Genomic DNA, 230,686 nt, shown 5'->3' with positions numbered 1-230,686 from the left:
GTAAAACTACTTCGGTAAAGTAATCTCTAGCAATAGCATATTCTCTAATGTCTTTGTAGTTTTTCTCGAAATCAATTAAAATAGTTCCGTATTCAGCTTGCTTGCCTGCTTTGTTAACTCTTTCTTGGAATTTCTTTTCAAAATTTTGTTTAAAGGTAACAGCATTCGATTTTTTCAAACCTTTAGTTTCACCAATCCATTTTTTCCAATAGTTTGCAACACCAGCGTATTTTGAAGCATATTGAATTTTGATAGCATTGTCTTTTCTCATGAAACCATCTTGCACTTTCAAAGCCGCATCACGAATTTCAATTTTAGCAGGATTTAAATCATTAACAATTTGTTCTACAGCGAATGATGGTAAATATTCCTGAGTTCTTCCAGGGTAACCCATTACCATTGTAAAATCGTTTTCCTGAATTCCTTTTGCAGAAACTGGGAAAAAGTGTTTTGGAGTGTAAGGAACGTTATCTTTTGAGTATTCCGCAGGACGATTGTTTTTATCAGCGTAAATTCTGAATAAAGAGAAATCTCCCGTATGACGTGGCCAAACCCAGTTATCAGTATCCGATCCAAATTTTCCGATTGAACTTGGTGGTGCACCTACTAAACGAACATCTTTGAACGTTTCGGTTACAAATAATAAGTATTGGTTTCCGTCATAAAATGCACGAATCATTGTTTCTTGCCAAGCTTCTATAGTATAGCTTTTATTTAAAGCTGCAATATTTTGTTGAATTTTCTTTTGTTTGTCGCTTTCAGTCGGAAGATTTAAAACACCTTCAAAAATTTTATTCGTTACATCTTCAATTTTAATAATGAAGGTTACGGTTAAATCTTTGTTTGGTAATTCGTCTTCCATTTTATAAGCCCAAAAACCATCAGTTAAATAATCATGTTCTACAGTAGAATGACTTTGAATGTTATCATAACCACAGTGATGATTGGTTAATAAAAGTCCTTTTGAAGAAATCATTTCCGCTGTACAACCGCCATCAAAATGAGGAACAGCATCTTTTAAGCTGGAATTGTTTACCGAATAAATATCATCGGCACTAATTTTCATTCCTAAAGCTTTCATTTCTTTTTCGTTGGTCCCTTTTAGTAACGATGGAATCCACATGCCTCCTTGTTGCGCTTGCGCATGGAAAACAACTAAAACAAGTAATAATTTTAAAAATTTCATGATATAAATTTAGTTAACTATTTTGTACTTCATTAATTTTCGATTGTGAAGTTCAAAATCGAGTGCAAGATACAATTTTTGTGCGTTTTCATTATGCGTTTCGACTTCTAAATAAAGTAATTTTAACGATAATTTAAGAACTTCTACCTGAATAAACTGAATGGCTTCTTTTCCAAATCCTTTTCCACGCGCGGTTTCTTTGATAAATAATTCGTCTATAAAAGCTATTTTTCCGCCATATTCAAAACTAAAAATAAAAGTGAGAATGATGTATCCTACAATTTCATTTTCGGAAAATATTAACCAAGATTTACCTAAATTTTCATTGGTAATAAATTCTTGAAATAGTTTTTTGGACTCTTCAATATCCATCGGATAATTATCAATTGCATAGAAATCTTGCATCATTTGGGTGATGGTTGGAATGTCTGCTTTTTCTAATGGTTTGAAGGTTGTCATTAGCTCAAAATATGGTTCATAATCGTTTGCGTGGCTCCTTTATTCATTTGAACAAATGTGCTGCAAATATGTCCTTTTTCTAATCGTTCGTCATCGTTGTGAAGTAATAAATCAAAAGCTTCGTTTAATTGGCTTTGATGCTGAATCGAAATACAACCTTCCATATTTACCAATGCCGTAGCTTCAGCAAAATGCGAGTAATTTGGACCAATTACAACTGGAACTCCAAAAGTTGCAGGTTCCAAAATATTATGAACACCTGGATTTCCAAAACCACCACCTACATAGGCAATGTCAGCGTACGAATAAATTTTGGTTAAAATTCCGATGGTGTCAATGATAAAAACGTTGTATTCTTGTAGAGCCGCGATTAATAGCGGCTCTACGTTTTCAGAAAACAAAATCGTTTTCTTTTCAATTTGATTTTTGAGATTTAAAATTTGCTCTTGCTTAATATTATGCGGTGCAATAATAAATTTCACGTCATCCGAACTCTGATTGATGTAATTCACTAATAAACTTTCATCTTTTGGCCAAGAGCTACCAATAACAATAGTAGTTTTATTGTCTTTAAATTGTTCGATAAAATTCAATGAATTATCACGTTCTAAAATCGAAACTACGCGATCAAATCGTGTATCACCAGAAACTTTTACGTTATTAAATCCGATACTTTGCAGAAGATTTTTTGAGCTTTCATTCTGAACAAAAAAGTAATCAAATGTTTTTAAGGCGTTTCTGTAAAATGCACCATACCATTTAAAAAATGCTTGGTTTTCTCGTAAAATTCCAGAAATAAGATAGGTTTTGATATTCTGGTTTTTCAGTTCGTTCAGGTAATTTGGCCAATATTCATATTTGATAAAAAATACCATTTCTGGATGAACTATTTTAATGAATTGTTTTGCATTTGAAATCGTATCTAATGGTAAATAAACCGTAACATCAGCAATTGTATTGTTTTTTCGAACTTCATAACCAGAAGGTGAAAAAAACGTAACTACAATTTTATGTGTTGGAAATTGCTGTTTTATAGCTTCAATAACAGGTATGCCTTGCTCATATTCGCCTAAAGAAGCCGCATGAAACCAAATCGTTTTATCTGTAGCATGAATGGTTTTTGCTAAAGTTTCAAAAACCGATTTTCGTCCGTCTACAAAAAGTTTCATTTTCGGACTAAAAAGGGCTACAATCTTTAAAAGTTGGGAAGCCAATATGACTACTAAGTTGTATAGAAATAACATGTTGATAAATATCTATTGCGAAAATACAGTTTCTTTGTGAAAATACATTGCCAACTAATCAATTATTGACTATTTTTGTTCTTGTTAAAAGAAAAAATTAAGGTGAATCGACTTTAAACTTTTAAACTTTAAACTTTTAAACTTATTTTTAATGAGAAAATTACAGATGGTTGACTTAAAAAGTCAATACGAAAAAATAAAAGAAGAAGTGAATGCTTCTATTCAAGAGGTTTTAGATACGAGTACATACATTAATGGACCTTTGGTTCAACAATTTCAGGCAGATTTAGAAAAATATTTGGGAGTAAAACATGTAATTCCATGTGCTAACGGAACCGATGCGTTGCAAATTGCCATGATGGGATTGGATTTACAACCAGGCGACGAAGTAATTACAGCCGATTTTACATTCGCTGCAACAGTGGAAGTTATTGCGTTATTGCAATTAACTCCAGTTTTAGTAGATGTTGATATGAATAATATGAATATTTCGCTTGACGGAATTCGTAAAGCTATTACGCCAAAAACAAAAGCAATTGTTCCTGTACATTTATTTGGTCGCGCTGCGAATATGGATGCGATTATGGAAATTGCTAAGGAGCATAATTTATATGTTATTGAAGATAATGCACAAGCTATTGGAGCTGATTACACTTCAAAAGATGGTTCTAAAAAGAAAGTAGGAACTATTGGTCATGTAGCTGCAACTTCATTTTTCCCATCTAAAAACTTAGGATGTTATGGTGATGGTGGAGCAATTTTTACGAATGATGATGCTTTAGCACATAAAATCAGAGGAATTGTAAATCACGGAATGTATGAAAGATATCATCATGATGTGGTAGGTGTAAATTCACGTTTAGATAGTATCCAAGCGGGTGTTTTGAAAGCAAAATTACCACATTTAGATACGTACAACAAAGCACGTCAAGATGCCGCAAGAAAATATAGTTTGGCTTTAAGTGTAAATCCAAATATTTGGGCGCCAACTATTTGTGATTCTTGTGATTGTCACGTATTTCATCAATACGTAATCCGAATTTTAAACGGAAAGCGTGATGGTTTATTGGAACATTTACAGGGTAAAGGAATTCCATGTGCAATTTATTATCCAATTCCATTACATAGTCAAAAAGCGTACGCAGATACTCGTTATAATGAAGCTGATTTTCCAATTACTAATCAATTGGTAAAAGAAGTAATTGCGTTGCCAATGCATACGGAGTTAGACGACGATCAAATTAAATTTATTATAGACGCAATTTTAGAATTTGTTTAATTGTAGAATCGTTGTAATGCAACGATTTTTATCATTAATTATATAGATAAGGAGGCATTGCAGTGCAATGTCTGTACAACAAAATAACATGAAAATATTAGTTACAGGTGGTTTAGGATTTATTGGTTCGCACACGGTTGTGGAATTGCAAAATAAAGGTTTTGATGTAATTGCGATAGATAACCTTTCTAATTCATCTATTGGTGTTTTGGATGGAATTGAGCGTATAACAGGAAAAAAACCACTGTTTGAAAATGTTGATTTAAGAGATAAATCAGCGGTTCAAATTTTTTTTTCGAAATACCCAGATATTTCAGGAGTGATTCATTTTGCAGCTTCAAAAGCGGTAGGAGAAAGTGTTGAAAATCCTTTGTTGTATTATGAAAATAATATTAATTCTTTAGTGTATTTGCTTCAAGAATTACAAAAAAAACCAGAAGTATCCTTTATTTTTAGTTCGTCTTGTACCGTTTATGGTCAAGCCGAATCTATGCCAATTACTGAAAATGCTCCAATTCAAGTTGCGATGTCACCTTATGGTAATACCAAGCAAATAGGGGAAGAAATCATCACGGATATAGCCAAAGTAACTAATATCAATTCGATTTTATTACGATATTTTAATCCGATTGGAGCGCATCCTTCAGCTGAAATAGGTGAATTACCTATAGGTGTTCCTCAGAATTTAGTGCCATTTATTACACAAACGGCTATTGGACTTCGTGAAAAATTATCAGTTTTCGGAAGTGATTATCCAACTTCAGATGGAACGGCAATTAGAGATTATATTCATGTGGTTGATTTAGCAAAAGCTCATGTAATTGCTCTGCAACGTTTGTTGAATAAACAAAATATAACAAAAGTTGAAATCTTTAATTTAGGGACAGGAACTGGAAGTTCGGTTTTAGAAGTAATTACTGCTTTTGAAAAAGTTTCTCAAAAAAAATTAAACTATCAGATTGTTGGTAGGAGAGAAGGCGATGTAATTGAAGCTTATGCTAACACTGATAAAGCGAATAATGTTCTAGGCTGGAAAGCAGAATTATCCTTAGAAGATGCTCTGTCAAGTGCATGGAAATGGGAACAAAAGATTAGAATATAAAGAAATCCCAAGTTTTGTAACTTGGGATTTCTTATTATTTATGGGCTGCTTCTTTAATTTTGCCAGCTGCTTTGTCTAATTTTTCAGCACCTTTTTCTAAAACGTCTCCCGTTTTTGATTGTAAAGAGTCTATTGCTTTGTCTATTTTAACAGAGGCAGTGTCCATTTTTTCTTCAATTTCAGCACCAACCGCTTCATTCGCTTCTACTATTTTTTCTTTTGTTTCTTCTTTGCAAGCAAACGAAATAGAAGCTAAAACTACTAATCCTAAAAATACCTTTCTCATATTTATATATTAAGAATTTAACATCTTAAAGGTACAAAATATGTTAGAGAACACCCAAATTTTTTTTCATTATTTTTAATAGAAAATTTGGATTTGGGCAATTGTTGGTATAATATGCAATTGTTCTTTCACTACAAACTCCTGGGTAATCTCCAGTTTTTTCTTCCATGTCAATAATGATTTGAAAATGCAAGTGCGGTGCGTAGTCGCCATTAATTGGTGGCAACCCTAAAGTGGCAATTTGCTCTCCTTTTTTTATAACTTTTCCTACTTTTTTTTCAATTAAACTTACTTCGCTTAAATGTCCATAAAGCGTGTGGAATTTGATTCCTTCTACTTCATGTTTTAAAATAATTGTTGGCCCATAATCACCAAGTGCTCTATTGTTTTGAAAACTGTGAATTTTACCATCTAATGCAGCATGAATTGTTGCCGACTCATTAATCCATAAATCTAATCCTATATGAATGTTTCGTTCTTCGGTAGCATTGTTTTTAAAAACGGTACTTCTTTGGTACAAATTTCGAGTTTCAATGTACCCTCCAAAGGCAATTTTGCCATCATTTTTATCTAAATGTTTTTGGATGAAAATTTCATAATCTTGAGAGGTTTCTAATTTATATTGACTCAACTCAGGATTCGTAACAGATAAATTCAACGGAACATATTTAGAATAATCAATTTCTGGAGCAATAACTTTTGCGGCTTCAATTGATTTGAAAAGAGTAATTAGATTTTTCATTTTTTCTTTTTCTCAAAAATAAAAATTCCTCACGAATAAAACTTCATGAGGAATTTAATATTTTAAGTATTTATATGATTAAGCAGAAATAGTTTCGACTTCTTTATTGATTTTATTTACCAATCCAACTAATACTTTTCCTGGGCCAACTTCAGTAAAACTTGTTGCGCCATCTGCAATCATTTGTTGTACAGATTGTGTCCATTTTACGGGAGCCGTTAATTGTATGATTAAGTTTTTCTTGATTTCATTTGCATCAGAAACTGCATTTGCGGTTACATTTTGGTATACTGGGCAAATTGGAGTTGAAAAAGTTGTTGCTTCAATTGCGGCAGCTAGTTCTTCTCTTGCTGGTTCCATCATTGGTGAGTGAAAAGCGCCACCAACAGGTAAAATTAATGCTCGTTTTGCGCCCGCTTCTTTCATTTTTTCGCAAGCTAATTCTACGGCTTTGTATTCGCCAGAAATCACTAATTGTCCTGGACAGTTATAATTTGCAGCCACCACAACTCCATCAATCGAAGCGCAAATATCTTCCACAATTTGATCGTCTAAATTTAAAACTGCAGCCATAGTTGATGGTTTAATTTCACATGCTTTTTGCATGGCAATTGCTCTTTGTGAAACTAATTTTAATCCGTCTTCAAATGATAAGGCACCATTAGCAACTAATGCTGAAAATTCGCCTAACGAATGTCCAGCAACCATTTCAGGTTTAAAATTGTCTAATGTTTTTGCTAAAATTACCGAATGTAAAAAAACAGCTGGTTGCGTAACTTTAGTTTCTTTTAATTCTTCTGCAGTTCCTTCGAACATAATGTCGGTAATTCTAAAACCTAAAATTTCATTGGCTTTTTCGAATAATTCTTTGGCTAATGCCGAATTTTCATATAAATCTTTTCCCATTCCTGAGAATTGTGCTCCTTGACCTGGAAATACGTATGCTTTCATGTTTTTAGTTTAAAAGTTTAAGGTTTGTGAGTTTAAAGTTAAACTCAAAACTTAAGCAAAAATAGTATTTTTTTTAAAGGAATACTAAAAACGAAACATGTAACACCATTTATTGCTCCATAGGAATTTCCATCACTAAAAACTTTGAATCAATATTGGCTTTGATTTCAATTTCATTGGTTGCCCAAATCCCAATAGCATCTCTTCTTTCTAGTTTTTCGCCATTTACTTCAATTTCTCCTTCAATTGTCATGATGTAAAAACCGTTTCCTTCTTTTTTAAGTGATAGTTTTTTAGAGAAATCTTTGTCAAAATCACTTAAATAAAACCAAGCATCTTGATGAATCCAAACACCTGCATCATCAGGATTTGGAGATAGAATTTGAGCGAAATTATTTTTTTGTAACGATTGGTCTAATGTAATTTGTTGGTAACGAGGTTCGACATTTCTATATTTTGGAAACAACCAAATTTGGAACAATTTTGTATGTTGGTCGTGATTTGGGTTGAACTCACTGTGTTGGATTCCTGTTCCAGCACTCATTACTTGCACATCTCCTGTTTTGATGGTTGCGGCATTTCCCATACTGTCTTTGTGAGCCAAATCGCCTTCAAGTGGAATTGTTATAATTTCCATGTTATCGTGTGGATGCGTTCCAAATCCCATTCCTGCAGCTACGGTATCATCGTTTAATACACGAAGCATGCCAAATTGAATTCTTTCAGGATTAAACCAGCTAGCAAAACTAAAGCTATGGTATGCATTTAACCAGCCATGATTTGCATTGCCACGTGAATTTTCTTTGTGTAAAATTCTGTTATTCACAATAAGATTATTTTGTTAATTTAAATCCAACCTTCGTTTATTGCTATTGAAATGAGTTCAGTTATATTATTTGTTCCAAATTTCAAAAGCATATTATTACGATGTTTATCGATAGTGTATTTGCTTAAATATAGTTCTTTAGAAATATTAATACTGCTTTTACCATTAGCAAGCAAAATTAAAATTTCTTTTTCTCTTTTGGTTAATTTAATTTTTGAAACACTAAAAAAAGAATCAACTGAAACATCAATATAGGATTGAACTCCTTCAAGTCCAATAAAAGATAATTTTGATTTATTTGTTGTTTTTAAGTTTGAAATATCGGTATGTACAACTAAAGTTCTAATAACACCACCATCATCTTTGCATTGAATTGGTATAGCTTGATGTAAAATTCTAATGTATTCTCCGTCAAGTTTTTGAATTCTAAAATCAAATCTAGTTTTGTATTTCGGTACTTCATCTGCTGGTAAGGAAGTAAAAAAATCAACTACTTTTTGTTCAAAATCTAAAAAATATCCAACATCGTCAGGATGAATTCTTTTAAAAAAAAACTCGTAACTTAAGTTATCATTATCAAAACCTAAAATATTTGTTATAGAAGGATGAACATATTCAAAAACACCTTCTTCCAGATTGCAAATGGTATAATAATATTCACCAACTGTAAAAATATTAACAAGTTTAGTTTCTAGATTTTCCTTTAATTCTTTTTCTAAAATTAAACTTCCTTGTTTCAATATTTTTGTACGCATTTTTAAATATTCATTGAATAAATCAGTCATAATTAAATTTATATTAGAATAAATAAACTAAAGATTAGCCTAAATTACAAAAATAAGTTTTAAAATACATATTTATAAGTAAAAATACATATTTATAGTTATTTTATAATCTTAATTATATGTCAAAATTTGCAATATCAATTATTTGAAGTATAAAGTAAGTTTTAATTGATTTTATATTTTTTTGAATTAGAAGATTTAATTTAATAAAAATTTCCATATTTAAATATGTTTTTTAGTATAAATTTTAAAGATTGTTAAATAAATGAAATTATTAAACTTTTTAAGTAAAAAAGTAAAACCGTCGACTCTTTTTTTTAGAATTATTCTTTTTCTATTAATTTCTCATACTTCAATAGCTCAAGAATATACATTTATTCCAGATGAAAATTTTGAGCAGGCACTTATTGATTTTGGATTTGATTCAAATCCAATTATTGATCATCAAATTTTAACTGATGAGATTAATACTATTGAAGAATTAAATCTTCAATTTTATGGAATTTCTAGTTTGGAAGGGATACAAGATTTTATTAGTTTAAAGGCTTTATTTTGTGAAGATAATTTAGTTACAGAAGTTGATTTAAGTATGTTAACTAATTTAGAATTGGTTTTTATAACTAATAATTTGTTGACAAGCATTAATGTTTCGGGTCTTTCAAATTTACAGATGTTAGAACTTTATGGAAATAATTTGGCAGATATTAATTTGAGTGGATTAACAAGTTTAATAGATTTACAATTAGGGGATAATAATTTTGACTCTATTGATGTAAGTCACCTTACTACATTAGCTTATTTAGGTCTTGGGGGCAATAATTTAAGTACTATTGATATTAGTACATTAGTTAATTTAGGTGCTTTTGGATGTGAAAATAACCAAATAAGTAATTTGAATTTTAATGGATTAAGTCAATTAGAATCAGTAAGCTGTGGTGATAATCTATTAACAGAATTAGATGTAAGTCAGTTAACTAATTTAAATAATTTACAATGCCAAAATAATTTTTTAACAAGTTTAGATTTAACTTTTTGTCCAAATTTATTAGGTTTAAATTGTAAAAATAATCAATTGACAAGTTTGAATTTATGTTCAAGTTCAATATTTTATGTAATAGACTGTTCAAATAATTTTTTAAGTAGTTTAGATTTAAGATCTATTCAAAATTGGCCTACAATTAATTATCGATGGGATTTTAGAAATAATAATATTAATAAAATTTATGTTACTAATACAGCAACAGCTATTTCAAATAATTATATACGAAAGGATATAACAGCAGTCTATTCATCCGAAATAGCATTTGGAGGTAATGCGTCTTCAAATCAAACAATCTGTTTTGGTACAAAGCCAAATGATTTGAATTTAACTGGTAATTCAGGATCTGTTATTAAATGGCAAAAATCTACTAATATTGATTTTTCTTCAAATGTCACAGATATTATAAATACAACTAATTCCTTAACAGGAGTTGAAATTGGAAATTTGACAAGTAACACCTATTTTAGAGCTGTAGTTGAAAGTGGGATTTGTGTGCCCATTGCTTATTCTAATGTTGTTGAAATTTTAATTGGAGGAAGTTCAGTTTGGGATGGAAATTTTTGGAGTAATGGTGAGCCGGATTCGACTAAGGATATCATTTTTTCAGAAGACAAAATACTAACTTCTGATTTAATAGCATGTAGCTGTCATATTAATAATTCAGCAAATGTAATTGTAGGTTCGGGGATTGATTTAACGATTGTTAACAACTTAAGTGTTGATTCTGGTTCAAGTTTAATAGTTGAAAACAATGCTAATTTAATTCAAATAAATGATGTAACAAATAGTGGGAATATTATTGTGAATCGAAATTCTGCTCCTATTGTTAGACTAGATCATACTTTATGGTCAACTCCGGTAACAGGTCAGCAAACTCTTCAACAGTTTTCACCACAAACATTATCGAATAGGTTCTATGTTTACAATACAGTTTCTAATAGTTTTTCGCCTATTGGCATGACTTCTACTTTTCCACTTGCGAAAGCAATTGGTATTCGTGCGCCGAACAATTGGGGCACTAATCCTTCTGAGTGGAGTGGTAGTTTTGTGGGAACGCCAAATAATGGTAATATATTATATTCAGTTTCAACTGTTGGTTATAATGGTGTTGGCAATCCTTATCCATCAACAATTGATGGAAGTACATTTATTAGTGCTAATAGTGATAAAATTACGGGTACACTATATTTTTATGCGCATACACTATCTATGAATTCAGTGGGTGTTTTTCCATCAGGTACTAATTATGCAACATGGAATCCTGGAATGGGTGGCACTCCTGCATCTGTAGGGTCAGGAGGAACGGGGAGTAGTCCAGTTATTCCAAATGGTATAATTCAAGTTGGACAAGGTTTTTTTGTTAAGGCAACACAATTGGGAGATTTATCTTTTACTAATTCAATGCGTATAGGTAATTCGGACAATCAATTTTTCAGAACGAGTTCAACATCTTCCATATCCTCAACAGAATACAATATAGAAAGGCATAGAATTTGGTTAAATTTATCCAACCCTACAAATCCATTAAATACTATTTTAGTAGGCTATGCAGCTGGTGCTACAAATGATATTGATAACGGATTTGATGGTTTAAGTTTTGGAAGTGCAGGAAGTTATCTTTATAGTGTATTAAATAATTCTAATTATACAATTCAAGGAAGAGCTTTGCCATTTTTAATTGATGATGAAGTTTCTCTTGGTTTTAAAGCTTCGGAAGCCGGTGTTTTTACAATTTCAATATATGATGTTGACGGACTATTTGATGGCAGTCAAGATATTTTCATAAAAGATCTTCAGCTAGAAACCATTACCAATATAAAAAATAATAGTTACACTTTTACTAGTGATGTTGGGACTTTTGATAACCGTTTTAAGATTGTTTATAAAGAACCACAATTAAGTTCAGATTTATTTTTAAATGAAAACAATGTTTTATTATATATGAATTATGAAACATTGTTTATAAAAAGCAATATAAGTTTAATAAGTAAAGTAATAGTTTCTGATATACAAGGTCGGGTAATTTATGAAAAAGGAGATATTAATAACTCTAATTTTCAAACAGACGCAATCAAAGCCACAGACCAAGTAGTTTTAGTAAAAATATTTAGTCAAAACGGTAGCATATTTACAAAAAAAATTATGTTATGATTTTCTTATAATTATTTTAGAAAAATGAAATTAGTTATAGAAAAAATAAAAAATGAGATTATTTGAGTTAGTTTACTTTCTGTAAAGAGTAAAAATTACCCGTTGGGTGTAATTGTATAAAAATATTTACAGCCAACGGGTTAAAAATTACATATTTATAGGTATTTATTAATTTGTATATAAGTTTAAAATTTGTAAAGTGTTAGCTTTTTTAAACTTTAATTAAAAAATTATGCGTACCAATATTCATTTTTACTTCAATTTCATATTGTTTTTTTTGGTTTTTTCTGCCTTTGGACAGCCTTTAAATGACAATTATGCGAATGCTATTGATGTTACATCACTTATAAATAGTTGTTCATCAAATGCGGCTTACACTACTTCTGGCGGAACGCCTGATAAAATAGCGGGGGTTTATTGGAATAATTCAGGGCCAAAGTATAATGTTTGGTTTAAGTTTATTGCTCCTGCCACAGGACAAATAAATGCTACAATTGATGTTGGTAGTGGAAAAGGTACCCAAACAAAAACCCAAATTGCTATATGGCAAGCTGATGGGCTTACTGAAGTTACAAGTAAATGCTTTGCCCAGACTGGAGAGGATGTTTCTATAGGGTCATTAGTATTAACACCAGGAAACACCTATTATATTTCTGTTGACGCTTTTGATGCGAGTACATTAGGATCTTTTACTTTATGTTTACAAAGCACTATTGACTATGATTTCTATGAAGGTGCTATTGATGTTACAAGTTTTATAAATAGTTGTTCGCCAAATGCCGCTTACACAACTGTTGGCGGTACTGCTGATAAGTTAGCCGGAAGTGTTTGGAATAATTCAGGTCCTCGTTTTAATAGATGGTTTAAGTTTACAGCACCTTCAACAGGTCAAATAAATATAACTGTTGACATTGGTGGTGTAAAAGGAACTCAATCTAGAACACAAATTGCAATTTGGCAATTGGATGGTATCACTCAAATAAATAGTAAAAGATATGCAGGTAATGGAGAGGATGTTTCGATTGGAGCTTTTGGTTTGACACCAGGAAATACCTATTATATTTCTGTTGATTCTTTTGATTTTAGTACTATGGGTTCTTTCACGCTTTGTTTACAAAGCAATATAGATTATGATTTCTATGAAGGTGCTATTGATGTTACAAGTTTTATAAATAGTTGTTCTCCTAACGCAAGCTATACTACAGTAGGTGGATCTCCTGATAAACTAGCTGGAAGTAATTGGAGTATTGCTCCTAAATATAATAGATGGTTCAAATTTATAGCACCAAGTACGGGTCAAATAAATATAACTGTTGATATTGGTAGTGTAAATGGTACTCAAACTAGAACACAATTAGCTCTTTGGCAATCAAATGGGCTAAGTGAAATAGCAAGCCAAAGGTATGCTGGTCCAAATGATGATGTCAAAATAAACTATATTGGTTTAATACCAGGTAATACTTATTACATTTCGGTAGATTCACAAAGTGATACTTCTTTCGGAACTTTTACTTTATGTTTACAAAGCACTGTTGACTATGACTTCTACGAAGGTGCTATTGATGTAACAAGTATAATTAATAGTTGCTCTGCAAATGCTATATATGCTACTGCAGGGGCTACTCCAGACAGATTAGCTGGAAGTGTTTGGAATAATTCCGGTCCTCGTTTCAATAGATGGTTTAAGTTTACAGCACCTTCAACAGGTCAAATAAATGTAACTGTTGACATTGGTGGTGCAAAAGGAACTCAATCTAGAACACAAATTGCAATTTGGCAATTGGATGGTATCACTCAAATAAATAGTAAAAGATATGCAGGTAATGGAGAGGATGTTTCGATTGGAGCTTTTGGTTTAACACCAGGAAGCACGTATTATATTTCTGTTGATACTTTTGATTCAAGCACTATGGGTTCTTTCACGCTTTGTTTACAAAGCAATATAGATTATGATTTCTATGAAGGTGCTATTGATGTTACAAGTTTTATAAATAGTTGTTCTCCTAACGCAAGTTATACTACTGTAGGAGGATCTCCTGATAAATTGGCTGGAAGTAATTGGAATAATTCTGGCCCAAAGTTTAACCGTTGGTTTAAATTTACTGCTTCAACGGCACATATGAATATAATCGTCGATATTGGCACTGTAACAGGTACTCAATTTTACACGCAAATGGCTCTTTGGCAATCAGATGGAATAACTGAAATAGCAAGTCAGACATATGCAACTTCAGTAAACGGACCAGATGTTAGTGTTGAGAGTTCTAATCTAATTCCAGGAAACACCTACTATATTTCTGTTGATTCACGAAGTGATACTTCTTGGGGGACTTTTACTCTTTGTTTAAAAGAAGGCATTAAAGCAGTAGATGATACAGGTATTGCTATCAATGGTTTTGTTGGAGGAACTTCAATTTCAAATATTCTTCAAAATGACAAATTAAATGGGAACGCTATTGTTGCTTCACAAGTAAATCTTTCATTTGTTTCATCTACAAATTCAGGAATTACTTTATCTGGAACTAGTGTTCTTGTAGCTGCAGGAACTCCTCAAGGGACTTATACTTTAACGTATAGTATTTGTGATATATTAAACCCTCTAAATTGTGACCAAGCTACTGTGACTATTAATGTTACTGCGCCTGTAATAAATGCCGTGGACGACACATATAGCCCATCTTGCAGTACAACAGGTTTAATAGGTAACATATTTTCAAACGATACATTAAATGGAGCCTCTTTGATGCCAAATAATGTAACTGTAAGTATAATATCTGGTGCAAATCCTAACATTTCTATTGATGCTTTAACAGGTAATATAACAATCACTAACGATTTATATTTAAATCAATATATTCTAGTTTATAGTATATGTGAAAATAACAACCCTTCAAATTGTGCTACTGCAACTATTCAAGTTAATCTAAATGTAACTGTTTGGGATGGAAATTTTTGGAGTAATGGTGAGCCGGATTCTACGAAAAAAGTTATTTTTAATGGGAACTATTCATCACTGAATAATATTGAAGTTTGTTCGGCTCAAATTGTTTTTGGGAATGTTGTTATAAACTCGGGACATAACTTAATTATTCAAAATGACCTTAAAGTCAATTCTGGAAATTTAATATTTGAAAACGATGCCTCACTTATTCAAATTAATAATTCTATAAATGTAGGTAATATTACTTATAAGAGAAATACATCTTCAATTTTTAATAATTATGATTTTGTTTATTGGGGTTCTCCAATGTCAAATCATTCTTTGGGAAGTATTTGGATGGGTTCAAATTTAGCTGACACATTTTATAGTTACAATACAATCAATGGATGGCAAATTGAAACCGCCACTACAAATATGATTCCCGGTAAAGGTTATATTACAAGAGCTCGAAATGGTTATAATGGCTTTAGTATTGGTTCTTTTTGGCAAGGGGTTTTCAGTGGTGTTCCAAACAACGGCGAAATAAATTTAGAAGTTACAACAACGGGAACAAATGATGAAAATTTAATCAGTAATCCATACCCTAGCACTATAGATATAGAAGCTTTCTACAATGATAATAATTCAAAAGTAAAAGCTAACTTTTACTTTTGGACCCATAATACGCCTATTACAAATAACTTATACACTACTGATGATTATGCTATTTACAATGCCTTTTTAGGGGCTGGTGTTGGTACGGGTTATCCTGCAATTTCAGGCGGTCAATCTCCAAGTCGATATGTAAGTGCTGGTCAAGGCTTTTTCACAGAAAGTTATGGTTCAGGAGGCATAATTACTTTTAAAAATAGCCATCGAATTGCTGGACATAACAATACCTTTTACAGAGAAACTATTAATAATAATCCAGCCGTTTCTCAAATTATTGAAAACTATAAAGTATGGTTGAATTTAAGTAATGATCAAGGGTTGTTTACACAACAACTAATAGCATATGCTGCAAACACATCTAATGATTTCGATGAACAATATGAAGCTATAATCAATAATCAAGATTCTGAGATTGACTTTTTTAGTTTGATACCTAATTATAAACTTAAAATCCAAACCAAATCACTGCCTTTTAATAATACAGATATAGTGCCTTTAGGTTTTAAAGTTAATACAGCTGGGGTTTATAAAATTTCATTAGATCATTTTGATCCCTTTTTTGTAGACGAAAGCATATACTTGGAAGATGTTTATTTAAATGTAATTCATGATTTAAATTCAGGAGATTACAATTTTACTACACAGCCTGGATTAATTGATAATAGATTTATTTTAAGATATAATAATGCTTTAAGTCTTGATAATAATAACTTTACAAGCGAGTCTGTAATAATTTATAAATCAAACTTAAATTGGGTTATTGATTCTGGGAAAACAATTATTGATTCTATAAAAATTTTTGATATGCGTGGTCGTTTATTATTACACAATAAAAACATTCAATCTACTATGACTGATTTCAATTTATTTTTAACTAACGAGCCTTTAATTATTGAAATAACTTCTATGGAGGGTGTATCAATAATTAAAAAAATCATTAATTAACTTATAATGATTTATAAACGTTAATGGTTGATAAATTTTAATCAAATTAAATTAAATTTTTTTGTTGTTTGTAGGGATTTAACAAATAGTTGTTTTAACAAATAAATTTATAAGCAAAACGAGAGTTTTAATATTTTGAATTATAAAATGAGTGTAAAAATATTTACCTCATGGAACGAGATAAATAATATTTTTTATTATGTAATTGTATTGCTAAATATTTTAATGAAGTCAATAAATCGAAGGTATTTATTATGTTTATTTGCTTATAAACACTAAAAAAATCTTTTTAGGAGTTTTTTTGCAATGAATGCTAATGTTAAAAAGAATATCTATAAAATATGAACGCATCACTTAGAACAACAATTCAGGCTTTGATTTCTATTTCGGATGATGATTTAGATTATATGTTAACATTTTTTAAACCTATGATTTTAAAAAAAAAAATTTTTTTTTAAAATCAGGAAATTACTGCAGTCATGTTGTCTATTTAAAATCTGGATTGTTGAGGATTTACTATACTAATGAGAATGGAGAGGAAATAACTTGTTATTTTTCACTTGAAACTGAATTTGTAACATCACTCGCTAGTTTTTCAAAAGAAATTAGATCAATTGAAAATATTCAAGCAATTGTTACTACGGAATTATTAGTAATCTCAAAAATTGATTTGGAAAAGTTATATCAAGAGTTGCCAAATACACAAGAACTTGGAAGGAAAGCAATAGAAAAAATTGCTTTAAATATGGAAAAAAGAATCTTTCTTTTTCTGAACAAAAACGCTGAAGAGCGTTATCAGGATATGCTTAAAAATAACCCAATTTTGATTAAAAAGGTCCCATTAAAGTATTTAGCTTCATACCTCGGAATAACTCCACAGCATCTAAGCAGATTGAGAAAAACTATTGTAAGTTAATTTCTTAACAATTGTTCAGTGCAGTAGCAAACTACTAAATTAAATTTACTTTTTATAAATGGTTAAAAGTTATGGATAGAAGGAAATTTATTGAAATCTATGGAATGTTTTTTACTGCGACTACTTTATTGTCATTTAATTCAAGCATAAGTGAAGAAATAAATGATGTTGTTATAGATGATAAAGAGAAAAGAGATGATTACAAATTATTAAATATACCTATAATTAAAGCTTTCACGATTGGTTTAAATGCTCCTAGTGCTCATAATACACAGCCATGGAAATTTGAGATTATTAATCCTTTAGAGGGGCTTCTTTATGTTGATGAAACAAAATTACTACCCAAAACAGATCCCTCAGTTAGACAAATTCATATTAGTTGTGGATGTTTTATTGAAGCACTTGCAATTGGAAGTATTGGTATTGGTTTTGAATCAGAGATAACTTTATTTCCTAATGATTTATATAAGCATGAAGATATTGGAAAAAAACCTGTTGCTTTAATTAAATTAACTCAAAATAAATCATTACTCAAGCATCCATTGTTTGATTATATTTTTCAACGCAAAACTAATCGTTCTATATATTATAGTGATAGTTTTTCAAAAGAAGATTTTGAAATGGTAAAGCAAAATTGTAATATTTTTTATTCTCAAATTGCATATTTCAAGGATTCTAAAGAAATTGAAAATTATAAAAGTTTTTTTAGTAAAGCCATGCAAATAGAATTTAATACTTTATCAACAAATGAAGAAACAAGGAGAATGTTTAGATTTAATAAAAATGAAGCAAAAATTCAGCGTGATGGATTAACATTTGAAGCTAATGGATTAAATGGCTTGAGTCTTTTTTTTGCAAAGGCTTTTACTAAAAACACAATAGAAAGTTGGAATAATAAATTAACTATTGAAAAAGGACTTGCGAATTTTAATAAAAGTCTAGATTCTTCAAGGGATTTTATTTTTTTTACAACCACAAATAATACATTGTTAGATCAAATTAATGTGGGTAGAGATTTTTATCAGTTTTGTCTTTCACTTGCTAAAAACGGGTTTTATTGTCATCCATTAAATCAAGTTATTCAAGAATATTCTGAAATGGATAACATTAGAAAAGAGTTTGAAAAATTAACAAAAACTAATGAAATCAAGAAAATTCAAATGATTATTAGAATCGGCAGGGCTAAAAAACCTTATAAAAGTTATAGACGGCACATATATGATTTTATTGTGCAATCATAAAATACAAACCCATCAATATTTTCGCTATTGCTTAAATTTTAAATATATAACTTAAAAATTGAAATTATGAAAAAAATTAATTTTCCTCTAGTAATACTATTATTATTTATTTTTAAAACTATTTACTCTCAAACGCCTCAAGTTCAATTTGCTAAGCATATTCAATCTGCACATAACCAAGGGGTTTGGTGTAGAGCCAATGCGACAGATAATTTAGGGAATCTTTATGTAGCCGGTTTCTTTCATGGCACAGCAGACTTTGACCTTTCAGTTGCAGGAGTCTCATCACTAACCTATCAAGGAGGGACTTTAAATGACACCAATGGAGAATCCGATATTTACTTAGCTAAATATAACAATAATGGAGAACTTATTTGGGTTAGAACATTAATAGATCCGAGTTTTACCGGTTTAAATGAAGAACGCCCAACTGCAATATGTTTAGACAATAATAATAATATTTATTTAACTGGTTTTACCATGACAAAAGGTTTCTTTGTTGCTAAATGGAATGATACAGGAGTATTGCAGTGGACAAAGTATTTCAATGATGCACAAACAAATAATGTTTTTACATACGCCATTAAATTTTCCAATAATAGCATTCTTATCACTGGTTTTTTTAATTTAACAGTTGACTTTAATCCATCAGTTAATCAATCGAATCTATTAACGGCTTTTAATAATGATGGTTTTCTTTTGTCGCTTAATGAAAATGGAAATTTTCAATGGGTAAAACAATTTCTAACGAATGGTGCTGTATTTCTTACTGGATTAGAAACAGACAACAATAATAATATCTTTATTTCAGGTCAGTTTGTTGGGGATGTAGATGTCAATCCATCCTCTAGTCAAACAATTATTTCCTCTTTATCAAATTCTTTTGGAGCAATTAGCTCTTCATTTATTGCGAAATTTGACAATTCAGGAAATCTAATTTGGACTAACCATTTGGAAGGAGATAGTGATACTGATTTTGTTTATTCTCTTGTAAAGAAAGATAGTAATGATAATTTAGTTTTGGCAAGTTCTTTTAATGGTGTTGCTTCTTTTTCAACAACAACAACTTTAGATACTAATTTTGAATATATCTCATCATTAGCAAAATTTGACAATGGGGGTAACTTGCTTTGGGCAGATACTATAGGAAAACCAGTTGGCGCTTCATCTGGAAATTCATCGATTGCAAATATGAAAATTGATGCTTGTGATCGTATTATTATCTCAGGTGAATTCACAGGAAATTGTAATTTTAGCACAGTTGCAAACCAAGGTAACCTTACCACCGAAATCAACGATACAGATGTGTTTATAGCGATGTACGAAAACAGTGGTACTTACAATTGGGTCATGCCAATTGCAGGTCTTGGAACTCCTACATTTGTAGAATTTAATGGATATTTACCTATAAGTATTGACAATAATAATAACCTTTTTATCTCTGGTAGTTTTAGAAATACTTTAGACTTTGACCCTACTGCAGCTGGAGTTCTAAATATTACTTCCAATAGCATTACAAGTGGCATAGCAGGTACTTTCATAGCAAAGTATAGTAATCCAATTGCATGTAATTTAGGTATTGAAAGCAATAACAAAAAAGCAATGATTATTTATCCTAATCCTGCATCAGAATATTTTATGATTCAAAATGAAACTAGTCTTTCAGGTATTTCAATCAATATTATTGATGTTTCAGGTAAAATTGTAATTTCAAAAGATAATATTAAGAGTGATGAAATAATAATAATTTCGGACTTAAATAAAGGAATTTATTTTGTGAATATTACATCAGATAATTTTTCTAAAACTGAAAAGTTAATTATTAACTAAATTAAATTTACTATGAGAAAAATTACATTAATAATCTTATTACTTTTTAAAATTAGTGGTTTTTCACAATTTTCAGAAAGTCAAATAATCGATTCAAATATTAATTCGAATATTTTAGAAATCATTGGGCTTGACAGAGATGGAGATAATTTAAAAGATATAATAGCGGGTCAGTATTCTGGACAAATAAACTGGTATAAAAATACCGGACAAGGTAATTTTAATTCCCCTCAAGTAATTCCATCTTCGGTTGTTCGTCCACGTTTTTTTGACAAAGCAGATGTAGATAGTAATAAAATTGAAGACCTCTTAATAACTGATAATAATGGGAATAATTCGAAAATAGCTGTTATCAAATTTCCATTTAATACCGAAACAATCATTGATAGTAATATTCCAATAGCCTGTGTTAAGTCTTTTTTTGTCGATTTTGATGCAGACTCAGATATGGATATTGTAGCGTGTTGTGATTTAATGATTACCTTATACTTAAATGACGGCTTTGGAAATTTTGGTCAAAGAAATATTATTTCATCTGGTGAAGAATATTACAATATGACAGTTGGCAATTTTAATAATGATAATTATACCGATTTAGCTATTCTTTCGTCTAATGGTACAGAAGTATATTATAATAGCACTGCTTTAGGATTAAATTCACCAATTTTAATAGTTACTGATTTGCACAGTTTTATACAATCTGCAGACCTTAATAATGATAATTATGTAGATGTTTTTGTGAAAGCAAACAATTCTTTAACTTGTGATACATACTTAAATTCTAACAATGGAGTGTTCACTTTATTTGAAAATCAAAGCTATTTTAGCGGAGAAACTCAATATGACCCAGTACAATTTTCAAAATTGAATAATGATAATTATTTTGATATCGTTTATGCTGATGAGACTCATAAATTGGCATGGAGATCAAATAATGGAAGTGGTCATCTAAACAATAAATCTATTTTAGAAGCAAACAAATTTATTAGGAATGTTTATTGTTTTGATATAGATAATGACGGTGATAATGATATAATTTGGTATGGAATAGATACTGCAAATAACAATCAAAGGCAGTTAGGTTTAATAAATAATACTACATTTTTAAATACTATTTCTTTTTCTAACCACACCTCAAAATTATATCCCAATCCAGCACATGACTTTATCGTTATTGAAAATGGAAAAAAAAGTATTGATTATATTGAAATAATTAATTCAAATGGACAAATCATTAAAACAGCAAATGAAATTAAGCTCAATGTAAGTGATTTATCATGTGGCTTTTATTTTGTCAAAATATTTTTTGAAGGTAATACCGAAATAAAAAAATGGGTTAAGAATTAATTTTAAACTTATAATATTTTTATTATATTATTTAATTTGATAAATAAATTAAGGGGGAATATTTTTTGATTTATTTGTAATTCATTAATAGAGTTATTTTTGTACTATTTTTTATGTTAAATTATTTAATAGTTTGCAATATTAAATAAGCAAAATTACATATTTATATGTATTTCATAGGGTTATTTTTATTATAAATTTTGTAAACTATTTATTCATAAAAAGTTATTCTTAGTTTTTTTTAAGTGAATAAACGTAATTAACTTTTTTTAAACTACTTACACTATGAAAAATAATAGAATAGAATATATTTTGTTTTTTTGTTTTTTTAATTTATTTGCTTATTCCCAAGAATTTTCTCCTGGTGATTTTGGAGAACCATTGGATGAAAATCCTATTGATGCTCCAATAGATTATCATATTATTTATATGATTTTTATTGCAATTTTTATTGGATTTAGGATATCATTGCAACAATTTTCAAATAAAGTAAAAACGGAAAAATGATTTAAAAATATAGTTATTTTATCATGAATTTGGATGATATACATTTTGAATAAAATAAAAAAAAATAATTATGAATGATATAACTGACAAAATTTCATTATACATCATATGGATTTAACTTTAAAATAAAAATACTTTATGAAAATTTTTGAAGTACAATTTTACATAGTTGGTCCAATAAGATTTGAAAACAATTTAAATTTTCAAGGAACAATTGAATTAAATGTAGGAAGAGTTTTTAATAATGAAATTAACATTCAAACTTCTTATGAATCAAATATAATTTATTCAGTTGTTTCTGCCGAAAATATTAATAGCGCCCAAAAAGTTGCAGCGGTATATATAGGAAATATTCTGGATGTTTTGGCTGTAATGACAAATTGTAAATTAGAAATTAGCTTATTTGAAAACCGAAACTCAATTTATAATATCAAAACAATTGTAAATTTTGAAGAAATACAACGGGCGTTTCAACTAGCAATAGAATTAAATCTTCATGTACAAAACAATAAGATGTTGTGTGCTTATAGTTGGTATAGAAAAGGAATGAATTCTGATAATTTATTTGACAAATTTCTTTCATTTTGGAATTCAATACTAATTATTTCTAACACATATTTCAATGATAACGAACAAACTCGAGCGAATGTAATAAATAGAATATGGGATTGCTTTAGACAAGTTTGGGGACAATGTTCGGAATGGCCTTTAATTAGAGGAAATGAAAATTGGGTTAAAGAACATAATATAATACGAAATCAAATTGCTCATGGTGATGTAACGATTGGTATTGAATATGTGAATAAAGTTATAGATAAAATTGAAATAATAGAAAAAGTTAGCTATAAGTTTTTACGTGATTTTTCAGCGTTAAAACAGATAAATTTATAAGTTGACAGTGATTTTACATAAGTTAACGTTTAGAAATAACTAATAATATTATTCAAGGGTGGCTGTTCTTAATTGAAATGATTACTTCAACAAGGAAAAGAAGCTGAACATATACCCAAAAAGATAGTTGTCTAATATTTATAAAGAAAACAAAAATCTTAATTTTATTTTTTAACGTTTCTAACATTTTTTGCTAACGATAATAAAACTATTAATAGTAATGATTCAAAAGTAAAATAGTTGTCTTAAAGAAATTAGAAATAAATTTTCAGACATATTATTAGGCGAAATATTTAGTTAAGCATAATTTTTAAGCGACTAAAAGTTAAATAAGAAAAAAATTCTTTAAAATATTGAAAACCATAAAAATAATTTATTGCTGACTAAATAGCATTAAAACCAAAATTAATTTAATCGACAATAATGCCACACAGTACTTTTATAAATAATTAAGGGTTAAAAATGAAAAAAATCAAGCGCCAAAAAACAAAATGAGCCTTGGGAAAAAAAATCTAATTGGATTTGGAGTTCTAGTAGTAATCGGAATAATATCTAATGCTGGTAAAGACAAAAAAGGAAAAGAAGAAAACAATTCAACGAGTTCAACTGAACAAACCACTGAAGCACCAATAGGAGTAAAAATTGGAGAAGTTTTAAAAGCATATTATTTTGACATAACTGTTAATAAAGCGGAATTACTGGACCGTATAAGTACAAGAAATGAATTTTCAGACTTAAAACCTGAAAATGGAAATTTATATTTAATCATAAATGCAACATTTAAAAATACTGATAGTGAAAGCCGAATGTTCTTGAATGGTTCTGTTTTGATTAATTACTAAGGGAAGGACTATGAATTTGACAAATCTGAAACTATAATGACTGAAGATTATGGGCTATTGCTTTATAAAATATATCCCTTAACATCTAAAACCACAAATTTAGTTTATAAAATTACAGCGGAAGTAAAACAGGGAGATGTTTATTGGCAACCTATACGTTCTGATGTTGACGAAATAATTTTGTTAGGTACATTGAAATAAAAAGAAAAAGTAACCTGAAACCATCGTTGGCAAAATGGGGCTATGAACTTAATTTAAAATCAGTTTTGTACTTGTAAATCAGTTAAATCGAAAGTTCAGACTTCTTTAATCCGCCCATAGCAAGTTGCATAACTTTAGCTGCAAGCCTCACAAAAAGGGAGAGATTAAGAATTTAATAAAAATAATATTAAAATAATATGTGGAATCCGTTTAAAAAAAAACAAAATAAAAAGTTTTTAAAAAAATCATTGCCTGAATTAAAAGATAAAACTAGAATCTTAATGATTGATGATGAAGAAACAAGTTTGGTGGAATCTTTAAAAATCGAGGGTTGGCATATAAAATATATTGAAGATCTTGATAAATATACAAACACTGATTTAAAAGACGCTCACATTGTATGTGTTGACATTAAAGGAGTTGGTAAAAAATTAAACATTAAAGAAGAAGGGTTAGGACTAGTAAGAAATATTAAAGATAAATATCCTGAAAAGAGAATTATTCTTTGTTCTTCTGTAAGTTCTCATGATATATTTGACAACGCAATTGATTTGGTTGACAAAAAAGTTTATAAAGATGGTCAAACACATCCTTTTGATAGTGCTATAGAAGAACTTTCATACAAGCTTTTTGATTGGGATTCTTTAATTAAAGAAATTTATTTTAAATACAAATCAGATTTTGGTATAGAAATTACTTTAGAAGAATTTAGTATAAAAATGAAAACTGCAATAGATGGAAATGAAATAGACGTGGAAAAGATATTAAAAATTACAGCGGCAGGCATGAAAGTAGCTTGTGGAATAAAAACACTATTAATACATTTTGTATCATGATATTTTATTGTTACGATTCAAAAACAAATAATTTAATATTTAAATATTCAAATATTGATGATAAGCATGATTGTATTAGTTCAAGAAAAATTACTATTGGAGATGCTTGTAGTTGCGGGAAAGACAGATATTTTATTGTAAAAAACGATCAAAAATCTGGGCACTTTTTTGCTATTTGCTTTGATGGAATTAAAGTTCGGAAAGAAGCAAATTTTTACGCAAAACATACTATCGATATGTTTTTAATGGCAAATCCAATTATTGATTCGCGACATGATAATTATGAAGAAATGGTCAAAGCATCAATACATAATACGAAAAATTTAAATGCTCAAATAACTTCAAAAATTTTAAGTTATTTAAAAGAAGAAACCTTGTCTGAATCTAAAGATAAAGTAGTATATATTGAAAACTTAATTAATAGAAATACTAGAGGGTTTGCTAGAGAGGTTCTTTCAATATTAAAAATTTCAACACAAATTAGTAATGACTACAATGTAATTGACTATCTGAAACCCAATATAGTTATCAAAAAAAATGAATTTGGTTATAAAAGAGTTCACTCACTTCTTGTAATGTCATTTTATCAGTTTGAAACGGATTTTAATAGCAAAGGTGTTTTTGTAAATATTTCAGCTACTGATTTATCAGTATATGTAAATTACAATACTGTTCAAACTGTATTAACACATCTTTTTACTAACGCATTACGTTATATAATGCCTAAAACAAATATATCAATTAGTACATCTCAAATTCGAAATGAATTTGTAGAAATTAAATTTCAAATGCGAAGCCTATACTTGACAGATGAAATTTTAAAAAACGGGAAAGTTAATGGTGAAAGAAGTGAGCAAGCAAAAAAAATGTATGAAAAAGGAACAGGAATGGGACTCGGGATTATTCATACATTATCAAAATTAAATAGAGGTGATTTTGATTTTAAACGTATTTCTGACACCGATTATGATCAAGACGGTTTTAAATTTTCTGACAACTGTTTTAAATTAATATTGTTAAAAGAAGAATTCTATTAAAAACTAGAAAACGAAAAGGCCAGCACTTAATAGACAATCATATGAAAAAAATATAGAGTTACTAATAACTTTGAGTAAGGCCTATGTGTTTTGTTTTTTATTTGTAAAAATTTGATTGATTTTTATTTGCACTAAATGGTTACACGAAGAACTTTATTTATAGCATTCAGTTTAAAATTTATACAATGATGTTTTATATGGGTGTGAATTTTGTTGAAAATTAAAGTTCAAGTTCTCGTTTAGTGAGAATTTTTCTCATAGTTGATAATTAAAGTTTGTAAAATTTACTAAACAGATGTACAATAACAGTAATTTTTTACAATTATTTTTTGAGATTTAACAGTAATAGAAAAAATGATGGCAATTTAATTCTTTTAATATGAAAACCGAAAAAGGCAAAAATTTGGAGAATTTTACCAAAACTGAAATTTCTAAAGAAATTGACAAACTTAAATTCGACAAAGAAGATTTAAAAAAAAATGTTAAAACTTCAATAAAGAAATTACAAAATGCAAATAGTGATGCTAACTTATTGTTAACACAAAAAAACAAAATTGAAAAACAGAATAGAATTTTAAGTAAATTAATTGAAATTCTTGAAAATCAAAGAATCAAAGAAATTTTATTTCGTAAAGATTTAGATATATGGACAAAAAAAAAAAATTATTATCTGCTAAAAGAATGGGATGATTTACCTAAATACAAATTGTATGTTTTTTATTTCATGATTGCTGGTCTTATTTTCTTTTATACTATATATTATGTTTACACGATTTTTTATCAAGATGGAATTTTCAAATTATTATTAGCTTATGCAACAATAATTGCAGTAACTATTTTTTTATCATTTTTCATTAGTGATAGAATAGTAACATCTTTTAAATATAATTTTAGAAATGAAAAATTTAGAAAAAGCAAAATAAACGAGTTTGAAAAAGAATTTGAAAAGAAAAATAAAGAACCAAAATTAATAGATTATTTAAAATAAAAAATACAATTGCACAATAGCGGTTATAAGAAATGAACATTTTTGAACTTAATTTAAGTTTGTGTTGTGTTTTTTATTTGTGATATTTAAAAGATTTTTTGGGGTTTGTAAAATCACAATTTCTTAAAGCCGCTATACGAACTATTAAAAATAAAGGTTTCTATGTGTAGAAATATAGAGTTGTTAATAATTTTGAATAAAGCTTTGTTTTTTAAAATTTATAAAAATTTGGTCGATATTGATTTGCACTAAATAGTTACAAGAAGAACTATATTTTTAGGATACTCAATTAAAATTTATATAATGATACTTTGTAGGGGGTAATTTTGTTGTAAATTTAATTTCTCGTTTTTTCGGGAGAGTTTTTTTCATATTTGATAATGTAAGTATATGAAGTTTATAATCTCACTAAACGGATGAACAATAACACTTGTTTTTTACAATTATTTATTGCATTTATCAGTGATAGAAAAAATGATAAAAAAATCTCTAAATATGAAAACCGAAAAAGAAAAAATGCTGTCGGGAGAAAATTATTTTTCCAATGATAAAGAGCTGACTTTAGATAGAAATAGAGTAAAAAAATTGCTGCATAAATTAAATGTTGTTGAATATTTGATGAACGGAAACGCCCGTGCTATTCTTAGAGAATTATTACCAAATGCGCATAAAAGAATATACATCGAACCTCCATTTCATTGCGATTATGGCTACAATATTCATTTAGGAGAAAAGGTTTATTTTAATGTGAATTGTGTAGTTTTAGATGCAGCAAAAGTAACTATCGGTAGTAATGTTTTTATTGGTCCGGGTGTCCATATTTATACAGCAACCCATCCTACAAATGCTGTTGAACGGCAAACGGTAGAATTTGCGAAACCAGTGTCAATAGGAAATGATTGTTGGATAGGAGGAAACACTGTAATTTGCCCAGGTGTCACAATTGGAAATGGTTGTACAATTGGTGCGGGTTCTGTCGTTACCAAAGATATTCCAAAAAATTCTCTTGCTGTTGGAAATCCAGTCAGAGTGATTAAAAAATTAAAGGAATAAACAAACCGATGTCTTTTCAATAAAGCATCGGTTTGTTTGTTAATGAAAATGATCTTCTTCAATTTCAAATTCGGCATCTTTTTCCCAAATTTCCATTTCACAAGGTTTGCAATTGAATTTTAGTTTGTATTCCAATTCGCCTTGTTTCAAAACCAAAGGTTCTTTTACTTTTTTGTCCATGTTTTCACGATGGTATTTTGGACAACGTTCTAATTCATATTTGATGCAATATTTAGTTGTCATTACTCGCGATTTTCCAGGATCCCATTGCAATTCAAACGCTTTTTCAATTTCGGTTACACCATGACGTTCGTAAAATTTACGAGCAGTTTTATTAGCCACATTATACATGAAATCCAATTTCGTTTCTGGATAAGGGTGCGATGTTTTTACCAATTGGTGTTCTTTGCGCACATAATTTTTCAAACGAATTTCCGATAATTGTTCGTAAACCGTTCTTCGCATTTCATTGATTTTTGAAATAGGTAAAAACCAATTTCCAGAAAATTCAATCGTAATTTCATCAGCTGTATAAGGAGTAAATCCTGTTTTAGCTAAATTGATTTTGAAGTTTTCTGCTAAAGATTCGTTGTTTTTTGTTGGCTCTTTTGGGTGAACCAAATTTACAACGCTTACATTTCCGTCTTCATCAGTTGCGATTAATTCAAAACCAGTTTCGTTTTCTTTTAATAGTAAAGTTGTGCTGATTTTTCGAACGGCACTGTCTTCACGTTCTACCAATTTAATGAAAGCGGCATCGTTATTTCTGTAAATAAAAGTACCTTCTTTGATTTCTTTCAACACATTTGGATAAACGATTCCGTTTTCAGCACGGTTGACGTAAATTCCTTCGGCTTCGTTGTTTTCGTTGATGAAACACAATCCATCACCATTATTTAATAATTCGCCATTTTCAATTTCGTATGAATTTCCAACGGTTTTAATTAATTTTCCAATGTATTGACCTTTTGATTTTGGACTTTCCCAAGAACCGATTGATTGATGTCTTTCGTTTACAAAATAATCGGTATAGCCACGATTGAAGGTTCTATCTAATGAAGAATCAAATAAATACGTGCATTTTCCAGAAGAAGCTTTGGTGTATTTATCGCTATTTTCGTTTAAGAAAGCATCTAATTTCTGACGTAAATAGGAAACGTTATTTTTTACATATACGATGTCTTTCAAGCGACCTTCAATTTTGAAAGAAACAATTCCTGCTTCTACTAAATTTGGAATTTGATTAGAAACATCAAAATCTTTAATCGAAAGCAAGTGACTATTTTTGATTAAAGTGTCGCCATTTCCGTCAATTAAATTATAGGGTAAACGACAATTTTGTGCGCAAGAACCTCGATTTGCAGAACGTTCACCATTGGCAACACTCATATAACAATTTCCACTAAACGAAACACATAAAGCACCAGTAACGAAAAATTCTAATTCTACATCAGAAGCTTCACTGATTTCTTTGATTTGGTGCAAGTTCAATTCACGCGCTAAGACCACACGTTTGATTCCGGCATCGGCTAAGAATTTAATCTTATCTGCATCTCGATTATTGGTTTGCGTACTAGCATGCAATACGATAGGAGGCAACTCCATTTCCATAATCGCCATGTCTTGAATGATTAAAGCGTCTACACCAATATCATACAATTTCCAAATCAATTGGCGACAAGGTTCTAATTCGTTATCATATAGAATGGTATTGATAACAACAAAAACCTGAGCGTTATATAGGTGTGCGTATTTAACTAATTCAGCAATATCTTCCACAGAATTGGTTGCATTAGATCTTGCGCCATATAAAGGAGCACCAATATAAACCGCATCAGCACCACTGTTTATGGCAGCAATTCCTTGTGTTAGATTTTTTGCAGGCGCTAAAATTTCAATCTTCTTCTTCATTTGTAAAGCTTTAATTATTCGGGATTTGCCGAAAAAAAGTGTGCAAAGTTCATATAAAAAATCCAAGATTTCTAATTCGAGTTCGCTTTTTTTGAATTTGAAGCATAAAAAGCACGAATTCATCTAATTTATAAATTAATTCGTGCTAATATGTATTTGAATATGATTTAAGAAACCGCTTCTTTAATTCTTTTCATCGCTTCAGTTAATAAAGCTTCGCTTGTTGCGTAAGAGAAACGAATACAATTTGGATTTCCAAAAGCGTCTCCTGTTACTGTTGCAACGTTTGCTTCTGCTAATAAGAACATTGAGAAATCAGTTGCGTTTTTAATTTCTGTTCCTTTTACAGTTTTACCAAAATAGTAAGATACATCTGGGAAAACATAAAACGCTCCTTCTGGAACATTCAATTTGAATCCTGGAATTTGGTTAACTAATCCAACCACTAAATCTCTACGATTTTTGAATGCTGAAACCATTTCGTTCAATACGCTTGGATCTGCTTCAACTGCAGTTATTGTAGCTCTTTGTGCAATAGAATTTGCTCCTGAAGTTACTTGACCTTGTATTTTTGTACATGCTTTTGCGATGAATTCTGGCGCTCCGATGTAACCAATTCTCCAACCTGTCATAGCGAATGCTTTTGCAACACCATTTACAGTAATCGTTCTTTCTAACATTCCAGGAATAGAACCGATACTACAGAAAGTACCTGAAAAGTTAATGTGCTCGTAGATTTCATCAGAAACAACATATACATGTGGATGTTTTTCTAAAACTTTAGCTAAAGCAGTTAACTCTTCACGATTATATACCGAACCACTTGGATTACAAGGCGAACTGAACCACATCATTTTTGTTTTTGGCGTAATGGCTGCTTCTAATTGTTCTGGTGTGATTTTGAAATCGCTTTCAACAGAAGTTGGAACTTCAACAGGAACACCACCAGAAAGTTTGATAATTTCGAAATACGAAACCCAGTAGGGAGCAGGAAGAATTACTTCGTCACCATCGTTTAACATTACTTGTGCAATATTGTATAAAGATTGTTTTGCTCCGGTTGAAACTACAATTTGTGAGGGTTTGTATTCTAAATTATTATCTCTTTTAAATTTTTTGCAAATCGCTTCTTTCAATTCTAAGTAACCTTCCACAGGTGTGTAGGTGCTGTAGTTTTCATCGATAGCTTTTTTTGCAGCTTCTTTAATGAATTCTGGAGTATTGAAATCTGGTTCTCCTAAACTAAGGCTAATAATGTCTTTTCCTTGTGCTTTTAATTCTCTTGCTAAAGCTGCCATTGCTAAAGTTTGTGAAACAGCTAAATTGTTAATTCTGTCCGATAACGGGTTCATTGTGAGTTAGTTATTATAGTTAATACAAAAGACGCGATTTCTCGCGTCTCTCTATTTATTATGCTAATTGTGGTTTTCTTCCCAATTCTCTCAAATGTTTGAAGTGAGAGGCGATTGCTGCTCGAGTCGTTTTGAACTCGTTATACGGTAAGTTACATTCTGCCGCTGTTTGTTTTACAATTTCAGCAATTTTGTTGTAATGAACATGACTGATGTTAGGGAAAATATGGTGTTCAATTTGATGATTTAATCCACCTGTATAATAATTTACAATCCAGTTTTTTGGAGCGAAATTAGCAGTAGTAAACAACTGGTGAATAGCCCAAGTGTTTTCAATTTCTCCATTATCATCTGGAATAGGGTTGATGGTGTCTTCTACAACGTGTGCTAATTGAAATACAACGCTTAAAATTAAACCAGCAGTGTAATGCATTACGACGAATCCTAATACTACCAACCACCAGTCAACTCCTAAAACTATTGGTAAAACTAACCAAATTGAAAAGTAAATTAATTTTGTAATCACTAAAGTAGTCCAAAGAATTGTTGGTTTTTTGAATTCACCATAAGACAAGTTTCTTTTTAAATAACGTTTCATTTGAAGGAAATCAGTTGTGATAGCCCAGTTGAAAGTTAATAATCCGTATAAGAAAACAGAATAATAATGTTGGAATCTATGGTGACTGTACCATTTAGCTGTTTTTGAAAAACGTAAAATTCTTCCAGCTTCTAAATCTTCATCATGACCAATAATGTTAGTGTATGTGTGGTGTAAAACATTGTGTTGAACTTGCCAGTTATACACATTTCCAGCTAAGATGTAGATACTTCCGCCCATTAATTTATTTACCCATGATTTAGTTGAATAAGCGCCATGATTACCATCGTGCATAACATTCATACCTACGCCAGCCATTCCAATTCCAATGACTACATTCAGTAATAAATAGACCCAAAAAGGCATATCCATTGCAAGTAAAAAGAAATAAGGGGTTAAGAAAAGACCAAACATCACTATTGTTTTTAAGTGAAGTTTCCAATTTCCAGTTTTATCAATTTTATTATCTTTGAAATAATCGTTTACTCTTTTATTTAAAGTTCTGAAAAATTTCAGATTGTCCTCTTTTGAGAAAATCGGGGTTGTAGTACTCATATAATTGTATTCAAATTTTGTCAAAGATAATTATTATAATTTTTTCATTTATGATATTCGTCATTTTTTATTCACCAAAAAGCGTATTTTTGTGCAAAATTTAACGAATGGAAGAGATTTTAAAGCAATTCCCTGATTTATCTGAAAATCAAACACTTCAGTTTCAAAAATTGCAAGCACTATATGAAGATTGGAATGCAAAAATTAACGTAATTTCACGTAAAGATATCGACGAATTATACACGCGTCACGTTTTGCATTCGTTAGGAATTGCAAAAATTATCGAATTCCGTCCAGGTTCAAAGATTATGGATGTGGGTACGGGTGGTGGTTTTCCTGGAATTCCATTGGCAATTTTATATCCAGAAGTTGATTTTTACTTGATTGATGTTATTGCAAAAAAAATCAAAGTAGTAAATGAAGTGGCTACTGGATTAGGCTTAAAAAACGTAAAAGCCGAACAAAAACGTGCCGAATTAGTCAAACAAGAATTTGATTTCATCGTAAGTCGAGCCGTAACCAATATGCTTGATTTTGTGAGTTGGGTAGATGGTAAAATTTCAAAAAAACAAAATCACGAATTAGCTAACGGAATTTTATATTTAAAAGGCGGCGATTTAACCGAAGAATTGGCGGCTTTTCCAAAAGCAACAGAATATAATTTATCGGATTTCTTTACCGATGAGTTTTTTGAAACTAAGAAAGTGGTTCATTTGCCTTTGAAGTATAAGAAGTAGTGATTAGTGAAAAGTAATTAGTGATTAGCTATAAAAAACAAAACCCGATTCTCAACTAAAAATCGGGTTTTTATTTTGTACTTCGTACTTTACACTTCGTACTTCGAATTATCCTAAAAACGGATATTTATAATCTTCTGGTGTAACGAATGTTTCTTTGATTGTTCTAACAGAAGCCCAACGCAATAAGTTTTGAGATGAACCCGCTTTATCGTTCGTTCCAGATCCTCTTGCACCTCCAAACGGTTGCATTCCTACCACAGCACCTGTTGGTTTGTCGTTGATGTAGAAGTTTCCTGCTGCATTTTGTAGTGCAACGGTTGCTTCTTCTACTGCATAACGACATTGGCTAAATACTGCACCAGTTAAAGCGTATTCTGAAGTTTCGTCCACTAATTTCAATGTTTCAGACCATTTTGCATCTTCATATACATAAATCGTAACTACTGGACCGAATAATTCCGTTTCCATAGTTGAGTATTTTGGATTTGTAGTTAAGATAACTGTTGGTTCGATGAAATATCCTTTTGATTTATCATAATTTCCTCCAATAATTACTTCGGCATCACTATCGTTTTTAGCTTGATCAATGTAACGGGCTAATTTATCGAATGAAGCTTCTGAAATAACTGCTGTAATAAAATTACTCATATCTTCTGGCGAACCCATTTTCATTGATTTCAAATCAGCTTCTAATTTAGCTTGAACCGCTGGCCAAAGGCTTTGTGGAATGTAAACACGAGAAGCCGCACTACATTTTTGTCCTTGGAACTCAAAAGCACCACGAGCAATTCCTACTGCAACTTGTGTTGGATTTGCTGATGGATGAGCGATGATGAAATCTTTTCCACCAGTTTCACCCACAATTCTTGGATATGTTTTATAATTTGCAATATTTTGACCAATAGTTTTCCAAATGTCATTGAAAACGCCAGTTGAACCAGTAAAGTGAACTCCTGCTAAATGAGGATTTGATAAAATTACATCGGAAACCATTCCAGAATCACCCATTATCATATTGATAACGCCATCAGGTAAACCTGCTTCTTTGAAAACCTGCATTAATACATAAGCAGAGTATACTTGAGTTGCTGCTGGTTTCCATACTACCACATTACCCATTAATGCTGCGCTTGAAGGTAAATTTCCAGCAATAGCAGTAAAGTTGAATGGAGTGACGGCATATACAAATCCTTCTAATGGTCTGTATTCAACACGGTTCCACATATCTGATGTAGAAGCTGGTTGATCTGCATAAATTTTCGTCATGAATTCTACGTTGTATCGTAAGAAATCAATTAACTCACATGCAGCGTCAATTTCTGCTTGGTGAATGGTTTTTGATTGTGCAATCATAGTTGCTGCATTGATTTTAGCACGGTATGGACCTGCTAATAATTCAGCTGCTTTTAAGAAAATACCAGCTCTGTTTTCCCAAGCCATTGCTGCCCATTTTTTACGAGCTTCTAAAGCAGAAGCAATTGCTTTTTCAACTAAAGCTTTGTCGGCTTGATGATAAATACCCACGATATGTTGATGATCGTGAGGGGCTGACATTTTTTTAGTATTTCCGGTTTTGATTTCTTCGCTACCAATATATAAAGGAACTTCTACTTGATCGTTCCACATTTTTGTATAAGTTGCTGCAACGGCTGCTCTTTCGGGAGTTCCAGGTGCATACGATTTTACGGGTTCGTTAACCGCTTTTGGGACATTAAAAAATCCTTTTAACATGGTGTTGTATTTTGAAATTAGACAATTTTGCATTTTGATTTACGAATGTTTCGTAAACGAATACAAAAATACAAAGTATATTTTGAATTATCGATAACAAATGTTACTAAGCTAAATGGATATACTATTTAGTTAATTGCGAAAGGAGCGCTTAGCTTGAAAGTTGGGATAATGACTCTAAAACTTCTGGTTGAGGTAAAGTTTACCATGTTAAAGTAGCCTTTCATAGCGCCAATAGGAGATGAGAGTAAACATCCAGAAGAATAGGTGTAGCTTTCGCCTGGCTTTATAACGGGTTTTTTGCCAATTACGCCTTCACCGTCTACAACTTCTAAGTTGTTCAACGCATCATATATTTCCCAATGACGTGTGGTTAATTGTACCGAATCTTTACTTTGGTTTTCTATAGTTACATGATACGAAAAGGCAAAATGGATTTTGTAGTTTTTGAAGTAGGTGCCTTCAAAACTAGTTAAAACCGAAATTTTTATGCCTCTTGTAATTTGACTTACCATATATTAAAATAAGATTACCGATATTGCCATTAACACTAAAACTGCTAATAATGAAATAGGTATGAACAATATGTTCAAAAGTATGAATTTAAAAATTGTTTTCCAACGGCTATTTTGATAAAAATTTCTTAAAGATTTGTAGAGGTAAATGGGAAACAGAAAAGTAAAACTAGTTCCAATTAAAAAAAGTGAAAAATCTTCAGAAAGAAAACCTATTAGTTCATATACAATTAAGCAAATAAACACAAATGAATAAAAGCTGTAAGTGAAAACTAAATGGTCAGTATAATTGAATTTCTTGTTATAAAAGGTAATCCAGAAAATAATTGCTATAAATGGAATCGATAGGAAAATAAGAAAAGGAAGTTTCGCTAGCAAATAGTCTCTCGTTTCCCTTAAGACATCGTTAGATTTTAAACTTTTTGCTTTTTCGTATAAATAACGATTCCAATTTTTGTTTTCGAAACCAAGATTTTTTAATGCTTCCTCGCTTGATAAATTTGGATTTTTAAGATTGTAATTTCTAAATGTTGTTAGCTTTAAATTCAAATGGTTAAGATTCTCAGGATCATTTCCTAATTCACTTGCTTTGTATATTGAGTCGCGATTAAATTCTTTGGTTGTTTTTTTACCAATTTGAATAAATTCAGGATTACTATTTAGTGCTTGTTTAGTTTTTAAGCTATCAGTTGTTTTGATATTTTTATTTGTTTTTTTTGTTTCTTGAGGAGTGTCATTGAGCGGGCTTCCAAAATCTGAAATTAGAAATAGCAGAATGGAGATGCTTAAAAACAAACGAAAAGGGTTGGCATGATGATGTCTTTTTCCTTCGCAAAATTCTCTTGCTGCAATTCCGGGTTTTAAAAATAAAGAAAAAAATGTATTTCGTAATCTAGAATCGTAGGCATAAAAGTTGGCGAAAAATTCTTCAATAAAATCTTTAATTGTCAGTTTTTTGGTTGAATTTAATTGACCACAAGCGTGACAGTATTTTTCACTAACATCTAAAGGTGTTTCACAATTTATGCATTGCGTTCCTCTATATTTTAAATCTTTTCTACTCATAATTAGTTGCGGATAACTTCACTATTTGTATTTGCGATTCCTATTACACGATCGTATCGTTCGTTATTTCCTCTGTAGTATACTATGGCGGTGTAATTGTTTTCTGTTTGATAGAAATTTCCATCAATTGCATTTTCATAATCTATTGATCCGGATTTATCGGTAATAACATATTGATAATTTGTAAAACCTTGTTTTAGTAAAATTGCTTTTTCATACAAACCTGTTTTTTTATCAAATTCCATTTTATATTCATCGCTTAATGTGTAATTATTAAACATTCCAACGATATAAATATTTTTATCTAACAAATTAGGGGTATTAAGAGCAAAATATACCCAAGAATAATCTGCTTCAATCTGCGGGTTAGCGGCATTAGCGTTCAGAATAAAAAAGTTTCCGTTTATGTCAGGAAAATAGGTGTAAGGATTTTTCTTTCTTGGTGTATTCACATATAAATAGGTATTGTAAATGCTTTCTCCCGTAGTAACTTTTGCAACGGTATTATTAGTAGCTCTAATTATTTTGTTGTCAATACTATAAGTTTCATTTCCGGCCCAAAATTGCGTTTCTGTGTTATATCTGTATATTAATTCAGAACCTAGCGTGTATTGTGGTTTGATGTTTGAAATACTTGTTTTCCAATTGCCATTTTGAAAAAGAGTAACTTTTACATTTTGAATTGGATTTTGTAATGTTTTATCGCCATAATTTATGGTCATCTCTATGTTTTGTTTTCCGTCTATACTCTCAAAATCACGAGCTCTTCTTACAAGTAAACCTACTGCAACTTGTTCTTCATAAATTATAATCCTGCGAGAAAATACGATTTCGCTTTCATCGTTAAGAACGGTTATTAAATAATTGCCGCTTTTGGTAATTTGATTGAATTTATTTGGAAAAACTTGTTTGTAATGCGAAAATAGTTGCAGGGTATTAAATGAATTTTCATACGTAATTATTCGCTGGTTGTCCATTCCGTTTAAATATTCTACTTTGCCTAAATCGGATGGTGCAGACCAATCATAATTGTATTGCGTAATGGTGTAATAATAATCTGCTTCATCGCCAAACAAATCGTCAAATCGAAGTTCAAATGTTTCTCCAAGTCTAAAAAAAGGGATTACATTATTGTTGTTGATAGCAAAAGAAATGGTTTTTATATTAAAAGGTGGTTCGTGTTCAATTCCTTTTTGAGAAAAAGCAACATGAAAAAGTAATAAGCTGATTATGAAAATAAATCTATTCATTTTAGTGTTATAAAGTTGTAAAAATAGTAAAACTTTGAGTACAAACGTAATTCCAATTAATTTATTAACATTTGTTAATTTAGAATAATTATAAATAAACTAAATGACTTACTTTATTTTTGGTAAGGTGTTATGTATTTGATTAAATTTGCACGTTTTATAGTAAATTTTTTAACAATCATATCTTCAAAAATATGTCAAAAGACATTCGAATTAAAAAAGGTTTAGACCTTAAGTTGAAGGGTGAAGCAGCTCACAAGGTAGCTGATGCCACTCGATCGAAAGTCTATGCTGTTAAACCTTCTGACTTTCATGGAGTAACTCCAAAGATGGTAGTAAAAGAAGGAGATAACGTTAAAGCGGGAGAAGTAATTTTCTATTCTAAAGCAGATGAGAAAGTTAAGTTTGTTGCTCCTGTAAGCGGAAAGATTCAAGAAATCAAACGTGGTGAAAAAAGAGTCATTTTAGAGATTCTTATTACTGCTGATTCTCAAGATGTTTTCGTTGAGCATAGCAAGAAAAATCCAAACGATTTATCAACAGAAGAAGTAAAAGAACATTTGTTAGCTTCTGGTTGTTGGCCATTTATCAATCAACGTCCATATGATGTAATTGCTAAATCTGCCGATACACCAAAAGCTATTTTTATTTCAACGTATGCTTCAGCTCCTTTAGCTGCTGATGTAGATTTTGTATTAGCAGACAAGTTAGTTGCTTTTCAAGCAGGTGTTGATGCTTTAGCAAAATTAACATCTGGTAAAGTGCATTTATCTTTAAAAGGTAAAGGTAAGTCTGTTTTTAGCGATGTTAAAGGTGTTGCTTTGCACAGAGTTTATGGTCCACATCCTGCTGGAAATGTTGGTGTTTTAATTTCTAAAATTGACCCAATTAATGCCGGAGAAAGAGTTTGGACTGTAGCGCCTCAAGATGTTGCAACTATTGGTGAATTATTTTTAACTGGGAAATTTAATGCTACAAGAACGGTAGCTTTAGTTGGTTCTGAGGTTAAAGAGGCACAATATTATAATGTGATTTCTGGTGCTCCTATTTCAGATTTAGTTGCAGGAAAAATTGAAGGCGATAATGTAAGAGTTATTTCTGGAGATGTTTTAACGGGAACTAAAGTAAAAATGGATGGAAATTTAGGTTTCTACAGCAATACAGTAACTGTAATTCCAGAAGGAAATGTATATAGAATGTTTGGATGGATGCCATTTGCTTCACCAAGCGTTCACAGTGCATCAAGAACAGGATTGTCTTGGTTGATGCCAGGAAAAAAATATGCGCCTAACACCAATTTAAATGGTGAAGAAAGAGCTTTAGTTGTAACAGGTGAAATGGAAGAAGTTATGCCTCTTGATATTTTCCCAATGCAATTATTAAAAGCTTGTTTGGCAAGTGATATCGATAAAATGGAAAGCTTAGGAATTTACGAAGTAGCTCCAGAAGATTTTGCTTTAATTGATTATACTAACACATCTAAATTAGAAGCGCAACAAATCATTCGTGAAGCTCTTGATTTAATGATTAAAGAAGTAGGATAATAGCTATGAAGTTTTTAAGAGATAAAATAGACAAAATTAAAAAGCCTTTTGAGAAAGGGCAAAAATTTGAAAAATTTGCACCTGCAATTAATGCATTAGATACATTTTTATATGTGCCTAATCATACTACAAAGCACGGAGCTCATATTAGAGATGCAGTGGATTTAAAAAGAACCATGATTACTGTGGTTTTAGCTTTGGTACCTGCATTATTGTTCGGAATTTATAATTCAGGTTATCAACACTTTATTCAATTAAATGAAGGTGTTTTACCTCCATTTATGGATATCTTCTTACACGGATTGTGGAAAGTGTTACCAATGATTATTGTATCGTATGCAGTTGGATTAGGTATTGAATTTGCTTTTGCAATTTTTAGAGGTCACGAAGTTAACGAAGGATATTTAGTGTCTGGTTTGTTAATTCCAATGGTTATGCCAGTTGATTTACCTTTATGGATGTTGGCTATTTCAGTAGCTTTTGCAGTTGTAATTGGTAAAGAAGCTTTTGGTGGAACGGGAATGAATATTTTCAACCCTGCTTTATTAGCGCGTGCATTTGCTTTTTTTGCTTATCCTACATTCATGTCAGGTGATAAAATTTGGGTTAGTGAGGCAAGTACTACTGATGCAATTTCAGGAGAAACTATTTTAGGATCATTAGCACAAGGAAAAGAAGTAGCTTATTCTACCATGGATATGTTCTTAGGATTTATTCCAGGTTCTATTGGTGAAACATCAACTTTAGCTATTTTAATAGGTGCTTTTGTTTTAATCGCAACAGGTGTAGGTAGCTGGAAAATTATGGTTTCTGGAGTAATCGGAGCGGCATTAACAGCTATGATGTTCAATGCTGTTGGTTTAACTGCTTTAATGAACTTTGATTGGACAAATCATTTAGTAGTTGGAGGTTTCGCTTTTGGTATTGTATTTATGGCAACTGACCCAGTTTCTGCGGCTCAAACCGATAAAGGAAAAATCATCTACGGTTTATTAATAGGATTCTTTAGTATTATGATTAGAGTATTCAATCCTGCTTACCCTGAAGGAGTAATGTTAGCTATCTTATTAATGAACACTTTAGCGCCAACTATCGATTATTTCGTAGTAAATGGAAACATTGCTAAGAGAAAGAAAAGATTGGCTAAGTCTAAACAATTAAAATCTGCATAGTCATGAATAGAGAAAGTAACGGATATACATTTTTGTTTGCGACTGTAATGGTGGTGTTAGTAGCTTCTGCTTTGGCATTTGCTGCAACTGCCCTTAAGCCAGACCAAGATGCAAATATTAAGAAAGAGAAAATGCAGTACATCCTAAAATCGTTTGGAGTAGCTGTAGATAGAGATGCTTCTGAAGTAGCCTATAAAAAACACATTATTAGTGAAGTGGTTTTTGATGAAAACGGAAACGAAATCAGTAAAGACGCTTTTACAGTTGATATTGCTAAAGAAAAAGGGAAATTCCCAATTTTCAACGCTGAGAAAGATGGTAAAAAATTCTATGTTATTCCAGTAAGAGGAATGGGATTATGGGATGCTATCTGGGGATATGTTTCAGTAGATGAAAACTTAAAAGTGGACGGTATTGTATTTGACCATAAAGCAGAAACTCCAGGTTTAGGTGGTGAAATCACTCAAGATTATTTCCAAAAAAGTTTTATTGGAGAGAATGTATTTGATGCAAACGGAAACTTACAAGGTTTAAAAGTAGTTAAAGGATATCAAGGGAAAGACAACAAAGCCGATGGTGAAGTGGATGCAATTTCTGGAGCAACTTTAACAGGTAATGGTGTAACTGAAATGTTAGTTAGAGGTTTAAAACCATATGAAAAATATTTAAAATCTAATAAAAAATAATCGTCATGGCAGATAACAACAAAGAAGGATTATTTTCAAAAAGTAATATTAAATTAATTACGAATCCATTTAATGACGATAACCCAGTAACGGTTCAGGTATTAGGTATTTGTTCAGCTTTAGCGGTAACAGTTCAAATGAAAAACGCCTTTGTAATGGCACTTTCTGTAACAGCGGTTGTAGCTTTTGGTAATGTAATTATATCATTATTAAGAAATTTAATTCCAAGTAGAATCCGTATTATTGTTCAGTTGGTTGTAGCGGCTGCTTTAGTAATCTTGGTTGACCAAGTTTTAAAAGCGTATGCTTATGATATCAGCAAGCAATTATCAGTATTCGTAGGATTAATTATTACCAACTGTATCTTAATGGGACGTTTTGAAGCATTTGCTTTAGGAAACAAACCATGGCCTTCCTTCTTAGATGGTTTAGGTAACGGTTTAGGATACGGAATCATTTTAATGGTAGTAGCATTTTTCAGAGAATTATTAGGTTCAGGAAAATTATTCGGAATCGAAATTCTTGGAAATTCTGTTGAAAAAACAGGATTGTATGGTACAGGATATGTTAATAACGGATTCATGTTATTGGCTCCAATGGCCTTAGTTATGGTAGGTATCGTAATTTGGGTACAAAGAGGAATTAACAAGAAATTAATCGAGAAAAAATAATAGCTATGTTTGAATATATCAATATATTTTTAAAATCAGTTTTCATTGATAACATGATTTTTGCATACTTCTTAGGAATGTGTTCATTTTTGGCCGTTTCTAAAAAAGTATCAACAGCTATAGGTCTTGGAATTGCTGTAACCTTTGTACAAGTAATTACGGTTCCATTAAACTATTTAATCTATCACTATGTTTTAGGTGCTGGTGCATTAGCTTGGTTAGACCCATCATTTGCTGAATTAGATTTAAGCTTTTTAACTTTCATTTTATTCATCGCTTCTGTAGCAACAATGGTACAGTTAGTAGAAATGATTGTTGAGAAATTTTCACCTTCATTATATAACTCATTAGGTATTTTCTTACCACTTATTGCAGTAAACTGTGCTATCTTAGGAGGTTCGTTGTTCATGCAACAAAGAGTTGATGGTGGAACTTACTCTTCATTAGGACACGTTGTAACTTTCGGATTTGCATCTGGATTTGGTTGGACAATTGCTATTGTGGCAATGGCAGCTATCCGTGAAAAAATGGAATATTCTAACGTATTAGCGCCGCTAAGAGGTTTAGGTATTACTTTTATCTTAACAGGTTTAATGGCTATTGGATTTATGAGTTTTGGTGGAATTGACCTTAACGCATTAAACAAAAAGCCTGAAGCAAAAGTAGAAACTCCAGTTCCAGTTGTTGTAGAAACTCCTGTAGTTGATTCAGTTCAAGTAGCTGTAGATTCAGTAAAAGTAGATTCAACTCAAGTAGTTAAATAATAGTATAGTATAACATTAAAAATTGAGCTCATGTTTAGTATAACAGAATTAATTACATATTCAATTTTAGCTTTCTTAGTGCTTATTTTACTAATGGTGTTTATGCTATTATACGCTAAATCAAAGTTGGTAAACTCAGGTGCTGTTAAGATTAAAATTAATGGTGAAAACGAAATTGAAGTAGGTGGAGGTAGCACACTTCTTACTACTTTAGGAAATAATAAAATCTTTTTACCATCCGCTTGTGGTGGTGGAGGTTCATGTTTACAATGTAAATGTAAAGTATTAGATGGTGGTGGTGAACCATTACCAACAGAAATACCTAACTTTTCACGTAAAGAATTAGCAGACGGATGGAGATTAGGATGTCAAGTTAAAGTAAAACAAGACATGATAATCGAAGTGGCAGAAGAAATTTTTGGTATCAAAAAATTCGAAGCAAAAGTATATTCTAACTACAACGTAGCTTCTTTTATTAAAGAATTTATCGTTGAGTTACCAGAAGACATGCACTACGAAGCAGGTGGTTATATCCAAATTGAAATCCCTAAATGTGAAGTAAAATTCTCAGATATGGATATTATGGCGCACCCAGAAGAACATCCTGGTGATCCAGAAAAATTCAAGGCTGAGTGGGATAAGTTCAAATTATGGCCATTAGTTATGAAAAATGACGAATTGGTAGAAAGAGCTTACTCAATGGCTTCTTACCCAGCGGAAGGAAGAAAAATTATGTTGAACGTTCGTATTGCAACGCCTCCTTTTGATAGAGCTACAAACGATTGGATGAAAGTAAACCCAGGTATTGCTTCTTCATACGTTTTCTCAAGAAAAGCAGGTGATCCAGTAGTAGTTTCAGGACCTTACGGAGAATTCTTCATCAACGAATCAGAAGCAGAAATGTTGTATGTTGGTGGTGGAGCTGGTATGGCGCCAATGCGTTCGCACTTGTACCACTTATTCCGTACAGTTAAAACAGGAAGAAAAGTTACGTATTGGTACGGAGGTCGTTCTAAACGTGAATTGTTCTACACAGACCATTTCAGAGCGTTAGAGAAAGATTTTCCAAACTTTAAATTCTATTTGGCTTTATCTGAACCACAACCTGAAGATAACTGGAAAGTGAAAGAAGGAATCGACGGAGAAGGTGATGGATTCGTAGGATTCATACACAATGTGGTGATCAATAATTATTTAGCAAATCATGAAAATCCAGAAGATATTGAATTGTATTTCTGTGGACCCCCAATGATGAATCAAGCTGTTCAAAAAATGGGTGAAGACTTTGGTTTAGATCCAGAAAACATTAGATTTGACGACTTTGGAGGTTAATCCAAATTTTAAATACCAAAACCGATTCAGAAATGAGTCGGTTTTTTTATGCATTCAAATAGAATAACTACCTTTGCAACATGGAAGCATTATCACTACAAGACTTACATCATTTGGCCATGAATCACGTGGGAAAAGAACTCGAAAAACAAGGATTTGAGTTCATCGCCATTAATAGCCAATTGAAAAAACATCCACAATTTGTTTGCGTTGATAAACCTACTAATACCTTGCATTTTGTAATGGTACAAGCGGTTACCTATCCAGATAATCCTGCCCAATACGATGTTTTGTTTATGGAAACCTTCATCAATCACGCCAAAGGGAAAAAAGCTAAGGTGTTATATGCAGGAGTTGGTTTTGCTAATGCAGAAGATTTCGAAAAGCCCGTTTTAAAAAATCAAGATTATATTTTAAATTATGAAGGAATTAAAGAGATTTTGTAGTTTTTTAGTAGTAGTAATTTTATTTATTTCATGTGATAAAACCTCAGATTTTTATACCATTCAAGGCGAAGCACAAGGAAGCACTTATAGCATCAAGTATATTGCTAACGAAGAAAAAGTTTCCAAAATTGAAATCGATTCGTTGTTAACTGCTTTCGATTTATCGCTTTCTACGTATCGACCAGATTCTAAGATTTCTAAAATTAATTCAGGAGATTCAACAGTTGTAGTAGATGATTTTTTTACAGAAACGTTCCAACTTTCTAATCAAATTTATAAAGAAACGAATGGTTTATTCGATCCAACAATCGGTGTTTTAGTAAACGCTTACGGCTTTGGTCCAAATAAAAAGCAAGAAAATCTTTCTCAAAAGCAAATCGATAGTTTGTTGCAATTTGTTGGTTTTGATAAAATTGCTTTGAACGCTAACAAAACCATTTCAAAAAAATACAACAATACTTTCATCGATTTTAATGCGATTGCGCAAGGTTATTCCGTTGATGTGGTCGTAAATTATTTAAAATCGAAAGGAATTGAAAATGCCATTGTTGAAATTGGTGGTGAATTATTCGCTTTAGGAAAAAACACGATTGAAAATAAGAATTGGGTTGTGGGAATCGATGATCCTTTACAAAAACCAGAAGAACGTACTTTAATTGCCAAAGTAAATTTAGAAAACTTAGGAATGGCAACTTCAGGCAATTATCGCAAAGTAATGATTGATGAAAAAACGGGTAAAAAATTCGTACACATCATTAATCCAAAAACAGGGTTAGCACAAAAAAATAATGTGTTAAGCGCTACGGTTTTATCAAAATCTTCAGCAACTTCTGATAGTTATGCCACTGCTTTTATGTTAATGAGTTTAGAGGAAAGCAAATTATTCTTACAAAATCATAAGGATTTGTACGTCATGTTGTTATATGTAGATGCTAATAATAAAATGCAGCAATTTACCACAGAGAATTTCAAAGCATTGATTAAAGAGTAATTCTAAACAAGCATTTAATTGTTAAATGTTGTATAATAAATTTTTGATTTTGTAGTTATAGATATAATTTTATCAAAACAAAATTAAATTTTATGAAGAAATTACAATTTTCCATTTCTTTATTGCTATTTGTTCCAGCGGTTCTTTTTGCGCAGGGCTTAAAGCTTGAAGATCCAATTCCAACAGACCCAAATGTTAAAATTGGAAAATTATCAAACGGATTAACCTACTACATCCGTAAAAATGCAAAACCAGAAGATAAAGTAGATTTGCGCTTAGTGGTTAATGCAGGTTCTATTCAAGAAACGGATGCACAGCAAGGATTGGCGCATTTCATGGAGCACATGTGTTTCAATGGAACCAAAAGATTTCCTAAGAATGAATTAGTAAATTATCTTCAAAGTATTGGAGTTAAATTTGGTCAACACTTGAACGCCTACACAAGTTTTGATGAAACAGTTTACTTTTTACCAATTCCTTCAGATGATAAAGAAAAAGTAGAAAAAGGATTCCAAATTATCGAAGATTGGGCTTTCAATACGACGTTAACTCCAGAAGAAATTGATAAAGAAAGAGGTGTTGTTTTAGAAGAATACCGTTTAGGCTTAGGAGCTGATAAAAGAATGATGGGTCGTTTTATGCCTAAAATGATGTACAATTCGTTATATGCAAAACGTCTTCCTATTGGTCAAAAAGAAATTCTAGAAAACTTTACATATGATAAATTAACAAGTTTCTATAAAGATTGGTATCGTCCTAATTTAATGGCTGTAATTGTTGTTGGAGATATTGATGTTGCTGAAATGGAAAAGAAAATCATTGCTCATTTTGGTAAATATAAAAATCCGAAAAACGAAAAAGAGCGTAAAATATATGATGTACCAAATCACAAAGAAACATTTGTTTCTGTAGAATCTGATAAAGAGGCTGCTTTTTCGCAAGTTCAATTGTTGTATAAAGATTATGAACAACCAAAGGATGTAGTTACTCTAGCTGATTTTAAAGAATATCTTGCTAAAGGACTTTTTTCTACGATGTTAAATAATAGATTGGAAGAATTACAAAACAGTCCAAATCCTCCTTTTAACTTTGGTTATACATATCATGGTGGTACTTATGCAAGAACTAAAGAAGCTTTTCAGTCTTTTGCTATGGTGGCGCAAGACAAACAAATTGAGGCTTTAAAAGTATTAGTAAGAGAAAACGAAAGAGTTAGACAATTTGGATTTACGCAAGGTGAATTAGAGAGAGCAAAAGCCGAATTTTTATCTCAAATGGAAAGACAATATAACGAGAGAGAGAAAAATGAATCTGAGAATTATGTTTCAGAATATCAGGCAAATTTCCTTGAAAAAGAGCCAATTCCTAGTATTGAATGGATATTTGATGTGTTCAAAAAAATGTTGCCTTTAGTAAGTGTTGAAGATACTAACGGTTTAATTGCAAAATATTTAAAAGAAGACAATAGAGTTGTTATTTTAACAGGTCCAGAAAAAGACGGATTGGTAAAACCAACAGAACAAGAAGTTTTAAATTCGTTAACAGTTAATAAAAACGAGTTAACTGCTTACACTGAAACAAAAGTTTCTGAAAGTTTATTAAGAAATCCTGTAAAAGAAGGAAGTGTTGTATCAAAACAAAGTAATGCAAAATTAGGAACTACTACTTTAAAACTTTCAAACGGGGCAACAGTAGTTTACAAGAAAACCGATTTTAAAAACGACCAAGTAATGTTTGAAGCGGTTAGTTTTGGAGGTTCCAATTTGTTTACTAACGATGAAATGGCTAAAGTTTCATTAGCAATGGGTGGATTAACAGAGGCAGGATTTTCAGGAATGTCTAAAAACGACATTAATAAATTTATGACTGGAAAAATGGCAAGAGTAAATCCTTATGTTGGTGGTATTTTTGAAGGATTAAATGGTTCTACAACTCCAAAAGATTTAGAATATTTATTCCAAATGACGTATGCTTATTTTACAGATTTGAATTTAGATAAAGAAGCGTTTAATGGATTTATTTCTAAGCAAAAAGGATTCATGTCAAACATGATGTCACAACCTGCTACTTATTTCTCAAATGAATTTTACACGTATTTGAATAAAGAAAATCCAAGATATAAAGGATTTCCTAAAGAAGAGGATTTTGATAAAGCAGATTATGAATTAGCTTATAAAAAATACAAAGAGCGTTTTGCAAATGCAGCTGATTTCAATTTTTATTTTGTTGGGAATTTTGATGAAGCTCAGTTAGAAGCTTTTGCAGCAAAATATATTGCTTCATTGCCTTCAGATAAAAACACCAAGGAAACACCAAAGGATTTAGGATATAGAATGTTGAAAGGTTCACACAAAAAAGTAATCAATAAAGGAAAAGATCCTAAGAGTACTGTAAATATTATGATTTATGGAGATACGAAATACGATGCTAAAGAAGCGTTTGCATTTAAAGCATTAGGAGAAGTATTGACTATAAAATTAGTGGAAGAATTAAGAGAAAACGAAAGTGGTGTGTATGGAGTAGGTGCTAGAGGAAGTATGAATAAAGTGCCTTATGGTAGTTACAATTTCTCAATTTCATTTCCATGCGGACCTGAAAATGCTGAAAAGCTTACAGAATCTGCTTTAAGAGAATTGAACAAAATGGTTACAAATGGTCCAGAACAAAAAGATTTGGATAAATTTAAAGAAGCTTCAAGATTAGAATTCAAAGAAAGTTTGAAAGAAAACAGATACTGGATGGCAGTTTTAAAACGTCAATATACAGATGAAGTTAATCCAGAAGAAATTTTTGATTTCGAGACTAAATTAAACGCATTAACAGTAAAAGATCTTCATGAAGTAGCAAAGAAATATCTAGCTAAAGATAAAGTGATCGGTATATTAATGCCTGAAGAATAAATAGGTTTTTATTAAATTCAAAATCCCGCAATTGTAATGATTGCGGGATTTTTTTATTTATGAACCAAATGATTTTCTTTCATTTTGTCATGCTAAATTAATTTCAGCATCTAAACAAAATTTATTTATAACAAACTGGGATTTTTTCTCCTTTTGCTAAACAATATTTTTCTACTAATTCAGGAGCAATTGTTTTGGTGTAATCTACTTCTTCAACTTTAAAACCAATGCTTCTTAGTTTGTCAAAGTAATCTCTTCCGTAAACTCTAACGTGGTCGTATTGCCCGAAGATTTTTGCGCGTTCTTTTTCATCTGTAATAGAATCGTCAGAAAAAGTAACTTCACGAGACAAATCTTGTGGAATTTGAAAAATTCCCATTCCGCCCGGTTTTAAAACACGATATAATTCTTGCATGGCTTTTGTGTCATCTGGAATATGTTCCAAAACGTGATTACACAAAATGATATCATACGAATTATCTTCAAAAGGCAAATTACAAATATCAGCTTTAACATCGGCTAGAGGCGAAAACAAATCGGTAGTCGTGTAATCTAAATTCGATTGTTTCTTGAAACATTTGTAAAATTCTTGTTCTGGCGCAAAGTGTAATACTTTTTTTGGTGCTGTAAAAAAATCAGTTTCATTTTGTAAATACAACCATAATAAACGATGTCTTTCTAATGAAAGCGTACTTGGTGATAATACATTGTTTCTTTGCGTTCCGTAGCCATAAGGCAAAAACATACGAAAGCTTTTTCCATCAATTGGATCTGTAAAACGACTTCCCTTTAATAAAAAAGCCAAAATAGGACGTGCCACAATACTCAATCTAATTAATATCGGACGAGGAATGGTGTTTAATATAAGTTTAAAAAGTTTTTTCATTTCATTAAAGTTATGGCGTATATAATTCCAAATAGAAGAGAAAATGCGATTATTATACCGATATATAATCCAAAGAAAAGCAGTAGGTACTTAATTCCAGAAGCAATGCTTTGTTTTAAATTTTGATTATATAATTCTTTAAAAGCGTAAAGTGTAAAAAATATGAATAAAAACAAAAATAGCATAGAATAAGTGCCAAAACTCATTCCCAACATATTTACTAATATAACTTGTAATACTAATGATATAAAACCTAAGTTTGTTTGTAAGTAACTATTAAATACCAAATGTTCGAAGAAATTATGACCTCTTTTGTTGAATATAATATAACTAGTCAGCGCATATATAGGTATTAACAATAACACAAAAAAGTTGTAATAACTCATTAGTGTTTCCATATAACTTTTCATGTCTATTTTAGGGACATTACTTGAGGGATTTGTTGAATTATAGTCTTTTGTAAAACCTTCTGAATAATCCATTATTATTTCCATTGGAAAAAATTTATAGAAAAAAACAGCTATCGTAGCATATAAAATTATATATGAAAATGGATGGAAATATTTTTTTCTGGCACCAGAAATATAGGCTTCTAAAACATCTTTGGGATTTTTAAACAAACCAAAGAAAGTTCTCCAAAAATTATTATCCCAACTAAAAAATGGGCCAATAAATTCTTCCCAAGTTCCTTTTAATGAAAGTCTGTCATCAACAATTTTAGCACCACAATTTGAACAATATTGCGCGGTGTTTTCATAAGGATTATTACAAGTTTTACAATTCATACATTAAATGTGTTAGATTATAATACTAATGGTTTTTGTCTTAAGCCATCTTCTTCATTGCTAACAATTCCTAAGGCTTCGTAGATGTAAGCAAAAGTGGATAACAATTCAGGTTTTCCATCAACAATCGCAACATCATGTTCAAAATGTGCGCTTGGTTTTCCGTCGGCAGTAGTAATCGTCCAGCCGTCTTTATGTTGTTTGATGTTTTTGGTTCCCATGTTAATCATTGGTTCGATTGCGATAACCATTCCATTGACTAGTTTTTTTCCACGGCCACGTTTTCCATAGTTAGGAACTTCTGGGTCTTCGTGCATCTTTCTGCCTAAACCGTGTCCACATAATTCACGAACTACTCCATAACCATGACTTTCGCAATATTGCTGAATGGCATGACCAATATCTTCCACACGATTGCCCACTTTAGTTTCACGAATACCAACGTATAAAGATTCTTTGGTAATTTGTAATAATTTTTTTGTTTCTGGAGCAACTTCACCTACTTCAAAAGTATAGGCATGATCGCCATAAAAACCATTTTTATAAGCACCACAATCTACCGAAATAATATCGCCATCTTGCAACGGAACATTGTTTGGAATACCATGAACTACTTGTGTGTTTGGACTCATGCAAAGCGAGTTTGGAAATCCATACATTCCTAAAAATGCAGGTTCTGCTCCGTGCGAACGAAGAAAATCTTCCGCTAATTTATCTAAATGCAAAGTAGTAACGCCAGGTTTAATTTCCTTTGCAATCATTCCTAGTGTTTTAGAAACAATTAAAGCACTTTCGCGCATTAATTCTATTTCTTCAAGGGTTTTAAGTACAATCATAATACAAAATTTCGCAACAAAAATACGAATTCGATAGCAATTTCAATTTCAAGAATAACTTTAATTTTAAAGGATACTCTTTTTTACATGGAATTTCCTACTTCTAACTTCCTACTTTAAAATGAGAAATGTCATATTTTAGTCTTAAATTACCACATAAATTTGTACTATAAATTTCATTAGGTATGGGAAAATATGTAACCGCAGCGGAAGCTGTACAAGTAGTAAAAAGTGTTGATAGGGTCTATGTTCAGGCAGCGGCGGCTACACCAACAATATTAACAAAAGCATTAACGGATAGAGCTTCTGAACTTAGAGATGTAGAAATATGTCATTTACATACAGAAGGTGATGCGCCCTATGCAAATCCTGTATTAGCGGATAGCTTTCATGTAAACTCTTTTTTTATTGGAGCAAATGTTCGTCATACACTTAAAGCAGGAAATGGTTCTTATACACCTGTTTTTTTAAGTGAATTGCCTTTATTGTTTCGTAAAAATGTTCTGAAATTAGATGTTGCTTTTATACATGTTTCACCACCTGATAGTCATGGATATTGTTCGTTAGGTGTTTCTGTTGAGGCAACTGTGGCTGCAATTGAAAATGCTAAAACGGTTGTTGCACAAGTTAATCCAAATATGCCAAGAACTTTTGGTGATGGAATTCTACACGTTTCTGAAATTGATTTTCTTGTAGAAGTTAATGTCCCAATTTTTGCTCATGAAGTAACTCCATTTACAGCCGAAGAAGAAAAAATAGGAACTTATGTTGCTTCATTAATTGAAGATAAAAGTACACTGCAAATGGGAATTGGTTCGATTCCGAATGCGGCATTAAGTAAATTGACCAATCATAAAGATTTAGGATTACACACGGAGATGTTTTCAGATGGAGTAATCGATTTAATTGAAAATGATGTCATCAATTGTAATTATAAAGGCACTTTAAGAGGAAGAGCTTTAGCAACTTTTTTAATGGGTTCGAAACGTTTGTACGATTTTGTAGATGATAATCCGTTTATAGAGATGAAAGAATCTTCTATGGTGAATGATACAGCTCGTATTCGAAGAAACCCAAGAATGGTAGCTATTAATTCGGCTATTGAAGTGGATTTAACCGGGCAAGTTTGTGCTGATTCTATTGGTAGTACCATGTATTCAGGAGTAGGAGGACAAATGGATTTTATTCGCGGGGCTTCGTTAAGTGAAGGCGGAAAAGCGATTATAGCTTTACCTTCTACAACTAAAAGAGGCGAAAGTAGAATTGTACCTTATTTAAAACAAGGTGCTGGAGTGGTTACCACAAGAGCACATGCCCATTATATTATTACTGAAAATGGGATAGCCGATTTATATGGTAAAACCTTAAAACAGCGTGTTTCAGAATTAGTAAGAATTGCACATCCAAATCATCAGGAAGCTGTTGAACGTGCATATCACGAAATGACGGGTTGTCCTAAATAATACAAATTTGAGTTAAGAGTAAAAAGACAATCGAGAGGTTGTCTTTTTGTTATTAAGTAGTTTGTAATAAAATTTAAAATAGCTTAATAAAATTTTAAAAAACTAATAATTTGATTTCGAATTTTTTAGCTAAATAACCTTGATTTTGAAAATAAACTAAACTTTAACCTTTTAGCAACATTAAATAGTCTACCTTTGTAAGGAATTAAATTTTTCATAGATGAACATTTTTGTAGGAAGTCTTCCTTTCAGTGTAGAGGAAGCAGATTTAAGAGGTTATTTTGAAGAGTATGGAGCTGTTGAATCAGTTAAAATTATCTCTGACAAATTTACCGGAAGAAGTAAAGGATTTGGATTTGTTGAAATGGCTAATGATGCTGAGGCTCAAAAAGCAATCGACGAATTAAACGGTGGAACTATCGAAGGTAGAAAAATCGTTGTTAACAAATCTGAACCAAAACCAGAAGGAGAAAGAAGAAGCTTCGATCGTAACGCTGGTGGAAGTAGAGGTGGTTATTCTAATAATAGAGATAACAACTCAAGAGGTCGTTATTAATATACTTTTTGGATATAAAACGCAGAAAGCCTTCGCATCGCGAAGGCTTTTTTATTTGCTCTATTTTTAATTTATCGAATTAAACTAAAATGTCCTTTAAATTCTTTGGTTACATTATCTTTGGTGTATTCAATTGTAAACCAGTAATCAGAAGCAGGAAGTAATTTGTTATTGAAAGTTCCATTCCATCCTTCTCCATTTGGATCAATTTGTTTTATTAATTTTCCATATCGATCAAAAATTCTAATAGTTGTTGCCTCTAAAGCACTACTTCCTTTGATGTTCCAAGTGTCATTATAACCATCACCGTTAGGTGTGAGATACTTTGGATAATCAACTATTGTGAATTGACTAGTAACATCACCACAGCCAAACTTGTTAATAACAGTTAATGTGTAATCGCCACCAGGTATATTGGTAAAGGTATTACTTGGCTGAAAATAGGTTCCATCGATAGAGTATAAATAGTCGTTTGATACAGGTGAAACTATTGCAGTTATCGTATTTTCAATCCCAAACGAAATGATTTCATTAGGAGTTATAGCAAGTGTATTAGGTACAATAGCATTTTGAGTACTTACATTAAATACTGAAGAACAATTGGCAGCATTTGAAATATTAGTAACTTTAACAGAGTATATTCCTACGGTTGAGGTAGTAAAAGATGTGTTAGTTTCTCCAGGAATTTCATTTCCTATTTGTGCATCATGTCCAATATACCATTGAAAAATATAATCAGTATTATTTAATAACGTTTTTATTTCTACAGGATGTGTAATGGCATTCAGTTGGTCAACACAAATAATGTATGGATCATTTGAAAGTTTGTTTTCTGGATAAGGTCTTACATATAAATCTAATTCTAAAATTTTAAAACAAGCTAATCCTGTTTCGCTATCAATGTTAGTTCTACTGTTTAATCGAACATAAATTTTCTGATAATTAATGGTTGTGTTTTGAAAAATGTTTGGCGAGGTTATTCGATTTGTATTTCCATTTAACAAAGCGTCTGCAAGTTCTGTATAGTATTTAAATGCAATAGTATTAACGGGAGTTGTACCTGCCATTTGTATTTCTCTTGTAGTTAAATCGAAAAATTCAAATCCAGAATCGTTACACAATTCAATTGCTGTAGGATTAGAATTACTTCCAGGTAATGCCATCACTTCAAGAGTTAATGTAGTGAATGTTTCACAAGAATTATTTGTAGGATCAACAACTTTACAAATGATGATTGTTGATGCACTCAAATAATTAGCAGGCGTTGTGATTGGATTATTGGCTAAAACATCAGTATTATTAGCATAAAAACTTACTTGATAATTTAAATTTCCATTCACAATTTGATTAATTCGACTGGTTAAATTAAAAGTAGCAGTTGTATCTCCACATAAACGAATAGGGGAAGGTTGAATAATAATTGGATTTTGAAAAACCAATATATTAAAGTTTACAATAGAAAAACATTGAGTTAGCGTGTCAAATAATCGAGCAAAAATAGTTCTAGTTCCTGTTGTTAAAGGAAGTGGAGTGTTTTTATTTATCTCAAGAATATTGTCTTTCGCATTATCAAATGTGTTAAAATAAGAAACTATAACGGTTGGGTTTTGACCAGTTAAAGCTTCAACATCTTTTGTGTTTAATAAATAAGCATCTAATAAACATAAATTTTCATTTGTAATTAAACTTTGGATAGGAGCTTGTGTTACCACAACTTCAAATGTTCCTATACCTTCACAGCTTTGTGTAGTATTTGAAATAACTCTAGTGTATACGGTTGTAGTACCAATTGGAATTTGACTCAAATTACTCAATCCATTTAAACCTGTTGATGCATCTGATGTGTTCAAATGAAAAGAGATACTCACATCTGAACTGGCAAAATAAGCGTTTTTTATAGCTATTCGTTGTGCGTCAAAATTTAAAAAACCATAGTTTTGATTAATTTCTGGGCAAACGGCAGGAATGTTAGGGTAATTGGCAACACTTGTTGGATTAATTTGTAATGTAAAACTTCCAACACCAGAAGAGGTACAATTTGGAGTTACATTTTCATTTACCAATTTCACATAAATAGTTTGTAAAAACGGAGAAGTTAAATTAATATAATTTGATGGATTTAGTATTTGTTGCGTTAAAGCAATATCAGTGTAGAAATTTAAAGTTAATCCTGCAGTGCTATTGGTAAAATAATTATACAGTTGTAATAAATTAGTTTCTGCAATTCCATCAAGTGTATTGTTGATGTAATCACATTGTTCTAAAGTTGTTGCAACAGTGTTAATTACAGGTAACGCATTAATAGTTACTGAAATCGTATTTGAAGAATTTAAACACGTTCCTTGTTCAGTAGTTTCTAAATAATATTGTGATGTTGTATTTAAAGCCTGATTAAATTTGTTGACCGTATAAGTTGAACCATTCGCGCCAGCTATAGCTACACCATCCTTAATCCATTGGTAAGAAAGTGCGCTGTTAATACTCGCATTTGCATTTATTGAAGTAATAGTATAAGAATCGTTTTCGCAAATAGTTGTATTTGAAGCAATTTGAATATTTGGATTAGCAATAATTCTAATAATACTAGAGTTTGTTTCTGAACAAGGCGAATTGGTTACTTTGATAAAATAATCACCTGGTAAAGTTGGTGTAAAAGCAGTTGTTGTCTCACCACCAATAGGGTTGTTATTGCGATACCATTGATAGTTTAATATATCAATTGTTGGATTTAAATCGGTATTATTTGCAATATTTGATGATAATATAGGATTTGTATTTAAACAAACGGTATTAGAATTTGAAATACTAATAAGTGGTTTTGTATGAAATTTTAAATTAGCTTCAGCTTCGCTCACTCTAAGTCCCGTTAAGTTTCCTGTTGGATTTACGGTGATGTCATAAGCAGTTGTAATTACTTTATATACACCACTTTCTGAAACAATTAAGTTGTTTGTTGAAATTGTTGAATTTGAAATAGCATCAATTTGAACATTATCTTTAAACCAAGTATAGTTGAATCTTAAATTACTGGGAACACCCGGAAAATCTGAAATGTCTATAGTAGCCACAATTTCTTTTGTATCAGGTTTGCAATACTCTAAATTAGTAAGTAGTGTTCCATCTGTATTATTTAACGTTACAGACGATAAGAAATCACAATTCGTACTTCCAGAACCTCCAGTTTGTGAAACAGTAATATTTCCTGCCTGTCCTGAATAATTATCAATTACAATTACATATAAATCACCAGCATTACTGTTTGGGATAGTTACCGTTTCAAGACTAGCTGTACTATAACTACAATCTACTTCATTAGTAGTATTTAATTGGTTACAAATGTTATTTAAATTTTGGAAAGGTCCCCATAAAACAAAGTCAACATCTGAACCATTACCAGCTAAATTTTGTTGACTGATTTGTAAAACAACATTTCCTGGGGTATCGATTTCAATAAAAAACCAAGTAGGTCCCACATATTGAGTCGGAATACAGGTTGAATTAAAATTTTCCCCATTTCCACCAACAGAACTACTAAAAGGTATGCTGGTAGCACAAGATTGATACGCGCCCGGATTAGCAGTCAACTCAGCACATGAAGATGCGCCACCTTGACCAAAGGCATTTACACTTACAAAAAGTATAAAAATTAATATAATAAGAGCTCTTTTTTTCATGTTTATAGTTTGGGGGGCAAATTTATTAATTTTTAAAGTTACATAATTAACACTTTCCTTTTGTTTTGTTTTGTTTTTAATTTGGATTCGCTAAGGTCTTGTAAATGCTAATTAAAGCATTTAAATATCTATTTTCTAGAGCAATTTCGTTTAGTTGTGAACTTACTAATGAATTCTCTCTAGAATTGATGATGAATAAAGAACTTTCTCCCATTTCAAATAATCGATCTTCAGCATTTAGTAGTTTAGTGAAGTCTTTAACTAATTTATCGTTATAATCTTGTTGCTTTTCGAGTGAAACAATTTCTTGTTGCTGCGATTTGATTTTGTTTTCAAGATTTTTTCGTTCAAATTGTAAGTTGAATTCTGAATCTTTAATTTTTAAATCCGCTAGTTTTAAACTTCCTCTTTCTTTTCTAAGAAATAATGGGAACGAAAAATTTAGGCCAATTTTATAATCTTCAAAACGGTAATTATCAATATAACTTGGTTCAGATAAATAATTATAACTTAAATCTAATTTAGGCAAGAGTGCGTTTGCTTTTAATTTTCGATCTACTTTTAGCATTGCAATTTTTGCATCTAAGGCTTTAATTTTTGGATGATTGTCTAAATCAATTGGAGCGAGTTCGTTAATTTGAAGTGTTTCTTTAATAGTATTTGTAAGAAAATCTTCGGGGCGTAAATTATCATTTAACTCTAGTGGAATGTTATTTTCTAACCATAAATAATTAGATAATTCTAATTTAGCTTTAGTGAGTTTAAGTTTAGCATCTTCTAAGTTTAATTGGCGTGTTTTTACCACAATTCCAGCTTCTATACTGTCTATGGCAGGTTTGTCTCCTTCATTTATTAAAGTAGCGATGCCTTTGTATCTAATTAAAGCGTTTTGAATGTAATTTTCATAGAGTTTTACTTCTTCAAAACTTCTTTTCCAATTCATATAGCTAACAGCAGCTTCATAAATAATTTCAATTGCTTGGAGATTTCGCTCGGCAGCATTTAAATTTCTAGCAATTTTAGCTTTTCTAATATCGGTCATACGTTGATTGATGAACAATCCTTGACCAATAGGAACGGCTATTCCTAGTGAAGTTAATCCACTGTTGGGTAACGTGTTTTCAGGATTTACATAGATGCCTTCTGCGTTATCAAATCCAGCCTTTAGTTCAATTCCGTACCAAGTAGGAATTTTGAAACTACTGTTTAAGATAGAATAATATTCACTTGTTTTAAATTGCTTTTCGTTGTATTCTACTTCTATTTTTGGATCAAAAGCACCTCTTGCTAGCATTAAATTAGCTTGTGCTTCATTTAGTTTTAAATCGGCTTGTTTTACCAATGGATGGTATTTTTTTACATACCCTAAAAATTCATTAAAACTAAATTCGGTCATGGTGTTTTGTCCAAAAACACTTAGATTGCTACAAATGAAAAGTATGAAATAAATTAGCTTCGATTTCATTATTTTTTAGTTTTTTCAGTTGGTGTTGGTTCATAAAAATTAGGTGGAAAACCATTAAGTGTTCTCCAAATTTCAAACCAAATAGGTACATTATCTAATAAAGCTATGGTTTGTGTTCCAGCTCCAATACTTAATTGTTTAGGCCATACTTTGTCATTTTTATCGGGAGCAATTAAAACTCTATATTTTCCATTTTCACTTATAAAGTTTTCTTTAGCCACAATAACGCCTCCAAAAGTTCCAAAAGAAGCACCGGGCCAACCGCTAAATACAATTGAAGGCCATCCATCAAACCATACTCTTACTTTTTCGCCTTTGTGTATTAATGGAAAATCTACTGGACTTATATAAGTTTCCACAGCAATATCAAAGTTAGCAGGCATAATACTTACAATAGAAGTGCCTTCTTTGATGGTTTCTCCAATTCCACTTTGTAACGCTCGGTTTACATAGCCATTTTGTGGAGCCACAATGTAATACATTCCGTTTCTGATTTGATAATTTTGATATTGATTTTTAAGTTTGTTTACTTGTGCTTCAGTATCAAATTGAGAACTTAATGCCGTTTGCTTATCACTTTGTGCTTTGGCTACTTTTTCTGAATACTCTGCTAAAATTCTATTCAGCTCCATTTTTGCATTTAAAACTTCGTTTTGAGCTGCAATATATTTGTTTTCTTGAGTAATTATTTTTGCCTCTGTATCTTGTAGTTTTACCCTTTTTTCCTCAACGTCTGTCAATGGTTTTAAGCCTTCTTTATTTAAGTTGATAGAACGATTATATTGTGTTTTAGCAATTTTTAATTGTGTTTTAACGGCTTCTAAGTCGATACTATCACTTTGAACTTTTAATTTAGCTTGAATAAGTTTGTTTTGAGCTTGTTTAAATTTTAATCCTCTTTCATTGTCAATAGCGCCAATTTGATTTTCTAACGCTTTCACTTTTGAGGCATATGAAGAGGCAGAGCTTACTTTAGCATCAACTTGCTTGCCTGTGTTTTCTACTAAATTTGGATCTAAATAATCTTCTTTTATCTCTGAAATAAATAGGATTGTATCACCTTTTTTTACATAATCACCTTCATTTACATACCATTTTTCAATTCTTCCCGCAATGGCAGATTGAACTGTTTGTGGTCTTTGGTTGGGTTTTAAAGTTGTTACCGAACCAGCACCAGAAACATTTTGTGTCCAGGGTAAGAATAAAAAAACCAACAATAATAATCCTAAAATCCAAATGGTTTTTTTAACCATGCGATAGCCTTTGTTGTCTTCAAATATCTTTGCCGATTTGAATTGATTCATGTCAATCCATTTTTCAACTCTATTTTCTGTAATATTTAACATGATTATTTTATGGTTTTAATTTGACCATTTTCTAAAGTAATGATTCTTGAACATTTTTCTTTCCAATAGTTGCCTTTTGCTACAACTATTAATGTCCAAGGTTGTTCTGGAGCGGTTAGCCAATCTATAATTTCGCCAGCAGAAAATTTGTCTAATTTTTCAACCGGTTCTTCTAAAAATAGTAATTTAGGTTTCGTAAGAACACATCTTGCAAGTAATATCTTTTGAATTGAAGCTGAATTTATTCTTTTTCCACCCGAAAACATTGGCGTATCTAACCCTAAAGGTAAAGATTTAATCAACTCTGTTAGCTTTAATTTTTCTAGAACGTGGCTTATTTCTTTTTTTGTTATGGTTGGATTGTTACAAGTAATGTTTTCTAAAATTGTTCCTTCAAAAGGACTATCATCAATATTGATTACTCCGATATTTGATCTAAAATCTTCAATACAATATTTTTTATAACTTGTATTGTTTAAGAAAACAGTTCCAACAGAAGGTTCAAATATTCTTGAAAGAATACGTAGTAAAGTAGTTTTTCCAGAACCATTTTCTCCTTGAATTAAAATGCGATCATTCTTGTTAATTGTTAAATCAATTCCATTAATAACAGCTGTTTCGCTATCTGGAAATTGGTAGAAAATATTTTTTGCTTCTATGCAAATTTCATCGTTTTCCATGTAGTATCGAGCTTCTTTTGGCAAATTATCTCTTTCCAATTCTAAGTCAACTACTGTGCCAAGTTTTTCTAAGGATGTTGTTACATCATAGAATAATTCTAATCCATAAAATAATTTTTCTACAGCACTAATAATGGTAATGATAATAATTTCTGCAGCTACAAACTGACCAATATTCATTTGTTGGTTAAGTACTAAAATCCCACCAATAATTAACAGCCCTGCTGTAATAAGTACTTTAAAACCTGTTAGTTGAATGAATTGTTTTTTTAATACATTAAAATGACTTTCTCTATGCGATAAATATTCTGTAACTAACTTGTCGTTTTTTTGTAATGAGAAATTAAATATTTTATCATTTTTAAAGCTTAAATGATTTCTTGCAATTTCTTGAAGCCAATGAGCAACTTTATATTTGTATTTTGATTCTTTTAAGCTGGTTTCCAAGCCTTCATTGAAGTTAATTTTAAAAATAATATAAAGCATAAACAATAATATTATTCCAAAAAATATAAAAAACGGGTGATAAACCGATAATAATAAAATACCAAATAAGATTTGTAACGCCGCAGTTGAAATTTCTAAAATTAGTTTTGAAAAACCTTTTTGAACAGTTAATGTGTCAAAAAATCGATTCGCAAGTTCGGGTGGCGAAAAATTGTATAACTGGTTAAATTTAATGTTTGGAAATCGGTAAGCAAATTCAAACGAGGAACGAACAAATATTTTTTGTTGAAGGTTTTCTGTAATTCTAAATTGCATGATTTTTAACACGCCAACGAAAGCAACACCAACAACAACAATGAACACTAATACAATCCAAGAGGTACTAACTTGTCCTGCTTGAATAAAATTTACAATTGATTGAATACCTAATGGAATTGACAAACTAATTAAACCCGCTAAAACTGCGTAAATTAATAGTTGATAAACATCTTGTTTATCATTGTAAATTAAGTTTTTAAATCTTTTTAATGGTGTCATAATAATGTTTTTTTGATCATATCAATATAAAAGTCAGACAAGCAATCTTTTTCAGATAAGTTAGTAATGGTTTTAAAGTGGTCTTTCAAATAGTGTTGGTGTAAGGCTCCTTGAACTATTGATGACGCTAGACTTTTTGCATAAGGATAATTTGGATTTACTAAACTTATGGTTTCTGTTAAACGATATATTAAACGTTTGTATACTAAGAAAAAACCTTCTTTGTTTTCTTCATCAACGTCTTTTGTTAGTAATGTTTTTGAAAAATCAGATATTATAATCCTATTTAAAATAGACTCATCAATATGTGGCGTGTTTTTATCGTCTACAATGTTTTGAGTTATTATTTTAAGGCTGATGATTAATTTTTCTTCGGGATTGGTAATGTTATGTGTTGCAAAAACTAAATTGTATTCTATCCATGACCAATACCAAGAAGAAAGGTATACTAGTAATTTGTGTTTGTTTTCAAAATAGCGATAAATTGAACTTTCATTGGATTGTATTTTTTCTCCCAATTTTTTGAAAGTAAATGCTTCAAAGCCAATTTCGTCAATTAACAGAATACTATTTTTTAATATGTTTCTACCCAATTCTGATGTCTCAGGATCTTTAACATATAGTTTTTCATTAATTGTAATTTTTACATTTGAAAGTAAATTAGGCATAATTTGTATTTTAATAGCGCAAATATAATAGTAATACTATCAATATAAAAAAGTTTAACTTTTATTTTAGAAATCGCAATAACTCAAATCACGAGAAAATCGGGTTTTGAGTTATGATTTATCAAGTCCTAGAATACTTATACAGAATAATATTTATGAAAAAATCAAGAACGAATTAATTGTATTTTTAAAAAAGAATTATACTTTGATAAATACCAAGAGAATTATCAATTATGAAACAAATAATAAAAGAAACTATGAAATTTATTATGAGAAAAGAATTGCGCTCTGATCAAATGCTATGAACAAATCAATAGTTTAAAAGCCTAAATTATAATCTATAAAATAAAAAACACTTGTAAAAAGTTTTACAAGTGTTTAATTTATTATTTTGACTAATTAAATCTGTATTGATTTTTTTTGGACTAGTCTTTAATATTTTTTGGTTTAATTACAATGCAAATTAATTAATTCAATAAGTGGTTCCTCATTCAAAATTGAATAAGTTTCAGATGGATTATCATCGAATGAAACTATAATAGGATAATTAAATAATGGTAGATAATTTTGGTTTGGGTTGTATAATTGTAACAATTCATCATCGTTTTGAGCGGTAGCAACAGCACCATTATATTGTACCTGAACAGGATAGGATATGTTTAAACAACTATCTAAAATATTATCAAAAGTGTCAACAAAGTCATCAGATGAAAATCCAGCACATTCAGCATTACAAGCATTTGGAAATTCGATTACTTGCCCGCCAATATTTACACAAACAGGTTCATAAACATCTGGACAATTGCAATTAGAAGAAACACAATTATTGATTAATTGTTCGTATTCATAAGAATTGTTAATTTGAATAATTTCATTGTTTGATAGTACTGAAAATGGATATACAAAATCAATAATATAATTGTCTTGATTGTCATCGTCAATTAAATTATATAGTGCTTCTTCGCTAGAAATAACAATAACTTGATTATTGATTGTCATTAACGAAAACGGGTAAACGAAAGTGTAGCATGGGCCTTCTCCTATAACATCGTCATAGGTGTCCATGTCACATGCTTGGATTATATTCCAAAAGCCTTCTTCGCTAGTGATAGTTATAGGAGATGTGCTTCCTGCAACTATAATGTCAAACGGAAATGAAATTCCTTCAATATATAATACATCCGTTTCGTTTTCTAATATCGAAAACAATTCTACTTGACTTGATACAGTAATAGTTGTTCCATTATTATATGAAAGTGTCAATGGATAAACAAATTCAAAGCACATGTTTGAATCGTCGCTCGAAGTTCTTCCAGAAATATTATTGGCAACTTTCATTTCTCTCAAGAACATTCGTAAAGCCGAACTTTTTTCGATTTCTAATGAATCTTCATTACTAGAACACGATTGGAAAATTAATGCTGAAGCAGCAAAAAGTATTAAAATAAGTTTTAATTTTTTCATAATAATGCTATTTAATTTTTTTCAAATATATTTAAAATTATATTTAAAATAAAAATTGTTTAACATTTTTTTATAAAAAGTAAACAAATAATTTATATAATTACAGTAATGATTTACATGTCATGACTTCGGGTTTTTGAATTCCCATTAATTCTAAAATAGTAGGTGCAATATCGCCAAGAACACCATTATTAATCTTTTTTAGGTCTTTGTCAACCAGAATAATAGGAACAGGATTTGTTGTGTGTGCAGTATTTGGAGAACCGTCAGGATTAATCATTGTTTCACAATTTCCGTGATCAGCGATGATAATTGTAGTATAGTTGTTTTCTAATGCTGTTTCAACTACTTCTTTTACACAAGTATCAACTGCTTCGCAGGCTTTAATTGCTGCCTCCATAACACCGGTGTGTCCTACCATATCGCCATTGGCAAAATTAAGGCATACAAAATCAACTTCCTTCTTTTTTAATTCTGTGACTAAAGCATCTTTTAGTTCAAAAGCACTCATTTCGGGCTGTAAATCGTATGTTGCAACTTTTGGAGAATTTTTTAAAATACGTGTTTCGCCTACAAATGGTTCTTCTCTTCCGCCAGAAAAGAAAAACGTAACGTGCGGATATTTCTCGGTTTCGGCAATACGAATTTGTTTTTTATTAGCTTTTTCAAGTACTTCACCTAAGGTTTCTGTTACATTGTCTTTGTCATAAATTACATGAACATTTTTATACGTTTCATCATAATTGGTCATGGTAACATAATACAAATTCAATTTATGCATATTGAATTCGTGGAAATCTTTTTGGGATAAAACTTCCGTTAATTCTCTTCCTCTATCGGTTCTAAAGTTGAAGAAAATTACTACATCATCGTCTTGAATTTTTGCAATTGGATTGTTGCTTTCGTCAACCATCACAATAGGATGAATAAATTCGTCAGTAACGTCTTTGGAATAACTTTCATTGATACTTGCTACTGCATTTTTGGAATGAGTCCCTTCTGCATTAACAACCAAATCATAAGCCAGTTTTACACGTTCCCAACGTTTGTCTCTATCCATTGCATAATATCTTCCAATCACGGAAGCTAATTTTGAGTTAGTGTTTTGTAAATATTTTTCTAGATCTGAAATGTATTTTGCTCCTGATTTTGGATCAACATCTCTTCCGTCTGTAAATGCATGAACAAACATGTTTTGAACACCCTTTTCTTGAGCTACATCAATTAAACCTCGTAAATGTGATGTGTGAGAATGCACTCCGCCATCAGAAACTAATCCTAAAAAATGAATCGATTTGTTGTTCTTAGTTGCATAATTAAAAGCGTCCATAAGCGGTCTTTCCTGACTCATGGTTTTGTTTTCAACGGCTAAATTAAGTTTGGCTAGATCTTGATATACAATTCGTCCAGCGCCTAAATTCATATGGCCAACTTCAGAATTTCCCATTTGACCTTCAGGCAAACCTACGTTTAAGCCATCTGTTCTTAATTGTGCATTTGCATATTTGGTATATAAACTATCAATAAAAGGAGTATTCGCGTTATCTATTGCAGAAACTTTTGGGTCGGGCGATTTTCCCCAACCATCTAAAATCATTAAAATTACTTTTTTGTTCATTTTGTGTGTTTGTACAAAGATAAACAATTGGCTAATTTTTGCGCAAAAAACAGTTCTAAAATTACGAAAACGATTAAGTGTTTTAACCTTTTCTAATCCAGTTTTTAGCTTGATTGTAATCAATGAAATAGCGAACACTTATCGATAAAACATGATTTAGATTATCTTCGAATAAATTGGAAAAATTTGAATTAAAACTTTTATTGATGGTTCTGTCAAATGTAGCAGCATTGTTTCTATATAGTACAGACATTTGACTACCCGGGGCAAACCACCAGGAATAGGATAAATCTAAATTCCAAGTGCTAAAATTTGAATTTTTATTAGTTGTATAGGTGTCGTTAGGTGTTAAGCTACCGTCAGTGTTTAAAGTGTTAATTTGGTTGTTTTCTGCTAGAGCCCAATAATGTCTTACAGATAAATTAAAATTCATTACACTACTAATTGAAAATTTACTTGTAATTGAATTGGTATAGGTGTCTCTGTCTCGTCTTGCGAAAATGATGTCATCGTTGACCAAATCAATAAACCCTATGTCATTTTTTTGTTTGAAATAATCAAAACTATATACTAATGAAAATTTATCATTAAATCGATACCTGGGACTAATATTTACACCCGCTTCGTAGCGATTTTCATTTAGAACATGCGTGATGTATGGATTAAAGTCTACAGCAAATTTATTATTATAATTGGATGAAAAATAGAAATAACCTCCTGCATTTTCTGGATTTACAAAATATCTGTCGGCTACTCGAGGTTCGTAATAATTGTAATTTTTAAAAGGATTAAAGTTTAATCCACCACCAAAGTAATGATTTTTTTTATTGGTAGAATTTAGGTTCATATTAAAATTACTTGACTGAATTTGATTGGTTGGTTTGTAAAATTCAAAATAGGAAGCCAAGCTTATTCTAAAGGTATTAAAAATGCTGTTTGGATTTAAAATTCTATAATTAGCATCGTTGTAAATTGAGTAATAATTTGTTCTGAAGTTGATTCCTAAATCATTATTATCAAAGTCTTTTGAAACATAATCACCACCAAGACTATATCTGAATTTACCATTTTTTTCAGCCAAATATACTGATGCGTTTATTCCGTTAGAGTTTTCAGTATCGTTAATGCTGCTAGATTTTAAACCTCCAGAGATATTATATTTATTTGATTTATCGTTTAAATCAAAAAGTAATCCCGTAACGTTTGCGTCTCTAAAACTTCCATTTCTGGTAACATTTGTATTGATAAAAGTTACTGATGAATTTTGATTAAAGCGTTGGTCAAAAACAGTTACATTGTAATTGGTTAATGGAGAAACTTCTATTTGTCTTGTTTCGCCATTGTCATCATTTGAAACCGTTGCCATTGTTTTTTCTGTAATTGCATTTAAAAAACCAATACCTAGCCCGTCTTTATCTCGTCCTGAAATTTTCATTGCGTTTAATAAATTTATTGCGCCAGGATAATTTATGATAGATTCGTTTTCTGCAATGTTTATGTTTAGATTGGGAGTTTGACCAATTCTTCTCGAATACAATAAATTTCCTTTATTAAAAATATCGGTACCTTCTGTGAAAAAGGGTCTGTTTTCGTTAAATTGTTGTTCGAATGGACCTAAATTTAAAACCACATTATCAAATTTAGTTTGGCCAAAATCGGGAACTAAAATAGCATCTAAGGTGAAAGCATCGTTTATGCCGTATTTAATATCGAGACCGCCTTTTAATTCGCCTTTGGTTTTTTGAGTGTCACTTCCCGACAAATAAAATGAAGAATAAGGAATTAAAAACAATCGAGTTGGTGTTTTAATGTTTTCAATTCCAGTCAATAATCCTGCTTGTTGCGAGATAGCTCCAATTTTATTATCTATTGGACTCCAAGTGTATTTTTGTCTCTCTCTTCTAACTTCTCTAAAAAAATTAAGACCCCAAGTTTGTTTGTCTTGTTCTGGAAAACGAAGAGCTGCATAGGGGATTTTCATTTCGATGACATAGCCGAAGTCGGTAATTTTTGCATTACTTTCCCAAATAGCATTCCAAGAACCGTCTTCACCATCTGAAGAAGTAAAATTAGTATCGATTTGTCCGTTTGCAGCGGTTACAAAAAATCTAAATTCTTGCTGTCCATCATTATAACCATTAATAAAAATACCAAAAAAATCGGATGTACCAATTTCGTCTCTTTCTACAAGCTCTTTTAATATTTGAGAAGGATTTGGGTCGTATAATTTAGCACCTATATAAATTGCATCGTCCGAGTACAATACTTTAACCTCTGTTTTAAATTCTTCAGGAATGGGAGTTCCATTTTTAGGTTCTAAGGAAACAAAGTTTGTAGCGATGTCTATATTTTCCCATGATTTTTCATTCAATTCACCATCAATAGAAATAAATTCTTTTGTTTTGGTTGTTGTTATTGTCTTTTTTTGTTGCGCTACTACACAAGTTGAAAAAACAGTGAAAGAAAATATAAGTAGTTTTATAGAATTTGTCATATAGTATAAATAGAATGCAAAATTATCATATTGCTTTATATGTCTACTTTTTTTATATTATGTTTAACTTTTACGAGAATAATCGACGAAAGACTTAAAATTTCGATAAAACACACAATAAAGTTTGCAGGTTAGAAAAAAATAAATATATTTGGCACTTACAACAACATTATAACTGCTAGATTAACAATGATTTATCGAATTTTGCCTCTAATTTTATTTTGTATTTTTTCGTTTAAGCCTTTAAATGTAATAGAAAGCACAAAGAATAAAATAAATGCTACTGATCCTAAATTAATTGCAGCCAATATTAAGGCAACCTTCGAAGCTAAAGCGAAATTATGTTTTAACGTAATTGATGCTAATGGTTTTTCTTTGCCAACATTCGATAGTTTTATTGCAGCTTTTGAGGGTTATGAATTATTAAAACAACAAGGTAAAATTCAAAATGAAATATTAACGATTGTTGATTTTAGTTTGTCGTCTACTCAAGAAAGAATGTGGGTTATTGATATGAAAAATCAAAAGGTTCTTTTAAAATCATTGGTTGCTCATGGTAGAAATTCGGGATTGGAATATGCAAAAGATTTTTCTAATACAAATGAATCATTTAAAAGCAGTTTAGGTTTTTATATTACAGGTGAAACTTACACAGGAAAACATGGATTGTCTTTGCGTTTAGATGGAATGGAGTATGGAATAAATGACAATGCAAGAAATAGAGCAGTTGTGGTTCATGGTGCAGATTATGTAAGCAAATCTTTTATAAAAAATACGGGAAGATTGGGAAGAAGTCAAGGATGTCCTGCTGTTCCTTACGAATTACATAAAGAACTGATTGAAACCATTAAAGGTAAATCTTGTATCTTTATTTATCATCCATCAAGAACTTATGTTGCGAAGTCTAAATTAGTTTCTTAATTTTAAATATAACTCTTTGTCAAGTTCATAAATATCTTCTCTAAATTGAAGTTTGCCATTTTCTAACCAACTTGTCCAGTAGAATAAATAAATATTTACAGTGTCTTTTACAGATACTGTTTTTGTTTTTTCTAGTTTTAGAATTGAATCAATTTCTTTTCCGCTCCATTTTTCTGGATTAATTTTGCTCAAAATTTGCTGGGTTAACACCAAAGGATTTTCAACACGAACACATCCAGAACTTAAAGAGCGATAGGTTTTTACAAAGTAATCACGATGATTAGTATCATGTAAATAAACAGAATGTCGATTTGCAAAATTAAGTTTTACTAATCCAAGAGAGTTATTGTTTCCTGGTTTTTGTACATACCTATAATTATTTGCTTTAGCAGGATTCCAATCGTTTGGATTCACAATTTTACCACTACTATTGTATATTGTAAGTTGTCGAGAAGGGAAGTAGTCTCTGTTTTTTGTGGCAGCGGGTTTTAAATCTTCTTTTATAATTGTTGGTGGTATTGTCCACGTTGGGTTAAAAACAAAATTAGATAATTTGGATGTTAGTATTGGCGTTTTTCGTTTGGGTGTTCCAACTACAATTCTGTGTTTGGCAATTGTGTCTTTACCTCTAACATAATGAAGCATATAATCTGGAATATTTGCAATCAGATATTGTTCACCTAAATCAGAAGGGTACCATTTCCATCGTTCTAAATTTGCAATAATTTGTTCTATACGTTCGCTTTTTGTGCTATTTAATGCTTTTATTGTGCCTATACCAATTACGCCATCTTGAGATAATCCATGTCGTGCTTGAAAACGTTTAACAGCTTTGAAAGTTAACGAATCGTATGCCCAAGTAATAAGACTGTCTTTGTTTTTGAAATCTTTCCAATAGGCTAATCGTTTTTTGATTTTAACCATTTCAGGTAAGGTATCGTTTAAAACAATTTTATTTTTAACAGTTATTTTTTCAAAAGTAATATTGGGAAGTTTGTCAATTTCTATTAAATTTTTTTTGAGTGATTGATATACAATATGATTTGGTTTTAAGTCTTTAAAAGTACTTGCAATTTTTTTCTCTTTGATTCCTTTCTCTAAAAGGGGAGAAAGAGCAATTTCTTTAGTTACTAAGTCCCAATCTGTATATAGTTTTTTTGGATTTAGTTTTCCTTTATGCAGATGATTGGCTAATTTTTCGAATGTTTCAGTAAGTAAAATGTCATACTTTACGATATCTTCATCATTTAATTCGGATCTCTTACTTTCTAAATCTTCAATTATTTTGATTTCATAATCGTTTGGATTTAATCCGTCTTCAAAGCAAGATTTGATTTCATTAATTAAGTCTTTTCTGTTTTCTTCTAAATACCAAATTTCGTGAAAATTAAGTTTTTGATAATAGGCCATCAAACTATCTGATTTGCCTTCAAGTAAGTTAGGATGAACAGGTCTTATGATGATGTTTAATACAGTGTCCTTAATGATTTTATTGTCAAAAGCGATGACTTTAGGTTCCTTTTTACAGGAAAATAAGGAGAGAATAAAGAGTAAAATCGTAATTTTTTTCATAAAACGTAATGAGATATAAATATAGTAAGAATTATTGAATTACTCCTTTGTGTGTTTTTTATACATGACAAAGTGAATCCCAACATCTGGAATTAAAAAAGAATCTCCAATACTTGTATAGCCTAGTTTTTTATAAAAAAGAACAGCTTTTTCTCTAGCGTTGAACCATATTAAATCAATATTCTGATTAATACAATAATTTTCAGCTGCTTTCACTAATTCGGCTCCGAATCCTTTGCCTTGAAATTCTTCTAAAACCGCCATTCCTCTTATTTGAAGTTGATTTTTTTCTGAAAATAATATTGAAGGCTCTTTGAAAATGGAAATAATTCCAATCAATTGCTCTTTTTGATACAATCCGAAATGAACAGTGTTTTCATCATCATCTCCTTTAAATTGGCAAGTTTCAATAGGTTTTCCTTTTCTTAAAACTTCGTGTCTAACAGGATAAGTGGCTGATGAACTGATTTTTTTTATTTCCATAATTGTATAACTTATTAAAAGCTAATCATTTAGTAAAATGTGTTTATTCTAGTGTAAAGTTAGTGTAATTGCTTCGAAAAAATATTTAAAAAAATTTGCAATTAAAAAAACTTTTGAAGTATATTTGCACCCACCAAAGAAATACATACAACTGTTAATAAAATTAGAGTTTTGTAATTCAAATGCGGAAGTAGCTCAGTTGGTAGAGCTCCAGCCTTCCAAGCTGGTTGTCGCGAGTTCGAGCCTCGTCTTCCGCTCCAAAACAAGATAAAGTTTTAAAAATTATCAAATGCGGAAGTAGCTCAGTTGGTAGAGCTCCAGCCTTCCAAGCTGGTTGTCGCGAGTTCGAGCCTCGTCTTCCGCTCTACAAAAAAGCCTTGCAATTGCAAGGCTTTTTTTATTTTAAATCGTTAAGTTCAGTTTCTGGAATCACCTCAATTGGATTTTCGTTTCTTTTGAAAATTCTTGCAGTTAAAGTTCCTTTTAATTTTACAGAATCGCCTTTAACAGCTAACCAACTTCCTTCTCTCAATCCCACAACTGGTTGCGGATTAAAATGATGAAATTCATTAATTCGGGTTTCACGTGTTTCGCCCATGTGAGTAGAACCTTCTATCGGGTCTAAATAATGTGGATTTATGTTAAATGAAACAAATCCTAAAGTTCTAAAACTCGGTGGATATACAATTGGCATGTCATTAGTAGTATTCATTGTTAATCCGCATATATTACTTCCTGCACTGGTTCCTAAATAGGGTGTTCCGTTTTTGACTACTTTTTCGAGCGCATCAATAACGTTGTTTTTATACAGTTGGCTCACTAATAAAAACGTATTTCCTCCACCTGTAAAAATTCCTTCTGCGTTTTCAATGGCTTCAACTGGATTTTCAAATTCGTGAATTCCTTTTACCGAAATATTTATTTTATCAAAAGCTTCACTTACTTTTTTTGTGTAATCGTCATGTGAAATACCGCTTGGTCTTGCGTATGGAATAAAAAGTAATTGTTTTACATTTGAAAAAAACGATTGTAATTCAGGTAATAAATACTCTAAATAATTACCGCCGTGTAAAGTGGAAGTACTAGCTATTATGATGTTTTTCATAAATTATTTTTTTGCAAATTTATCAAATTGTATTAACATAAGTTTATCATCTTGTTAGGATTTCATTTTATAAGATTACATTTAAATTTACAAAGTATAAAAATGTAATTTATGACAAAACGATTACTTCTATTTGTTATTTTTTTTCCTTTAGTCGTTTTGTCACAGCACGATTCTATTGTTAAAGGTAAAATTGTTTCCGAATCTTCTTTTTTGGAAGGAATTCATGTTTTAAATTTGTCTAAAAAAAATGGAGCCGTTACTGATTCTAGAGGTTATTTTGAAATAAAAGCGAATACTTCGGATACTTTGCAATTTAGTGCTGTGAATTTAAAAGCAATACGTTACTGCATTAAAAAGAGTGATTTTTCTAACGATTTATTATTGATTAAAATGGAATCACTTATAACCGAGTTAGAGGAAGTAGCAATTATTAATTATAAAAATATCAATGCTGTTGCACTTGGCATTGTGCCTGCTAATCAAAGAACATATACGCCAGCAGAACGAAAACTTTTAGCGGCTGGCGATTTTAAATGGTATAGCCCTTTGTTAATTCCGTTAGGTGGAATGAGTGTTGATGGATTAATTAACTCAATAAGTGGCAGAACTAGCATGTTGAAAAAAGAAGTACTTGTAGAGAAAAAAGAAATGCTCCAATTAAAAACAACCGATTATTTTGAAAGAGATTATTTTACTAAAACGTTAAAAATCCCTGAGATTTATGTAGATGGTTTTTTATTTTACATTGTAGAAAATGAACGATATGCAAAAGCTATGAAAGAAAAAAATAAGGATATGGCAACTTTCCTTTTGTCTGGTTTAGCGGTAGAATATTTAAAACTAAAGGAAGTTGAAATTTCAAATACTAAATTAAATGAAAAATAATTATATCGTTTGGATTTGCTTTTTGTTTGTTCAAATTGGTTTTGGGCAACATATTGAAAGAAAAGTGTTGAAAGGAAGAATTGTTGCCGATTCTATCGAAGTTGAAAATCTTACGGTATTTAATATTACATCAAATATAGGTGCGGTTACCAATTCCGATGGTAAGTTTTCAATCAAAGCAAGAGCAACAGATACACTTTATATTCAAGGTATTTCTTATGAATCTAAGAAATATATATTAACTGATAAAGATTTTTGGTTAGAAGAATTAGAAATAAGGTTGCAAGTGCGAATTACTGAATTAAATGAAGTAGAAATTACACCTTACACACTTACAGGTATTGTAGAAGTTGATATCAAGCGAATTCAAGTATATGGTGAAGGTTTTACTAAAATTGATGCAAAAAAAATCATGCATTATGAAGATGATGTACGATTGGGAACTCCAACAAATACGGTAATGCCAAGTCAGTTTGCGCCAAATGGTTCGAATTTTAATTTTATTGCGATGGGAGCTGGATTAGTTAGTTTACTTGTAAAAGATAGAAACACTAAAGAATATTCGGAACAAGTTTTTGAGGAGCGAAGACAAAAAGATATTCAATCCAAATCATTTTCTGATCATATATTTGAGCGCTTACCGCATCATTTTTTTGTTGATACCTTAAAAATTAAGCACGAAGATATTCCATTGTTTTTGCAATATGCCGAAATGCCTATAAATGATTTGTCTTTATTTTTGAAACCTGAAAATGAATTTCAATTAATAGAATATTTAACTTCAAAGGCAAAAATGTTTAAATCTGAAATTCCAAAAGAATAATTACTATTTTTACCAAATGAAGAAGAATTTATTGCGATTTTTTCTGCCACTTTTATCAATAGTTTTATTGAGCTCTTTTGCATGGCATAAGTTTTATGTTTCTGTAACTCAAATAGATTACGTGCCTAATAAAAAGCGAATAGAAATTACCCACAGAATTTTTATCGATGATTTGGAAAAAGCATTGGAAAAAAAATACAAGAAAAAAGTATATTTAACTTCAACAAAAGAACTTCCAGAGGCGGAAACACTTATTAAAAATTATTTAAAGGTGAATATTAAAATTTCTATAAATAAAAGGCCACAGGAGATTGTTTATTTAGCACGAGAAGTTGAGGGTGATGTGTTAATTTTTTATACTAAAATTGCTATTTCAAAAAAAATAAATACCTTCGATATCTTTAATTCATTATTAACTGATATTTACAAGGAACAACAAAATATTGTTCATGTTCATATTAATAGTAACAAAAACAGCTTTTTGTTTACTAATAGTGATACTGAACAAAAAATAGACTATTAAAGAATCCTATATACTATGAAAAAGTCAATTGTACTTAGTGCGTTTTTAACTTTATCGCTTGCATTTGGAGTGTTTGCTCAAGAAGTTAAGTCTGAAGATAAAAAGCGTGAACCCGGACATTATAATGAGAATAAATTTCGTCAAATGTATGATGAAATGGCTACTCCAAATATGTTCAGAACTGCATCTGGAGCTCCTGGTCCTGCTTATTATCAGCAAAAAGCTGATTATAAAATGAATCTGGAATTAGATGATAAGAATAAAAAATTATATGGTTCGGAAACCATAACCTATTATAACAATGCTAAAGAATCGTTAGAGTATTTATGGGTGCAATTAGACCAAAATATCGAAAGACCTGATTCTAAAACACCTTTAATAGAAAGTCAAAATATGGACAAGGCAATTTCAACAAGTGCCTTTGCTAAAAAATATATGGGAAGTCCTTTTCAAGGAGGTTTTAACATTGAGTATGTTAAAGATGCTAAAGGAAATCCAATGAAATATACCATCAACCAAACCATGATGCGTATCGATTTATCAAAGCCATTAAAAAACGGAGAAAAAGTTTCTTTTTCTATCAAATGGTGGTATAATATTGTAAATTATATGGAAGGTGCTAACAACGGTCGTTCAGGTTATGAACAATTTCCTGATGGAAACCGATTGTATGTTATGGCTCAATTTTTCCCAAGAATGGCAGTTTATAATGATGTAGAAGGATGGCAAAATATGCAATTCTGGGGTAGAGGTGAATTTGCTTTGGTTTTTGGAGACTACGAAGTAAATATTACAGTTCCAGCAGACCACGTTATGGAAGGAACAGGAGTTTTACAAAACAGAAGCGAAGTTTTTACAGCAGAACAAGTAAAAAGATGGGAATTAGCAGAAAAAACGTTTGATAAACCAGTAGTAATCGTTACTCAAGAAGAAGCAGTTGCAAAAGAAAGTAGCTTTTCAGACAAAAAGAAAACATGGAAATTTAAAGCACAAAATGTGCGTGACTTTGGTTTTTCAACATCAAGAAAATTCATTATTGATGCCATGGCGGTTGATTTACCAACCAATAAACCATTAGCTATTTCAATTTATCCAAAAGAAGCAAATCCACTTTGGGGAGATTTATCTACAAAAGCGGTGGCGCATACTTTAAAAACGTATTCTCATTTTACATTTGATTATCCTTACCCAAAAGCAGTATCTGTTTCTGCAGAAGATCAAGGAATGGAGTATCCAATGATTTGTTGGAACTACGGGCGTCCAGATGAAAAAGGGTTTGTAAGCGATAGAATCAAATACGGAATGTTAGGCGTAATTATTCACGAAGTTGGACACAATTTCTTTCCAATGATTGTCAATTCAGATGAAAGACAATGGTCATGGATGGATGAAGGTTTAAATACTTTTTTAGAGTTTCTTGCTGAATCTACTTTTGATCCAAATTTCCCTTCAACACGTGGACCAGCTAAAAACATTGTGCCTTACATGAAAGGAAATCAAAAATATTTAGAACCAATTATGTCAAACTCTGAGAATATCTATAATTTCGGAGCTAATGCATATGGTAAACCAGCTACTGGTTTAAATATTTTAAGAGAAACTATTATGGGTAGAGAATTGTTTGATCATGCTTTTAAAACGTATGCAAATCGTTGGAAATTTAAGCACCCAACTCCAGAAGATTTCTTTAGAACTATGGAAGATGCTTCGGCAGTTGATTTGGATTGGTTTTGGAGAGGTTGGTTTTACTCAACAGATTACACTGATATAGGAGTAAAATCGGTGAAACAGTTTTATGTATCTACAGAAGCTTCAAAAGAAGCACAAGCTATGTTTAATAGAAGAGGTAGAAAAATAAGCGATGGCGAGCCAATGTTATATTTAGTAACAGAAGACACTCCTGATTTTAAACAAGAATTAAAGAAAGGATTGGATGCGAAAAATATTCAAGCACTTTCAGAATATCTAGATAAAAATTATACTGCTGAAGAAAAAAATGCTTTAAAATCGCCTAAATTTTTCTATGAAGTAGAGTTTGAAAAACCAGGAGGATTAATCATGCCAATCATCGTAGAACTTCAATTTGAAGACGGTACTAGTGAAACGCAGAAATTCCCTGCTCAAATTTGGAGAAGAAATAATGATACAGCTAAACGCGTTTTTGCAACAGAGAAAAAAGTGGTAAAAATTCAAGTGGATCCAAAATTAGAAACTGCCGATGTTGATGTTGAAAACAACTATTGGCCTAAAGGAGAAACGGAATCAAAATTTGATACATTAGAAAAAAAATAATAATTAAGACTATCTTCGGATAGTCTTTTTTTTGAATACTTTAAGATAATTAGGAGCAAAACTTTGTAACTTTGCGAAGTTAATTTTCAAAAATACACTATGTTTGGAATAGGTGGAGGTGAATTGTTTTTCATCATTTTAGTTGTTTTGATGTTGTTTGGGTCGGATAAGATTCCAGATATAGCACGTGCTTTAGGAAAAGGTATGGCGCAGTTAAAAAACGCAACTAACGAGATTAAAAGCGAAATTCAAAAAGGAGCTCAAGATACCGGATTGGATATGAATTCGCTAACAGGTGGTATTTCAGATGAAATAACTAAAGCAAAAGAAGGAATAACTAAGATGGTAAATCCGATTGAAAATATCGATTTAAATATTCAAAATCCAATCGAAAAAGTAAAAGAAGATATTGAAAGTATTACTGGACCTGTAAAAAGACAATTGTAATTTGGAGCAGTTAATAAACCTAGATAAAGAGTTATTTCTTTTTTTAAACGGATTAGGTTCGGAACCTTTTGATGGTTTTTGGAAAATTATTACCAAACAAATTTATTGGTCACCTCTTTTTATTACAGTTTTTTATCTCCTTCAAAAAAAAGTAGGTTGGAAAGGTTTAGGAATTATTATTCTTTTTTTAGCGGCATTGATAACCTTTACTGACCAAATGACCAATCTTTTCAAATACTCTTTTGAAAGATTAAGACCTTGTAATAATCCAGAATTTGATGGAATTATGAGAAAAGTAATTACTAGAAAATCATTTAGTTTTTTCTCTGGACATGCATCCAATTCGTTTGCTTCTACAACGTTTATTGTATTAATACTTCGTAACTATTACAAACACACTTATCTGTTGTTTTTATTCCCATTAATTTTCGCTTACAGTAGAATTTACTTGGGATTACACTATCCTGCCGATATTTTAACTGGTTATGCTTTTGGAGCTACTTTTGGATTTGTGTTTTATAAATTGTACTTGTTTTTTGGAAAAAACACAATTTCATTACAAAACTCTACTAACTGTTAAACCATCACGAATCGGTAATAAAACTGTTTCTACTCTTGGATCAGTGTTTAATAGTTGATTGTATTCTAATAAAACGGGTGTGCTTTTGTCGTTAGGTTTTACTTCTTCCAACACTTTTCCGCTCCACAATACATTATCGGATAAAATGATACCGCCTTTATTCATCATCGGAACGATTAAGTGAAAGTAATTCACATAGTTTTCTTTATCGGCATCAATAAAAACCAAATCAAATTTTTTATTTAGTGTTGGGATAATATCAACAGCATCTCCTAAGTGTTGAAAAATTTGGTCTTTCCATGGCGAAGCATCAAAATATTTTCGTTGAAAATCAACCAATTCTTCTTCAATATCAATCGTATCTAAAGTTCCGTTTTCAGCTAATCCTTCTGCTAAGCACAATGCAGCATAACCTGTGTATGTTCCAATTTCCAAAATGTGTTTTGGACGAATTATTTTTGAAAGCATACTCAAAACTCTACCTTGAAAATGACCACTCAACATGCGGGGTTGCATAATTTTTTGGTAAGTTTCTTTGTTTAATTTTGCTAATAATTCAGGCTCTACTTGTGAATGATTCGCTACGTAATCTTCTAAATCTTCTGATATAAAGTGCATAATTTGAAAATTTCAATAAACAAAAGTACAAATTTCAAAGTTTCTAATTTCTAATTTCTAAATTCATTACTTTTGCACCATGCAAATCGAGAAAAAAGACATACGAGCACTAACAAAAGAACAATTGCGAAATTTTTTTGTTGCTAACGGAGACAAAGCGTTTCGAGGCAATCAAGTGTATGAATGGTTGTGGCAAAAACGCGCCCATACTTTTGAAGACATGACCAATGTGTCTAAAGAAACACGTGCCATGTTAGAAGCAAATTTTGTAATCAATCATATTAAAGTAGATACATTACAACGTAGCGAAGACGGAACCGTTAAAAATGCTGTTCGTTTGCATGATGATTTAATTGTAGAATCGGTTTTAATTCCAACTGAAACCCGAACTACGGCTTGTGTTTCTTCGCAAGTAGGTTGTAGTTTAGATTGCAACTTTTGTGCAACCGCTCGATTAAAACGCATGCGTAACTTGGAACCGGGAGAAATCTATGATCAAGTTGCTGCAATTGATAATGAAAGTCGTTTGTATTATGACCGACCTTTATCAAACATTGTTTTTATGGGAATGGGAGAACCTTTGATGAATTATCCTAACGTAATGAAAGCGATTGATATGATTACGTCTACTGAAGGTTTAGGAATGTCGCCAAAACGTATCACCGTTTCCACTTCTGGAATTCCGAAAATGATTAAAAAAATGGCGGATGATGAAGTGAAATTCAAATTGGCGGTTTCCTTGCATTCTGCTGTGGAGGAAATTCGAAATGAAATCATGCCATTTACTAAGAATTTTCCTTTAACTGATTTGCGTGAAAGTTTGGAATATTGGTACAGAAAAACAAAAAGCAAAGTAACTTACGAATACGTAGTTTGGAAAGGAATAAACGATGATAAAAAATCGATTGATGCTTTTGTGAAATTCTGTAAATATGTTCCTTGTAAAGTTAATCTTATCGAATACAATCCTATTGATGATGGAATGTTTCAACAAGCCTCTGAGGAAGCTACAAATGTATACATTACTGCTTTAGCAAAAAGTAATATTGTAGCAAAAGTGCGAAGAAGTCGTGGTAAAGACATTGATGCGGCTTGTGGTCAATTGGCGAATAAATCATAAAAAAATAGGCTATTCTAAAAAAGAATAGCCTATTAAAAAATGTTTGAAATTTTAATTTCCAATATTTATAGTATAAGAGTTACCGTTTATTGAATAAATAGCTATATTATCACATTCTCCTTCACCATAGTCTAATGTTGAGGTAATGTTGTTTTTTACGAATGTAATAATTCCTCTAGCTAAAATTGGTTTATTTACAGTAATACAACTCATTTTTGCCATTAGCGGTTCTGTAATTGTTGCAGTGTGCTGGTTTCCATTTTCATTTGTTGTTGTCCAACTACCAGTGATTCGGTAAATATTATCTAAAAACGTATCCGTACTAAATCCTTCTACTAATTCTCTAGTTCTAGAACCTACGCGAGTATATTCATCACCATTTGGCATTGTAATTGTCATATCTAGTTGCATAACTACAATTGGGTGTGATACCGAAGTAGCGCTTGCAGCAGTCATTGAACGTGTAAAATTTTTTGTACCAACAAATTTAATATTGTTATGATAGAACTCATCAAAAGTATATGTTATTGTATGTGAAGCAGCATTAGGTTCAAAAACAAAGCTTATTATAATTTTACCTTTAACAATATTGCCGTTATTTAAAGTACAGCCCGTTGTGCCAAAATCAATTGTTTTAGTTACCTGCGTTCCAGGAGTTAAAATAGTTCCAAAAGCAGGTACTCTGGTAATTGTTGCACAATTTGAAAATACCGAATTTTCAGTATTAGAATTTCTATAATTAATAGTGTTGCTATTTACATTGTCAAATAATTGATCGGCAATACTGGAAATATCGTCACTAGCTATATCAATTTTAGAATTCACTAAAGCATCTTCTGAAGTTAATTGACTAGATGTTAATTCGTTGTCATTTTCGCAGCTGATTGTTGTCAGAAGAAAAAGAGCAAGTAATAATTTAAATGTTGATTTCATCTTAATTTTTTTAGAGTTTACGTAGTTTAGACTCAAATATACAAAAAAGGTTTAATTGTAAAAATATTTTTCTTTTACTTGATAGTGTATTACCTTTGTAATGATGAAAATAACCGAACAAATAAAGCTACCTATCGCAAATGAAATGGAACTCTTTGAAGAGAAGTTTCGCGATTCCATGTCTTCTAAAGTAGCTTTATTAAACAGGATTACCCATTACATCGTTAACCGAAAAGGAAAACAAATGCGACCTATGTTTGTTTTCTTAACCGCTAAAATGGTTTCAGGCGGAACGATTAATGAACGAACATATCGTGGTGCTTCGGTTATTGAATTAATTCATACCGCAACTTTAGTACATGATGATGTAGTTGACGATAGTAACAAACGTCGCGGATTTTTCTCTTTAAACGCACTTTGGAAAAATAAAATTGCGGTTTTAGTGGGCGACTTTTTATTGTCAAAAGGTTTGTTACTTTCCATTGATAATAATGATTTCGATTTACTAAAAATCATTTCAGTCGCAGTGCGTGAAATGAGTGAAGGTGAATTGCTTCAAATTGAAAAAGCACGCAGACTAGACATCACCGAAGCTATTTATTACGAAATTATCCGACAAAAAACCGCTACTTTAATTGCAGCTTGTTGTTCACTTGGTGCTTGTTCAGTTGCACCAGATGATTTTGTTTTGGTAGAAAAAATGCGAAAATTTGGAGAATTAATCGGAATGGCATTTCAAATCAAAGACGATTTGTTTGATTATACCGACGATGCCATTGGTAAGCCAACCGGAATTGACATCAAAGAACAAAAAATGACTCTACCATTGATTTACGCCTTAAACAATTGTTCGCCAAAAGAAAAAAGTTGGGCAATTAATTCGGTTAAAAATCACAATAAAGACAAAAAGCGCGTCAAAGAAGTTATCCAATTTGTTAAAGACAAAAACGGTTTAACTTACGCTGAAGGAAAAATGGTACAATTTCAACAAGAAGCACTTTCATTACTACAAGATTTTCCATCTTCACACTATAAAGATTCCCTTATTTTAATGGTAAATTACGTTATTGAACGTAAAAAATAAGTCAATGAGTCAATAAGTCAATGTGCCTTTTTATTGATATTCACACATTGACACATTGAAAATTGACACATTTTTTTAAAATCATGCAACCATTTTAAAAACATTCTCGTCTATATAATTAGAAGTAAGATTCTGAATTCTAATTTCTGAATTCTAAATTTAAAAATGAAAGTAATTCAATTGCATCAAGAAGAAAAGCAACTTATTATGTTGGCTGTCGAAAATAATCGACAAGCACAACAGCAGATTTATGCCAAGTTTTCTTCTAAAATGTTAAGTGTTTGTCGCCAATATATAAAAGATATTCACCACGCAGAAGATGTCATGATTACCGGATTTATGAAAGTGTTTACCAATCTAAAAAGTTTTGAACACAAAGGTAGTTTTGAAGGTTGGATTCGCCGAATTATGATTTATGAATGTATTGACTTTCTTCGGGTTAAAAAGAATAACTTCAATCACCAAGATATTGATGATGTAACAGTTAGCGAGAATGAATCGGTTTATGAAATGGAAGATTTTTCAGTTGACGATATTCAAAATATGATTGATAATTTGCCCGATGGCTATAAAATGGTGTTCAACTTATATGCAATTGAAGGATATAAACATCAGGAAATAGCAGAAATGCTCAAAATAAACGAAGGGACATCAAAATCGCAATTATCAAACGCCCGAAAGTTATTGCAACAACAAATTTCGGATTTAAAAAAGAAACTCAATGGAACCAAATAAAATAGATAATCAATTTAGAGAAAAGCTGAATGCTAGAGAGATTCAGCCTTCTGCTCAAGCTTGGGATAGATTAGATGCTATGTTAACTATTTCAGAAGAAAAAAAGCCAAAGAAAGGTTACGGTTGGTTTTTTGTGGCAGCTTCTACACTATTTTTTTTCGGAATGGGATTTTTTATTTTCAGTTCAAACGAAACTACAGAAATTAATAATTCAATTCCGGTTGTAACAACAATTAACGAAGAAAAAGATTCAGTTGAAACGAATAAAATAAATGATATTTCAGTTGAAAATAATCAACTAGTTTTAGTTCAGAATGAAGTAAATTATCCAGAAGCAAAAAACAATAAATTAAAGAAAGCAGATGAGTTAGAAAAAGAAGTGAATTTAATACAACTAAATCCATCAACCATTAACGATTACCCGTCATCTGAAAAGTTGTTAGTTGAAGTTCAAGTCAATCAAAAAGAAATTCCTTTAATTAAAAAAAACAGTGTTAAATCTAAAATTAAAATAGATGCGGCTAGTTTATTATCAACCGTTGAAAAAGAATTAGACGTAAATTACAAAGAAACAACTTTAGATAAACTAACTAAAAAATTTCAAGATGCAAAATCAGCATTAGCGAATAGAAATTACGAATAAATAAAAATCATCATTACTTAAAAATCAAACAGTCATGCAAAAAATTATTTTGTACACAATTGTTATTGTGTTTAGTTTACTCAGTAAAGTTATTGCTCAGGAAACAAAATTGATAGAACCCTCTACGGAATGGGAACAACACGGAAGCGCATCAGATAGTTATCAAATGGGAATTGATAATGATATAAATGCTGAAAGAGAAAATTTTTTCACAATTAAATCCATTAAAAAAAGAATAAAGGGTTTTGGAGGTTTATCGAAAACGATTAATCCAAATCAATATTTAGGAAAAACCATTAAAATGTCGGGGTATTTAAAAAGTGAAAATGTAAAATCGTGGGCAGGGCTTTGGATGCGAGTAGATGAATTAAAATCACTTCTTGCTTTCGACAATATGTATTCAAGACCAATAAAGAATACTACAGATTGGACAAGGTATGAAATAGTACTTTATATACCAGTAGAGGCATCATCAATATCTTATGGCGTTTTATTAGATGGGACAGGTCAGATTTGGTTTAAAGATATAATTATTGAAATTGTTGACGATTCAACTATCGAAACGGGTATTGTAAAAGGAAGAAGTCCAAAGAATTTTACTTTTGAATCAAAAGCAAAAGCAATTTCAAACCAAATCGAAATGATAACAACAGAAGAAAAAAAAGCTTTGAAAGTTGAAGTTGAAGCCATTGATTTGCAAGTTAAAGATGGAAAGATAACCTATGAAAAAGCGCAAGAGTTAAAGCAAAAAATTGCAGAAGAACGCGCGAGAAACATTGAAAATAAATTGGCAATTGAAGAAGTTAAATTAGCACAATTGATTCAAGATAAAGTAGAAGGTAGAATTATTGAATCAGATTCAATAATTAGAAAAAAACATTCAATATCGATTCCTGGAGGATATAAAAACAGTTATAGAATAAATAACGATGGAGAAAGAAGAACAACTTCGCAATTCGTTTTTGCTACAGGGTTTAATAACTTAATTACTGATGGAGCTGTTGCTAATTCAGATTTTGGGTATTTACGTTCAACTTTTTATGAATGGGGTTTAACATTAAATACTAGATTAAGTCAAAATTCTAATTTATTGCATTTAAAATATGGTTTAGGTTTTCAATACAACATGTTGCATGCAACCGACAATAGAGTTTTTGTAGACACTGGAAGTGAAACAGTTTTAGAAACGTATCCTATTAATTTTAAAGATAATCATACTTATTTCAGAAATGTTTATTTTGTTATGCCTGTTCATTTAGAATTTGATTTTTCTAAAACAGAAGAAAAAGATGGAAAAAAAATATTCAAATCGCATCAAGGTTTTAGATTTGGTTTAGGAGGATTTGCTGGAGTTAATACCAATTCGAAACAATTTATTAGATATGAATTGGATGGAAAAAAAGTTAATGAAAAAACAAAAGCAGATTTCAATGTAAATGATTTTACTTATGGTTTAAGTGCTTATGTAGGTTATAAAGTTACAAGTCTATATGTTAAATATGACTTAAATCCAATGTTCAAACACAATAATATAGATCAAAACAACGTTTCGTTAGGAATACGCTTTGATTTTAATTAAAAATTAGGGGTTAGTTTAAGTTCTCTGTTTAAAAAAGCACTTCAGCCATATGGAGTGCTTTTTTTATTTTCATGTAAGGTTTTCAAAACCTTGTAGGTATAATATTCAAAAACTTTGTAACTTGCCCTCCTAAATAGTTAGTTTGATATCAAAAGACACCATAGAAAAAGTTTTTGAAACCGCCCGAGTTGAGGAGGTGATTGGTGATTTTGTACAACTCAAACGTGCTGGAAGTAATTTGAAAGGATTGAGCCCATTCGTGAACGAGAAATCGCCTTCATTTATGGTGTCGCCTGTGAAGCAAATTTGGAAAGATTTTTCTTCTGGAAAAGGTGGAAATGCCGTAACTTTCTTAATGGAACACGAACATTTTACATATCCAGAAGCTATCAAATATTTAGCTGTAAAATACAATATCGAAATTGAAGAAACAGTTCAGTCTGATGAAGATGTAGCGCAAGCCAATGAAAAGGAAAGTATGTATTTGGTTTCCGAATTCGCACAGAAATATTTTCATCATATCTTATTAGAAACTGAAGAAGGCAAAGCCATCGGATTATCCTATTTTAAAGAACGAGGGTTTACTTCTGATACGATTAAAAAATTCGGTTTAGGATATTCGCCAGAAACGTGGGATGCTTTTACCAAAGAAGCACTCGGTAAAGGTTATAAGTTAGATTATTTAGACAAAACCGGACTTTCTATTGTAAAAGAAGATAAACAATTTGACCGATTCAAAGGTCGTGTGATGTTTCCTATTCATAGTATGAGTGGTCGTGTGTTAGGTTTTGGAGGTCGTATTTTGACCAATGATAAAAAAGCAGCTAAATACCTCAATTCACCTGAAAGTGATATTTACCACAAGAGTAAAGTTTTATACGGAATTTTTCATGCGAAGCAATCCATCGCTAAATTGAACAATTGTTTTTTGGTAGAAGGTTATACTGATGTTATACAAATGCATCAAGCCGGAATTGAAAACGTAGTTGCGTCTTCTGGAACGGCTTTAACGCCTGATCAAATTCGTTTAATCAATCGTTTAACGCCTAATATTACCGTCCTTTTTGATGGTGATGCAGCTGGACTTCGTGCTTCGATTCGAGGAATTGATTTGATTTTGGAAGCAGGAATGAATGTAAAAGTATGTACGTTTCCTGATGGCGATGACCCAGATAGTTTTGCTCGAAAAACATCGTATGACGATTTGCAGTTGTATTTCGAGGAAAATGCAAAAGATTTCATTCAGTTTAAAGCGTCTTTATTGATTCAAGAAGCTAAGAATGATCCGATTAAAAAGGCCGATTTAATTCGTGATATGGTAGTTAGTATTTCTAAAATTCCAGACCGAATCAAACGCGAAGTCTATATCAAGGAATGTTCTCGAATTATGGACATTTCTGAAGATGTACTATTTAATACCTTAGCACAATTAGTCAAAAAGGATTTATCGGAAGCAAATAAACAATATAAAGAAGAGCAAAAAGCATTTGAAGTTGTAAAAAGTGATAATGTTTCGTCAAATGTTTTGACAAGTGTAGAGATTTCTTCTTTGATAGAAAGGAGTATTCTTGGGATTTTAATTAAACATGGTGATAGAATTATTGAAATAGAAGATATTTTTTTAAGGCCCAATGAAGACGGAGAGGTTAAGCCAGTAGCAGAAAAAAGAAAAATTAGAGTTTTTGAAAAAATTTATTTGAATTTACAAGAAGATGAAGTAGAGTTTTCAGATGAAATTTTTAAAGATTTAGCTAAAAGAATATTGGAAACCTTTTTAACAAAAGGTGTTTTTGATAGAAGTGAATTTATTGCTGAGTCAGATGGAAAATATGAAAATATTATTGCCGATATTCAGATGGAAGATGAAAAATATACTTTGGATGGTTGGCTAGAGAAAAAGCAAGTATTTGTTAAATCAAAAGATGATGACTCTCAAGTAAAGGAACATACAATTCAAACTTTATATACATATAGAGAATTCTTGCTTCAAAAACTAATGAATAACTTGATGCAAGATTTTCTCAATAACGATGATGAATTAATAAGAAACTCAATTAAAGAAGAAGTTTCCGACTACGTTAAGTTAAAGACTGAAATAAGCAATACTATAAAAAGGGTGAGAACGGATTATTTTAAAAAATAAAAGATTTGGATGTTTTTAAATCACATCCAAATCTTTCGCTTTTTTCAATAAATCTACTAAATTGGTAACATTAAGCTTCGCTAATAAACGTAGTTTATAGGTGCTAATTGTTTTTTCATCTAACCCAAGAATTTGTGCTACTTCTTTATTTTTTTTACCATCATTTAAGTAACGAAGCACTTCAATTTCTCTAGTAGATAATTTTTTAAATAAGCGTTCAGATTTTTTTCCTTTACTAAGCATTTCAATGCTTTTCTTAACAGTGTCACTAAAAACAACTTTACCTTCAGCCACTTTTAAAATAGTAGCTTCTAGTTCTTTTAAGTTTGATTTTTTAGAAACATATGCAGAAACACCTGCTTTAATAGCGGTTGGCGCATACATTTGTTCAGAAACGTTTGTGAAAAGAATAATTTTAGTGGCTGTAAAGTCTTTGAGTAAACTTTTTATATCTCTAATACTTGATAAGCCATCAAATTCTACGTCAAGAAGTAAAATATCACATCTTCTGCTATCTAAAAACACAAGAAGTGATTCTAAGTTTTTAGCAGTCCCTACAATTTCAGCTTTTGAGTTACCTTGGAAATATGATTGTAATCCTTCAGTTACGACTGGAAAACTATCTGCGACACATAATTTAATCATAATTTTTAAAATTACTTTACTTATAACATATACTCAAAGTTACGAAAAAAAGTAAATATTTGTCAATTAATTAGATAAATATTTTGTTTTTTTTGAAATTTCACAAACGGGTATCGGATTCATTTTGTGTTGATTGATAAAATTAAGTCTTTTGAAAATTGAAAAAACAACGGCTTCTCTTCCTGAAAAATCGGCAACAGTTTTTCCGTTTTCCATTTGTGTCATAGCCCATTCTAATTCATCATAGTTTGCGCCAATTTGATCTTCATCACTTCTATCATCACCAAATAAGCCATCAGTGGGTTTGGCTTTTAAAATGCTGCTTGGAACTTCTAAAAATTCGGCTAATAAACGGACTTCACTTTTTACTAAATCTGCTATCGGACTAATATCAACACCGCCATCGCCATATTTAGTAAAAAAGCCTACGCCAAAATCTTCTACTTTATTTCCAGTTCCAGCAACTAACAAGCCATGAATTCCTGCAAAATAATACAATGTAGTCATGCGTAATCTCGCTCTGGTATTTGCTAAAGAAAGGTTTAAGAGTGCTTCGTTTTCTGAAGTAGAAACTTGTGCTTTAAACGTTTCAAAAACCGGAGTTAAATCGGCTCTTTCGTTAAAAACATTCGGAAAACGGTTTTTTAATTGATCAATGTGTTCGTTGGCTCTATTTACATGACTTTCTGCTTGATGTATAGGCATTTCAATGCACAAGGTAGTTAGACCTGTTTGCGCGCACAATGTTGAGGTTAAAGCACTGTCAATTCCGCCGGAGATTCCCACAACAAAACCCTTCACTTTTGCGTTAGTAGCATAATCGAGTAACCATTTTACAATATGTTGATTGATTTTTTCTGCTTGAAAAGTATTGGAATTTGTCATTTTTTTATGAAAATTTATTAGTCGATAACTGTATATTTGCAAACCAAATTAGTTTTGATAAAAATATAAAAAATACGCTATATGAAACAATTATTATTTGTTCTTGTTTTAATAACTTTATTTTCATGTAAAGAAGATAGTCAAGTAGATGAAGCTGTTGCTAAAATTCCAATCGAATTTAAAGTGGAACGTTTTGACAAAATTTTTTATGAATCAAAACCAGAAGATTTACAAGGAATTAAAGCGCAATATCCTTTCTTTTTTCCAGAAGGAAATCCAGATTCTATTTGGGTAAACAAGCTTAAAAATCCATTGTTAAAGGAATTGTATAAAGAAGTACAAATGAAATACCCAACATTGGGTCCAATTGAAAACGATATGGAGAAATTGTTTGCCTATGTGCAGTACTATTTTCCAAAGTATAAAACACCTCGAGTGATTACCTTGATTAGTGAGGTTGATACTGAAGCGAAAGCTTTTTATGTAGATACTTTGGCTTTGGTTTCTTTAGATTGTTATTTAGGAAAAGATCATCGTTTTTATGTGGATTTTCCAGAATACAAAAAAATGGAATTAGAAGAAAATCAAATTTTACCTAATTTGGTATCAACTTTTTGTTATGGTAAAATTGCTCCTCCAACCGATAGAACTTTAATTGCTGCAATGATTTATTATGGAAAAGAATTATATGTAAAAGACAAATTAATTCCTTTTTATTCTGATGCTGTAAAAATTGGTTATACCGAAACGAAATTGCAATTTTGCCAAGCAAATGAATATTATATGTGGAGTAATTTAGTGGAGAATAAATTGTTATATGATTCAAATCCAAAGAATGAATTGCGTTTTATTAAACCAGCTCCGTTTACGAAATTTTATTTAGAGATAGACAACCAAACTCCTGGACGAGTAGGGCAATGGTTAGGTTGGCAAATTGTTAGAAGTTACATGGAAAATAATGACGATGTTACTTTAGAGCAATTGTTAACAATGGATGCAAAAACCATTTTCGAAAATTCAAAATACAAACCAAAAAAGCCTTAATTAAAATGAAAACATCAGATATAAAAATCACCGTAGGTTTAGACGAGAATAATGTTCCTGATAAGTTATTATGGACGGCACAAGATGGCGGAATTGAGCAAGAAGAAGCCAAAGCATTGTTGTTGTCGGTTTGGGATAGTAAAGCCAAAGAAACCCTACGTATTGATTTATGGACAAAAGACATGCCGGTTGATGAAATGAAACAATTTTTTCATCAAACTTTAGTAGCAATGGCTGATACTTTTCAACGCGCTACTGCCGATGAAAAAATGTCGGATACTATGCGCGATTTTTGTGATTATTTTGCAGAAAAAATGGAGTTAAAAGCATAAACAAAAACGCCACTAATTAATAGTTAGTGGCGTTTTTGTTTGAATCGTTTATTTTTATTGTTTAAATGAAACCTTCATTCTTAAAAATATCATCATTAATTTGATCGATGTATTGTAAAATTCCTTCTCTGCCAATAGCTTCTAAAGAGGAAGTCACAAAAAAAGGAGGCATTTCAGCCCAATCGCCAGCTAATAATTGTTTCTTATAAGCCTCTACGTGATTGTTGACTTTGTTTTTTCCTAATTTATCAGATTTGGTGAAAATTATCGCAAACGGAATTTCACTTTCACCTAAATACTCCATAAATTCCAAATCAATTTTTTGAGCTTCTAATCGTATGTCAATCAAAACAAAGGCACAAACTAATTGTTCTCTTTGCTCAAAATAATCCATGATAAATTGTTGGAAAACGGCTTTTGCTTTTTTAGAAACTCTTGCATATCCATAACCAGGTAAATCCACTAAAAACCAGTTATTGTTAATTTTAAAGTGATTAATTAACTGAGTTTTTCCAGGTTTAGATGATGTTTTTGCCAAATTTTTATGGTTCGTTAACATGTTAATCAAAGATGATTTTCCCACGTTAGAACGACCAATAAAAGCGTATTCAGGTAACCGATCTTTCGGACATTTGTCAACTTCTGAATTACTAATTACGAACTCGGCAGTATTAATTTTCATAGACTATAAAATAAAATTCCCCAAAAAGGGGAACTATTATAAATTCTTCTTTTGTAACCAATCAAACAAAATTTGATTGAATGCTTCTGGATGCTCCATCATAGCAGCATGCCCACATTTATCAATCCAAAATAGCTCTGAATTGGGTAATAATTTATCAAACTCTTCGGCAACATTTGGCGGAGTTACTTTGTCATTTCTTCCCCAAATAATACACGTTGGGGTAGTCATTTTTGGTAAATCTTTTGCCATGTTATGACGAATAGCACTTTTCGCAATTGTTAAGGTTTTAATCAGTTTGATTCTATCGTTAACCGTTGCAAAAACTTCATCAACAATTTCTTTTGTTGCTATTTCTGGATTGTAAAAAACGTCCTCTGCTTTCTTTTTGATGTATTCATAATCACCACGTTTTGGGTAACTTTCACCCATTCCGCTTTCATATAATCCTGAACTTCCAGTAATCACCAATGCCTTAACAAGTTCAGGGTGCATTTTTGTAAAATACAATCCAATGTGTCCACCCAATGAATTTCCTACAAGAATTACTTGGTCAAATCCTTTATGAACTACAAAGTCTTTAACAAATTTTGAAAAGGCTTTAACGTTGGTTTTTAAAATATTTTGCGTGTAAATTGGTAATTCTGGAATCACCACTTTGTATCCTTTAGGAGGGAAAAAATTTGCCACACCATCAAAATTACTTAGACCGCCCATTAAACCATGAAGAATGATTATTGGGGTTCCTTCGCCAGCTTCAAAATAGGTGTATTTTTTTTCTTTTCTTAACATAAATTCCACTTAAGGTATTAGTTCTAATGATTGACAAATATACTATTTTATTAAAGAAAGTAAAGAAAAATTTAATAGCGATATTTTTACGCTTTTGGTTTTCATAAAATGTTAGTTATCAACAATTTTGAATGTTTTTTGCTTTCAATATTTAGAATTGTATGAATCGTTTTTATGTCTGCAAATCTTCGTATTTCTTGATTTTGCAAATATTCTTTTGTTAAAAGTGGTAAAGCAGTTTTTAAAATATAAAAACTTATTAACAAAGTGGTAATTTGTGGTAAAAAGTGGTAAAATTTTTCTAAATTTGTACTTATTCTAATTGAAATAAAAAATTGAAAACATTAATCGGAACATACGAGTGTAAAGTGGATGCCAAAGGAAGGCTGATGCTACCTGCGTCGCTAAAGAAACAATTAGGTTCTTTAGAGGATGGTTTCGTTTTGAAACGTTCGGTTTTTCAACCTTGTTTGGAGTTGTTTCCGATGAGCGAATGGAATAAAATGATGTTGAAAATCAATAAATTAAATCGTTTTGTTAAAAAGAACGACGATTTTATTAGAAGATTTACGGCAGGAGTTAAAATGGTAGAGATTGATGTAACAGGAAGGCTTTTGATTCCAAAAGATTTAGTAATTTTTGCTCAAATTGATAAAGATATTGTGTTGAATTCAGCTATCAATATTATCGAAATTTGGGATAAAGATAAATACGAAAACGCGATTGAAAATGCTACAGATGATTTCGCAGATTTGGCAGAAGAAGTAATGGGTAATTTAAATGACGACGAAGATGGAATATCATAATCCAGTATTGTTAAAAGAAACAGTTGATGGATTGAATATTCGTCCTGATGGAGTGTATGTGGATGTTACCTTTGGTGGTGGTGGACATTCGAGAGAAATTATGAGTCGTTTGGGAGAAAACGGAAAACTATTCGCTTTTGACCAAGATTTAGATGCGTTGAAAAATGCAATTGACGATGAACGATTTACTTTAATTAATGAAAATTTTAGATTCATAAAACGATTTTTACGTTTCCACGGAATCAAGCAAGTAGATGGGATTTTAGCTGATTTAGGTGTTTCATCACACCAATTTGATGTGGCTGAAAGAGGTTTTTCAACCCGATTTGATGCCGAATTAGATATGCGAATGAATCAAAAAGGCGATATCAGTGCGTACCATGTGGTAAACGAATATGATGAGCAAGAAATTTCTCGTGTTTTGTTTAATTATGGTGAGTTAAAAAACGCCAGAGCTATGGCAAACGTAATTGTAACTGCTCGAAAAGACAAAGAAATAAAGAATTCTGAGCAACTTAAGCAAGTGTTGGCTAAGTTTTTACCAGGACATAAAAGCAATAAAATTTTAGCACAAATCTATCAAGCGATTCGTATTGAAGTGAATCAGGAAATGGAAGTGTTGAAAGAATTTTTGGAACAGTCGTTAGAAATTTTAAAACCTGGTGGAAGATTGAGTGTGATTTCTTATCATTCTTTAGAAGATAGATTGGTGAAAAGATTTGTGAAAAATGGCATGTTTGAAGGTGAACCAGAACGCGATTTCTTTGGAAATTTCGAAGTTCCTTTTAAAACCATCGAAAAACTAATCGTACCATCTGAAGAAGAAATTGCAATCAATAATAGAGCAAGAAGTGCAAAATTAAGAGTATCAGAAAAGATATAATACTATGAAAGACGGAATTTACAGTTTGTTAAAAGCTAAGTTTCTTATTAGTGATGACGCTCTTAAGAACTGGAAATTTATTGTTTTTTTAGTGATTTTAGGAATGTTTGCAATTGCTAATAATCATCAATACGATGCTAAAAATTATAGAATTACCGAATTAAATAATCAAGTAAAAGAATTGCGTTCTGAATTTGTAGATCGTCGTTCTGAGTTGATGAAATTAAAAATGGAATCTACTGTGGCAAAAAAAATGGAAGTGCGTAATATTTTGCCTTCTGAAGTTCCGCCTGTTAAAATTGTAGTTGAAGATAAAGAAAGTAAAAAAGGTTTTTGGGATAAATTAAAAATATGGCAATAGAAGATAAAAAAATATCGTATCGCATGTATTTTGTAGCTGTTGTGTTTTTCATGATGGCTGTATTTATTTTGATTAAACTTAACAATATTCAGTGGGTAGAAGGAAAATACTACCGTCAACTTGCCAAAGAAAGAACGGTTAAAAATTTCACAATTCCAGCCAATAAAGGAAATGTGTATTCTTCAGATGGAAGTTTATTGGCAACATCAATTCCTGAGTATACCGTTTATTTTGATGCGGTAGCGCCTTCAGATAAAAATTTTAAAGAAAATATAGAAGGGCTTTCCGATTCGTTATCGGTTATGTTTGGAAAATCTTCCGGACATTATCAAGCAAAATTACAACGTGCTAGAGCTAATAAAAGCCGCTATGTTTTTTTGGCTAAAAAATTAAGTTATACCGAGCAAGTACGTTTGAAATCATTTCCGTTGTTTAATAAAGGTGCTAACAAAGGCGGTCTTATTATTAAACCAAAAATTGTGCGAGAACATCCAATTGGACTCATTGCAAAAAGAACAATAGGTTATGAGCGTTCTAACGAAGATGGAAAAGGACTAGAATATGCTTTCCGTAATTATCTGAATGGAAAAAACGGTCATCGTTTGATGCAAAAAATTGCAAAAAATCAATGGAAACCTATTAGCGACATCAACGAAAAAGAGCCGCAAGATGGCTATGATATTATTTCAACTATAGATGTTTATATTCAAGATATTGCGCACCATGCATTATTAAAACAATTAGAATATTATACTGCAGATCACGGTTGTGTGGTTGTAATGGAAACAAAAACTGGACATATAAAAGCGATTTCAAATTTAGGAAGAGCCGAGGATGGTTCATACTATGAAACACAAAATTATGCCATTACCGAATCGCATGAACCGGGCTCGACCTTTAAATTGGTTGATTTAATAGCAGTTTTAGATGATAAAAAGGCAGATACCAGTACAGTTTACGATTCTAAAGGGGGCGTAATTGAATATTTTGGTAGAAAAGTAAAAGATTCTAAACCTGGAGGTTATGGTAAAATTTCGTTAGCTAAAGGGTTTGAAGTTTCATCAAATACAGTATTGGTTCAATCGGTTTATAATAATTATAAAAATAATCCAAAGCAATTTGTGGATAGAATAAATAGCTATGGTTTAAATAAACCCTTAGGATTACCAATAAAAGGAGAAGGAAAGCCTATAATTCCTCAGCCAGGTACAAATCGTTGGTCAGGTGTTGCCTTGCCTTGGATGGCATTTGGTTATGGATTATCAGTAACTCCACTACAAACATTAACATTGTATAATGCTGTTGCTAATAATGGAGTAATGGTAAAACCAATTTTTGTTAGTGAAATAAAAGAATGGAATAAAACCATTAAAAAGTACAATACAGAAGTAATTAATCCAAAAATCTGCACACAAGAAACGCTGAATAAGGTAAAAGCGATTTTAGAAAATGTAGTAAAAAAAGGAACAGGTTCTAAACTTTATTCTAAAGATTTCTCTATGTCGGGAAAAACAGGAACCGCTCAAGTGGGATATAAAGACAAATCAAAAATGTATTATGCTTCATCATTCGTGGGCTATTTTCCAGCAAATGAGCCTAAATATTCATGCATCATAGTTGTTCATAAGCCTAACGTTGCAGCAGGATATTATGGAGGGGATGTAGCTGGACCTGTTTTCAAAAGAATTGCTCAAAAAATATTTACCGATTCTCCTTCTACAAATCATGTAAAAAATATTGATGCAAAATTGGTTTCACAAGAGAATAGCTATAATAGCTATTACAAAAAAGTTGAAAAGGAAACCAAAATTGTTCCAAATGTAAAAGGAATGGACGGAATGGATGCTTTAGCATTATTAGAAAATTTAGGATTAAAAGTGAAGGTGATTGGTATGGGAAGAGTAAAAAAACAATCTTTAACATCAGGACAAGCTTTTAATAAAAATCAAACAATCATAATTGAATTATCGTGAAGCAATTAAAAGATATATTATATAAAGTAGGGATTGAAGCAGTTCATGGAGCTACCGATATTACTATTTCAAAAATTGAATTCGATTCAAGAAAAATTGAATTGAACGATGTTTTTGTGGCGATTAGAGGCACTCTTTCTGATGGTCATGATTATATTGAAAAAGCATTAAGTCTTGGTGCAATTGCTGTTGTTTGTGAGGAATTTCCGAGTGTGATTGTAAATGGGGTTACTTACGTTAAAGTAAAAGATTCTAACGAAGCATTGGCATTTTTAGCCGCTAATTATTACGATAATCCTTCCGAAAATATGAAATTAGTTGGCGTTACAGGAACTAATGGTAAAACAACAATTGCTTCATTATTATATCAATTGTTTAAGAAAGCGGGTTATAAAGTAGGTTTGTTATCAACTGTTAAAATCATGGTTGACACCGAAGAATTCAAAGCAACTCACACTACGCCAGATTCTTTGACGCTGAATTATTATTTGGATCAAATGATTCAAGATGGCTGCGAATTTTGTTTTATGGAAGTTTCTTCGCATGGTGTTCATCAAAAACGTACTGAAGCATTGCGTTTCACAGGTGGTGTTTTTACCAATTTATCTCACGATCATTTAGATTATCATAATACGTTTGCTGAATATCGTGATGTAAAGAAATCTTTTTTTGATAGTTTATCTAAAGATGCTTTTGCAATTACCAATATCGACGATAAAAACGGGTTGGTAATGCTTCAAAATACGAAAGCAAAAAAACTTAGTTATGCCTTAAAATCATACGCCGATTATAAAGCGCAAATTTTAGAAAATCAACTTACAGGTTTACTTTTAAAAATCAATGATAACGAAGTTTGGGTCAAATTAATTGGTTCGTTTAATGCCTATAATTTACTGGCTATTTATGGAGTAGCTGTTGAATTAGGAATTAAAAATGATGAAGCATTACGACTACTATCAGAATTAGAAAGTGTTTCAGGACGATTTCAATTTATTGTTTCAGATTCCAAAATCACTGCTATTGTAGATTATGCACATACGCCTGATGCTTTGGAAAATGTTTTGAAAACCATTGAAGATATTCGCACAAAAAATGAGCAGTTAATCACTGTTGTTGGTTGTGGTGGCGATAGAGATAAAACAAAAAGACCCATCATGGCAAACATTGCTTCGTCCATGAGCGATAAAGCCATTTTTACTTCAGATAACCCAAGAACCGAAAATCCAGAAACAATTATCGAAGAAATGGAAAAAGGAGTAGAGCCTCAAAATTTCAAAAAAACAATTTCGATTCTAGATAGGAAGCAAGCCATTAAAACCGCTTGTCAATTGGCAAATCCAAACGATATTATACTAATCGCAGGAAAAGGTCATGAAACATATCAAGAAATAAATGGAGTACGCCATGATTTTGATGATTTACAAATAGTAACCGAATTATTAAAACAGTTAAATAAATAAAATAACAGCATTAAAGTTTTCAAGATTCAACCTTATTAAACTTTTAAACCATAAACTTTTAAACTATGTTATATTACATCTTTAAATACTTAGACAAAGCTTTTGATGTTCCTGGAGCAGGAGTGTTTCAATACATTACTTTTCGCTCGGCATTAGCTTTTATCTTATCGTTGTTAATTGCAACGATTTATGGAAAAAAAATCATCAATTACTTAAGAAGCCAACAAGTAGGTGAAACCGTTCGTGAGCTAGGTTTAGAAGGCCAAACACAAAAAGCAGGAACGCCTACAATGGGAGGAATCATTATTATTTTAGCAACTTTAATCCCGGTTTTGTTATTGGCTAAGTTGAATAATATTTATATAATTATGTTGATTGTAACTACTCTTTGGATGGGTACAATTGGTTTTATTGATGATTATATCAAAATATTCAAAAAAGACAAACAAGGTTTAAAAGGAATTTTTAAAGTAATTGGGCAAGTTGGTTTAGGTTTAATTGTGGGCACCGTTTTGTATTTGAGTCCAGATGTAACAGTTAGAAAAGATACATTAACATCACGAGTTAAAATCGAAAACAATATTAAACCATCAGATTTAGAAGAAAAATCGACTGCTACTACCATTCCTTTTTTTAAAAATAATGAATTTGATTATGCAGAAGTATTGTCGTTCATGGGAGATGATTATAAAAATTATGCTTGGTTGATTTTTATTCCAATGGTAATTTTAATCATTACAGCAGTTTCAAATGGCGCTAATTTAACCGACGGAATTGATGGTTTAGCAGCAGGAACTTCTGCCATTTCGGTACTGACACTCGGGTTATTCACTTTCGTTTCGGGTAATATCATATTTTCCGATTATTTAAACATCATGTATATTCCAAATTCAGGTGAAATGACGGTTTACATTGCGGCCTTTGTTGGAGCTTTAGTTGGGTTTTTATGGTACAATGCTTACCCAGCATCCGTATTCATGGGTGATACTGGAAGTTTAACCATAGGTGGGATTATTGCAGTAATCGCAATTTCTATTCGTAAAGAACTATTAATTCCAGTAATCTGTGGAATTTTCTTAGCTGAAAATTTATCTGTCATGATTCAAGTGAGTTATTTCAAATACACTAAAAAGAAATACGGCGAAGGAAGACGTATTTTCCTAATGTCACCTTTACATCATCATTATCAGAAAAAAGGCTATCACGAAAGTAGAATTGTTACTCGTTTTTGGATTGTTGGAATTCTATTAGCGATTTTCTCACTTGTTTCTTTAAAATTAAGATAACATGCGACTGGTAATTTTAGGAGGAGGCGAAAGTGGCGTAGGAACCGCCATCTTGGGTCAGCAAAAAGGATATGATGTTTTTGTGTCGGATTTTGGTAAAATAAAAGAAAATTATAAAGAAGTTCTTAGTATTAATGGAATCGCATGGGAAGATGAAAAGCACACAGAAGAATTAATTCTGAATGCCGATCTAGTAATGAAAAGTCCAGGAATTCCTGAAAAAGCACCCATCGTAAAAAAGCTAATCGAAAAAGAAATTCCAGTAATTTCTGAAATTGAATTGGCTGTTCAGTTTACCGATGCTACAACAATTGGAATTACCGGAAGTAATGGTAAAACTACCACTACACTTTTAACATATCATTTGTTGAAAGAAGCGGGTTTAAATGTTGGATTGGCGGGTAATATTGGAAAAAGCTTTGCTTGGCAAGTAGCCGAGAACAAACATGATATTTATGTGTTGGAGTTAAGTAGTTTTCAGTTAGATGGTATTATCAATTACAAGCCTCATATTGCGATTATTATGAACATTAGCCCTGATCATTTAGACAGATATAATTACGATTACAATTTATACATCGGTTCTAAATTTAGAATTACTAAAAACCAAACCGAAGCCGATTATTTGATTTATGATAATGAAGATGAAGCGATTCAAAATTGGTTAAAAAATAACAAGATTAAAGCAAATAAAGTTCCTTTTTCACTGATAACAAAACCAGAAAATCAAGGAGCATTTTTAGAAGATAACAACATTAACAGCACAATTAATAAAGAACTATTTACTATGCCAATCAACGAACTAGCTTTAGAAGGAAAACACAATATAAAGAATGCAATGGCAGCAACTGCTGTAGCACAATTGTTGAATATTAGAAAACAGACCATAAGAGAAAGTTTGACTAATTTTCAAGGTGTTGAACATCGCTTAGAAAAAGTATTGAAAATTCAAGGTGTGCAATACATCAACGATTCTAAGGCAACGAATGTAAATTCTGTTTTTTACGCTTTAGATAGTATGACAACGCCAACGGTTTGGATTGTTGGTGGTGTTGACAAAGGAAATGATTATGACGAATTGATGCCGTTAGTTCGAGAAAAAGTAAAAGCAATTGTGTGTTTGGGTGTTGATAATACAAAAATCATTAATGCATTCAATAATGTGGTAGATGTGATGGTAGAAACTACTTCCATGTCAGAAGCTGTTCAATTAGCTCAACGTTTAGCAGAAAAAGGAGATTCTGTTTTGTTGTCACCAGCGTGCGCAAGTTTCGATTTATTTGAAAACTACGAAGACAGAGGACAACAATTCAAACAAGCAATATTTAATTTGTAAAATCTACTGTTAACTATTGAAAATGCAATAACTAAACACAATCTAGGAAAAAAACGATGTTCCAATGTGTTTTAAAAAAATAAAAAATGTTCGATATCATTGGTAAAATAAGAGGAGATAAAACCATTTGGGCCATAGTTTTTCTATTGGCTTTGGTTTCTTTTTTGCCAGTTTATAGTGCGAGTACCAATTTAGTTTATGTTATAGGAAAAGGAACTACAATTGGTTATTTGTTTAAGCATTTTGTACATGTAATGTTAGGTTTCGGAATTATATTTTTTATTCACAAAACACCCTACCATTACTTTAAAGCATTTTCTATATTTGGAATTCCATTAGTAATATTGTTGTTAGTTTATACATTATTCAAAGGTACTGTTATTGACGGAGCTAATGCCAGTCGTTGGATTCAAATTCCTTTTATTGGTATTGGTTTTCAAACTTCTACGCTAGCATTTATTGTATTAATGATTTATGTAGCACGTTATTTAGCTAAAGTAAGCGATAAAGAATATTCGTTTAAAGATTCGTTGTTGGAATTATGGGCGCCTGTTTTTGCTATTTTAGCATTAGTCCTTCCGGCTAACTTTTCTACTACAGCTTTGATTTTTTCAATGGTGTGTATGTTGGTTTTTATTGGACAATATCCCATGCGATATCTAGGAATTATAATTGGTGCTGGTATTGTAAGTTTGACGATGTTTGTTTTGGTGGCTAAGGCTTTTCCAGATGCGATGCCTAATCGTGTGGATACTTGGATGAATCGTGTAGATAGTTTTTTTGATGATACACCAAACGAAGATGATTATCAAATTGAAAAAGCAAAAATTGCAGTAGCATCCGGAAAAATTTACGGATTGGGTCCTGGAAAAAGTGTACAAAAGAACTTTTTACCACAGTCTTCTTCCGATTTTATTTTCGCAATTATTGTGGAAGAATATGGGTTAGTTGGTGCTTTAGGAATTATCGGATTGTATTTGTTATTGTTCATTCGTTTTATTATAAATGCTCAAAAAGCTTCTAGTTTGTTTGGGAAATTATTAATCATCGGACTCGGATTTCCAATCATATTTCAAGCATTTATTAACATGGGAGTTGCTGTGGAATTATTGCCAGTAACCGGTCAGCCATTGCCATTGATTAGTAGTGGAGGAACTTCGATTTGGATGACCTGTATCGCTATTGGAATTATTTTAAGCGTTACGAAGAAAGAAGAAGAAGTCGCTTTAGATTTAGAAGAAAAACGCAAACGAGATGAAGCATTACAACAAATTATTGATGCGCAAGTAGCATTGAATGAAGAAAAAGAAGCCGATGAAAATCAGCAAAAAATAAATGATATTAAAAGTTCTATCAGAGAATCTTTGATTGAAGACGAAAATGGAGATGTGTTAGTAAACGGACAAAATCCAATGAACGCAGTTTTAAATAAAAAGTAATGAAAAAACCAAGATTCATAATAAGTGGCGGCGGAACTGGCGGACATATTTATCCGGCAGTTGCAATTGCAAACGAATTAAAATTTCGTTTTCCAGAAGCAGAGTTCCTTTTTGTAGGTGCCAAAGATAAAATGGAAATGCAAAAAGTACCTCAGGAAGGTTATGCTATCAAAGGATTGTGGATTGCAGGAATTCAACGAAAAATAACTTTAGATAACGCAATGTTTCCATTGAAGTTGACTTCAAGTTTGTTGAATTCGTTTAAAATAATCAAAAATTTCAAACCCGATGTGGTAATCGGAACTGGTGGTTTTGCAAGTGGAGCGGTGTTGAAAGTAGCGTCAATGTTGGGTATTCCAACGGTTATTCAGGAGCAAAATTCCTATCCAGGAATCACAAATAAATTATTAGCTAAAAAAGCGAATAAAATTTGTGTGGCTTATGAAAATTTAGAACGTTTTTTTCCAAAAGATAAAATGATTTTGACAGGAAATCCAGTACGTCAAGATTTAATTAACGAAGCGAGTAAAAGTGAAGCTATTGCTTATTTTAAACTAGACGCGAATAAAAAGACACTGTTAGTTTTAGGAGGAAGTTTAGGCGCCAGAAGAATCAATCAATTAATTGAAAAAGAATTAGATTTTTTATTGAGTCAAAACATCCAAATCATTTGGCAATGCGGAAAATTATATTTGAACGATTACTCAAAATACAATGAGAAAGACAACGTTCAAGTAGTAGCGTTTATTGATAAAATGGATTTGGTTTATGCTGCTGCCGATGTTGTGATTTCTCGTTCAGGTGCTTCATCCGTTTCGGAATTATGTATTGTTGGAAAACCAACGATTTTTATTCCATCACCAAACGTAGCTGAAGATCATCAAACTAAAAATGCGAAAGCAATTTCAGATAAAAACGGAGCAATCTTAATTAAAGAATCCGAATTAGAAACTCAATTTGAAACGATTTTTTCCGATTTAATTTCAAATGAAAGCAAGCAACTAGAATTAAGTCAAAACATAAAGAAATTAGCCAAACCAAACGCAACTAAAGATATTGTTGAAGAGATAATGAAATTAGTGTAAATGTTTCAACTTCCAAGTTTCAAGTTGTAAAACCTGAAACAAAGCAAACTTGAAACCTGAAACAAAAAAATATGAATCTAAATCAAATACATAACGTTTATTTCATCGGAATCGGAGGCATCGGAATGAGTGCTCTAGCGCGCTATTTTCAATACATTGGAAAAAAAGTAGTGGGTTATGATAAAACACCTACGCAGTTAACAGATGAATTGCAAGCTATCGGTTTAGAAATTCATTTTGAAGACAATATCAATTTAATTCCTTCTGATTTTTATGTAGAAAATACATTAGTAATCGTAACGCCTGCCGTTCCAGTTTCGCATTCAGAATGGAATTATTTTGTTGAAAGAGAATACAATATAAAAAAACGCGCTGAAGTTTTAGGAATTATTACGAAAGATACCTACTGTTTTGCGGTTGCAGGAACGCATGGAAAAACAACAACATCAAGTATTTTAGGGCATGTTTTATATGAAAGTGGAGTTGATGTAACAGCTTTTTTAGGCGGAATAGTTGAAAACTATAATTCTAATTTAATCGGCTCAGGAAAAACCGTTACGGTAGTTGAAGCGGATGAGTTTGATCGCTCGTTCTTGCATTTACATCCCAATGTTTCTTGCGTAACTTCAATGGATGCAGATCATTTAGATATTTATGGAGATGCTGCAAGTATTGAAGAATCGTTCAGAGAATTTGCAGCTAAAACATCAAGTGATAATTTATACGTAATCAAAGGATTGCGATTAGAAGGAAATACGATTGGAGTTAACAATGATGCTGATTTTTCAGCTCAAAACATCCGCATTGAAAATGGTTTTTATGCGTTTGATGTTAAAACGCCTACTGAAGTAGTTGAAAATGTAAAATTTGGTTTGCCAGGTCATCATAATTTGACTAACGCACTATTGGCTTTTGCAATGGCAAAATCTTACGGTGTTTCCAATGAGAAAATCATTGCTGGTTTAGCAAGTTTTAAAGGAGTAAGAAGACGTTTTTCCTTCCAAATTAGAGAAGAAAAATTGGTTTATATAGATGATTATGCACATCATCCAACCGAAATTAAGGCAGTGCATCAAGCGGTTCGTGAATTATATCCGGGTAAAAAAATCATTGCTGCTTTTCAACCACATTTGTTTAGTAGAACGAAAGATTTTGTAGATGGTTTTGCAGAAAGTTTAAGCCAATTCGACGAGATTTTATTATTGGAAATTTATCCAGCTCGCGAGTTGCCAATGGAAGGGGTAAATTCGACCTGGTTGTTGAGTAAAATTAACAATCCAAATAAAAAATTAGTTAGTAAAGAAGAGTTGTTCACGGCTTTTGAAATTTCAGATGCGGAAGTGTTTATAACTATTGGTGCAGGGGATATTGGTGAGTTGGTAAAAAATATTAAAAAAACGCTCCATGAAAAAAATTAATTGGCATACTGTTCGCTTAATTTTAGTCGTTTTTGTGATGATTTTTCTGTTTGCTTTTTCGTTAAAAAGGAATAGTGAGCGTAAAATCAGCAAGATAGATATCAAATTTGAGTCAAACGAAAATATGTTTTTAACACATGAAATGGTTAATAACTTGTTAATACAAAAATTTGGAGGTGCTTCAACTATTCAAAAAGATAAAGTAGATTTGAATACTTTAGAAGCTGTTCTCGATGATCACGAGATGATTGAAAAAGCACAAGTTTTTTCAACAATAGATGGATTTCTAAGTACGCGTATTACTCAAAAGACCCCAATCGTAAGAGTTATTACTGATGATGAAAGCTATTACCTTGATTCAAAAGGGAATAGAATGTCGTTGTCTGAAAATTTTTCAGCACGAGTTCCACTAGTTACTGGTGAAATAAGTGAAAGGAATTGTAAACCGTTTTTGTTTTTGTTTAATGAAATCAAAAAAGATGATTTTTTAAGCAAAAATATTACTGGTGCACAAATTATGACTTCAGGAAATGTGGTGTTGACCAACAGAAGTTATGATTATAAAATAGTATTTGGGAAACCAATAAATGTTGAAAAAAAACTTAAGAATTATAAAGCCTTTTTTCAACATGCGATAAAGGATACAGTGATTAAAAGTTATAAAGAAGTGAACGTGATGTTTACACAACAAGTGGTTTGTAAGAAATAGAAGTAAGGTTATGAACAAAGACAACATTGCAGTAGGATTAGATATCGGTACAACTAAGATTGTAGCGATGATAGGTAAGAAGAATGAATACGGTAAGCTAGAGATTCTTGGAGTAGGAAAATCTAAAAGTTTAGGTGTTCATAGAGGAGTTGTAAATAATATTACGCAAACAATACAATCTATTCAACAAGCAGTTACGGATGCTGAAAACGATTCTGGATACAAAATTAATGATGTTGTTGTTGGTATAGCAGGACAGCACATTCGTAGTATTCAACATAGCGATTACATTAGTCGTCCTAATTCAGAAGAAGTTATTGGCGATTTAGACATAGATACTTTAATTGGGCAGGTTCATAAATTAGCGATGTTGCCAGGAGAAGAAATTATCCATGTGTTGCCACAAGAATTTAAAATTGATGGTCAGGCCGAAATTAAAGAACCTATCGGAATGTACGGCGGAAGATTAGAATCTAGTTTTCACGTAGTAGTAGGTCAGGCAGCTTCCATTAGAAATTTGGGAAGATGTGTTAAAAGTGCTGGATTAGAATTATCTGGATTAACATTAGAACCATTAGCATCTGCTGATGCAGTATTGAGTCAGGAAGAAAAAGAAGCAGGAGTTGCTTTGATAGATATAGGTGGTGGAACAACAGATTTAGCCATTTTTAAAGATGGAATCATTCGTCATACAGCAGTTATTCCTTTTGGAGGAAACGTTATTACGGAAGATATTAAAGAAGGTTGTTCAATCATCGAAAAACAAGCCGAGTTATTAAAAACTCGTTTTGGTTCTGCTTGGCCAGGAGAAAATAAAGACAACGAAATTGTTTCTATTCCTGGGTTAAGAGGTAGAGAACCGAAAGAAATTTCGCTAAAAAACTTGTCAAAAATTATTCACGCTAGAGTCGTAGAAATTATTGAGCAAGTATATGCGGAAGTGAAATTATACGGGCACGAAGATCCTAAGAAAAAACTAATTGCAGGTATTGTTTTAACAGGTGGTGGAGCGCAATTGCAACACATCAAACAACTGGTAGAATACATTACAGGTATGGATACTAGAATTGGATATCCAAATGAGCATTTAGCAGGAGATTCAGACGAGGAATTGTCGAGCCCATTATACGCTACAGCGGTAGGTTTAGTAATGAATAGTATTCGAAACAATACAAAAAGTGCTACTCCGTTTGTAGAAATGAAAAAAGAAGAGCCAGTTGTGGTGACTCGTCCTCAGGTTGTAATTGAAGAGCCAATTATTGAGGAAGAAAAAGAGGAACCAAAAGCAACTCAACCTATCAAAACAGAAACAACCGATGATAAAATCAAACGTTCGTTTTTTGATAAGTACATTGATAAGATTAAAGAATTTTTAGATAACGCAGAATAAAAGGAGATACTATGTCAGAATTTGGAAACATTTCATTTGATTTACCTAAAAACCAATCTAACGTAATTAAAGTAATTGGCGTTGGTGGTGGAGGTAGTAATGCCATTAACCACATGTTTAAGCAAGGTATTAAAGGTGTTGATTTTGTAGTTTGTAATACTGATTCTCAGGCATTACAAAATAGTCCTGTACCAAATAAAATTCAGTTGGGCGTAAGTTTAACAGAAGGTTTAGGTGCTGGAGCAAACCCAGAAGTGGGACAACAATCTGCTATTGAAAGTATTGCTGAAATAGAAAAAATGTTAGATACCAATACCAAAATGATTTTCATTACTGCTGGTATGGGTGGAGGAACAGGTACTGGAGCAGCTCCTATTATTGCTAAATTAGCAAAAGAACGCGATATTTTAACAGTTGGTATTGTTACTATCCCTTTTCAATTTGAAGGTAAAAATCGTTCAGATCAAGCACTAGCTGGAGTTGACCGCCTTAGAAAGCAAGTAGATTCTTTGATAGTTATCAATAATAACAAATTGCGTGAAGTATACGGTAACTTAGGTTATAAATCTGGTTATTCTAAAGTTGATGAGGTGTTGGCAACAGCAGCTCGTGGTATTGCTGAAGTAATTTCACAGCATTATATTCAAAACATCGATTTACGTGATGCTAAAACAGTACTTGCTAATAGCGGAACAGCTATTATGGGTTCAGCAGTTGCTTCAGGTGAAGGGAAAGCAAAAAAAGCTATTACTAGTGCTTTAGATTCTCCGTTGTTAAACGACAATAAAATTACAGGAGCTAAACAAGTTTTACTTCTTATTGTTTCGGGTGTTGGTGAAGAAAATGAAGTTAGTATCGATGAAATCAGCGAAATAAACGAATATATTCAAAACGAAGCAGGATATAGCGCAAATATAATCATGGGTTTAGGCGAAGATGAAAAACTTGAAAACTCAATATCTGTTACTGTAATCGCTACAGGTTTTAATATTGAACAACAAGCTGAAATCGTTAATCAAGAGCCAAAAAAAATCATTCATTCATTAGAAGATGAACAAAAAATTGTTCACGAATTATTGAATAAAACAGTTTCTAGTTTACCTGTTATTGATCCTATATTTGAAACGCCTAAAGTTGAAGAAATTAAGGCAGATATCATTAATCCTATTTGTGATGAAGTTGAAGAGAAAGTTGTTTTTACTTTAGAAGAGGTAGAAGAGCCAACTTTTGAAATTCATACACCTGTAGCTACAATTGATTTAGTTCCTACCTCAGATTTTTTAAAAAATATTGATGTAACTTTTGAGATAGTTAGTCCAAATGTAGCACCAACTTTTGAAATCATTACACCTCAAATTAGAGAAATTGAAGTTAAAGACCCTGAGTTTGTTGTAGCAAAAGAAGAAATTAATTTTTCATTTGATTTATTTGAAACAAAAGCAGAAATTAAACAAGAAAGTACTATTGTTTTTGATTTGACAGAAGAAACGCGTTCAATGGAAGTGAAAGATCCAATTAATGTGGTTCCTGTTACTGAAGTGAATCAATCTGGAATCATCAAATATTCATTAGAAGATTATTTAGAAAAAGAAAGTGAATTAGTTGCTTCTAAACCAGTAGATGTTGTTGCTGAACCATTAGATGAAGAATTAAACTTCACGATGAAAAAAGAAGTTGAAAAACTAGAAAGCAATATTCAGTTTGATGCTGTTTCACCTCTTGAAATGTCGATTGAAGAATCGTTAAAATTTAGAGCGGAAGAACGTAAAAGAAAAATGAAAGAGTTCAATCACAAATTCAACAATAGCAATTCGCAAATTGATGAATTTGAAAAAGAACCGGCTTATAAAAGAATGGGAATTGATATTACTTCAACTCCTAACACAAATAATCAATCAAGAATGTCGTTAGGAATTGATAGTAATGATGATGTACAACTTCGTTCAAACAATTCATTTCTTCATGATAATGTGGATTAATCTCCATTAAATTAACCTACCTTATATAAAACCTAAAGAGCAATCTTTGGGTTTTTTTATTACCTTTGCATTGCTTTTGTTAAGCCTGTTGAATGGGTTTTAACATGATATCAACTACATTAAAAAAATACGATATGAGTTTAGAAGTAAAAATCATGGACAACATGAAAGAAGCTATGAAGGCAAAAGATAGCGTGGCTTTAGAAGCATTAAGAGCGATTAAATCTGCAATTATTTTAGCAAAAACGGAAGCGGGTGCTGGAGATGGATTGTCTGAAGATCAAGAAATAAAAATGTTACAGCGTTTAGTAAAAATGCGTAAGGATAGTGCTGAAATTTTCACCGCGCAAAATCGTCCAGATTTAGCAGAGCCAGAATTAGCTCAAATTGCAGTAATTGAAAAATTCTTACCTGCTCAATTATCAGAAGAAGAAGTAGAGGCTGTAATTGCTAAAATTATTGCAGAAACAGGTGCTTCAGGAATTGCTTCAATGGGAAAAGTTATGGGATTGGCTTCAGATCAAATTGGTGGACAAGCGGAAGGAAAAGTGATTTCTGGAATTGTAAAGAAATTATTAGTTTAATAGAATAGTAATAGTGCAAAGTGAAAAGTAAGAAGATAAATTAGCTTATCACTTTGCACTATTTACTTAAAAAAATGGCTTCGTAGTTCAACTGGATAGAATATCAGATTTCGGCTCTGAGGGTTGGGGGTTCGAATCCCTTCGAGGTCACTTTCGGATACAAAAACGTCAAATTTTTTTGACGTTTTTTGTTTTTTAACATACTTTTTTTTACGTTATTTGTAAATATGATAAGCAACTTAATTGCATTACTTCCGGAAGACAAGTATGAACTAGTATTTGGTGATTATATTGGAATGCTCATTCTAATCACACCCTTATTAAGTTTATTTTTGTTCTTTTCGTTTTATGTAATTGAAATTATTTATTTGCGAAACTATAAAAAACCTTTAGTGGTTTTTGCAAATGTAAATTTCTACCAATTACAAGAATCGCAGAAACAAATTTTGACTCAAAATTTTCAATTTTACAAGCAATTAAAGCCTAAATACAAACGTTATTTCGAACATCGAATTGCAAATTTTATTAATACTTATGAGTTTGTAGGTAGAGATATTTCGGTAACCGAGGAAATGAAAGTTACTATTGCAGGAACCGCAATTATGTTAACTTTTGGAATGCGAGATTACCTAAATCCGCTATTCAAAAGAATTATTATTTTTCCTGATATTTATTATTCTGATCAAACAGAAAATTATCACAAAGGGGAATTTAATCCAAGATTAGAGAGCATCGTTTTTTCATGGAAACATTTTAAAGAAGGTATAGAAATTACAAATGATAATTTGAATTTGGGATTACATGAGTTTACACATGCTTTTCATATTCATTCATTAAAAAACGACAAAGCAACAGCTGTTTTATTTAATGAATCGCTTCAGAATTTATTTAAAGTAGTTTCAAATCCGCAACTAAAAGAACAATTAATAACTTCAGGATTTTTACGCGACTATGCTTATGAAAATCAATTTGAATTTGTTGCGGTATTGTTAGAATATTTTTTTGAGTCTCCGCAAGAATTTAAATCTAAATTTCCAAGTATTTTTCTAAAAGTCAAGCACATGATTAATTATAATGAAAAATATTTTATTGCTTCAGAAATTTAAATACTGATATCTGTCATGTTTTTACTTTTTTTTATTGAGTAAATTTATATCATTAAAAAAGTTAGTTATGAAAAAGTCAGTTCCGGTGTCATCAATTATGACAAAAAATGTAGTTAAATTAAACCTTTCTGATGATTTAACTAAAGCTGAAATATTATTTAAAAAACATCATATTAGACACATTCCTGTAGTAAATGGCAATGTAATTATTGGAATGTTAAGTTATACTGATTTACTTCGGATTTCTTTTGCAGATGCAATTGAGGATGAGGATGATGTAGATACAACAGTTTATAATATGTTTACGGTTGAGCAAGTAATGGCCAAAAAATTAGTTTCTATTTCTCCTGAAACTACAATTAAAGAAGCGGCTCAAATTTTAGCGTCAAAAGAGTTTCATGCATTGCCTGTCTGTGAAGGAGATTTGCTGGTCGGAATTATAACCACAACCGATTTAATAAAGTATTTGATTGATCAGTATTAATAAATCTGACAGGTTTCAAAAACCTGTCAGGTTTTATTTTATATTATTTGGTGATTTCTTTTAAATCAGCAATAGTCGCTATCGGATTTTCTGCTCCAAATACGTAACTTCCTGCCACTAAAACATCTGCACCAGTTTCAACTAATTGTTTTGCATTTTTATTGGTTACGCCACCGTCAATTTCAATTAGAGTTTCTAAACCTTGCTCTGTAATCATTTTTTTAAGTTTTTTTACTTTTTGATAAGTAATTTCTTCAAATTTTTGACCCCCAAAACCAGGATTTATAGACATAATAAGCACCATGTAACATTCTGGTAGAATATCTTCCAAAACAGAAACGGGTGTGGTTAAGTTTAAAACAACGCCAGCTTTACATCCAGCAGCCTTAATTTGTCTTAATGTTCTATGAAGATGAACCGTAGATTCATAATGTACAGTTATAATATCAGCGCCAATTTTTGCAAATTCTTCAATGTATCTCTCTGGTTTTTCTATCATTAAATGAACATCTAATGGTTTAGTGGCATGCTTTTTTATAGCCTGAATTACAGGCATTCCATATGATATATTAGGAACAAAATGACCGTCCATTACATCAATGTGAAACCAATCCGCTTCACTAGCGTTAATCATTTCAATGTCGCGTTGTAAATTAGCAAAATCAGCCGCAAGGACTGAAGGAGCAATAAGTGTGTTTTTCATGTTGTAGTTATGTTGTTTATTGTAGATTTCAAAATTCGTTGTTCAACATTGAATATTCAATCTTTTTGCAAATGTACAAATTATAAACTTTCATTTTTTGAATTTTGAATATTCAACTTGGAATGTTAAATTTTGAAGTTTTTTAAAAAATAAAACTCCGGTAATCAGCCGGAGTTTCAATCATCAATCAAAAAACGAACAGTCTTAGACTGTTGTTGCTGTAATTTAGGTATTATCCTAAATACGTTTTTAATATTTTACTTCTAGAAGTATGTTTTAATCTTCTAATCGCTTTTTCTTTAATCTGACGAACACGTTCACGAGTTAAGTCAAAAGTTTCTCCAATTTCTTCTAATGTCATTGGGTGTTGATCGCCTAAACCAAAATATAAACGAACCACATCAGCTTCTCTAGGAGTTAAAGTTTCTAACGCTCTTTCGATTTCAGTTTGTAAACTTTCGTGAATTAATTCTCTATCTGGATTTGGAGATTCTCCTGAACGTAAAACGTCGTATAAGTTAGAATCTTCTCCTTCAACAAGAGGTGCATCCATTGATAAATGACGGCCAGAGTTTTTCATTGACTCTTTTACATCATTTACAGTCATATCTAATTCTTTTGCAATTTCTTCAGCAGAAGGCGGACGCTCATTAGATTGCTCTAATAAGGCATACATTTTGTTGATTTTATTGATAGAACCAATTTTGTTTAATGGTAAACGTACAATACGAGATTGTTCTGCCAAAGCTTGAAGAATCGATTGACGAATCCACCATACAGCGTATGAAATGAATTTGAATCCACGTGTTTCATCAAAACGTTGAGCTGCTTTTATTAATCCTAAATTTCCTTCGTTAATTAAATCAGGAAGTGTAAGTCCTTGATTTTGATATTGTTTTGCTACAGATACTACGAAACGTAAATTAGCTTTTGTTAATTTTTCTAAAGCTCTTTGATCACCGGCTTTAATCTTTTGTGCTAATTCTACTTCTTCGTCAGCAGTTATAAGGTCAACTTTTCCAATTTCTTGTAAATATTTGTCTAAAGAAGCAGTTTCACGATTGGTAACTTGCTTGGTAATTTTAAGTTGTCTCATTTAATTTTCTCCTTACTTTTAAAAGTTCTTATATGTTATACGCAAGAAGTTGTAAAAAAGTTACAAAAGTTTCAAAAAAATTATTCTAATATATAGTTTTCAATTTTTTGTTTATGGAACTCAATTTTTTGATGCATTTTATTAAAGAAAATTTTTCGGTCTTTTTTCCCAGATTGATTGAGTGATTTTGAGTTTGAAATTTGATTTGTGATATATTGTTCTTGTTCTTCACATGTTTTAAGATCAGAAGTTACATAATATCCCAAAGCATTGTAAGGAAGAAAAAAAGCCGATTTTTCTTTTGAAGTAAATAAAGCCGAATTGTTTAAGATGAGTAACTCGTTATAATATAGTTGAAAATCATGAGTGTCTAATTCGCATTTCTTTTCAATGCTATTTATGATTTCTGCTATGTCTTTTAAAATAAGAAGGGCGTTTTTATAATTTAAAAGACCAGCTTCAAAAAAATAATTGACTTGTTGTAAAGAACTATTTATAGTTGTATCATTCCAAATTTCTATTCTTTTGGTGTTTTCAAAAAATGTTTTAAGATTATTGTTCTCATTTAAAACAGATTCCTCAAAGGTGAATTTTTCAAAACTAGACGATTGTTTTTTGTTTAAGAGGGTGAACCAAATAAAAAATTTAAATTTTGAAAATAAGGTTCCAGAAACTGTATAATTCATTGGGATATCTTTTGCTGCATAATATATGGTAGTTTCTTGGGTGTCCATATGTGACAGCACTTCGTTTGTTTTTCTAAAGTAATCTTTGAAATCTGAAAGTGTTTCTATTTTTTTTGTTTTTTCAACAAGTAAATAGTTTTTATCACCAAATAAAGTATCCATTGATATTGAATAATATTTGCAAAGTGTGATTGTTTCTTCAATTGAAAATTTACTTTTCATGGATACACGTCGATGAGCCGCATCGTAACTAATATCTAATATTTTAGCAATTTCATCATTTAGTGAAATGTTTTTTGGCATTTGATTTCTAATTCTTGCTAATAGAATTTCTTGATGTTTCATATTTGCGATTTTCACAAAAATATAAAATTTAATTAGTATTATTCACATGTATGATTGCGAAATATGAAATAATTTTGATCTGTATAATTAAATAATTATGAGAAAAATAATTGAAGAACATTTAGAATCTTTTCGAGAGAAAGATCTAAAACGGTACTCTAGAATAGTTAATCGTTACTTTAAACGAAAGTTTCGATTTGTTTTTGTCCTTTTTTTGGTTTCCTGTAGCGTTCAAGATGCAATTAACAAGGAAGAATTTGAGAAAATTCCAAAATCTATGTCAGTTCGATTTTATGATAAATTAGATACCATTCAGCACCAATATGGAAATCAGTTTTTTACCAGAAGTTTTGTAAATGAATTCACTGATAAAAAAAATATAGATTATGGTGAACCCATCCAGCTGAAACTTCAGAAAGACTATTTTTATATTAAATTTCAAGATACGTTGAAGAAGCAATTTGTAATTAAAGTAAGTGGAAAAAGATATCGGAAACGTTTTGTTTTTTATACGAATTATGAAACGGTTTCTTTTCCAGTAATTTTTATTAGCAAGCAAATGACAAAATTTGTTCTTGAGTTTCCTAATGATGACTCTATTTTAGTTAAAAGAGCTGATACGAATGAAGGGATGGCTTTGTTTTTTGGAGCAGGAAGTTCGTTAGAAAATAAATATATTTTTAAAATTATAAAAGATGAATAAGGTATTGTTCTTTGTTTTGTTTGCTTTTCAATTACAAGCACAAGACACCATTGTTTTTCCTAAAATTGACGCTTTTAAAAGAAATATTTTAGAAGTTAGTTATGGGAAACCACTCGGAAATTTGGCGAATAAGTATGAAAGTTCAATTACAACTGCTTTTTATATGCGTACTAAAATTGCAAAGCGACAGTTTATTGATTTTGGTGTAGAATTAAGTGGAATTGTGAAAGGAAATAGCATCAATTATAATGCAGGAAATGAAAATATTTGGTTAGATGGAAGTAAGTCGGCACTTTTCTTAGGGTTTCGTTATACTCGGTTTTTATTCCAATCTAAGAATGAAAATTTCCATATCGAATCTAATTCAGGAATTGGCTGGAAATACCTGCATTACTCAAAACCAGAAGATGAAATTTATGACGATTTAGATTTGAAACCTACCTTAAATACAATTGGTATTTCACAAGGAATAAAGTTTATGTTTTATGGTTTTGGTTTACACTGTAATTATCAATATGCTCCCTATGATTTGTTCAATAAAAAAGTTGAAAAGAATTTTGGTGGTTCTTCAATTAATTTTGGTTTGACGGGAAGTTGGAATTTTTAATAGACCGGTTTCTAATTAAATAGCCCAATTCATGATAGTGAATTGGGCTATTATATGAACTAATAATTTAAAGTATTAACCTTGTGGTGTATCCTTTTTTTCAATAGGTCTTTCTTCTCTTGGAGGTCTTGGTAAAAGTGCTTTTCTTGACACTTTTTCTTTACGTGTTTTAGGGTCAACACCTAAGTATTTTACCATAAACACATCGCCCATATTTACTACATCAGTAACGTTTTCAGTTCTTTCCCAAGCCAATTCAGAAACGTGTAATAAAACTTCGTTTCCAGGTGCTTGTGTATATTCTACTACAGCTCCGAAATCTAACATTTTAATTACTTTCACTTCGTAAGCTTCTCCCATTGCTGGTTTGAAGATGATAGAGTCAATTTTAGCTAATACAGCAGCAATTCCGTCTGGATTAGTTCCTAAAATTTCAACTACACCTTGTTCATCTACTTCATTAATTACGATAGTAGTTCCAGTAGCTTTTTGTAATTCTTGAATTACTTTTCCACCAGGACCAATTAAAGCACCAATGAATGCTCCAGGAATGGTTCTTGTAATAATTTTTGGTGCTTTTGGTTTTACTTCAGCTCTTGGTGTTGCAATAGTTTCAATGATTTTTCCTAAAATATGCATACGACCATCGCGCGCTTGACCTAAAGCTTGTTCCATGATGTCATAACGTAAACCATCAATTTTGATGTCCATTTGACATGCTGTAATTCCGTCAGCAGTTCCAGTTACTTTAAAGTCCATATCTCCTAAGTGATCTTCATCTCCTAAAATATCAGACAATACAGCAAATTTTTCACCGTCAGTAATTAATCCCATCGCAATACCAGAAACTGGTTTTACCATTTGAACTCCAGCATCCATTAACGCCATTGTTCCAGCACAAACCGTTGCCATTGAAGAAGAACCATTCGATTCTAATACTTCAGAAACTACACGGATGGTATAAGGACAATCTGCAGGAATCATATTTTTTAAAGCACGTTGTGCTAAGTTCCCGTGGCCTACTTCTCTTCTTGAAGTTCCTCTTAAAGGTTTTGCTTCACCAGTTGAAAAAGGAGGGAAGTTATAATGTAAATAGAATCTTTCTTCACCTTGTTCAGATGGAGAGTCAATTTGGTTAGCTTCTCTTGAAGTTCCTAAAGTTACTGTAGCTAAAGCTTGTGTTTCTCCACGTGTAAATAAAGACGAACCATGAACAGAAGGTAAATAATCTGTTTCACACCAAATTGGTCTGATTTCAGTTGTTTTTCTTCCATCTAAACGAATACCTAATTCTAACACTACATTACGGACAGCTTCTTTGTTTGTTTTGTAGAAATATTTTGAAACTAAATCTCCGTCAGCAGCTAATTCTTCTTCTGTAAATAAAGCTTTTACTTCTTCTTTTACTTCAGCAAATGCAGCACTTCTTTCGTGTTTAGCCGAACCAACTTTTGCAATTGCATAAATTTTATCGTAAGCCGCAGCTTTTACTTTTTTGTAAATTTCTTCGTTTTCTTTCTCACCTTCATACGTACGAATTTCTTTTTTACCAAAAGCAGCTTGTAAACGTAATTGTGCTTGAATTTGAATTTTGATAGCTTCGTGAGCAAATTTGATAGCTTCTACCATTTCTGCTTCCGAAATTTCTTTCATTTCTCCTTCAACCATCGCAACAGAATCTAATGAAGCTCCAATCATCATATCAATGTCTGATTGTGCTAATTCTTCTCTACTTGGATTGATGACAAATTTTCCATCGATACGTGCTACACGAACTTCAGAAATTAAGTTATAAAAAGGAATGTCTGAAACTGCTAATGCTGCTGAAGCTGCTAATCCAGCTAATGCATCTGGCATAACGTTTTCGTCGTGCGACATTAATTGAATCATTACTTGCGTTTCAGCATGATAATCATCTGGGAAAAGTGGACGCAATACACGGTCAACTAATCTCATTGTTAATACTTCGCTGTCACTTGGGCGAGCTTCTCTTTTGAAGAAACCTCCAGGAAAACGCCCTGCTGCCGCAAATTTTTCACGATAATCTACTGTTAAAGGTAAAAAATCAACACCAGGATTTGATGTTCTTGCAGAAACTGCTGTTGCTAATAACATGGCATCGCCCATACGAACAACAACAGATCCATCTGCTTGTTTGGCTAATTTTCCAGTTTCGATCGTGATGCTTCTTCCGTCACCTAAATCGATAACTTCTTGGAATACTTTTGGAATCATAATTTTTTTAATTCTAAATTAAACAAAGGGTCAGTTGTGTTGTTGTTGTGTGTAGTTGTTTGTAACCCAATGAAAAACCAAACTTTTTCTGTTAATATATACAAAACAAAAAGGGGCACAAAGCCCCTTTAGTTGATTATTTTCTAATTCCTAATTCTTTAATAATCTCACGATATCTGTTGATATCTTTTTTCTTTAAATAGTCAAGAAGACTTCTTCTTTTACCTACTAAAAGTACTAACGAACGCTCAGTGTTAAAATCGTGACGATTTTTTTTCAAGTGCTCAGTTAAGTGAGAAATTCTAAATGTGAATAATGCGATTTGCCCTTCAGCAGATCCAGTGTTTTCAGCTTTTCCTCCGTGTTTTGCGAAGATTTCAGCTTTTGTTTCTTTTGTCAAGTACATGCCAATATTATTTTAAATGATTTTTATGTATGAATTGTATGGTTGCAATTCGGGTGCAAATATAGGAATATTTTGGAATTTAGAAATATGTATTTAGAAATATTTTTAAAAAGTTGAAAATTAAACCGATTTTTCAATTGATTTGAATGCTCTTTTTAATAAGAAAGGGGTAGATAATGTTGTGATTAGTCCCATAATAACAAGCATTGAGAAGATTTCGGTATTGATAATTCCAGCTTTATAAGCAATATTTGCAATTACTAATTCCATTATGCCTCTTGCGTTTAATCCAAAACCTAATGCAAGTGAAATTTTATGATCTAATCTCGCAAAACGACCGCCAACGTATCCGCCAATAATTTTTGAAAGGAATGAAACAGCAATTATCGCAATTAATAAAGGATAATTTTGAATCGATGAAAATTGAAATTCTAATCCAATTCCAGCAAAAAAGATTGGTGCTAAAAATCCCATCGCCATACTATTTGTGGTATTGTGAAACGTATTCAAATGTTTTTCGCCTACCAATTCTTTAGAAATTAACATAGAAGCAAAAAAGGATCCAATAATAAAATGTAATCCAATGCTTTCTGTAATGGTAGCAAAAATTAAAATAAATACAAAGAAAACAGCAAATAATGATTCTTTACCTTTAAGTATTTCTAATATTTTATTGAGTTTATTTTCAATAAAGTTTTCCTCTCGCGATAATTTTTTAATCAGTTTGTAAGTTGCAATTACTAATATTAAAAAACAACTCAATTTTATTATGGTAATAAGTGTTGCTTTAGTAATATTTGCAAATGTAGGTTCAACATCTTTAATGTCTAGTAAAACACCTAATATGGTTAAGGCAATTACGTCATCAAAAATAGCAACGGATATAATTTTTTGACCAACAGGAGAATTTAATTTTCCTAAATCCATTAATATTCGGATACTTACGGGTAATGCAGTAATTGCTACACAAAGGCCGATAAAAATGGTCGACATCACATCTTGTCCAAAATAACTTCCTACTAAATATCCGGAAACAATTGGTATGAAAAAGGCTAGTATTGAAATAACAATATTTCGACCTTTCATAGATTTAATTATTTCATCCAAATGAATCTCTAATCCAGCTATAATTACTAATAAAAAAACCCCTAGTTCCGATATTACCTTTAATTCTTCGGTTCTATGAATGAAATTTAATACAGTTGGACCCAATAAAACCCCCGCCAATATTTCACCAATCATTGCTGGCTGTTTAAAACGTTCCATTATTTCACCAAAAATTCTAGCTAATACTAATAATATTAATAGATTAGCAAAAAAAGGAAGTTCTAAACTGGGTACGTTAAACGGCATATTAAAATTTTAATTAGATCGTTAATTTAAGACAAATATATTAAAAAGAGCGAGATGTTATTATTTCTTTAAAATAATTTTGAAACTTCCTCATTTACAAATTCTAAAAAGCGTTCATCAGCTGCTGTAAAAGGATCAATAACATGCGAATCAATATCTATTTGCCCAATATTAATACCATTCACAAATAAAGGAACTACTATTTCCGATTTTACAGTAAAACTACAAGCAATATAGTTGTCTTGTGCTTTTACATCGGGAACAACAAAGTTTGAATTTGAAACGGCAACTTGTCCGCAAATTCCTTTTCCAAATGGAATTACGGTATGATCAGTTTCTGCGCCAACATAGGGGCCTAAATGCAATGTTTTAGCTTCGTGATTTGCAAAATAATAACCAACCCAATCATAATATGAAACGTTTTCGCTTAATAATTGACAAATTTCTTTTAGTTTTTCGTCGCGAGTTCCATTTTCTTTCAAGATAATGTTGGTAACAATAGGTTTTAATTCTTCAAATGACATAGTGGTATTTTTTTTACAAAAGTATTTATTCCTTGCTATAAAAAAATCTATATTTTTGTTAAAAATTCATATTTTGAAAAACATTCTAATTCAATATAAACCCTTTTTTGCTTTTTTGCTTAAGTTTCTACTGTTTTATGCGGTTTTTGCTTTCTTGTATAAAATGTACTTGAATCAATATGATGCAGCAACTAATGAAGTGGATTATTTTACAAAAGTTGTAGCTAATCAAACAATCGATTTATTAAATTTAGTTGTTGGTGAAGCAAAAAATTTACCGCATCAAACAGAATCATCTATAAAAGTATTTTTTAAAGATAAATATTTAGCACGCGTTGTTGAAGGATGTAATGCTGTAAGTGTTATGATTTTATTTGCAGCCTTTATTTTTGCCTTTTCAAATCGTTGGGTAAAAACAGGTTTATACATTGTATTAGGAATACTTATAATTCATGCGTTGAATATTTTAAGAATTGCTTTATTAACTTACGCGTTGTATTATTATCCAGTCTATGAAGAACTATTGCATGGTACAATTTTTCCTTTATTTATTTATGGTGTAGTGTTTTTATTGTGGATTTTATGGATCACTAAATTTTCGGGGTATGTTAAAAGAAATTAGGAATAACAAACTACGTTTTCTATTTATTTTTCTCTCATTAATAGGATTAGTTTGTGTGCGTTTTTTTGAAGATGTACTTTTTTACGATCCTTTTTTGAATTTTTTTAAAAGCCATTCTCAAAATCAATCCGTACCAGAATTAAATGATGTAAAATTGTTTTTTGGGTTTTTATTTAGATATTCATTAAACACTTTTTTTTCATTAAGTATTATTTATTTGCTTTTTAAACAACTTCAATTGGTTAAATTTTCAGCAATATTATTTTTGGTCTTGTTTCTTTTGTTTGTGATTTTGTTTTTTGTAGTGTTGCGATGTACTAATGAACCTGATTATTTGATATTGTTTTATTTAAGACGATTTTTAATACAACCTCTTTTTTTAATTCTGTTTATTCCCGCATTTTATTATCAACAGTTTTCAAAATAATTACTACTTTTGTCCCAATGAATTTCAGAAAACACATAAGTATCGTTTTAGCTGCTCTAATATTGCTTGCCAATTTAGGGTTGAGTTTTGTGGTACATTATTGTAAAGATGAAATCGCATCGGTTTCTTTTCAATATCAAGAAGACGAACCTTGTGTTGAGGAAGCAAAATCATGTTGTGCAAAAGAAGATTCTCACGATTCTTGTTGTTCAAACAAATTAATCAAAGTTGAAAAAAAGACCGATGATATATTGGTTAAAACGTTTCAATTAGATTTAGAACAAGCAGTTTTTAGTACTAATTGGAATCCGAATGTAGTTATATTTAGACCAATAGCTACAACATCAAACGAAGTAGCTTTTTACTGTGATTCTCATGCACCGCCACTCTACAAACTCTATTGTCAATTAGTTTTTTACGCATAATTTATTGTTTTTTATTCTGTAAATCAAAGAATTAATAACAATAAATAAGCTTATTATGTTTAAAAATATAGCGTTTTTGCTATTCTTTGTTTCTCAATTTATTTATACGCAAGAAACAATAAAAGGAATAGTAACAGACGAAAATAATCAACCTTTATTAGGGGCTAATGTGTTTTGGTTCAATACTGCAATTGGAGCCACAACTGATGGAAATGGGAGTTTTACCATAAAAAAATCTCCCGAAACCACTTTTTTAGTAGTGAGTTACGTAGGTTTTGAAACTAAGAAAATAGATGTTACTTCAAATACAATTTCAGTTGTTCTTAAAGAAGTAAATATTTTAAAAGAAGTAACCATTACCAAGACCAAGAAAAGTACCGAACAATCACTTTATAAAGTAACCAATGTTCAAGTAATGGGACAAAAAGAGTTGCTTAAAGCCGCTTGTTGTAATTTGTCCGAAAGTTTTAGTACAAACCCATCCATCGATGTTAATTTTTCGGATGCTGTAACCGGTAATCGTCAAATTAAGATGTTGGGTTTAACTAGTCCATATATTTTAATTGCCGAAGAGAATATTCCTTCGGTTCGTGGTGCTTCACAAGCTTATGGATTGTCATTTGTGCCAGGAACTTGGGTAGAAAGTATTCAAATTACCAAAGGAGCTGGAAGTGTTATTAATGGTTATGAAAGTATTTCAGGTCAAATTAATTATGAAGTTTTAAAACCAGTGAATGATATTCCGTTTTTCTTAAACGCGTATGCTTCACAAGATGAACGCTATGAAATCAATACGCATTTTAATAACAAATTTTCGGATAAATTAAGTTCGACTTTGTTTTTACACGGTAACACACGTGTAGGTAAAAACGACATGAACGACGACGGATTTTTAGATAGCCCCATTGGAAAACAAGTTAATATTTTAAACCGTTGGCAATATAATGATGCCGAAAATGGAATCGTAAGTTTTTTAAATGTTCGTTATATGAATGATGAAAAACAAGCAGGTGAAATGGATTTCAATCCCGACAATGATAGATTAACAATGAATGCTTGGGGAAGTGAAATCAATACTGAAAAAATTGAAATTTCAAACAAAACAGGTTACGTTTTTCCAGATATGCCGTATCAAAGTTTCGGCTTTCAAAATTCGTTTCAATCGCACAAACAAGATTCATATTTTGGTTTGAGTCAGTATGATATTCATCAAAAAAGTTTTTATTCGAATTTGTTGTTCAATTCGATTATCAATAACACAAAGAATAAATTCACAACAGGTTTAAATTTTACTTACGATGATTATAATGAATTCGTAGCAGTAAATTTTAATCGCGATTTTTCAAGAATTGATAATTCGGTAGGTGCCTTTTTTGAATATACGTATGATAATACCGATAATTTTAGTTTGGTAGCGGGAGCACGTGTAGACAATCACAATCGTTTAGGAACTTTTATCACGCCAAGATTACATATTCGTTATAATCCATGGAAAGAAGCAGTAATTAGAGCATCTGCAGGAAGAGGAAAACGTGCGGCTAATATTTTTGCTGAAAACCAACAATTGTTTGCTTCTAATAGAAATTTCTCCATTTTAAATAACGATGGAAAATTATACGGATTAAATCCTGAAATTGCATGGAATTACGGATTGAGTTTTATCCAAAAATTCAAATTAGCAGGAAAAGATGCAGAAGTAATTTTAGATTACTACAGAACGGATTTTCAAAATCAAGCAGTGGTTGATGTGGATGCTTCACCACAACAAGTATTGTTTTACAATTTAGAAGGGAAAAGTTTTGCCAATTCATTTCAAGCAGAATTTAATATTGAAGTAATCCGACACTTAAATTTTAAAACTTCTTATAAATTTTATGATGTGCAAACCCAGTTTCAAACCGGTCAATTGCAAAGAGCGTTACAAGCTAAACACCGATTTTTCGCAAATGTTGCTTATGAAACACATATTAAAGACAAAGGACAACAATGGAAGTTTGATGTTACATACAATTGGCTAGGCGAACAACGTTTACCTAATACAACTTCAAATCCTTCAATGTATCAATTAGGTGATTATGCGCCAGCTTTTGCTGTTATAAATGCACAAATAACCAGAACTTTTTCAAGTACTTTTGAGGTGTATATTGGAGTTGAAAACATGGGGAATTACAAACAAATGAATGGAATTGTTCAAAATGAAAACCCATTTGGTACTTATTTTGATAGTAGTATGATATACGGGCCTACTTTTGGCGCAATGTATTATGCTGGATTACGATTTAAAATTAAGTAGTGTTAAGATTTGAGTATTAAGTATTAAAACAAAAAAAATAATAACATGAAAAAGTTTATTTTAATTGTGCTGGTTTCATTAATTGGAATATCAGTTCAAGCTCAGGAAAAGAAAAGTAAAAACAAAAAAGTTGAATTCAAAGTTGCAGGAAATTGCGAAATGTGCGAAAAACGTATTGAAAAAGCAGCTTTTTCAGTAAAAGGAGTAAAAAGTGCAGAATGGCATGCTGATCATGGCGATATTCATTTGATTATTGATGAAACAAAATGTTCAGTACAAGATGTAGCAAAAGCAATTGCTGCTGTAGGTCACGATACTGAATTTGTAAAAGCAAAAGACGAAGTTTACAATAAACTGCATAGTTGTTGTAACTATGAAAGAATAGAATAATACCAAATCCGATTAGAATTTCTAATCGGATTTTTTAATTAAATCATAAATTTAATTTGTTGAATCAAAATATACTTTACATTTGTAGTGCTTTTAGGTATAAAGTAAAATCAATTTGAATAGATTAATGAAATTTTTTCCATTTTTTATGCTCACATTTTTTATGTGGGCTATTGGTGTTTCATTTAATCCTTCACAAAAAGTTGTTTTAGCTTCCCAAGTTGAATTTCAACAAAAATATAAGGCTTCTGATTTTTCTCATTTTCATACTGTTGAGGTTGAAGAAGGAGAGTTTGTAATTATTGAATCCGAACCTGAATTTGAAGTAGAGTTAGATTGGTTTTCAGTTCCAACAAAATCTGTAAATTTTAAAAACAGTAAGTTTACCGAAAGCTCAAATTCTTATTCTACTCAATTATTTTCTTACAAAGAAACGATTCCACTTTACGATTTATATTGTAATTGGAAATTCCATTTGTCTTAATACGATAATTATTTTTTACGATTTCAAAGCCTTTTGAAATCAATAATTTATTTGTATTAATTCAATTTCATTATAAAATGAAAACACAAAATGTTGGTTTTGATGAACAAAAAGTGCTTCATCATTTAACCCATTATTTACCAGCACAAAACCCGTTGAAAGATTTTGTGCATCACAATACATTACACGCATTTCAACATAAAGAATTTCAAGAAGCTTTAGCAAAAGCTAATACAATTTTCGGCTATAAAACCTATCTTTCTTTGGCGGAGTTTAGAAATAGATTTGCTAAAAATGAAATTAAAGAACAGGTTTTAAACCATGTTATTTCCAAATGCAAAGGAGTTGAACATCTAGAAACTTGGAAAAATAAATTATTACATCAATCCTATGATGAATCCGTTCAATCAAGAATAGGAAATTTACGTGCCAATTGGAAAAAAGAATATGCTATAAATCTAGAAAAATCAACACATAGTTTGTTGTTTAGAGTTTTGTGTAGCTATTTAGACCAAGGAATTGCTATGTGGACTTTTCCTGAAAACGAAAACGGTTTTTTAAACTCTATCATTGCTTTAGAAAAAAACACGGCTACTGGAATTTTTACTTCTAAAAGAGTAAAAGAATTGCTATTCAATAAGGCTTCAATAACACAATTGTTAGAAATTGTTGTTGGAAAAGAAGAGTTGTACGAGTATTATTTGTTTGATCAACAATTTTCGCATCCAGGATGGAGTGGTATGATTGCTACTATTGAATCCAATCCAAGTTCGCTTTTAGATAGCAAACCCATTACTTTTGAAGAATTAGTGCAATTTGAATTACTCTTAGAAATTGATGTTTTAGATAAAAAGTTCAATAGTAATTGGTCGCCATTAGGACTAAAAGTAAGAGTAGAGGAATATCATTTGTTTGAAACCATTAAATACAATGAGCTATTTGATGTATTATCAATTTGGCAACAAGCTTTTGAATTTAGCTTTTATGATGAGGTATTATCTGGAGTAAAAGAAGTAAATGAAATCGACGTCAAAGAAATTCCAAGTTTTCAAGGGTTGTTTTGTATGGATGATAGAGAATGTTCGTTTAGAAGACATATCGAACATATCGACAAACAAGCAGTAACTTTTGGGACAGCAGCGTTTTTTAATTTTGAATTTTATTTTCAGCCTGTTGGTGGAAAATTTCACACAAAATTATGTCCTGCACCTGTAACACCTAAATTTTTAATTAAAGAAGAACATAGAAAGAAAAAACAGGCTAAAGATTTACATTATCACAAGCAATCTCATTCATTGTTATTTGGTTGGATAATTAGTCAAACTTTAGGGTTTTCATCAGCATTCAAGTTGTTTTTGAATATTTTCAAGCCTTCAATGTCACCTGCAACTACAGCTTCTTTCAAGCATTTGCATCAAAAATCAAAATTGGTTATTGAAAACAATAGCAATGAAAAAGTTGATGATTTGCAAGTTGGGTTTACCATTGAAGAAATGGCAAATAGGGTTGAAGGATTACTAAAAAGCATAGGATTGGTAACTGATTTTGCTCCTATTGTTTATGTAGTTGGACATGGAGCAACAAGTGTAAATAACACACATTATGCAGGATACGATTGTGGAGCTTGTTGTGGAAGACCAAGTTCGGTAAATGCCAAAGTAGCATCCTATGCGGCTAATCATCCAAATGTGAGAGCTATTTTGAAAGAACGAGGAATTAATATACCAGCAGAAACTCAATTTTTACCAGCTTTACACGATACCACACGCGACGAAATTGCATTTTATGATGAAGATATTTTGAACGATGTCAATAAAAAGTTACATCATGAAAATGCAATCACCTTTGGAATAGCTTTAGCAAACAACGCAAAAGAACGTTCTAGAAGATTTGATACGATTGATTCAACCGAAACAATAGAAAAAATTCATGAAAACGTAAAAAAACGAGCTTTTTCTTTATTTGAACCTCGACCAGAATTAAATCATGCTACCAATGCAATGTGCGTTGTAGGCAGAAGAAGTTTGTCGAAACAATTGTTTTTAGACAGACGTTCATTTTTAAATTCTTATGATTATCAAATTGATGTTTCGGGTTATTATTTAGCCATAATTCTAGGTCAAGTAGCACCAGTAGCTGGAGGAATTAATTTGGAATATTATTTTTCGAGAGTAGACAATCAAAAATTAGGAGCTGGATCAAAATTACCTCATAATGTCATGGGATTAATTGGTGTTGCTAACGGTATTGATGGCGATTTGCGCCCAGGTTTGCCCAGTCAAATGATAGAAGTTCATGATCCAATTCGATTATTAGCGGTTGTAGAGCATTATCCAGAAGTAGTTAAAAAAGCGATTTCAAAAAATCTTGCTACTTATGAATGGTATAAAAACGAATGGTTACGATTAGCGGTTATTCATCCAGAAACGAAGCAAATATTCGTTTTTGAACAGGAGGAATTTATCGAATATCAACCAATTCAAAAAGCTAGTCATATTGAAAATGAGTTAGCATTAGCTGAAAAAACAAAGGAAAATCTTCCGGTAGGAATTCTAACTAACGCGTAATATCATGGAACATATACTTCAATATTTTATAATAATACCTTTTTTAGGGTTTATACTAAGTATCTTTTTACCAGAAAAAAACGAAAAACTAATTTCGGGAATTGCTTTCGGAACGGTTTTTATTCAATTTTTAGGATTGGTATTGTTTATCGGTTTTTGGATTTTCAATGGTTCAGAAGATTTGAATTTAAAAGAAATTACACTTTTGAAGACAGAGCATTATGAGTTTTTTATAGATTTTTATTTTGATAAAATTGGCGCTGTTTACTTGTTTGTGGGTGCTTTATTGACCTCAATGACAGCAACTTATAGTCGCTATTATTTACACCGAGAAAAAGGATACAAACGTTTTTTTAATACTGTTTTGTTTTTCTTTTTTGGTTATAATTTGGCCATTTTAGCGGGTAATTTCGAAACCTTATTTATTGGTTGGGAAATCATCGGAATTTCATCATTTTTATTAATCGCTTTTTACAGAGAACGTTATTTGCCAGTTAAAAACGCATTTAAAGTGTTTTCAATTTATAGAATCGGCGATGTTGGATTACTTTTAACCATGTGGGCTAGCCATCATTTATTCCATGAAAATATTACGTTCATGAAGTTGAATAATTATGAATTGGTTAATGAACATTTGCAAAGTCATTCATTTATTGGTGTTTTTATAGCACTTTGTTTGGCTTGTGCTGCTGCGGCAAAATCGGCTCAAATTCCGTTTTCATCGTGGTTGCCAAGAGCAATGGAAGGACCAACACCTTCAAGTGCAATTTTTTACGGTTCATTATCTGTGCATTTAGGGGTTTTCCTGATGTTACGAACCTATCCATTTTGGGAACATCAAACCACTATGCGAATAGCTATTGGTTTAATGGGATTTACAACTAGTATTGCGGCTTCATTGATGGCGAGAGTGCAATCTTCTGTAAAAAGTCAGGTAGCTTATAGTTCTATATCTCAAATAGGAATTATTTTCATCGAAATAGCATTAGGATTTGAAACTTTGGCACTAATTCACTTTGCAGGAAATGCCTTTTTAAGAACGTATCAATTGTTAGTTTCGCCATCAGTGGTGAGTTATTTGATTAGAGACCAATTTTACAATTTTCAACCAAAAAGTAAAAAAGCTAATTTCTTTTTTCCAAAACGAATTGAAAACACTTTGTATATTCTTGCTTTAAAGGAATTTAATTTGGAAGGTTTCTTGAATTTAGTACTTTGGAAACCCTTAAAAACAATCGGAAAATCATTAGATTTCTTAGATATAAAAAGAGTGTATTACTTTTTTATTCCGCTTTTTGTATTGGGCTTTTTAGCTTATAAATTCAAAGTAGATTTGCCACAACAACTTATTTCGGTTTTACCAGAAGTTTTTGCGTTTATTGGATTGGTATTTGTTTTTAAATCCTTTTCAGAACGAAAAAGTCCGTTTCTAGCATGGATATTAATGGTGTTAAATCATTTTTGGATTGCTTTAGCCATTGTGTTCAACGACAAAGTTAGTGTAAACGAAATTGCCTTTTATTTAGTTGGAATTATTCTTGCAGGAGGCATAGGTTATATTGCTTTGCTTCAGCTGAAAAAAATAGAAATGCGCATTTTAATTAGTCAATATTTAGGACATGTTTATGAACATCCGAAATTCGCTTTCTTTTTCTTATTGGCAACACTTGGAATTACTGGATTTCCTATTACTTCAACCTTTATTGGTGAGGATTTAATTTTTAGTCACATTGACAGTAATCAAATTGTTCTTGCCTTTTTTGTAGCATCAAGTTTTGTGGTTTCTGGTATTGCTGGAATCCGAATTTATGCTCGTTTATTTCTTGGGCCTCATGTGAAAACATACCATGAGTTACCTTACAAATCATCATAAAATTAGTTAACAATGACTTCAAAAATAAAAAAATATATACCTGCTGATGGTTTGGCAGGCTTAAAAGAGAATTTTAAATCGGATGCAATTTCTGGTTTTATTGTGTTTTTATTAGCCTTACCTTTAAGTTTAGGAATTGCAAAAGCTTCAGATTTTCCTCCAATTATGGGATTAATTTCTGCGATTATAGGAGGTTTGTTTGTTTCGTTTTTTATGGGTTCTCGCTTAACAATTAAGGGGCCAGCTGCCGGTTTAATCGTTATTGTTGCTGGCGCTGTTGCTGAATTTGGTCAAGGAAACAACGATTTAGGTTGGAAATTAGCCTTAGGAGCAATGGTTGTGGCTGGAATTATCCAAATTCTTTTTGGAGTTTTAAAATTAGGAAAATTAGCCGATTTCTTCCCCCTTTCTACTATTCACGGAATGTTAGCAGCTATTGGAATTATTATTATTGCTAAACAAATTCCAGTTTTATTAAATGATAATCCTGTTTTAGCAAAAGGAATGGGGCCGATAGAATTGTTATTAAATATCCCAAAATTCATCATTAATTTAGATGCAAAAGCTTCTATTATTGGGGTGGTGAGTTTAGTAATTATGTTGGGTTGGCCGTATATCAAAAATAAATCGATTAAGATGGTTCCGGCTCCTTTAGTAGTATTGTTATTTGCTATTCCGTGCGAATTATTTATGGATTTTGCACACACAGAACCACCTTATGCGTTGGTGAAAATCGGAAACTTGGTAGATAATATCAATTGGAATGTTGATTTTTCAGGAATTAGTCAAACAGGATTATTTATTAAATATGTGATTATGTTTGCTTTGGTGGGAACGTTAGAATCTTTGTTAACGGTAAAAGCTATCGATTTATTAGATCCATTTAAAAGAAAATCAGATACAAACAAAGATTTAATTGCTGTTGGTATTGGGAATACACTTGCTGCTTTTTTTGGTGGTTTGCCAATGATTTCTGAAGTAGCTCGTAGTTCTTCTAATGTTAATAATGGTGCTAAAACACGTTGGGCAAATTTCTTTCACGGATTTTTTATTTTACTTTTCGTTTTATTAGCTGCTCCGTTACTAGAAATGATTCCTAACGCAGCATTAGCAGCCATGTTAATTAGTGTTGGGATAAAATTAGCGCATCCAAAAGAATTTATTCATATGTTACACATTGGAAAAGAACAATTGTTCATTTTTACGGTAACAGTTTTGGTAACTTTATTTGAAGATTTATTACTTGGAATTGCAGCAGGAATGTTGGTGAAAATGATTATTCATGTGTTGAATGGAACACCTGTTTCATCTTTCTTCAAAGCACCTACAGTAGTGTCCTTTGTAAATAATGAATACAAAGTAGAAATTAGTAAAGCAGCTATTTTCTCTAATTATTTGGGAATTAAAAGAAAATTAGAGGAAATTCCACCAGGCTATCAAGTGAGTATTTGTTTGAAAAACACAAAATTAGTAGATCATTCTGTGATGGAAAATTTAGAGCATTTCAAACATGATTATGAAGCACATGAAGATGGTGGAACTGTGACTATTATAGGTTTAGATAATCACAAGCCTTTATCTTCACATCCAAAAGCTTCTAGAAAAAATCTAATTACAGAATAAATGTTTATGAAGTTCAATAGAAGCTCGCTGTTCTTTTTAGTAATAGCGAGCTTATTTACCATGTATAGTAGTTTTGCACAACTTAAAGAAAGCAATAATAATATTTGGTTGCACTATTTTGGAAAGAATATGATTACTGAAAAGTTTTCTATTTCATTTGAAGCAACAATGCGCTACGCCAACGGATTTTCGGAAAAGCAACAATATTTCATTCGGCCTTCAATAGATTATCAGTTTACTAAAAAGTTTATGGGAAGTGTTGGATTTAGTCATTACAACACCTATTCCTATGGAAATCTAGCAATGAATAAAATTAGTATTCCAGAAAATCATTTTTGGATGCAAGGAACCTTTGTACATGTAAATGGTAATTTAAAAATTACACACCGATTACGAGATGAATTTCGATATGTTGGAGTTGCGAAAACACAATATAATGGCAATTTAGAAATTGATCATTACGATTACCGAAACCGATTACGATATATGTTATTATTTAATTATCCTTTAATGAAAAAAGAAGAGGTAACGAAGCTATTTGCTTTGTTTGGTGATGAGGTTTTTATGAATATTGGATCCAACGCAGGAAAAACCTTTTTAAATCAGAATCGATTGATAGGTGGAGTTGGTTATAATTTTGATAAAAACCATCAGATGCAATTGAGTTATATTCATCAAAATATTTGGAATTACACCAATACATTTCAAGAAAGTAATCCCACAGTAAGATTAACTTATGTAACCAATTTTGATTGGAGAAAATAAATACAAAACCCCGATTTGAAATTTTCAAAATCGGGGTTTTTATATTTTGTAATTTTCACTTCGTACTTGGCACTTCGAATTACATCATTCCTGGCATTCCTCCGCCCATTGGCATACTCGATGATTCTTCTTTGATGTCTATTAAAGCACATTCGGTAGTTAAAATCATACCTGCTACAGAAGCTGCATTTTCTAAAGCTACACGTGTTACTTTTTTAGGGTCGATAATTCCAGCAGCTAACATTTGAACATATTCTCCTGTTTTAGCGTTGAATCCGAAATCGTCTTTTCCTTCTGTAACTTTTGCAATTACAACAGAACCTTCGCCACCAGCATTTTCAACAATAGTTCTCAAAGGAGATTCAACCGCTTTATTGATGATTTGAATTCCTGTTGCTTCGTCTGCGTTTTCTGCTTTGATGTTTGCTAAAGCCGCTTTTGCTCTTACTAAGGCAACACCACCACCAGCAACAATTCCTTCTTCAACTGCTGCGCGAGTTGCATGTAAAGCATCATCAACACGGTCTTTTTTCTCTTTCATTTCAACTTCAGAAGCAGCTCCAACATATAAAACAGCAACACCACCAGCTAATTTAGCTAAACGTTCTTGAAGTTTTTCTCTATCGTAATCTGAAGTAGTTGTTTCAATTTGTGATTTGATTTGGTTGACTCTAGCTTTAATGTTTTCAGCATCACCAGAACCATTTACAATTGTAGTATTATCTTTATCAATTGTAATGTTTTCTGCTGTTCCAAGCATGTCTAAAGTAGTATTTTCTAATGAATATCCACTTTCTTCAGCAATTACAGTTCCGCCAGTTAAGATAGCGATGTCTTCTAACATAGCTTTTCTTCTGTCTCCAAAGCCTGGTGCTTTTACAGCAGCTATTTTTAAACCACCACGTAATTTATTAACTACTAATGTTGCTAATGCTTGTCCATCAACATCTTCAGCAATAATTAATAAAGGTCTTCCAGATTGAGCTACTGGTTCTAAAACTGGTAATAATTCTTGTAAGTTTGATATTTTTTTATCGTATAATAAAACGTATGGATTGCTTAATTCTGCCACCATTTTATCAGCATCTGTAACGAAATAAGGAGACAAATAACCTCTGTCGAATTGCATTCCCTCTACCACATCAACGTAAGTATCCATTCCTTTAGCTTCTTCTACAGTGATAACACCTTCTTTTCCTACTTTTGAAAAAGCAGTTGCAATTAAATCACCAATCGTATCATCATTATTAGCAGAAATAGAAGCCACTTGTTTAATTTTTTCAGATGAATCACCCACAGCTACCGATTGTTTTCCTAATTCAGCAACAATTGTCTCTACAGCTTTATCAATTCCTCTTTTTAAATCCATTGGGTTTGCTCCAGCTGCTACGTTTTTCAAACCTTCTTTAACGATAGCTTGTGCTAAAACCGTTGCAGTTGTTGTTCCGTCACCCGCTAAATCATTGGTTTTAGAAGCTACTTCTTTTACCATTTGAGCACCCATATTTTCTAATGGATCTTGTAACTCGATTTCTTTTGCTACAGAAACTCCATCTTTAGTTACAGTTGGCCCGCCAAATGATTTCGAAATAATTACATTTCTTCCTTTTGGTCCTAAAGTTACTTTTACTGCATTTGCTAATGCATCAACGCCACGTTTTAAACCATCGCGCGCTTCAATATCGAATTTTATATCTTTTGCCATTTTTAAATTTAGAATTTAGAATTTAGAATTTAGAATTCTAGATTCGGTTGATAATTTTTTTATTGTTTATTAGTCTTAATACTCAATACTTCAATCTTAATACTTTATAAAATTGCATAAATTTCGTCTTCTCTCATAATTAGGTAATCTTTACCTTCATATTTGAATTCAGTACCTGAATATTTACCATATAATACTGTATCGCCAACTTTTACAGTCATGGTGTAATCTTTTTTACCATTTCCTAAGGCTACAACAGTCCCTTTTTGAGGTTTTTCTTTTGCAGTGTCTGGAATAATAATTCCTGAAGCTGTAGTAGTTTCTGCTGCCAATGGAGCAATCACTACACGATCTGAAATAGGTTTAATGTTTAATGACATAGTTGAATATTTTGTTTATTAAAATTAATTTGTTGCTTGTTGTTATTCAGAAATTGTGCCAAAGCTAATTTCTGCCAATTTTTCGGAAAAAAAATGCCAGCATGTCAGTGCTGGCATTTTATATAATTTGTCAATTCTTATTTTGTAGAATCAGTTGCTTTTGGTGCTGTTGTTGCAGCAGGAGCAGCTTGTTTAGTAGCTTCTGGTGTTGTAGGAATAGTTGTTGTTGGAACTGATGTTTCATCTTCTCCTAAAACTTTTGAACCAGTTGCAGCTCCGTTAAAGCTAAAACTTGAAAGTAAAATCAAAGCAATTAAAATCCCTCCTAACGTCCAAGTACTTTTATCTAAAAAGTCAGTTGTTTTTTGAACTCCACCTAATTGTTGAGAACCACCAAATGAAGAAGATAAACCTCCACCTTTAGGGTTTTGAACCATAATAGCTAAGATTAATAAAAAACAAACAATTGTTATCGCAATTAAAAAACCTGTGAATCCCATAATTAATTATTATTTTGTTGTAAATTTTTGATTTCATTTATTCGGTCTGCAAAGAAACTACTTTTTTCTGGATATTTCAAAATTAATATTTCAAAAGCTTGTATTGCTTTTGAATATTTTTTTTGTTCTAAATATACTTTTGCTAATGTTTCTGTCATTAAGTGTGTTGGTTCTTCTGTACTTTTACTAATATTTGCAGGCGGTTTGGTCGTTTCTTTTACTGGAGCAATTTTTGGATTGGCTTCAATAAATTTATCTATTATATCTATTTTTTTTTGTTTTTCTGGGTTATTTTCAATGATTTTATCTTCAATCTCGCGTTCAATTGGACTGAATTTCGTCAATTGTAACCATTCTTGAAACGAATGTTTTTCGGTTGGAGTAAAAGGTAGGGGTTTCCCAAGGTCTAATTTTTCTCCCGAAGTTTTTATAATTTCATCTTGTTCAACTTTTTCTTCTTTAATAGAAATGGTTTCTATTTGAGGCAATTCAATTACCTCTTCTACATGATGCACTTCAATATTTAATAATGATTTTTGTATTGCATCAATTTTTTCTTGTTGGATTGCTGTGAAATTATCAGAAGTTATAAATTCAAATAAAATGGTTCTATCGGTAGTGTAAGCAGCGGTTTTTTTTAATTCATAATTGTATCTAAAACTATCTTGATTAAACAAACCTTTTAAATGTAATGCACGAGCCGCCTGAAAATAAGGAAACTGCAAAACTACATTCTCTAAAGCAATAGTTTGCTTTTCGTTTATAGTTTCGGGCTTGTTTAAAAGATATGTTAAATCGGATATGTTCAAAATTTATAAATTAATTACCATTTTGCTAACGATTCGTTGAAAACATCTTGTGTTATTCGTTCAAAAATCACATCTAAAGCGGTTGTTAATTGAGAACCGACTAATTGCTGATTGGCATCAAAATCATAAAAGAATGAAAATCGTTTTTCAAAATTATCTTCTTCTTTGTTTCGGTTGCTAAATCTAACCATTATTGTTATTGTCAATCTATTTTGTGCAGCTCTTTGATCGGCTGTTGCGGTCATTGGAGTAACTCTGTAGTCTACAATTTCACCCTCATAGAGTAATTCACCACCTTGTGATACTAAATTTAAATTGGTTTGACTTTGTATAATGTCTTGCAGTTCTAAAGTAAAAGTTCTTTCAATTCCTGGTTCCACCAAAGGCGCATTATTTTGAAAATAATTCACTTGAAATGTTTTTGCATCAACAGGTTTTGCTCCAGTAAAATTATAAACTCCACAACTGTTAACTAGAAGTGATATAGTAATACTAAAAGCAATTATTAAATATCTCATTATAAATCGTATTGTTTAATTTTTCTGTACAGAGTTCGTTCTGAAATTCCCAATTCATCAGCCGCCGCTTTTCGTTTTCCTTTATTGCGTTCTAACGATTTTTTGATTAATTCAATTTCTTTCGCTTCTAAACTTAAGGTTTCTTCCTCATCAACAGTTTCTGCAAATAAATAATTTTGATCATCATCTTCCTCTTCGAAAACTTCTGGAACTAAATTGTTTTGTTTTGAAAACATTTCAACTCTTGGTTCTTCTTCAAAAATAGTATTTTCTTCGGGTTTTCCGTAAATTTTCTGAATTAATCCTTTATTTGCTTCTTGTACTTTTGAACTTCCGTTTTGCATCAATTCCATCGTAAGCTTTTTCAAATCGTTCAAATCGCTTTTCATGTCAAAAAGAACTTTGTACAAAATTTCTCTTTCGTTGCTAAAATCACTTTCCGATTTTTTAGTTCCAATCACAGAAGGTAAATTTGCATTTTCCTGAGGTAAATAGGAGTGAAGCGTTTGCAATGAAATTTCACGTTTGGTTTCTAAAACCGAAATTTGTTCAGCCACATTTCGCAATTGACGAATATTTCCGCTCCATCTGTATTTTATCAATAATTGAATCGCGTCATCATCTAATTTTATGGCAGGCATCTTGTATTTGTGCGCAAAATCTGATGCGAATTTCCGAAACAATAAATGAATGTCGTCTTTACGTTCACGAAGCGGTGGTAACATAATGTCAACCGTGCTCAAACGATAAAATAAATCTTCACGAAATTTTCCTTTTTCAATGGCATCAAACATATTCACATTCGTAGCCGCTACAATACGAACATTTGTTTTTTGCACTTGTGATGAACCCACTTTAATGAATTCACCATTTTCTAAAACACGTAATAAACGTACTTGCGTGGTTAAAGGTAATTCGCCAACTTCGTCCAAAAAAATAGTTCCACCATCGGCTACTTCAAAATAACCTTCACGCGTGTTGGTTGCGCCTGTAAAAGAACCTTTTTCGTGACCAAAAAGTTCACTGTCAATTGTTCCTTCAGGGATAGCACCACAGTTTACAGCAATATATTTTCCGTGTTTTCTATGTGAAAGCGCGTGAATGATTTTTGGAATACTTTCTTTTCCTACACCACTTTCACCTGTTACCAATACCGAAATATCCGTTGGAGCTACCTGAATGGCTTTCTCCACGGCACGATTGAGTTTTGGGTCGTTCCCAATAATTTCAAATCGTTGTTTTATAGCTTGTACTGATTCCATATATGTTGTTTCAGGTTTCAAGTTCCAGGTTTAGAAAGTTAACTTGAAACTTTTAAACTTGGAACTTGAAACAAAAAAAATTAATTCATTAATTCTGAATATCCAACCGCTTCTCCAATTAATGTTGCAGCGGTGCAATCTGTGATTTTTACTAGTACGAATTCGCCTACCTTGTAATTTTCTTTTGGGAAAACCACTACGGTATTTTGTGAATTTCTTCCACTCCAATGTGCATCCGAGCGTTTTGATTCTTTTTCAATCAATACTTCTACTTCTTGTCCAATGAAACGTTGTGTTCTTTCTAAACCAATTCTTTGTTGTAAATCGATGATTTCATTTAAACGTCTCTTCTTTACTTCTTCTGGCACATCGTCTTCCATTTTGCGGGCTGCTAATGTTCCTGGACGTTCTGAATACGCAAACATAAATCCGAAATCGTATTTTACATATTCCATCAAACTTAATGTGTCTTGATGATCTTCTTCAGTTTCTGTTGGGAAACCGGCAATCATATCTTGCGATAATGAAATGTCTGGAATAATTGAGTATATTTTATCAATCAACGTCATGTACTCTTCACGGGTGTGTTGACGATTCATTTCTTTTAAAATTCGAGTGCTTCCACTTTGAACAGGTAAGTGAATGTAGTTGCAAATATTATGGTGTTTTGCCATGGTTTCAATCACTTCAACATGCATATCTTGCGGATTCGAAGTAGAAAATCTAAAACGCATTTTTGGAAACAACGTTGCACATTTGTCTAATAATTGCGCAAAATCAACAGCAGTCGCTTTTTGCATTTCAGTAGCTTTCTCATAGTCTTTTTTCAAACCACCACCATACCAAAGGTAACTATCTACATTTTGACCTAACAAGGTTACCTCTTTGAAACCTCTATCGTATAAATCTTGAATTTCGTCAATAATACTTTGTGGTTCACGACTACGCTCACGACCACGTGTAAAAGGAACAACGCAAAACGTACACATATTGTCACATCCTCTTGTAATTGAAACAAAAGCATTAACACCGTTACTGTTTAAACGAACGGGAGAAATATCACCATACGTTTCTTCTTTTGATAAGATTACGTTGATGGCATCTCTTCCTTCTTCTACTTCCGCTAATAAATTGGGTAAATCTTTGTAAGCATCCGGTCCAACCACCATGTCCACAATTTTTTCTTCCTCTAAAAACTGACTTTTCAAACGTTCTGCCATACAACCTAAAACCCCGACTTTCATCGTTGGATTGATTTTCTTAACTGCGTTGTATTTTTCTAAACGTTTACGAATCGTTTGTTCCGCTTTATCGCGAATAGAACAAGTGTTTACCAAAACTAAATCTGCGTCTTCAAGATTTTGAGTAGTATTATATCCGTTTTCGTAAAGAATTGAAGCCACAATTTCGCTGTCCGAAAAGTTCATTTGGCAACCATAACTCTCTATAAAAAGTTTTTTTGTATTTCCTTCTTTTTGGTCAAGCACTAGACTCTGACCTTGTTTGTTTTCATCAATTACCTTTTCCATATCAAAGATTCCTTTAAATCATTCCGAAGTTTCGGATTGCAAAGATAATACTAAAATCTAAAATCTGACAAGATGGCAGAAAAGGTTTAACATGAAATTTTTAAATTATTTTTTCTTCCGATTCTAAGTAGCCGTTTTACATGGATTTTACACCTATATATATAGGTATAATTTAGCCAATATTTAGGGTAATTGAAGGTAAAAAAAAGTTCAGGATGTTAAAATTTAAAAAAAACCTATACTTTTGCCAAACAAACAAAAAGTGAAATGGCAAAGAATTTAGTAATCGTTGAGTCACCAGCTAAGGCAAAAACCATCGAGAAATTTCTGGGAAGTGAGTATCAAGTAGAGTCGAGTTACGGCCATATTGCCGACTTACCTTCAAGAGAAATTGGAGTAGATGTAGAAAATGGTTTTAAACCAAAATATGAAGTTTCGGCGGATAAAAAAACATTGGTGACAAAATTAAAAGGATTAGCTAAAAATGCCGAAATGGTTTGGTTAGCTTCCGATGAGGACCGTGAGGGAGAAGCAATTTCTTGGCACTTATCTGAAGAATTAAATTTAAAACCCGAAAAAACAAAACGTATCGTTTTTCACGAAATTACGAAAACGGCTATTCAAAAAGCAATCGAAAATCCACGAGGAATTGATTATAACTTAGTAAATGCGCAACAAGCGCGTAGAGTTTTAGATAGATTAGTAGGTTACGAATTATCGCCAGTACTTTGGAAAAAAGTAAAAGGTGGTTTGTCAGCTGGTCGTGTGCAATCGGTTTCTGTTCGTTTGATTGTAGAACGCGAAAGAGAAATTCAAAATTTCAATCCAGAAGCTTCTTACAGTATTACGGCTGAATTCACTAACGAAGCTGGAAAAGCATTTAAAGCAAAATTACCTAAGAACTTCGCTACTAAAAAAGAAGCAGAAGATTTCTTAACTAAAAATATGGGTTCATCCTACAAAGTAGGAGATTTAGAAACGAAACCAACCAAAAAATCACCAGCAGCGCCTTTTACGACTTCAACGTTGCAACAAGAAGCGGCTAGAAAATTGTATTTACCTGTTGGAATTACGATGCAAATTGCACAACGTTTATACGAAGCCGGACTCATAACGTATATGAGAACGGATAGTGTAAACTTATCGCAAGAAGCAATGGCAGCAGCTCAAGCTGAAATTACAAGTTACTACGGAAAGGAATTTTCTAAACCAAGAAGTTTTAATACCAAATCAAAAGGAGCACAAGAAGCGCACGAAGCCATTCGTCCAACGGATATGTCGCGTCACACAGTAGCTATTGATAGAGATCAAGCGCGTTTGTATGATTTAATTTGGAAAAGAACATTGGCTTCTCAAATGAGTGATGCTGAATTAGAAAGAACCAACGTAAAAATTGAAGCTAGCAATCATTCAGAAACTTTTACAGCAACTGGAGAAGTGATTAAATTTGAAGGTTTCTTAAAAGTATATTTGGAAGGACATGATGATGATGATGAGGAACAAGAAGGAATGCTACCTGCTTTAAAAATAAACGAAAAACTTGCCAATAATTATATTACAGCTACCGAACGTTTTTCGCGTCCGCCAAGTCGTTACACCGAAGCTTCTTTGGTTAAAAAATTAGAAGAATTAGGAATTGGTCGTCCATCTACGTATGCACCAACTATTTCAACGATTATTGCCAGAACTTATGTTGAGAAAGGTAGTTTTGAAGGTCAAGAACGAAAATATATACAAATCGTTTTGAAAAACAGCGAAGTTAAAGCTCAAGTTTTAACTGAAAATGTAGGTTCGGACAAAGGGAAATTAGTTCCAACTGATATCGGAATTATCGTGAATGATTTCTTGGTTAAAAACTTCAACACAATATTAGATTACAATTTCACAGCAAAAGTAGAGCAAGATTTTGACGAAATTGCAGAAGGAAAAGTGGATTGGGCAAAAATGATGAATGATTTCTACACCCATTTCCATCCTAATGTAGTTGATGTTGAAAAAAATGCCGATAGAGAAAGTGGAGAACGTATTTTAGGTGTGCATCCTGTTTCAGGAAAACAAGTTTCGGTTCGTTTAGGAAAATACGGAGCAATGGCTCAAATTGGAGAAGCTGTTGATGAAAATAAACAATTTGCTAGTTTACGTCAAGATCAAAATATTGGAAATATTACGTTAGAAGAGGTGTTGAATTTATTCTTGCTTCCAAAACAACTAGGGACTTACAAAGGAGAAGAAATAGAAGTAAACAATGGTCGTTTTGGACCGTATGTGAAATTTGGAACCCAATTTATTTCGTTGCCAAAAGGAGTTGATCCAATGGATGTAACTATGGAAACAGCTCAAGGTTTAATTGATGAAAAAGTACAAGCAGATGCTCCAATTGGAACGTATGATAATTTGCCTATTCAAAAGGGTGTTGGTCGTTTTGGTCCTTTTATCAAATGGAACGGCATGTTTATCAATGTGAATAAAAAATATAATTTCGATAATTTATCGCAATCAGATTTGAATGAATTAATTGAAGAAAAACAACAAAAAGATATTGATAAAGTATTGCACGATTGGAAAGCAGAAGGCATCAAAGTGGAAAAAGCACGTTGGGGTCGTTCGGTAATTACAAAAGGGAAAATCAAAATAGAATTAAGCAAAGATGTTGATGCTTCTAAATTGACTTTGGAGCAAGTTCAAGAAATGATTGAAAAGAAAACACCAGCAAAAAAAGCGCCTGCAAAAAAAGCAACAGCTAAGAAAACAACAACAAAAAAGAAATAGCAAATGGTTTTTGATTTTTTGCAACCTGTTTCGGTTTCAGTGGAACAATTTATTTCAAAATTATCTAATCAAACATTAGGTAAAAAAGTTGCGTTGCACACTCAAACCGATTTTCCGGTTTTAGAAAATGTATCGTTAGCTATTGTCACGGTTAATGAATATAGAGGTGCAAATAAAGAAAATGAAGATTTTGCTTTTGAAGAATTTAGAAAACAATTGTACAGTTTATATCCTGGAAATTGGAATGTTTCTATAGTAGATTTAGGTTCTGTTGAGGCAGGTGAAAGTATAGAAGATACTTATTTTGTTGTAAAAAAGCTTGTTGAAGAGCTTGTAAAGAAAAAAATTACACCAATTATTGTAGGTGGCAGTCAAGATTTAACGTACGCAATGTATCGTGCCTATGATAATTTAGATCAAATGGTGAATTTAGTTTCTGTGGATAGTAAATTTGGTTTTGCTAAAGAAGATTCTTTGGTTTACAATTCTTTTTTGTCAAAAATTATTGTTGAAGAGCCAAATAATCTATTTAATTATGCTAATATTGGCTTTCAAACCTATTATAATTCACAAGAAGAAATTGATTTAATTGAAAAATTATATTTTGAAGCTTATCGATTAGGAGAAGTTTCCAATAATATTGCAGTTGCAGAACCTGTTTTTAGAGATGCAGATTTAGTAAGTGTAGATATGAATGCAGTTCAGTCGTCTTATTCTGGAAATAATAAGGAATTTTCTCCTAACGGATTTACAGGGAAAGAAATATGTGCATTGGCACGTTATGCCGGAATTAGTGATAAAGTAACTTCATTTGGAATTTTTAATTTTAATTCAAATACAAACGAAGTCGTTCTAATAACTCAAATGTTATGGTACTTTATAGAAGGCTTTTGTTTTCGTTCAAATGAGTATCCATTTGGTACAAAAGAAAATTATATTAAGTATATTGTCTTAATTGAAGATGAAGAATTGGTGTTTTATAAGAGTAATATAACAGGAAGATGGTGGATAGAAATACCTTTTTTAACACATGTTAACAATAAATTAAAAAGAAATACGTTATTACCTTGCATGCATGAAGATTATTTAGCGGCTTGCGAGCAAGAAATTCCAGAAAGATGGTGGAAAGCCCAAAGAAGAAATATAGCTTAAAAGAGTTGTTTTTTAATATGTTAACGTAAAGTTAATTCAAACGTAAACTTTAAATTTAATAAATTTTGAACTTTTTAAAAAAAATGTTGTTTTTTTCAAAATTATTGAATAGGTTTACGCCCTTAAATAGAAATTATATTTAACCCAAGTTTATATGAAGAAGTTTGTTGCATTATCAGCAATTTTGTCATTATTTATCAGTTGTGGTAAAGGCGATAAAGGAGAATTAGTAGGAGTTAAAGGAAGGAAATGGCATCCTGAAAAACCTTACGGTATGACGTTAATTCCTGGAGGAGCTTTTATTATGGGTAAAGCCGATGATGATTTAGCTAACATTCAAGACGCACCTACAAAAACAGTTACGGTTCGCTCATTCTATATGGATGAAACAGAAATTACAAATAGCGAGTACCGTCAGTTTGTTGAATGGGTAAAAGATTCAACAATTAGAACACGCTTAGCTATTTTTGCTGATGAGCAAGGTAAAAAACCAGGTGATGGAATTGGCGATTTTGCTTTTGCTGACGTTGATCCTGAAAAAATGACTCCTTATGATAAATACATGTATGAGAATTATTATAGTGTAGGTACTGATGATGATATTTATGCAGGTAGAAAATTAAATAAAAAAATTAAGGTAATTAAGGAGCCAAGTAAGTATCCTGATGAATTTTATGTAGAGGTTATGGATTCTATGTATTTACCTGAATCTGAGTCGTATAATGGTTTAAAGACTATAGATGCTTCGAAATTAAAATTTAAATATAATCAAGTTGACTTAAATAAAGCGGTAAAGAAAAAGGGACGTAAAAACTTTTATGAAGATGCACCGCCAATTGAAATATATCCTGATACAACCGCATGGATAAAAGATTTTGCTTACTCATACAATGAGCCTATGCACAACGACTATTTTTGGCATCAAGCATATGGGGATTATCCAGTAGTTGGAGTGTCTTGGAATCAGGCTAAAGCATTTTGTGCTTGGAGAACAATGTATAAAAATGCCTATGTTAAAAAGAAAAAAGGAAGAGATCAGGTAAATTCATTCCGTTTGCCAACTGAAGCTGAATGGGAATATGCTGCAAGAGGTGGAATTGAAGGTGGAACTTATCCTTGGGGTGGCCCTTATGCTAAAAATGACAGAGGTTGTTTTATGGCTAACTTTAAACCTAATCGTGGTGATTACGCTGCTGACGGTGCTTTGTATACTGTAGAAGCTAAATCATATGAGCCTAATGATTTTAACTTATACAACATGGCTGGTAATGTTTCTGAATGGACTGAATCTTCATATTATGCTGAAGCATATGAGTTTGTTTCTACAATGAATCCACATGTAGCAGATAAAAAGAATCAAAGAAAAGTAGTTCGAGGTGGTTCTTGGAAAGATGTTGCTTATTTTATGCAGGTTTCAACACGAGATTATGAGTATGCAGATTCGGCAAGAAGTTATATCGGTTTTAGAACTGTACAAGATTATATGGGTACGGCTACAACAGGTAACAGACCAAAATAGTATTAACCAATTTTATTATATAATTAACTTAACTAACTAAATTTTATTTATTATGGCATTATTAAGCAAAAAAATGATGGGTTTCCTTTATGGAATGGGAGCAGCAGTAGTAATTGTTGGAGCATTATTTAAATTACAACATTGGACTGGTGCAGATATTATGCTTATCGTAGGATTATTAACAGAAGCGGCTATTTTTGCATTATCTGCATTTGAGCCAGTAGAACATGAATTAGATTGGTCTTTGGTTTATCCTGAATTAGCAGGTGGGGAAGCTAAAGCTAAAGATAAAAAAGAAAATCCAGCAGAAGCTCAAGGGTTATTATCTCAAAAATTAGATAATATGTTAAAAGAAGCTAAAATTGATGGTGAATTAATGGCTAGTTTAGGCAACAGTATCAAAAATTTTGAAGGTGCTGCTAAATCTATTTCTCCAACTGTAGATGCTATGGCTGGTCAAAAGAAATATGCTGAGGAAATGTCTACAGCGGCTGCACAAATGGAAGCTTTAAATAATTTATATAAATTGCAATTAGACAGCGCTTCTAGAAATGCTACTGCAAATCAAGAAATTGCTGATAATGCTGCTAAATTGAAAGAGCAAATGCAATCAATGACTTCTAACATTGCATCTTTAAATGCTGTTTATGGAGGAATGCTTACTGCTATGAGTAACAGAGGATAATTAGTTTATCATTAAAAATTTATTAATTAAAACTAATTTAAAGAAAAAATGGCAGGAGGAAAATTAACCCCTAGACAGAAGATGATTAACCTTATGTATTTGGTTTTCATCGCAATGTTGGCATTAAATATGTCAAAAGAAGTATTATCAGCTTTTGGTAATTTTAATGACAAGTTTACAGAGTCAAATAAATTAACTGAAGAAGCTAACAATAATTTATTATCAGCTTTAAATACAAAGGCAGCTGATGAACCAGCTAAATATGCAGAGCCTGCAAAAAAAGCTAAGGATGTAGCTAAGATTTCTAAAGACTTCATTGCGTTTTTAGAAACTGTTAAATCTGAAGTTACTGAAGGTTATACTCCTGATGAAAAGACAGGTAAGTTACCTTTTGAATCTATGGATAAATCAACTATTGATGAAAAATGGTTTAAAGGTGATGGATATAGTCCTAGAGGAACTGAAATTGTTACAAGAATTGATAAATATGTTGCTGATATCAAGAAAGTATTAGGTAATGATGTGAAATATATTCCTTTTATCAAAGAAATTGAAAAGAAATTTTCTACTGCTGATATAGCTAATAAAGAAGGAGTAAAAATTAAATTTTTAGATTATAAGGCTAAAGGTTTTCCAGCAGTATCTACTTTAACTTTTATTACTGCAATGCAGAATGATGTTAAGAATACTGAAGCAGGAGCTTATAATTTATTTTTAGGTAATGCATTGAAAACTGCTGCATCAATGAAGAATTTTCAAGCTATTGTTGTCTTAGAAAAAAATGCTTATTTTCAAGGTGAAACAGTAAAAGGTAAAGTTGTTTTAGGTCGTTATGATGCTAACACAGTCCCTACATCTTTTGATGGTCCTGGTAAAATTGATAATGGTCAAGCAGTTATCTCAATGACAGCTGGTGGAATTGGTGAACAAACTTTTTCAGGAAAATTTGGATTTTTAGAAGATGGTAAAGAAATTCCTTTAAATTTTGAAGGTACTTATGTTGTTGTTCCTCGTCCTAATCAAGCTATTATTTCTGCTGATAAAATGAATGTTGTATACCGTGGTGTTCCTAATCCAATTTCAATATCTGTACCTGGAATTGCCTCTAATAAAGTGAATGCTAGTGCTCCTGGAATGACTAAGGTAGGTGATGGTAAATTTATGTTAAAAGCAGGTTCTGGTAGTGAGGTAAAAATCAATGTTACAGCTACTATGCCTGATGGTAAAGCAATGTCTAGTGCACAAGTATTTAGAATTAAAGGTTTACCAGCTCCAACAGGAAAAGTTGGTGGTTCTGAGAAAAATAAGGGTCCTAAAAACAATTTAGAAGTTTGTTCAGTAACTGCTATTATGGAAGATTTTGATTTTCCAGTAACTGTTAATGTGACTCAATTTAACATTAAAGTTCCTGGTCAACCAACTGTTGTTGTTTCAGGCAATAAAATGGATTCTCGAGCAAGAGCTGTTATTGCTAAAGCTTCAAAAGGTGATGTTATCATCATTAATGAAATTAAAGCTAAGTTTGTAGGTATCGATCAGGAATCTAAGAGAGTATCACCTTGTACATACGAAATACAATAATTTAAATAAATTTGAGTTTATAATATAAACCAAATAAAATATGAATAAAATGAATTGGAGAAATAGTATTGCAATTTTAGTTTTAGTTTTAAGTACTACTACTTTTGCTCAATCAAACTTATTAAACGCTAAGACACCTGATCAAATCGGTAAAAAGACTCAGGCAGAATTAAGTGCAGATAATGACAAGCCACTTCCTTATGGATATGTACATGATCGTGATATTTTAATGGGTAAGCGTATTTGGGAAATAATTGATTTAGATGAGAGAGTTAATTTTCCTTTATATTTCCCTGTTGAAGGTGATGTAATGTCATCTCCTGATAGAAGACCCCTTTATAATGTCTTAGTTAAAGGTATTAAAGATGGTACAATTACTGAAGTTTATGATTCAAGTTATTTTACATCTAAAAAATCTTTAAAAGATATTGAGGCTTCTTTGTTCAAAATTGATACTACTGATGTAGGTCGTGAGCAAATGAATGAAGATATTGAAGCTTACAGAAAAGGTACAAAAAAGATTTCTGAAGAGTATATTAGAAAAACAGAAATTGAGGCATATAATGTTGATGCATACAAGGTGGTTGGTTATTGGTATTTTGATAAGAGACAAGGGGAATTGAAATATCGTTTATTAGGTATTTGTCCAGTTGTTCCTGATGTATATGAAATGGATAATCCAAACCCTGAAATGGTTGAATTGTTTTGGGTATATTTCCCTTCAACAAGAGATATTCTGCATGAAGCTACTGCATTCAATAATAGAAATTCAGCTATGCCATTTTCATTTGACCACATTTTAAATGCACGTCGTTTCAGTGGAGTAATTTACTTGGAAGAGAATGTTTACGGAGACCGTAAAATTGCTGACTATATGAAAGAAAATGCTCAAATGCAATTGTTAGAATCTGATCGTGTAAAAGAGAAGATTCGTGACTTTGAACAAGATATGTGGAATTATTAATAGTATTTCTCCAATTTCATTTAAAAAACTCTTACCATTTGGTAAGAGTTTTTTAATTTTACACCATGATAGATTATATAATCGTAGGAAATGGCTTAGCCGGAATTTCATTTGCAGAAATAGCTTTGCAAAATAATAAATCAATTTATGTTTTTGATAATAATTCACAACCTTCCTCGCGTGTTGCTGGAGGATTATATAATCCAGTTGTTTTAAAACGATTTAGTGAAGTTTGGAAAGCCAAAGATCAAATCGATTTTGCATTTCCATTGTACCATAATATACAATCTAAATTAAATGTGTTTTTTGATTTTGAATTGCCTATTCTTCGTAAATTATATTCAGTTGAAGAGCAAAATAATTGGTTCCAAGCTGCTGATAAACCTAATTTAGCTCCTTTTTTAGATTCCAAATTGGTTACTACTTCTTATAATAGCATTCTGTCTCCTTTTCATTATGGAAAAGTGAAACATACGGGTTATCTTGAAATTTCAATTTTAATTGAAGCGTATACTAATTATTTAAAATCATTAAATTGTTTTTCTTCTGAACCATTCGATTACGATAATATTGATTTTTTAGAAAATGAAGTTCAATACAAAGGCATAAAAGCTAAACATATCATTTTTGCAGAAGGTTTTGGGTTACACTCTAATCCATTTTTTAATGATTTACCTTTGGATGGAACTAAAGGTGAATTACTTATTATTAAAGCCCCCAATTTAAAATTAGATGTTGTTATAAAATCAAGTGTTTTTATGCTACCTATTGGTAATGATTTATATAAAGTTGGCGCAACGTATGATTGGTCTGATAAAACAAATAATCCTACTGAAGCAGGAAAACAAGAATTAATTGAAAAACTGAATGAGTTAATTTCGTGCGATTATGAAATTGTTCAACATTTTGCAGGTGTAAGACCAACGGTTAAAGATAGAAGACCTCTTGTTGGAACGCATCCAAAATATCCGCAATTACATGTTTTAAATGGTTTAGGTACACGCGGAGTAATGCTAGGTCCGTATTTAGCTAATCAGCTTTTTGAACACATTGAAAATCAATTTCCGTTGGAAAAAGAAATTGATATTATAAGATGTTATAAAAAAAACCTAAACTAATTTATTTCGGTTTTTTTGTTTATCGTAATGTAGCTTTCTTTTCTCCTTTATGTTGTTTCCAGTCCTTGTCGTAAGTCATAAACAAATTGATCCAAATATTACGAGATAATCGCATAATTACCGGCATAAACACAATTAATGTAATAATGATTATAATAAAATTGTTGACTAAACTTTTTTCTCCAACAAAAAAATAGGTAATTATAAAAGCAGCAACTCCAAATGCAATTCCAAGAGCATAGCTTACATACATTGCTCCGTAAAAAAATGAAGGTTCCATTTTATATTTGGTTCCGCAATGGTTGCAATTTTCATGCATTTTGTAAACATTCATAACATTATACGGATTTTTGTCTAAATACATGCTTTCTTCATGACAAGTTGGACAACTTCCTGTTAAAATACTATTTAATATGGATCCTTTTTTTAACATTTGCAAAATATTTTACACAAAGGTACAATAACTAACTATTCTATGTGTAACAATTATTACATATATCAATTTGTTTGCTGAATTTTAAGTTTACTTGAATCGTAACTTTTTTACAACAAACATTTAAATTAATTAAATGCTAAACATACATAATTTATCGGTTTCATTTGGTGGAACTTATCTTTTTGAAGAAGTAACTTTTAGATTAGGTTCTGGAGATAGAGTAGGACTAGTGGGTAAAAACGGCGCTGGAAAGTCAACCATGTTGAAAATTTTAGCGAAAGATTTCGCACCTGATTCTGGTCAGATTGCAACTGAAAAAGAAGTTAAAATGGGATTTCTTCGTCAAGATATTGATTTTGTAAAAGGAAGAACCGTTTTAGAAGAAGCTTATCAAGCTTTTGAAGAAATCAAACGTGCCGAATTTCGTATCGATGAAATCAATCATCAATTAGTGACTAGAACTGATTATGAAAGTCAAGAGTATTCTGATTTAATTGAAGAATTGAGCGATGTTACACATCATTATGAAATGTTAGGTGGTTATAATTATGTGGGTGATACCGAAAAAATCCTGTTAGGACTTGGATTTAAAAGAGAAGATTTTGATAATCAAACCGATACTTTTTCAGGTGGTTGGAGAATGCGTATCGAATTAGCAAAATTATTATTACAATCTAACGATATTTTGCTTTTGGATGAGCCAACGAATCACTTGGATATTGAAAGTATCATTTGGTTAGAAGGTTTTCTACGAAATTTCCCAGGTGTAGTTGTTATCGTTTCGCACGATAAGATGTTTTTGGATAACGTAACCAATAGAACTATTGAAATTTCTTTAGGTAAAGCTTACGATTTTAATAAACCGTATTCTGAATATTTAGTATTGCGTCAGGAAATTCGTGAAAAACAATTGGCTACACAAAAAAATCAGGCTAAAAAAATTGAAGAGACTGAAAAGTTAATTGAAAAGTTTCGTGCCAAAGCTTCCAAAGCATCAATGGCGCAATCGTTGATTAAAAAACTAGATAAAGTTGAACGAATTGAAGTCGATGAAGACGACAATTCGGTGATGAATATTTCGTTTCCGGTTTCGCAAACTCCAGGAAGAGTTGTTGTAGAGGCCGAACATGTTACCAAAGCTTATGGTGATAAAACTATTTTAAAAGATATTTCACTTTTAGTAGAACGTGGTAGTAAAGTGGCTTTCGTTGGGCAAAATGGTCAAGGAAAATCAACGTTTATGAAAGCTATTGTAAACGAATTTGAATACGAAGGTTCTATTAAATTAGGACATAATGTGCAATTGGGATATTTCGCTCAAAATCAAGCGGAATATTTAGATGGCGAAATTACGTTGTTGCAAACTATGGAAGATGCTGCATCCGACACAAATCGTTCTAAAGTGCGTGATATGTTAGGTTCTTTTTTGTTCCGTGGCGATGATGTAGAGAAAAAAGTAAAGGTACTTTCGGGTGGTGAACGAAATCGTTTGGCGCTTTGTAAATTACTTTTACAACCGATAAACGTTTTGGTAATGGATGAACCAACGAATCACCTGGATATTAAGTCTAAAAACGTTTTAAAAGCCGCTTTAAAGCAATTTGAAGGCACATTGTTGTTAGTATCTCACGACCGTGATTTCTTGCAAGGTATGTCTAATATTGTGTACGAATTCAAAGATCAGAAAATCAGAGAATATTTAGGCGACATTAATTTCTTCTTAGAACAGAAAAACGCCATAAATATGCGCGAAATTGAAAAGAAAGAAGTGGTTTCGAATGCAAGCAGCAATAAAGTTGTTAAAAATATTTCTTACGAAGACCAAAAGAAAGCCAAATCATTACAAAATAGATTGAGTAAAATTGAAAGTCAAATTCAGCAATTAGAAAAAGATATTCAATTAGATGACAAAGCACTAGCTTCAAATTTTGATAAGCATATCGAAGATGCTACTTTTTTTGCAGCATACGAAAAAAAGAAAAAAGAGTTAGAACAATTATTAGAAGATTGGGAAAACGTACAATTAGAAATTGAAATGCTAAATAGTTAGTTTATTCACTTTCAAAAGATATAAATGGCAACTTTTTTTCAATAGTTGTCATTTTTGTTTTTAAATCCACTAGAAATTTTTGATGACTTGCTGTGTTTGGATTAAACGGTCTGTGCTTTAATCCTTTTTGAATGGAACAAATCTCGTTCATCAGTCCAAATTCTGATTCAGAAATATAATTTTCAAAGAATTTAATCCAAATGTAGTCTATTGCTGTTTGGCTGGGATGCAACATGTCTTCTGCATAAAAACGATAATCCCGTAATTCATCCATCATGATTTCGTAAGAAGGAAAATAGGAGATAGGTGATGTATGATGGTTGATTGTTTTGTGTATTGCGGCAATTAAATGTGCTTTACTTAATGTATTTTCTGTAAATCCGTCTTTTATGTGACGAACGGGTGAAATAGTAAATATAAATTTGCAATTTGGATTAACCGTATGCATTAAAGAAATGATGCTTTCTAAACTTTCTTCAATCAGATGAATAGGTAGTAATTCTTTTATAAATTCTTTTTGCGGCACTTTATGACAATTAGCCACAATTTGTTTAGATTCAATGTTTCGATACACCCACGACGTTCCTAGGGTTATAATGCAATGTGTTACTGTCTCAATTTGTCGATGTGTCAATTCGACCATTAAATTTAAATTATTTAAAAATGTTGCTTTGTCCGGATTTGATAATTCAGAATGCACTTCAAAACAGTGCCATAAATCTTTGTGAAAGAAAATATCATTTTCGGTAAATTTTCTATTTTCAACCGAACGACGAATTAACTTTTCTAAAGAAACGGGATTAAAAATAATTCCAAACGGATTTACAAAAGATTGAAACTTAAAATACTGAAATTTATCCCCCATATTTTCTGCAAAACAGGAACCTATTAGCAAGATTTTCGAATCGTAATTGATTGGAAAACAGCTTTCTTTAACGTTTATTTTGGTGGTAAATTGCAAATCATTTAGGTTTAGGCTTCAAATTTAAACTACTTTTTACAAAAAACGAGTATTTTTACTCAGCATTTAATTAGTTAAAAAATGATTGAAAAACAATATATAGAACCCAACGAAGGTTTTTCTCAAACAGTAGTAGTAAAAACAGGAAATTTTAAAACGCTTTACATTTCAGGACAAATAGGGGATGGCATAGATTTACAAGCTCAAACCATTGCCACTTTTCAAAATTTAGAAAGGCAACTTCAAAATTGCAATGCTACTTTTAAAGATGTGGTAAAAATGAACACTTACATCGTAAATTTTAATCCTGAAGTGGATTTACCTATTTTTAGAAAAGTTCGAAAAACCTTTCTAGGAAATGAAAATTATCCAGCAAGCACTTTAGTTGGAATTCAAAGTTTAGGAAGAAAAGAATGGTTGATTGAAATTGAAGCGATTGCAGTAGTGCAATAATTTCTCGCAAAGACGCAGAGTCGCAAAGATTATAAGTTGTTTACTATTCTGACAATTCCTGTTTTTATTAATGGTTCGTTGAAATTAATTAATAAGCCTAATTTTAATCCTGTGATTTTTAAATAGGTTAGTACTTGTTTTGGATGAACTAAGGCAATTTGCTCAACTGATTTTACTTCAATTAGTACTTTATTTTCGACTATTAAATCTGCTCAAAAACCAATATCCATTTTAGCTTCATTCCAAATTACTGGTAATGATTTTTGTCTTTCAACTTTTAAGCCATGAGAAGTTAATTCATAATCCAAAATTGTTTCATAAACTGATTCTAACAATCCCAGACCTAATTGAGTGTGGATTTTGTAACTGATATCGACTATGATTTTAGATATTTCGTTCTCAGACATATTGTTAATTTATTTCTCGCAAAGACGCAGGGTCGCTGAGCTTTAAAATGAGTTTGCTTTTATTACTCGTATTTTCACATAGCATAATTTAGCTTTTACTCTGCGTCTCTGCGCCTTTGCGTGCTATTTCACATACTCAACCGCTTTCTCCAACGCTTCCTTAATTCCACCTACATTTTTTCCTTTTCCTGATGCGAAGAAAGGTTGTCCACCGCCATTTCCGTCTATTAGTTTTCCTAATTCTCTGATTACGTTTCCTGCGTTTAATCCTTTTTCGGCAATTAATTCTTTTGAAATGTAGCAGTGAATATTTGGCGTATTATCTTCAATTGAAGCTAAAAATACAAACGCATTTGGTTTAGAAGTTCCAATAGCTTGTGCTAAATCTTTAGTTGAACTCATCGATAAATCTACTTGCTTTGCTAAAAATTCGATTCCGTTGATTTCTTGGAAATCGGAAACTAACGTATTTTTTAATCCTTCAATTTTTTCTTTTACTAATTGCTCTAATTGTTTTTTCAACTTCGCATTATCATCTTGTAACGAAGCTACCGATTTTAAAACATCTTGTGGGTTTTTCAATACTTCTTTGATTTCCGCTAACGTGTTCTCTTGCGAAGTGTAAAAATCTTTCACAGCATCACCCGTAATTGCTTCGATACGACGAATTCCAGCAGCAACTGCTCCTTCAGATATAATTTTGAAATGCCAAATTTCAGCGGTGTTTTTCACGTGAATTCCACCACATAATTCTTTACTATTTCCAAATTCAATCATACGAACGTTATCGCCATATTTTTCACCAAATAAAGCCATAGCACCTTTATCTAATGCTTCTTTAATTGGAATATTTCTATGTTCTACTAATTGTAATTGTGCTTCAATTTGTGTATTTACACTTGCTTCCACCTGACGCAATTCTTCATCTGAAACTTTAGAAAAATGCGAAAAGTCAAAACGCAAGTAATTTGGATTCACTAACGAACCTTTTTGTTCCACATGTGTTCCTAGAATAGTTCTCAAAGCCAAATGCATCAAGTGCGTTGCGGAGTGATTTTTAGAAGTCGAGATTCTTAAATCAGTATTTACTTTTGCTACAAATCCAGCTTCAATATTTTCTGGAAGTTGTTTTGCAAAATGTAGTATTAAATTATTTTCCTTTTTTGTGTCAATAATCTCAATCGTTTCGTTGGCTGAAACTAACGTTCCTTTATCACCCACTTGTCCACCACCTTCAGGATAAAATGGCGTGTTATCTAAAACAATTTGGTACAAAACACCGTCTTTTTTAGAATCTACTTTACGAATACGAGTGATTTTTACTTCATTTGCTGTTTGATCATAACCTACGAATGTTTCAACGTTTCCTGGGATTAAAACGTTCCAATCTTCAGTAGAAACCTCAGAAGCGGCACGCGAACGTGCTTTTTGTTCTTGCATTGCTACATTAAAACCTGCTTCGTCTAAATCGTATCCTTTTTCACGAAGAATTAAGGCTGTTAAGTCAATTGGGAACCCAAAAGTATCATACAATTCAAATGCTTTTGCACCTGAAACTTCTTTTCCAGAGGTTTCAGCCATTACATTTTCTAACAATTGTAATCCTTGTTCTAAAGTTCTTAAGAAAGATGCTTCTTCTTCGCGAATTACATTCGTAACCAATTGTTGTTGCGATTTGATTTCTGGAAAAAATTCGCCCATTTGGTTGGCTAAAACTTCCACCAATTTATTTATGAAAGGTTCTTTAGTTCCTAAAAATGTAAATCCGTAACGAATCGCACGGCGTAAAATTCTACGAATTACATAACCTGCACCCGTATTTGATGGTAATTGTCCATCAGCAATAGCAAACCCCACTGCACGAACGTGATCAACGATTACACGAATTGCAATGTTGGTTTTGTTTTGATCTTCTGATATGTTTTTTACTTCGTTTGAAGTATATTTTAATCCTGTAATTTCTTCAATTTTGCTAATAAGCGGTGTGAAAACATCCGTATCATAATTTGAAGTTACGTTTTGCATAGCCATACACAAACGTTCAAATCCCATTCCGGTATCTACGTGTTGTGCTGGTAATTTCTCTAACGAACCATCGGCTTTACGGTTGAATTCCATGAATACGTTGTTCCAAATTTCCACAACTTGTGGATGATCAGCATTGACTAAATCTCTTCCTGAAACAGCAGCACGCTCAGCATCCGTTCTCAAGTCGATATGAATTTCAGAGCAAGGACCACAAGGACCTTGGTCGCCCATTTCCCAGAAATTATCTTTTTTATTTCCTAAAATGATACGGTCTTCCGAAACGTATTGTTTCCAAATATCAAACGCTTCTTGGTCAAAAGGTACATTTTCTGCTGGATTACCTTCAAAAACAGAAACATACAAACGGTCTTTGTCTAACTTCAATACTTCAGTTAAAAATTCCCAAGCCCAATCAAGTGCTTCTTTCTTGAAATAATCGCCAAACGACCAGTTTCCAAGCATTTCAAACATGGTGTGGTGATAAGTATCAAAACCTACATCTTCTAAATCATTGTGTTTTCCAGAAACACGAAGACATTTTTGCGTATCGGCTATTCTTTGGCTTTTTGGAGTTCCATTGCCTAAAAAATATTCTTTGAATTGAGCCATTCCCGAGTTGTTAAACATTAACGTTGGGTCATCTTTTAAAACGATAGGCGCCGAAGGAACAATTAAATGTCCTTTTGATTCAAAAAAATTAAGGTATGCTTTACGAATGTCTTGCGATTTCATTATCAATAATTTAGTTCTGTTTTTTACTGTTTATTGTTGGTAGGAAACTACGTGATGCTCTCTAAAAATAGTTCAACTAAAAAATAAAATAGCTTTAGAATGAAACATTTCTTAAATTTGTTCGTATAACCTATGTCAATCAATAAATTTGGCACAAAAATAGTATATTTTCATATATGTCGAAGGTAAAATATTATTACGATTCAGAAAATTTAGCATATAAGCGAATCCGAACTAAAAAAAGGAAAAAATTTGCTTATGTAGTGTTGTTTTTATTGTCATCGGCTTTATTTGGCTTTCTTATTTTTCTATTGTTGATTAACACGAGTTATTTTGAAACCCCAAAAGATAAAATTCAGGCAAGAGAAATTGAAGCATTAGCTTTAAATTACAAGGTTTTGAATAAAAAAATTGATTTGATGAATGAGGTTTTAGAAGCGATTGAAAATAGAGATAACGACATTTACCGTATATATTTTAACGCAACACCAATTTCAGAAGAAGAGCGAAAAGCAGGTTTTGGCGGCGTGAATAGGTATAAAGATTTGCAAGGCTATAATAATTCAGAGTTGTTAGAAAATACAACTAAACGGGTAGATATATTAACGAAAGAATTGGTAATTCAATCGAAATCATTGGATGAAATTGTTGCTTTAGCAAAGAAAAAAGAGAAATTGTTGGCGGCAATTCCAGCGATTCAACCGGTTAAAAACGAGGATTTAAAACACATGGCTTCTGGTTACGGATATCGAAGTGACCCATTTACAAAAATCAGAAAGTTTCATTATGGAATGGACTTTACTGCACGAACAGGAACGCCAATTTATGCCACAGGGGATGGTGTAGTTTATAAAGCAGATGCTTCATTATCGGGTTATGGAAATCATATTGAAATTAATCATGGTTATGGCTATAAAACGTTGTATGCGCATTTAAGTAAATACAAATGTAGACCAGGGCAACGTGTAAAAAGAGGTGATATTATTGGTTATGTAGGCAGTACAGGAAGAAGTCAGGCGCCACATTTACATTATGAAGTGCTTAAAAATGGAGAACGAGTAAATCCTCTGAATTTCTATTATGGAAGTATTTCGGCGAAAGAGTATATAGAAATTTCAAAATTAGCAAACCAAGAAAACCAATCGCTGGATTAGAGTAAGGAGTTAGCAGTAATACTATCCGAACAGACGAAAATAGAGACTTAATGAAGAAATTAAAGATATTTTATCCTGATAATTCTATAAAAATACATAAATCCACGAAAGTTTTATTTATACTTATTTCTCTTATTTTGATTACTTATTTTTCAAAAAAAATGTTTCCTAAAAATATTGAAAATTTAGAATTACTATATTTTGTAATGGTTGTTATTTTCACAGTTTATTGCTTAATTTACGTAATTAACATAAACTTATTTAGATACGAAACTGAAAATGGAACTTATTCAGGATACTTAATAATTGAAACTGAAAAAATAATTTGTGGAGAAAACACATACTTGATAAATGATATTGAAAAAATTAGTATTCTTAACTATTCAATTCGTGGAAAATTTAACGGAAATATCTCAGCTTTAAATCCGAAAAAATCAAATGGATTAAAAAACTATATTGAAATTCATCATAAAAACCAAATCTATAAATACCACTTTTTACAAACTAAAACTGAAAATATGAAAATGTTTGAAAACGAACTCAGAATCTATTATGAAAAAGGAATACTTGGAAAACAGAATTATGAAAACATAACAAAATAAGTACTACTTCTAACACACGTTCCTATGTAAAGCACCCTAAAGTTATTAACAACTTTGAGTAAGGGTTATATTTCGTTTTTTCTCGAGTTACTATTTCGCAACACGGCTTGTTGGTAAAGTTGGCAACTAACTTTTGTCCGCCAAAGGCAAGGACATAAAAAGTTAGGCTAACTTTATCAATGATGCCACGATAGATTTTCCTCTTTTATTTCATATTTTTCTTTTTAAATTCTTAAAGTTCACGCTCCTATATGTGGTCTCCAATTCATCGCAGCCACCAGCATCGGTATGATTGTAAGAATAAATAAAATAGCTACCTGCTTGGCGCTGTGGCTTCCATCAATCGGAACCACCACGGCTGTTTTGTAGTCTATTTCTCTTGTATGGTTGAGCTTGTTAAGAAAATTTTACTTTTTTATTGTTCTATAACTAAATTACGATTTATTTGATAAGGTGTTTCTGTTTTGATGACCGATAATATCCTTCGTGCCATTTTGTGAGCTACTTTAACAATGATACTCTTCACGTTTTTTCCTTGATGTTTGCGGTAATATTGTTGCATCTCGATATCTTTTCTAATGGCAACCCAAGCCGCTTCTATCAAGTAACTTCTAAGTTGTGAGCGACTTCGTGGTGTAATTCCCAAACATTTTTCACTATCGCCACTATTATAAATCCCAGGAACTAATCCAATATAAGAACTAAATTGTGCTTCGGTATTAAATCGACGTAAATCACCACATTCTGCTATAATTACACTAGCTAAATAACCGCCAATTCCTGGTATGGATTTTAAAAGATAATAATCTTTTTTGTTGTTTTTTCTACAATGTAATCTCATTTGATTCGCAATTTCTAAATATTCTGATTTAATAAATTTATAGAGTCTTATTTTACCTTGTAAAGCCAAATCGCCACAACTCGTACTAAACTTTAATTCTTCTAACCAAGAAACAAAATCCTTACTCCAATTCGAATTATCAAACTGGTCTGGAACTTTGATACCATGAAAAAGCAACATACTTTTAATATGTGATTTGGTTTGTCGTAATTTCTTGGTTACTTGAGTCCGATGTCGTGCCAAAGTAGTAAACTGTTCGTGTTCTTCTGTAGGAATGTAAATTCCTTTTAGGACACCAGCTTTTAATTGATTAGATAAGTTTTTCGAATCTAAAGCATCCGTTTTTTGATAACGCTCCTTATCACCAGTCTTCACATCTGCTGGATTAACAACCAAAACATGCCAGCCCAAATTTAAAAAATAACGCGCAACTGAAAAACCACAACATCCTGCTTCATAAACCAAATGTACTTCATGATTCGGAAAAGTTCGTTCAACATATTGATACAAATCCTCTGAAACGGATGGCAAAGAATACGTTTTATGGAAAAATAAATCCGTTTGAATAGAAACGGTCCAACTTTTTTTGTGAATGTCTAATCCAATGAATATCTTTGGAATAGTTAAAGCATCGTGTAATTGCATAATCTTCGTTTTTAGGAAACTCAAAGTTATGCTTTTACATAGATGCTTGGCGCAATTGCGAATTTTGCAGTAAATTAACGTTTACGTTTCGCAAGAAATTTTATCTTTAACAGAAAATAATGAGTTCCGAAGTTCGCCAAGCGCGGGAACGATGAAAGTTAGGAGTAATTTTAATTTTTCAAATTTCATTAATATATGTTCCAAAAATTAAAAATTGAATTTAAAAAATGCATTTAGAATTAGCACCAAATAAAAGATATTACAGCATTGGCGAAATTGCCAAAGCCTTTGATGTGAACGCTTCCTTAATTCGTTTTTGGGATAAAGAATTTGATATTCTAAAACCAAAGAAAAACGCCAAAGGAAATCGGATGTTTACGCCCGAAGATGTAAAGAATTTGCAATTGATATATCATTTAGTAAAAGAGCGTGGATTTACCTTAGAAGGCGCCAAAATACATTTGAAAGAAGGTCAGAAAAAAACCTTAGATAAATTTGAAATTATCAGCAAATTAGAATCGATTAAAGCACAATTGAATACGATTAAAAATCAACTATAAACAATTAATTAAACTTTAAAAATTAAAATTATGAGAAAATTTTTGCCTTGGATAATAGGAGTTGGAGGATTACTAGTATTATTATTAATATTTGGATTATGGTATATTAGCGTTAAAAATGGAGCAATTACAGTTGACCAAGCTGTAAAAAAAGAATGGGGAAATGTAGAAACTTCGTATCAAAGAAGAAATGACTTGATTGGAAATTTAGTAAAAACTGTAAAAGGTGCTGCTGATTTTGAAAAATCTACTTTAGAAGCAGTTGTTTCGGCTAGAGCTAAAGCAACATCTATTACTGTTGATCCAACAAACATTACTCCAGAACAATTTGAACAATTTAATCAAGCTCAAAGTGGTGTTTCTTCTGCTTTATCTAGATTATTGGTTACTGTTGAGAAATATCCAGACCTAAAAGCGAATCAAAATTTCTTGAAATTACAAGATGAATTGGCTAGTACTGAAAATCAAATTTTAATGGCTAGAACACGTTTTAACGAATCAGTTGAAAAATATAACAACTATGTGTTAAAAATGCCTAGAAGTTTAATTTTATCTGATTACAAAGAGAAAGCTGTTTTTAAAGCGGTTGCAGGAGCTGAAAAACCAGTAGAGGTAGATTTTGACTTTAATAGCGAGAAAAAATAATGTCTAAAACCAAAGATTTCTTAACAAAACAAGATGAGCAAGAAATTGTTTCATCTATTGTTGAAGCCGAAAAAAACACTTCGGGAGAAATTAGAGTGCATATAGAAGAACATTCTGAAAAATCACCTCTTGACAGAGCTCAAGAGGTTTTTTTTGAGTTGAAAATGAACGAAACGCAAGATCGAAATGGTGTTTTGTTTTATATATCTGTTTCTGATAAAAAGTTTGCTATTATTGGCGACAAAGGTATCAATGATGTAGTTGAATCTGATTTTTGGGATTGTACAAAAGATACTGTAATTGCAAATTTTAAAGAAGGAAATTTTAAAAAGGGCTTAGTCGAAGGTATTTTACAAGCCGGACAACGATTAAAACACTATTTCCCATATCAATCAGATGATACAAACGAATTGTCTAACGAAATCTCAAGAAACTAATATGAGAAAGTTATTTTTATTTGTATTGGTTTTAACTGGGATTGTTGCTCAAGCGCAGTTTACTATTCCTGATCGACCTAGTTTTCAAACCAGTGTTTATGATTATGCTGATATTTTAAATCCTCTAGAAGAAAAAGAATTAGAAAACAAGTTAATTCGATATTCCGATTCTACGACTACTCAAATCGTCTTAATTACAATTGAAGATTTAAAAGGTGAAGACATTGGGATTCTAACTCCAAGATGGGGACAAACATGGGGAATTGGTGGAAGTGAGCAAAATGATAACGGAATTATCATTCTTTTTGCCAAAAACGATAAAAAGATATGGATTTCTCCTGGATATGGCGTTGAAGATAGATTAACTGCCGGAATAAATGGACAGCTTATCCGTAATATAATTATTCCTGAATTCAAAGCAGGAAACTTTTACTTAGGTCTTGATAAAGGCACCGATGCTATTTTTGAAGTTTTAAAAGGAAAATATAAAGGCTCTAGAAAAGAATCAAGTAATCCTTTACCATTCATTTTGATTGTTGTTTTTGTTATTATTCTATTGGTTTTAGCTTCCAGAGGAAATAAAGGCGGCGGAAATTTTAGAGGCGGTAGCGGTTTAGATTTAGGAGACATTATTATACTTAGTAGCCTTGGAAGAGGTAACGGTGGCTTTGGTGGCGGTGGTTCTTCTGGAGGTTTCGGCGGTGGCTTCGGTGGCGGCGGTTTCTCGGGTGGAGGTGCTGGTGGAAGTTGGTAGCTTTGAAGTGAAAAATAAAAAGTATAAAAAAACTCGTTAGAATTTCTAACGAGTTTTTTGTTTAATCTATAAAAATCATGGAGCCATCATCTTTTTTCTTGCCGCCAAATTTTTCTAATTTATAGGTTAAAGAAAACATGACATATTGTTGTAAAACCGTATTTTCCATATCCGTAATAGCTGTTGGTGTAATAGTTCTTGTTGAACTGATGTTTTGATTTAAAACATCGTATACTTTTACTTTGGCTAATAATTGGTCTTGGTAAAAATTATAGCCCAAACTTAAATTCCATAAATAGAAATCTTTTTGAAAACCATCTGCAATATTGGAGTTGTAGTTGTATCCAAAATCACTTCCTAAAACCACTTTTTTAGGCCAATAACTGGTGATTTCTAACTTGGCACTGTGCAGGAAGTTTTTGGTGTTTTCAATTACATAATTCGTAAAATCATTGGTAATATAAGTGTATTTGTATGAGGGATTAATCGTAATTATTTCGTCAATTGACCAAGAAATGTTAGCTCTTGGATTTAGCGTTAAACCTTTAGATTCAAATAATTCAGTATTGGTTAACCCTTGGTCATAATTGTAACCTAATTGTAGTCCAAAACCATATTTAAAGGTTCTTTTTTCTTTCTTTAATGATTTGTTTAAACTAAAGCCAATATAGGTGTTATACGCTCTGTCTACATTTTGATAAGTGGTAGTTGCTTTAAAATCGGCATCATATGTGGTTGAAGCTACTATTTGGTTTACATTATAATCGCCACCAGCATAAGCATAAAAACCACTACGTGTTGCATAATCATAATTGTTAAAATTCGTATAAACAGAGTAGTTTTCGTTAGGTTTTAAGTCAGCATTTCCAATATATGTGTTTAGTGGATTTCCTAAATTTTCGAAGGGTAAAATTTGGTTTGCTGAAGGTAAATTAACTTCATAGGAATAATAACTGTATATCGATTTAGACTTGCCAAGTGTAATATTAATATAACCATTCATTTTAGGATACAGATAGTTTTTGTTTACCGTAGTTAAATTTGATATATAATTAGATTGGTTGTTGAATCTGATAATCTCTGTTCCCATAGAAATACTACCTCTAATTTTCTTTTTTCTAATGCTTATTCCAATCATTGGAGCTACAGAAGAAGTAGAGGAGGTGATGTCATTTGAAAGAAGGTCGTTAAAATTTGTATAAGAATTAAATACGCCGTCAAAATCATACGTTTCTCGTGTATCTTTATTTTTTTTATATTTATAAATAGTTTCAAAGTTAAAAACCAATGAATCTCTTAACGGTTCGTTATAGCCTATTTCTGCTCTAAAACTGTCTGATTTTGAATTGTCGATTCTGAATTGATTTCTATCGTCATCAGTACTTCCAGACTGAAAGAATGTGGTGGTTGTTTTAGTAAATAAATCAGATTCGTTTTTACTGTTTTCATTTTCAACCGAAGCGCTAATTCCTCTTCCTTTTTTCTTTAAACCTTTATAAAAATAAATGTTGTTTCTAAAAGTGTTGTTTTGGCTTGACCAATTATTGTCCGTGGTATTTTCATTTAAAGCGGCTCCAGTTTCGTCAAAAGTAGCATCAAAGCCAGTGTTTTTGTTTTTTATTTCACTTTTAGCAAAACTAGGACTCATATAAATTGTAGTAGTAGAATCAAGTTTAATTTCAAAATCCATTCCTATATTATGTCCATCCGTAATTGATTTTGTTTTTGATTCTGCTAGTGTGGTGCTGTTTCCTGTTGGTAATAAATTTATTCTATTAGTTCTGTTATTGTTCTTGGTTTCTGCATTAGAATAGTAGTAGCTACCATTTGGATTTATTTTCTTTTTTGCCCATTCGTCAGCAAAATTAATTCCAATCATATTAGATTGAGTAATACCGTTGTTGCCTCCAAATTGCATCCCGTTGATACCAAAGCTACCGTTGTCGTTTACCCAAATTGAGTTATTTCTGCCGCCACCCATATTATCAAAAATTTCATCCATTGAAAATCCAATTGAATTAACATTGTTTGAAGATCCTAAGATGCTAATTTTTTGAGTGTCTTTAAAATAGTTAAACAATAAACTCGATTCATATCTGTCGTCGGTTCCATAACCAGCGTTGACTTTACCAAAAACGCCTTTATTTTTATCTTCCTGAATGGTTAAATTAATTGTTTTTTCATCCGATGTGGCATTCTGACCCGATAATTCTTCTTCTTTGGTTTTGGTGTCCGTTACTTGGACTTTGTCGATAATTTCTGCGGGTAAATTTTGTGTTGCAATTTTACCGTCTTTACCAAAGAAAGGTTTTCCGTTTACCAAGATATTATTCACTTCTTTTCCATTAACTGTAATTTTACCTTCTTCGTCAATTTCAACGCCTGGAAGTTGCTTTAATAAGGCTTCCACATTGGCATCAGGGCGAACTTTAAATGAGGAAGCATTAAATTCTAAAGTATCATTTTTAATGGTTACGGGCGGTGCCTCTGATTGTATTACAACTTCTTTTAAAGAACTTACATTTTCTTCGAGTCTTATGGATCCAAAATCCTTATCTGCTTTTAAATTTTCAATTTTTTCTGAATAATCATAGTATCCAATATAAGAAATTTTAAAATAGATGGGATTGTCCATTTTTTTTGTTTTAAAAGCAAAATTTCCGTTTTTATCAGAAATCGTATAATCAATCAAAGTTGAATCTTTTGCAGATTTTAAATAAATAGTAGCCGATTCTAAAGGAACCGAAGTGTTTTTATCGATAATTTTTCCTTTTAACGAAATTGAATTTTGACCAAAGCTAGATAAAGTACAAAAAAGCAATGCTACTAGATAAATAAAATTTTTAAACATAGAAAAGGAATTAAAAGTTGTAAAGTGTAATTAACAGCGAAATAAAATATTTATTGTGTGAATAAAAATTTTCTTACGAAAAATTTAACAATAAACACAAAAAAACCGAAGCGTTAACTTCGGTTTTTTAACTATTTCTGTCTGAAATAAATGTCAATTGGAACGCCGCTAAAATTGTATTGTTCTCTCAATTTATTTTCAATAAAACGTTTGTAAGGATCTTTTACATATTGCGGTAAGTTGGCAAAAAATACAAACTGAGGCGTTGGTGTTGGCAACTGCATACAATATTTAATTTTTACATATTTTCCTTTCAAAGCGGGTGGTGGCGTTGCTTCAATAATTGGCAACATCAACTCGTTGAATTTTGAAGTTGAAATACGTTGTTTTCTGTTTTCAAAAACTTCCACTGCAGTTTCTAATGCTTTTAATAAACGTTGTTTGGTTAAAGCTGAAACAAAAAGAATAGGCACATCGGTAAATGGTTGTAATTCTTCTCTAATCTTACGTTCGTAATCACGAGTACTCATGGTGTCTTTTTCCACCAAATCCCATTTGTTTACTAAGATTACAACACCTTTACGGTTTTTCTCAGCTAACCAAAAAATACTTTGGTCTTGTCCTTCAAATCCACGAGTAGCATCAATAACCAATAAACAAACATCACTATGTTCAATAGCTCTAACCGAACGCATTACAGAGTAAAACTCTAAATCTTCTTTTACTTTCGCTTTACGTCTAATTCCAGCCGTATCTACCAAGTTGAATTCAAATCCAAAACGGTTGTATTTCGTATCAATTGCATCACGAGTAGTTCCAGCAATGTCGGTTACCACAAATCTATCTTCGCCAATTAAAGCGTTGATGAACGACGATTTTCCTGCATTTGGTCTTCCAACAACACAAAAACGTGGTAAAGGTTCTACTTCTTCAGATACTTCTGGCATTTCAGGTAATACTTCGACTAATTTGTCTAAAAGTTCTCCTGTTCCGCTTCCGCTCATTCCTGAAATCGAATAGTATTCTCCTAATCCTAAATTATAAAACTCAATAGCGTCTTTTTCACGCATTGCATTATCTACCTTATTTACTACTAATAAAACGGGTTTTGTAACTTTTCTTAGCAATTTAGCCACTTCATCATCCATTGGAGTAATGCCTTCTTCTACATCCACCACAAAAATAATAGCATCTGCTTCATCAATAGCTAATTCTACTTGACGACGAATTTCCGCTTCAAAAATATCGTCCGATCCTTTGATATAACCTCCCGTATCAATTACAGAAAACTCCTTTCCGTTCCACTCACTTTTTCCATAATTTCTATCACGAGTAACACCGCTTACCGAGTCAACAATAGCTTCTCTTCGCTGAATTAAACGGTTAAAAAATGTGGATTTTCCAACATTTGGTCTTCCTACAATGGCAACAATATTATTCATAATCTTATTTTGAATCGGCAAAAGTACGATTTTTTTTGGAGCTTTTTCCAGCTATCCACTACAACACCACAATTTTAGCTCTTTTTTTCTAAATTTATTCGGTCAGCTTCTAAGGTCGCTGTCCAAATAAAAAGAAAAAATAGATTAAAAATTTGCGGGGTTTCCGTTTTAAATGAAATTCATCGAACTCCTATGAAAAATATTTAATATGTGAGATAATCTGGGCTAGGGTGTGAAATTTGTTCAACATTTGTTAAAAATGTATATATTAGCTTTAAAATCAGAAGAAATGGAGCCTGAAAAAAGTATTGCACTACGACCAAAGTTTGAAGTCGAATCAAAAAACAGTGTCGATAAGATTTTAGAAAAAGCAAAACAGCTAAAAACAGAACTCAAAGCCGATTATCAAATAAAAATAATCGACGAGCATTTGTATTTTTATTTCAGCAAAGAAAAACGAAAATACTATTCGCCTTTTTTACATTTGGAATTAGAAGCCAATGATGATAAGACAACAGTAAAAGGTCTTTTTGGTCCAGAGCAATTGTTGTGGACGCTTTTTATGTTTCTACACTTTATCATCGCAGGATTGTTTTTAGTTTTCGCTATGATGGCTTACACGCATTGGTCGCTAAAACAATCCACGGTTTTAGATTTCAGTATAATGGGAATCATGGTAGTTTTTTGGTTTTCGCTCTATTTTATGGCACTATTAAACAGAGAACGCGGTGTGCCACAAATGCACGAATTAGAAGATTTGATGTATAAGGTTTTGGAATAATTTATGTCTGTCAAACTGAATTTGTTACAGTTTTTAAACTAATAAAATCATTTATTGATTCTGTCAAAAAAGAAAATTTACAATTCAAATGAAAGTATAATTCCACCAGCGTCATTTCGAGTGTTTTTTATTTGGAAAGCCTAAGATTTCCAAATAAAAAAAGTATCGAGAACTATAGGATTTTGATTTCGTTTCTATAGTTCTCGATACAATTTTCAAAAGCAAAAATTAGCATTTTTACTTTTAAAAATCACTCGAATTGACGGAGCGATTATTTGTTTTCTCACAACTCCCAACTTTTACTTCTGGTTATACCCAAAACGTTTTAATTGGTATGCACTGCTTCTCCAATCTTTATTTACTTTAACGTAAGTAGCCAAGTGAATTTGTTTGCCAAAGAATTTTTCTAAATCTTCTCTTGCTTGAATTCCAACACGTTTCAAAGCAGCACCTTTGTGACCAATGATAATTCCTTTTTGAGTATCGCGTTCCACCATAATCACGGCACGAATTCTAATAATGTTATCGTCTTCAATAAATTCTTCCGTTTCAATTTCTACGGCATATGGAATTTCTTTATCGTAATTCAACAAGATTTTCTCACGAATGGTTTCGTTAACAAAGAAACGTTCGGGTTTATCGGTTAACGCATCTTTAGGATAAAATGCTGGAGAAACCGGAAGTAATTCGATAATTCTATCAAAAACGGTTTGTACATTAAAATTCTCTAAAGCCGAAATAGGAAAAAGTTCTGCATTAGGTACTTTTTCTTTCCAGGCTTGTACTTGTTCTTCTAATTGTTCTTGGTTGGATTTATCAATTTTGTTTAATAACAACAAAACTGGGATTTTAGAATGGATAATTTTATTAAAAAACGCTTCATCTTTTAATTCTTTTTCGCCAATCTCAACCATATACACTAAAATGTCAGCATCTTCAAAAGCCGATTTCACAAAATCCATCATCGAATTTTGCAATTCATACGCAGGTTTTATAATTCCTGGCGTATCTGAAAATAAAACTTGAAAATCATCTCCATTTACAATTCCTAGAATACGATGTCTTGTAGTTTGTGCTTTCGATGTGATAATGGAAAGACGCTCACCTACAAACGCATTCATAAGAGTTGATTTTCCTACATTCGGGTTACCAATTATGTTGACATAGCCTGCTTTATGCATGAGAATTATTTTTAAAGTGTAACATTTTTAACCGAATGTCCACTGGACATTCTCCTCTTAATATCAAATCAATAATATTTACATAACCTGCTCTGTGCTCCATTTCAATATATTTATGGATACAAAGGTAGTGATAACGCCTGAAATAGTAGAAAGAAAACATTATTTTTAAAAAAGTCTTGTAATTTTAAATAAAGATTGTACCTTTGCATTCATAAATCGCGGGATAGAGCAGTAGGCAGCTCGTCGGGCTCATAACCCGAAGGTCACAGGTTCGAGTCCTGTTCCCGCTACTAAGAATTATTGAATTACAACCGTACATCGCGGGATAGAGCAGTAGGCAGCTCGTCGGGCTCATAACCCGAAGGTCACAGGTTCGAGTCCTGTTCCCGCTACTAAGAAGCTTCACAGAAATGTGGAGCTTTTTTTGTGTAATTAATTCATTAATAAATGGTTATGTTTTATTATTGTTTTGGTTTTTTGGCTTGATTTAATAATAAAAACACTACTTTTGCACCTTTATTTTAAAATATTATGAATCCAAAGAAAATTGCCGAGTACAGAAAGTTACTTGATGTTGCCAAAACAGCTACGTTAAAAGAACTGAAAACTATTTACAGAAATAGTATGAAGGAAGATCATCCTGATACTATTGCAGATCCAGTGGAGCGTTTAGCTGCTGAAGAAAGAAGTAAAAATATTATTGAAGCATATCACTTTTTAGTAAGTATTGCTCCAGAAACGCAAGAAAAAAATAAAGAAGTTTATTTAAAAACAACTACTACTGTAAATATTCAAGATTTTTACATGGATAATGGTGTGTTGTATATTTCATTTTTAGATGGAAGTAACTATGAGTATTTTAGTGTGCCAAAAGTTACCTACATTAAAATGGTTAATGCAGAATCGCCAAGTCGTTTTGCAAGAAGACACATTTATAATGAGTTTTTATACCGTAGTGCTTCAAAATTAGTAGCAAGCGAATAATAGTTTTTTGTATCTTTATCCAATGAAAATTGGAGGAAAGTTATTATCATTATTATGTATTCTCATTACTTTTTCTTGTTCTAAAGAAGAAGAATCAAATACATCTCAAGAATTTATCAAGGCAGCAGACATGTCTATGTTGCCTTTGATAGAGTCTGAAGGAACTATTTACTACAATAGTAATAACATTGCCGAAGACGCACTGCTTACTCTAAAAAATGCAGGTTGCAATACAATACGAATTAGGCTTTGGCATACACCAACAGTAAATCAATCTGGGTTTAATGAAGTGAAATCTTTAGCGCAACGCGTTAAAAATCACGGAATGAAAGTTTGGTTGAGTGTGCATTATTCAGATACTTGGGCAGACCCAGGGAATCAAGAAAAACCATCAGCTTGGGACGGCTTGACTTTTACGCAATTAAAAACACAAGTTGAGAATTATACAGTAACTATTGTAAACGAAATCCAACCCGATATTTTTCAAATTGGTAATGAAATCAATAATGGTTTTATTTATCCTGATGGAAATTTAGAATCCAATGAAACTCAATTTTTATCGCTTTTAGCAAGTGCAAGTACTGTAATTAGAATCAATCGTCCAGCAACAAAAATCATGTTACATTATGCTGGAATAACAGGCGCTTCTTGGTTTTTTTCTAAGACTGCAGCTATTGATTATGATTATATTGGATTATCTTATTATCCTATTTGGCACGGAACCGATATTAATTTATTACAACAAACCATAACGTCTTTGGGTCAAACACACAATAAAAAAGTATTAGTTGCCGAAACTTCGTATCCATTTACATTCGGTTGGAACGACTGGACTAATAATGTAATCGGTTTGGCAAATCAAATTCATCCTAATTATGCTGCTTCTCCAGAAGGACAAAAAGCATTTTTACTTCAAATTAAAAATACTGTCAAAAACACACCAAACGGATTAGGTTTTTGTTATTGGGGTACCGAATGGATTGCTTTTAGAGGTACAGTTTCAACAAATGGTTCTTCTTGGGAAAATCAAGCCCTTTGGGATTTTAACCAAAAGGCATTACCTGCTATATCGGTTTTTAATTAATTTTTCTTATTTTTGATAGATTAACCAATAAACTATATCAATTATGGAACTAATTAATTTTCCAGCAATTTTAGTTGCTGCTCTTTCAAGTTTTGTTGTCGGATTTGTATGGTACAATCCCAAAGTTTTCGGAACCATTTGGATGAATGAAACAGGTATGACTGATGAAAAAGCCAAACAAGGAAGCATGGCGAAAATCTTCGGATTAACTTTTGTTTTTTCATTTATGTTGGCGTTCATTATGCCTACCTTTGTAATTCATCAATTTGGAGCATTAGGTATGGTTGGTGGACCCACAGAGGCTGAAAAAGCATTGTCTTCTTATGCAGTGTTTATGGCAGATTATGGAAATGTATTTAGAACATTTAAACATGGCGCTCTACATGGCTCAATGATTGGTCTTTTTGTTGCATTACCTGTCATTGCAATAAACTGTTTATTTGAACAAAAATCATTTAAATATGCAGCTGTTACTTCTGGTTATTGGATTGTGGTAATGACGTTAATGGGTGCAATAATTTGCGGTTGGAAATAATTTAACATTTAATTATATAAGAATCGCTCTACATTTGTGGGGCGATTTATTTTTTACAGTGAACGGAATTACCTATAAAATTTACAATTCAATTGCAGCACTACCTTCACTTTGGGATACGGTAGCTCAAAGTAATGTTTTTTTGCAAATGCCTTATTTATCCGTGTTAGAACGCTCTGCACCGGTAAATATGGAATGTTTTTATATTGGTATTTTCGAAGGTTCAGAATTAATTGGCGTTTCTTTGGCGCAATATTTAGATTTGAATAAACTCGAATCGTTTGGTGAAAGAGATAAATGTTTTAAAACAGCCATTCGAAATTTTATTTTTAAAAACTTTGCTTCTCATACTTTATTTCTTGGAAATAACATGATAACAGGTCAAAATGGTTATGTGTTTTCTAAAGAAATAGATTTTGAATGTATTAGCGAAATTTTGCTTCAAAGTGCTGATGAAATTACTGAATATTTCAAGCAAAAAGGCGTAAAAATTCATTTAGTTTCTTTTAAAGATTTTTATGAAAATTGTTCGGTTGAACTGAAAAAGTATCGTTTTAAAGAAACCTACGAGTTCAATACACAACCTAATATGATTTTTTATTTGGATCAATATTGGAAATCGGCTGAAGATTACATCAATGCTCTTTCAAAAAAATATCGTGACCAATACAAACGTGCGCACAAGAAATTTGATGGTATTTTGGTTAAAAATCTTTCTTTTGAAGAAGTGCTTTTACATGAAAACACCATTTATGATTTGTATCATTATGTAGCAAAAAATGCTCCTTTTAATACGTTTTTCTTGGCTAAAAATCATTTTTCAACTTTAAAAGGGCAATGTGGTAATCGTTTTCAGATTTTTGGTTATTTTTTGAATAAAAAATTAGTAGGTTTTCATACGCTTTTATTAAATGATGAAACTTTAGAGACTTATTTTTTAGGCTATGATGAAACCATACAGAAAGAAAATATGTTGTATTTGAACATGTTGTACAATATGACCGAGTATGGCATTGAAAAAGGTTTTAAACGAATTATTTTTGGACGAACAGCTCTAGAAATTAAAAGTTCAATTGGTGCAAAACCTGTGAATATGTCGGGATTCATTTTTCATAATAATAAATTGATTAATAGATTTATGGAAAAATTTTTCAAGCAGTTAGAGCCTGAATTAAATTGGCAACAACGCCATCCATTTAAGTAAAAATCTTCCTATCTTCGTGTAAAATTTTAATTATGGCACGAACTTCTTCTTCTGAAACTCAAATAAAAAACATGTTAATTCCAATTGTTCAAGCCATTGGACGTTCTGGAAAATTGTTATATATTATTGTTTTTTTGGTAATTGGTTATTTTGTCTTTCAGTTTTTTACTAAGAAATCAGAAACATCAACTATTGAATATGACACCAATTTGATTCAAGTTCAAATAAAGAATGTTGGTAAATTGGTCGTAACTGAAGGTCATTTCGCTGAGGTTTTAACCTATAAAGATAAAAAGGAGACGTATATCCCTGGATTGTCTTTTGATAAAAAAGCGTTGGTTGTTATTAATGCGGATGTTACGGTAGGTTTTGATTTGAGCAAAGTAACGTATGATATTGACGCAAAAAACAAAATTTTGACAATCACAAACATACCAAAAGAAGAGATTAAAATTAGTCCAGATTTTAAATATTATGACACCGAATCTTCCACGTTTAACGAGTTTACAGGTGAAGATTATAATAAGATAAATAAAATTGCAAGAGCAAATTTGACCAAAAAAATTGAAAAATCTACATTAAAAACAAATGCTCAAAACCGATTATTGAGTGAACTTTCAAAAATGTTGATTCTCACAAATTCTATGGGTTGGACGTTATCTTACAAAGGAAATGAAATAAAATCTGATAAAGATTTGCAGTTAAATATGGTGAATTAAAAAAGTCCCGATTCAATCGGGACTTTTTTTATAATTTGTTTTCTAAACTGTTCCAACCGCCACCATTAATGCAATCAATTCCGTTTTGTTTTAAAATGGAAGTTGCTTGAGCACTTCGCATTCCAGAACGGCAACATGCGATAACTGGTTTGTTCCATTTTTTGATGGTTTCGATATTTTCGTTTAGAACTTGTAAGGCAATATTTTTTGATCCTTTAATGTGTCCCTCTTTAAACTCATCAGGTGTTCTTACATCTAAAATAATGGCTTCTTTTTGTACATATTCTTGTATGTCATTTGTTTTATTTCCTAATCCTAAAAAATCTAATAATCCCATAATGTTGCTTTTTTTGACAAAGATAATTGCAATTATAGGTCTTTTCAGTAACATAAGTTACTAAGACGTGACTATATGTTCGCTTTTTCAAAAATTAATTCTAATCCATTGTCAATTAAATGTTTGATTTCTGGACGATTGATTTTTACTTTTTCTAAATGATTTAAAACTTTATCTACCAAATTAGAATCGCCTTCTTTTTTAGCCAATTCTGCAATCTCGACGGACAATAACCAATCATTTGGATGATTTGCAGTAACAGATGCAAAAGCTTCTTTTAATGTTGTAGTTGCAGTTTTATTCTCTCTAATATTTCGAATACTAGCATATAATTTTTCTAATTCTTCTCTCTCTGCCGATTTTTTTTGTTTAATCGTTTGAGAAGATGGAACATGATTAATCATATCAAAACTATTCACATCTGCAGGGCCAGAAAAAGCAGAAATTACTTTTTTACCCACTGCCATATCGTAAATACCCCATTCAGGTTGGAAAAGAACGGTATCGTTTTGAGTAACTGTACAGTTTTTGAATTTAATTAATAAAATTTCACCTTGTAAGTTACGCGAACCTGTGATGATTTCACCTTTTACGATTATATTTCCTTCAAATTCTAAAGTTACTTGTTCTCCTTCGTAAATGTCATATGCTCGTAAATCTCTTGGACTCATCTCTTCAATAGTTAGATTGATTCCTTTTAATTTTCCAATTGGTGAACCAAAACCTTCGGCATGGTATTCTGTTCCGTGACCTACTATTTCTTTTTCTCTATATGAAAGCGCCGTTTTTCCTGAAGTTTGAATATAAACAGGTTTTCCTTCGTGTTCAATTACATTAGTAAAAATTCCAGAAACTTGAATACCAGTACTTAATTCTATGGTACCTAAAGCATTAGAGCTAATTAGTTTTTTAATGCCAGATAAGCCTCCAGTGCGCAATGCCATTTTATTTGCAAACTCCTCTAAAACTAAACTTAATTGAGCAAAATCGGGAGTTACATATAGTTGAGGTTGAGGTTTTGTAATGTCAAAACTCATGTCGGCTGCTGAAATATCATACGGAATTTTCTTTACGTTATCTGTCATACACCAAGCACTTTCACCAATTGAAGAAAGTAATCCAGCACCATAAATTTTTGGATCATCAACGGTTCCAATTAAACCATATTCCACGGTCCACCAATGTAAGTTTCTAATGCGCGACATTTCAGATAGTTCGCCCATATTATTTTGCAAAAAATCTACTTGTTCTTCGGCTTTTTTGATTTCATCTTCTGGAGTGTCTTCTGCTTCTTTTAAAATAGAAAGCAAACGAATGGCTTCATACAATTCGTAATCACGCGCCGATGAAATCGCTTTGCAACCAATTTCGCCAAAACGACGTAAATATTCAGCATATTCTGGATTAGCAATGATAGGAGCATGGCCCGCACCTTCGTGAATAATATCTGGAGCAGGAGTATATTCAATGTGTTCTAACTGACGAATATCGCAAGCAATAACTAGAACATTGTAGGCTTGAAATTCCATAAAAGCATTGGGTGGAATAAATCCATCAACAGCAACAGCAGCCCATCCAATTTCTTTTAAAATTCGATTCATACCATACATGTTTGGAATGTTATTGATTTCCAAACCTGTTTTTTTCAGGCCTTCTAAATAAGAACTATGTGCTACTTTTGAAAGATAATCTACATTTTTACGCATTACATAACGCCAAACCGCTTGGTTAATGGGTGTATAATCTTCATAAACTTGTGGTTTAATGAATTGTTTTAAATGCTTTGGTAATCTGTCAATCAGCGTATTGCTTTCAAAATGCGTTTCCATAATTTTATTCGTGAAGTTTGTGTAAAATTAGGAATTTTTAAGACATCAGGAAAGCTTTTTTAACGAATTGATAAAACTCATTATAAATTATTAATTTACTTTTTAGCTTTAATTTCAATTCTCTTTTTACAGAAATCTTTTCAATATAGATTTGATGAGTCATAAAAAAGCGGCACAAATAAATGTACCGCTCTTAAAATATTAATATTAATTTCTATCGATTTAAAGAGAAATGCGCTTTAAACTGTTTAGCAACTCCATTTTCTGTATAATCTAATGTAAACCAGTAATCTGTTGATGGTAACTGTTCTTGATTGTGTGTACCATCCCAACCATTACTGTCTTGTGTTGCACTTAATTGTTTCAATAATTTACCATAACGGTCATAAATGTACAACTTCGCATCTGCCTGATTTAATCCAACGATATTCCATGTATCATTGATTCCATCTCCATTTGGTGTAAAATAAGTTGGATAATCTATTACCATTACTTCTTGTGTCATATAAGTACATCCTTCTGTATCGATTACTGTAACTATATGCTCCCCTGCACTCACTCCTGTAAATACATTTGATGATTGCAGTGCGCCTTCATCTAACGAATACATTAATGTTCCTGAACCATCTGGAACTGTTACTATTATAGTTGCATTTTCACTAAAATACTCACTTTGAACTATCGTCATTGATGTTGCTGGAGTTGTTGCAGTGACCGTTGCCGTAGCACTTGCTAAAAGAGGATCAGATGAACATCCCGTTAACCAATTGGTTGCAATAACACTATAAGTACCTGCTGCATCTACTACTAATGTTGAATTTGTTGCGCCTGCGATAATAGTACCATTGCTGTCAAACCATTCAAAATCATAATCTGCATCATTTAAACCTGTAGTTAAGGTATATGTCTGATATACTTCTCCTGTTGCCGTGATACAAATGTTTCCATCTGTTAATATTGGGAGTGGGGATGGATTTACATTCACTCTATAATCTGTGTAACCGCCTTGGCAATCTCCTAAAGTAGATCGTACTCGGTAGATAACATAACCTTGTGTATTGGTTGTAGCTGTTAATACATCATTAATTGGTGATGGAGCTATGCCTGTTCCAGGTGTTGCGCCTGTTACATTTACAACCGTTAACACTTCCCATGTCAATTGTGTTCCTATAATAAGTGGAGAAACATCAATCATTAAATCTGTACTGTTACCACTACAAATTGTTTTTACTGGTGATGAAATTGGTAAACCTGGATTTGGATTAACGGTAACTATTCCACTTGTTAATAAATTACCTGGACAACCATTTCGAATTGGTGTAACTTCAAAATAAATTGTTCCAGCCACTAATGGATTACTTGTTATTACTTGTAAATCAATCATAGCTGTTGTTGATGTTGCGATAATTGTTCCTGATGTAGGACCTCCTACAACATTTACACCACTTGTTATTGCTGTCCAACTATAGGTAATACCACTTATGTTACCTACAATATCAACATGTACATTGTTGGTTGTATTTGTTGCTGAACAAACTGAACTATCCGCAACACTTACACTCTCAACTAATGGTATTGGATTAACTGTGATTACAATAGGATTTGATGCCACACCATAACATCCATTAGCCATTGGAATGATAACCATAGTTATTGTTCCAATGTTTTCAGAATCCGTTAATGTAGCGATTTGATTTATATTAGTCTCATCCCCATTAGTTGTTGTACTATATGAACCTGAAATATTTGAAACTGTAGCACTCCATATATATGTCGTATTTGGTAAGCTACTGTTTAAAACAAAATCTAAAGTACTACCATCGCAAATGGTATCCGTAACCAAATATGTTATCGTTGGCTTTGGAGTAATTTGAATAGTCAAAGAAGTACTAGTAGCACATTGGTTAAAATCTGGAGTAAATACGTATGTTTGAGTGATTGTATTATTAAAATTAGGCGCCCATGTTCCACTTATTCCATTAGTTGAGATTGTTGGAAGAGGAGAATTAGTTATTATACCTTCACATATTGGTCCAATAGGATCAAAAGTCGGTAAATTAGCATTGTTTGAAAGAGATACAGTTCCATTCAAGCTAACTGAATCACAACCGCCTACTGTATTAATAGTATAAGAAAAATCAGTTGCAGGAGTTCCACTAATGGTAACAACATTTCCAGAAATCGAAGCCGTTACACCAGTTGGTAAACTAGAAACCGTTGCACTAGTTGCTCCACCTCCAAAAGCATATTGAATAGGAGCAATAGCAGTTCCTGAACAAATAGCTTGATTATTATTAGCAGCTTCTAAAGTTAGAGTAGCATTGTTTGAGAGAGATACAGTTCCATTCAAACTAACTGAATCACAACCGCCGACTGTATTAATAGTATAAGAAAAATCAGCTGAAGGAGTTCCGCTAATGGTAACAATATTTCCAGAAATCGAAGCCGTTACACCAGATGTTAAACCAGAAACCGTTGCACTAGTTGCACCACCTCCAAAAGTATATTGAATAGGAGCAATTGCAGTTCCTGAACAAATGGCTTGATTATTATTAGTAGCGTCTAAAGTTAGAGTAGCATTGTTTGAAAGAGAAATAGTTCCATTCAAGCTAACTGAGCCACAACCGCCTAAGGTATTAATAGTGTAAGAAAAAGCAGTAGTTGGAGTTCCGCTAATGGTAACAACATTTCCAGAAATCGAAGCCGTTACGCCAGTTGGTAAACCAGAAACCGTTGTACTAGTTGCTCCACCTCCAAAAGTATATTGGATTGGAATAATTGCGCTTCCAGAACAAATATTTTGAGTGTTATTAGCCGAATTTAAAGACAGAGTAACGATAGTTGATGTAACAGTAACACTGCCGTTTAATGTAACACTTCCACAGCCTCCTACAGTAGTAATAGAGTAAGTGAAATCACTTGTTGGTGTTCCGTTAATCGTTACGGTATTTCCAATAGTTGTAGCATTTACACTAGTTGGAAGTCCAGTAATAGTAATACCTGTGGCTCCTCCTCCAAAAGAGTAAGATATTGGATTTATGGATTGATTTATACAAACAAATTGATTGGTGCTTGCTGCTGATGAATTTAAAGTTAAAGTTGCATTACTAGAAAAAGCAACGGTTCCATTTTGTGTACTAGTTCCACAACCACCTACTGTATTAATAGTATAAGAAAAATCAGTTGCAGGAGTTCCACTAATGGTAACTACATTTCCAGAAATCGAAGCTGTTACACCAGTTGGTAAACCAGAAACCGTTGCACTAGTTGCTCCACCTCCAAAAGTATATTGAATAGGAGCAATTGCAGTTCCAGAGCAAATGGATTGATTGTTATTCGCAGAGTCTAAGGTTAGCGTTGCATTGTTTGAAAGCGATACAATTCCGTTTAAACTAACCGAACCACAACCGCCTACTGTATTAATAGTGTAAGAAAAATCAGTTGCAGGAGTTCCACTAATGGTAACAACATTTCCAGAAATCGAAGCCGTTACACCAGTTGGTAAACCAGAAACTGTCGCACTAGTTGCACCACCTCCAAAAGTATATTGAATAGGGGTAATTGCAGTTCCAGAGCAAATGGATTGATTAGTTGTTCCAATTGCACTAGATAAGGATAACGTACTTCCGCTAATGTTAATTACTATATTATCAGAAAGTGAGGTATTACAAACATTTGTAACAGTTAGAGTTAAAGTTATTGTGCTGCCTGATATGGCAGTAGTTGGAATTGTATAATTTGTAACTAAGCTACCTGAATTAGAAAAACTTCCATTAGGGGCAGACCAGACTATACTTGTTTGACCTTGAGCAGTCCCTGACAAATTAATAGTTTGTCCTGGACAAGCAGTTAATGGTGTTGTTCCAGCTTCTACAGTAAAAGGAGGTATTGGTGCCGTACAACCATTGTTAACATAGGTTGGAGTTCCAGTTGGACTAAAATTTACAGTTGAACCATTTAGATCAGATATTGCTCCTCCAACCGTGCCTAGAATATTAATTAAATTAGCTCTTTGATAAGTTACACTATCGGAACAACCTCCACCAAATGTAACACTTAAAGTTCGGGTTGCGGGTGTAGCGTTATAATTTCCAAAGTGACCTGCATTTGGGTTAGCAGGGGTATCTTGAAATAACATATAAATATTTGAAGTCAATGCCCCGAAAGAGTTCAAAGTTGTATCTAAGTTTGGGCTAGAAACAACAATAACGGTTGAATTAGCAGGAAGCACTCCTCCAATTGGTTCTAAAATTTGACCACATCCACCAGCTGCTAAAATCGCATTATTTAGCTGATTAACTTTTGAGGTTGTAGTTGCATTTTGTACTAATCCTAACCAAGTTTGAGCTGGCCAATTGATGTTTAAGGTATTTGTGTTGAGTGGCGTTGTCCCAATTTTCATTCGAAACATTTCATTGTAACCTTCATTGGTTCCATTGTCACACGCGTCTACTAAAATACTCTCGATTTCAAAACATTGAGAAAAGGAATTATCTGTAAAGAAAAAAAAAGTAATTAAAAATGCTAAACTCTTGTAAAATTTCATTCTAATTGTGGCTTAATTTAAAAAAGCTGTGCAAAGTTATGAAAAGCTAAAGATTCTAATATTATTAAAAAATTAATATTATTAAAAAAGGTGTAAAATTCACTTTACACCTTTTGTTTTTATTATTTTGGAGGATATTGCTCTAATATCTTTGAAACAAACTCCATAATTCGAGCGTCTTTTTTTTCTGTATTTTTAGTAAGATAGCCGCTACCTTCTCCTTGCCAAACTAACTCTTTTGTTTTTGCGTCAATTAAATCGATAAAAAGTGTTCCTTCGGGAGTGGTAGTTACATTTGTGTAACCCATACCCATTCCCCAATAAGGATTCCAGCCCCAACCAAATCCCATGTTGTTGTATACATCAACACGTTCTCTTTCTTTAGTAAAAATACTAATTAGAACATCAGGGTTTTCAGATTTGCTAAACCCTTTTTTTGTCATAATTTCATCAATTGAATAAAGAATCCTTTTCTTGTCTAAATCAGAAATTTCAGCCTTATCAATTCCGCTTTTTAAATAAGCATAGGTTTTGTAATTTACAAAAGTTGCTTTTTTATCGTAATCGGCATTTACTCTAACTGAACTACAAGATGCTAAAGTTGCAATTAGAAGTATCGAAAGTAATTTTAATGTTTTCATTTTATAGAATTTTAGATTATTATGTATCCAAATTGTTTGATTTGATTGATAAATCTAAAACATAAATTATCTAAAAATCAAACAATTGCTCTTCCACTATATTAGGGATGGTAACTTTTAATAAAGGTTGCGTCTCCATGGCTCTTTTTATTGCAAAAATAGCTCCTTCGTTTCTAGCCCAACTTCTTCTTGAAATTCCGTTGTTTACATCCCAGAAAAGCATCGACTCTAATCGTTTAGATGCTTCTTTACTTCCATCAATAACCATACCAAAACCACCATTAATTACTTCGCCCCAGCCAACGCCACCTCCATTGTGGATAGAAACCCATGTAGCTCCACGGAAACTATCTCCAATTACATTTTGTATAGCCATATCTGCAGTGTAGCGTGAACCATCATAAATGTTGGAGGTTTCTCTATAAGGAGAATCCGTTCCAGAAACGTCGTGATGATCTCTACCTAAAATTACATAGCCAATTTCGCCACGAGCAATCGCTTGATTAAAAGCTTCTGCAATTTTAATTCGACCCTCTGCATCAGCATAAAGAATTCTAGCTTGTGACCCTACGACTAATTTGTTTTCTTGCGCACCTTTTATCCATTGGATATTATCGGCCATTTGTTGTTGGATTTCTTCTGGTGAGTTTTTCATCATTTCCTCCAAAACATCGCAGGCAATTTTGTCGGTTTTGGCTAAATCTGCTGGATCTCCTGAAGCACAAACCCAACGGAAAGGTCCAAATCCATAATCGAAACACATAGGTCCCATAATGTCTTGTACGTAACTATTGTATTTGAAATCGATGTGGTTTTTAGCAAATACATCGGCTCCAGCACGAGAAGCTTCAAGTAAAAATGCATTTCCGTAATCAAAGAAATAGGTTCCTTTTGCGGTGTGTTTATTAATTGCTGCAGCATGACGACGCAATGTTTTTTGAACTTCTTCCTTGAATTTTTCAGGATGATTAGCCATTAAATTATTTGACTCTTCAAAAGTGTACCCGATTGGATAATAACCTCCAGCCCATGGATTATGCAAAGAAGTTTGATCAGAACCTAAATCTATATGAAGATTTTCTTGATCAAAACGTTCCCATACATCAACTACATTTCCTAAATAAGCAATAGAAACTACTTCATTATTTTCAAGCGCTTTTTTAACTCTTGGTACCAGTTCGTCTATATTTTCAACTACTTCATTAATCCATCCTTGTGAATGACGAATGTGTGTGATTTTAGGATTTACTTCAGCACAAACGGTTACGCAGCCTGCAATATTTCCAGCTTTTGGCTGAGCACCACTCATTCCTCCAAGTCCTGAGGTTACAAATAATCCGCCTTTTGGAGCTTTTTTTATTTTTCTAAATCCGTTTAAAACGGTGATTGTTGTTCCATGAACAATTCCTTGCGGACCAATATACATATAACTTCCTGCAGTCATTTGCCCGTATTGCGATACACCTAAAGCATTCATTTTCTCCCAATCATCTGGTTTTGAATAATTTGGGATTACCATTCCATTAGTAACTACAACTCTTGGAGCTTCTTTATGTGAAGGAAATAATCCCATTGGATGACCAGAATACATAGCTAAAGTTTGCTCATCAGTCATTTCTGCTAAATATTGCATAGTCAATAAATACTGTGCCCAATTTTGAAAAACAGCTCCGTTTCCACCATAAGTAATCAACTCATGTGGATGTTGTGCCACCGCATAATCCAAATTGTTTTGAATCATTAACATAATGGCTTTCGCTTGTTCACATTTTCCAGGATATTCCGAAATTGGTCGTGCGTACATTTTGTAATCAGGACGTAAACGATACATGTAAATTCTTCCGTAACATTCTAATTCGGCTTTAAATTCCGGAAGTAATTCAGCGTGATGTTTAGAATCAAAATAGCGTAAAGCATTTTTTAAGGCTAATTTTTTTTCTTCATCAGAAAGAATTTCTTTTCGATTTGGTGCATGATTTATTTCTGTTTCATACGGTTTTGGATTTGGTAAAACCGAAGGAATTCCTTGTAATATTTGTTCTTGAAACGTCATTTTTTTATATGTTGTATTGATGTTTATTTTTTTACTGAATACTGCGACTAAAGACAGATTATTTTTTATTTTTCTCCGTTTTTTTATCAAATCCATACGGACAATGTCGGCAACCGCTTTTGCAGCAATAACCTCTTTTTAAGTGATATTTTTCGGTAAAACATTTGTATCCTTCAGAGGTATAATAGAAATCTTCCCCTTCTTTTAAATTATTCGGATTTATATCGTTATTCATATCGACAAATTTAGCAACTTTGCATCAAATGATAGTACTAGTTTTTAAATATTTAATACCAAAAGGTTTTCGAGGAATTACCTTGTTTCCGTTTATAATACTTTTTAGTTCGGAGGATAAGCATAATTATGTACTATTAAATCACGAAAAAATTCACATAAGACAGCAGTTAGAGTTATTGATACTTCCGTTTTTTTTGTGGTATTTTTTTGAGTATCTATACAGATGGATTCAATTTAAAGACAAGAAAAAAGCATATTTAAATATTTCATTTGAACGAGAGGCTTATGCGAATGAAAAAGACCTTAGCTATTTAATTAAGAGACCTTTTTATAGTTTTATTAATCAATTGTAATTAGAAAATTATTTTATATGTTTTTACAAAACCATTTTCTAAAGTTACTTTGACAATTAGTGTACTTTGCGTTTTTTGAATTTTATCACAAGTAAATGAAGTTGAATTTACCTTATTAAAAGTTTCTAAAACTCTTCCTAATAAATCATATACTCTAACTGATTTAATAGTTTGATTTGTTGTAGCTATATGAATTGCATCATTCGTATACACAGTGATTCCACTTTCATTGGAGAAATCTTCGTTTCCTAATGTTTGATTTGTAAATCGTAAAATGAAACGTGTATTGTTTTCACCTTGTGTTGCTGTAAATGTATAAGGTGCTAGTTTGATATCATGTGTAAGATTTAATTGAGTATCTTCTAAATAAATATTTTGTGTAGCAAACAATCCGTCAACTGCATGAATGGCCACAGTATAATTGCCTGCTTGAGGTGCATTATATCCTATTGGAATCGTTTCTTGATCTGTAAATGGTAGCCCTTTAGCTTGAATACTCATTTTATCCATACCAATTAATGAATACATTTTTGCATTACTTGCTGTTATAGTGGTTGAAGCATCAAATAAGCGGTCTTTACCTGCAGTAGCAAGATCTGCATACCCTACAACAGTTCTTGAAGTTGCAGGATTACCACCATTAATAAAATCTAACCAAATGCGGTGTTTCTCAATGCTTTGTGAAGAACGATAGAATTGTGAGTTTCCATAGCTATTACCACTAGCATCTGTACGCATACTGTTTTTAAATTTGATGGTGCTTGAAGCTGCCGTTGGTGCAGTTTCATCATATTTTAAGAAGAACCCTTGTCCTGCTGCAATATTTCCACCAAATGAACTAGGTCCAGTTTGATCAGCAAATGTGTTATAAATAATATAATCTTCTGGATTATAATTGTACGTAAAAGTACTATAAAAAGGGTTTGGATTATTACTTGAAATTGCTGAACCATGAGTCCATATAGCAATTGAACCTTCAATAGCTGTATTGTCAAGATCTCCTAAAAACTCATCAGCACTAATTGCAGAAGGGTAAGGGTTACCTATTAAATTCCAATTGTCGTCATAACCTCCAATTGCACGCCTGTACACATTTACTGAAATTTCACCGTTAAAAGGCACACCTGTAAAGTTTTTAGTACCTACACCTCTCATAATAACTCCTTTTCCAGCTGTTAATACTTGTCCTGAAGCAGCAATCCAATTTCCACTTGTGCTGGCTGCATTATCCCAAAAATAATTCCATCCACTTGGGACAGTTTGACCGCTCACAGGTGTTGCCCAGTAAACATAATCTGAAGTATTAACCGTTAGTGGCGAAGTTCTTTTATAAGTAATATTACCACTATTTGTCACATTGTTCGTTTGAATTAAATTCGCATTGTTTTCTACAGTAAATGTTCCACCAATCACAATTAATTCATTACTAAGTAACATAGTGTCACCAGAAGCAATCGTTACATTTCCTGAGTTAATTGTGCAATTACATCCTTCAATTGTTCCTGAGGTAGTATACGTTCCGTTAAAAACGATTCCCATATTAGCAGCTGGTCTTGTAGGAGACCAAGTCGTTCCATTCCATGTTGCAACAGCACCAACAGTTACAGTTAATGAGTTACTTAATGAAGCGGTACAAGATCCTAAACTAACCGAAACTAAATTTAAAGTTTGATTTGCAATAACATTTGGAATAGTTACCGTTGCTGCACCACTCGTTAATGTTATTGTTTGGTTAGCCCCACTATTAATTGTATAAGTAACTACAGCCCCGTTTGTACCTGCTATAGTAAAAGTTGCCGTTCCGTTGTTACAAATAGTTCCATTATTTCCTGAAATAGTTGCAGTTGGAATTGGATTTACAATCATAGTAATTCCAGTAGAAGTTACAGATGAACCAGTTAAACAAGGTATTGCATTAGAAGTCATTCTAACTGTTACTACATTGTTATTTGTTAAAGTTGTAGAAGTGAATGTTGTGTTTGTTTGTCCGCTAACTGCGGAACCATTAACAAACCATTGATAGGTTGGAGCTGTTCCACCATTTGTTGGCGTAGCCGTAAATGTTACACTTGTACCTGCACAAATGGTATTGTCTGCATCATTCGAAGCAACACTTACACTAGCAGGTAAAACAGGGTTTACTGTCATAGTAATTCCAGAAGAAGTTGCTGGCGAACCTGTTAAACAGGGTGTTGCATTAGAAGTCATTCTAACTGTTACTATATTATTGTTTGCTAAAGTTGTAGAAGTGAATGTTGTGTTTGTTTGTCCACTAACTGCGGAACCATTAACAAACCATTGATAGGTTGGTGCTACTCCACCATTTGTTGGCGTAGCCGTAAATGTTACACTTGTGCCTGCGCAAATGACATTATCTGCATCATTCGAAGCGATACTTACACCAGCATATAAAATTGGGTTTACTGTAAAAGTGTTTGATGATGTTGCAGAACCTCCAGGGGTTGTAACTATCACCGTGCCTGTAGTACCAGACCCTACAGTAACCGTTATTGAGTTTGGTGTATTTGCAGTTATGGCAGCGGCTGTTCCGCCTATTGTTACAGATGTTGCGTTAGATAAATTAGTTCCATTGATAACTAAAGAGGATCCAACACAGCCGCTTGAAGTAGTTAAACTTGAAATAGCAGGTGGTATATGAGTCACACAAATTGTAAATGCATTAGCTGTTTTAATTCCCCAATAATCATAAACTTGAATGTAATATGTGTTTCCTATTGTTAAGTTTGTTAGAGTTCTTGTTTCTATACCGTCATCAAATGTTACATCAATACAATCTCCACCAGTTGGTATTACAGTTGATCCACAACTAGAAATAACCCCGAGTACAGAATCTATATCTGCTGCGCCGTCAACGGTCACAACGTGACTGGTAGAAACTGCCACAAAACTGTACCATACAGCTTCTTCAGCTGTACCTTGAGTACAATCCCCTGTTTCGTTATTGTCTGTAGCTCCAAAAGTAGAGCCTGTAGTTGTTGTGCAAATAGTACTTGAAGTTAAAGAAATTGCTCCTGAACAAATGTCATTGACAGGGGGTGTAGGTGAAGTAGCACAAATTCCGAATGTACCTTGATTATCGTTTGAGTATTCCCAAAAGCGAACATAAATAGTAGTTCCTGGGATTAAATCAGTTCTAGTGATGCTTGACATTAGCCCATTTGCACTATCGTCATCGTTACACTCTAGTAATGTTAATCCACTACAGGAGCCTGTATACCAAGCCATTCCACTGTCAGTTAATCCTCCTGATTGAGTGTCTATTGTAACTTTTCCATTTGCAGGCACAACAAAACTAAACCAAACATCTCCACCTGTATAACTAGCACATCCTGGCATAGGAGGTATGGATGGTGATGTTGAATCTGTAGCGCCAACTGTTGTATAGTTTGAATATGAACAACTACTAGTATTTAATGTTAAAGGAATAGCATTATTGCAATCGTCGGCAAATGATGTTACACAAATACTATTTAAAATCATATCATTGTTATTTCTATTATTAATGACTTTGATATAATAGGTTCCATTGGCTAAAATCGATGTTATTGTTTCTGTTTGTGCGCCATTTGTTTGTGTTGCATTCGCACAATTTATTTGAGTTAAAGTTCCTCCACAAGTATTATTAGATGATGATATTAATTGAAGAAATAAATCACGATTTGCAGCATCTGCTGTGATAGTAATGTTTAGTGGTCCGCCTGTTACTGTGAAAGAGTACCACCCTTCTCTTCTGAAAGTATTAAATGAGCAACCAGATGCAATTGGAGTATCTTGTGTAGAATCATTGATTGTTCCTGCAACACAAGCACCATTTATTGTAAGTGGTGTTGCTGTTGAACAAGTTGTACCTTGCGCAATTAAATCGTTTGAGAAAAATACTAAAACAAATAGTACACAGCAAATTTTGATGTGTTTAAAAAAAGGATTAGAAGCTATTCGTACTAACTCAGTTTTTGTATTTGAGCATATTTTTTGTACTATAACAGCTAATATAGTTATATAGACTACTATTTCAGATAGAGAAATAAATTTATTAGTGTCTTGTATTAAGAATAAATATTTTAATGTAAATAAAAGAACTAATAAGTCAAAGATGTTTGTTTTTATATTTTTAAACATAGCATTTAAAAGGGAAAAATAATTTTTCATAACAAAAAAAATAATTATAACAAATAGTCTATTTGTTATAATTAAGGATAATTTGAATTTATACTCTTTATGAATTATTTAGTTTCAACTAAAAAATCATTAACTCCGTAAACTTACATAAATTTTATTAAATCAATTCAGTATTGTGAAATAAAATACGGATTTTTTTTCAATATAAATATATTAATCCTTTGATTGTAATGATTTTAATGTAATAAATAGAACAATATCTACATGTATTTATTCTCTAAAGGGTGTTTTCTTAAGAAATAACTATAATCATTTTTTTAGTATTATTAAACTAGTTTTAACAATACAATTTATTTGTTTTTATTTTTTACATATCATTTTTAAACATTAGTCCTTTTGATGTATCTTTGAAATAAGATATTATATGCAATCAATAAATCAAAAAATACAAATTACATTTCCTAAGGATATAGAACTCTATATTAAAAGAGAGGATTTGTTGCATCCCATAATTTCTGGAAATAAATTCAGAAAACTTAAATACAATATTCATAATGCAACTTCTTTAGGTTATTCAACTTTATTAACATTTGGAGGTGCTTTTTCTAATCACATTTTAGCTGTTGCAGGAGCAGGGGCTGAGTTTGGTTTTAAAACTATTGGTGTAATTAGAGGAGAAGAAATAGGAAATAAAATACATGAAAATCCAACTTTGTCAAAAGCAAAAGAGTTTGGAATGCAGTTTTATTTTGTTGACAGAACAAGTTATCGCATAAAAGAAGACCCCGTTTTTATTGAAAATTTGCATAAAAAGTTTGGAAATTTTTACTTAATCCCTGAAGGAGGCACTAATGAACTTGCAATAAAAGGTTGTGAAGAAATTATTACAGCTGATGACAAAGATTTTTTCACTCATATTACTTGTGCTATAGGAACTGGAGGAACTTTTTCAGGTTTGATTAATTCATCAATTAACAAGCAGCAGTTAATCGGATTTTCTTCATTAAAAGGTGCTTTTTTGTCAGAGGTTATTCGTAATTTTGTATCCAAAACCAATTGGAATGTTAATGATGAATATCATTTTGGAGGTTATGGAAAAGTAACAGATGAGTTGATTTTTTTTTTAAATTCATTTTATAATCAAACAAATATTCAATTAGATCCTGTGTATACTGGTAAAATGGTTTTTGGGGTTTTAGATATGATTAAGAAAGATTATTTTCAACCAAATTCAAAAATATTAATGATTCATACGGGTGGTTTACAAGGGATTAAAGGCATGAATTTTGTATTAAAAAACAAGAACAAAGAAATTTTAAAGTACGATGAAATTTTTATTAATAAATAAATTATTTAGGCTAATATCAATACAAAAGATGTGTCATTTAGGATCGCAAATAAGCATATTATCAAATATGAAAACTAAAGTAACTCTTTTCTTTTTAACTCTTTTAGTAGTGAGTTGTTCAAGTTCTCGACCAGTGGTTAGAACAACATCAAAAACTAAAGTTATAACTAATAAAAAGACGGTTACACAACCTAAAACAGTTACAAAGCCTACTGTTACAAATTCCTCTTCAGTTACTAAGGCTATAACCAATTCGGAGGTTAGTTTAGATGCAACTTCTAATGTTAAAACCTACACTGAAGAAATTAAATTATATGTAGAAAATTTTAAAGAAATTGCTCAAAATAACATGAAAAATTACGGAATTCCAGCAAGTATTACTTTAGCTCAAGGAATTTTAGAATCAGGGGCAGGAAAAGGGAAATTAGCACAAACCGCTAATAATCATTTTGGAATAAAATGTCACACTGGTTGGACAGGAGAGAGTGTACGTCATGATGATGATGCAGAGCAGGAATGTTTTAGAAAGTATCAACATCCGTCAGAATCGTATAGAGATCATTCTTTATTTTTAACTTCAAGACCTCGTTATTCGAATTTATTTAAATTAGATAAAGGAGATTATGAATCTTGGGCAAAGGGGCTTAAAGCTGCAGGTTATGCAACAGATGTAAAATATCCAGACAAGTTGATAGGATTAATAGAACGTTTTGAATTGTATAGTTTTGATAATGAGGTTTTAAATAGAGAATTTGTCCCAATTAAAAAAGATATTGTTGCAATTAAAAATAGTGATTTTTATACGATTCAAAAAGGAGATACATTATTTTCTCTTTCAAGAAAATTTAATCTCACCGTAGAGGATTTGATGAAATTAAATAATATGTCTGATGTTGCAATTGCAATTGGGCAACAAATAAAAATTAAATAATGTTGTATAAAAGAAGTAGCGAATTATTTGTAGAAGCAAATAAAGTAATACCAGGGGGAGTAAATTCTCCAGTAAGAGCTTTTAAAGGGGTAGGAGGAACACCAATTTTCGTAAAAGAAGCAAAAGGTGCTTATTTGTATGATGTGGATGGAAATAAATTAATTGATTATATTAATTCTTGGGGTCCAATGATTTTAGGTCATGCCTATGAACCTGTTGTTAATGCTGTTATAGAAAAAGCAAAAAAAGGGACTTCATTTGGGATGCCAACTGAGTTAGAAACTCAAATTGCTCAATTAGCAGTTGCAATGGTGCCAAATATAGATAAAATTAGATTTGTAAATTCTGGGACTGAAGCTTGTATGAGTGCGATACGATTGGCTAGAGGTTATACCAAGCGTGATAAAATTATAAAATTTTCAGGTTGTTATCATGGACATTCTGATTCGTTTTTAATTGCAGCTGGAAGCGGACTAAGTACTTTTGGAGTTCCAAATAGTCCAGGAGTAACTCAAGGTACAGCAAAAGACACACTCTTAGCTGCTTATAATGATATTGAAAATGTTAGGTCTTTATTTGAAGCTAATAAAAATGAAATTGCAGCAATTATTATTGAGCCAGTAGCAGGAAACATGGGTTGTATTCCTCCAAAAAAGGGCTTTTTAGAAGCCTTGAAGGCAGTTTGTGTAGAACAAGGGGCATTGTTAATTTTTGACGAAGTAATGACGGGATTTCGATTGTCTAAAGGTGGTGCTCAAGAATTATATGGAATTCAGGCTGATATTGTTTGTTTTGGAAAAGTAATTGGAGGTGGTTTGCCTGTTGGGGCATTTGCAGCTCGAGAAGAAATTATGAATTATTTAGCCCCACTAGGGCCTGTTTATCAAGCAGGAACCTTATCAGGTAATCCTTTGGCTATGGCTGCAGGATTAGAAATGTTAAAAGCACTGAATTCAGATTCTGAAATTTTTAATCGCTTGGAAGAAAAAACAGCTTATTTAGAAAATGGAATTCAAAATGCGCTAACACAAGAAGGGATTGCTTTTACAGTTAATAGAGTTGGTTCTATGATTTCAGTTCATTTTGATGCCAATCCAGTTTATGATTTTTCAACGGCAAAAAATGGTGATAATGAAACCTTTAAGAAGTTTTTTCACGGATTGTTAAAACGAGGGGTTTATATTGCTCCATCTGCATATGAAACATGGTTTATAACAGATGCTTTAACTTATGAAGATTTGGATTTCACAATTAATGCAATTAAAGAGGTTGCAAAAGAATTATAAAAAATAAGTCCCGATAAAATCGGGACTTATTTTAATGTGTTAATTTGTAAAGTAAATCAGATTGACTAGTAATCTTTTCCATTTGTGCTGTAGTAAAAGTAGCTCTTAATTTAGCTTCAATTTGTTCACTAATTTGCTTTTTTTCATTTTCATTTTTAGCTAAATTCAATTGATTGTGTTTATATAAAAACAATCCATTTAAGTCTTTAGCCATTTGTTGGTCTAATTGCAGTAATTCAACCAATTTATATGTTTCTTTTTTGGCTAAATCGTTAAAATCAACTTCTTTTTTTACAATTTGGGTTGTAGAAGACTTTCCTTTGTTAACTTCTTGTGCATTAGCTAAATAAGAAAAGCCAATAAACAATACAAATGCAATGATTATTTTTTTCATAATTTGTGTAAAATTTATTTTTAGTTTGTCAAATCTAAATTATTTTTAGAATAAAAACAAAAAAAAGGCTATATTTTCAGAATTATTCTTTGTTTTCTTTCGCTTTTCTTTTTGCTTTTCCAATCATTTCTTTGCGATAATTTTGTTTTTCTTCCCATTTTTTCATTTGTTCTGGGTTTAAAACTTTTTTCATTTTAGATTTTAATTCAATTTGATTATCTAAAGCTTCAATTTGTTTTTTGTATTTTTCGTCTGATGTAACTTTTTTGTCTTCAGCTTTTCTTGCTTTCATCTCCGTTTTAATAGCCTCTCTTTTTTTAGCTTCTTCTAACAATAGTGCCTTTACTTCTTTTTGCTGATTTGCGGTCAAATCTAAATCAAGTGTCATTTTTTTGGTTTGAAGCTCCGCTACTTGTTCTGGTGTCATTTCGATAGATTTTCTACTTTGAGCAAATGTTAAGCTACTTAATGTAAGTGCTATAACTAAAATAAGTTTTTTCATAATTTATTTGTGTATTTATGTTTTGTCTATATAAGACTATGTAAATATAAAAAAGTTTAATATTTCTCTAAAAAAATATTTTAAACTAAAATTTTAAATAACCATATCGTGCAGAATTTCCACAACGAGAGCGCACAATGAAATTGTTCTCATCTACAGGTAAAGCAAAGGATAAATCTAATTCATAACAAAAGTTATATGTTTTACCCACACCAGAATTTGGAATATCTTTTGTGCTTACAATTTCTCCTTCATTGTTAATGATACTTGTTACAGCAAAACGACTATTGCGAACAAAATACTTGGAATTTGGATTAATATCTCTAGAATCGTTATAAATCAAAACCAATTGATTGTTTCTAAAGAAATACAAGTATTTTAAATGATCTCCATTATCATTAATGGTTCTAGGTTCAAGGTTGTTTATTCGGGTAAACCAATCGATTTTTCCTGTTGAAGCATCAAGTTTGATTATGCCATAGCCTGTTGAAACATATGAGTATTCTATGGGTCTTTCTAACGGTTTTGATGGGTCAGGAGCAGGTAATCTTTTAGATCCAGTATACATTTCATTGCAAAGTAACCACAATTTATTGTCTTTTAGAATTACTTTTTCAAAATTTAAATTATTTTGTTTTTCTAAAGTCGTTTTTATGTTTAGGGTGATTTTGCCTGTTGCATCAAAATGCATTAATAGTAATTCATTAACCGGATTTCCTTCAGGCAAGGCTCCTCCTAAATCAATGGTTACTTTTCTTTTTCCGTCGCTAACACCTGCAATAAAATAGCTTCCGTTTTCAGATTCTTTCCATTTGAATTGAGAAACTTGAAAGTCTAAATCTTGTTTTAAATTGTGCTCTGCAATATTTTCTGTTTTTGTATCCCAATAAAAAAGTGATTTATAAGGCTTTATTTTGGGTAAATCAAGTTCTCTTACTAGCGCTATATTGCCATTATTTGTTATGTGAATTTTAATATCAAACGATTGTTTTGTAGTAAATCCAAATTCATATTCTTTGCTTTTTACAATTTTAAAATTTGAATCTACAACATAAAGTGTTGCCTTTTCGTTTAGCTTTTTATCGCCTGTTGGGCGGGAAACTATACCGTAAAATTGTTTGTTTTCAGATTGAGCTATAAAATAGTCGCCAATATTGAACGCGTTTTTTGCGGGCATTTTCAATAAAAAACTTGCCTTTGTTTTTGTCCCCGTATCAATATTTACTTTTTGTGTAAAAAGTTCAAATTCTTTAGTTTCGCTATTAAACTCAGTCACAAAATATACATATTCTTTATTAGATAGCGGAAATAGAGCAGTAATTGTTTTTGTATTCAATCCCATTACGGGTTGTTCTAATCCAATTGAAAAATTATTTTCATCTTTTTCAAAATCATCATTTGAGGAAAATATATCGACAAAAACATCTTTATTGAATATTTTATCGTTGTAAATAGATCTTACATTAAAAATTCGTTTACCATCAAAATAGTTTTGAATCGAATAATTGAGTTCATTTTCAATTGAAGAGTTACCTTCACTCCAAGTGAATGTTGGGGTTTGGGCTAAAGCTATAAAACTATGGCACAATACTAGTATAAAGCAGATTTTTTTCATTTTAATGAGAGTTGATTTTTGTAAAAGTAAAAAAAAGACTTCAATTTTTGAAGTCTTTTGGTGTAACATTTATTTTCCTGTATAAATGGCAATTTTATTATCTCCATTTACTTCTATTTTGAGTAATCCATGTTTGCTAATGCCTTTGCTGGCAGCATCCCATTTTTTTCCGCTTAACTCTGATTTTATTTTTAAGTCACCAATCGAAATTCCTTCGTTAGCTTTCAAAATTTCGATAATGTGTTTTTCGTCTTCTGTTAATTCGGGACCTTTTTTCTCTGGACGCATTTGTGGGAAGAACAACACTTCTTGAATCGATTGATTGTTGGTTAAGAACATGATTAATCTGTCCATTCCAATTCCTAATCCAGAAGTTGGAGGCATTCCGTATTCTAAAGCTCTTAAAAAGTCTTCATCTATAATTCCGTTGGCTTCATCATCACCTTTTGCTGCTAATTCCATTTGGGCTACAAAACGTTCTCTTTGGTCAATTGGGTCGTTTAATTCGGAATAGGCGTTTGCAATTTCTTTTCCACAAACCATCAATTCGAAACGCTCAGTTAATTCAGGATTATCACGGTGTGATTTACACAATGGTGACATTTCTTTTGGATAATCTGTAATGAAGGTTGGTTGAATGAAGTTGCCTTCACATTTCTCGCCAAAAATTTCATCAATTAATTTTCCTTTACCCATGGTATCATTTACTTCAATTCCCATCGATTTTGCAGCTTCACGCAATTCATCTTCCGATTTTCCTGTAATGTCAAAACCAGTGAATTGTTTAATCGCATCGGTCATAGTTACTCTTGCATATGGCGCTTTGAAGTTTACTTTATGTTCTCCAAAAGTAGCTTCAGTAGTTCCATTTACTTGAGTAGCACAATATTCTAAAAGGTTTTCAGTCATTTCCATCATCCAGTTGTAGTCTTTATAAGCTACATAAATTTCCATAGCGGTAAATTCTGGATTGTGTGTTCTGTCCATTCCTTCGTTACGGAAGTTTTTCGAAAATTCGTAAACACCATCAAAACCACCTACGATTAATCTTTTCAAATATAATTCGTTAGCAATTCTCATGTATAATGGAATATCTAAACTATTATGATGTGTAATAAAAGGTCTTGCAGCTGCTCCACCCGGAATCGATTGTAAAACCGGAGTTTCTACTTCCATGTAACCTGCTTCATTGAAAAATGTTCTCATAGCGGTGAACAATTTGGTTCTTTTCATGAACACTTCTTTCACATGTGGGTTTACCACTAAATCTACGTATCGCATACGGTAACGCAATTCTGGATCAGTAAACGCATCAAAAACATGACCTTCTTCATCTGTTTTTGGCAACGGAAGCGGTTTTAAAGTTTTGCTCAACATTTTAAAATCATCCACACGAACACACATAGCACCTACTTTCGTCATGAATAATTCTCCCTCAATACCAATAAAGTCTCCTAAATCGGTTAATTTTTTGAAAACCTGATTATAAAGCGTTTTGTCTTCGCTTTCGCAAAGCACGTCACGATTAAAATACAACTGTATTCTTCCTTCGCTGTCTTGTAATTCAGCAAACGAAGCTTTTCCTTGATCACGAACACTCATCAAACGTCCAGCCAAAACAACCTTCTTACCTTCTTCAAAATTTTCCTTCACTTGCTTTGAAGTGTGATTCACCGGAAATAAATCCGCTGGATAAGGGTTAATTCCAAGTTCGCGTAAAGCGTTTAATTTGTCTCTTCTAATGATTTCTTGTTCCGAAAGTTGCATAGTATTGTATTTAAGCGTGCAAAGATAATTTATTTTGTTTCAAGTTCAAAAGTTTCAAGTTTCAAGTTTAAAAGTTTATTAGTAATGAGTTTTTTCAGAATACTTTTATAGATGCGAATGGTTCGGGCTTTTTGGTTTCCGTATTCCTGCCATCCGTTATATCTTTTTTATTTGTTGCCTGAGGTTCTCGAAGGCAACAAATAAAAAGGATGTCTCTCCTGTGAGGGCTAATTAGCAAACTATTCGTATCTTTGCATCACTTTTCAAAACACAATTTCGGTCATCATGAATAAAAAAGTACAACTTCAAGATTTAGGAAATAAAGATTACAAAGAAACTTGGGATTATCAAGAAGAATTATTCAAAGAAATTGTAGATATTAAAATTAAAAATAGACAATCCAACTCCCAACTTCTAACTCCCAACTTCCTGCTTTATGTAGAGCATCCGCATGTTTATACGTTGGGAAAAAGCGGCGATGTTTCAAATTTATTACTTTCTGAAAAACAATTAGAAACAAAAGGAGCCACTTTTTACAAAATCAATAGAGGAGGCGATATTACCTATCATGGACCAGGACAAATTGTAGGTTATCCTATTTTAGATTTAGAAAACTTTTTTACCGACATACATAAATACTTACGATTCTTAGAAGAAGCTATTATTTTAACTATAGCTGAATATGGTTTACATGGAACTAGAAGCGAAGGAGAAACCGGAGTTTGGTTTGATGTAGGAACGCCTTTTGCAAGAAAAATTTGCGCTATGGGAGTGCGGGCTTCGCGTTGGGTGACCATGCATGGCTTCGCCTTAAACGTAAATGCAGATTTAGGGTATTTTGATAATATCATTCCATGTGGAATAAAAGGGAAAGCGGTTACTTCAATGCATGCTGAATTAGGAAAAGCGGTGGATGAGCAAGAAGTAAAAGAGAAAATTCTAAAACATTTTCAAAATTTGTTTGAAGCCGAGATTTTAATTTAGTTTTCAGTTTTTAGTCACAGTATTCAGATGTGCTATTTGAATCGTAAAGCCAACTGCGACTGAAAACTTTAAAATTCCAATTCCAGTTGCTCAGGTAATAATCGGAAACTCATTCGATGGTATTTACACGCCCCATATTTTTTAATAGCTTCTCTATGTTCTTTTGTTGGATAACCTTTGTTTCTTTTCCAATTATACATTGGAAACTCTTCGTGGATTTTATCCATATATTCGTCTCGGTGCGTTTTTGCTAAAACCGAAGCGGCAGCTATACTCAAATATTTGCTATCTCCTTTAATAATACTTGTACTTGGAATTGATTTTAAAATCTTAATTTCTTCACTTGTAAAGATCTTACCTGTTTTTTGTTTCATGCCTAATTTGCCATTCAATGGACGATTTCCATCTACAATTATGTGTTCTGGAGTTTGATTTAACTTTAAAATAGACTCCTGCATTGCTTTCATCGAAGCGTTCAAAATGTTTATTTCGTCAATTTCGTTAGGGAAAATATGTGTTACTGCAAACGAAATGGCTTTGGCTTCAATTGCTGGTTTTAGTTTTTCTCTAATTTTTTCAGACAATTGTTTTGAGTCGTTAAGTAAATTGAGTTCAAAATTGTTAGGTAGTAAAATAGCAGCTGCGGTTACGGGTCCTGCAAGACAACCGCGTCCGGCTTCGTCGGTGCCACATTCCAATATTAAATTACTGTAACTTTTGCTTAACATTCTTTTTTTTGACAAAAATATAATTTTATACGCAACCTTTTTGTCATATTCTCATCTAATGAATGTTAATGTTTCGCTAAATGTTTTTTTAAAACAAAAACTTTAACAAAAATAAATTAGTAATATTCCGAAGTATTATTTGTTTATTTAAGAAATAATTAAGAAGTTTGCGGAATAACTAACTCAAATAAATTTAATATGAGATCGAAGTTCAAATGGATTTTTACGCTTTTAGTAGCGTTTACAATGCAGTTTTCGTTCGCGCAAGAGAAAACTGTTACAGGTGTAGTTTCTGACGAACTAGGCCCAATTGCAGGTGCTAACGTTGTTGTAGAAGGAACAACTCGTGGTACTACAACTGATTTTGATGGTAATTATACCATTAAAGCTAAGAACGGTGAAGTTTTAGTAATTACTTACACCGGTAAGTCAACTGTGAAAGTTGCAATTGCTGCGGCTAATTCTTACAATGTATCTATGAAGGATGATTTAAAGCAATTGGCTGAAGTAGAAGTAATCGGTGTAGGTTATAGTAAAACCTCAAAAGAAGCCTTTACAGGAACAGCAACTAAATTGGTAAAAGAAAATATTGAAGCGAAAACAGTTTCAAATATTTCTCAAGCTTTAAGAGGTGAGGTTGCTGGGGTGAACGTAATCACTGGTTCTGGTGCTCCAGGTAGTGATGCTACTATTCGTATTCGTGGTTTTGGTTCTGTTAATGGAAACCAAGCTCCTTTGTACGTTGTAGATGGCGCTCCTTATGCGAGTGATATCAGTGCTATTAATCCTGCTGATATTGAAAACATGATAGTTTTGAAAGATGCTGCTGCTACTTCGATCTATGGATCTAGAGGGGCTAATGGGGTTATCTTAATCACTACAAAACAAGGTAAAGCAGGAAAAACTCTTGTTTCTGTTGATTTTAAAACGAGTATAAACTCTTTAATGTTACCAAATTATGATGTTATCGATTCTCCAGAGGAGTATATCGAAACAGCTTGGTCTTCATTAAAAACTAAAGGTATGTTGTTAGGGTATTTAGATCCAGTATCTTATGCAAATTCTAATTTGTATGGTGATGGTACAGGTGAAACTATCAATAGTCAATATAATATTTGGAATGTTGACGGTTCTCAATTGATTGATCCTGCAACAGGAAAAGTAGCAAATGGAGTATCAAGAAGATATAATCCTGCTAAATGGTCTGATGCTGCTTTTGGTACAGGTTACAGAAGCGAGGCTAATGTTCAGTTCAGTGGAGGTAATGGAGATACTCGTTATGCTACTTCATTTGGATATTTAGATGATCAAGGATATGCTATTAACTCTAATTATAAGCGTTATACTGCTAGAATTAACCTTGAGCACAAACCAAAAGAATGGTTAAAAGTAAGTGGAAATATGGCATATACAGGTGCTAGATATACTAATTCATCTAGTGATGAAGGTAGTTCTGGTTCATCAGGAAACATATTTTCATTGACTAATACTACCCCAGCTATTTATGATTTATACTTAAGAGATACTGCTGGTAATTTAGTTGCAGATCCTATTTTTGGAGGGAATCAATATGATTACGGTAGTATTTATGGTCGTAGAGCATGGAATAGTACTAATGGTATTGCTGATGCTTATTATGATTTATCTCAAACAGATGCAACTACATTATTAGGTAATTTTAATTTTGCTGTTGATTTAACTAAAGACTTGTCTTTTGAGACTCGTTACAGTGGACAATACCAACAATTTGATGGTTCTACTAGAAATAATCCATATTATGGAGGTTTTGCTGCTGATTATGGATTTTTAAGTAAAGATGTTAGCTCAACTGTAAACCAAAATTTTTTACAATTATTACGTTACAGTAAAGTAGTTGGAAATCATAGTTTAGAAGTTTTTGCTGCTCATGAATCGACTGCAAATACTTTTAAAGATTTCAATGCTGCTGCAACTGGAGCAATTTTACCTAACACTTTAGATTTATCTCAATATACTTCTGCATATGGTAGAGCTACTTCATATTCTCAAAGATGGACTTTAGATAGTTACTTTGGTCAGTTAAATTATAACTACAACCAAAAATACTTTTTAACTGGTTCAGTAAGAAGAGATGGTTCTTCTCGTTTTATTAATAACAAATGGGGAACTTTTGGTTCTGCTGGTTTAGGTTGGATAGTATCTAAAGAAGACTTTATGTCTAAATTAAGTTTTGTTGATTTCTTGAAATTGAAAGCTAGTTATGGTATTATAGGGGATCAAGGTACAAGTTTACAATATGGATGGCAACTTTCATCAATTAATCAAACGCCTAATGGAGATTACTCTTTTACAGAAAGTTCAACGTTAGCTAATCCTGACTTAACTTGGGAAACTTCTAAAATTGCTCAGATTGGTATCGAATCTACATTATTTAATGAAACTATTGATTTTAATTTAGATTATTACGTTAAAAACACTGATAATTTATTCTTTACTCAAACATTACCTCCTTTCATTGGATACACTTCTCAGCAAATTAATGATGGTCAATTACGTAACAGTGGTATTGAATTTGATGTGATGGCTCATTTATTAAAAGCTAAAACTTCTGATGATTTAAAATTATCTGTTGGAATCAATGGTGAGTTTTTGAAAAATGAAATTACTGAAATGCCAACTGATATTTTCACAGGTGAGAAAAAGGTATTAGATGGTAGATTATCTCAAGGAAGTTCATTGTATGATTGGTATATGCGTGAGTGGGCTGGTGTAGATCCTGCAACTGGTGCTGGTTTATGGAATTTATATTACAATGATATAAATGATAATGGAATTTTTGATAATGGGGATGCTCCGATTGGCAGTATGACCATTTACATGAATGATAATCCTGATGCAAAAGTTTTAAAAACTACTACAAATAATTATTCGCAAGCTACTCAAAAATATACTGGAAAATCTGCTATCCCTAAGGTTAGAGGCGCATTTCGTTTAAATGCAGCATATAAGAATTTTGATTTAACAGCTCAGTTTAGTTATAGTATCGGTGGACATATTTATGATAATGGATATGCTCAATTAATGGATAATGGAGATTTAATTGGTGCTAACAACTGGCACAGAGATATTCACAATGCATGGAAACAATATGGAGATGTTACTGATGTACCTAGATTATCTTCTGGTGTAGCTTCTGATGTAAATTTTAATGCTACGTCAACACGTTTCCTTACTAAAGCTGATTTCTTATCTTTAAATAATGTTAGATTAGGGTATAATGTGCCTGCATCTTTCTTAACTAAGTTGCACTTGTCTAAATTTAACTTATTTGTTTCAGGTGATAACTTATTAATGTTCAGTACTAGAAACGGTCTTAATCCATCAACTTTGATTAACTCGTCTAATTCTGGAATTTACATGCCAATGACTACATTTAGTTTTGGTACTAAAATTGAATTTTAAAAAAATTGTAATATGAAAAGAAGATTTATTTATTTCTTAGTAGCTACATCGCTTGTAACAGCGGGTTGTAGTTCAGATTTCCTAGATCCAGTAAGAAACACCAACGTTATTACTAGTGAAGATATTGCTAATAATGTAAATGTTAACCCTGCATTAGTTGAAGGAAGTCTTAATGGTATTGGTAGTTTGTTGATTGAGCCAGCTGGAATAACAGGAACTAGACACTATGACTTAGGTCAAAAAGGTGTTGATATTTGGTTAGACATGTTGTCTGGTGATATGGCTTTGTCTGCTAATTCATATGGATGGTATCAAAATACGGCTAATTTAGTTTCTACTGTGGATTTTTCTCGTGAAGAAAATAGTATTATTTGGCGTTATTACTATAAAGTTGTTAACATGTCAAGTAACATTATATTATCTTTTGGGGGCAATGACGCAGTACCAACAACTCCTGAGGCGAGACATCTTTTAGGTCAAGCTAAAGCATATCGTGCTTATGCTTATTTTTACTTAACTCAAATTTTTCAAAGAGCTTATGATCCATCTCAACCAATTTTACCTTATAATGATGGTGAAGTTAGAATTGCTTCTAAAGTTCCTGCTTCTCAAATTTATGATTTGATTGAGAATGATTTATTAGACGCTATTGATTTATTAGATGGTTTTACTCCATCTAGTAAACAGCAAATTAACCAAAATATTGCTAAAGGGTTATTAGCTTATACTTATGCTGCTATGGGTAACTATACAGATGCTAAAGTTTATTCTGATGAAATTATCAATTCTGGAGCTTATCCGTTAACAACTACAGGTCAGTTAGCTTTTCCAGGTGCAGGTTCTGGTTTTAGTAATGTAAACACACCTTCTTGGATGTGGGGTTATGATATTACAACAGAGATGGGTCATCAGTTACTTAATTGGTGGGGTCAAGTGGATTACTATACTTATAGTTATCAATGGGCTGGTGATAGAAAAACTATCGATACTGGTTTATTAGCTTTAATTCCTGCTGGTGATGTTAGAAGAACTCAATTTGGTACTACTGGTACAACAAATAGAATGCCAATTAACAAATTTTTTGATGCTGGAAGAACTGCTGGTGGTCAACAAATTGTAACTACAGATTATATTTTTATGCGTGTTGATGAATTTTATTTATTAAGCGCTGAAGCTGCTGCTAAATCTGGTGACGACGCTGCTGCCAAAGCTAGATTAAAAGAATTTATGGCAAATCGTTTAACTGGTGGATCTGCTGCTGTAGATGCTTATGTTGATCCTTTATCAGGCTCTAATCTTAAGCAAGCTATTTATAATCAAACTAGAATTGAGTTTTGGGGTGAAGGTAAAAGTTACTTAGCTTTAAAACGTAATCAAGCTACAGTTACAAGAGGTACTAACCATGTTTTCCGTCCTAATCAATCTTTTGCTTATGATATTGATGAAATGTCATTCCAAATTCCTCAGGTAGAAATGGATAACAATCCGAGTATCACAGGTCAAAATTAATTACTAAAATTTGAAAATTATGATATTAAAAAAATCAATAGCTTACTTTGCTGCTTTGACATTGTCATTTGCAATGTTTAGTTGTGAAGAAGATAATTCAGGTGATAGCCAGACGGCTAATTACGTTGGACTAGAAAATTACCAAACCGTTGAGCTTTCTGATGGTCAAACGGTTGTGGTTGAAGGTAAAATTTTAGCTTCAGAAGCCACAGGAAGTGATAGAACCTTTGGTTTAGTTGTTGATCCATCAACTACACACGGAGCTGCTAATTATTCAGTTCCTGCTACTGTAACAATTCCAGCGGGTTCTAAAGAGGGAGTTTATGAAGTTACTGTAGTTGGTAATGGTTTAGTGGATGGTAATAAAATCGTTGTTGGTTTAGTTCCAGCTGAAGATTTGAATCAAACCACTTTTTATGGAACATATTCTAATGGTGTTTTAACAGGTGTAGGAACAACTAAATCTACTTTTAACCTATATAGACCTTGTGCTTCTGTTCGTGCTAGATTATCAATTAAATTTGACAATTATCCAGAAGAAACAGCTTGGGAATTGTATGATTCTTCATTAAACTTAATTGATTCTGGAGGTTTTGATGCTGCTGGTACTACAATTACAGGTTACGCTGCATTAGGTTTTGCTGACAGAAGTACTTTTTCTGTTGTAAAATGTTTGGCTCCTGGTACTTATACTTTTGTAATTTATGATGATTACGGAGATGGTATGTATACTAGTGCAACAGTTTCCGGAACTTATTCTATGAACAACTTGAATAATGGAGCTTCTCTATTCTCTGGTGGTGGTGATTTTGGAGCATTTTCAGAACATGAGTTCGTAATTCAGTAATTCATTTATTTTTATATTAAAAACCGAAACTTTTAGTTTCGGTTTTTTTTTGTAATTTTGATTCTTAATTTATAATGTCTCAAACTATTTCAATATGATTAAAAATTATTTTTTCATTAAAGTTTTATTAGTTTTCTTTTTTGGTTTAATTAATGTAGCTGCCCAAAATGAAGCTGAAAAAACATTACTTTCTCAATCTTATGATGAGGAACTTACCCTACGTACTTTTAATTTTTTGGCAAACAATAATGTCGCAAGGGAAGCAAGAGTTCTTGCTTATATGGAAGCTAAAAAATCAATACGTGATTTCTTTAGTAATGGTGTCAAATATAGAATTTACGATATTGTTAACGATTCACCCATTTTTATATCAACAGATAATAAGTATAGTGCTTTCGCTCTTAAAACAAATAAATTATACCCTAGTGGCACTTTGGGCTTAAGCTTAACGGGTCTAGGAATGTCAGTTGGTGTATGGGATGGTGGCTGGGCTTTATCTGCTCACCAAGAGTTTCAATTAAGTGGTTCTTCTAGAATTTCAAACCCAGATTACCCTTCCGTAAACCCTGCTGCTGATCTACATGCTACGCATGTAGTGGGTACTGTTTGTGCAAAAGGTGTTACTGCTAATGCAAGAGGGATGGCCTATGAATCTAGTGTTAAATCTTATGATTGGTCTGGCGATGAAAATGAGGTAGCCAATGAAGCTGCTACTGGATTATTAGTTTCTAATCATTCCTATGGTATTCCAATCTATAATGATGCTAATGAGTTAAATGTTCCTGTTTGGTATATGGGGTGTTATAATGATGCCGCTGTTGATTGGGATCAAATTGCTTATTCTTTTCCATATTATTTATCGGTTCATTCTGCTGGTAATTCTGGTCAAGAAACTTATACAGGTGGTTTTGCTGCTGGTTTAGATAAGTTAACTGGTAACAAGAATGCTAAAAACTTATTAATTGTTGCAAATGCTAATCCGACAGTGCATCCTATAACGGGTAATATGTCAGCTATGTCAATCAATGCTTCAAGTAGTCAAGGGCCAACTGATGATGGTAGAATTAAGCCAGACATTGCTGCAGATGGAACAAGTGTATTTTCAACGAGTAATGCATCAACGTCAACTTATGACACCTTATCAGGAACATCTATGGCTTCACCAAGTGTTGCAGGGTCTTTGATCTTGTTACAACAATTAAATAATAATTTAAATTCAACTTATTTAAAATCTGCTACTTTAAAAGGTCTTGTTTGTCATACTGCAGTAGATGATGTAACAAATGTTGGTCCTGACCCTTATTTTGGTTGGGGATTAATGGATACAAATGCTGTTGCAACGTTATTAATTAACGAAAATAGCGCTACTCCTACAACTGTTATTGAAGAATATCAATTGAATCAAGGGGGAACGTATACAATTAATGTACAGGTTTCTAATCCTAAATTATTAAAAGCTACTATTTGTTGGACTGATGTTCCTGGAACATCACAAAATAGTCAATTAAATTCTACTACTCCTGTTTTAGTAAATGATTTGGATTTAAGAATTATTAAAGGTGCTGAAACTAATTTTCCTTGGAAATTTGATTTAGCGAATATTACTTCACAAGCAATTAAAGGAGACAATTTAGTTGATAATGTTGAGAAAGTTGAAGTAGAGAATGCATTAGGAATTTATACTATTCAAGTTTCACATAAAGGTACACTTTTTGGAACAAACCAAGCCTATAGTTTAATAATTAGCGGTTACGATCAAATTGTTTTAAATAATGCTGATTTTTCTACGAATTCAATCGCTGTTTATCCAAATCCTACATCAGATAAAATCAATATCAATTCTTCTAAAAATGAAATCTTAAGCTATCAAATTTTCGACATGCAAGGAAGGTTTATAGCTTCTGAAAAAATTAATAATTTAACTGATTTTTCAATAGATATGAGTTCTTTGAATACGGGTGTTTATTTTATTCAGTTAAATTCAGAGGAAGGTGTGTCAAGACATAAAATAGTTAAAAAATAAAGTATTGTTTTATTTAACTTTTTATTATACTAAAAATCTCATTACATTTGCTTTAAGCTAAAATGCAATGAGATTTTTACTATTTATACTTTTATTTTCTTTATCAACACTTTCTAATGCACAAATTAGAAATGTTAATGGTGGTATCGGTGGGCTTCCTAGCAGAAATTCCGATCCCAATGATACCCTTGCTAAACTTAACAAGGCTAAGAATAAAGAATTATTAGCGAAAGCTCCAATTGATTTATATAAAATCTATACCCTGCAAAAAGATACTACTTATGTAGATACTTCTCTTACAATTCAAAGCGAGTATAAATATAACTTTCTACGAAAAGATATTTTTGGATTACTTCCATTTGCAAATGAAGGACATGCTTATAATACTTTATTTTTCGGATTAACAAATAAAAATGTTTTTCCAAATTTTGGTTTTCAAGCCAAACATGTTAATTACTTAGAATCAAATGATATAAAGTATTATTCGGTTCCAACACCATTGTCTGATTTGTATTTTAAGACGGTTATGGAACAAGGGCAATCATTAGACGCTTTTTTAACAGTTAATACAAAACCTAATCTTAATTTTTCAATTGCGTATAAAGGATTGCGTTCATTGGGTAAATATGTGAATAATTTAACTAGTTCTGGTAATTTTAGATTTACATCCAGTTATTTTACTGAAGACAAGAGATATTTCTTAAATGCTCATTTTACAGGTCAAGATATTTCAAATCAAGAAAATGGAGGAATTGTCAATCCAAGTGAATTTGAATTAAGTGAAGATCCTTTTGGTGAAAGAGAAAGAATTAAAGTTTATTTTACAAACGCAACGTCACTATTAAAAGGGAATCGATTTTTTATAGATCATTCATTTAAATTAAAAAAGGATAATCCAAATAGTTTAGTTTTTACACATCAATTCAATCAAGAATATAAGTTTTTTCAATTTACTCAACCTACTATAAATTCTCGATATGGGAATTCTTACACCAATAGTATTAATAATAAAACACGTTATAATCATTTCTATAATAAATTTGGGATAGCTTATAAAACTAAATCGTATGGTGATTTAGAGTTTTTTATGGATGATAATCACTATAATTATTATTACAACAGTGTGGTTTATAATTCAAATGGAACAATTGCAATTCCAAATTCAATTTCCGATAGAATTAATATGGTTGGAGGTAATTATTTTTATTTAATTAACGGTGTTAATGTTAAATTACATGCCTCTCAGTCTATTTCTGAACAATCTATTTCAAATATTGAAGCTTCTGCAGATTATTCTTTTAATGAAGATTTTAAATTCCATTTCAAATACCAAAAATTAAATAGTTTGCCTAATTTGAATTATAATTTATATCAAAGTGGTTATATAAATTATAATTGGTTCAACAATTTTAAAAATGAAAAAGTAAACCAATTTGATTTTTCTGTTCAATCAAAATGGATAGACATTTCAGCTACTTACAAAGTGTTAAATGATCATTTGTATTTTGATAATATTACAAATAACATTGCCATTTTAGAAGTAAAACCAATGCAGTATGACAATACTATTAATTATCTTGCTGTGAAAGCTAGTAAAGAAATTAAGTTTTGGAAATTCGCTTTAGACAATACTATTTTATATCAAAAAGTGGATCAATCAAATGATATTGTAAATGTTCCACAAATTGTTACAAGAAATACTTTATATTTCACTGATTATGTATTTAAAAAGGCAATGCTTTTACAAACGGGTGTAACTTTTCAATATTTTACGAAGTATTATGCAAATGATTACAATCCTATAATGGGTGAATTTTATGTTCAAAATGAAACTAAAATAGGTGGATTTCCAATGATGGATTTCTTTATTAATGCTAGAGTAAAACAAACTCGAATTTTCTTAAAAGCAGAACATTTCAACTCGGCTTGGACAGGTTACGATTTTTATTCAGCACCAAATTATCCATATAGAGATTTTATTGTTCGTTTTGGATTAGTGTGGAATTTCTTTCAATAAAAACTTTTGGTAGGCAATTTTTATGACCTTTATGCCGCTTTTTGTAACATAATCTGCTGTTTATTTTCATTTTTGTATTCGTAATATTCACACTATCTTTGCAATCGATTTTGAAAACATAAATTTTCTAAATTTTAATTTCTTTAATTTAAAATGAAATACGCTAAAAATATATTAGAAACTATTGGTAACACACCTTTAGTACAATTAAATAAAATCACTGCTGAAGTAGATGCATTGGTATTAGCTAAGGTCGAAACTTTTAATCCAGGAAATTCTGTTAAAGATAGAATGGCTGTTAAAATGATTGAAGATGCTGAAGCAGATGGAAGATTAAAACCTGGAGGAACCATCATTGAAGGAACTTCTGGAAACACTGGAATGGGATTAGCGCTAGCTGCTATCGTAAAAGGTTACAAATGTATTTTTGTAATTTCAGACAAGCAATCAAAAGAAAAATCAGATATTCTTCGTGCCGTTGGAGCAAAAGTAATTGTATGTCCAACAGACGTAGAACCAACTGATCCTCGCTCGTATTATTCGGTATCAAAAAAATTAGGAGATGAAATCCCAAATTCTTGGTACGTAAATCAATATGATAATCCAAGTAATGCTATTGCGCATTATGAGCAAACAGGTCCAGAAATTTGGGAACAAACAGAAGGAAAAATCACGCACTTCGTAGTAGGTGTTGGAACGGGTGGAACGATTTCTGGTGTGGCAAAATATTTAAAAGAGAAAAATCCAAACATCAAAATTTGGGGAATTGATACCTATGGTTCAGTTTTTAAAAAATACCACGAAACTGGAATTTTTGATGAGAATGAAATCTATTCGTACATCACAGAAGGAATCGGTGAAGACATTTTACCTAAAAACGTTGATTTTTCATTAATCGATGGTTTTACAAAAGTTACCGATAAAGATGCAGCGGTTTATACAAGAAAAATCGCGTTAGAAGAAGGTATTTTTGTTGGAAACTCCGCTGGAGCTGCTGTAAAGGGTTTATTGCAGTTAAAAGAACACTTTACTCCAGAAGATGTAGTTGTGGTCTTATTTCACGATTCTGGAAGCCGTTATGTTGGAAAAATGTTTAATGATGATTGGATGCGTGAAAGAGGTTTCTTAGAAGAAGAAATCACTAAAGCAGAAGATTTAATAAAAGAACACATTGACAAACCATTAGTTGTAGTTCGTACAGAAGAATTGGTTTCGCACGCCATTGAACGTATGAGAAAATATAAAATTTCTCAAATTCCAGTAATTGATGTGAACGGATTTGTTGGTTCTGTTGATGAATCGGATTTATTTCAAAGTTTTATATCAGATAAAAACACAGCTGAACGTCCAATTCGTAAAGTAATGGGAAAACCATTTCCAATCGTAAAAATTGGAACACCGGTTGAAGATGTTTCTAAGCTTATTACCAAAGATAACCAAGCGGTTTTAGTAGATTTAGGAAATGGAAAACATCACATTATTACTAAATATGATATTATTGGTTCAATAAAATAAATCTTTTTTAAGTCTTAAAAAAACCTGTAAATTTTATTTTTACAGGTTTTTTTTTATCTTTGTTTCTCAGTTATATACGCCATACAGAATGAAAGAAGATTTTTTGCACCACGTTTGGCAGCATAAGAAATTTGCTGTTACTCAACTTCAAACTACTACAGGAGAATCGATTCAGATTCTACATTCAGGTCAATATTTGCAACTTGCAGGTCCTGATTTTTTCAATGCACAAATTATTATCGGCAATCAAAAATGGGCTGGAAATATTGAAATTCATCTCAAGTCATCGGATTGGTATTTACATAATCATGAGAAAGATGCAAATTATGATTCGGTTATTTTACATGTGGTTTGGGAACATGATACGCCTATTTTTAGAAGGGATAATCTAGAAATTCCAACACTTGAATTGAGGAATTATGTTGCATTGACCGATGTGCATAAATATCAATCTTTAATTACTCAAAAATCTTGGATTTATTGTGAAAATGATGTTCAAAAAGTAGATGGTTTTATTTTTAAAAATTGGCAAGAACGTTTGTATTTTGATCGATTGGAGCGAAAATCTGAAGAAATCAAACAATTATTAAAAGAATCAAATAATGATTGGGAAGCGGTTTTATTTTGTCTTTTAGCTAAGAATTTTGGATTAAATACTAATGGAGCTTTATTTTTAAATATGGCAAAGTCGATTCCGTTTTCAGTTATACGAAAAGAATCGTTTGCAATTGAAAATTTAGAAACGCTATTTTTTGGACAAGCAAATATGTTGGAATCAAGTTTCCAGGATTGTTATCCAAATAAATTGCAAAACGATTATAATTATTTATGCCATAAATACACTATTTCTAAAAGTGTTTTTGATAAAGTTGAATTTTTTAAACACCGACCAGATAATTTTCCAACTATTCGTTTAGCGCAATTGGCCGCTTTATATCACAAAGAACATAATTTGTTCTCAAAGATTGTCAATGTTTTATCTATAAGTGAAATTTATACTTTGTTTCAAATAGAAGTCAGTGATTATTGGGAAACACATTATAATTTTGATAAAAAAAGTGTTGCTAAGAAAAAGAAAATGTCTCATGCATTTATTGACTTAATTGTGATGAATACGATATTACCCATCCGATTTGCTTATGAACAAAGTTTACATAAAGAATATTCTCAAGAGATTTTGGAATTAATAACTGCATTACCGCCTGAGAAAAATATTATTATCGACAAATTTGCTTCGATTGGAATTTTGGCAGAAAATGCATTTCAATCACAATCTTTGTTGCAATTAAAAAAAGAATATTGTGATGCTAAAAAATGCTTACAATGTGCGGTAGGAGCTTTTTTACTTAAAAATTAATTGTACTTTTGAATAAAATTAAGGGCTCTATGATTCAAAATCTATTACATTTTTTTGAAAAACATGGTTTTTTTGTGGCTTCTCGTTTAGCAGACCGTTTGGGTATGAGAGCTACCAATGTTCGATTGTTTTTTATCTATATTTCATTCGTTACAGTGGGTTTAGGTTTTGGGTTTTATCTTACATTAGCATTTCTATTAAAGCTAAAAGATATGATTAAAACTAAGAGAAGTTCAGTTTTTGACTTATAATATTTCATAAAGTGTAACTTTTATTTGAATTTTAGATAGTTTTCTTATCTTTGAAAAATTAACAACCAATATATTTTTATGTCAACAAATACAGAATCGTGGGGTTCACGAGTTGGACTTATCTTAGCTATGGCTGGAAATGCTGTAGGATTAGGTAATTTTTTAAGATTCCCAGTTCAAGCAGTACAAAACGGAGGAGGGGCCTTTATTGTGCCTTATTTAGTTTGTTTTTTATTAATGGGGATTCCATTATTGTTTGTGGAATGGAGTATGGGAAGATTTGGTGGAAAAAGTGGTCACCATAGTACGCCTTTCATTTTAGATAGTATGGATAAGAGAAAATTTTGGAAATACATTGGTGTTTTTGGAATTTTTACCAATTTAGCTGTAGCAGCTTATTATTGTTATCTTGAATCATGGACATTAAGTTGGGTTTGGCATAGTATTTCTAGAACTTTTGCAGGTCAATCGCAAGAGGAAGTAGCTGGATTTTTTAATAGCTATGTAGGTTTGGAAATGCCTTTAGAAACTATTTTATTTTGGATAGTGTGTTTGTTATTAAATACTTGGATATTATCAAAAGGATTGAGTGGTGGTGTTGAAAAAGTAGCAAAAGTTGGGATGCCTTTGTTAATTCTTTTTGGTGTTTTCTTAGCCATAATGGCTTTTAATGTAGAAGCAGGAGTTGCAGGCGCTATTAATGATGCATCAGTAGGTTTAAATTTTTTATGGACACCTGATTTTTCTACTATATGGTCTCCAAAAGTTTGGTTGGCTGCTGCTGGTCAAATCTTTTTTACACTTTCAGTTGGAATGGGTTCTATTCAATGTTATGCTTCTTATGTAAAAAAGAATGATGATATTGCCTTGAATGCAATGAGTGCTGGTTGGATGAATGAGTTTGTGGAAGTGGTTTTAGGTGCTGCAATTATTATTCCGATTTCAGTTGGATACCTAGGAGTAGATAAAGTGTTAGAGATGACGCAAACTGGTGGCTTAGGATTAGGCTTTAAAACATTACCATTCTTATTTGAACAATGGGGTACTGTTTTAGCAATCTTATGTGGAGTTTGTTGGTTTGGTTTATTGTTTTTTGCCGGAATTACTTCATCATTAGCAATGGGTACACCTGTTATGGGATTCTTAAAAGATGAATTTGGCTGGAAACACAAAAATGCTGCTTGGGCTTTTGGTGGCTTAGTGTTTTTGTTAGGTTTACCAACAGTTTTATTCTTTAATTACGGAGTTTTTGACGAGTATGATTATTGGGCAGGAACTTTTTCATTAGTTTTGTTTGCTTTTTTTGAAATAATATTGTTTTCATGGGTTTTTGGATTATCAGATTTATATGATGAATGGAGAAATTCTGATGATGTATTGCCATTTAAAGCAATGAAAAAATTGCCAGCTTGGAAAGAAATCACAACGGGTGCTGATATTAAAGTACCTGGTATATATAAATTTATCATCAAATTTGTTACACCAGTATTCTTGGGAGTTGTGTTTTTCTCAAGTTTACCAGGTGTATGGGATAAAATAACAAATAAAGATATTTATCAAAAAATTGCAACCACTACGGATGCTAAAGAATTAGAAGTGTTGAACGATACAATATTATTTGTAAATGCTTCAAGATTATTATTACTATTAGTATTCTTAGGAATTTCATATTTAGTGTTTGTAGCTTATAAAAAACGTAAAAAAGAAGGGAGAATATAATCATGAAAACAGAAGCTTTAATAACAATGTTTTTAGCCGTAGGAACGGTAACTGCAGTTACAGGATATTTTTTCTACTTAGTTTTAAGTACGCCTCCTAAACAAGAACCAGATTCTTACGAGGATAATGATGAAGATTTAGTTCGTAAAAACGATTAATTTTTATAGAAAAATGAATAAGATTAAATCCTACTTCCTGTTTTCAAGAGAACACAGAAGTGGGATTTTTTTGTTGTTTGGTATTATAGTTTTTGTACAACTGAGTTATTTCTTTCTCAAAAATCAGTTAGTATCCAATGAAAATCATACTGAAGACAAAGCTTGGTTGTTAGTTCAAAATGAAATTGATAGTCTAAAGCATATTCAAGCAACAAAAAAGGATACGATTTATCCATTCAATCCTAATTATATTACGGATTACAAAGGCTATAAATTAGGAATGTCTATCCAAGAAATTGATCGCTTACACGCATATCGTAAAAAAGGAAAATTCGTAAACTCAGCAAAAGAGTTTCAAGAAATTACTCAGGTGTCAAATGCTTTTTTATCAAAGGTTAGTCCTTATTTCAAATTTCCAGATTGGGTAAAAAATAAAGGCGCTGCAACTTCAGAAAAGTTTTCTAAGTATTTGGCTAAAGAAAAAGAAAAGATTGTTCAAAAAGACATCAATTTTGCGTCAAGAGAAGATTTAATAGCGGTTTACGGAATTGGTGAAAAACTAGCAGATAAAATTTTACTGGAAAAAGAAAAATTAGGTGGATTTGTTAGCATGGAGCAGTTTCAATTTATTTGGGGAATTAGTCCAGAGGCAATTGCAGATTTAGAAAAACGTTTTGCAGTTAAGAATTCAATCGGAATTAAAAAAATTGCTATAAATGATTTGTCTCAGAAAGAATTAGCAAAATTCCCTTATTTCAATTACAGTATCGCTAAAGAAATTATCATCTATAGAACTATGAATAATGGAATAAAAAATGTAGATGATTTAACAAAAATTAAGGGAATGCCTAACGAAAAAATAAAAATAATCGCCCTATATTTGAATTTTTAAAATTAAAGCCAATAAAATCAAAAATAAACAATTACATATTTATGAATTCAATTTATTTCACAGAAGAACACGAATTATTTAGAAAGAGTTTTAGAGATTTTTTACATAAAGAAGTGGTTCCTCATATTGAAAAATGGGAAAAAACAGGAACAATTGAACGTTTCATTTGGAAAAAATTTGGAGACATGGGCTTTTTTGGATTAAATTATCCTGAAGCTTATGGTGGAATGAATTTGGATTTGTTTTATACGGTTGTTTTTTTGGAAGAACTTCAAAAAGTCAAATCATCAGGTTTTGCGGCGGCTATGTGGGCTCATGCTTATTTAGCAATGACACATTTAAATGCTGAAGGTGATGAAAGAATTAAACAAGAATACTTGGCTCCAAGTATTTTAGGGGATAAAATTGGAGCATTGTGTATTACTGAGCCTTTTGGAGGGAGCGATGTAGCAGGTATGCGTACAAATGCAGTAAAAAAAGGAGACAAATACATTATCAATGGTTCTAAAACATTTATTACAAACGGAGTTTACGCGGATTACTACGTAGTTGCTGCAAAAACAAATCCTGAGTTAGGAAATAAAGGAATAAGTATATTTTTAGTTGATGCTAAAACAAATGGAATATCTGCAACTAAATTGGATAAATTAGGTTGGAGAGCTTCTGATACAGCTGAACTTGCATTTGATAATGTTGAAATTCCATTAGAAAACTTAATGGGAGAAGAAGGCAAAGGATTTCCTTATATCATGCAGCATTTTGCATTAGAACGTTTAATCATGGCAATCAATGCACATGCAAGAGCTGAATATGCAATTGAGTATACAATAGAATATATGTCTCAACGCGAAGCTTTTGGAAGCAAAATTAACAAATTTCAAGCTTTAAGACATACTATGGTAGAGCATGCTACCGAAGTAGAGCATTGTAAAATATTCAATTATGCTGCAGTAGCAAGATTGAATAAAGGTGAATATGTGGTTAAAGAAGCAACTATGGCTAAATTAAAGTCAACTAAGGTGTCCGATTTAGCAATTTACGATTGTTTACAAATGTTAGGTGGTTACGGTTACATGGAAGAATACCCATTAGCACGTTTATTAAGAGATAGTCGATTAGGGCCAATTGGTGGAGGAACTTCTGAGATTTTGAAAGAGATTTTATCAAAGATGATAATTGACAATCAGAATTATAAGCCAGCGGTAAAATAATTTTTAATTTTTAATTTTTAATTCATAATTATTTTCTACATTTGCACCCTTAACGAGAGGAGGTGTCTATATTATGTTAATTATACCAATTAAAGACGGAGAAAATATCGATAGAGCATTAAAGCGCTATAAAAGAAAATTTGATAAAACAGGAACTGTTCGTCAGTTACGTGCTCGTCAAGCTTTTATTAAACCATCTGTTGTAAACAGAGCTAAGATCCAAAAAGCATCTTACATTCAAGGATTGAGAGACTCATTAGAGAGTTAATATTTTTGAAAAACTATACTAACCGCTAATTAATAAAGTGTAACTTTGTTGTTAGCGGTTTTTTTATGTCTACAAATCTACAAGCATATCAGGATTATTTGATTAAAGAGAAAAACTATTCTTCTTTAACGGTTCGCGCTTATTTAGATGATATCAAATCTTTTCAAGAATATCTTCTAGGTCAATCTGTAAGTCTCGAAGAAGTTATTTATCCACATGTTAGAAATTGGATTGTAGTTCTTGTGGAACAAAACATTTCGACTACTTCGGTTAATCGTAAAATATCGGCTTTAAAATCGTATTACAAATTTTTGTTGAAGGTGAAGCAGATTTCGATTAATCCATTATTGAAACATAAATCACTAAAAACAGCAAAGAAAGTTCAAATTCCTTTTTCTGAGAAAGAATTACAAGATGTTTTTTCTAATAATGAATATTTGCCTGATTTTGAAGGGATTCGGAATCAGTTTGTAATAGAGCTTTTTTATACAACTGGAATAAGAAGAGCGGAGTTGATCAATTTAAAGATGAACAGCATCAATGAAATTCAAAAAACAATCAGAGTAATCGGGAAGAGAAATAAAGAACGGATTATTCCAATGCTAGATTGTACAATCACTCTTTTTAAATTGTATAAGGTCCAACGGAATCATTTAGAGGTAATTAACAATGGCGACGTGTTAATTTTGTCAAAAAACGGAAATAAAGTAAGCGAATCGTTTGTTTATCGGTTAATAAATGATTACTTTAGTACTGTCTCGAAAAAAGAAAAGAAGAGTCCACACGTTCTTAGGCATTCCTTTGCAACGCACTTGTTGAATAATGGAGCCGATTTAAATTCCGTAAAAGAGTTGTTGGGTCATGTTAGTTTGTCGTCTACTCAAATTTATACACACAGCAGTTTAGCTGAGCTAAAAAAAGTATATCAAGAAGCGCATCCTAGAAATAAAAAATAACTCATTGTATAATCATTTTAATCAATTTAGAATTATGAAAGTTAATGTGCAAGCAGTAAATTTTAATGTAGACAAGAAGTTACTAGATTTCATTCAAGAACGAATGAATAAATTGGAAAAATATTATGATAAAATAGTTTCGTCTGATATTTTTTTAAGACTTGAAAACACGAGTGATAAAGAAAATAAAACAGTAGAGATTAAAATTAATGTTCCTGGTGACGAATTTGTAGTAAAAAAAACAGCTAAAAGTTTTGAAGAAGGGGTAGATTTGTCTGTTGATTCTTTGGAGCGTGTAATTTTAAAACGAAAAGAAAAATTAAAAGCAAATTCATAAAAAGAAAAAAAACACAAAAAATGTTTTGATTCAAAAATAAATTATATACATTTGCAGTCCGTTAGAAATAGCGGACTTTTTATATTTAAGTTGCCGGTGTAGCTCAGCTGGCTAGAGCAGCTGATTTGTAATCAGCAGGTCGTGGGTTCGAGTCCCTCCATCGGCTCAAAGTTTAAGCAACTAAATATAAAAGGTTTGGGGAGATACTCAAGCGGCCAACGAGGGCGGACTGTAAATCCGCTGACTACGTCTTCGCAGGTTCGAATCCTGCTCTCCCCACGAGATTTTGAATTTAGAAAGAAGGATTTGGTTTTCTGAATTCTGAAAGCTAACTTCTGAATACACAAAAGCCGGTGTAGCTCAGGGGTAGAGTGCTTCCTTGGTAAGGAAGAGGTCGCGGGTTCAATTCCCGTCATTGGCTCTTAAAAAAGTTTATTTTTTGAACACTAATATATAACTAAGATTAAATTATTAAATCATGGCAAAAGAAACCTTTGATCGTTCGAAGCCCCATTTAAATATTGGAACTATCGGACACGTTGACCACGGTAAAACTACGTTAACAGCTGCAATTACTAAAGTATTAGCTGATGCTGGTTTATCAGAAGCAAAATCATTTGATCAAATTGATAATGCTCCAGAAGAAAAAGAAAGAGGTATTACTATTAATACATCTCACGTAGAATATTCTACAGCTAACCGTCACTACGCTCACGTTGACTGTCCAGGTCACGCGGATTACGTTAAGAACATGGTTACAGGTGCTGCTCAAATGGACGGTGCTATCTTAGTAGTTGCTGCTACAGATGGTCCTATGCCACAAACAAGAGAGCATATCCTTTTAGGTCGTCAAGTAGGTGTGCCTAGAATGGTTGTATTCATGAATAAAGTGGATATGGTTGATGATGCTGAATTATTAGAATTAGTAGAAATGGAAATTAGAGATTTATTATCTTTCTATCAATATGATGGAGATAATGGTCCAGTTATCCAAGGTTCTGCTTTAGGTGGATTGAATGGTGATCCAAAATGGGTTGCTACTATCATGGAATTAATGGAAGCTGTTGACAACTGGATTGAATTACCAGTTCGTGACGTTGAAAAGCCTTTCTTAATGCCAGTTGAAGACGTATTTACAATTACTGGTCGTGGAACTGTTGCTACAGGTCGTATCGAAACAGGAGTTGCTAATACAGGAGATCCAGTTGAAATCATCGGTATGGGTGCTGATAAATTAACTTCTACAATTACAGGAGTTGAGATGTTCCGTAAAATCCTTGATAGAGGTGAAGCTGGTGATAACGTAGGTTTATTATTAAGAGGTATCGCTAAAGAAGATATCAAAAGAGGAATGGTTATCGTTAAACCAGGATCTGTTAAACCACACGCTCACTTCAAAGCTGAGGTGTATATCTTGAAAAAAGAAGAAGGTGGACGTCACACTCCATTCCACAATAACTACCGTCCTCAGTTCTATGTACGTACAACTGACGTAACGGGTACTATTTCTTTACCGGCTGGTGTAGAGATGGTTATGCCTGGTGATAACTTAACTATTGATGTTACTTTGTTAAGTCCTATCGCTTTATCAGTAGGTTTACGTTTCGCTATCCGTGAGGGTGGTAGAACAGTAGGTGCTGGTCAGGTTACTGAAATTTTAGACTAATTATAAGTCAACAATAATTAAAACCAGCAGTACGCTGCTGGTTTTTTAACAAACGGGCGTAGTACAAGGGCTAGTATAGTGGTCTCCAAAACCATTGATGGGGGTTCGAATCCCTCCGCCCGTGCAAATAATGATTCAAATGACAAAAGTAGTTAATTACATATCTGAAGCTTTTCATGAATTGAAAACTAATGTTACTTGGCCAATTTGGGCTGATGTTCAACGTTTAACAATTATTGTAGCCGTATTTTCAATTGTTTTCGCCTTATTAACATGGGGTGTTGATGAATTGTTTGTAAAAGCACTTGAAGGTTTTTTTAACATTTTAAAATAATACCTAAAGTATGTCTGATAATAATGTTAATAAATGGTATGTAGTAAGGGCTGTAAGTGGTCAGGAAAACAAAGTTAAGGCTTATATTGAAACTGAAACGGCTAGATTAGGTATGGCTGATTATATTTCTCAAGTGCTTGTTCCAACTGAAAAAGTTGTTACTGTGCGTGACGGAAAAAAAATAGCAAAGGATAAAGTATACTTTCCTGGCTATATTATGATTGAAGCTAACTTAACAGGTGAAATACCACATATTATCAAGTCTATCCCTGGTGTTATTGGTTTTTTAGGTGAAACTAAAGGTGGTGATGCTGTGCCATTACGACAATCTGAAGTCAACAGAATGTTAGGTAAAGTAGATGAATTATCAGTTAAAGTTGATAATGTTGCTATACCATATACCATTGGCGAAACTGTAAAAGTTGTTGATGGTCCATTCAATGGTTTCAATGGAACTATTGAAAAAGTAAATGAAGAAAAGCGTAAACTTGAAGTAATGGTTAAGATTTTCGGAAGAAAAACACCTTTAGAATTGAGTTTTATGCAAGTTGAAAAAGTATAATTTTCGTTACATATATAAATCACATCAATCGCTTCCAATTGATAGATGTGCTAAATTTTTTTAAAAATGGCAAAAGAAGTTAGTAAAGTAGTTAAACTACAAGTTAAGGGAGGTGCAGCGAATCCATCGCCACCGGTTGGACCTGCTTTGGGGGCTGCTGGGGTTAACATCATGGAGTTTTGTAAGCAATTTAATGCTAGAACTCAAGATAAACCAGGCAAAGTTTTACCAGTACAAATTACTGTGTATAAAGACAAGTCTTTTGACTTTGTTGTTAAAACGCCACCTGCTGCAATTCAATTATTAGAGGCAGCAAAATTAAAGTCTGGTTCTGGTGAACCAAACCGTAAAAAAGTTGCAAGTGTTACTTGGGACCAAATTAAAGCTATTGCTGAAGACAAAATGGCCGATCTAAATGCATTTACATTAGAGAAAGCTATGAGTATGATTGCAGGTACAGCTAGATCTATGGGTATAACAGTAACAGGGAATGCTCCTTTTTAATCGTTAAAAGAATTAGACAATGGCAAAATTGACAAAAAAGCAAAAAGAGGCTGCAGCAAAAATTGAAAAGAATAAACTTTATAGTTTAAAAGATGCTTCTGCATTAATTAAACAAGTTGCTTCTGCAAAATTTGATGAGTCTGTTGATATCGCAGTAAAATTAGGGGTAGATCCTAGAAAAGCGAATCAAATGGTAAGAGGGGTTGTAACATTACCTCACGGAACTGGTAAAGATGTAAGAGTATTAGCATTAGTTACTCCAGATAAAGAAGCTGAAGCTAAAGCTGCTGGTGCAGACCACGTAGGTTTAGATGATTATCTTCAAAAAATCAAAGATGGTTGGACAGATATTGATGTAATTATCACTATGCCAGCTGTTATGGGTAAATTAGGTCCATTAGGACGTGTTTTAGGACCAAGAGGTTTAATGCCAAACCCTAAAACAGGTACTGTAACAATGGATGTTGCTAAAGCTGTTGCTGAAGTAAAAGCTGGTAAAATCGATTTCAAAGTTGATAAAACTGGTATCGTTCATGCAGGAATAGGTAGAGTATCTTTTGATGCTGATAAAATCTATGAAAATGCACACGAAATCGTTCAAACATTAATCAAATTAAAACCAACTGCAGCTAAAGGTACATATATTAAGTCTATTCACTTATCTTGTACAATGAGTCCTGCAATTGCTTTAGATCCTAAAGCAGTATAATTGGTAGTTAAAAATTTTTAGTATGACTAGAGAAGAAAAATCAATCGCGATTAAAGATTTAACTGCACAGTTAGCGGATGTTAATGTTATCTATTTAGCAGACATTTCAGGACTAGATGCAGATACTACTTCAAACTTAAGAAGAGCTTGTTTTAAAGCAGGTATTAAATTAGAAGTTGTGAAGAATACATTACTTGAAAAAGCAATGCAAGCTTCAGATAGCGACTTTGGTGATTTATCTACAGTTCTTAAAGGAAATACATCTATGTTTATTGCTGATACAGCTAATGGGCCAGCAAAAATCATTAAAGAATTCCGTAAGAAAGGTGACAAGCCACTTTTTAAAGGAGCTTATATTAACCAAGAAATTTATATCGGTGACAACTTATTAGACAGCTTAGTAGCTATCAAGTCTAAAGAAGAAGTTATTGGAGAAATCATTGGATTATTACAATCTCCTGCTCAAAGAGTTATTGCAGCTCTTAAAAATCAACCTAATAAGGAAGAAGGAGCAGAATAATAAGTACGCACATAATAAATTATATTTTTTACAAAACATTTTAAACGATAGAAAAAATGGCAGATTTGAAACAATTCGCAGAACAATTAGTTAACTTAACAGTTAAAGAAGTTAACGAATTAGCAACAATATTAAAAGATGAGTATGGTATCGAGCCTGCTGCTGCAGCTGTTGTAGTTGCTGCAGGTGGAGGTGAAGGTGCTGCTGCTGCAGAACAAACTGAATTTACAGTTGTATTAAAAGAGGCTGGTGCTTCTAAATTAGGAGTTGTTAAAGCGGTTAAAGAATTAACTGGTTTAGGTCTTAAAGAAGCTAAAGATTTAGTTGATGCTGCTCCAACAAATGTAAAAGAAGGAGTTTCTAAAGATGAGGCTGAAGGTCTTAAGAAAGCTTTAGAAGAAGCAGGAGCTGTAGTTGAGTTAAAATAATTTATACTCATAAATAAGCTAGGTTTAGGTCTTGAGAGTGTTCTCAAAGACCTAAACCATTTTGCGTATATTAAATTATTGTATTTTTTATGCGTTATAAAAGTAGGCAATAACGAAGAAAAAAATTAAACTAACTTTCCTGGTTTATTTTAAAGATGTATTGTTTATTAAAAAGGAAGTATTATTAAAACAGTGTATTTACACAAAAATTACTTTTTTTAAATCAAAATTTTATCCATTGATGATTGCTAATCAGACTGAAAGATTAAATTTTGCTTCAACAAAAAACATTCCACAATATCCAGATTTTCTAGATATTCAAGTGAAATCGTTTAAAGATTTTTTCCAATTGGAAACTAAATCTGACGAAAGAGGCAACGAAGGGCTGTATAATACCTTCATGGAAAATTTCCCAATTACTGATACGAGAAATCAATTCGTATTAGAATTCCTAGATTATTTTATTGATCCACCTAGATATACCATCGAAGAGTGTATTGATAGAGGCTTAACTTATAGTGTGCCTCTTAAAGCTAGATTAAAATTATATTGTACTGACCCTGAACACGAAGATTTTGAAACAATCGTTCAAGATGTGTATTTAGGAACAATACCATATATGACTCCTAGTGGTACATTCGTTATCAATGGTGCTGAACGTGTGGTTGTATCGCAATTACATAGATCTCCAGGTGTATTCTTTGGACAGTCTTTCCATGCAAATGGGACTAAATTATATTCTGCCAGAATTATTCCTTTTAAAGGTTCTTGGATTGAATTCGCTACCGATATCAATAACGTAATGTACGCTTATATCGATAGAAAGAAAAAATTACCTGTTACTACTTTATTTAGAGCTATCGGATTTGAAAGAGATAAAGATATCTTGGAGATTTTCGACTTAGCTGAAGAAATTAAAGTTTCTAAAACGGGTATCAAGAAATATGCTGGAAGAAGACTTGCTGCACGTGTATTAAATACATGGCATGAAGACTTCGTTGATGAAGATACTGGTGAAGTAGTTTCTATTGAGCGTAACGAAATTATCTTAGATCGTGATACAATCCTTGATAAAGATAATATCGAAGAAATAATTGAAGCAGACGTAAAAACTATCCTTTTACATAAAGAGGATAACAACGCGGCTGATTACACAATTATTCACAATACATTACAAAAAGACCCAACAAACTCTGAAAAAGAGGCTGTTGAACATATTTACAGACAATTACGTAACGCGGAACCGCCTGATGAGGAAACGGCTCGTGGTATTATAGATAAATTATTCTTTTCTGACCAACGTTACAACTTAGGTGAAGTAGGTCGTTACAGAATGAACAAAAAGTTAAACCTTGATATTCCAATGGAAAAACAAGTTTTAACGAAAGAAGATATTATTACAATCGTTAAATATTTGATCGAATTGATCAACTCTAAAGCAGAGATTGATGATATTGACCACTTATCAAACCGTCGTGTAAGAACAGTTGGTGAGCAATTATCAGCTCAGTTCGGAGTAGGTTTAGCTCGTATGGCTAGAACTATCCGTGAAAGAATGAACGTTCGTGATAACGAGGTGTTTACACCTATCGATTTGATTAATGCTAAAACATTATCATCGGTAATTAATTCGTTCTTTGGAACTAACCAGTTATCTCAGTTCATGGATCAAACGAATCCATTAGCAGAGATTACACACAAACGTCGTTTATCTGCCCTTGGACCTGGAGGTTTATCTAGAGAAAGAGCTGGTTTCGAGGTGCGTGACGTTCACTATACACACTACGGAAGACTTTGTCCAATTGAAACACCAGAGGGACCAAATATTGGTTTGATTTCATCTTTAGGAGTATATGCTAAAGTTAACGGAATGGGATTCATCGAAACCCCTTACCGTAAAGTAACTAATGGTGTTGTAGATTTAGAGTCAACTCCAGTGTACTTAAGTGCAGAGGAAGAAGAAGGTAAAATGATTGCTCAGGCAAACATTGAAATGGATGCTAATGGTAAAATTACCGCTACGAATGTTATTGCGCGTGAAGAAGGAGATTTCCCTGTGGTTGCTCCAACTGCCGTTCATTACACAGACGTTGCTCCAAATCAAATTGCTTCGATTTCAGCTTCATTGATTCCTTTCTTAGAGCATGATGATGCGAACCGTGCGTTGATGGGATCTAACATGATGCGCCAGGCCGTTCCATTATTACGTCCTGAAGCTCCAATCGTAGGTACTGGTTTAGAAAGACAAGTTGCTTCTGATTCAAGAGTATTAATCAATGCGGAAGGAAACGGAACTGTTGAGTATGTTGATGCTAATATGATTACTATCAAATACGACAGAACTGAAGAAGAACGTATGGTTAGTTTTGATTCAGATGATAAAACGTATCAATTAATCAAATATAGAAAAACCAACCAAAGTACTTGTATCAACCTTAAACCTATCGTAAGAAAAGGGGACAGAGTTTCAAAAGGGCAAGTATTATGTGAAGGTTATGCTACGCAAAACGGAGAATTAGCAATCGGAAGAAACTTGAAAGTGGCGTTCATGCCATGGAAAGGGTACAACTTCGAGGATGCAATCGTAATTTCTGAAAAAGTAGTACGTGATGATATTTTTACTTCATTACATATTGATGATTATACATTAGAAGTTCGTGATACTAAATTAGGTAACGAAGAATTAACTAATGATATTCCAAACGTTTCTGAAGAAGCTACTAAAGATTTAGATGAAAACGGTATGATTAGAATTGGTGCAGAGGTTAAACCTGGCGATATTCTAATCGGAAAAATTACACCAAAAGGAGAATCAGATCCTACTCCAGAAGAAAAACTTTTAAGAGCTATCTTCGGGGATAAAGCAGGTGATGTAAAAGATGCTTCATTAAAAGCGTCTCCATCTTTACACGGTGTGGTTTTAGATAAAAAATTATTTGCGAAAGCAGTAAAAGATAAGAGAAAACGTTCTAAAGATAAAGAAGACGTTGATAAATTAGAAGTTGAATTTGAAGTTAAGTATACTGACTTGAAAGACAAATTAATTGAAAAATTATTTGTTATCATCGATGGTAAAACTTCTCAAGGTGTAATGAACGATTTAGGTGAAGAAGTATTACCAAAAGGTAAAAAATTCACTAAAAAGATGTTACAAGGTGTAGAAGATTTTGCTCACTTAACTAAAGGTCAATGGACAACAGATGAGCATACCAATGCAATGGTGAACGACTTAATTCACAACTACAAAATCAAATTAAACGATTTACAAGGTTGGTTAAGAAGAGAGAAATTTACAATTACTGTTGGAGATGAATTACCTTCTGGAATTTTAAAACTTGCTAAAGTTTACATCGCTAAGAAACGTAAATTAAAAGTAGGGGATAAAATGGCAGGACGTCACGGTAACAAAGGTATTGTTGCTAAAATCGTTCGTCATGAAGATATGCCATTCTTAGAAGACGGAACACCAGTAGATATCGTATTGAATCCACTTGGGGTACCATCTCGTATGAACATCGGACAGATTTATGAAACAGTTCTTGGTTGGGCTGGACAAAAATTGAACAAGAAATTTGCTACTCCAATTTTTGACGGTGCTACTTTAGATCAAATTAATGAATTTACAGACGAAGCTGGAATTCCAAGATTCGGTCATACGTATTTGTATGATGGAGGAACTGGAGAGCGTTTCCACCAACGTGCAACTGTGGGTGTAATTTACATGTTGAAATTAGGACACATGGTAGATGATAAAATGCACGCACGTTCTATTGGTCCATACTCGTTAATTACGCAACAACCATTAGGAGGTAAGGCTCAATTTGGAGGTCAGCGTTTTGGAGAGATGGAGGTTTGGGCACTTGAAGCATATGGTGCATCAAGTACTTTAAGAGAAATCTTAACTGTTAAGTCGGATGACGTAATTGGTAGAGCTAAAACTTACGAAGCTATCGTAAAAGGTGAAACTATGCCAGAACCAGGATTACCTGAATCATTCAATGTATTAATGCATGAATTGAAAGGTCTTGGATTAGACATCAGATTAGAAGAATAAAATAAATAATTATTGTAGAGACGTGATTAATCGCGTCTCTATTAATAATTGTATTTAAAAAAGTTTTTAAGGATTTATAACCGTAAACCGTTCCGATTTTTTATTTAAACCTTGTGGTTTTTATAATTAGCACTTCAAAATTTAAGGTTTGAAGTTTAGAGAAGTAATTCGAGTCAACAGAAAAGTAGTAGATCTACAGCTGTTCAAAATCAATTTTTAATTGCAAGTAAATCAATAGTAAAAACTATGATGAATAATAGAAATAATAAAGATAAAAACCAAATCAAAAGGTTTAACAAAATCACGATAGGATTAGCTTCTCCAGAATCTATTTTAGGAGAATCTAGAGGTGAGGTTTTAAAACCAGAAACTATCAACTATCGTACCCACAAACCAGAAAGAGATGGTCTTTTCTGTGAGCGTATTTTCGGTCCAGTAAAAGATTACGAGTGTGCTTGTGGAAAATATAAAAGAATTCGCTACAAAGGAATCGTTTGTGACCGATGTGGTGTTGAAGTAACAGAGAAAAAAGTACGTAGAGATAGAGTAGGACACATCAACCTTGTTGTGCCAATTGCTCATATCTGGTATTTCCGTTCGTTACCAAACAAAATTGGTTATATTTTAGGTTTACCATCTAAGAAATTAGATATGATTATTTACTACGAAAGATACGTAGTAATTCAAGCAGGTATTGCTAAAAATGCTGATGGCGAATCATTACAAAGATTAGATTTCCTTACAGAAGAAGAGTATTTAAATATTTTAGATACACTTCCAATGGAAAATCAATATTTAGATGACAACGATCCTAATAAATTCATCGCTAAAATGGGTGCTGAATGTATTATGGATTTATTAGCTCGTACAGACTTAGATGAACTTTCTTATAGTTTACGTCACGCTGCTAACAACGAAACATCTAAACAACGTAAAACAGAAGCGTTAAAACGTTTAAATGTTGTAGAATCATTCCGTGAGTCTAACTTAAACAGAGAAAACCGTCCAGAATGGATGATTTTAAAAGTAATTCCAGTTATTCCACCAGAATTACGTCCGTTAGTGCCACTTGATGGAGGTCGTTTTGCAACTTCAGATTTAAATGATTTATACAGAAGAGTTATCATCCGTAACAACCGTTTAAAAAGATTAATGGAAATTAAAGCTCCTGAAGTAATCTTAAGAAACGAAAAACGTATGTTACAAGAATCTGTAGATTCATTGTTTGATAACACACGTAAAGCTTCTGCTGTTAAAACAGAATCAAACAGACCATTAAAATCTTTATCAGATTCATTAAAAGGTAAACAAGGTCGTTTCCGTCAAAACTTATTAGGAAAACGTGTAGATTATTCTGCTCGTTCTGTAATTGTTGTTGGACCAGAAATGAAATTGTTCGAATGTGGTCTTCCAAAAGATATGGCTGCTGAACTTTACAAGCCATTTGTTATTCGTAAGTTAATCGAAAGAGGAATTGTTAAAACAGTTAAGTCGGCTAAGAAAATTATAGACAAAAAAGAGCCAGTTGTATGGGATATCCTTGAAAATGTAATTAAAGGTCACCCAGTATTACTAAACCGTGCTCCTACGTTACACAGATTAGGTATTCAAGCATTCCAACCTAAGTTAATTGAAGGAAAAGCAATCCAGTTACACCCATTAGTATGTACGGCATTCAACGCCGATTTCGATGGTGACCAGATGGCGGTTCACTTACCATTAGGACCAGAAGCTATTTTAGAGGCACAATTATTAATGTTGGCATCTCACAATATCTTGAATCCTGCAAATGGTGCACCTATTACGGTTCCTTCTCAAGATATGGTACTTGGTCTTTATTATATGACCAAAGAGCGTTTGTCTACTCCAGAAATGAAAATTTTAGGAGAAGGTTTAACTTTCTATTCTGCTGAAGAAGTAAATATTGCTTTGAATGAAGGAAAATTAGAATTAAATGCTAGAGTGAGAATTAGAGCAAGAGATTTTAATGAAGAAGGTGAATTAGTTTATAAAATTATTCAAACTACAGCAGGTAGAGTATTATTTAACGAAGTAGTACCTGAAGCTGCAGGATATATTAATGAGGTATTAACTAAGAAATCACTTCGTGATATTATTGGTAAAATCTTAGCGGTGACTGACGTTCCTACAACAGCAGCTTTCTTGGATAACATGAAAGATATGGGGTATAAGTTCGCATTCCGTGGAGGGTTATCTTTCTCATTAGGAGATATTAGAATTCCAGAACAAAAAACGCAGTTAATCGCTGATGCTCGTGAGCAAGTTGATGGAATTTCGATGAACTATAGTATGGGTCTTATTACCAATAACGAACGTTACAACCAAGTTATTGATATCTGGACTTCTGCGAATGCTCAATTAACAGAATTAGCAATGAAAAATATCCGTGAAGACCAACAAGGTTTTAACTCGGTATATATGATGCTTGACTCTGGAGCAAGGGGTTCTAAAGAACAGATTCGTCAGTTAACTGGTATGCGTGGTTTGATGGCTAAGCCTAAAAAATCAACTGCTGGTGGTGGTGAAATTATTGAAAATCCAATTCTTTCTAACTTTAAAGAAGGTCTTTCGATTCTTGAGTACTTTATTTCTACTCACGGTGCGCGTAAAGGTCTTGCGGATACGGCTCTTAAAACTGCCGATGCAGGTTACTTAACTCGTAGATTACATGATGTATCTCAAGATGTTATTGTAAACTCTGTAGATTGTGGTACGTTAAGAGGTATTGTAGTTTCTGCTTTAAAGAAAAACGAAGAAATTGTTGAAACTTTAGGTGAAAGAATTTTAGGACGTGTTACATTACAAAATGTAGTTAATCCTCTTGATAATGAAATTTTAATTCATGCAGGAGAACAAATTACAGAAGCAATCGTTAAGAAAATTGAAGCATCTCCTATTGAAAGAGTTGAAGTACGTTCTCCATTAACATGTGAAGCTACAAAAGGTATTTGTGCAAAATGTTATGGAAGAAACTTAGCAACTGGTAAAATGACTCAGAAAGGTGAAGCTGTTGGAGTTATTGCAGCACAATCAATTGGTGAGCCAGGTACACAGTTAACACTTCGTACGTTCCACGTTGGAGGAGTAGCTGGAGGAATCTCTGAAGAATCTAGCATTGTGACTCGTTTTGCAGGTAAATTAGAAATCGAAGATTTAAAAACTGTAAAAGGTGAAGATGCTGAAGGAAATACGGTTGATATCGTAATTTCTCGTTCTACTGAGTTAAAATTAGTAGATGCTAAAACAGGTATTTTATTAAATACGCACTATATTCCTTACGGTTCTAGTATTTTTGTTAAAGACGGAGACGTTGTTGAAAAAGGTACTACCATCTGTAAATGGGATCCATATAATGGAGTAATTGTTTCTGAATTTACAGGAAAAATTGCTTATGAAGATTTAGAACAAGGACAATCGTTCTTAGTTGAAATCGATGAGCAAACAGGTTTCCAAGAAAAAGTAATTTCTGAAGGTAGAAATAAAAAATTAGTTCCTACTTTATTGATTTATGGTAAAGATGGTGAATTAATTCGTTCGTATAACTTACCAGTTGGAGCACACCTTATGGTAGATGATGGTGAGAAAATTAAAGCAGGTAAGATTCTTGTTAAAATTCCTCGTCGTTCATCTAAATCAAGTGATATTACAGGAGGTTTACCTAGAATTACAGAGTTGTTAGAAGCTCGTAATCCTTCAAATCCAGCTGTAGTTTCTGAAATTGATGGTGTTGTAACATTTGGAAAAATTAAGAGAGGTAACCGCGAAATCGCTATCGAGTCTAAATTTGGTGAAGTGAAGAAATACTTAGTAAAACTTTCGAACCAAATTTTAGTTCAAGAAAACGATTACGTAAAAGCGGGAACACCACTTTCTGATGGAGCAATTACTCCAGAAGATATTTTAAGAATTCAAGGGCCATCTGCTGTTCAACAGTATTTAGTGAATGAAATTCAAGAAGTGTACCGTTTACAAGGGGTAAAAATCAACGATAAACACTTTGAGGTGGTTATTCGTCAGATGATGCGTAAAGTAAGAATTGTTGATCCAGGAGATACATTGTTCTTGGAAGATCAATTAGCGCACACAAGAGATTTCCTTGTAGAAAATGATAAGTTATATGGAATGAAAGTTGTGGAAGAAGCGGGTGACTCTGAAAATTTAAAACCAGGTCAAATTATTTCTCCACGTCAGTTAAGAGATGAAAATTCGTTATTAAAACGTAATGATAAAAATTTAGTAGAAGCTCGTGATGTTATTACAGCAACTGCAACTCCAGTACTTCAAGGTATTACGAGAGCATCGTTACAAACGAAATCATTTATTTCTGCGGCATCGTTCCAGGAAACAACTAAAGTATTAAACGAAGCTGCTGTAGCAGGTAAAATTGATACCTTAGAAGGATTAAAAGAAAATGTTATTGTAGGACACAGAATCCCAGCTGGTACAGGTATGAGAGACTATGACAATATGATAGTAGGTTCTAAAGAAGAATACAACGAGTTAGTTGCTGCTAAAGAAGAATTTAATTACTAAGAGTAGTGCTATCCTAATAGTAAAAAACCTAACAGATTTTCTGTTAGGTTTTTTTTTAATCAAAAATTATACTTAATCTTGTATTAGATTTAAATTATCACTTAAACGAACTTAAAACATACTATATGTCTAATCAAAGTAGAAAAACTTACGTGACTTAGATGTTTAAAAATTAAAAAAAATGGAAAATAACAACCAACAAGGACAAATCAATATAGAGTTAGACGAGCAAACCGCAGAAGGAACTTATTCAAACTTGGCAATAATCAATCATTCTAATTCGGAATTTGTAGTTGACTTTGTTACGATTATGCCTGGAGTGCCAAAAGCAAAAGTAAAATCAAGAATTATCTTAACGCCACAACACGCAAAACGTTTATTAAAAGCGTTAGGAGAAAATATTCACCGATTTGAAGCTGCACATGGTAAAATTGAGGAAGGTGAGCAAATGCCAATTCCTTTAAATTTTGGGCCTACAGGACAAGCTTAATACATTTTAGAGCTAATTTCCACAAATGCACATTCTAGTTAAGATTAGTGTGTTTGTGGTTTTTATTTAATTTTTAATTTCATGAAATTTATTTCACTTACTACTGCAGATGGTTTAAAAATTATTATCAATTTAACCAAGAAAATTTGGCCCGTAGCTTATGGTGAAATCTTAACCATGGCACAATTAGATTACATGATTGATAAATTTTACAACGAAACTGCTTTACTAGAATTAATAGATAAAGGCCATGTTTTTTATCTAGCACAAGATGATAATAACAATTACGTAGGTTTTGTTTCGTACGAGCTCAACTCTGAGCCCAATAAAGCCAAAATCCACAAAATTTACGTGTTACCCGAAACGCAAGGTATTGGTTTAGGGCGGCAATTTTTTGAACTCGTAAAAGAAAAAGCCATAGAAAATAACCAAAAAGCTATTTTCTTAAACGTAAATAAATACAATCATGCCATACATTTTTATACTAAACTAGGCTTTACAAAAGTAAAAGACGAAGTAATTGATATTGGTGAAGGCTATGTTATGGATGATTATGTTATGGAAATAGCTGTTTAAATGTTTATAAGTTTACGGATTTCCACATTTTAGTTTGAAATGGGTTTTGTAAATTGCAGAAATAATAAGTTTATTGTATAATTTTTTACATGAGATAATAATGACTAACGAGAGACAAATATTAAATTTATATCCTATTGATTATCCTTTTGAAACTTTAGTGACAAGAGCTTCAAGTACTCCACCTAAATTAATTTTGAATCCAGATTTTCAAAGAAAATATAAGTGGGATAAAGATGGATATGTTCGATCAAGTCGTTTTATTGAATCATGTTTAATGAGAATACCAATTCCAGCATGTTATTTAGCTGAGAATGAGGATAATTTTCATAATGTTATAGATGGTGTTCAAAGGATAACAACTATAAAAAAATTTTTTAATGATGAATTTGCATTAGAGGGTTTAAATATATATCCAGAATTAAATGGAAAAAGATTTTCAGAGCTTGGGGAATTAAAAAGCACATTAGAAAGTACAACTATTAGATGTATTGTTTTGAGAAAAGAAAATCCTAAGGAATTAGTGCATGAAATTTTTGCTAGACTTAATCAAGGTGCTGTTAAATTAAAAGATCAAGAAATTAGACACGCCATTTATCCTGGAGTCCTTGATAATCTTTTATCTGAATTAGGAGATAATCATTTTATTTCAGAGTTTCAAAACAGTAAAAGTAAAGATGATAGAACGAATGAGGAATTAGTTCTTAGATTTTTTGCTATGGATAATAATTTAGATGAGTATGATAGTAAGCTTTCTGAGTTTTTAGATAATTATATGTCAGGTAATCAGAATATTACAACTCTTATGGCAGCTGAAATGAAAATTAAATTTGAAAATACTCTAAATAAATGCCTTAGGACTTTTCAACAGCCTTTTGTTGATACAACTTTAGGAAAACCTAGACAAAGTGTCGCATATTATGATTTAATGATGCATAGTTTTAAAGATTTAACTGATGATTTTGTAGATTCTCACAGAATTTCTTTGAATTTAAAATTTGAAGAATTGTGCGGGTTAGAAGAGTTTCAAAAAACACTTTCAGGTGGTTTGCAACAAAAGTCGTCTATTTTGAAGAGAAGAGAATTATGGAGTCAAAAAATAAATGAGATAAATGGTAACTAAAGTTTTTAAAAATTTTGAAGAAAAACTACATGATTTAGAAAGGACTGTTAAAGATTGTAATGATATTATTATTTCTGATGAACCAATTACTTTTGTTTATGAAAATGCAAATTTTCTCACAAAATCTTTTTTGATAAGCCTTTGTGGATATTTAGAAACTTATCTTAAAGACGTTTTAGAGGTGTTAATAATGGATTATAACGAACGCATAGCGAGAGAAAATTTTCCGTATAATCTAATTAGATGGAGTATTGAAAATAAAGAAAATTCAGATTCTAAAGTTTCATCCCTTCTTGATAAGAAAAAAAGTAGATTTGAATCTTTATCATTAAAAATTAAAAAAAAGGATTTAGATTCATTTATTTCGGGAAATCCTTTTCGAACAAAAGAGCTTTTTTCTATGTTTGGTATTAATTTAGATGATGTAGATTATTATAATAAGAACAAAGATACTGTTAATCAAATAGTCACAAAGAGAAATAATGTTCTACATCATAATGATGATGCGTCAGATCTTTCTAATTTAGATATTTTACAGTATATAAATGAAGTTAAGAGATATTGTAATAATCTAGACCAACAAATAGAATGTCTTTTAACTAACAAAGATCACTGTATTTGATTGTATAATTATATATTTTCTATCGATTCCTTTCCCCATAATTCCTCTTACCCGTAAATTTACCTTTATTACTCGGTAAACTTGCTTCTTCGGTTTTGCTAGAAGGTTCAATCAATTTGTTTAATTCGGCAACTTCTCCATCGGTTAAGTTTCTGTATTTTCCTTCTGCTACGTCTAAAGAAATGTTGATGATACGTGTACGTTTTAAAGCTGTTACTTCGTAATCTAAATACTCACACATTCTACGAATTTGTCTATTCAAACCTTGCGTTAAAATAATTCGGAAAACGTATTTGCTAATTTGTTCTACTTTACATTTCTTGGTAATCGTTTCCAAAATCGGAATTCCATTTGCCATTCGGTCAATAAATCGGTCGGTAATTGGGTGATTTACGGTTACGATATATTCTTTTTCGTGGTTGTTACGCGCACGAAGAATTTTATTTACAATATCACCATCATTGGTCATAAAAATCAAACCTTCACTGGCTTTATCCAATCGACCAATAGGAAAAATACGCTCGGGATAGTTAATGAAATCTATAATATTATCTCTAACGTCCAAATTTGTAGTGCATTCAATACCAGCAGGTTTGTTGAAGGCTAAATAAATCGGTTTTTCTTTACGTTCCTGAATCAATTTGCCGTTCACTCGTACTTCGTCACTTGGCGTCACTTTAGTACCCATTTCTGGAACTTTTCCGTTTATGGTAACTCTTCCTTGCTCAATCAAACGATCGGCTTCTCTGCGTGAACAAAAACCAGTTTCTGATAGAAACTTATTAATTCGGGTAGCATTTTCTTCCATGTTGCAAAGATAAGTTTTTTTGGCGATTTTTTTGTTGCACAAAGTTTCTCAAAGTTTTTACAATATAACACAATGTTTCTTTATGAGTTTTTAAAAAGTTAAACGCTCTGTGTAACTCTTTTCAACACAATCAAAATAAAAAAATGCTCTGTGAAACTCTGTGTAAATAAATTAATCGCAAAGTTCGTCAAGTATTTTGTCTTAAAAGCTTATAATAGTAAATGTCTCTGTGTATCACTTTTCAACACAATTAAAATCAAAAAAAACTCTGTGAATCTCGGTGTAATTAAAAACAAAAAAAAGCCCTTTTAAAAAAAGGACTTTCATTTATTATTTAGGATTTAATTAGATGCTAGCAAATAATTTTTCCATTTTTTCTTTTTCTTCGTCAGCTAAAACACCGTCTACTAAGATTCTTCCACTGTGCTCATCTGTAATGATTTTTTTGCGAGCTGCAATTTCCATTTGAGTTTGTGGAGGAATTGTAAAGAATGAACCAGCAGAAGCGCCACGCTCAATAGAAACAACCGCTAAACCATTTCTAACACTGTTTCTAATTCTGTCGTAAGCAGCAATTAAACGCTCTTCGATTTGACCTCTTAATTCTTCTGATTTAGAAGATAAAAAGTTTTCTTCTTTTTCAGTTTCAGCCATAATGTCGCTTAATTCAGCTTTTTTATGTTTCAAATGCGTTTGTTTTCCGTCTAACTTTTCTTTCGTTTGAGCAATTACTTCTTTTCGGTGCTCAATAGAAGCTTTCATTTCTTTAATGTGTTTTTCAGCCAATTGAATTTCCAATTCCTGAAACTCCACTTCTTTAGTTAAAGAGTTGAATTCTCTATTGTTACGAACATTTTTTTGTTGCTCTAAATATTTTTTAATGGCAGCTTTGTGCTCGTCAATTGCGTTTTTCTTTTCTTTGATTTGTTCATCAATAGTTTCTAAATCGCTTTTTAACTTATCTAAACGAGTAGAAAGTCCTGCTACTTCATCTTCTAAATCTTCTACTTCAAGAGGCAATTCTCCTCTAACATTTCTTATTTCGTCAATTTTAGAATCAACTAGTTGTAAAGCATAAAGGGCTCTTAACTTATCTTCTACGCTTATCTCTTTGATTGTTGCCATATTTAAAAGTACTTAACTGGATTTGTATTTTCTTCTGATAAAATAATTCCGCATTGCAGCGAATTAGGTGCAAAATTAGTGATTTTTTCTTTAAGAAAATCAACAATATAATTTTTTGTAAATCTTTCGCTTTCAAAGTGACCAATATCGGCTAAAAGTAACTGATTTTCAGCTTCATAAAACTGATGATATTTTAAGTCAGCCGTAAGATAAGCATCTGCTCCTGAGGAAATTGCATTTTTAATTGCAAAACTGCCGCTTCCACCTAAAACTGCTACTTTTTTTATAGCTTTTCCTGTAAAAACAGAATGTCTAATGCCACCACATTGTAACTTATCTTTTACCAATTGTAAAAATTCGGTTTCTGAAAGTGCATTTTCGAATTCACCAACTCTTCCTAAACCAATATTTTGATGTTTGTTTTCTAACTGATAAATTTCGTAAGCCACTTCTTCATACACATGATTATTAAAAAGTGCTTTCAAAATTTTAGTTTGCAAATGTTTTTCAAACGTAACTTCAATTTTTATTTCTTCGGTTTCTACAAATTCAAATCGTTCACCAATTTCTGGATTCGAATTTTCATTTCCCATGTAGGTTCCAATTCCTTTCGAATTAAAACTGCAATCTTCATAATTCCCAATTTTTCCTGCTCCAGCATCAAATAATGCATTTCGTAATTTTTCAACGTTTTCAGGAATCGTATAGGTGACTAACTTTTGAATGTAATTTTCTTTCGGAATCAATACGTTGGAATTTTGTAAACCTAAAGCATCACAGAAAATTTTATTTACACCATTTTGATGATTGTCCAAAGCAGTATGAACGGCATAAATTGCAATGTCATTTTTAATGGCTTTCAAAATGGCACGTTCCACATAATTTTTTCCTGTAATTTTTTTAATGCCTGAAAATAAAATAGGATGGAAGCAAACCACCAAATTACATTTTTTAGTAACTGCTTCTTCAATCACAGATTCTAATGCATCGTGACAAACTAAAACGCCTTCAATTTCCTGGTTCGGATTTCCAACTAAAAGTCCAACATTATCAAAATCTTCAGCATAACCTAGCGGCGCCATTTCTTCAAGAACGGAAAGTATATTGGAAAGTTTCATCTATTTTTTTATTTGATTACACAAAATAACGAAATACAGCTTACAAATGAAATGATAAATCATATAAACTTTATTATAAAGATAAAATATTATACTTTCGTAGTATGATTTTGTTACGAAAAATACTTTTCCCATTAGCCTTTTTGTATTGGCTCATAACCTATGTTCGAAATTGGTTGTATGATTTAGGCGTTCTGAAGAGCTATTCGTTTGATATTCCTATCATTGCTGTTGGGAATTTAAGCGTTGGTGGCACAGGAAAAACACCTCAAATTGAATATTTAATTCGATTACTTTCTGAGAAATATAAAGTGGCTGTTTTGAGTCGTGGATACAAACGTTCAACAGAAGGGTTTATTTTAGCAGATGACAAAGCTACTGCCAGCTCTATTGGTGATGAACCTTTTCAGTTTTATTCGAAATTTCCAAACATTCAAGTGGCAGTTGATGCTAACAGAAAAAACGGAATTGAAAAATTAGTACTGCTTCAAGATAAACCAGATATTATTTTATTAGACGACGCTTTTCAGCACAGAAAAGTAAAAGCTGGGTTTTATATTTTACTCACGGCGTATGACGATTTGTTTTGTAACGATTTTATTTTG

At 31.9% G+C, this 230,686-nt stretch carries 194 protein-coding genes, 9 tRNA genes and 2 pseudogenes (2 of these 205 cut by a window edge); 133 read left to right on the top strand and 72 right to left on the bottom strand.

Features of this window, described 5'->3' with window-relative positions; all coding sequences use genetic code 11:
* The 3 genes in view from RSE15_RS06405 to RSE15_RS06395 are tightly spaced (at most 9 nt apart) and all read right to left on the bottom strand, a layout consistent with a single transcriptional unit that may run on beyond the window.
* Window positions 1–1,186, bottom strand: partial view of a S46 family peptidase gene (locus tag RSE15_RS06405; protein ID WP_324070287.1) — the 5' portion only. 968 nt of this gene lie to the left of the window's left edge; only the first 1,186 of its 2,154 coding nucleotides appear in the window; it begins with the start codon at window positions 1,184–1,186; its stop codon lies off the left edge, out of view.
* 9 nt (window positions 1,187–1,195) lie between these two features.
* Window positions 1,196–1,645, bottom strand: coding sequence for a GNAT family N-acetyltransferase (locus tag RSE15_RS06400; protein ID WP_324070285.1), 450 nt, complete (start codon window positions 1,643–1,645; stop codon window positions 1,196–1,198).
* Window positions 1,645–2,889: a 3-deoxy-D-manno-octulosonic acid transferase gene (locus tag RSE15_RS06395; RefSeq protein WP_324070283.1), complete on the bottom strand. Its 1,245-nt coding sequence runs from the start codon at window positions 2,887–2,889 to the stop codon at window positions 1,645–1,647. The genes RSE15_RS06400 and RSE15_RS06395 overlap by 1 nt, the downstream gene beginning before the upstream one ends.
* Before the next feature lie 151 nt (window positions 2,890–3,040).
* On the opposite strand from RSE15_RS06395, the gene RSE15_RS06390 reads away from it, so the two are divergent.
* Window positions 3,041–4,168: a DegT/DnrJ/EryC1/StrS family aminotransferase gene (locus tag RSE15_RS06390; RefSeq protein WP_324070281.1), complete on the top strand. Its 1,128-nt coding sequence runs from the start codon at window positions 3,041–3,043 to the stop codon at window positions 4,166–4,168.
* An 88-nt stretch (window positions 4,169–4,256) separates the two neighbouring features.
* A complete protein-coding gene (gene galE / locus RSE15_RS06385; protein WP_324070279.1) occupies window positions 4,257–5,270 on the top strand; it encodes a UDP-glucose 4-epimerase GalE in 1,014 nt (337 codons plus the stop codon).
* Window positions 5,271–5,304: 34 nt separating this feature from the next.
* Here the strand turns inward: galE and RSE15_RS06380 are convergent, their stop codons facing one another.
* From RSE15_RS06380 to RSE15_RS06360, 5 genes are all read right to left on the bottom strand, one after another.
* Window positions 5,305–5,556 carry a hypothetical protein gene (locus RSE15_RS06380; protein WP_324070277.1) on the bottom strand — a complete coding sequence of 84 codons (252 nt, stop codon included), beginning with the start codon at window positions 5,554–5,556 and terminating at the stop codon, window positions 5,305–5,307.
* Between the two features lie 43 nt (window positions 5,557–5,599).
* Window positions 5,600–6,298 carry a peptidoglycan DD-metalloendopeptidase family protein gene (locus RSE15_RS06375; protein WP_324070275.1) on the bottom strand — a complete coding sequence of 233 codons (699 nt, stop codon included), beginning with the start codon at window positions 6,296–6,298 and terminating at the stop codon, window positions 5,600–5,602.
* 78 nt (window positions 6,299–6,376) lie between these two features.
* Window positions 6,377–7,249, bottom strand: a complete 873-nt coding sequence (fabD, locus tag RSE15_RS06370; protein ID WP_324070273.1) for an ACP S-malonyltransferase — start codon at window positions 7,247–7,249, stop codon at window positions 6,377–6,379.
* Between the two features lie 109 nt (window positions 7,250–7,358).
* The gene (locus RSE15_RS06365) at window positions 7,359–8,075 is read right to left on the bottom strand and encodes a pirin family protein (protein ID WP_324070271.1); all 717 of its coding nucleotides are present in this window, start codon (window positions 8,073–8,075) and stop codon (window positions 7,359–7,361) included.
* A gap of 20 nt (window positions 8,076–8,095) precedes the next feature.
* Window positions 8,096–8,830, bottom strand: a complete 735-nt coding sequence (locus RSE15_RS06360) for a LuxR C-terminal-related transcriptional regulator (protein WP_324070270.1) — start codon at window positions 8,828–8,830, stop codon at window positions 8,096–8,098.
* A 295-nt stretch (window positions 8,831–9,125) separates the two neighbouring features.
* Here RSE15_RS06360 and RSE15_RS06355 point away from each other — a divergent pair, with 295 nt between their 5' ends.
* From RSE15_RS06355 to RSE15_RS06295, 13 genes and pseudogenes are all read left to right on the top strand, one after another.
* On the top strand, window positions 9,126–12,053 hold the full coding sequence (locus tag RSE15_RS06355) for a RemA C-terminal-like gliding motility protein (protein WP_324070268.1): 2,928 nt from the start codon (window positions 9,126–9,128) through the stop codon (window positions 12,051–12,053).
* A gap of 232 nt (window positions 12,054–12,285) precedes the next feature.
* Entirely contained in the window at window positions 12,286–16,590 is a 4,305-nt protein-coding gene (locus RSE15_RS06350; RefSeq protein WP_324070266.1) for a RemA C-terminal-like gliding motility protein, read from the top strand.
* 493 nt (window positions 16,591–17,083) lie between these two features.
* Window positions 17,084–17,506 (top strand): annotated as a pseudogene (locus tag RSE15_RS06345) (Crp/Fnr family transcriptional regulator); the annotation flags it as partial.
* Window positions 17,507–17,577: 71 nt separating this feature from the next.
* On the top strand, window positions 17,578–18,747 hold the full coding sequence (locus RSE15_RS06340) for an Acg family FMN-binding oxidoreductase (RefSeq protein ID WP_324070263.1): 1,170 nt from the start codon (window positions 17,578–17,580) through the stop codon (window positions 18,745–18,747).
* A 66-nt stretch (window positions 18,748–18,813) separates the two neighbouring features.
* On the top strand, window positions 18,814–20,577 hold the full coding sequence (locus tag RSE15_RS06335; RefSeq protein WP_324070261.1) for a T9SS type A sorting domain-containing protein: 1,764 nt from the start codon (window positions 18,814–18,816) through the stop codon (window positions 20,575–20,577).
* Window positions 20,578–20,589: 12 nt separating this feature from the next.
* A complete protein-coding gene (locus tag RSE15_RS06330) occupies window positions 20,590–21,924 on the top strand; it encodes an FG-GAP-like repeat-containing protein (protein ID WP_324070260.1) in 1,335 nt (444 codons plus the stop codon).
* Window positions 21,925–22,209: 285 nt separating this feature from the next.
* Window positions 22,210–22,431, top strand: a complete 222-nt coding sequence (locus RSE15_RS06325; protein ID WP_324070257.1) for an Fjoh_0651 family PID-CTERM protein — start codon at window positions 22,210–22,212, stop codon at window positions 22,429–22,431.
* A 138-nt stretch (window positions 22,432–22,569) separates the two neighbouring features.
* The gene (mauJ, locus tag RSE15_RS06320; protein WP_324070255.1) at window positions 22,570–23,322 is read left to right on the top strand and encodes a methylamine utilization protein MauJ; all 753 of its coding nucleotides are present in this window, start codon (window positions 22,570–22,572) and stop codon (window positions 23,320–23,322) included.
* Between the two features lie 491 nt (window positions 23,323–23,813).
* A complete protein-coding gene (locus RSE15_RS06315) occupies window positions 23,814–24,164 on the top strand; it encodes a DUF4352 domain-containing protein (RefSeq protein ID WP_324070253.1) in 351 nt (116 codons plus the stop codon).
* A 398-nt stretch (window positions 24,165–24,562) separates the two neighbouring features.
* Window positions 24,563–25,201, top strand: a complete 639-nt coding sequence (locus tag RSE15_RS06310) for a response regulator (protein ID WP_324070250.1) — start codon at window positions 24,563–24,565, stop codon at window positions 25,199–25,201.
* The gene (locus tag RSE15_RS06305; protein WP_324070248.1) at window positions 25,198–26,238 is read left to right on the top strand and encodes a histidine kinase; all 1,041 of its coding nucleotides are present in this window, start codon (window positions 25,198–25,200) and stop codon (window positions 26,236–26,238) included. Before RSE15_RS06310 ends, RSE15_RS06305 begins: the two co-directional genes overlap by 4 nt.
* A gap of 379 nt (window positions 26,239–26,617) precedes the next feature.
* Complete coding sequence (locus tag RSE15_RS06300; protein WP_324070247.1) at window positions 26,618–27,226, top strand: hypothetical protein; 609 nt, start codon at window positions 26,618–26,620, stop codon at window positions 27,224–27,226.
* Window positions 27,227–27,721: 495 nt separating this feature from the next.
* Entirely contained in the window at window positions 27,722–28,279 is a 558-nt protein-coding gene (locus RSE15_RS06295) for a sugar O-acetyltransferase (RefSeq protein WP_324070245.1), read from the top strand.
* 39 nt (window positions 28,280–28,318) lie between these two features.
* On the opposite strand, the gene RSE15_RS06290 is transcribed toward RSE15_RS06295, so the two are convergent.
* The 3 genes from RSE15_RS06290 to RSE15_RS06280 form a co-directional block, all read right to left on the bottom strand.
* Window positions 28,319–30,190 (bottom strand): peptidase U32 family protein, encoded by a 1,872-nt coding sequence (locus RSE15_RS06290; protein ID WP_324070243.1) that lies wholly within the window; start codon window positions 30,188–30,190, stop codon window positions 28,319–28,321.
* A 167-nt stretch (window positions 30,191–30,357) separates the two neighbouring features.
* Window positions 30,358–31,542 carry a pyridoxal phosphate-dependent aminotransferase gene (locus RSE15_RS06285; protein ID WP_324070241.1) on the bottom strand — a complete coding sequence of 395 codons (1,185 nt, stop codon included), beginning with the start codon at window positions 31,540–31,542 and terminating at the stop codon, window positions 30,358–30,360.
* Window positions 31,543–31,600: 58 nt separating this feature from the next.
* Window positions 31,601–32,695 carry a fatty acid desaturase family protein gene (locus RSE15_RS06280; RefSeq protein WP_324070239.1) on the bottom strand — a complete coding sequence of 365 codons (1,095 nt, stop codon included), beginning with the start codon at window positions 32,693–32,695 and terminating at the stop codon, window positions 31,601–31,603.
* Window positions 32,696–32,802: 107 nt separating this feature from the next.
* Between RSE15_RS06280 and rsmG the strand changes: the two genes are divergently transcribed.
* Window positions 32,803–33,432, top strand: a complete 630-nt coding sequence (gene rsmG / locus RSE15_RS06275; RefSeq protein WP_324070237.1) for a 16S rRNA (guanine(527)-N(7))-methyltransferase RsmG — start codon at window positions 32,803–32,805, stop codon at window positions 33,430–33,432.
* A gap of 108 nt (window positions 33,433–33,540) precedes the next feature.
* On the opposite strand, the gene pruA is transcribed toward rsmG, so the two are convergent.
* The 4 genes from pruA to RSE15_RS06255 form a co-directional block, all read right to left on the bottom strand.
* Window positions 33,541–35,166 carry an L-glutamate gamma-semialdehyde dehydrogenase gene (pruA, locus tag RSE15_RS06270; protein WP_324070424.1) on the bottom strand — a complete coding sequence of 542 codons (1,626 nt, stop codon included), beginning with the start codon at window positions 35,164–35,166 and terminating at the stop codon, window positions 33,541–33,543.
* A gap of 128 nt (window positions 35,167–35,294) precedes the next feature.
* Window positions 35,295–35,681 (bottom strand): Co2+/Mg2+ efflux facilitator ApaG/CorD, encoded by a 387-nt coding sequence (apaG, locus tag RSE15_RS06265; protein WP_231843065.1) that lies wholly within the window; start codon window positions 35,679–35,681, stop codon window positions 35,295–35,297.
* Between the two features lie 3 nt (window positions 35,682–35,684).
* On the bottom strand, window positions 35,685–36,746 hold the full coding sequence (locus tag RSE15_RS06260) for a DUF3667 domain-containing protein (protein ID WP_324070233.1): 1,062 nt from the start codon (window positions 36,744–36,746) through the stop codon (window positions 35,685–35,687).
* Between the two features lie 2 nt (window positions 36,747–36,748).
* Complete coding sequence (locus RSE15_RS06255) at window positions 36,749–37,996, bottom strand: type IX secretion system plug protein (protein WP_324070231.1); 1,248 nt, start codon at window positions 37,994–37,996, stop codon at window positions 36,749–36,751.
* Between the two features lie 194 nt (window positions 37,997–38,190).
* Here RSE15_RS06255 and RSE15_RS06250 point away from each other — a divergent pair, with 194 nt between their 5' ends.
* The 9 genes from RSE15_RS06250 (at window position 38,191) to RSE15_RS06210 (ending at window position 48,502) form a co-directional block, all read left to right on the top strand.
* Window positions 38,191–39,540 (top strand): Na(+)-translocating NADH-quinone reductase subunit A, encoded by a 1,350-nt coding sequence (locus tag RSE15_RS06250; RefSeq protein WP_324070229.1) that lies wholly within the window; start codon window positions 38,191–38,193, stop codon window positions 39,538–39,540.
* A 5-nt stretch (window positions 39,541–39,545) separates the two neighbouring features.
* Window positions 39,546–40,712 carry an NADH:ubiquinone reductase (Na(+)-transporting) subunit B gene (locus RSE15_RS06245; protein ID WP_324070227.1) on the top strand — a complete coding sequence of 389 codons (1,167 nt, stop codon included), beginning with the start codon at window positions 39,546–39,548 and terminating at the stop codon, window positions 40,710–40,712.
* Between the two features lie 2 nt (window positions 40,713–40,714).
* Window positions 40,715–41,398, top strand: coding sequence for an NADH:ubiquinone reductase (Na(+)-transporting) subunit C (nqrC, locus tag RSE15_RS06240; RefSeq protein WP_324070225.1), 684 nt, complete (start codon window positions 40,715–40,717; stop codon window positions 41,396–41,398).
* Between the two features lie 5 nt (window positions 41,399–41,403).
* Window positions 41,404–42,069, top strand: coding sequence for an NADH:ubiquinone reductase (Na(+)-transporting) subunit D (locus tag RSE15_RS06235; RefSeq protein WP_324070223.1), 666 nt, complete (start codon window positions 41,404–41,406; stop codon window positions 42,067–42,069).
* Window positions 42,070–42,074: 5 nt separating this feature from the next.
* Window positions 42,075–42,833 carry an NADH:ubiquinone reductase (Na(+)-transporting) subunit E gene (nqrE, locus tag RSE15_RS06230; protein ID WP_324070221.1) on the top strand — a complete coding sequence of 253 codons (759 nt, stop codon included), beginning with the start codon at window positions 42,075–42,077 and terminating at the stop codon, window positions 42,831–42,833.
* A gap of 30 nt (window positions 42,834–42,863) precedes the next feature.
* Window positions 42,864–44,165 (top strand): NADH:ubiquinone reductase (Na(+)-transporting) subunit F, encoded by a 1,302-nt coding sequence (gene nqrF / locus RSE15_RS06225; RefSeq protein ID WP_324070219.1) that lies wholly within the window; start codon window positions 42,864–42,866, stop codon window positions 44,163–44,165.
* An 80-nt stretch (window positions 44,166–44,245) separates the two neighbouring features.
* Window positions 44,246–44,611, top strand: coding sequence for a DUF8840 domain-containing protein (locus tag RSE15_RS06220; protein WP_324070216.1), 366 nt, complete (start codon window positions 44,246–44,248; stop codon window positions 44,609–44,611).
* Window positions 44,586–45,602 (top strand): FAD:protein FMN transferase, encoded by a 1,017-nt coding sequence (locus tag RSE15_RS06215; RefSeq protein ID WP_324070214.1) that lies wholly within the window; start codon window positions 44,586–44,588, stop codon window positions 45,600–45,602. Before RSE15_RS06220 ends, RSE15_RS06215 begins: the two co-directional genes overlap by 26 nt.
* A gap of 92 nt (window positions 45,603–45,694) precedes the next feature.
* Complete coding sequence (locus tag RSE15_RS06210) at window positions 45,695–48,502, top strand: M16 family metallopeptidase (protein ID WP_324070212.1); 2,808 nt, start codon at window positions 45,695–45,697, stop codon at window positions 48,500–48,502.
* A gap of 121 nt (window positions 48,503–48,623) precedes the next feature.
* Here the strand turns inward: RSE15_RS06210 and RSE15_RS06205 are convergent, their stop codons facing one another.
* Genes RSE15_RS06205 through map form a run of 3 tightly spaced genes read right to left on the bottom strand, consistent with a single transcriptional unit; the run spans window position 48,624 to window position 51,009 of the window.
* Window positions 48,624–49,388, bottom strand: coding sequence for a class I SAM-dependent methyltransferase (locus RSE15_RS06205; protein ID WP_324070210.1), 765 nt, complete (start codon window positions 49,386–49,388; stop codon window positions 48,624–48,626).
* Window positions 49,385–50,173, bottom strand: a complete 789-nt coding sequence (locus RSE15_RS06200; RefSeq protein ID WP_324070208.1) for a DUF3667 domain-containing protein — start codon at window positions 50,171–50,173, stop codon at window positions 49,385–49,387. The genes RSE15_RS06205 and RSE15_RS06200 overlap by 4 nt, the downstream gene beginning before the upstream one ends.
* A gap of 17 nt (window positions 50,174–50,190) precedes the next feature.
* Entirely contained in the window at window positions 50,191–51,009 is an 819-nt protein-coding gene (gene map / locus RSE15_RS06195) for a type I methionyl aminopeptidase (RefSeq protein ID WP_324070206.1), read from the bottom strand.
* Window positions 51,010–51,194: 185 nt separating this feature from the next.
* Between map and RSE15_RS06190 the strand changes: the two genes are divergently transcribed.
* Window positions 51,195–52,472: an acetyl-CoA hydrolase/transferase family protein gene (locus tag RSE15_RS06190; RefSeq protein WP_324070204.1), complete on the top strand. Its 1,278-nt coding sequence runs from the start codon at window positions 51,195–51,197 to the stop codon at window positions 52,470–52,472.
* Between the two features lie 220 nt (window positions 52,473–52,692).
* Window positions 52,693–53,028: an RNA-binding regulator gene (locus RSE15_RS06185; protein WP_026724257.1), complete on the top strand. Its 336-nt coding sequence runs from the start codon at window positions 52,693–52,695 to the stop codon at window positions 53,026–53,028.
* Window positions 53,029–53,099: 71 nt separating this feature from the next.
* Here the strand turns inward: RSE15_RS06185 and RSE15_RS06180 are convergent, their stop codons facing one another.
* From RSE15_RS06180 to RSE15_RS06145, 8 genes are all read right to left on the bottom strand, one after another.
* Window positions 53,100–56,702 (bottom strand): T9SS type B sorting domain-containing protein, encoded by a 3,603-nt coding sequence (locus tag RSE15_RS06180; protein WP_324070198.1) that lies wholly within the window; start codon window positions 56,700–56,702, stop codon window positions 53,100–53,102.
* 76 nt (window positions 56,703–56,778) lie between these two features.
* On the bottom strand, window positions 56,779–58,167 hold the full coding sequence (locus tag RSE15_RS06175; protein WP_416380766.1) for a TolC family protein: 1,389 nt from the start codon (window positions 58,165–58,167) through the stop codon (window positions 56,779–56,781).
* A complete protein-coding gene (locus tag RSE15_RS06170; RefSeq protein WP_324070196.1) occupies window positions 58,167–59,513 on the bottom strand; it encodes an HlyD family secretion protein in 1,347 nt (448 codons plus the stop codon). The genes RSE15_RS06175 and RSE15_RS06170 overlap by 1 nt, the downstream gene beginning before the upstream one ends.
* 2 nt (window positions 59,514–59,515) lie before the next feature.
* Window positions 59,516–61,177: a peptidase domain-containing ABC transporter gene (locus tag RSE15_RS06165; RefSeq protein ID WP_324070194.1), complete on the bottom strand. Its 1,662-nt coding sequence runs from the start codon at window positions 61,175–61,177 to the stop codon at window positions 59,516–59,518.
* On the bottom strand, window positions 61,174–61,845 hold the full coding sequence (locus RSE15_RS06160) for a TetR/AcrR family transcriptional regulator (protein WP_324070192.1): 672 nt from the start codon (window positions 61,843–61,845) through the stop codon (window positions 61,174–61,176). The genes RSE15_RS06165 and RSE15_RS06160 overlap by 4 nt, the downstream gene beginning before the upstream one ends.
* A gap of 447 nt (window positions 61,846–62,292) precedes the next feature.
* Complete coding sequence (locus RSE15_RS06155) at window positions 62,293–63,309, bottom strand: hypothetical protein (protein WP_324070190.1); 1,017 nt, start codon at window positions 63,307–63,309, stop codon at window positions 62,293–62,295.
* 100 nt (window positions 63,310–63,409) lie between these two features.
* The gene (gene gpmI, locus RSE15_RS06150; protein ID WP_324070188.1) at window positions 63,410–64,927 is read right to left on the bottom strand and encodes a 2,3-bisphosphoglycerate-independent phosphoglycerate mutase; all 1,518 of its coding nucleotides are present in this window, start codon (window positions 64,925–64,927) and stop codon (window positions 63,410–63,412) included.
* A gap of 82 nt (window positions 64,928–65,009) precedes the next feature.
* Complete coding sequence (locus tag RSE15_RS06145; RefSeq protein ID WP_324070186.1) at window positions 65,010–67,421, bottom strand: DUF5916 domain-containing protein; 2,412 nt, start codon at window positions 67,419–67,421, stop codon at window positions 65,010–65,012.
* A 189-nt stretch (window positions 67,422–67,610) separates the two neighbouring features.
* On the opposite strand from RSE15_RS06145, the gene RSE15_RS06140 reads away from it, so the two are divergent.
* Complete coding sequence (locus tag RSE15_RS06140; protein WP_324070184.1) at window positions 67,611–68,342, top strand: murein L,D-transpeptidase catalytic domain family protein; 732 nt, start codon at window positions 67,611–67,613, stop codon at window positions 68,340–68,342.
* Here RSE15_RS06140 and RSE15_RS06135 read toward each other — a convergent pair.
* Together RSE15_RS06135 and RSE15_RS06130 are read right to left on the bottom strand one after the other, a co-directional pair.
* Window positions 68,331–69,914, bottom strand: a complete 1,584-nt coding sequence (locus tag RSE15_RS06135) for a L,D-transpeptidase family protein (RefSeq protein ID WP_324070182.1) — start codon at window positions 69,912–69,914, stop codon at window positions 68,331–68,333. The genes RSE15_RS06140 and RSE15_RS06135 overlap by 12 nt on opposite strands.
* 39 nt (window positions 69,915–69,953) lie before the next feature.
* On the bottom strand, window positions 69,954–70,397 hold the full coding sequence (locus RSE15_RS06130) for a GNAT family N-acetyltransferase (protein WP_324070180.1): 444 nt from the start codon (window positions 70,395–70,397) through the stop codon (window positions 69,954–69,956).
* A 184-nt stretch (window positions 70,398–70,581) separates the two neighbouring features.
* Here RSE15_RS06130 and RSE15_RS06125 point away from each other — a divergent pair.
* Window positions 70,582–70,657: transfer RNA gene (locus RSE15_RS06125), tRNA-Gly, on the top strand.
* A 31-nt stretch (window positions 70,658–70,688) separates the two neighbouring features.
* Window positions 70,689–70,761: transfer RNA gene (locus RSE15_RS06120), tRNA-Gly, on the top strand.
* Window positions 70,762–70,794: 33 nt separating this feature from the next.
* Here RSE15_RS06120 and pepE read toward each other — a convergent pair.
* Window positions 70,795–71,502, bottom strand: a complete 708-nt coding sequence (gene pepE / locus RSE15_RS06115) for a dipeptidase PepE (RefSeq protein WP_324070178.1) — start codon at window positions 71,500–71,502, stop codon at window positions 70,795–70,797.
* A 111-nt stretch (window positions 71,503–71,613) separates the two neighbouring features.
* Here pepE and RSE15_RS06110 point away from each other — a divergent pair, with 111 nt between their 5' ends.
* The 6 genes from RSE15_RS06110 to RSE15_RS06085 all read left to right on the top strand — a co-directional run bounded on the left by RSE15_RS06110 (window position 71,614) and on the right by RSE15_RS06085 (window position 77,055).
* Window positions 71,614–72,390, top strand: a complete 777-nt coding sequence (locus tag RSE15_RS06110) for a carboxypeptidase-like regulatory domain-containing protein (protein ID WP_324070176.1) — start codon at window positions 71,614–71,616, stop codon at window positions 72,388–72,390.
* The gene (locus RSE15_RS06105; RefSeq protein ID WP_324070174.1) at window positions 72,380–73,213 is read left to right on the top strand and encodes a BamP family beta-assembly machinery protein; all 834 of its coding nucleotides are present in this window, start codon (window positions 72,380–72,382) and stop codon (window positions 73,211–73,213) included. The genes RSE15_RS06110 and RSE15_RS06105 overlap by 11 nt, the downstream gene beginning before the upstream one ends.
* Window positions 73,214–73,229: 16 nt before the next feature.
* The gene (locus RSE15_RS06100; RefSeq protein ID WP_324070172.1) at window positions 73,230–73,736 is read left to right on the top strand and encodes a DUF6702 family protein; all 507 of its coding nucleotides are present in this window, start codon (window positions 73,230–73,232) and stop codon (window positions 73,734–73,736) included.
* 15 nt (window positions 73,737–73,751) lie between these two features.
* Window positions 73,752–76,028 carry a M1 family metallopeptidase gene (locus tag RSE15_RS06095; RefSeq protein ID WP_324070170.1) on the top strand — a complete coding sequence of 759 codons (2,277 nt, stop codon included), beginning with the start codon at window positions 73,752–73,754 and terminating at the stop codon, window positions 76,026–76,028.
* Window positions 76,029–76,127: 99 nt separating this feature from the next.
* A complete protein-coding gene (locus RSE15_RS06090; RefSeq protein WP_324070167.1) occupies window positions 76,128–76,475 on the top strand; it encodes a Sec-independent protein translocase subunit TatA/TatB in 348 nt (115 codons plus the stop codon).
* 1 nt (window position 76,476) lies between these two features.
* Entirely contained in the window at window positions 76,477–77,055 is a 579-nt protein-coding gene (locus RSE15_RS06085; protein ID WP_324070165.1) for a phosphatase PAP2 family protein, read from the top strand.
* Here the strand turns inward: RSE15_RS06085 and RSE15_RS06080 are convergent.
* Window positions 77,032–77,673 (bottom strand): O-methyltransferase, encoded by a 642-nt coding sequence (locus RSE15_RS06080; RefSeq protein WP_324070163.1) that lies wholly within the window; start codon window positions 77,671–77,673, stop codon window positions 77,032–77,034. The genes RSE15_RS06085 and RSE15_RS06080 overlap by 24 nt on opposite strands.
* Window positions 77,674–77,752: 79 nt before the next feature.
* On the opposite strand from RSE15_RS06080, the gene rlmN reads away from it, so the two are divergent.
* Entirely contained in the window at window positions 77,753–78,793 is a 1,041-nt protein-coding gene (gene rlmN, locus RSE15_RS06075; protein ID WP_324070161.1) for a dual-specificity RNA methyltransferase RlmN, read from the top strand.
* A gap of 51 nt (window positions 78,794–78,844) precedes the next feature.
* Here the strand turns inward: rlmN and RSE15_RS06070 are convergent, their stop codons facing one another.
* Window positions 78,845–79,726 (bottom strand): hypothetical protein, encoded by an 882-nt coding sequence (locus RSE15_RS06070; RefSeq protein WP_324070159.1) that lies wholly within the window; start codon window positions 79,724–79,726, stop codon window positions 78,845–78,847.
* A 103-nt stretch (window positions 79,727–79,829) separates the two neighbouring features.
* Between RSE15_RS06070 and RSE15_RS06065 the strand changes: the two genes are divergently transcribed.
* The 5 genes from RSE15_RS06065 to dnaG all read left to right on the top strand — a co-directional run bounded on the left by RSE15_RS06065 (window position 79,830) and on the right by dnaG (window position 85,910).
* A complete protein-coding gene (locus tag RSE15_RS06065) occupies window positions 79,830–80,810 on the top strand; it encodes a polyprenyl synthetase family protein (RefSeq protein WP_324070420.1) in 981 nt (326 codons plus the stop codon).
* 165 nt (window positions 80,811–80,975) lie between these two features.
* Complete coding sequence (locus RSE15_RS06060; RefSeq protein WP_324070157.1) at window positions 80,976–81,545, top strand: RNA polymerase sigma factor; 570 nt, start codon at window positions 80,976–80,978, stop codon at window positions 81,543–81,545.
* Window positions 81,532–82,188, top strand: a complete 657-nt coding sequence (locus tag RSE15_RS06055; protein ID WP_324070155.1) for a hypothetical protein — start codon at window positions 81,532–81,534, stop codon at window positions 82,186–82,188. The genes RSE15_RS06060 and RSE15_RS06055 overlap by 14 nt, the downstream gene beginning before the upstream one ends.
* A gap of 34 nt (window positions 82,189–82,222) precedes the next feature.
* A complete protein-coding gene (locus RSE15_RS06050; protein WP_324070152.1) occupies window positions 82,223–83,767 on the top strand; it encodes a hypothetical protein in 1,545 nt (514 codons plus the stop codon).
* Between the two features lie 142 nt (window positions 83,768–83,909).
* Complete coding sequence (gene dnaG, locus RSE15_RS06045; protein ID WP_324070150.1) at window positions 83,910–85,910, top strand: DNA primase; 2,001 nt, start codon at window positions 83,910–83,912, stop codon at window positions 85,908–85,910.
* A 15-nt stretch (window positions 85,911–85,925) separates the two neighbouring features.
* Here the strand turns inward: dnaG and RSE15_RS06040 are convergent, their stop codons facing one another.
* Both RSE15_RS06040 and nadE read right to left on the bottom strand, forming a co-directional pair.
* Window positions 85,926–86,555, bottom strand: a complete 630-nt coding sequence (locus RSE15_RS06040; RefSeq protein ID WP_324070148.1) for a response regulator transcription factor — start codon at window positions 86,553–86,555, stop codon at window positions 85,926–85,928.
* 66 nt (window positions 86,556–86,621) lie between these two features.
* Entirely contained in the window at window positions 86,622–87,440 is an 819-nt protein-coding gene (gene nadE / locus RSE15_RS06035; RefSeq protein ID WP_324070146.1) for an NAD(+) synthase, read from the bottom strand.
* 81 nt (window positions 87,441–87,521) lie between these two features.
* Here nadE and gldB point away from each other — a divergent pair, with 81 nt between their 5' ends.
* Window positions 87,522–88,484, top strand: a complete 963-nt coding sequence (gene gldB / locus RSE15_RS06030; RefSeq protein ID WP_324070144.1) for a gliding motility lipoprotein GldB — start codon at window positions 87,522–87,524, stop codon at window positions 88,482–88,484.
* Between the two features lie 5 nt (window positions 88,485–88,489).
* Window positions 88,490–88,816, top strand: coding sequence for a gliding motility protein GldC (gldC, locus tag RSE15_RS06025; RefSeq protein WP_262318982.1), 327 nt, complete (start codon window positions 88,490–88,492; stop codon window positions 88,814–88,816).
* Between the two features lie 61 nt (window positions 88,817–88,877).
* On the opposite strand, the gene yihA is transcribed toward gldC, so the two are convergent.
* Complete coding sequence (gene yihA, locus RSE15_RS06020; protein WP_324070138.1) at window positions 88,878–89,498, bottom strand: ribosome biogenesis GTP-binding protein YihA/YsxC; 621 nt, start codon at window positions 89,496–89,498, stop codon at window positions 88,878–88,880.
* Between the two features lie 36 nt (window positions 89,499–89,534).
* Complete coding sequence (locus RSE15_RS06015; protein ID WP_416380765.1) at window positions 89,535–90,290, bottom strand: alpha/beta fold hydrolase; 756 nt, start codon at window positions 90,288–90,290, stop codon at window positions 89,535–89,537.
* Window positions 90,291–90,625: 335 nt separating this feature from the next.
* On the opposite strand from RSE15_RS06015, the gene mraZ reads away from it, so the two are divergent.
* From mraZ to RSE15_RS05930, 17 genes are all read left to right on the top strand, one after another.
* On the top strand, window positions 90,626–91,096 hold the full coding sequence (mraZ, locus tag RSE15_RS06010; protein WP_324070134.1) for a division/cell wall cluster transcriptional repressor MraZ: 471 nt from the start codon (window positions 90,626–90,628) through the stop codon (window positions 91,094–91,096).
* Window positions 91,071–91,979 carry a 16S rRNA (cytosine(1402)-N(4))-methyltransferase RsmH gene (gene rsmH, locus RSE15_RS06005; protein ID WP_324070132.1) on the top strand — a complete coding sequence of 303 codons (909 nt, stop codon included), beginning with the start codon at window positions 91,071–91,073 and terminating at the stop codon, window positions 91,977–91,979. The genes mraZ and rsmH overlap by 26 nt, the downstream gene beginning before the upstream one ends.
* Window positions 91,980–91,983: 4 nt before the next feature.
* Complete coding sequence (locus tag RSE15_RS06000; protein ID WP_324070130.1) at window positions 91,984–92,340, top strand: FtsL-like putative cell division protein; 357 nt, start codon at window positions 91,984–91,986, stop codon at window positions 92,338–92,340.
* Window positions 92,331–94,313, top strand: a complete 1,983-nt coding sequence (locus RSE15_RS05995; protein WP_324070129.1) for a PASTA domain-containing penicillin-binding protein — start codon at window positions 92,331–92,333, stop codon at window positions 94,311–94,313. The genes RSE15_RS06000 and RSE15_RS05995 overlap by 10 nt, the downstream gene beginning before the upstream one ends.
* Window positions 94,310–95,773 carry a UDP-N-acetylmuramoyl-L-alanyl-D-glutamate--2,6-diaminopimelate ligase gene (locus RSE15_RS05990; RefSeq protein ID WP_324070127.1) on the top strand — a complete coding sequence of 488 codons (1,464 nt, stop codon included), beginning with the start codon at window positions 94,310–94,312 and terminating at the stop codon, window positions 95,771–95,773. Before RSE15_RS05995 ends, RSE15_RS05990 begins: the two co-directional genes overlap by 4 nt.
* Before the next feature lie 65 nt (window positions 95,774–95,838).
* The gene (gene mraY, locus RSE15_RS05985) at window positions 95,839–97,059 is read left to right on the top strand and encodes a phospho-N-acetylmuramoyl-pentapeptide-transferase (protein WP_324070125.1); all 1,221 of its coding nucleotides are present in this window, start codon (window positions 95,839–95,841) and stop codon (window positions 97,057–97,059) included.
* A 1-nt stretch (window position 97,060) separates the two neighbouring features.
* Entirely contained in the window at window positions 97,061–98,395 is a 1,335-nt protein-coding gene (murD, locus tag RSE15_RS05980; protein WP_324070123.1) for a UDP-N-acetylmuramoyl-L-alanine--D-glutamate ligase, read from the top strand.
* Between the two features lie 86 nt (window positions 98,396–98,481).
* Entirely contained in the window at window positions 98,482–99,834 is a 1,353-nt protein-coding gene (locus tag RSE15_RS05975) for an FtsW/RodA/SpoVE family cell cycle protein (protein ID WP_324070120.1), read from the top strand.
* A complete protein-coding gene (gene murG / locus RSE15_RS05970; RefSeq protein ID WP_324070118.1) occupies window positions 99,834–100,919 on the top strand; it encodes an undecaprenyldiphospho-muramoylpentapeptide beta-N-acetylglucosaminyltransferase in 1,086 nt (361 codons plus the stop codon). Before RSE15_RS05975 ends, murG begins: the two co-directional genes overlap by 1 nt.
* A gap of 71 nt (window positions 100,920–100,990) precedes the next feature.
* On the top strand, window positions 100,991–102,337 hold the full coding sequence (gene murC / locus RSE15_RS05965) for a UDP-N-acetylmuramate--L-alanine ligase (protein ID WP_324070116.1): 1,347 nt from the start codon (window positions 100,991–100,993) through the stop codon (window positions 102,335–102,337).
* On the top strand, window positions 102,324–103,046 hold the full coding sequence (locus RSE15_RS05960) for a cell division protein FtsQ/DivIB (protein WP_324070114.1): 723 nt from the start codon (window positions 102,324–102,326) through the stop codon (window positions 103,044–103,046). The genes murC and RSE15_RS05960 overlap by 14 nt, the downstream gene beginning before the upstream one ends.
* Window positions 103,047–103,056: 10 nt before the next feature.
* The gene (gene ftsA / locus RSE15_RS05955) at window positions 103,057–104,436 is read left to right on the top strand and encodes a cell division protein FtsA (RefSeq protein WP_324070112.1); all 1,380 of its coding nucleotides are present in this window, start codon (window positions 103,057–103,059) and stop codon (window positions 104,434–104,436) included.
* Window positions 104,437–104,447: 11 nt separating this feature from the next.
* Window positions 104,448–106,415, top strand: coding sequence for a cell division protein FtsZ (gene ftsZ / locus RSE15_RS05950; protein WP_324070110.1), 1,968 nt, complete (start codon window positions 104,448–104,450; stop codon window positions 106,413–106,415).
* A 134-nt stretch (window positions 106,416–106,549) separates the two neighbouring features.
* Complete coding sequence (locus RSE15_RS05945) at window positions 106,550–106,999, top strand: GatB/YqeY domain-containing protein (protein ID WP_324070418.1); 450 nt, start codon at window positions 106,550–106,552, stop codon at window positions 106,997–106,999.
* Between the two features lie 76 nt (window positions 107,000–107,075).
* A tRNA-Arg gene (locus RSE15_RS05940) sits at window positions 107,076–107,149 on the top strand.
* A gap of 77 nt (window positions 107,150–107,226) precedes the next feature.
* Entirely contained in the window at window positions 107,227–108,105 is an 879-nt protein-coding gene (locus tag RSE15_RS05935) for a zinc-dependent peptidase (protein WP_324070107.1), read from the top strand.
* Between the two features lie 67 nt (window positions 108,106–108,172).
* On the top strand, window positions 108,173–108,589 hold the full coding sequence (locus RSE15_RS05930; protein ID WP_324070105.1) for a CBS domain-containing protein: 417 nt from the start codon (window positions 108,173–108,175) through the stop codon (window positions 108,587–108,589).
* A 43-nt stretch (window positions 108,590–108,632) separates the two neighbouring features.
* On the opposite strand, the gene rpe is transcribed toward RSE15_RS05930, so the two are convergent.
* The 3 genes from rpe to RSE15_RS05915 all read right to left on the bottom strand — a co-directional run bounded on the left by rpe (window position 108,633) and on the right by RSE15_RS05915 (window position 111,419).
* On the bottom strand, window positions 108,633–109,292 hold the full coding sequence (gene rpe / locus RSE15_RS05925) for a ribulose-phosphate 3-epimerase (protein ID WP_324070103.1): 660 nt from the start codon (window positions 109,290–109,292) through the stop codon (window positions 108,633–108,635).
* A 232-nt stretch (window positions 109,293–109,524) separates the two neighbouring features.
* Complete coding sequence (locus tag RSE15_RS05920; protein WP_153201458.1) at window positions 109,525–110,388, bottom strand: sigma-70 family RNA polymerase sigma factor; 864 nt, start codon at window positions 110,386–110,388, stop codon at window positions 109,525–109,527.
* An 80-nt stretch (window positions 110,389–110,468) separates the two neighbouring features.
* On the bottom strand, window positions 110,469–111,419 hold the full coding sequence (locus RSE15_RS05915) for a helix-turn-helix domain-containing protein (protein WP_324070100.1): 951 nt from the start codon (window positions 111,417–111,419) through the stop codon (window positions 110,469–110,471).
* Between the two features lie 97 nt (window positions 111,420–111,516).
* Between RSE15_RS05915 and RSE15_RS05910 the strand changes: the two genes are divergently transcribed.
* Window positions 111,517–112,122 (top strand): hypothetical protein, encoded by a 606-nt coding sequence (locus RSE15_RS05910; RefSeq protein WP_324070098.1) that lies wholly within the window; start codon window positions 111,517–111,519, stop codon window positions 112,120–112,122.
* Window positions 112,115–112,729 (top strand): hypothetical protein, encoded by a 615-nt coding sequence (locus RSE15_RS05905; RefSeq protein WP_324070096.1) that lies wholly within the window; start codon window positions 112,115–112,117, stop codon window positions 112,727–112,729. Before RSE15_RS05910 ends, RSE15_RS05905 begins: the two co-directional genes overlap by 8 nt.
* Window positions 112,730–112,804: 75 nt before the next feature.
* Here the strand turns inward: RSE15_RS05905 and RSE15_RS05900 are convergent, their stop codons facing one another.
* From RSE15_RS05900 to RSE15_RS05885, 4 genes are all read right to left on the bottom strand, one after another.
* A complete protein-coding gene (locus RSE15_RS05900; RefSeq protein ID WP_324070094.1) occupies window positions 112,805–114,964 on the bottom strand; it encodes a polyribonucleotide nucleotidyltransferase in 2,160 nt (719 codons plus the stop codon).
* Between the two features lie 136 nt (window positions 114,965–115,100).
* On the bottom strand, window positions 115,101–115,370 hold the full coding sequence (gene rpsO / locus RSE15_RS05895; RefSeq protein ID WP_008256427.1) for a 30S ribosomal protein S15: 270 nt from the start codon (window positions 115,368–115,370) through the stop codon (window positions 115,101–115,103).
* A 120-nt stretch (window positions 115,371–115,490) separates the two neighbouring features.
* Window positions 115,491–116,723, bottom strand: coding sequence for a cation:proton antiporter (locus tag RSE15_RS05890; protein ID WP_324070092.1), 1,233 nt, complete (start codon window positions 116,721–116,723; stop codon window positions 115,491–115,493).
* Between the two features lie 68 nt (window positions 116,724–116,791).
* The gene (locus RSE15_RS05885; protein ID WP_324070090.1) at window positions 116,792–117,247 is read right to left on the bottom strand and encodes an XrtF-associated fRMsr-like GAF protein; all 456 of its coding nucleotides are present in this window, start codon (window positions 117,245–117,247) and stop codon (window positions 116,792–116,794) included.
* 1 nt (window position 117,248) lies between these two features.
* On the opposite strand from RSE15_RS05885, the gene xrtF reads away from it, so the two are divergent.
* From xrtF to RSE15_RS05835, 10 genes are all read left to right on the top strand, one after another.
* Complete coding sequence (gene xrtF, locus RSE15_RS05880) at window positions 117,249–117,869, top strand: exosortase family protein XrtF (protein ID WP_324070088.1); 621 nt, start codon at window positions 117,249–117,251, stop codon at window positions 117,867–117,869.
* Window positions 117,853–118,296 carry an exosortase F system-associated membrane protein gene (locus RSE15_RS05875; protein ID WP_324070086.1) on the top strand — a complete coding sequence of 148 codons (444 nt, stop codon included), beginning with the start codon at window positions 117,853–117,855 and terminating at the stop codon, window positions 118,294–118,296. Before xrtF ends, RSE15_RS05875 begins: the two co-directional genes overlap by 17 nt.
* Before the next feature lie 17 nt (window positions 118,297–118,313).
* On the top strand, window positions 118,314–118,721 hold the full coding sequence (locus tag RSE15_RS05870; RefSeq protein ID WP_324070085.1) for an HYC_CC_PP family protein: 408 nt from the start codon (window positions 118,314–118,316) through the stop codon (window positions 118,719–118,721).
* Between the two features lie 55 nt (window positions 118,722–118,776).
* On the top strand, window positions 118,777–121,014 hold the full coding sequence (locus tag RSE15_RS05865; RefSeq protein ID WP_324070083.1) for a TonB-dependent receptor: 2,238 nt from the start codon (window positions 118,777–118,779) through the stop codon (window positions 121,012–121,014).
* 45 nt (window positions 121,015–121,059) lie between these two features.
* Window positions 121,060–121,404, top strand: coding sequence for a heavy-metal-associated domain-containing protein (locus tag RSE15_RS05860; RefSeq protein WP_324070081.1), 345 nt, complete (start codon window positions 121,060–121,062; stop codon window positions 121,402–121,404).
* A 148-nt stretch (window positions 121,405–121,552) separates the two neighbouring features.
* Window positions 121,553–121,888 (top strand): hypothetical protein, encoded by a 336-nt coding sequence (locus tag RSE15_RS05855; protein WP_324070079.1) that lies wholly within the window; start codon window positions 121,553–121,555, stop codon window positions 121,886–121,888.
* Between the two features lie 77 nt (window positions 121,889–121,965).
* Complete coding sequence (locus RSE15_RS05850) at window positions 121,966–124,455, top strand: YbcC family protein (RefSeq protein ID WP_324070077.1); 2,490 nt, start codon at window positions 121,966–121,968, stop codon at window positions 124,453–124,455.
* A 4-nt stretch (window positions 124,456–124,459) separates the two neighbouring features.
* Window positions 124,460–126,328, top strand: coding sequence for a proton-conducting transporter transmembrane domain-containing protein (locus tag RSE15_RS05845; protein WP_324070075.1), 1,869 nt, complete (start codon window positions 124,460–124,462; stop codon window positions 126,326–126,328).
* Between the two features lie 12 nt (window positions 126,329–126,340).
* A complete protein-coding gene (locus RSE15_RS05840; RefSeq protein WP_324070073.1) occupies window positions 126,341–127,951 on the top strand; it encodes a SulP family inorganic anion transporter in 1,611 nt (536 codons plus the stop codon).
* Window positions 127,952–127,957: 6 nt separating this feature from the next.
* Window positions 127,958–128,716, top strand: coding sequence for a DUF2490 domain-containing protein (locus RSE15_RS05835; RefSeq protein WP_324070071.1), 759 nt, complete (start codon window positions 127,958–127,960; stop codon window positions 128,714–128,716).
* Window positions 128,717–128,795: 79 nt separating this feature from the next.
* Here RSE15_RS05835 and groL read toward each other — a convergent pair whose 3' ends face one another.
* From groL to miaB, 7 genes are all read right to left on the bottom strand, one after another.
* Window positions 128,796–130,421 carry a chaperonin GroEL gene (gene groL / locus RSE15_RS05830; protein ID WP_324070069.1) on the bottom strand — a complete coding sequence of 542 codons (1,626 nt, stop codon included), beginning with the start codon at window positions 130,419–130,421 and terminating at the stop codon, window positions 128,796–128,798.
* Between the two features lie 104 nt (window positions 130,422–130,525).
* A complete protein-coding gene (locus RSE15_RS05825) occupies window positions 130,526–130,801 on the bottom strand; it encodes a co-chaperone GroES (RefSeq protein ID WP_324070067.1) in 276 nt (91 codons plus the stop codon).
* Window positions 130,802–130,938: 137 nt separating this feature from the next.
* Window positions 130,939–131,304, bottom strand: coding sequence for a preprotein translocase subunit SecG (secG, locus tag RSE15_RS05820; RefSeq protein ID WP_324070416.1), 366 nt, complete (start codon window positions 131,302–131,304; stop codon window positions 130,939–130,941).
* A complete protein-coding gene (locus tag RSE15_RS05815; RefSeq protein ID WP_324070065.1) occupies window positions 131,304–132,110 on the bottom strand; it encodes a tetratricopeptide repeat protein in 807 nt (268 codons plus the stop codon). The genes secG and RSE15_RS05815 overlap by 1 nt, the downstream gene beginning before the upstream one ends.
* Window positions 132,111–132,124: 14 nt before the next feature.
* A complete protein-coding gene (locus tag RSE15_RS05810; RefSeq protein WP_324070064.1) occupies window positions 132,125–132,628 on the bottom strand; it encodes an LPS assembly lipoprotein LptE in 504 nt (167 codons plus the stop codon).
* A complete protein-coding gene (locus tag RSE15_RS05805; RefSeq protein WP_324070062.1) occupies window positions 132,628–133,890 on the bottom strand; it encodes a sigma-54 interaction domain-containing protein in 1,263 nt (420 codons plus the stop codon). The genes RSE15_RS05810 and RSE15_RS05805 overlap by 1 nt, the downstream gene beginning before the upstream one ends.
* Window positions 133,891–133,970: 80 nt before the next feature.
* The gene (miaB, locus tag RSE15_RS05800; RefSeq protein ID WP_324070059.1) at window positions 133,971–135,419 is read right to left on the bottom strand and encodes a tRNA (N6-isopentenyl adenosine(37)-C2)-methylthiotransferase MiaB; all 1,449 of its coding nucleotides are present in this window, start codon (window positions 135,417–135,419) and stop codon (window positions 133,971–133,973) included.
* Window positions 135,420–135,686: 267 nt separating this feature from the next.
* Between miaB and topA the strand changes: the two genes are divergently transcribed.
* The 7 genes from topA (at window position 135,687) to RSE15_RS05765 (ending at window position 145,207) form a co-directional block, all read left to right on the top strand.
* Window positions 135,687–138,188 (top strand): type I DNA topoisomerase, encoded by a 2,502-nt coding sequence (topA, locus tag RSE15_RS05795; RefSeq protein ID WP_324070057.1) that lies wholly within the window; start codon window positions 135,687–135,689, stop codon window positions 138,186–138,188.
* A 3-nt stretch (window positions 138,189–138,191) separates the two neighbouring features.
* Complete coding sequence (locus RSE15_RS05790; protein WP_324070055.1) at window positions 138,192–139,340, top strand: formimidoylglutamase; 1,149 nt, start codon at window positions 138,192–138,194, stop codon at window positions 139,338–139,340.
* A 154-nt stretch (window positions 139,341–139,494) separates the two neighbouring features.
* The gene (gene gldK, locus RSE15_RS05785; RefSeq protein ID WP_324070053.1) at window positions 139,495–140,859 is read left to right on the top strand and encodes a T9SS ring complex lipoprotein PorK/GldK; all 1,365 of its coding nucleotides are present in this window, start codon (window positions 139,495–139,497) and stop codon (window positions 140,857–140,859) included.
* Window positions 140,860–140,911: 52 nt separating this feature from the next.
* Window positions 140,912–141,544: a type IX secretion system motor protein PorL/GldL gene (gene gldL, locus RSE15_RS05780; RefSeq protein ID WP_324070051.1), complete on the top strand. Its 633-nt coding sequence runs from the start codon at window positions 140,912–140,914 to the stop codon at window positions 141,542–141,544.
* Window positions 141,545–141,592: 48 nt separating this feature from the next.
* Window positions 141,593–143,125: a type IX secretion system motor protein PorM/GldM gene (gldM, locus tag RSE15_RS05775; RefSeq protein WP_324070049.1), complete on the top strand. Its 1,533-nt coding sequence runs from the start codon at window positions 141,593–141,595 to the stop codon at window positions 143,123–143,125.
* A 49-nt stretch (window positions 143,126–143,174) separates the two neighbouring features.
* Window positions 143,175–144,089: a type IX secretion system ring subunit PorN/GldN gene (gene gldN, locus RSE15_RS05770; protein WP_324070047.1), complete on the top strand. Its 915-nt coding sequence runs from the start codon at window positions 143,175–143,177 to the stop codon at window positions 144,087–144,089.
* Between the two features lie 65 nt (window positions 144,090–144,154).
* Window positions 144,155–145,207 carry an NAD(P)/FAD-dependent oxidoreductase gene (locus RSE15_RS05765; protein WP_324070045.1) on the top strand — a complete coding sequence of 351 codons (1,053 nt, stop codon included), beginning with the start codon at window positions 144,155–144,157 and terminating at the stop codon, window positions 145,205–145,207.
* A 19-nt stretch (window positions 145,208–145,226) separates the two neighbouring features.
* Here RSE15_RS05765 and RSE15_RS05760 read toward each other — a convergent pair whose 3' ends face one another.
* Window positions 145,227–145,640: a DUF983 domain-containing protein gene (locus tag RSE15_RS05760; RefSeq protein WP_324070043.1), complete on the bottom strand. Its 414-nt coding sequence runs from the start codon at window positions 145,638–145,640 to the stop codon at window positions 145,227–145,229.
* A gap of 136 nt (window positions 145,641–145,776) precedes the next feature.
* Between RSE15_RS05760 and RSE15_RS05755 the strand changes: the two genes are divergently transcribed.
* Window positions 145,777–147,693 carry an ABC-F family ATP-binding cassette domain-containing protein gene (locus RSE15_RS05755; protein ID WP_324070041.1) on the top strand — a complete coding sequence of 639 codons (1,917 nt, stop codon included), beginning with the start codon at window positions 145,777–145,779 and terminating at the stop codon, window positions 147,691–147,693.
* Window position 147,694: 1 nt separating this feature from the next.
* Here RSE15_RS05755 and RSE15_RS05750 read toward each other — a convergent pair whose 3' ends face one another.
* A complete protein-coding gene (locus tag RSE15_RS05750) occupies window positions 147,695–148,558 on the bottom strand; it encodes a GSCFA domain-containing protein (RefSeq protein WP_324070039.1) in 864 nt (287 codons plus the stop codon).
* A 177-nt stretch (window positions 148,559–148,735) separates the two neighbouring features.
* On the opposite strand from RSE15_RS05750, the gene RSE15_RS05745 reads away from it, so the two are divergent.
* Window positions 148,736–149,107, top strand: a complete 372-nt coding sequence (locus tag RSE15_RS05745; RefSeq protein ID WP_324070038.1) for a RidA family protein — start codon at window positions 148,736–148,738, stop codon at window positions 149,105–149,107.
* Between the two features lie 29 nt (window positions 149,108–149,136).
* On the opposite strand, the pseudogene RSE15_RS05740 reads toward RSE15_RS05745, so the two are convergent.
* Window positions 149,137–149,514, bottom strand: a pseudogene (locus tag RSE15_RS05740) (GxxExxY protein).
* A 123-nt stretch (window positions 149,515–149,637) separates the two neighbouring features.
* The gene (gene alaS, locus RSE15_RS05735; protein WP_324070036.1) at window positions 149,638–152,274 is read right to left on the bottom strand and encodes an alanine--tRNA ligase; all 2,637 of its coding nucleotides are present in this window, start codon (window positions 152,272–152,274) and stop codon (window positions 149,638–149,640) included.
* 176 nt (window positions 152,275–152,450) lie between these two features.
* On the opposite strand from alaS, the gene RSE15_RS05730 reads away from it, so the two are divergent.
* Together RSE15_RS05730 and RSE15_RS05725 are read left to right on the top strand one after the other, a co-directional pair.
* Window positions 152,451–153,428, top strand: coding sequence for a M23 family metallopeptidase (locus RSE15_RS05730; RefSeq protein ID WP_324070034.1), 978 nt, complete (start codon window positions 152,451–152,453; stop codon window positions 153,426–153,428).
* Window positions 153,429–153,478: 50 nt separating this feature from the next.
* Complete coding sequence (locus RSE15_RS05725) at window positions 153,479–154,030, top strand: hypothetical protein (RefSeq protein WP_324070032.1); 552 nt, start codon at window positions 153,479–153,481, stop codon at window positions 154,028–154,030.
* A gap of 415 nt (window positions 154,031–154,445) precedes the next feature.
* Here the strand turns inward: RSE15_RS05725 and RSE15_RS05720 are convergent, their stop codons facing one another.
* The gene (locus tag RSE15_RS05720; RefSeq protein ID WP_324070030.1) at window positions 154,446–155,516 is read right to left on the bottom strand and encodes an IS110 family RNA-guided transposase; all 1,071 of its coding nucleotides are present in this window, start codon (window positions 155,514–155,516) and stop codon (window positions 154,446–154,448) included.
* Between the two features lie 227 nt (window positions 155,517–155,743).
* Between RSE15_RS05720 and RSE15_RS05715 the strand changes: the two genes are divergently transcribed.
* Genes RSE15_RS05715 through RSE15_RS05700 form a run of 4 tightly spaced genes read left to right on the top strand, consistent with a single transcriptional unit; the run spans window position 155,744 to window position 157,912 of the window.
* A complete protein-coding gene (locus RSE15_RS05715) occupies window positions 155,744–156,076 on the top strand; it encodes a MerR family transcriptional regulator (RefSeq protein ID WP_324070028.1) in 333 nt (110 codons plus the stop codon).
* Window positions 156,077–156,106: 30 nt separating this feature from the next.
* Entirely contained in the window at window positions 156,107–156,721 is a 615-nt protein-coding gene (locus tag RSE15_RS05710) for a LemA family protein (RefSeq protein WP_324070026.1), read from the top strand.
* Window positions 156,721–157,158 carry a TPM domain-containing protein gene (locus RSE15_RS05705; RefSeq protein WP_324070024.1) on the top strand — a complete coding sequence of 146 codons (438 nt, stop codon included), beginning with the start codon at window positions 156,721–156,723 and terminating at the stop codon, window positions 157,156–157,158. Before RSE15_RS05710 ends, RSE15_RS05705 begins: the two co-directional genes overlap by 1 nt.
* 1 nt (window position 157,159) lies before the next feature.
* Window positions 157,160–157,912 carry a TPM domain-containing protein gene (locus tag RSE15_RS05700; protein ID WP_324070022.1) on the top strand — a complete coding sequence of 251 codons (753 nt, stop codon included), beginning with the start codon at window positions 157,160–157,162 and terminating at the stop codon, window positions 157,910–157,912.
* A gap of 61 nt (window positions 157,913–157,973) precedes the next feature.
* On the opposite strand, the gene RSE15_RS05695 is transcribed toward RSE15_RS05700, so the two are convergent.
* Together RSE15_RS05695 and der are read right to left on the bottom strand one after the other, a co-directional pair.
* Entirely contained in the window at window positions 157,974–160,763 is a 2,790-nt protein-coding gene (locus RSE15_RS05695; protein ID WP_324070020.1) for an outer membrane beta-barrel protein, read from the bottom strand.
* A gap of 131 nt (window positions 160,764–160,894) precedes the next feature.
* Window positions 160,895–162,205, bottom strand: a complete 1,311-nt coding sequence (gene der / locus RSE15_RS05690; RefSeq protein ID WP_324070019.1) for a ribosome biogenesis GTPase Der — start codon at window positions 162,203–162,205, stop codon at window positions 160,895–160,897.
* A gap of 259 nt (window positions 162,206–162,464) precedes the next feature.
* Here der and RSE15_RS05685 point away from each other — a divergent pair, with 259 nt between their 5' ends.
* Complete coding sequence (locus RSE15_RS05685) at window positions 162,465–162,986, top strand: hypothetical protein (protein ID WP_324070018.1); 522 nt, start codon at window positions 162,465–162,467, stop codon at window positions 162,984–162,986.
* A gap of 299 nt (window positions 162,987–163,285) precedes the next feature.
* Here RSE15_RS05685 and era read toward each other — a convergent pair whose 3' ends face one another.
* Window positions 163,286–164,167 (bottom strand): GTPase Era, encoded by an 882-nt coding sequence (gene era, locus RSE15_RS05680; protein ID WP_324070016.1) that lies wholly within the window; start codon window positions 164,165–164,167, stop codon window positions 163,286–163,288.
* Window positions 164,168–164,387: 220 nt separating this feature from the next.
* Between era and RSE15_RS05675 the strand changes: the two genes are divergently transcribed.
* The 7 genes from RSE15_RS05675 (at window position 164,388) to RSE15_RS05645 (ending at window position 168,696) form a co-directional block, all read left to right on the top strand.
* Window positions 164,388–164,460: transfer RNA gene (locus RSE15_RS05675), tRNA-Met, on the top strand.
* Window positions 164,461–164,489: 29 nt separating this feature from the next.
* Window positions 164,490–164,562, top strand: a tRNA-Met gene (locus RSE15_RS05670).
* Window positions 164,563–164,701: 139 nt separating this feature from the next.
* On the top strand, window positions 164,702–165,154 hold the full coding sequence (locus tag RSE15_RS05665) for a KTSC domain-containing protein (RefSeq protein ID WP_324070014.1): 453 nt from the start codon (window positions 164,702–164,704) through the stop codon (window positions 165,152–165,154).
* A gap of 22 nt (window positions 165,155–165,176) precedes the next feature.
* Window positions 165,177–166,238, top strand: coding sequence for a glycoside hydrolase family 53 protein (locus RSE15_RS05660; protein WP_324070012.1), 1,062 nt, complete (start codon window positions 165,177–165,179; stop codon window positions 166,236–166,238).
* 43 nt (window positions 166,239–166,281) lie between these two features.
* Window positions 166,282–166,773 (top strand): DUF1761 domain-containing protein, encoded by a 492-nt coding sequence (locus tag RSE15_RS05655; protein WP_324070010.1) that lies wholly within the window; start codon window positions 166,282–166,284, stop codon window positions 166,771–166,773.
* Between the two features lie 58 nt (window positions 166,774–166,831).
* Complete coding sequence (locus RSE15_RS05650; RefSeq protein ID WP_324070008.1) at window positions 166,832–167,977, top strand: GNAT family N-acetyltransferase; 1,146 nt, start codon at window positions 166,832–166,834, stop codon at window positions 167,975–167,977.
* A 71-nt stretch (window positions 167,978–168,048) separates the two neighbouring features.
* Window positions 168,049–168,696, top strand: coding sequence for a DUF4230 domain-containing protein (locus tag RSE15_RS05645; RefSeq protein WP_324070415.1), 648 nt, complete (start codon window positions 168,049–168,051; stop codon window positions 168,694–168,696).
* Window positions 168,697–168,724: 28 nt separating this feature from the next.
* Here RSE15_RS05645 and RSE15_RS05640 read toward each other — a convergent pair whose 3' ends face one another.
* The 7 genes from RSE15_RS05640 to RSE15_RS05610 form a co-directional block, all read right to left on the bottom strand.
* Window positions 168,725–169,033, bottom strand: a complete 309-nt coding sequence (locus RSE15_RS05640) for a rhodanese-like domain-containing protein (protein ID WP_324070006.1) — start codon at window positions 169,031–169,033, stop codon at window positions 168,725–168,727.
* A gap of 71 nt (window positions 169,034–169,104) precedes the next feature.
* Window positions 169,105–170,862, bottom strand: a complete 1,758-nt coding sequence (locus RSE15_RS05635; RefSeq protein ID WP_324070004.1) for an aromatic amino acid hydroxylase — start codon at window positions 170,860–170,862, stop codon at window positions 169,105–169,107.
* Between the two features lie 214 nt (window positions 170,863–171,076).
* Window positions 171,077–175,408: a T9SS type B sorting domain-containing protein gene (locus RSE15_RS05630; RefSeq protein ID WP_324070002.1), complete on the bottom strand. Its 4,332-nt coding sequence runs from the start codon at window positions 175,406–175,408 to the stop codon at window positions 171,077–171,079.
* Between the two features lie 122 nt (window positions 175,409–175,530).
* Entirely contained in the window at window positions 175,531–176,049 is a 519-nt protein-coding gene (locus RSE15_RS05625; RefSeq protein ID WP_324070000.1) for a DUF4136 domain-containing protein, read from the bottom strand.
* A 70-nt stretch (window positions 176,050–176,119) separates the two neighbouring features.
* Window positions 176,120–178,102 carry a urocanate hydratase gene (locus RSE15_RS05620; protein ID WP_324069998.1) on the bottom strand — a complete coding sequence of 661 codons (1,983 nt, stop codon included), beginning with the start codon at window positions 178,100–178,102 and terminating at the stop codon, window positions 176,120–176,122.
* Window positions 178,103–178,160: 58 nt separating this feature from the next.
* On the bottom strand, window positions 178,161–178,337 hold the full coding sequence (locus tag RSE15_RS05615) for a C1orf53 family protein (RefSeq protein ID WP_324069997.1): 177 nt from the start codon (window positions 178,335–178,337) through the stop codon (window positions 178,161–178,163).
* Window positions 178,338–178,692: 355 nt separating this feature from the next.
* Window positions 178,693–182,832 carry a RemA C-terminal-like gliding motility protein gene (locus RSE15_RS05610; protein ID WP_324069995.1) on the bottom strand — a complete coding sequence of 1,380 codons (4,140 nt, stop codon included), beginning with the start codon at window positions 182,830–182,832 and terminating at the stop codon, window positions 178,693–178,695.
* A gap of 424 nt (window positions 182,833–183,256) precedes the next feature.
* Between RSE15_RS05610 and RSE15_RS05605 the strand changes: the two genes are divergently transcribed.
* The 3 genes from RSE15_RS05605 (at window position 183,257) to hemL (ending at window position 186,397) form a co-directional block, all read left to right on the top strand.
* On the top strand, window positions 183,257–184,180 hold the full coding sequence (locus RSE15_RS05605; RefSeq protein ID WP_324069993.1) for a 1-aminocyclopropane-1-carboxylate deaminase/D-cysteine desulfhydrase: 924 nt from the start codon (window positions 183,257–183,259) through the stop codon (window positions 184,178–184,180).
* A gap of 67 nt (window positions 184,181–184,247) precedes the next feature.
* Window positions 184,248–185,111 (top strand): glucosaminidase domain-containing protein, encoded by an 864-nt coding sequence (locus RSE15_RS05600; protein ID WP_324069991.1) that lies wholly within the window; start codon window positions 184,248–184,250, stop codon window positions 185,109–185,111.
* On the top strand, window positions 185,111–186,397 hold the full coding sequence (gene hemL / locus RSE15_RS05595) for a glutamate-1-semialdehyde 2,1-aminomutase (protein ID WP_324069989.1): 1,287 nt from the start codon (window positions 185,111–185,113) through the stop codon (window positions 186,395–186,397). Before RSE15_RS05600 ends, hemL begins: the two co-directional genes overlap by 1 nt.
* A 31-nt stretch (window positions 186,398–186,428) precedes the next feature.
* Here hemL and RSE15_RS05590 read toward each other — a convergent pair whose 3' ends face one another.
* The 4 genes from RSE15_RS05590 to lysS form a co-directional block, all read right to left on the bottom strand.
* Window positions 186,429–186,791 carry a hypothetical protein gene (locus tag RSE15_RS05590; RefSeq protein WP_324069987.1) on the bottom strand — a complete coding sequence of 121 codons (363 nt, stop codon included), beginning with the start codon at window positions 186,789–186,791 and terminating at the stop codon, window positions 186,429–186,431.
* 82 nt (window positions 186,792–186,873) lie between these two features.
* Complete coding sequence (locus RSE15_RS05585) at window positions 186,874–187,293, bottom strand: DUF4890 domain-containing protein (RefSeq protein ID WP_324069985.1); 420 nt, start codon at window positions 187,291–187,293, stop codon at window positions 186,874–186,876.
* Window positions 187,294–187,378: 85 nt separating this feature from the next.
* The gene (locus RSE15_RS05580; RefSeq protein ID WP_324069984.1) at window positions 187,379–188,908 is read right to left on the bottom strand and encodes a hypothetical protein; all 1,530 of its coding nucleotides are present in this window, start codon (window positions 188,906–188,908) and stop codon (window positions 187,379–187,381) included.
* A 69-nt stretch (window positions 188,909–188,977) separates the two neighbouring features.
* Window positions 188,978–190,675 carry a lysine--tRNA ligase gene (gene lysS, locus RSE15_RS05575; protein WP_324069982.1) on the bottom strand — a complete coding sequence of 566 codons (1,698 nt, stop codon included), beginning with the start codon at window positions 190,673–190,675 and terminating at the stop codon, window positions 188,978–188,980.
* Between the two features lie 285 nt (window positions 190,676–190,960).
* Here lysS and lipB point away from each other — a divergent pair, with 285 nt between their 5' ends.
* Window positions 190,961–191,659 (top strand): lipoyl(octanoyl) transferase LipB, encoded by a 699-nt coding sequence (gene lipB / locus RSE15_RS05570; protein WP_324069980.1) that lies wholly within the window; start codon window positions 190,961–190,963, stop codon window positions 191,657–191,659.
* Between the two features lie 68 nt (window positions 191,660–191,727).
* Here lipB and RSE15_RS05565 read toward each other — a convergent pair whose 3' ends face one another.
* On the bottom strand, window positions 191,728–192,387 hold the full coding sequence (locus tag RSE15_RS05565) for a ribonuclease HII (RefSeq protein WP_324070412.1): 660 nt from the start codon (window positions 192,385–192,387) through the stop codon (window positions 191,728–191,730).
* A 198-nt stretch (window positions 192,388–192,585) separates the two neighbouring features.
* On the opposite strand from RSE15_RS05565, the gene RSE15_RS05560 reads away from it, so the two are divergent.
* The 32 genes from RSE15_RS05560 to RSE15_RS05405 all read left to right on the top strand — a co-directional run bounded on the left by RSE15_RS05560 (window position 192,586) and on the right by RSE15_RS05405 (window position 227,030).
* Window positions 192,586–195,828, top strand: coding sequence for a SusC/RagA family TonB-linked outer membrane protein (locus tag RSE15_RS05560; protein ID WP_324069977.1), 3,243 nt, complete (start codon window positions 192,586–192,588; stop codon window positions 195,826–195,828).
* Window positions 195,829–195,840: 12 nt separating this feature from the next.
* Window positions 195,841–197,337, top strand: coding sequence for a RagB/SusD family nutrient uptake outer membrane protein (locus RSE15_RS05555; RefSeq protein ID WP_324069975.1), 1,497 nt, complete (start codon window positions 195,841–195,843; stop codon window positions 197,335–197,337).
* 19 nt (window positions 197,338–197,356) lie between these two features.
* Entirely contained in the window at window positions 197,357–198,184 is an 828-nt protein-coding gene (locus RSE15_RS05550) for a hypothetical protein (RefSeq protein ID WP_324069973.1), read from the top strand.
* 94 nt (window positions 198,185–198,278) lie between these two features.
* Window positions 198,279–200,207, top strand: a complete 1,929-nt coding sequence (locus RSE15_RS05545; RefSeq protein ID WP_324069971.1) for a S8 family serine peptidase — start codon at window positions 198,279–198,281, stop codon at window positions 200,205–200,207.
* 67 nt (window positions 200,208–200,274) lie between these two features.
* On the top strand, window positions 200,275–202,224 hold the full coding sequence (locus tag RSE15_RS05540) for a putative porin (RefSeq protein WP_324069969.1): 1,950 nt from the start codon (window positions 200,275–200,277) through the stop codon (window positions 202,222–202,224).
* A 153-nt stretch (window positions 202,225–202,377) separates the two neighbouring features.
* Window positions 202,378–203,739: a pyridoxal-phosphate dependent enzyme gene (locus RSE15_RS05535; protein WP_324069967.1), complete on the top strand. Its 1,362-nt coding sequence runs from the start codon at window positions 202,378–202,380 to the stop codon at window positions 203,737–203,739.
* An 88-nt stretch (window positions 203,740–203,827) separates the two neighbouring features.
* On the top strand, window positions 203,828–205,096 hold the full coding sequence (locus tag RSE15_RS05530) for a DUF2851 family protein (protein WP_324069965.1): 1,269 nt from the start codon (window positions 203,828–203,830) through the stop codon (window positions 205,094–205,096).
* A gap of 29 nt (window positions 205,097–205,125) precedes the next feature.
* Window positions 205,126–205,347 (top strand): PspC domain-containing protein, encoded by a 222-nt coding sequence (locus RSE15_RS05525; protein ID WP_324069963.1) that lies wholly within the window; start codon window positions 205,126–205,128, stop codon window positions 205,345–205,347.
* A 78-nt stretch (window positions 205,348–205,425) separates the two neighbouring features.
* Entirely contained in the window at window positions 205,426–207,066 is a 1,641-nt protein-coding gene (locus RSE15_RS05520) for a sodium-dependent transporter (RefSeq protein WP_324069961.1), read from the top strand.
* A 2-nt stretch (window positions 207,067–207,068) separates the two neighbouring features.
* On the top strand, window positions 207,069–207,224 hold the full coding sequence (locus RSE15_RS05515) for a hypothetical protein (protein WP_324069959.1): 156 nt from the start codon (window positions 207,069–207,071) through the stop codon (window positions 207,222–207,224).
* A gap of 13 nt (window positions 207,225–207,237) precedes the next feature.
* The gene (locus RSE15_RS05510) at window positions 207,238–208,116 is read left to right on the top strand and encodes a ComEA family DNA-binding protein (protein ID WP_324069957.1); all 879 of its coding nucleotides are present in this window, start codon (window positions 207,238–207,240) and stop codon (window positions 208,114–208,116) included.
* A gap of 41 nt (window positions 208,117–208,157) precedes the next feature.
* Entirely contained in the window at window positions 208,158–209,327 is a 1,170-nt protein-coding gene (locus RSE15_RS05505; RefSeq protein ID WP_324069955.1) for an acyl-CoA dehydrogenase family protein, read from the top strand.
* 73 nt (window positions 209,328–209,400) lie between these two features.
* A complete protein-coding gene (gene rpsU, locus RSE15_RS05500) occupies window positions 209,401–209,595 on the top strand; it encodes a 30S ribosomal protein S21 (RefSeq protein ID WP_111567655.1) in 195 nt (64 codons plus the stop codon).
* 65 nt (window positions 209,596–209,660) lie between these two features.
* Window positions 209,661–210,551, top strand: coding sequence for a tyrosine-type recombinase/integrase (locus tag RSE15_RS05495; protein ID WP_324069954.1), 891 nt, complete (start codon window positions 209,661–209,663; stop codon window positions 210,549–210,551).
* A gap of 34 nt (window positions 210,552–210,585) precedes the next feature.
* Entirely contained in the window at window positions 210,586–210,888 is a 303-nt protein-coding gene (gene hpf, locus RSE15_RS05490; RefSeq protein ID WP_324069953.1) for a ribosome hibernation-promoting factor, HPF/YfiA family, read from the top strand.
* A gap of 92 nt (window positions 210,889–210,980) precedes the next feature.
* A tRNA-Thr gene (locus RSE15_RS05485) sits at window positions 210,981–211,054 on the top strand.
* A 31-nt stretch (window positions 211,055–211,085) separates the two neighbouring features.
* Window positions 211,086–211,167: transfer RNA gene (locus tag RSE15_RS05480), tRNA-Tyr, on the top strand.
* Window positions 211,168–211,237: 70 nt separating this feature from the next.
* Window positions 211,238–211,309, top strand: a tRNA-Thr gene (locus RSE15_RS05475).
* 57 nt (window positions 211,310–211,366) lie between these two features.
* Window positions 211,367–212,554, top strand: coding sequence for an elongation factor Tu (tuf, locus tag RSE15_RS05470; RefSeq protein WP_008256583.1), 1,188 nt, complete (start codon window positions 211,367–211,369; stop codon window positions 212,552–212,554).
* A 52-nt stretch (window positions 212,555–212,606) separates the two neighbouring features.
* Window positions 212,607–212,678, top strand: a tRNA-Trp gene (locus RSE15_RS05465).
* Window positions 212,679–212,693: 15 nt separating this feature from the next.
* Entirely contained in the window at window positions 212,694–212,888 is a 195-nt protein-coding gene (gene secE, locus RSE15_RS05460; protein ID WP_008256584.1) for a preprotein translocase subunit SecE, read from the top strand.
* A gap of 10 nt (window positions 212,889–212,898) precedes the next feature.
* Window positions 212,899–213,450, top strand: a complete 552-nt coding sequence (gene nusG, locus RSE15_RS05455; RefSeq protein WP_324069952.1) for a transcription termination/antitermination protein NusG — start codon at window positions 212,899–212,901, stop codon at window positions 213,448–213,450.
* 66 nt (window positions 213,451–213,516) lie between these two features.
* A complete protein-coding gene (gene rplK, locus RSE15_RS05450) occupies window positions 213,517–213,954 on the top strand; it encodes a 50S ribosomal protein L11 (RefSeq protein ID WP_008256586.1) in 438 nt (145 codons plus the stop codon).
* Window positions 213,955–213,973: 19 nt separating this feature from the next.
* Complete coding sequence (gene rplA, locus RSE15_RS05445; protein ID WP_291134828.1) at window positions 213,974–214,663, top strand: 50S ribosomal protein L1; 690 nt, start codon at window positions 213,974–213,976, stop codon at window positions 214,661–214,663.
* Window positions 214,664–214,685: 22 nt separating this feature from the next.
* Entirely contained in the window at window positions 214,686–215,183 is a 498-nt protein-coding gene (rplJ, locus tag RSE15_RS05440) for a 50S ribosomal protein L10 (protein ID WP_324069951.1), read from the top strand.
* Window positions 215,184–215,239: 56 nt separating this feature from the next.
* On the top strand, window positions 215,240–215,611 hold the full coding sequence (gene rplL, locus RSE15_RS05435) for a 50S ribosomal protein L7/L12 (protein WP_324069950.1): 372 nt from the start codon (window positions 215,240–215,242) through the stop codon (window positions 215,609–215,611).
* Window positions 215,612–215,852: 241 nt separating this feature from the next.
* Window positions 215,853–219,665 (top strand): DNA-directed RNA polymerase subunit beta, encoded by a 3,813-nt coding sequence (rpoB, locus tag RSE15_RS05430; RefSeq protein WP_324069949.1) that lies wholly within the window; start codon window positions 215,853–215,855, stop codon window positions 219,663–219,665.
* A 246-nt stretch (window positions 219,666–219,911) separates the two neighbouring features.
* Entirely contained in the window at window positions 219,912–224,219 is a 4,308-nt protein-coding gene (gene rpoC / locus RSE15_RS05425) for a DNA-directed RNA polymerase subunit beta' (RefSeq protein WP_324069948.1), read from the top strand.
* Window positions 224,220–224,400: 181 nt separating this feature from the next.
* Window positions 224,401–224,709 carry a DUF3467 domain-containing protein gene (locus RSE15_RS05420; RefSeq protein ID WP_324069947.1) on the top strand — a complete coding sequence of 103 codons (309 nt, stop codon included), beginning with the start codon at window positions 224,401–224,403 and terminating at the stop codon, window positions 224,707–224,709.
* A gap of 81 nt (window positions 224,710–224,790) precedes the next feature.
* Window positions 224,791–225,285, top strand: coding sequence for a GNAT family N-acetyltransferase (locus RSE15_RS05415; RefSeq protein WP_324069946.1), 495 nt, complete (start codon window positions 224,791–224,793; stop codon window positions 225,283–225,285).
* A 100-nt stretch (window positions 225,286–225,385) separates the two neighbouring features.
* Window positions 225,386–226,408, top strand: a complete 1,023-nt coding sequence (locus RSE15_RS05410; protein WP_324069945.1) for a DUF262 domain-containing protein — start codon at window positions 225,386–225,388, stop codon at window positions 226,406–226,408.
* Window positions 226,398–227,030, top strand: coding sequence for a HEPN domain-containing protein (locus RSE15_RS05405; RefSeq protein ID WP_324069944.1), 633 nt, complete (start codon window positions 226,398–226,400; stop codon window positions 227,028–227,030). The genes RSE15_RS05410 and RSE15_RS05405 overlap by 11 nt, the downstream gene beginning before the upstream one ends.
* Before the next feature lie 19 nt (window positions 227,031–227,049).
* On the opposite strand, the gene rluF is transcribed toward RSE15_RS05405, so the two are convergent.
* The 3 genes from rluF to RSE15_RS05390 form a co-directional block, all read right to left on the bottom strand.
* Window positions 227,050–227,838, bottom strand: coding sequence for a 23S rRNA pseudouridine(2604) synthase RluF (rluF, locus tag RSE15_RS05400; RefSeq protein WP_324069943.1), 789 nt, complete (start codon window positions 227,836–227,838; stop codon window positions 227,050–227,052).
* 345 nt (window positions 227,839–228,183) lie between these two features.
* On the bottom strand, window positions 228,184–228,963 hold the full coding sequence (locus RSE15_RS05395; RefSeq protein ID WP_324069942.1) for a zinc ribbon domain-containing protein: 780 nt from the start codon (window positions 228,961–228,963) through the stop codon (window positions 228,184–228,186).
* A 2-nt stretch (window positions 228,964–228,965) separates the two neighbouring features.
* Complete coding sequence (locus RSE15_RS05390; protein ID WP_324069941.1) at window positions 228,966–230,081, bottom strand: Nif3-like dinuclear metal center hexameric protein; 1,116 nt, start codon at window positions 230,079–230,081, stop codon at window positions 228,966–228,968.
* 104 nt (window positions 230,082–230,185) lie between these two features.
* On the opposite strand from RSE15_RS05390, the gene lpxK reads away from it, so the two are divergent.
* Window positions 230,186–230,686, top strand: the 5' end (the start) of a protein-coding gene (gene lpxK / locus RSE15_RS05385) for a tetraacyldisaccharide 4'-kinase (protein ID WP_324069940.1). 516 nt of this gene lie beyond the right edge of the window; only the first 501 of its 1,017 coding nucleotides appear in the window; the start codon lies at window positions 230,186–230,188; its stop codon lies off the right edge, out of view.

The sequence above is a fragment of the Flavobacterium sp. genome, from assembly GCF_035195345.1.
GTDB lineage: Bacteria > Bacteroidota > Bacteroidia > Flavobacteriales > Flavobacteriaceae > Flavobacterium.
This window is presented reverse-complemented; position numbering and strand designations above follow the sequence as displayed.

Coding starts and splice junctions, on each gene's coding strand:
- RSE15_RS05410 (WP_324069945.1), top strand. CDS start 225,386: ATGACTAACGAGAGACAAATATTAAATTTATATCCTATTGATTATCCT.
- RSE15_RS05535 (WP_324069967.1), top strand. CDS start 202,378: ATGAAATACGCTAAAAATATATTAGAAACTATTGGTAACACACCTTTA.
- nadE (WP_324070146.1), bottom strand. CDS start 87,440: ATGACAAATTCCAATACTTTTCAAGCAGAAAAAATCAATCAACATATT.
- RSE15_RS06135 (WP_324070182.1), bottom strand. CDS start 69,914: ATGAAAAAAATTACGATTTTACTCTTTATTCTCTCCTTATTTTCCTGT.
- rsmG (WP_324070237.1), top strand. CDS start 32,803: ATGGAAGAGATTTTAAAGCAATTCCCTGATTTATCTGAAAATCAAACA.
- RSE15_RS05705 (WP_324070024.1), top strand. CDS start 156,721: ATGTCTAAAACCAAAGATTTCTTAACAAAACAAGATGAGCAAGAAATT.
- RSE15_RS05805 (WP_324070062.1), bottom strand. CDS start 133,890: ATGGAATCAGTACAAGCTATAAAACAACGATTTGAAATTATTGGGAAC.
- RSE15_RS06330 (WP_324070260.1), top strand. CDS start 20,590: ATGAGAAAAATTACATTAATAATCTTATTACTTTTTAAAATTAGTGGT.
- RSE15_RS05585 (WP_324069985.1), bottom strand. CDS start 187,293: ATGAAAAAACTTATTTTAGTTATAGCACTTACATTAAGTAGCTTAACA.
- pruA (WP_324070424.1), bottom strand. CDS start 35,166: ATGTTAAAAGGATTTTTTAATGTCCCAAAAGCGGTTAACGAACCCGTA.
- RSE15_RS05405 (WP_324069944.1), top strand. CDS start 226,398: ATGGTAACTAAAGTTTTTAAAAATTTTGAAGAAAAACTACATGATTTA.
- RSE15_RS05835 (WP_324070071.1), top strand. CDS start 127,958: ATGAAGTTCAATAGAAGCTCGCTGTTCTTTTTAGTAATAGCGAGCTTA.
- RSE15_RS06310 (WP_324070250.1), top strand. CDS start 24,563: ATGTGGAATCCGTTTAAAAAAAAACAAAATAAAAAGTTTTTAAAAAAA.
- rplL (WP_324069950.1), top strand. CDS start 215,240: ATGGCAGATTTGAAACAATTCGCAGAACAATTAGTTAACTTAACAGTT.
- lipB (WP_324069980.1), top strand. CDS start 190,961: ATGAATAAAAAAGTACAACTTCAAGATTTAGGAAATAAAGATTACAAA.
- RSE15_RS06040 (WP_324070148.1), bottom strand. CDS start 86,555: ATGATTAAATTATGTGTCGCAGATAGTTTTCCAGTCGTAACTGAAGGA.
- galE (WP_324070279.1), top strand. CDS start 4,257: ATGAAAATATTAGTTACAGGTGGTTTAGGATTTATTGGTTCGCACACG.
- RSE15_RS06160 (WP_324070192.1), bottom strand. CDS start 61,845: ATGCCTAATTTACTTTCAAATGTAAAAATTACAATTAATGAAAAACTA.
- RSE15_RS05545 (WP_324069971.1), top strand. CDS start 198,279: ATGATTAAAAATTATTTTTTCATTAAAGTTTTATTAGTTTTCTTTTTT.
- RSE15_RS05560 (WP_324069977.1), top strand. CDS start 192,586: ATGAGATCGAAGTTCAAATGGATTTTTACGCTTTTAGTAGCGTTTACA.
- rluF (WP_324069943.1), bottom strand. CDS start 227,838: ATGGAAGAAAATGCTACCCGAATTAATAAGTTTCTATCAGAAACTGGT.
- RSE15_RS06065 (WP_324070420.1), top strand. CDS start 79,830: ATGAAAATAACCGAACAAATAAAGCTACCTATCGCAAATGAAATGGAA.
- RSE15_RS06080 (WP_324070163.1), bottom strand. CDS start 77,673: ATGCACTTTATATCAGAAGATTTAGAAGATTACGTAGCGAATCATTCA.
- RSE15_RS05755 (WP_324070041.1), top strand. CDS start 145,777: ATGCTAAACATACATAATTTATCGGTTTCATTTGGTGGAACTTATCTT.
- groL (WP_324070069.1), bottom strand. CDS start 130,421: ATGGCAAAAGATATAAAATTCGATATTGAAGCGCGCGATGGTTTAAAA.
- RSE15_RS05495 (WP_324069954.1), top strand. CDS start 209,661: ATGTCTACAAATCTACAAGCATATCAGGATTATTTGATTAAAGAGAAA.
- fabD (WP_324070273.1), bottom strand. CDS start 7,249: ATGAAAGCATACGTATTTCCAGGTCAAGGAGCACAATTCTCAGGAATG.
- RSE15_RS06315 (WP_324070253.1), top strand. CDS start 23,814: ATGAGCCTTGGGAAAAAAAATCTAATTGGATTTGGAGTTCTAGTAGTA.
- RSE15_RS05540 (WP_324069969.1), top strand. CDS start 200,275: ATGAGATTTTTACTATTTATACTTTTATTTTCTTTATCAACACTTTCT.
- RSE15_RS05845 (WP_324070075.1), top strand. CDS start 124,460: ATGGAACATATACTTCAATATTTTATAATAATACCTTTTTTAGGGTTT.
- RSE15_RS06250 (WP_324070229.1), top strand. CDS start 38,191: ATGTCAAAAGACATTCGAATTAAAAAAGGTTTAGACCTTAAGTTGAAG.
- RSE15_RS06255 (WP_324070231.1), bottom strand. CDS start 37,996: ATGAATAGATTTATTTTCATAATCAGCTTATTACTTTTTCATGTTGCT.
- RSE15_RS05745 (WP_324070038.1), top strand. CDS start 148,736: ATGATTGAAAAACAATATATAGAACCCAACGAAGGTTTTTCTCAAACA.
- RSE15_RS05640 (WP_324070006.1), bottom strand. CDS start 169,033: ATGGGATTATTAGATTTTTTAGGATTAGGAAATAAAACAAATGACATA.
- RSE15_RS06190 (WP_324070204.1), top strand. CDS start 51,195: ATGGGAAAATATGTAACCGCAGCGGAAGCTGTACAAGTAGTAAAAAGT.
- RSE15_RS05590 (WP_324069987.1), bottom strand. CDS start 186,791: ATGAAAAAAATAATCATTGCATTTGTATTGTTTATTGGCTTTTCTTAT.
- RSE15_RS05620 (WP_324069998.1), bottom strand. CDS start 178,102: ATGACGTTTCAAGAACAAATATTACAAGGAATTCCTTCGGTTTTACCA.
- RSE15_RS06375 (WP_324070275.1), bottom strand. CDS start 6,298: ATGAAAAATCTAATTACTCTTTTCAAATCAATTGAAGCCGCAAAAGTT.
- RSE15_RS05960 (WP_324070114.1), top strand. CDS start 102,324: ATGAAAAAAATTAATTGGCATACTGTTCGCTTAATTTTAGTCGTTTTT.
- RSE15_RS05900 (WP_324070094.1), bottom strand. CDS start 114,964: ATGATTCCAAAAGTATTCCAAGAAGTTATCGATTTAGGTGACGGAAGA.
- RSE15_RS06100 (WP_324070172.1), top strand. CDS start 73,230: ATGAAGAAGAATTTATTGCGATTTTTTCTGCCACTTTTATCAATAGTT.
- RSE15_RS06380 (WP_324070277.1), bottom strand. CDS start 5,556: ATGAGAAAGGTATTTTTAGGATTAGTAGTTTTAGCTTCTATTTCGTTT.
- era (WP_324070016.1), bottom strand. CDS start 164,167: ATGCATAAAGCAGGCTATGTCAACATAATTGGTAACCCGAATGTAGGA.
- RSE15_RS05870 (WP_324070085.1), top strand. CDS start 118,314: ATGAATTTCAGAAAACACATAAGTATCGTTTTAGCTGCTCTAATATTG.
- RSE15_RS06400 (WP_324070285.1), bottom strand. CDS start 1,645: ATGACAACCTTCAAACCATTAGAAAAAGCAGACATTCCAACCATCACC.
- RSE15_RS05655 (WP_324070010.1), top strand. CDS start 166,282: ATGGAACTAATTAATTTTCCAGCAATTTTAGTTGCTGCTCTTTCAAGT.
- RSE15_RS05630 (WP_324070002.1), bottom strand. CDS start 175,408: ATGAAATTTTACAAGAGTTTAGCATTTTTAATTACTTTTTTTTTCTTT.
- RSE15_RS05825 (WP_324070067.1), bottom strand. CDS start 130,801: ATGTCATTAAACATTAAACCTATTTCAGATCGTGTAGTGATTGCTCCA.
- RSE15_RS06300 (WP_324070247.1), top strand. CDS start 26,618: ATGAAAACCGAAAAAGGCAAAAATTTGGAGAATTTTACCAAAACTGAA.
- murC (WP_324070116.1), top strand. CDS start 100,991: ATGAATCTAAATCAAATACATAACGTTTATTTCATCGGAATCGGAGGC.
- RSE15_RS06090 (WP_324070167.1), top strand. CDS start 76,128: ATGTTTGGAATAGGTGGAGGTGAATTGTTTTTCATCATTTTAGTTGTT.
- RSE15_RS05995 (WP_324070129.1), top strand. CDS start 92,331: ATGGCAATAGAAGATAAAAAAATATCGTATCGCATGTATTTTGTAGCT.
- RSE15_RS06285 (WP_324070241.1), bottom strand. CDS start 31,542: ATGAACCCGTTATCGGACAGAATTAACAATTTAGCTGTTTCACAAACT.
- ftsA (WP_324070112.1), top strand. CDS start 103,057: ATGAACAAAGACAACATTGCAGTAGGATTAGATATCGGTACAACTAAG.
- RSE15_RS06175 (WP_416380766.1), bottom strand. CDS start 58,167: ATGAAATCGAAGCTAATTTATTTCATACTTTTCATTTGTAGCAATCTA.
- rpsU (WP_111567655.1), top strand. CDS start 209,401: ATGTTAATTATACCAATTAAAGACGGAGAAAATATCGATAGAGCATTA.
- RSE15_RS05935 (WP_324070107.1), top strand. CDS start 107,227: ATGATAAGCAACTTAATTGCATTACTTCCGGAAGACAAGTATGAACTA.
- RSE15_RS05665 (WP_324070014.1), top strand. CDS start 164,702: ATGAATCCAAAGAAAATTGCCGAGTACAGAAAGTTACTTGATGTTGCC.
- RSE15_RS05885 (WP_324070090.1), bottom strand. CDS start 117,247: ATGTCATTTGAAGAATTAAAACCTATTGTTACCAACATTATCTTGAAA.
- RSE15_RS05685 (WP_324070018.1), top strand. CDS start 162,465: ATGTATATATTAGCTTTAAAATCAGAAGAAATGGAGCCTGAAAAAAGT.
- RSE15_RS06220 (WP_324070216.1), top strand. CDS start 44,246: ATGGAAGCATTATCACTACAAGACTTACATCATTTGGCCATGAATCAC.
- RSE15_RS05715 (WP_324070028.1), top strand. CDS start 155,744: ATGCATTTAGAATTAGCACCAAATAAAAGATATTACAGCATTGGCGAA.
- RSE15_RS06395 (WP_324070283.1), bottom strand. CDS start 2,889: ATGTTATTTCTATACAACTTAGTAGTCATATTGGCTTCCCAACTTTTA.
- murG (WP_324070118.1), top strand. CDS start 99,834: ATGAAAAAACCAAGATTCATAATAAGTGGCGGCGGAACTGGCGGACAT.
- RSE15_RS06280 (WP_324070239.1), bottom strand. CDS start 32,695: ATGAGTACTACAACCCCGATTTTCTCAAAAGAGGACAATCTGAAATTT.
- gldB (WP_324070144.1), top strand. CDS start 87,522: ATGAAACAATTATTATTTGTTCTTGTTTTAATAACTTTATTTTCATGT.
- nqrC (WP_324070225.1), top strand. CDS start 40,715: ATGAATAGAGAAAGTAACGGATATACATTTTTGTTTGCGACTGTAATG.
- rplJ (WP_324069951.1), top strand. CDS start 214,686: ATGACTAGAGAAGAAAAATCAATCGCGATTAAAGATTTAACTGCACAG.
- tuf (WP_008256583.1), top strand. CDS start 211,367: ATGGCAAAAGAAACCTTTGATCGTTCGAAGCCCCATTTAAATATTGGA.
- RSE15_RS05390 (WP_324069941.1), bottom strand. CDS start 230,081: ATGAAACTTTCCAATATACTTTCCGTTCTTGAAGAAATGGCGCCGCTA.
- RSE15_RS05555 (WP_324069975.1), top strand. CDS start 195,841: ATGAAAAGAAGATTTATTTATTTCTTAGTAGCTACATCGCTTGTAACA.
- RSE15_RS06110 (WP_324070176.1), top strand. CDS start 71,614: ATGACAAAACGATTACTTCTATTTGTTATTTTTTTTCCTTTAGTCGTT.
- RSE15_RS05600 (WP_324069991.1), top strand. CDS start 184,248: ATGAAAACTAAAGTAACTCTTTTCTTTTTAACTCTTTTAGTAGTGAGT.
- RSE15_RS05790 (WP_324070055.1), top strand. CDS start 138,192: ATGGTTTTTGATTTTTTGCAACCTGTTTCGGTTTCAGTGGAACAATTT.
- RSE15_RS06360 (WP_324070270.1), bottom strand. CDS start 8,830: ATGCGTACAAAAATATTGAAACAAGGAAGTTTAATTTTAGAAAAAGAA.
- rlmN (WP_324070161.1), top strand. CDS start 77,753: ATGCAAATCGAGAAAAAAGACATACGAGCACTAACAAAAGAACAATTG.
- RSE15_RS06200 (WP_324070208.1), bottom strand. CDS start 50,173: ATGAATTGTAAAACTTGTAATAATCCTTATGAAAACACCGCGCAATAT.
- RSE15_RS06205 (WP_324070210.1), bottom strand. CDS start 49,388: ATGAAAAAACTTTTTAAACTTATATTAAACACCATTCCTCGTCCGATA.
- lysS (WP_324069982.1), bottom strand. CDS start 190,675: ATGCAACTTTCGGAACAAGAAATCATTAGAAGAGACAAATTAAACGCT.
- rsmH (WP_324070132.1), top strand. CDS start 91,071: ATGACGACGAAGATGGAATATCATAATCCAGTATTGTTAAAAGAAACA.
- RSE15_RS05520 (WP_324069961.1), top strand. CDS start 205,426: ATGTCAACAAATACAGAATCGTGGGGTTCACGAGTTGGACTTATCTTA.
- RSE15_RS06350 (WP_324070266.1), top strand. CDS start 12,286: ATGCGTACCAATATTCATTTTTACTTCAATTTCATATTGTTTTTTTTG.
- RSE15_RS05975 (WP_324070120.1), top strand. CDS start 98,482: ATGTTCGATATCATTGGTAAAATAAGAGGAGATAAAACCATTTGGGCC.
- RSE15_RS05580 (WP_324069984.1), bottom strand. CDS start 188,908: ATGAAAAAAATCTGCTTTATACTAGTATTGTGCCATAGTTTTATAGCT.
- pepE (WP_324070178.1), bottom strand. CDS start 71,502: ATGAAAAACATCATAATAGCTAGTACTTCCACTTTACACGGCGGTAAT.
- RSE15_RS05615 (WP_324069997.1), bottom strand. CDS start 178,337: ATGAATAACGATATAAATCCGAATAATTTAAAAGAAGGGGAAGATTTC.
- nqrE (WP_324070221.1), top strand. CDS start 42,075: ATGTTTGAATATATCAATATATTTTTAAAATCAGTTTTCATTGATAAC.
- RSE15_RS05725 (WP_324070032.1), top strand. CDS start 153,479: ATGAAGAAATTAAAGATATTTTATCCTGATAATTCTATAAAAATACAT.
- RSE15_RS05720 (WP_324070030.1), bottom strand. CDS start 155,516: ATGCAATTACACGATGCTTTAACTATTCCAAAGATATTCATTGGATTA.
- RSE15_RS05420 (WP_324069947.1), top strand. CDS start 224,401: ATGGAAAATAACAACCAACAAGGACAAATCAATATAGAGTTAGACGAG.
- hpf (WP_324069953.1), top strand. CDS start 210,586: ATGAAAGTTAATGTGCAAGCAGTAAATTTTAATGTAGACAAGAAGTTA.
- RSE15_RS06140 (WP_324070184.1), top strand. CDS start 67,611: ATGATTTATCGAATTTTGCCTCTAATTTTATTTTGTATTTTTTCGTTT.
- RSE15_RS05710 (WP_324070026.1), top strand. CDS start 156,107: ATGAGAAAATTTTTGCCTTGGATAATAGGAGTTGGAGGATTACTAGTA.
- mraY (WP_324070125.1), top strand. CDS start 95,839: ATGTTATATTACATCTTTAAATACTTAGACAAAGCTTTTGATGTTCCT.
- RSE15_RS05525 (WP_324069963.1), top strand. CDS start 205,126: ATGATTCAAAATCTATTACATTTTTTTGAAAAACATGGTTTTTTTGTG.
- RSE15_RS05860 (WP_324070081.1), top strand. CDS start 121,060: ATGAAAAAGTTTATTTTAATTGTGCTGGTTTCATTAATTGGAATATCA.
- hemL (WP_324069989.1), top strand. CDS start 185,111: ATGTTGTATAAAAGAAGTAGCGAATTATTTGTAGAAGCAAATAAAGTA.
- RSE15_RS05765 (WP_324070045.1), top strand. CDS start 144,155: ATGATAGATTATATAATCGTAGGAAATGGCTTAGCCGGAATTTCATTT.
- miaB (WP_324070059.1), bottom strand. CDS start 135,419: ATGGAAAAGGTAATTGATGAAAACAAACAAGGTCAGAGTCTAGTGCTT.
- RSE15_RS06340 (WP_324070263.1), top strand. CDS start 17,578: ATGGATAGAAGGAAATTTATTGAAATCTATGGAATGTTTTTTACTGCG.
- RSE15_RS05510 (WP_324069957.1), top strand. CDS start 207,238: ATGAATAAGATTAAATCCTACTTCCTGTTTTCAAGAGAACACAGAAGT.
- RSE15_RS06170 (WP_324070196.1), bottom strand. CDS start 59,513: ATGTTAAATATTACAGAAAATAGAGTTGAAAAATGGATTGACATGAAT.
- RSE15_RS05730 (WP_324070034.1), top strand. CDS start 152,451: ATGTCGAAGGTAAAATATTATTACGATTCAGAAAATTTAGCATATAAG.
- topA (WP_324070057.1), top strand. CDS start 135,687: ATGGCAAAGAATTTAGTAATCGTTGAGTCACCAGCTAAGGCAAAAACC.
- alaS (WP_324070036.1), bottom strand. CDS start 152,274: ATGAAATCGCAAGACATTCGTAAAGCATACCTTAATTTTTTTGAATCA.
- RSE15_RS05605 (WP_324069993.1), top strand. CDS start 183,257: ATGCAATCAATAAATCAAAAAATACAAATTACATTTCCTAAGGATATA.
- rpoB (WP_324069949.1), top strand. CDS start 215,853: ATGATTGCTAATCAGACTGAAAGATTAAATTTTGCTTCAACAAAAAAC.
- RSE15_RS05760 (WP_324070043.1), bottom strand. CDS start 145,640: ATGTTAAAAAAAGGATCCATATTAAATAGTATTTTAACAGGAAGTTGT.
- RSE15_RS06155 (WP_324070190.1), bottom strand. CDS start 63,309: ATGAAAAAATTAAAACTTATTTTAATACTTTTTGCTGCTTCAGCATTA.
- RSE15_RS06060 (WP_324070157.1), top strand. CDS start 80,976: ATGAAAGTAATTCAATTGCATCAAGAAGAAAAGCAACTTATTATGTTG.
- der (WP_324070019.1), bottom strand. CDS start 162,205: ATGAATAATATTGTTGCCATTGTAGGAAGACCAAATGTTGGAAAATCC.
- RSE15_RS06105 (WP_324070174.1), top strand. CDS start 72,380: ATGAAAAATAATTATATCGTTTGGATTTGCTTTTTGTTTGTTCAAATT.
- gldL (WP_324070051.1), top strand. CDS start 140,912: ATGGCATTATTAAGCAAAAAAATGATGGGTTTCCTTTATGGAATGGGA.
- apaG (WP_231843065.1), bottom strand. CDS start 35,681: ATGGTAAGTCAAATTACAAGAGGCATAAAAATTTCGGTTTTAACTAGT.
- RSE15_RS05395 (WP_324069942.1), bottom strand. CDS start 228,963: ATGGCAACAATCAAAGAGATAAGCGTAGAAGATAAGTTAAGAGCCCTT.
- RSE15_RS05810 (WP_324070064.1), bottom strand. CDS start 132,628: ATGAGATATTTAATAATTGCTTTTAGTATTACTATATCACTTCTAGTT.
- yihA (WP_324070138.1), bottom strand. CDS start 89,498: ATGAAAATTAATACTGCCGAGTTCGTAATTAGTAATTCAGAAGTTGAC.
- RSE15_RS06000 (WP_324070130.1), top strand. CDS start 91,984: ATGAAAGACGGAATTTACAGTTTGTTAAAAGCTAAGTTTCTTATTAGT.
- RSE15_RS06355 (WP_324070268.1), top strand. CDS start 9,126: ATGAAATTATTAAACTTTTTAAGTAAAAAAGTAAAACCGTCGACTCTT.
- RSE15_RS06290 (WP_324070243.1), bottom strand. CDS start 30,190: ATGAAGAAGAAGATTGAAATTTTAGCGCCTGCAAAAAATCTAACACAA.
- RSE15_RS05930 (WP_324070105.1), top strand. CDS start 108,173: ATGAAAAAGTCAGTTCCGGTGTCATCAATTATGACAAAAAATGTAGTT.
- RSE15_RS05840 (WP_324070073.1), top strand. CDS start 126,341: ATGACTTCAAAAATAAAAAAATATATACCTGCTGATGGTTTGGCAGGC.
- RSE15_RS06210 (WP_324070212.1), top strand. CDS start 45,695: ATGAAGAAATTACAATTTTCCATTTCTTTATTGCTATTTGTTCCAGCG.
- RSE15_RS06180 (WP_324070198.1), bottom strand. CDS start 56,702: ATGAAAAAAAGAGCTCTTATTATATTAATTTTTATACTTTTTGTAAGT.
- RSE15_RS05645 (WP_324070415.1), top strand. CDS start 168,049: ATGTTAATTCCAATTGTTCAAGCCATTGGACGTTCTGGAAAATTGTTA.
- gldM (WP_324070049.1), top strand. CDS start 141,593: ATGGCAGGAGGAAAATTAACCCCTAGACAGAAGATGATTAACCTTATG.
- RSE15_RS05850 (WP_324070077.1), top strand. CDS start 121,966: ATGAAAACACAAAATGTTGGTTTTGATGAACAAAAAGTGCTTCATCAT.
- RSE15_RS05610 (WP_324069995.1), bottom strand. CDS start 182,832: ATGTTTAAAAATATAAAAACAAACATCTTTGACTTATTAGTTCTTTTA.
- RSE15_RS06295 (WP_324070245.1), top strand. CDS start 27,722: ATGAAAACCGAAAAAGAAAAAATGCTGTCGGGAGAAAATTATTTTTCC.
- RSE15_RS06145 (WP_324070186.1), bottom strand. CDS start 67,421: ATGACAAATTCTATAAAACTACTTATATTTTCTTTCACTGTTTTTTCA.
- gldC (WP_262318982.1), top strand. CDS start 88,490: ATGAAAACATCAGATATAAAAATCACCGTAGGTTTAGACGAGAATAAT.
- RSE15_RS06325 (WP_324070257.1), top strand. CDS start 22,210: ATGAAAAATAATAGAATAGAATATATTTTGTTTTTTTGTTTTTTTAAT.
- RSE15_RS06130 (WP_324070180.1), bottom strand. CDS start 70,397: ATGGAAATAAAAAAAATCAGTTCATCAGCCACTTATCCTGTTAGACAC.
- RSE15_RS05505 (WP_324069955.1), top strand. CDS start 208,158: ATGAATTCAATTTATTTCACAGAAGAACACGAATTATTTAGAAAGAGT.
- nqrF (WP_324070219.1), top strand. CDS start 42,864: ATGTTTAGTATAACAGAATTAATTACATATTCAATTTTAGCTTTCTTA.
- rpe (WP_324070103.1), bottom strand. CDS start 109,292: ATGAAAAACACACTTATTGCTCCTTCAGTCCTTGCGGCTGATTTTGCT.
- rplA (WP_291134828.1), top strand. CDS start 213,974: ATGGCAAAATTGACAAAAAAGCAAAAAGAGGCTGCAGCAAAAATTGAA.
- gldN (WP_324070047.1), top strand. CDS start 143,175: ATGAATTGGAGAAATAGTATTGCAATTTTAGTTTTAGTTTTAAGTACT.
- rpoC (WP_324069948.1), top strand. CDS start 219,912: ATGATGAATAATAGAAATAATAAAGATAAAAACCAAATCAAAAGGTTT.
- RSE15_RS05910 (WP_324070098.1), top strand. CDS start 111,517: ATGAGAAAAATAATTGAAGAACATTTAGAATCTTTTCGAGAGAAAGAT.
- RSE15_RS05635 (WP_324070004.1), bottom strand. CDS start 170,862: ATGGAAACGCATTTTGAAAGCAATACGCTGATTGACAGATTACCAAAG.
- secE (WP_008256584.1), top strand. CDS start 212,694: ATGACAAAAGTAGTTAATTACATATCTGAAGCTTTTCATGAATTGAAA.
- RSE15_RS05945 (WP_324070418.1), top strand. CDS start 106,550: ATGAGTTTAGAAGTAAAAATCATGGACAACATGAAAGAAGCTATGAAG.
- nusG (WP_324069952.1), top strand. CDS start 212,899: ATGTCTGATAATAATGTTAATAAATGGTATGTAGTAAGGGCTGTAAGT.
- RSE15_RS05695 (WP_324070020.1), bottom strand. CDS start 160,763: ATGTTTAAAAATTTTATTTATCTAGTAGCATTGCTTTTTTGTACTTTA.
- RSE15_RS06305 (WP_324070248.1), top strand. CDS start 25,198: ATGATATTTTATTGTTACGATTCAAAAACAAATAATTTAATATTTAAA.
- rplK (WP_008256586.1), top strand. CDS start 213,517: ATGGCAAAAGAAGTTAGTAAAGTAGTTAAACTACAAGTTAAGGGAGGT.
- RSE15_RS05660 (WP_324070012.1), top strand. CDS start 165,177: ATGAAAATTGGAGGAAAGTTATTATCATTATTATGTATTCTCATTACT.
- RSE15_RS06390 (WP_324070281.1), top strand. CDS start 3,041: ATGAGAAAATTACAGATGGTTGACTTAAAAAGTCAATACGAAAAAATA.
- murD (WP_324070123.1), top strand. CDS start 97,061: ATGCGACTGGTAATTTTAGGAGGAGGCGAAAGTGGCGTAGGAACCGCC.
- RSE15_RS05890 (WP_324070092.1), bottom strand. CDS start 116,723: ATGCCGTTTAACGTACCCAGTTTAGAACTTCCTTTTTTTGCTAATCTA.
- RSE15_RS06245 (WP_324070227.1), top strand. CDS start 39,546: ATGAAGTTTTTAAGAGATAAAATAGACAAAATTAAAAAGCCTTTTGAG.
- RSE15_RS05415 (WP_324069946.1), top strand. CDS start 224,791: ATGAAATTTATTTCACTTACTACTGCAGATGGTTTAAAAATTATTATC.
- RSE15_RS06015 (WP_416380765.1), bottom strand. CDS start 90,290: ATGTTAAGAAAAGAAAAAAAATACACCTATTTTGAAGCTGGCGAAGGA.
- RSE15_RS05905 (WP_324070096.1), top strand. CDS start 112,115: ATGAATAAGGTATTGTTCTTTGTTTTGTTTGCTTTTCAATTACAAGCA.
- RSE15_RS06185 (WP_026724257.1), top strand. CDS start 52,693: ATGAACATTTTTGTAGGAAGTCTTCCTTTCAGTGTAGAGGAAGCAGAT.
- RSE15_RS05865 (WP_324070083.1), top strand. CDS start 118,777: ATGTTTAAAAATATAGCGTTTTTGCTATTCTTTGTTTCTCAATTTATT.
- RSE15_RS06055 (WP_324070155.1), top strand. CDS start 81,532: ATGGAACCAAATAAAATAGATAATCAATTTAGAGAAAAGCTGAATGCT.
- RSE15_RS05565 (WP_324070412.1), bottom strand. CDS start 192,387: ATGTTAAGCAAAAGTTACAGTAATTTAATATTGGAATGTGGCACCGAC.
- RSE15_RS06050 (WP_324070152.1), top strand. CDS start 82,223: ATGCAAAAAATTATTTTGTACACAATTGTTATTGTGTTTAGTTTACTC.
- RSE15_RS05750 (WP_324070039.1), bottom strand. CDS start 148,558: ATGGGGGATAAATTTCAGTATTTTAAGTTTCAATCTTTTGTAAATCCG.
- RSE15_RS05625 (WP_324070000.1), bottom strand. CDS start 176,049: ATGAAAACATTAAAATTACTTTCGATACTTCTAATTGCAACTTTAGCA.
- map (WP_324070206.1), bottom strand. CDS start 51,009: ATGATTGTACTTAAAACCCTTGAAGAAATAGAATTAATGCGCGAAAGT.
- RSE15_RS05915 (WP_324070100.1), bottom strand. CDS start 111,419: ATGAAACATCAAGAAATTCTATTAGCAAGAATTAGAAATCAAATGCCA.
- RSE15_RS05550 (WP_324069973.1), top strand. CDS start 197,357: ATGATATTAAAAAAATCAATAGCTTACTTTGCTGCTTTGACATTGTCA.
- RSE15_RS06235 (WP_324070223.1), top strand. CDS start 41,404: ATGGCAGATAACAACAAAGAAGGATTATTTTCAAAAAGTAATATTAAA.
- RSE15_RS05875 (WP_324070086.1), top strand. CDS start 117,853: ATGTTAAAAGAAATTAGGAATAACAAACTACGTTTTCTATTTATTTTT.
- RSE15_RS05530 (WP_324069965.1), top strand. CDS start 203,828: ATGAAAGAAGATTTTTTGCACCACGTTTGGCAGCATAAGAAATTTGCT.
- RSE15_RS06070 (WP_324070159.1), bottom strand. CDS start 79,726: ATGAAATCAACATTTAAATTATTACTTGCTCTTTTTCTTCTGACAACA.
- gldK (WP_324070053.1), top strand. CDS start 139,495: ATGAAGAAGTTTGTTGCATTATCAGCAATTTTGTCATTATTTATCAGT.
- ftsZ (WP_324070110.1), top strand. CDS start 104,448: ATGTCAGAATTTGGAAACATTTCATTTGATTTACCTAAAAACCAATCT.
- gpmI (WP_324070188.1), bottom strand. CDS start 64,927: ATGAACAAAAAAGTAATTTTAATGATTTTAGATGGTTGGGGAAAATCG.
- RSE15_RS06165 (WP_324070194.1), bottom strand. CDS start 61,177: ATGACACCATTAAAAAGATTTAAAAACTTAATTTACAATGATAAACAA.
- rpsO (WP_008256427.1), bottom strand. CDS start 115,370: ATGTACTTGACAAAAGAAACAAAAGCTGAAATCTTCGCAAAACACGGA.
- RSE15_RS05855 (WP_324070079.1), top strand. CDS start 121,553: ATGCTCACATTTTTTATGTGGGCTATTGGTGTTTCATTTAATCCTTCA.
- mauJ (WP_324070255.1), top strand. CDS start 22,570: ATGAAAATTTTTGAAGTACAATTTTACATAGTTGGTCCAATAAGATTT.
- RSE15_RS06335 (WP_324070261.1), top strand. CDS start 18,814: ATGAAAAAAATTAATTTTCCTCTAGTAATACTATTATTATTTATTTTT.
- RSE15_RS06095 (WP_324070170.1), top strand. CDS start 73,752: ATGAAAAAGTCAATTGTACTTAGTGCGTTTTTAACTTTATCGCTTGCA.
- RSE15_RS05920 (WP_153201458.1), bottom strand. CDS start 110,388: ATGAGACAACTTAAAATTACCAAGCAAGTTACCAATCGTGAAACTGCT.
- RSE15_RS06215 (WP_324070214.1), top strand. CDS start 44,586: ATGAAGGAATTAAAGAGATTTTGTAGTTTTTTAGTAGTAGTAATTTTA.
- RSE15_RS06260 (WP_324070233.1), bottom strand. CDS start 36,746: ATGAGTAGAAAAGATTTAAAATATAGAGGAACGCAATGCATAAATTGT.
- RSE15_RS05700 (WP_324070022.1), top strand. CDS start 157,160: ATGAGAAAGTTATTTTTATTTGTATTGGTTTTAACTGGGATTGTTGCT.
- RSE15_RS05515 (WP_324069959.1), top strand. CDS start 207,069: ATGAAAACAGAAGCTTTAATAACAATGTTTTTAGCCGTAGGAACGGTA.